General features: G+C 53.5%; 199 protein-coding genes, 8 tRNA genes, 1 other RNA gene, 1 riboswitch and 1 other annotated feature (1 of these 210 running past the window's edge). Of the genes, 103 read left to right on the top strand and 105 right to left on the bottom strand.

What is annotated here, in order from left to right; translation table 11 throughout:
• From tomB to FGI04_RS13420, 5 genes are all read right to left on the bottom strand, one after another.
• On the bottom strand, positions 1-57 hold the 5' portion of the coding sequence (gene tomB / locus FGI04_RS13440) for an Hha toxicity modulator TomB (protein WP_012883774.1). It extends 312 nt beyond the left edge of the window; only the first 57 of its 369 coding nucleotides appear in the window; it begins with the start codon at positions 55-57; the stop codon falls past the left edge of the window.
• Between the two features lie 509 nt (positions 58-566).
• Complete coding sequence (ykgO, locus tag FGI04_RS13435; RefSeq protein ID WP_012770724.1) at positions 567-710, bottom strand: type B 50S ribosomal protein L36; 144 nt, start codon at positions 708-710, stop codon at positions 567-569.
• 15 nt (positions 711-725) lie between these two features.
• On the bottom strand, positions 726-977 hold the full coding sequence (locus FGI04_RS13430; RefSeq protein WP_342699449.1) for a type B 50S ribosomal protein L31: 252 nt from the start codon (positions 975-977) through the stop codon (positions 726-728).
• 175 nt (positions 978-1152) lie between these two features.
• Positions 1153-4299: an efflux RND transporter permease subunit gene (locus FGI04_RS13425; RefSeq protein WP_342699450.1), complete on the bottom strand. Its 3147-nt coding sequence runs from the start codon at positions 4297-4299 to the stop codon at positions 1153-1155.
• Positions 4300-4315: 16 nt separating this feature from the next.
• The gene (locus FGI04_RS13420) at positions 4316-5506 is read right to left on the bottom strand and encodes an efflux RND transporter periplasmic adaptor subunit (RefSeq protein ID WP_342699451.1); all 1191 of its coding nucleotides are present in this window, start codon (positions 5504-5506) and stop codon (positions 4316-4318) included.
• 142 nt (positions 5507-5648) lie between these two features.
• On the opposite strand from FGI04_RS13420, the gene acrR reads away from it, so the two are divergent.
• Entirely contained in the window at positions 5649-6299 is a 651-nt protein-coding gene (gene acrR, locus FGI04_RS13415; RefSeq protein ID WP_342699452.1) for a multidrug efflux transporter transcriptional repressor AcrR, read from the top strand.
• 128 nt (positions 6300-6427) lie between these two features.
• Positions 6428-9841, top strand: a complete 3414-nt coding sequence (mscK, locus tag FGI04_RS13410) for a mechanosensitive channel MscK (protein WP_407336859.1) — start codon at positions 6428-6430, stop codon at positions 9839-9841.
• Between the two features lie 71 nt (positions 9842-9912).
• Here mscK and FGI04_RS13405 read toward each other — a convergent pair whose 3' ends face one another.
• The 3 genes from FGI04_RS13405 to miaE form a co-directional block, all read right to left on the bottom strand.
• Positions 9913-10074 carry a YbaM family protein gene (locus tag FGI04_RS13405; RefSeq protein ID WP_342699454.1) on the bottom strand — a complete coding sequence of 54 codons (162 nt, stop codon included), beginning with the start codon at positions 10072-10074 and terminating at the stop codon, positions 9913-9915.
• Between the two features lie 68 nt (positions 10075-10142).
• A complete protein-coding gene (priC, locus tag FGI04_RS13400) occupies positions 10143-10676 on the bottom strand; it encodes a primosomal replication protein PriC (RefSeq protein WP_342699455.1) in 534 nt (177 codons plus the stop codon).
• Between the two features lie 63 nt (positions 10677-10739).
• Positions 10740-11510, bottom strand: coding sequence for a tRNA isopentenyl-2-thiomethyl-A-37 hydroxylase MiaE (gene miaE / locus FGI04_RS13395; protein WP_407336858.1), 771 nt, complete (start codon positions 11508-11510; stop codon positions 10740-10742).
• Positions 11511-11629: 119 nt separating this feature from the next.
• Here miaE and FGI04_RS13390 point away from each other — a divergent pair, with 119 nt between their 5' ends.
• From FGI04_RS13390 to hemH, 8 genes are all read left to right on the top strand, one after another.
• Positions 11630-11998 (top strand): DUF454 family protein, encoded by a 369-nt coding sequence (locus FGI04_RS13390; protein ID WP_342699457.1) that lies wholly within the window; start codon positions 11630-11632, stop codon positions 11996-11998.
• Between the two features lie 180 nt (positions 11999-12178).
• Positions 12179-12727, top strand: a complete 549-nt coding sequence (gene apt, locus FGI04_RS13385) for an adenine phosphoribosyltransferase (RefSeq protein ID WP_407336857.1) — start codon at positions 12179-12181, stop codon at positions 12725-12727.
• A 74-nt stretch (positions 12728-12801) separates the two neighbouring features.
• On the top strand, positions 12802-14823 hold the full coding sequence (gene dnaX / locus FGI04_RS13380; protein ID WP_407336856.1) for a DNA polymerase III subunit gamma/tau: 2022 nt from the start codon (positions 12802-12804) through the stop codon (positions 14821-14823).
• Positions 14150-14214: a sequence feature (DnaX frameshifting element), on the top strand. (Overlaps the previous gene by 65 nt.)
• 43 nt (positions 14824-14866) lie before the next feature.
• Positions 14867-15196 (top strand): YbaB/EbfC family nucleoid-associated protein, encoded by a 330-nt coding sequence (locus tag FGI04_RS13375; RefSeq protein WP_016942050.1) that lies wholly within the window; start codon positions 14867-14869, stop codon positions 15194-15196.
• On the top strand, positions 15196-15801 hold the full coding sequence (gene recR, locus FGI04_RS13370) for a recombination mediator RecR (RefSeq protein ID WP_016942049.1): 606 nt from the start codon (positions 15196-15198) through the stop codon (positions 15799-15801). Before FGI04_RS13375 ends, recR begins: the two co-directional genes overlap by 1 nt.
• A gap of 175 nt (positions 15802-15976) precedes the next feature.
• The gene (gene htpG, locus FGI04_RS13365) at positions 15977-17860 is read left to right on the top strand and encodes a molecular chaperone HtpG (RefSeq protein WP_407337419.1); all 1884 of its coding nucleotides are present in this window, start codon (positions 15977-15979) and stop codon (positions 17858-17860) included.
• A 285-nt stretch (positions 17861-18145) separates the two neighbouring features.
• Positions 18146-18790, top strand: coding sequence for an adenylate kinase (gene adk, locus FGI04_RS13360; protein WP_016942047.1), 645 nt, complete (start codon positions 18146-18148; stop codon positions 18788-18790).
• A gap of 280 nt (positions 18791-19070) precedes the next feature.
• The gene (hemH, locus tag FGI04_RS13355) at positions 19071-20033 is read left to right on the top strand and encodes a ferrochelatase (RefSeq protein WP_407336855.1); all 963 of its coding nucleotides are present in this window, start codon (positions 19071-19073) and stop codon (positions 20031-20033) included.
• 54 nt (positions 20034-20087) lie between these two features.
• Here hemH and ybaL read toward each other — a convergent pair whose 3' ends face one another.
• A complete protein-coding gene (gene ybaL / locus FGI04_RS13350; protein WP_248588130.1) occupies positions 20088-21773 on the bottom strand; it encodes a YbaL family putative K(+) efflux transporter in 1686 nt (561 codons plus the stop codon).
• Between the two features lie 599 nt (positions 21774-22372).
• Between ybaL and ushA the strand changes: the two genes are divergently transcribed.
• The 3 genes from ushA to FGI04_RS13335 all read left to right on the top strand — a co-directional run bounded on the left by ushA (position 22373) and on the right by FGI04_RS13335 (position 27492).
• Positions 22373-24025 carry a bifunctional UDP-sugar hydrolase/5'-nucleotidase UshA gene (gene ushA / locus FGI04_RS13345; protein ID WP_407336854.1) on the top strand — a complete coding sequence of 551 codons (1653 nt, stop codon included), beginning with the start codon at positions 22373-22375 and terminating at the stop codon, positions 24023-24025.
• 598 nt (positions 24026-24623) lie between these two features.
• Complete coding sequence (locus tag FGI04_RS13340; protein WP_342699461.1) at positions 24624-25022, top strand: hypothetical protein; 399 nt, start codon at positions 24624-24626, stop codon at positions 25020-25022.
• Between the two features lie 877 nt (positions 25023-25899).
• Positions 25900-27492: a methyl-accepting chemotaxis protein gene (locus FGI04_RS13335; protein ID WP_407336853.1), complete on the top strand. Its 1593-nt coding sequence runs from the start codon at positions 25900-25902 to the stop codon at positions 27490-27492.
• A 349-nt stretch (positions 27493-27841) separates the two neighbouring features.
• Here FGI04_RS13335 and ybaK read toward each other — a convergent pair whose 3' ends face one another.
• The 3 genes from ybaK to copA all read right to left on the bottom strand — a co-directional run bounded on the left by ybaK (position 27842) and on the right by copA (position 32217).
• Entirely contained in the window at positions 27842-28321 is a 480-nt protein-coding gene (gene ybaK, locus FGI04_RS13330) for a Cys-tRNA(Pro)/Cys-tRNA(Cys) deacylase YbaK (protein WP_038913391.1), read from the bottom strand.
• Positions 28322-28338: 17 nt separating this feature from the next.
• On the bottom strand, positions 28339-29151 hold the full coding sequence (locus tag FGI04_RS13325) for a TraB/GumN family protein (RefSeq protein ID WP_407336852.1): 813 nt from the start codon (positions 29149-29151) through the stop codon (positions 28339-28341).
• A gap of 237 nt (positions 29152-29388) precedes the next feature.
• A complete protein-coding gene (gene copA, locus FGI04_RS13320) occupies positions 29389-32217 on the bottom strand; it encodes a copper-exporting P-type ATPase CopA (protein WP_407336851.1) in 2829 nt (942 codons plus the stop codon).
• 123 nt (positions 32218-32340) lie between these two features.
• Between copA and cueR the strand changes: the two genes are divergently transcribed.
• The gene (gene cueR / locus FGI04_RS13315; protein ID WP_012883798.1) at positions 32341-32772 is read left to right on the top strand and encodes a Cu(I)-responsive transcriptional regulator; all 432 of its coding nucleotides are present in this window, start codon (positions 32341-32343) and stop codon (positions 32770-32772) included.
• Between the two features lie 16 nt (positions 32773-32788).
• Here the strand turns inward: cueR and FGI04_RS13310 are convergent, their stop codons facing one another.
• The 6 genes from FGI04_RS13310 to ubiG all read right to left on the bottom strand — a co-directional run bounded on the left by FGI04_RS13310 (position 32789) and on the right by ubiG (position 39423).
• On the bottom strand, positions 32789-33238 hold the full coding sequence (locus FGI04_RS13310) for an NfeD family protein (RefSeq protein WP_342699464.1): 450 nt from the start codon (positions 33236-33238) through the stop codon (positions 32789-32791).
• A gap of 2 nt (positions 33239-33240) precedes the next feature.
• Complete coding sequence (locus FGI04_RS13305; RefSeq protein ID WP_407273105.1) at positions 33241-34155, bottom strand: SPFH domain-containing protein; 915 nt, start codon at positions 34153-34155, stop codon at positions 33241-33243.
• Positions 34156-34288: 133 nt separating this feature from the next.
• The gene (gene yfaE / locus FGI04_RS13300; protein ID WP_016942036.1) at positions 34289-34549 is read right to left on the bottom strand and encodes a class I ribonucleotide reductase maintenance protein YfaE; all 261 of its coding nucleotides are present in this window, start codon (positions 34547-34549) and stop codon (positions 34289-34291) included.
• A 5-nt stretch (positions 34550-34554) separates the two neighbouring features.
• Positions 34555-35685: a class Ia ribonucleoside-diphosphate reductase subunit beta gene (gene nrdB / locus FGI04_RS13295; protein WP_016942035.1), complete on the bottom strand. Its 1131-nt coding sequence runs from the start codon at positions 35683-35685 to the stop codon at positions 34555-34557.
• Between the two features lie 164 nt (positions 35686-35849).
• Complete coding sequence (gene nrdA, locus FGI04_RS13290; RefSeq protein ID WP_342699466.1) at positions 35850-38138, bottom strand: class 1a ribonucleoside-diphosphate reductase subunit alpha; 2289 nt, start codon at positions 38136-38138, stop codon at positions 35850-35852.
• Positions 38139-38664: 526 nt separating this feature from the next.
• Positions 38665-39423: a bifunctional 2-polyprenyl-6-hydroxyphenol methylase/3-demethylubiquinol 3-O-methyltransferase UbiG gene (gene ubiG, locus FGI04_RS13285; RefSeq protein ID WP_407336850.1), complete on the bottom strand. Its 759-nt coding sequence runs from the start codon at positions 39421-39423 to the stop codon at positions 38665-38667.
• Positions 39424-39677: 254 nt separating this feature from the next.
• On the opposite strand from ubiG, the gene gyrA reads away from it, so the two are divergent.
• Together gyrA and rcsC are read left to right on the top strand one after the other, a co-directional pair.
• Positions 39678-42311, top strand: a complete 2634-nt coding sequence (gene gyrA / locus FGI04_RS13280) for a DNA topoisomerase (ATP-hydrolyzing) subunit A (RefSeq protein ID WP_407336849.1) — start codon at positions 39678-39680, stop codon at positions 42309-42311.
• Positions 42312-42435: 124 nt separating this feature from the next.
• Positions 42436-45327 (top strand): two-component system sensor histidine kinase RcsC, encoded by a 2892-nt coding sequence (gene rcsC / locus FGI04_RS13275; protein ID WP_434964868.1) that lies wholly within the window; start codon positions 42436-42438, stop codon positions 45325-45327.
• Between the two features lie 80 nt (positions 45328-45407).
• Here rcsC and rcsB read toward each other — a convergent pair whose 3' ends face one another.
• Positions 45408-46058: a response regulator transcription factor RcsB gene (gene rcsB / locus FGI04_RS13270; RefSeq protein ID WP_019844606.1), complete on the bottom strand. Its 651-nt coding sequence runs from the start codon at positions 46056-46058 to the stop codon at positions 45408-45410.
• A gap of 6 nt (positions 46059-46064) precedes the next feature.
• The gene (rcsD, locus tag FGI04_RS13265; RefSeq protein ID WP_342699470.1) at positions 46065-48734 is read right to left on the bottom strand and encodes a phosphotransferase RcsD; all 2670 of its coding nucleotides are present in this window, start codon (positions 48732-48734) and stop codon (positions 46065-46067) included.
• A 1398-nt stretch (positions 48735-50132) separates the two neighbouring features.
• Here rcsD and menF point away from each other — a divergent pair.
• The 8 genes from menF to FGI04_RS13225 all read left to right on the top strand — a co-directional run bounded on the left by menF (position 50133) and on the right by FGI04_RS13225 (position 59420).
• On the top strand, positions 50133-51458 hold the full coding sequence (menF, locus tag FGI04_RS13260; protein ID WP_407336848.1) for an isochorismate synthase MenF: 1326 nt from the start codon (positions 50133-50135) through the stop codon (positions 51456-51458).
• A gap of 98 nt (positions 51459-51556) precedes the next feature.
• A complete protein-coding gene (menD, locus tag FGI04_RS13255; RefSeq protein WP_407273108.1) occupies positions 51557-53233 on the top strand; it encodes a 2-succinyl-5-enolpyruvyl-6-hydroxy-3-cyclohexene-1-carboxylic-acid synthase in 1677 nt (558 codons plus the stop codon).
• Complete coding sequence (gene menH, locus FGI04_RS13250) at positions 53233-54024, top strand: 2-succinyl-6-hydroxy-2,4-cyclohexadiene-1-carboxylate synthase (protein ID WP_407274725.1); 792 nt, start codon at positions 53233-53235, stop codon at positions 54022-54024. Before menD ends, menH begins: the two co-directional genes overlap by 1 nt.
• Positions 54008-54865 (top strand): 1,4-dihydroxy-2-naphthoyl-CoA synthase, encoded by an 858-nt coding sequence (menB, locus tag FGI04_RS13245; RefSeq protein ID WP_210181269.1) that lies wholly within the window; start codon positions 54008-54010, stop codon positions 54863-54865. Before menH ends, menB begins: the two co-directional genes overlap by 17 nt.
• The gene (gene menC / locus FGI04_RS13240) at positions 54865-55833 is read left to right on the top strand and encodes an o-succinylbenzoate synthase (protein WP_407321043.1); all 969 of its coding nucleotides are present in this window, start codon (positions 54865-54867) and stop codon (positions 55831-55833) included. The genes menB and menC overlap by 1 nt, the downstream gene beginning before the upstream one ends.
• Entirely contained in the window at positions 55821-57212 is a 1392-nt protein-coding gene (gene menE / locus FGI04_RS13235) for an o-succinylbenzoate--CoA ligase (RefSeq protein WP_407336847.1), read from the top strand. The genes menC and menE overlap by 13 nt, the downstream gene beginning before the upstream one ends.
• A gap of 281 nt (positions 57213-57493) precedes the next feature.
• Positions 57494-58039 carry a YfaZ family outer membrane protein gene (locus tag FGI04_RS13230; protein WP_038903716.1) on the top strand — a complete coding sequence of 182 codons (546 nt, stop codon included), beginning with the start codon at positions 57494-57496 and terminating at the stop codon, positions 58037-58039.
• A gap of 184 nt (positions 58040-58223) precedes the next feature.
• Positions 58224-59420 (top strand): nicotinamide mononucleotide deamidase-related protein YfaY, encoded by a 1197-nt coding sequence (locus FGI04_RS13225; RefSeq protein WP_252999856.1) that lies wholly within the window; start codon positions 58224-58226, stop codon positions 59418-59420.
• 98 nt (positions 59421-59518) lie between these two features.
• On the opposite strand, the gene FGI04_RS13220 is transcribed toward FGI04_RS13225, so the two are convergent.
• The 3 genes from FGI04_RS13220 to tesA all read right to left on the bottom strand — a co-directional run bounded on the left by FGI04_RS13220 (position 59519) and on the right by tesA (position 61923).
• Positions 59519-60379: a thioredoxin family protein gene (locus tag FGI04_RS13220; RefSeq protein ID WP_407336846.1), complete on the bottom strand. Its 861-nt coding sequence runs from the start codon at positions 60377-60379 to the stop codon at positions 59519-59521.
• Positions 60380-60440: 61 nt separating this feature from the next.
• Positions 60441-61217 (bottom strand): SDR family oxidoreductase, encoded by a 777-nt coding sequence (locus FGI04_RS13215; protein ID WP_019844595.1) that lies wholly within the window; start codon positions 61215-61217, stop codon positions 60441-60443.
• 64 nt (positions 61218-61281) lie between these two features.
• Complete coding sequence (tesA, locus tag FGI04_RS13210; RefSeq protein ID WP_152490366.1) at positions 61282-61923, bottom strand: multifunctional acyl-CoA thioesterase I/protease I/lysophospholipase L1; 642 nt, start codon at positions 61921-61923, stop codon at positions 61282-61284.
• On the opposite strand from tesA, the gene ybbA reads away from it, so the two are divergent.
• Positions 61891-62577 (top strand): putative ABC transporter ATP-binding protein YbbA, encoded by a 687-nt coding sequence (gene ybbA, locus FGI04_RS13205; RefSeq protein WP_019844594.1) that lies wholly within the window; start codon positions 61891-61893, stop codon positions 62575-62577. The two genes, tesA and ybbA, sit on opposite strands and share 33 nt — an antisense overlap.
• On the top strand, positions 62574-65006 hold the full coding sequence (ybbP, locus tag FGI04_RS13200) for a putative ABC transporter permease subunit YbbP (RefSeq protein WP_407336845.1): 2433 nt from the start codon (positions 62574-62576) through the stop codon (positions 65004-65006). The genes ybbA and ybbP overlap by 4 nt, the downstream gene beginning before the upstream one ends.
• Before the next feature lie 41 nt (positions 65007-65047).
• Here ybbP and speG read toward each other — a convergent pair whose 3' ends face one another.
• The 11 genes from speG to purM all read right to left on the bottom strand — a co-directional run bounded on the left by speG (position 65048) and on the right by purM (position 78188).
• Complete coding sequence (gene speG / locus FGI04_RS13195) at positions 65048-65614, bottom strand: spermidine N1-acetyltransferase (RefSeq protein ID WP_407336844.1); 567 nt, start codon at positions 65612-65614, stop codon at positions 65048-65050.
• A 129-nt stretch (positions 65615-65743) separates the two neighbouring features.
• Positions 65744-67909, bottom strand: a complete 2166-nt coding sequence (locus FGI04_RS13190) for a TonB-dependent siderophore receptor (protein WP_342699479.1) — start codon at positions 67907-67909, stop codon at positions 65744-65746.
• Positions 67902-69011: an ABC transporter substrate-binding protein gene (locus FGI04_RS13185; protein ID WP_407321050.1), complete on the bottom strand. Its 1110-nt coding sequence runs from the start codon at positions 69009-69011 to the stop codon at positions 67902-67904. The genes FGI04_RS13190 and FGI04_RS13185 overlap by 8 nt, the downstream gene beginning before the upstream one ends.
• A 176-nt stretch (positions 69012-69187) precedes the next feature.
• The gene (locus tag FGI04_RS13180; protein WP_407321052.1) at positions 69188-70033 is read right to left on the bottom strand and encodes an amino acid ABC transporter permease; all 846 of its coding nucleotides are present in this window, start codon (positions 70031-70033) and stop codon (positions 69188-69190) included.
• The gene (locus FGI04_RS13175) at positions 70033-70854 is read right to left on the bottom strand and encodes an ABC transporter substrate-binding protein (RefSeq protein WP_248588113.1); all 822 of its coding nucleotides are present in this window, start codon (positions 70852-70854) and stop codon (positions 70033-70035) included. Before FGI04_RS13175 ends, FGI04_RS13180 begins: the two co-directional genes overlap by 1 nt.
• Positions 70855-71155: 301 nt before the next feature.
• A complete protein-coding gene (gene mglC / locus FGI04_RS13170) occupies positions 71156-72166 on the bottom strand; it encodes a galactose/methyl galactoside ABC transporter permease MglC (protein ID WP_342699482.1) in 1011 nt (336 codons plus the stop codon).
• 19 nt (positions 72167-72185) lie between these two features.
• On the bottom strand, positions 72186-73706 hold the full coding sequence (gene mglA, locus FGI04_RS13165; protein WP_342699483.1) for a galactose/methyl galactoside ABC transporter ATP-binding protein MglA: 1521 nt from the start codon (positions 73704-73706) through the stop codon (positions 72186-72188).
• A gap of 121 nt (positions 73707-73827) precedes the next feature.
• Positions 73828-74823, bottom strand: a complete 996-nt coding sequence (gene mglB, locus FGI04_RS13160; RefSeq protein ID WP_016942010.1) for a galactose/glucose ABC transporter substrate-binding protein MglB — start codon at positions 74821-74823, stop codon at positions 73828-73830.
• A gap of 412 nt (positions 74824-75235) precedes the next feature.
• Positions 75236-76234, bottom strand: a complete 999-nt coding sequence (gene galS, locus FGI04_RS13155) for an HTH-type transcriptional regulator GalS (protein WP_342699484.1) — start codon at positions 76232-76234, stop codon at positions 75236-75238.
• Positions 76235-76512: 278 nt separating this feature from the next.
• Positions 76513-77151 (bottom strand): phosphoribosylglycinamide formyltransferase, encoded by a 639-nt coding sequence (gene purN / locus FGI04_RS13150; RefSeq protein WP_342699485.1) that lies wholly within the window; start codon positions 77149-77151, stop codon positions 76513-76515.
• The gene (gene purM, locus FGI04_RS13145) at positions 77151-78188 is read right to left on the bottom strand and encodes a phosphoribosylformylglycinamidine cyclo-ligase (protein WP_342699486.1); all 1038 of its coding nucleotides are present in this window, start codon (positions 78186-78188) and stop codon (positions 77151-77153) included. Before purM ends, purN begins: the two co-directional genes overlap by 1 nt.
• A gap of 270 nt (positions 78189-78458) precedes the next feature.
• Here purM and upp point away from each other — a divergent pair, with 270 nt between their 5' ends.
• The 3 genes from upp (at position 78459) to hda (ending at position 81416) form a co-directional block, all read left to right on the top strand.
• A complete protein-coding gene (upp, locus tag FGI04_RS13140; RefSeq protein WP_016942006.1) occupies positions 78459-79085 on the top strand; it encodes a uracil phosphoribosyltransferase in 627 nt (208 codons plus the stop codon).
• 192 nt (positions 79086-79277) lie between these two features.
• Positions 79278-80591 (top strand): uracil permease, encoded by a 1314-nt coding sequence (gene uraA / locus FGI04_RS13135; protein ID WP_038907340.1) that lies wholly within the window; start codon positions 79278-79280, stop codon positions 80589-80591.
• A 117-nt stretch (positions 80592-80708) separates the two neighbouring features.
• Positions 80709-81416, top strand: coding sequence for a DnaA inactivator Hda (gene hda, locus FGI04_RS13130; protein ID WP_016942004.1), 708 nt, complete (start codon positions 80709-80711; stop codon positions 81414-81416).
• Between the two features lie 9 nt (positions 81417-81425).
• Here hda and arsC read toward each other — a convergent pair whose 3' ends face one another.
• From arsC to FGI04_RS13110, 4 genes are all read right to left on the bottom strand, one after another.
• Entirely contained in the window at positions 81426-81782 is a 357-nt protein-coding gene (gene arsC / locus FGI04_RS13125; RefSeq protein ID WP_407321056.1) for an arsenate reductase (glutaredoxin), read from the bottom strand.
• 14 nt (positions 81783-81796) lie between these two features.
• Positions 81797-83260 (bottom strand): beta-barrel assembly-enhancing protease, encoded by a 1464-nt coding sequence (gene bepA, locus FGI04_RS13120; protein WP_342699487.1) that lies wholly within the window; start codon positions 83258-83260, stop codon positions 81797-81799.
• A gap of 190 nt (positions 83261-83450) precedes the next feature.
• Positions 83451-83918, bottom strand: a complete 468-nt coding sequence (bcp, locus tag FGI04_RS13115) for a thioredoxin-dependent thiol peroxidase (RefSeq protein ID WP_012883838.1) — start codon at positions 83916-83918, stop codon at positions 83451-83453.
• A 2-nt stretch (positions 83919-83920) separates the two neighbouring features.
• Positions 83921-84490: a glycine cleavage system transcriptional repressor gene (locus tag FGI04_RS13110; protein ID WP_012883839.1), complete on the bottom strand. Its 570-nt coding sequence runs from the start codon at positions 84488-84490 to the stop codon at positions 83921-83923.
• A 147-nt stretch (positions 84491-84637) separates the two neighbouring features.
• On the opposite strand from FGI04_RS13110, the gene dapA reads away from it, so the two are divergent.
• The 6 genes from dapA (at position 84638) to ypfH (ending at position 91269) form a co-directional block, all read left to right on the top strand.
• Positions 84638-85516, top strand: coding sequence for a 4-hydroxy-tetrahydrodipicolinate synthase (dapA, locus tag FGI04_RS13105; RefSeq protein WP_342699488.1), 879 nt, complete (start codon positions 84638-84640; stop codon positions 85514-85516).
• Positions 85517-85532: 16 nt separating this feature from the next.
• The gene (bamC, locus tag FGI04_RS13100) at positions 85533-86573 is read left to right on the top strand and encodes an outer membrane protein assembly factor BamC (RefSeq protein ID WP_342699489.1); all 1041 of its coding nucleotides are present in this window, start codon (positions 85533-85535) and stop codon (positions 86571-86573) included.
• A 252-nt stretch (positions 86574-86825) separates the two neighbouring features.
• The gene (gene purC, locus FGI04_RS13095; protein ID WP_407336842.1) at positions 86826-87539 is read left to right on the top strand and encodes a phosphoribosylaminoimidazolesuccinocarboxamide synthase; all 714 of its coding nucleotides are present in this window, start codon (positions 86826-86828) and stop codon (positions 87537-87539) included.
• Between the two features lie 314 nt (positions 87540-87853).
• The gene (locus FGI04_RS13090) at positions 87854-88306 is read left to right on the top strand and encodes a DUF441 domain-containing protein (RefSeq protein WP_342699491.1); all 453 of its coding nucleotides are present in this window, start codon (positions 87854-87856) and stop codon (positions 88304-88306) included.
• A 19-nt stretch (positions 88307-88325) separates the two neighbouring features.
• The gene (locus FGI04_RS13085) at positions 88326-90344 is read left to right on the top strand and encodes a tRNA(Met) cytidine acetyltransferase TmcA (protein WP_407336841.1); all 2019 of its coding nucleotides are present in this window, start codon (positions 88326-88328) and stop codon (positions 90342-90344) included.
• Between the two features lie 238 nt (positions 90345-90582).
• Positions 90583-91269 (top strand): esterase, encoded by a 687-nt coding sequence (gene ypfH, locus FGI04_RS13080; protein ID WP_407336840.1) that lies wholly within the window; start codon positions 90583-90585, stop codon positions 91267-91269.
• A gap of 123 nt (positions 91270-91392) precedes the next feature.
• On the opposite strand, the gene FGI04_RS13075 is transcribed toward ypfH, so the two are convergent.
• The 4 genes from FGI04_RS13075 to FGI04_RS13060 all read right to left on the bottom strand — a co-directional run bounded on the left by FGI04_RS13075 (position 91393) and on the right by FGI04_RS13060 (position 93894).
• Positions 91393-91581: a YpfN family protein gene (locus FGI04_RS13075; protein WP_012883846.1), complete on the bottom strand. Its 189-nt coding sequence runs from the start codon at positions 91579-91581 to the stop codon at positions 91393-91395.
• Positions 91582-91722: 141 nt separating this feature from the next.
• Positions 91723-92406 (bottom strand): M15 family metallopeptidase, encoded by a 684-nt coding sequence (locus FGI04_RS13070; RefSeq protein WP_407273120.1) that lies wholly within the window; start codon positions 92404-92406, stop codon positions 91723-91725.
• Positions 92403-93530 (bottom strand): succinyl-diaminopimelate desuccinylase, encoded by a 1128-nt coding sequence (gene dapE / locus FGI04_RS13065; RefSeq protein ID WP_342699494.1) that lies wholly within the window; start codon positions 93528-93530, stop codon positions 92403-92405. The genes FGI04_RS13070 and dapE overlap by 4 nt, the downstream gene beginning before the upstream one ends.
• The gene (locus tag FGI04_RS13060; protein WP_342699495.1) at positions 93511-93894 is read right to left on the bottom strand and encodes an ArsC family reductase; all 384 of its coding nucleotides are present in this window, start codon (positions 93892-93894) and stop codon (positions 93511-93513) included. The genes dapE and FGI04_RS13060 overlap by 20 nt, the downstream gene beginning before the upstream one ends.
• 229 nt (positions 93895-94123) lie before the next feature.
• Here FGI04_RS13060 and ypfM point away from each other — a divergent pair, with 229 nt between their 5' ends.
• Both ypfM and cspE read left to right on the top strand, forming a co-directional pair.
• On the top strand, positions 94124-94183 hold the full coding sequence (gene ypfM / locus FGI04_RS13055; protein WP_146214195.1) for a protein YpfM: 60 nt from the start codon (positions 94124-94126) through the stop codon (positions 94181-94183).
• Positions 94184-94903: 720 nt separating this feature from the next.
• Positions 94904-95113: a transcription antiterminator/RNA stability regulator CspE gene (gene cspE / locus FGI04_RS13050; protein WP_009113827.1), complete on the top strand. Its 210-nt coding sequence runs from the start codon at positions 94904-94906 to the stop codon at positions 95111-95113.
• Between the two features lie 63 nt (positions 95114-95176).
• Here the strand turns inward: cspE and crcB are convergent, their stop codons facing one another.
• A complete protein-coding gene (gene crcB / locus FGI04_RS13045; RefSeq protein ID WP_342699496.1) occupies positions 95177-95560 on the bottom strand; it encodes a fluoride efflux transporter CrcB in 384 nt (127 codons plus the stop codon).
• A 65-nt stretch (positions 95561-95625) separates the two neighbouring features.
• Positions 95626-95687, bottom strand: a riboswitch (Fluoride riboswitch).
• An 84-nt stretch (positions 95688-95771) separates the two neighbouring features.
• On the opposite strand from crcB, the gene FGI04_RS13040 reads away from it, so the two are divergent.
• The gene (locus FGI04_RS13040; protein ID WP_342699497.1) at positions 95772-96560 is read left to right on the top strand and encodes a deaminated glutathione amidase; all 789 of its coding nucleotides are present in this window, start codon (positions 95772-95774) and stop codon (positions 96558-96560) included.
• Between the two features lie 161 nt (positions 96561-96721).
• Positions 96722-96931, top strand: coding sequence for a twin-arginine translocase subunit TatE (tatE, locus tag FGI04_RS13035; RefSeq protein WP_012770646.1), 210 nt, complete (start codon positions 96722-96724; stop codon positions 96929-96931).
• A 104-nt stretch (positions 96932-97035) separates the two neighbouring features.
• Here tatE and lipA read toward each other — a convergent pair whose 3' ends face one another.
• From lipA to leuS, 13 genes are all read right to left on the bottom strand, one after another.
• Complete coding sequence (gene lipA / locus FGI04_RS13030; protein WP_012883853.1) at positions 97036-98001, bottom strand: lipoyl synthase; 966 nt, start codon at positions 97999-98001, stop codon at positions 97036-97038.
• Positions 98002-98191: 190 nt separating this feature from the next.
• Positions 98192-98902: a lipoyl(octanoyl) transferase LipB gene (gene lipB / locus FGI04_RS13025; protein WP_407336839.1), complete on the bottom strand. Its 711-nt coding sequence runs from the start codon at positions 98900-98902 to the stop codon at positions 98192-98194.
• Between the two features lie 110 nt (positions 98903-99012).
• Positions 99013-99276 carry a DUF493 family protein YbeD gene (gene ybeD / locus FGI04_RS13020; RefSeq protein WP_012883855.1) on the bottom strand — a complete coding sequence of 88 codons (264 nt, stop codon included), beginning with the start codon at positions 99274-99276 and terminating at the stop codon, positions 99013-99015.
• Between the two features lie 135 nt (positions 99277-99411).
• The gene (gene dacA / locus FGI04_RS13015; protein WP_342699499.1) at positions 99412-100623 is read right to left on the bottom strand and encodes a D-alanyl-D-alanine carboxypeptidase DacA; all 1212 of its coding nucleotides are present in this window, start codon (positions 100621-100623) and stop codon (positions 99412-99414) included.
• A 179-nt stretch (positions 100624-100802) separates the two neighbouring features.
• Positions 100803-101951: an endolytic peptidoglycan transglycosylase RlpA gene (rlpA, locus tag FGI04_RS13010; protein ID WP_407336838.1), complete on the bottom strand. Its 1149-nt coding sequence runs from the start codon at positions 101949-101951 to the stop codon at positions 100803-100805.
• A 9-nt stretch (positions 101952-101960) separates the two neighbouring features.
• On the bottom strand, positions 101961-103073 hold the full coding sequence (mrdB, locus tag FGI04_RS13005) for a peptidoglycan glycosyltransferase MrdB (RefSeq protein ID WP_038903749.1): 1113 nt from the start codon (positions 103071-103073) through the stop codon (positions 101961-101963).
• 7 nt (positions 103074-103080) lie between these two features.
• A complete protein-coding gene (mrdA, locus tag FGI04_RS13000) occupies positions 103081-104991 on the bottom strand; it encodes a peptidoglycan DD-transpeptidase MrdA (protein ID WP_342699501.1) in 1911 nt (636 codons plus the stop codon).
• A gap of 36 nt (positions 104992-105027) precedes the next feature.
• Positions 105028-105498, bottom strand: a complete 471-nt coding sequence (gene rlmH / locus FGI04_RS12995; protein ID WP_012883860.1) for a 23S rRNA (pseudouridine(1915)-N(3))-methyltransferase RlmH — start codon at positions 105496-105498, stop codon at positions 105028-105030.
• 1 nt (position 105499) lies between these two features.
• Positions 105500-105817: a ribosome silencing factor gene (gene rsfS, locus FGI04_RS12990; RefSeq protein WP_012883861.1), complete on the bottom strand. Its 318-nt coding sequence runs from the start codon at positions 105815-105817 to the stop codon at positions 105500-105502.
• Between the two features lie 169 nt (positions 105818-105986).
• Positions 105987-106661 (bottom strand): nicotinate-nucleotide adenylyltransferase, encoded by a 675-nt coding sequence (gene nadD, locus FGI04_RS12985; RefSeq protein WP_407273124.1) that lies wholly within the window; start codon positions 106659-106661, stop codon positions 105987-105989.
• Complete coding sequence (gene holA, locus FGI04_RS12980) at positions 106651-107682, bottom strand: DNA polymerase III subunit delta (protein ID WP_342699503.1); 1032 nt, start codon at positions 107680-107682, stop codon at positions 106651-106653. Before holA ends, nadD begins: the two co-directional genes overlap by 11 nt.
• Complete coding sequence (gene lptE, locus FGI04_RS12975) at positions 107679-108233, bottom strand: LPS assembly lipoprotein LptE (RefSeq protein ID WP_407336837.1); 555 nt, start codon at positions 108231-108233, stop codon at positions 107679-107681. Before lptE ends, holA begins: the two co-directional genes overlap by 4 nt.
• Positions 108234-108247: 14 nt before the next feature.
• Entirely contained in the window at positions 108248-110830 is a 2583-nt protein-coding gene (gene leuS, locus FGI04_RS12970) for a leucine--tRNA ligase (protein ID WP_407336836.1), read from the bottom strand.
• Between the two features lie 268 nt (positions 110831-111098).
• On the opposite strand from leuS, the gene FGI04_RS12965 reads away from it, so the two are divergent.
• On the top strand, positions 111099-111581 hold the full coding sequence (locus FGI04_RS12965) for a zinc ribbon-containing protein (RefSeq protein ID WP_342699506.1): 483 nt from the start codon (positions 111099-111101) through the stop codon (positions 111579-111581).
• Positions 111582-111723: 142 nt separating this feature from the next.
• Here the strand turns inward: FGI04_RS12965 and FGI04_RS12960 are convergent, their stop codons facing one another.
• The 9 genes from FGI04_RS12960 to miaB form a co-directional block, all read right to left on the bottom strand.
• The gene (locus FGI04_RS12960) at positions 111724-112449 is read right to left on the bottom strand and encodes an amino acid ABC transporter ATP-binding protein (RefSeq protein ID WP_012883867.1); all 726 of its coding nucleotides are present in this window, start codon (positions 112447-112449) and stop codon (positions 111724-111726) included.
• Entirely contained in the window at positions 112449-113123 is a 675-nt protein-coding gene (gene gltK / locus FGI04_RS12955; protein ID WP_012883868.1) for a glutamate/aspartate ABC transporter permease GltK, read from the bottom strand. Before gltK ends, FGI04_RS12960 begins: the two co-directional genes overlap by 1 nt.
• Complete coding sequence (locus tag FGI04_RS12950; RefSeq protein WP_102801301.1) at positions 113124-113864, bottom strand: amino acid ABC transporter permease; 741 nt, start codon at positions 113862-113864, stop codon at positions 113124-113126.
• Between the two features lie 162 nt (positions 113865-114026).
• The gene (locus FGI04_RS12945; protein ID WP_102801302.1) at positions 114027-114920 is read right to left on the bottom strand and encodes a glutamate/aspartate ABC transporter substrate-binding protein; all 894 of its coding nucleotides are present in this window, start codon (positions 114918-114920) and stop codon (positions 114027-114029) included.
• A gap of 370 nt (positions 114921-115290) precedes the next feature.
• Entirely contained in the window at positions 115291-116820 is a 1530-nt protein-coding gene (gene lnt / locus FGI04_RS12940) for an apolipoprotein N-acyltransferase (protein WP_407337417.1), read from the bottom strand.
• A 7-nt stretch (positions 116821-116827) separates the two neighbouring features.
• Positions 116828-117697 carry a CNNM family magnesium/cobalt transport protein CorC gene (gene corC / locus FGI04_RS12935; protein ID WP_038903756.1) on the bottom strand — a complete coding sequence of 290 codons (870 nt, stop codon included), beginning with the start codon at positions 117695-117697 and terminating at the stop codon, positions 116828-116830.
• Positions 117698-117797: 100 nt separating this feature from the next.
• Positions 117798-118283 carry an rRNA maturation RNase YbeY gene (ybeY, locus tag FGI04_RS12930; protein WP_012883873.1) on the bottom strand — a complete coding sequence of 162 codons (486 nt, stop codon included), beginning with the start codon at positions 118281-118283 and terminating at the stop codon, positions 117798-117800.
• On the bottom strand, positions 118280-119335 hold the full coding sequence (locus tag FGI04_RS12925) for a PhoH family protein (protein WP_012883874.1): 1056 nt from the start codon (positions 119333-119335) through the stop codon (positions 118280-118282). The genes ybeY and FGI04_RS12925 overlap by 4 nt, the downstream gene beginning before the upstream one ends.
• A gap of 229 nt (positions 119336-119564) precedes the next feature.
• The gene (miaB, locus tag FGI04_RS12920) at positions 119565-120989 is read right to left on the bottom strand and encodes a tRNA (N6-isopentenyl adenosine(37)-C2)-methylthiotransferase MiaB (protein WP_342699508.1); all 1425 of its coding nucleotides are present in this window, start codon (positions 120987-120989) and stop codon (positions 119565-119567) included.
• Between the two features lie 245 nt (positions 120990-121234).
• Here miaB and ubiF point away from each other — a divergent pair, with 245 nt between their 5' ends.
• Positions 121235-122401 carry a 3-demethoxyubiquinol 3-hydroxylase gene (gene ubiF, locus FGI04_RS12915; RefSeq protein ID WP_407336835.1) on the top strand — a complete coding sequence of 389 codons (1167 nt, stop codon included), beginning with the start codon at positions 121235-121237 and terminating at the stop codon, positions 122399-122401.
• Between the two features lie 172 nt (positions 122402-122573).
• The gene (locus FGI04_RS12910; protein WP_407273129.1) at positions 122574-122903 is read left to right on the top strand and encodes a DMT family transporter; all 330 of its coding nucleotides are present in this window, start codon (positions 122574-122576) and stop codon (positions 122901-122903) included.
• Positions 122904-123019: 116 nt separating this feature from the next.
• On the opposite strand, the gene FGI04_RS12905 is transcribed toward FGI04_RS12910, so the two are convergent.
• The 10 genes from FGI04_RS12905 to nagB all read right to left on the bottom strand — a co-directional run bounded on the left by FGI04_RS12905 (position 123020) and on the right by nagB (position 129041).
• A tRNA-Gln gene (locus tag FGI04_RS12905) sits at positions 123020-123094 on the bottom strand.
• Positions 123095-123102: 8 nt separating this feature from the next.
• A tRNA-Met gene (locus FGI04_RS12900) sits at positions 123103-123179 on the bottom strand.
• A gap of 43 nt (positions 123180-123222) precedes the next feature.
• Positions 123223-123297: transfer RNA gene (locus FGI04_RS12895), tRNA-Gln, on the bottom strand.
• Positions 123298-123335: 38 nt separating this feature from the next.
• Positions 123336-123410, bottom strand: a tRNA-Gln gene (locus FGI04_RS12890).
• A 54-nt stretch (positions 123411-123464) separates the two neighbouring features.
• Positions 123465-123549, bottom strand: a tRNA-Leu gene (locus FGI04_RS12885).
• Between the two features lie 10 nt (positions 123550-123559).
• Positions 123560-123636, bottom strand: a tRNA-Met gene (locus FGI04_RS12880).
• Between the two features lie 218 nt (positions 123637-123854).
• The gene (gene asnB / locus FGI04_RS12875; RefSeq protein ID WP_342699511.1) at positions 123855-125519 is read right to left on the bottom strand and encodes an asparagine synthase B; all 1665 of its coding nucleotides are present in this window, start codon (positions 125517-125519) and stop codon (positions 123855-123857) included.
• Between the two features lie 294 nt (positions 125520-125813).
• Complete coding sequence (gene nagC, locus FGI04_RS12870; RefSeq protein ID WP_248588095.1) at positions 125814-127037, bottom strand: DNA-binding transcriptional regulator NagC; 1224 nt, start codon at positions 127035-127037, stop codon at positions 125814-125816.
• A 29-nt stretch (positions 127038-127066) separates the two neighbouring features.
• A complete protein-coding gene (nagA, locus tag FGI04_RS12865) occupies positions 127067-128218 on the bottom strand; it encodes an N-acetylglucosamine-6-phosphate deacetylase (protein WP_407336834.1) in 1152 nt (383 codons plus the stop codon).
• A 22-nt stretch (positions 128219-128240) separates the two neighbouring features.
• Positions 128241-129041 carry a glucosamine-6-phosphate deaminase gene (gene nagB / locus FGI04_RS12860; RefSeq protein WP_342699513.1) on the bottom strand — a complete coding sequence of 267 codons (801 nt, stop codon included), beginning with the start codon at positions 129039-129041 and terminating at the stop codon, positions 128241-128243.
• A 328-nt stretch (positions 129042-129369) separates the two neighbouring features.
• Between nagB and nagE the strand changes: the two genes are divergently transcribed.
• Entirely contained in the window at positions 129370-130842 is a 1473-nt protein-coding gene (gene nagE, locus FGI04_RS12855; protein ID WP_342699514.1) for an N-acetylglucosamine-specific PTS transporter subunit IIBC, read from the top strand.
• 167 nt (positions 130843-131009) lie between these two features.
• Positions 131010-132668 carry a glutamine--tRNA ligase gene (gene glnS / locus FGI04_RS12850; RefSeq protein ID WP_407336833.1) on the top strand — a complete coding sequence of 553 codons (1659 nt, stop codon included), beginning with the start codon at positions 131010-131012 and terminating at the stop codon, positions 132666-132668.
• An 83-nt stretch (positions 132669-132751) separates the two neighbouring features.
• Here the strand turns inward: glnS and fur are convergent, their stop codons facing one another.
• A complete protein-coding gene (gene fur / locus FGI04_RS12845) occupies positions 132752-133198 on the bottom strand; it encodes a ferric iron uptake transcriptional regulator (RefSeq protein ID WP_012770614.1) in 447 nt (148 codons plus the stop codon).
• Between the two features lie 407 nt (positions 133199-133605).
• Positions 133606-134133 carry a flavodoxin FldA gene (gene fldA / locus FGI04_RS12840; RefSeq protein WP_342699516.1) on the bottom strand — a complete coding sequence of 176 codons (528 nt, stop codon included), beginning with the start codon at positions 134131-134133 and terminating at the stop codon, positions 133606-133608.
• 418 nt (positions 134134-134551) lie between these two features.
• On the opposite strand from fldA, the gene FGI04_RS12835 reads away from it, so the two are divergent.
• On the top strand, positions 134552-136240 hold the full coding sequence (locus tag FGI04_RS12835) for a methyl-accepting chemotaxis protein (RefSeq protein WP_407336832.1): 1689 nt from the start codon (positions 134552-134554) through the stop codon (positions 136238-136240).
• 68 nt (positions 136241-136308) lie between these two features.
• Here FGI04_RS12835 and ybfE read toward each other — a convergent pair whose 3' ends face one another.
• On the bottom strand, positions 136309-136590 hold the full coding sequence (gene ybfE / locus FGI04_RS12830; protein ID WP_012883886.1) for a LexA regulated protein: 282 nt from the start codon (positions 136588-136590) through the stop codon (positions 136309-136311).
• 285 nt (positions 136591-136875) lie between these two features.
• Positions 136876-137646 carry an esterase gene (gene ybfF, locus FGI04_RS12825; protein ID WP_342699518.1) on the bottom strand — a complete coding sequence of 257 codons (771 nt, stop codon included), beginning with the start codon at positions 137644-137646 and terminating at the stop codon, positions 136876-136878.
• A 255-nt stretch (positions 137647-137901) separates the two neighbouring features.
• Here ybfF and seqA point away from each other — a divergent pair, with 255 nt between their 5' ends.
• Together seqA and pgm are read left to right on the top strand one after the other, a co-directional pair.
• The gene (seqA, locus tag FGI04_RS12820; protein WP_038907376.1) at positions 137902-138438 is read left to right on the top strand and encodes a replication initiation negative regulator SeqA; all 537 of its coding nucleotides are present in this window, start codon (positions 137902-137904) and stop codon (positions 138436-138438) included.
• 25 nt (positions 138439-138463) lie between these two features.
• Positions 138464-140107 (top strand): phosphoglucomutase (alpha-D-glucose-1,6-bisphosphate-dependent), encoded by a 1644-nt coding sequence (gene pgm / locus FGI04_RS12815; RefSeq protein ID WP_252999882.1) that lies wholly within the window; start codon positions 138464-138466, stop codon positions 140105-140107.
• Positions 140108-140170: 63 nt separating this feature from the next.
• Here pgm and FGI04_RS12810 read toward each other — a convergent pair whose 3' ends face one another.
• The 7 genes from FGI04_RS12810 to kdpF form a co-directional block, all read right to left on the bottom strand.
• On the bottom strand, positions 140171-140599 hold the full coding sequence (locus FGI04_RS12810) for an EamA family transporter (RefSeq protein ID WP_342699521.1): 429 nt from the start codon (positions 140597-140599) through the stop codon (positions 140171-140173).
• Positions 140600-140674: 75 nt separating this feature from the next.
• A complete protein-coding gene (gene kdpE / locus FGI04_RS12805) occupies positions 140675-141364 on the bottom strand; it encodes a two-component system response regulator KdpE (RefSeq protein WP_029456409.1) in 690 nt (229 codons plus the stop codon).
• Complete coding sequence (kdpD, locus tag FGI04_RS12800) at positions 141361-144090, bottom strand: two-component system sensor histidine kinase KdpD (RefSeq protein ID WP_407273130.1); 2730 nt, start codon at positions 144088-144090, stop codon at positions 141361-141363. Before kdpD ends, kdpE begins: the two co-directional genes overlap by 4 nt.
• Positions 144091-144140: 50 nt before the next feature.
• Positions 144141-144716, bottom strand: a complete 576-nt coding sequence (gene kdpC / locus FGI04_RS12795) for a potassium-transporting ATPase subunit KdpC (RefSeq protein WP_342699523.1) — start codon at positions 144714-144716, stop codon at positions 144141-144143.
• A 15-nt stretch (positions 144717-144731) separates the two neighbouring features.
• Positions 144732-146798, bottom strand: a complete 2067-nt coding sequence (kdpB, locus tag FGI04_RS12790) for a potassium-transporting ATPase subunit KdpB (protein ID WP_407336831.1) — start codon at positions 146796-146798, stop codon at positions 144732-144734.
• Positions 146799-146812: 14 nt separating this feature from the next.
• Complete coding sequence (gene kdpA / locus FGI04_RS12785; protein ID WP_342699525.1) at positions 146813-148498, bottom strand: potassium-transporting ATPase subunit KdpA; 1686 nt, start codon at positions 148496-148498, stop codon at positions 146813-146815.
• Complete coding sequence (kdpF, locus tag FGI04_RS12780) at positions 148498-148611, bottom strand: K(+)-transporting ATPase subunit F (protein WP_049779755.1); 114 nt, start codon at positions 148609-148611, stop codon at positions 148498-148500. Before kdpF ends, kdpA begins: the two co-directional genes overlap by 1 nt.
• Before the next feature lie 386 nt (positions 148612-148997).
• Here kdpF and FGI04_RS12775 point away from each other — a divergent pair, with 386 nt between their 5' ends.
• From FGI04_RS12775 to pxpA, 7 genes are all read left to right on the top strand, one after another.
• Positions 148998-149204, top strand: a complete 207-nt coding sequence (locus FGI04_RS12775) for a YbfA family protein (protein ID WP_342699526.1) — start codon at positions 148998-149000, stop codon at positions 149202-149204.
• A gap of 286 nt (positions 149205-149490) precedes the next feature.
• Positions 149491-150450, top strand: coding sequence for a YbgA family protein (locus FGI04_RS12770; RefSeq protein ID WP_342699527.1), 960 nt, complete (start codon positions 149491-149493; stop codon positions 150448-150450).
• 227 nt (positions 150451-150677) lie between these two features.
• Entirely contained in the window at positions 150678-152126 is a 1449-nt protein-coding gene (gene phrB / locus FGI04_RS12765) for a deoxyribodipyrimidine photo-lyase (RefSeq protein ID WP_407336830.1), read from the top strand.
• Between the two features lie 14 nt (positions 152127-152140).
• Positions 152141-152884, top strand: a complete 744-nt coding sequence (locus FGI04_RS12760; protein WP_342699529.1) for a type 2 GTP cyclohydrolase I — start codon at positions 152141-152143, stop codon at positions 152882-152884.
• 62 nt (positions 152885-152946) lie between these two features.
• On the top strand, positions 152947-153606 hold the full coding sequence (gene pxpB / locus FGI04_RS12755) for a 5-oxoprolinase subunit PxpB (protein ID WP_407336829.1): 660 nt from the start codon (positions 152947-152949) through the stop codon (positions 153604-153606).
• Positions 153600-154529 carry a 5-oxoprolinase subunit PxpC gene (gene pxpC, locus FGI04_RS12750; protein WP_407273133.1) on the top strand — a complete coding sequence of 310 codons (930 nt, stop codon included), beginning with the start codon at positions 153600-153602 and terminating at the stop codon, positions 154527-154529. Before pxpB ends, pxpC begins: the two co-directional genes overlap by 7 nt.
• A complete protein-coding gene (pxpA, locus tag FGI04_RS12745; RefSeq protein ID WP_407273134.1) occupies positions 154519-155256 on the top strand; it encodes a 5-oxoprolinase subunit PxpA in 738 nt (245 codons plus the stop codon). Before pxpC ends, pxpA begins: the two co-directional genes overlap by 11 nt.
• 102 nt (positions 155257-155358) lie before the next feature.
• Here the strand turns inward: pxpA and FGI04_RS12740 are convergent, their stop codons facing one another.
• Complete coding sequence (locus FGI04_RS12740) at positions 155359-156645, bottom strand: citrate synthase (RefSeq protein ID WP_019845427.1); 1287 nt, start codon at positions 156643-156645, stop codon at positions 155359-155361.
• Between the two features lie 677 nt (positions 156646-157322).
• Between FGI04_RS12740 and sdhC the strand changes: the two genes are divergently transcribed.
• The 26 genes from sdhC (at position 157323) to aroG (ending at position 181375) form a co-directional block, all read left to right on the top strand.
• Complete coding sequence (sdhC, locus tag FGI04_RS12735) at positions 157323-157712, top strand: succinate dehydrogenase cytochrome b556 subunit (protein ID WP_020477041.1); 390 nt, start codon at positions 157323-157325, stop codon at positions 157710-157712.
• Positions 157706-158053, top strand: coding sequence for a succinate dehydrogenase membrane anchor subunit (sdhD, locus tag FGI04_RS12730; protein WP_019845429.1), 348 nt, complete (start codon positions 157706-157708; stop codon positions 158051-158053). Before sdhC ends, sdhD begins: the two co-directional genes overlap by 7 nt.
• Positions 158053-159819: a succinate dehydrogenase flavoprotein subunit gene (sdhA, locus tag FGI04_RS12725; protein ID WP_016941941.1), complete on the top strand. Its 1767-nt coding sequence runs from the start codon at positions 158053-158055 to the stop codon at positions 159817-159819. The genes sdhD and sdhA overlap by 1 nt, the downstream gene beginning before the upstream one ends.
• A gap of 18 nt (positions 159820-159837) precedes the next feature.
• A complete protein-coding gene (locus FGI04_RS12720) occupies positions 159838-160554 on the top strand; it encodes a succinate dehydrogenase iron-sulfur subunit (protein ID WP_342699533.1) in 717 nt (238 codons plus the stop codon).
• A 239-nt stretch (positions 160555-160793) separates the two neighbouring features.
• Complete coding sequence (gene sucA / locus FGI04_RS12715; protein WP_407336828.1) at positions 160794-163601, top strand: 2-oxoglutarate dehydrogenase E1 component; 2808 nt, start codon at positions 160794-160796, stop codon at positions 163599-163601.
• Between the two features lie 17 nt (positions 163602-163618).
• Positions 163619-164839, top strand: coding sequence for a 2-oxoglutarate dehydrogenase complex dihydrolipoyllysine-residue succinyltransferase (odhB, locus tag FGI04_RS12710; RefSeq protein ID WP_342699535.1), 1221 nt, complete (start codon positions 163619-163621; stop codon positions 164837-164839).
• Between the two features lie 138 nt (positions 164840-164977).
• Positions 164978-166144, top strand: coding sequence for an ADP-forming succinate--CoA ligase subunit beta (sucC, locus tag FGI04_RS12705; RefSeq protein WP_012883910.1), 1167 nt, complete (start codon positions 164978-164980; stop codon positions 166142-166144).
• Entirely contained in the window at positions 166144-167016 is an 873-nt protein-coding gene (sucD, locus tag FGI04_RS12700; RefSeq protein ID WP_016941937.1) for a succinate--CoA ligase subunit alpha, read from the top strand. The genes sucC and sucD overlap by 1 nt, the downstream gene beginning before the upstream one ends.
• Before the next feature lie 699 nt (positions 167017-167715).
• Positions 167716-169281: a cytochrome ubiquinol oxidase subunit I gene (gene cydA / locus FGI04_RS12695; protein WP_342699536.1), complete on the top strand. Its 1566-nt coding sequence runs from the start codon at positions 167716-167718 to the stop codon at positions 169279-169281.
• Positions 169282-169293: 12 nt separating this feature from the next.
• Positions 169294-170433: a cytochrome d ubiquinol oxidase subunit II gene (gene cydB, locus FGI04_RS12690; RefSeq protein ID WP_012883914.1), complete on the top strand. Its 1140-nt coding sequence runs from the start codon at positions 169294-169296 to the stop codon at positions 170431-170433.
• A gap of 16 nt (positions 170434-170449) precedes the next feature.
• Positions 170450-170563, top strand: coding sequence for a cytochrome bd-I oxidase subunit CydX (gene cydX, locus FGI04_RS12685; RefSeq protein WP_012883915.1), 114 nt, complete (start codon positions 170450-170452; stop codon positions 170561-170563).
• Positions 170563-170853: a cyd operon protein YbgE gene (gene ybgE / locus FGI04_RS12680; protein ID WP_407336827.1), complete on the top strand. Its 291-nt coding sequence runs from the start codon at positions 170563-170565 to the stop codon at positions 170851-170853. The genes cydX and ybgE overlap by 1 nt, the downstream gene beginning before the upstream one ends.
• Before the next feature lie 134 nt (positions 170854-170987).
• Positions 170988-171392, top strand: coding sequence for a tol-pal system-associated acyl-CoA thioesterase (gene ybgC / locus FGI04_RS12675; protein WP_342699539.1), 405 nt, complete (start codon positions 170988-170990; stop codon positions 171390-171392).
• Positions 171389-172075: a Tol-Pal system protein TolQ gene (tolQ, locus tag FGI04_RS12670; RefSeq protein ID WP_012770580.1), complete on the top strand. Its 687-nt coding sequence runs from the start codon at positions 171389-171391 to the stop codon at positions 172073-172075. Before ybgC ends, tolQ begins: the two co-directional genes overlap by 4 nt.
• A 12-nt stretch (positions 172076-172087) precedes the next feature.
• Complete coding sequence (tolR, locus tag FGI04_RS12665; protein ID WP_012883918.1) at positions 172088-172513, top strand: colicin uptake protein TolR; 426 nt, start codon at positions 172088-172090, stop codon at positions 172511-172513.
• 77 nt (positions 172514-172590) lie between these two features.
• Positions 172591-173790: a cell envelope integrity protein TolA gene (gene tolA, locus FGI04_RS12660; protein ID WP_016941934.1), complete on the top strand. Its 1200-nt coding sequence runs from the start codon at positions 172591-172593 to the stop codon at positions 173788-173790.
• A 130-nt stretch (positions 173791-173920) separates the two neighbouring features.
• On the top strand, positions 173921-175207 hold the full coding sequence (tolB, locus tag FGI04_RS12655) for a Tol-Pal system beta propeller repeat protein TolB (protein ID WP_019845439.1): 1287 nt from the start codon (positions 173921-173923) through the stop codon (positions 175205-175207).
• 39 nt (positions 175208-175246) lie between these two features.
• Positions 175247-175753 carry a peptidoglycan-associated lipoprotein Pal gene (gene pal / locus FGI04_RS12650; RefSeq protein WP_016941932.1) on the top strand — a complete coding sequence of 169 codons (507 nt, stop codon included), beginning with the start codon at positions 175247-175249 and terminating at the stop codon, positions 175751-175753.
• A gap of 9 nt (positions 175754-175762) precedes the next feature.
• Positions 175763-176575, top strand: coding sequence for a cell division protein CpoB (gene cpoB / locus FGI04_RS12645; RefSeq protein WP_342699540.1), 813 nt, complete (start codon positions 175763-175765; stop codon positions 176573-176575).
• A 173-nt stretch (positions 176576-176748) separates the two neighbouring features.
• Positions 176749-176824 (top strand) — tRNA-Lys (locus FGI04_RS12640).
• 29 nt (positions 176825-176853) lie between these two features.
• Positions 176854-176929 (top strand) — tRNA-Lys (locus FGI04_RS12635).
• A gap of 43 nt (positions 176930-176972) precedes the next feature.
• A non-coding RNA gene (locus FGI04_RS12630) (RtT sRNA) lies at positions 176973-177097 on the top strand.
• A 256-nt stretch (positions 177098-177353) separates the two neighbouring features.
• Positions 177354-178070, top strand: coding sequence for a DUF554 domain-containing protein (locus FGI04_RS12625; RefSeq protein ID WP_342699606.1), 717 nt, complete (start codon positions 177354-177356; stop codon positions 178068-178070).
• A gap of 203 nt (positions 178071-178273) precedes the next feature.
• Entirely contained in the window at positions 178274-179320 is a 1047-nt protein-coding gene (gene nadA, locus FGI04_RS12620; protein WP_342699607.1) for a quinolinate synthase NadA, read from the top strand.
• 22 nt (positions 179321-179342) lie between these two features.
• Positions 179343-180068, top strand: a complete 726-nt coding sequence (gene pnuC / locus FGI04_RS12615; RefSeq protein ID WP_407273136.1) for a nicotinamide riboside transporter PnuC — start codon at positions 179343-179345, stop codon at positions 180066-180068.
• Positions 180069-180322: 254 nt separating this feature from the next.
• Positions 180323-181375: a 3-deoxy-7-phosphoheptulonate synthase AroG gene (aroG, locus tag FGI04_RS12610; RefSeq protein WP_342699542.1), complete on the top strand. Its 1053-nt coding sequence runs from the start codon at positions 180323-180325 to the stop codon at positions 181373-181375.
• 66 nt (positions 181376-181441) lie between these two features.
• Here the strand turns inward: aroG and gpmA are convergent, their stop codons facing one another.
• The 12 genes from gpmA to modE all read right to left on the bottom strand — a co-directional run bounded on the left by gpmA (position 181442) and on the right by modE (position 196346).
• Positions 181442-182194: a 2,3-diphosphoglycerate-dependent phosphoglycerate mutase gene (gene gpmA, locus FGI04_RS12605; protein WP_019845445.1), complete on the bottom strand. Its 753-nt coding sequence runs from the start codon at positions 182192-182194 to the stop codon at positions 181442-181444.
• Positions 182195-182346: 152 nt separating this feature from the next.
• Positions 182347-185475: an efflux RND transporter permease subunit gene (locus FGI04_RS12600; protein ID WP_407321081.1), complete on the bottom strand. Its 3129-nt coding sequence runs from the start codon at positions 185473-185475 to the stop codon at positions 182347-182349.
• Complete coding sequence (locus tag FGI04_RS12595) at positions 185472-186989, bottom strand: efflux RND transporter periplasmic adaptor subunit (protein WP_407321082.1); 1518 nt, start codon at positions 186987-186989, stop codon at positions 185472-185474. The genes FGI04_RS12600 and FGI04_RS12595 overlap by 4 nt, the downstream gene beginning before the upstream one ends.
• Entirely contained in the window at positions 186986-188245 is a 1260-nt protein-coding gene (locus tag FGI04_RS12590; protein WP_407321083.1) for a TolC family protein, read from the bottom strand. Before FGI04_RS12590 ends, FGI04_RS12595 begins: the two co-directional genes overlap by 4 nt.
• 12 nt (positions 188246-188257) lie before the next feature.
• Positions 188258-188668 carry a copper-binding protein gene (locus FGI04_RS12585; RefSeq protein ID WP_407321084.1) on the bottom strand — a complete coding sequence of 137 codons (411 nt, stop codon included), beginning with the start codon at positions 188666-188668 and terminating at the stop codon, positions 188258-188260.
• A 73-nt stretch (positions 188669-188741) separates the two neighbouring features.
• Complete coding sequence (locus FGI04_RS12580) at positions 188742-189212, bottom strand: hypothetical protein (RefSeq protein WP_407321085.1); 471 nt, start codon at positions 189210-189212, stop codon at positions 188742-188744.
• Positions 189213-189326: 114 nt separating this feature from the next.
• The gene (gene galM / locus FGI04_RS12575) at positions 189327-190397 is read right to left on the bottom strand and encodes a galactose-1-epimerase (protein ID WP_342699548.1); all 1071 of its coding nucleotides are present in this window, start codon (positions 190395-190397) and stop codon (positions 189327-189329) included.
• Positions 190387-191538 carry a galactokinase gene (gene galK / locus FGI04_RS12570; protein ID WP_342699549.1) on the bottom strand — a complete coding sequence of 384 codons (1152 nt, stop codon included), beginning with the start codon at positions 191536-191538 and terminating at the stop codon, positions 190387-190389. Before galK ends, galM begins: the two co-directional genes overlap by 11 nt.
• Positions 191535-192605, bottom strand: a complete 1071-nt coding sequence (galT, locus tag FGI04_RS12565) for a galactose-1-phosphate uridylyltransferase (RefSeq protein WP_038915818.1) — start codon at positions 192603-192605, stop codon at positions 191535-191537. The genes galK and galT overlap by 4 nt, the downstream gene beginning before the upstream one ends.
• A 124-nt stretch (positions 192606-192729) precedes the next feature.
• Entirely contained in the window at positions 192730-193746 is a 1017-nt protein-coding gene (galE, locus tag FGI04_RS12560) for a UDP-glucose 4-epimerase GalE (protein WP_016941918.1), read from the bottom strand.
• Between the two features lie 256 nt (positions 193747-194002).
• On the bottom strand, positions 194003-195472 hold the full coding sequence (modF, locus tag FGI04_RS12555) for a molybdate ABC transporter ATP-binding protein ModF (protein ID WP_342699550.1): 1470 nt from the start codon (positions 195470-195472) through the stop codon (positions 194003-194005).
• A gap of 82 nt (positions 195473-195554) precedes the next feature.
• Positions 195555-196346: a molybdenum-dependent transcriptional regulator ModE gene (gene modE, locus FGI04_RS12550; protein WP_407336826.1), complete on the bottom strand. Its 792-nt coding sequence runs from the start codon at positions 196344-196346 to the stop codon at positions 195555-195557.
• A gap of 196 nt (positions 196347-196542) precedes the next feature.
• Here modE and FGI04_RS12545 point away from each other — a divergent pair, with 196 nt between their 5' ends.
• The 4 genes from FGI04_RS12545 (at position 196543) to modC (ending at position 199348) form a co-directional block, all read left to right on the top strand.
• Positions 196543-196692 (top strand): AcrZ family multidrug efflux pump-associated protein, encoded by a 150-nt coding sequence (locus tag FGI04_RS12545; RefSeq protein ID WP_013317050.1) that lies wholly within the window; start codon positions 196543-196545, stop codon positions 196690-196692.
• A gap of 136 nt (positions 196693-196828) precedes the next feature.
• Entirely contained in the window at positions 196829-197614 is a 786-nt protein-coding gene (gene modA / locus FGI04_RS12540; RefSeq protein WP_342699552.1) for a molybdate ABC transporter substrate-binding protein, read from the top strand.
• Positions 197601-198290 carry a molybdate ABC transporter permease subunit gene (gene modB / locus FGI04_RS12535; protein ID WP_407273143.1) on the top strand — a complete coding sequence of 230 codons (690 nt, stop codon included), beginning with the start codon at positions 197601-197603 and terminating at the stop codon, positions 198288-198290. The genes modA and modB overlap by 14 nt, the downstream gene beginning before the upstream one ends.
• The gene (gene modC, locus FGI04_RS12530; RefSeq protein WP_407336825.1) at positions 198290-199348 is read left to right on the top strand and encodes a molybdenum ABC transporter ATP-binding protein ModC; all 1059 of its coding nucleotides are present in this window, start codon (positions 198290-198292) and stop codon (positions 199346-199348) included. Before modB ends, modC begins: the two co-directional genes overlap by 1 nt.
• Before the next feature lie 50 nt (positions 199349-199398).
• On the opposite strand, the gene FGI04_RS12525 is transcribed toward modC, so the two are convergent.
• On the bottom strand, positions 199399-200220 hold the full coding sequence (locus tag FGI04_RS12525) for a pyridoxal phosphatase (protein WP_407336824.1): 822 nt from the start codon (positions 200218-200220) through the stop codon (positions 199399-199401).
• A 173-nt stretch (positions 200221-200393) separates the two neighbouring features.
• On the opposite strand from FGI04_RS12525, the gene pgl reads away from it, so the two are divergent.
• Positions 200394-201389, top strand: a complete 996-nt coding sequence (gene pgl / locus FGI04_RS12520) for a 6-phosphogluconolactonase (RefSeq protein ID WP_407273146.1) — start codon at positions 200394-200396, stop codon at positions 201387-201389.
• A gap of 62 nt (positions 201390-201451) precedes the next feature.
• Here pgl and FGI04_RS12515 read toward each other — a convergent pair whose 3' ends face one another.
• The 4 genes from FGI04_RS12515 to metG form a co-directional block, all read right to left on the bottom strand.
• Positions 201452-202702 carry an LVIVD repeat-containing protein gene (locus FGI04_RS12515; RefSeq protein WP_407273147.1) on the bottom strand — a complete coding sequence of 417 codons (1251 nt, stop codon included), beginning with the start codon at positions 202700-202702 and terminating at the stop codon, positions 201452-201454.
• A gap of 24 nt (positions 202703-202726) precedes the next feature.
• Positions 202727-203803 carry a sugar ABC transporter substrate-binding protein gene (locus tag FGI04_RS12510; protein ID WP_342699556.1) on the bottom strand — a complete coding sequence of 359 codons (1077 nt, stop codon included), beginning with the start codon at positions 203801-203803 and terminating at the stop codon, positions 202727-202729.
• 236 nt (positions 203804-204039) lie between these two features.
• The gene (locus tag FGI04_RS12505; protein WP_016941907.1) at positions 204040-204471 is read right to left on the bottom strand and encodes a VirK family protein; all 432 of its coding nucleotides are present in this window, start codon (positions 204469-204471) and stop codon (positions 204040-204042) included.
• Positions 204472-204727: 256 nt separating this feature from the next.
• Positions 204728-206758, bottom strand: a complete 2031-nt coding sequence (gene metG, locus FGI04_RS12500) for a methionine--tRNA ligase (RefSeq protein WP_407321089.1) — start codon at positions 206756-206758, stop codon at positions 204728-204730.
• A 279-nt stretch (positions 206759-207037) separates the two neighbouring features.
• Here metG and apbC point away from each other — a divergent pair, with 279 nt between their 5' ends.
• From apbC to asmA, 4 genes are all read left to right on the top strand, one after another.
• Complete coding sequence (gene apbC, locus FGI04_RS12495) at positions 207038-208147, top strand: iron-sulfur cluster carrier protein ApbC (protein WP_012883950.1); 1110 nt, start codon at positions 207038-207040, stop codon at positions 208145-208147.
• 322 nt (positions 208148-208469) lie between these two features.
• Complete coding sequence (gene udk, locus FGI04_RS12490; RefSeq protein WP_342699558.1) at positions 208470-209111, top strand: uridine kinase; 642 nt, start codon at positions 208470-208472, stop codon at positions 209109-209111.
• Between the two features lie 102 nt (positions 209112-209213).
• The gene (gene dcd / locus FGI04_RS12485; protein WP_016941903.1) at positions 209214-209795 is read left to right on the top strand and encodes a dCTP deaminase; all 582 of its coding nucleotides are present in this window, start codon (positions 209214-209216) and stop codon (positions 209793-209795) included.
• Between the two features lie 32 nt (positions 209796-209827).
• Positions 209828-211642 (top strand): outer membrane assembly protein AsmA, encoded by a 1815-nt coding sequence (asmA, locus tag FGI04_RS12480; RefSeq protein WP_407336823.1) that lies wholly within the window; start codon positions 209828-209830, stop codon positions 211640-211642.
• A 170-nt stretch (positions 211643-211812) separates the two neighbouring features.
• Here the strand turns inward: asmA and FGI04_RS12475 are convergent, their stop codons facing one another.
• A complete protein-coding gene (locus tag FGI04_RS12475) occupies positions 211813-213402 on the bottom strand; it encodes a TerC family protein (protein WP_342699560.1) in 1590 nt (529 codons plus the stop codon).
• Positions 213403-214810: 1408 nt separating this feature from the next.
• Between FGI04_RS12475 and FGI04_RS12470 the strand changes: the two genes are divergently transcribed.
• The 14 genes from FGI04_RS12470 (at position 214811) to FGI04_RS12405 (ending at position 230657) form a co-directional block, all read left to right on the top strand.
• Positions 214811-215947 (top strand): polysaccharide export protein, encoded by a 1137-nt coding sequence (locus FGI04_RS12470; RefSeq protein ID WP_342699561.1) that lies wholly within the window; start codon positions 214811-214813, stop codon positions 215945-215947.
• Between the two features lie 18 nt (positions 215948-215965).
• Complete coding sequence (locus FGI04_RS12465) at positions 215966-216400, top strand: arsenate reductase/protein-tyrosine-phosphatase family protein (protein ID WP_342699562.1); 435 nt, start codon at positions 215966-215968, stop codon at positions 216398-216400.
• A gap of 16 nt (positions 216401-216416) precedes the next feature.
• On the top strand, positions 216417-218588 hold the full coding sequence (wzc, locus tag FGI04_RS12460; protein ID WP_342699563.1) for a tyrosine-protein kinase Wzc: 2172 nt from the start codon (positions 216417-216419) through the stop codon (positions 218586-218588).
• Between the two features lie 204 nt (positions 218589-218792).
• Positions 218793-219947, top strand: a complete 1155-nt coding sequence (locus tag FGI04_RS12455; RefSeq protein WP_407336822.1) for a glycosyltransferase family 4 protein — start codon at positions 218793-218795, stop codon at positions 219945-219947.
• A 300-nt stretch (positions 219948-220247) separates the two neighbouring features.
• Positions 220248-221450 carry a glycosyltransferase gene (locus FGI04_RS12450; protein ID WP_407321091.1) on the top strand — a complete coding sequence of 401 codons (1203 nt, stop codon included), beginning with the start codon at positions 220248-220250 and terminating at the stop codon, positions 221448-221450.
• Between the two features lie 102 nt (positions 221451-221552).
• On the top strand, positions 221553-222587 hold the full coding sequence (locus tag FGI04_RS12445) for a glycosyltransferase family 4 protein (RefSeq protein ID WP_407336821.1): 1035 nt from the start codon (positions 221553-221555) through the stop codon (positions 222585-222587).
• Between the two features lie 75 nt (positions 222588-222662).
• Positions 222663-223580: a glycosyltransferase family 2 protein gene (locus FGI04_RS12440; RefSeq protein ID WP_342699566.1), complete on the top strand. Its 918-nt coding sequence runs from the start codon at positions 222663-222665 to the stop codon at positions 223578-223580.
• A gap of 25 nt (positions 223581-223605) precedes the next feature.
• The gene (gene wcaJ / locus FGI04_RS12435) at positions 223606-225012 is read left to right on the top strand and encodes an undecaprenyl-phosphate glucose phosphotransferase (protein WP_407340109.1); all 1407 of its coding nucleotides are present in this window, start codon (positions 223606-223608) and stop codon (positions 225010-225012) included.
• A 24-nt stretch (positions 225013-225036) separates the two neighbouring features.
• The gene (rffG, locus tag FGI04_RS12430; RefSeq protein WP_407274810.1) at positions 225037-226101 is read left to right on the top strand and encodes a dTDP-glucose 4,6-dehydratase; all 1065 of its coding nucleotides are present in this window, start codon (positions 225037-225039) and stop codon (positions 226099-226101) included.
• A gap of 25 nt (positions 226102-226126) precedes the next feature.
• Entirely contained in the window at positions 226127-226996 is an 870-nt protein-coding gene (gene rfbA / locus FGI04_RS12425) for a glucose-1-phosphate thymidylyltransferase RfbA (protein ID WP_248588047.1), read from the top strand.
• Between the two features lies 1 nt (position 226997).
• Positions 226998-227534: a dTDP-4-dehydrorhamnose 3,5-epimerase gene (gene rfbC / locus FGI04_RS12420; protein ID WP_248588046.1), complete on the top strand. Its 537-nt coding sequence runs from the start codon at positions 226998-227000 to the stop codon at positions 227532-227534.
• A complete protein-coding gene (gene rfbD, locus FGI04_RS12415) occupies positions 227531-228388 on the top strand; it encodes a dTDP-4-dehydrorhamnose reductase (protein WP_342699569.1) in 858 nt (285 codons plus the stop codon). The genes rfbC and rfbD overlap by 4 nt, the downstream gene beginning before the upstream one ends.
• Before the next feature lie 80 nt (positions 228389-228468).
• A complete protein-coding gene (locus FGI04_RS12410; RefSeq protein WP_342699570.1) occupies positions 228469-229389 on the top strand; it encodes a glycosyltransferase family 2 protein in 921 nt (306 codons plus the stop codon).
• On the top strand, positions 229386-230657 hold the full coding sequence (locus FGI04_RS12405) for an oligosaccharide flippase family protein (protein WP_342699571.1): 1272 nt from the start codon (positions 229386-229388) through the stop codon (positions 230655-230657). Before FGI04_RS12410 ends, FGI04_RS12405 begins: the two co-directional genes overlap by 4 nt.
• Positions 230658-230686 lie beyond the last annotated feature (29 nt).

The raw sequence follows: 230686 nt of genomic DNA, 5'->3' as shown, positions 1-230686 counted from the left end.
TTCACACAAGAATCTGAGTTGGGCAATATCATAATGTTGAGGTGTGTACTCATCCATTTCTATCCCTCCGTAAGCTACGATTCAATGTCACTTAGGGCTACCACTTGGCCAGACAGGTGGTGTGATGAAGTGCAGAAGATAGAATGCCCCTCAGTATGCCTCAATGTCCCTTAATCTTAAGACGAACAGGGGTAACACGGTGAATGCCGGAGAATGATGCAACGTCACTGTCAACAATCATTCTGAATTCATTATAGCAAAAAAGCTAACAGTTATGATGTGGTCGAACCATCTTTATGACGATGGCTGTCATCGGTGTAGGCTGCTTCCGGTGTGCCGTGATATATTTATCGGCCACTGAAGCAAGTATATTTAATTTTTTTCGGCGTTAGCAAGAATCACTGTGTTAATTATTTTTTCTGGCTTGTCTTTATTTGTAAAGATTTTGAAGATGTGAAAACGCAATTATTTTATCCTTTTGTTTTTAAAAGAAATTGGAAAAGTGGTCTGATGTGATGGACGGTGCGACGATGCGCACCTTCCGATAAGTTTTGAGCTAATAATAATTAGCGTTTTTTCTTTTTCCTACCCTGTACTGCGTTGAAGCGTGGGTTTGTTTTACAGATGACATAGACGCGCCCGCGCCGTTTGACCACGATACAGTCTTTGTGGCGAGTTTTGGCACTGCGAAGAGAACTTAATACCTGCATGGATAATTCCCCCTATTACGATTTGAGAAAGCGGCCGAAACGCTGTTGAAAGCGCGCTGCGCTCCCTTCTTTGGCGTATTCTTTCTGTTTGCCGGTGTAATAAGGGTGAGAAGCGGAGGAGACGTCGATAGTAACGTATGGGTAGACTTCCCCATCGTATTCGTAAGTCCGGTCAGTTTTGATGGTGGAGCCGATTTTATAGAACACATTCTCACTGGTGTCGTGGAACAGCACGGTACGGTAGTTAGGGTGGATACCCGCTTTCATGATGACCTCATTTGTTATGTTATAACATAACTATATTTTGCGCCTTTCAGGAGCAATGATCAACGTTATGGTTTGTAGGGGTTGGTGAGACGGGGGAGTTGAGGGGGATGTTCGCTGTGTTTGTCGCGCATTAAAAAAGGCCGCATAGCGGCCTTTTGAGAAGAGATATCACGGTTTAGTGACTGGTTTGTGAGTGCTCATGATGAGGCTCGTTGTCGTCTTTCTTCTTACCGAAGCGTCGGCGAACGACCACAAAGAACACGGGGACGAAATAGATAGCCAATACGGTGGCGGTGATCATCCCACCCATTACGCCGGTACCGACCGCGTTCTGTGCGCCGGAACCTGCACCGGTACTGATGACCAGCGGGACCACACCCAAAATGAACGCCAGCGATGTCATCAGAATGGGGCGAAGACGCATACGCACCGCATCCAGCGTAGCTTCTACCAGGCCTTTTCCTTCTTTCTCCATCAGGTCTTTGGCAAACTCGACGATCAGGATGGCGTTCTTGGCGGACAAACCGATGGTGGTCAACAGACCCACCTTGAAGTAGACATCGTTTTCCAGTCCGCGCAAGCCCGCCGCCATGACGGCACCGAACACGCCCAACGGAACAACCAACATAACCGAGAAGGGAATTGACCAGCTTTCATACAGCGCCGCCAGACACAGGAATACCACGATGGCGGAGATGATGATCAGTGCCGGTGCCTGGTTACCTGCCAGTCGTTCCTGATAGGACATACCCGTCCAGTCGAAACCAATACCTGGCGGTAATTGCGAAGCCAGTTCTTCCATTAATGCCATCGCTTCCCCTGTACTCTTACCAGGAGCCGCTTCCCCCACCAGTTCCACAGACGGCAGACCGTTATAACGCTCCAGACGTGGTGAACCGTATTCCCAGTGTGCCGAAGCAAACGCTGAGAACGGTACCATCTGATTAGACGCACCACGGACATACCATTTCTGGATATCGCTGGGCAGCATACGGTATTTGGCGTCAGCCTGAACGTACACCTTTTTCACCCTGCCGCGGTCAATAAAGTCGTTGACGTATGTACCCCCGAGTGCGGTGGACAGTGTGGCGTTGATGGTGGCAATCGATACGCCGAGCGATTGTGCTTTTTCCTGATCAATTTCCAGGCGGTATTGCGGTGTGTCTTCCATCCCGTTAGGACGAACTCGCACCAACGTATCCGGATGTTGGGCGATCATACCCAGCAACTGGTTACGGGCTGCCATGAGCTTATCGTGACCAAGGTTATTCTGATCAATCAGCTCAAAGTCAAAACCACTGGCAGTGCCCAACTCGACGATAGCCGGTATGTTGAACGGGATAACAATCGCTTCTTTGATTTGCGAGAAGGCGCCAAAAGCACGACCAATAATGGCATCGACTTTGTTGGCTGCACCTTTACGTTCATCCCAGTCTTTCAGGCTGGCGAAAGAGATCCCCATGTTCTGACCACGACCAGCGAAGCCGAACCCGTTAACGGTAAAGACCGATTTCACGTTGTCTTTCTCGTTATGCAGGTAGTAGTCGCTCACCTGGTCGAGCACCTTCTGGGTACTTTCCTGAGTAGAGCCTACCGGCAACTGAACCATCGTCAGTAATACGCCCTGGTCTTCCTGTGGCAGGAAGGAGCTGGGGATTTGAGTAAAGGCAAAGCCCAGGCTCGCGACCACGAGCAGATACACCACGACATAACGGCCCGTGCTGCGCAGAATATTGGCGACACTGCTGGTGTAGTGATGGGTACTCTTATCGAAAAGACGGTTAAACCAACCGAAGAAACCTTTTTTCTCGCCGTGGTTGGGCACGGGCTTCAGGATGGTCGCACACAACGCCGGTGTCAGAATCAATGCCACCAGTACCGACAGCACCATGGCAGACACGATGGTGATGGAGAACTGACGGTAGATAGCACCGGTCGAACCGCCCGAGAATGCCATCGGGATAAATACAGCGGACAGCACCAGCGCAATACCCACCAGTGCACCCTGAATCTGCCCCATGGATTTGCGAGTCGCTTCCTTGGGCGATAGCCCCTCTTCCGACATCACACGCTCTACGTTCTCGACCACGACGATGGCGTCATCCACCAACAGACCGATGGCGAGCACCATAGCGAACATGGTTAGCGTGTTAATCGAGTAGCCGAAAGCAGACAGGATGGCGAACGTCCCCAGCAATACCACCGGCACGGCAATAGTAGGAATCAGTGTGGCGCGGAAGTTCTGCAAGAACAGATACATCACCACGAACACCAATACGATGGCTTCAACCAGCGTTTTCACCACTTCGTAAATAGAGATTTTTACGAACGGGGTGGTGTCATACGGGTAAACCACTTTCAGGCCGGCAGGGAACGTCGGCTGCAACTTGGCGATTTCCGCTTTTACCGCTGAGGCGGTATCCAGCGCGTTAGCGCCAGTGGCGAGCTTAATCCCCAAACCTGAAGCCGGACGGCCATTGAAGCGTGCGACAACGCTATAGCTTTCACCGCCAAGTTCGATACGAGCAACGTTATTCAGGCGAACCTGTGAACCATCCTGATTGACTTTAAGCAGAATGTTGCCGAACTGCTCCGGTGAATTAAGCCGGGTTTGCGCAATGATCGAGGCATTCAGCTTCTGGCCAGGCACAGGCGGGGTACCGCCTAACTGACCTGCGGCTATCTGGTTATTTTGTACCTGAATCGCCGTAACAACATCACTGGTGGTGAGTTGGTAATTGTTCAGCTTGTCCGGATCCAGCCAGATACGCATGGCGTACTGTGCACCGAACAGCTGTGTATCGCCCACACCACGCACACGGCTAATCGGGTCTTTGATGCTGGCACCGACAAAGTCGGCGATATCCTGCTGGGTGACACTATTGTCATCGCTGACAAAACCTAACACCATCAGGAAGCTGCTGCTGGATTTCTGCACACTCACGCCTTGCTGCTGTACTTCCTGTGGCAGCAGGGGCATGGCCAGTTGCAGTTTGTTCTGCACCTGAACCTGTGCAATATCCGGGTTGGCATCGGCATCAAATGTCAATGTGATCTGAACGGTACCAGACGAATCACTGTTGGAAGACATATACAGTAATTTGTCGATGCCGTTCATGTTTTGCTCGATCACCTGCGTGACAGTATCCTGCAGGGTCTTCGCATCAGCCCCCGGATAGGTCGCTGTAATCTGAACCGCCGGTGGTGCGATGGTCGGGTACTGCGCAATAGGCAACTTCAGGATTGCCAGTGTCCCGGTCAACATCACCATAATGGCGATGACCCAGGCAAAAATCGGGCGATCTATGAAAAACTTGGCCATGGATTACCGGCTCCTGTTAAGACTTAGCGGGTTGAGACTGCGGTTGCTGCTGCGCATTACCTGCGGTCACTTCCTGCGCTTTCACCTGCATACCCGGTCTGATTTTTTGCAGGCCAGTCACGATGATGCGATCACCCGGTTTGACGCCCGAGGTGATGAGCCATTTATCGCCGAACGCCTGACCGGTAGTCACAGGATGGACTTCCACTTTATCGCCTTCGCCGACTACCATCACCGTAGCTTCGCCACGTGGTGTACGGCTAACACCCTGCTGCGGCACCAGAATGGCATTCGGATTCACGCCAGCATCCATTTGTGCGCGAACGAACATGCCCGGCAACAGGTTGTGATCCGGGTTGGGGAACACCGCACGCAGCGTGATGGAGCCAGTCGTCTCGTCGACAGTGACGTCAGAGAATTCCAGCGTACCGGTCTGGCTATAACGCATTCCGTTATCCAGGGTCAGATGAACGTTAGCTTTGCCATTGGTCTGTTGTAACGCACCGCTTTCCAGCTCTTTTTTCAGATGCAGGAAATCGTTAGTGGATTGGGTGACATCCACATAAATCGGATCCAACTGCTGGATGGTTGTCAGCGCCGTCGTCTGGGCATTGGAAACCAGTGCGCCTTCCGTGACGGTGGATTTTCCTACCCGGCCACTAATTGGGGCTGTTACGCGCGTATAGTTCAGGTTGATCTGAGCGCTGTCGAGCGTTGCTTTGGCAGCAGCGACGGCGGCTTCATTCTGGCGCGCCGTCGCGACAGCCTGATCGTAATCCTGCTTACTGACGTAATTGGTGCCGAGTAGTGGTTTGTAGCGCTTAACCGTTAACTCTGCAATTTCAGCATTCGCCTGAGCCTGAGACAGGGCGGCCTTAGCGTTGTTGTACTGGGCTTGGTAGGTCGCCGGATCAATCTGGTAAAGCGATGTACCCGCTTTGACATCGCTGCCTTCAACAAAGTTACGCTTGAGAATAATACCATTTACCTGAGGGCGTACTTCGGCAATACGATAGGCGCTGGTGCGTCCCGGCAGTTCCGTGGTGATATTCAGAGTTTGTGATTTTATCGTAACGATGCCGACTTCCGGTGCGCCCCCCTGATGGGCACCCCCTTTAGAGGCCTGATTGTCACATCCTGTGAGTACGAGGCCGCCAGAAAGCATCAGCATTGTTGCCAGAGGCGTAAGCCTTCTGTTTTTATTCATAGGTAAACCCCAAGTATCCGATTTTTAATTGACCAATGGATCACATGCTATTAAACCCATTGCTGCGATAAATTCAGGTCCGTGCTATGTTACATACATCCGTGAATGTATGTAAATCTCACTTCTCTTTAAAGTCAGCGCTATGGCACGAAAAACCAAACAACAGGCACATGAGACCAAACTCCAGATTATGGACGCGGCGATGCGTCTGTTTTCCGAGCATGGTGTTTCCTCAACATCATTGTCTGATATTGCGACCGCTGCTGGCGTGACACGTGGTGCTATTTACTGGCACTTCAAAAACAAAGCTGAACTGTTTGATGAGATATGGACGCGGTCCGAGTCCAAGATTTCTGACTTTGAAGCTGAGTATCAGGCAAAATTTCCTGACGATCCACTGCATGTACTCAGAGAGTTGTTAATTTATATCTTGAGACTGACTGATTCCGATAGCGAGTGGCGATCGATGATGGAAATTATCTTTCATAAATGTGAGTTCGCCGACGAGTTACTGCCGACATCCAATGCTCGTAAAGATCTCTACTTCGATTGCTATAACAAAATAGAAGTCTCGCTGATAAAGTGCATTTTGCAAGGCATGTTGCCAGCGGATCTCAATTCCCGGCGGACAGCGGTGATCATACGGGCTTATCTGTCGGGCATTATGGAAAACTGGTTGTTCCTGCCGGAAAGTTTCGATTTGAAAAGTGAAGCGCCTTATCTGGTGGATGGGTTGATTGATATGCTGCGTAGCAGTCCTGCCTTGCGCCAGATAGGCAAGACTGCCGTATAAGTACGTGATAAACGCAAGCAATCAGTATAAATGGAGACAGAACAGAACATCATAAACACCACCTGACATACCTTGTCTTCCGGCAGACGTGATAAACTGCGTTATCTCTGTAAAACTGATGATGCATCATGAAGCGTTGTGTCGCCATTTCTGGTTTATTTCCTATTTCGCTCCGCTCTTTTTCCGATATCTGCTCCTTTATTCGTGCTATGAGTGCACGATGTGGTCGACGCTGTTTGCCAGGCATCTGGGTCGGCTTACTTGGCATCCTCCTGCTGCAACCCGCATTAGCTGCGGGTAACGATTTGCCCAGTCGGGCTGAGATCCAAAACCGTCTTGATACGCTGAATAAGCAAAAAAGCCTGACCTCGGTAGACAAACTGAGCCAACAGGATCTGACACAGACACTGGACGTGCTGGACTCTATCGATCGTGTCCGGCAGGAAACCAACCAACTGAAACAACAGGCGGCACAGGCACCAGCCAGACTTAAGCAGGTGAATGAGGATCTGGTATCGCTGGGCAGCGCGGCACCGGTACCCCAGCAATCGTTGGAGTCGCTGGCGTTAAAGCAACTGGAAGCGCGCCTGAATGAAACGCTGGATGATTTGCAGTCAGCGCAGGAAAACCTCTCTACTTACAACAGTCAGTTGATCTCGCTGCAAACCCAACCAGAGCGGGTTCAAAGCGCATTGTATGCCGCTTCGCAACACAGTCAGCAGTTACGCACCCAACTCAGTGGACTGGACCCGTCACAGGAGCCACTGCGGCCGAGTCAGCAGGTTTTGCTACAGGCAGAGCAGGTGCTGGTCAGTCTGCAAATGGAGCAGCAGCGCAAAAGTTTGGAAGTGAATACCACGTTGCAGGACCTGCTGCAAAAGCAGCGGGATTACACCGCCGCACAGATAGGCCAACTGGAGCACATGGTGCAGACGTTGCAGGGCGTGATTAACAATAAGCGCCTGACATTGTCGGAAAAAACCGCCAAAGAGGCACAGAATTCCGATGAGCTGCAACGTATTCAGGAAAACTCGCTGGTGAAAGCGGAAATGGAAACGAACCGTCAACTCAGTCAGCGTCTCATTAAAGCAACGGAAGCGGGAAATACGCTGGTTCAGGAGAGTATTCAGGTTAAAAACTGGCTGGATAGGGCTACGCAATCGGAACGTAACCTGAAAGAACAGATTACCGTGCTAAAAGGCAGTCTGTTGCTGTCGCGTATTCTTTATCAGCAACAGCAAAACCTGCCGTCGGCCGATGCAATGAGCGATATCAGCGCCCAGATAGCTGACCTGCGTCTGGAACAGTTTGATATTAACCAGCAACGCGATGTGTTGTTTCGGGGGGATGAATATATCCAGCAACTGGTCGCGCACAGTAACACGGCAGTAGACGGCGAAGTGACGGATGCGCTGGAGCAGATTCTGGACATGCGCCGCGAGTTGCTCGATCAGCTCAATAAACAACTTGGTAATCAATTAATGCTGGCGATTAACCTGCAAATCAGCCGTCAGCAGTTAATGAGTGTGAATAGTTCGCTGCAACGAACCCTGGCCCAGCAAATTTTCTGGGTGAGCAGCAATAAGCCGATGGACTGGAGCTGGTTGAAGGATTTGCCGTCGGCACTGAAACAACAGGTCAAGAACCTGCATTTCACCTTCAAAAATGGACAACTACGTCAGGGGTTCATGGATTCGCTGCTGCTGATTATCCCGGCAATAGTGATAGTGGGTTTGCTGTGGTGGCGGCGTAAAAGTATCGATGCCTATATGGGGAAACTGGCAGACGACGTGGGGCAACTCAAGCGTGATAGCCAGTTGCATACACCGAAAGCCATTTTGCTGTTGATCTTGCGGACCTTGCCGGGTGTGCTGGTGGTATTGTCGCTGGGGCTATGGCTGAAACGAAGCGATAGCCAGATCAGCGGTTTTGCCTGGTTGCTGAGTGAACATCTGGCATTGTTTTGGGTGGTCTTTGCCACAGCTTGCCTCAGCCTTAAACCGGGGAATCTGAGCGAACGTCACTTTAATATCCCGGCGTCCCGCTGTGCGCATTACCGGCGCCAGACGGTGCGGCTCGGTGGCGCACTATTGCCGTTGATGTTCTGGGCGGTGGTGGGTGAGAAAGCGCCACTGTATCTGGTGGATGATGTTATTGGGCAGAGCGTGATTGTCTGCAACCTGCTGTTGCTGACTATTCTGGTGTTCCCGGTATGCCGTGACTGCTGGCGTGAGAAAGAACGTCATACAGTGCAATTAATTGTCGTCACCATGATGGCCGCCATGCCGTTGTTCCTGATCGGATTAATGCTGAATGGGTTTTTCTATACCACATTGCGACTGGCCAGCCGCTGGATTGAGAGTCTGTACCTGTTGATCGTCTGGAATATGGTATATTTCGCGACTATTCGTGGGTTAAGTGTGGCGGCACGTCGTCTGGCTTATCGCCGCGCTGTGGCACGACGCCAGAACCTGGTCAAGGAAGGGGCGGAAGGCAGTGAACCGGTACCAGAAGCGCCGCTGGCGCTGGAACAAATCAGCCAGCAGTCTTTGCGCCTGACGACCATGGTGCTGTTTCTGGCGTTCTCCGGTGCGTTTTACTGGATTTGGGCTGATCTAGTTACCGTTTTCTCTTATCTGGATAGCATTACGCTATGGCATTACAGCACGGTGAGTGCCAGCGGTACGGTCTTGCAGCCGGTCACCTTGGGTAATCTGCTGGTGGCACTGGTGATTGGTGGCGTGGCTTATGTGATGACGCGTAACCTGCCTGGTTTACTCGAAGTGCTGGTGCTCTCGCGCATGCAGTTGCGGCAGGGCACGTCTTATGCCATCACGACGATATTGACCTATTTTATTACGGCGGTTGGTGCTATCACATCACTCAGTTCCCTCGGGGTCTCCTGGGACAAGTTGCAATGGCTGGTGGCGGCGTTATCGGTGGGGTTAGGGTTTGGCTTGCAGGAAATTTTCGCCAACTTTGTCTCGGGTCTGATTATTCTGTTCGAACGACCAGTGCGTATTGGTGACACCATTACTATTGGATCGTTCTCCGGCTCGGTCAGTAAGATTCGCATCCGAGCCACCACGATCACCGATTTTGACCGCAAGGAGGTGATCATTCCTAACAAAGCGTTCGTTACCGAGCGGCTGATCAACTGGTCATTGTCCGACACCATTACGCGTGTGTTGATCCGCATTGGCGTTGCCTATGGGTCTGATCTGGATAAGGTTAAAGAAATATTGCTACAGGCTGCGCGCGAGAATCCACGCGTGATGGCGGATCCGGAACCCCAGGTGTTCTTCCTGTCGTTTGGCGCGAGCGCGTTGGATCATGAACTGCGTTTATATGTGCGTGAACTGCGTGATCGCAGCTATACCGTTGATGAATTGAACCGCACTATCGACAGGCTGTGTCGCGAAAATAATATCAATATTGCTTTCAACCAGCTTGAAGTGTATCTGCACAATACGCAGGGCAAAGAAGTACAGGAAATATCCCGTGTGCTGACGCCACCACAGAATGAGAGTGAAACTCGATAGCCGCCGGTTGTGGCAACGGGCAAAGGGGAACGATTCGGATGCCGGGGCAGGTAACCAGGCCTGCTCCGGTCTCAGGCCGGTGTTTGCTGGGGGGCGTCGGCTTTTAACTGATAATCCCGGCGGACGATTTCCAGCGCGGCCAGTACCACCTCAGGCTCAATGTGATTGTCTTCCAGCAGCATGATGAGATCGACCGCCAGTTTGACGTCTGGCGTTTCGTTTTTCAGCGACATGATTTTTCTACCTCACTCCGGTTCGTTTTTGTTTTTTCTAAAACATAGCAGAAAATAGCGAACTACGGTCAATATCCCTGTTCCTGACGTTCAATCTGCCGTTCCAGTTTTGAGAGCGCCTGGCGGCAACGAGTCAGTCGGCCTTCCAGAGCCGCCAGTTCGCGTTGCAGGCGTTGTTGTTCACTGAGCGTGTTTTGCGTTGCCAGCAGGCTCTCTCTGTCCTTAATCATCGCCAGTAGTCGACGCTCATAACCCTGATATTCAGCCAGTTTTTGATAACGGTCCTGCGGTGCTGGCGTTGTGGGTTCGTGTTCCCGTAATGGCTGCGTCGCCAGCTCTCGCTGGAGCGCCGTCATTTGCGTCAGCAATTTCTCTGCCATGAACGCGACCCTGTCCTGACGCTGTTCTTGCACATACTGTTGCAGATGCTGGTAATTAAGACGGATTTCGTCGAGGTAATCACTGAGCCTGGTACCGTAACAGCTGAAGAGTTGACGGTCAAAACGTGACCGGGGAGCTTGTCGCGCGGCAATCGGTTCGACATCTTGTGCCAGCGTATCAATCTGGCGTGTCAGCACGGCCAGCAATGCCTGTGTGTCCATGTCGTCTCCTCCGTCGCTTTACCGCCGTATCCGTACGTTGCGGCAGGGGAATAACGGGCCGGTTCAGTGTGTGCTGAAAGCCGGTTTGCCGCTGTGGAATTTGAAATCGTCGTCCGGGCTGGTAATCAACTGTGCTTCAGTCTGCGCGAAAAATGCGATACGCGCGCTGATATCCTGTCCGGCAATCTGTTGTGCCAAAGCAAGATAATCCTGATAGTGCCGGGCCTCGGAGCGTAGTAGTGAAATATAGAACTTGCGCAGACTCTCTTCCAGATGGGGAGCCAGTCTGGCGAAGCGTTCGCAGGAACGGGCTTCGATAAAGGCACCGATAATTAACTTATCCACCAGCGCATCCGGTTCATGTGTTTTCATGTGTTGCGTCATGCCACGCGCGTAACGGCTGGCGGGGATGTTCTGGTAAGGAATAGCGTGTTGCTCCATGACTTCCAGCACCTGATAAAAATGGTGTAATTCTTCGCGGATCAACAACACCATTTTATCGATCATGTCCTGGCTGTAGTGGCAGTTGGAACGTGGGGTAATCTGCCGTGAAATCAGCGCATTAGCTTTCAGCGTCTGCATGTCTCCCATCCCCCGGAAAGCAAACTTCTCATACGGGGCAATCCACTCCTGCAACTGGTGCCTGATATCCTGCTCGACAGCATAACGCCGGAGCAGAAACAGCGCGCTCTGGGCGGCCTTCAACTCACACAACACGTGGTCGCGTAACAGTGTGGGCAGGTTTTCCGGTTTGCGCGCTTCGTCAACCCACTCATCGGGGGTAGTGGCGTGAAGGAAGGCGTGAATCGGGTCGAGGATGGAATGTTCAAACATGTACGACGATGGGTTGAGTTAACGTGGCGGTATGATACAACGTTTCCTGTGGATTGCGATCGGGTCAACCGGGCTGGGTTGCCGGGGGCTGGTAAGGACGGGGAAGACAAGGAGGCAATATGTACCGGATAGTGTTGATAACCGTAGGGTGGCTGGCGGTGGTGCTGGCAGCGCTGGGCGTGGTGTTGCCGTTGCTGCCTACTACGCCGTTTTTACTGCTGGCGGCCTGGTGCTTCGCCCGCTCCTCGCCACGGTTTCACGACTGGTTGTTGTATCGCTCCTGGTTTGGCAGTTACCTGCGTCACTGGCAGCAGCACCGTGCCCTGCCGCCGGGCGTGAAAGTCAAAGCGGTTATCGTGGTTATCGCGACCTTCGCCTTGTCATTATGGTTGGTGGAAGTCGGTTGGGTCAGAGGGGTGCTGCTGGTTATTCTGGCGGTGCTGTTGACGTTTATGTTGCGTTTGCCGGTTATTGATCCGAAGCAATAGCCTGCGATAAAAATGCGCAGATCCGAGTGGGCCGGTTGCATTTGCCCGTCAGTTTGACTAGATTTGAGCGTTTTCGTGCGCGAGCCGCCACCGCATTTTTTATCGTCAGCGCCTGTAGGCAGCATGGCGAAGCACCGTGGCGGTGTTCAGTGAATATCAGGTTTTATCAGGCACAACATTATGACCGCAACTCAGCAGCCAGAATTAATTAAAAACAGTATCAAGAGTATTCCGGATTATCCCAAGCCGGGCATACTGTTTCGTGATGTGACCAGCTTGCTGGAAAATCCGCAGGCGTATTCGGCGAGCATCGACATGCTGGTTAAACGTTATCAGAACACCGGCATTACCAAGGTTGTTGGTACCGAAGCGCGTGGTTTCCTTTTCGGTGCCCCGGTAGCGCTGGCGTTGGGCGTCGGGTTTGTTCCGGTGCGTAAGCCGGGTAAACTGCCGCGAGCGACGCTGAGCGAAAGCTACGAGCTGGAATACGGCAGCGATACGCTGGAAATTCACATCGACTCTATTACCGCTGGCGATAACGTGCTGGTGGTGGACGACCTGCTGGCGACGGGCGGCACGATTGAAGCGACGGTCAAACTGATTCGCCGTCTTGGCGGTCAGGTTTCCGACGCGGCATTTATTATCAATCTCTTCGACCTGGGTGGACAGCAGCGCCTTGAAAACATGGGCATCACTTGCTACAGCCTGGTCGATTTCCCCGGTCATTGATGACAGCAGTCTCGCCGATGGCGGCGAGACTGTGTTAGCATCACCTCCTCAATAACTCAACTTCTGCGGTATTGATGAGCTATCAGGTTCTTGCCCGTAAGTGGCGTCCCCAAACCTTTGCCGACGTGGTAGGCCAGGAACATGTCCTGACCGCGTTGGCTAATGGTCTTTCGTTAGGCCGCATCCATCATGCTTACCTGTTTTCCGGTACCCGGGGCGTAGGCAAGACGACTATCGCCCGTTTGCTGGCGAAGGGGCTGAATTGCGAAACCGGGGTGACGGCGACACCTTGCGGTCAGTGCGATACGTGCCGGGAAATAGAGCAAGGCCGATTTGTCGATCTGATTGAAATCGATGCGGCATCCCGTACTAAAGTTGAAGACACGCGAGACTTACTGGATAACGTGCAATACGCGCCGGCTCGCGGTCGTTTCAAAGTTTACCTGATTGACGAAGTGCACATGCTCTCCCGCCACAGTTTCAACGCGTTGTTGAAAACACTGGAAGAGCCGCCTTCGCATGTGAAATTCCTGCTGGCGACTACGGACCCGCAAAAACTGCCGGTGACGATTTTGTCGCGCTGTTTGCAGTTTCATCTCAAAGCATTAGATGCCGAGCAAATTCGCCAACATCTGCAACAGGTTCTGGAGCAGGAGCAACTGGCGGCGGAGCCACGTGCGTTACAATTGCTGGCCCGTGCGGCCGATGGCAGTCTGCGTGACGCATTGAGCCTGACCGATCAGGCGATCGCCATGGGGCAAGGGCAGGTGACGGCCACAGCTGTCAGCGAAATGCTGGGTACTCTGGATGATGAGCAACCGCTGGGGCTGATTGAAGCGCTGGTAAAAGGTGACGGCGCCGGGGTGATGGCGCTGATGGAGCAAGCGGCAGCTCGCGGTATTGACTGGGAAGCCTTGCTGGTAGAAACCCTGACGCTGCTGCATCGGATTGCCATGCTGCAGTTGCTGCCATCCGCTCTGGGCGATGAATACCACCAGGTTGCCCCTCGCTTGCGCGAGCTGGCGCGGGTGATCCCGCCTTCGGATGTGCAACTCTATTATCAGACATTGTTGGTTGGCCGCAAAGAGCTGCCGTTTGCACCCGATCGCCGTATGGGCGTGGAAATGGCGCTGTTGCGGGCATTGGCGTTTCACCCCAGTCAGGTGATTGCTGAACCGGTTCCTGTCAGTACTTCATCGCTCGTGCCTGCGGCTCCGTTAGCGACTGAACCGGCCCGTATGCCAGCATCAGCACCGGTGGTTGGCGTTGCACCCGTTGCCCCTGGCGCAGAACCGATGGTGAATGATGCGCCGCAGGGGGGGAGCGTAGCGTCGTTGCCGCCAACTTTGCCGTCGACGGCGGAGAACAATTTGCCGGATGCGACAGCACAACTGTTACAGGCGCGTAGCCAGTTACTGAACCGGCAGGGAAATAACCCCGCAAAAAAGGCTGAACCGGCGGCGTCAGGAAAAACGCGGCCGGTAAACTCGGCACTGGAGCGTCTGGCGTCAGTGACCGAGCGTGGTCAGCAGCAAATGGCAGCCAAAGCGGTGGCACAGGACGAGCAGAAAAAGCAGGAAGCGTATCGCTGGCGGGCGCAGAAGAAAGCCGCGGCGACGGAAACCGAGCCGGTGACGACGCCTAAAGCGCTGCGTTCGGCATTGGAATACGAAAAAACGCCGGAGCTGGCCGCAAGGCTGGCAGTAGAAGCGATGGCGCGAGATGCCTGGGCGGCGGAAATCGATCGTCTGACGCTGCCGAAACTGGTACAACAGCTGGCGCTTAATGCATTTAAAGAGATGCCGGAAGACGGGGTGATTCATCTGCACCTGCGTTCTTCACAGCGTCATCTGAATTCGGCAGCGGCGCAGAAAGCGCTGTCGGAGGCACTGGCGGCGCATTATGGACGCGATATCAGCCTGACGGTTACCGAAGACGATACGCCGACGGTGCTGACACCGTTGGAGTGGCGACAGGCCATTTATGAAGAGAAGCTGGCGCAGGCGCGTCAGTCCATCCTGTCTGATACTAATATTCAAACGCTACGGCGTTTCTTTGATGCGGAACTGGACGAAGAAAGTATCCGCCCCGTTTAACCCCGCTGCCCATCGGCAGCCCGAAAGTGGTAGAGAGAGCGATATGTTTGGTAAAGGCGGTTTAGGCAATCTGATGAAGCAAGCTCAGCAGATGCAGGAAAAAATGCAGAAAGCGCAGGAAGAGATTGCCAATCTGGAAGTGACCGGGGAATCGGGCGCAGGGCTGGTAAAAGTGACGATTAATGGCGCTCACAATTGCCGTCGTGTTGAAATCGATCCGAGCTTGATGGAAGACGACAAAGAAATGCTGGAAGACCTGATTGCGGCGGCATTCAATGATGCGGCGCGCCGTATCGCTGAAGTTCAGCAGGAAAAAATGGCCTCGGTTTCCAGCGGTATTCCGTTGCCGCCCGGCTTCAAGATGCCGTTCTGATGCAAACCAGCCCGCTTCTTGAAGCATTGATGGAGGCGCTGCGCTGCTTACCCGGCGTGGGGCCAAAATCAGCACAACGCATGGCGTTCCACTTGTTGCAGCGTGATCGCAGCGGGGGGATGCGTCTGGCGCAGGCACTGACCCGCGCCATGTCGGAGATAGGCCATTGTGCCGATTGTCGGACTTTTACCGAGCAGGACGTGTGCAGTATTTGTGCGAACCCGCGCCGTCAGCAGAACGGCCAGATTTGTGTGGTGGAAAGTCCGGCGGATATCCACGCCATTGAACAGACCGGGCAGTTTGCGGGTCGTTATTTTGTGCTAATGGGCCATTTGTCACCGCTTGATGGCATTGGCCCTGGCGATATCGGGCTGGATCGGCTGGAAGAGCGTCTGGCGACGGAAACCATCAGCGAAGTGATTCTGGCGACCAACCCGACGGTGGAAGGCGATGCAACGGCGAATTACATCGCCGAGCTGTGCGCCGAACACGGGGTCATGGCCAGTCGTATCGCCCATGGCGTTCCCGTCGGCGGTGAACTGGAAATGGTAGACGGCACCACGCTGTCTCACTCGCTGGCTGGGCGTCATCCTATCCGGTTCTGATTTTTACCACCGTCAATCTCTATGGCCGTCACCCGACGGCCTGTCTGCCTCAGCCGTCTTCTGTATCGCCAATTGCACATCCCCCCTTGAAACCCTGACGGTTAATCCCCATCTGTTGCTCATCCTCCGTTGAATCAGCCTGAATAAATACGTATTGAGGGAAGTAATAATGAGTATGAAAGGCCAAGAGACCCGCGGCTTCCAGTCAGAAGTCAAGCAACTGCTGCACTTGATGATCCATTCGCTGTACTCCAACAAAGAAGTGTTTCTGCGTGAATTGATCTCCAACGCGTCTGATGCCGCGGATAAACTGCGTTTTCGTGCACTGTCCACTCCAGACTTGTATGAAGGTGATGGGGAACTGCGCGTTCGGGTCTCTATCGATAAAGAAAAGCGCACTCTGACCATCAGCGATAACGGTATCGGTATGAGCCGCGATGACGTTATCGACAATCTGGGGACGATTGCCAAATCCGGTACCAAGGCGTTTCTGGAGTCTCTCGGTTCTGATCAGGCAAAAGACAGCCAGTTGATCGGCCAGTTTGGCGTTGGGTTCTACTCCGCGTTTATCGTCGCCGATAAGGTCACGGTAAAAACCCGTGTGGCGGGTGCCGATGCCGAACAGGGTGTGTTCTGGGAATCAGCCGGTGAAGGCGAATACACCATCGCTGATATCGCTAAAGCGCAACGTGGTACCGAAATCACCCTGCATCTGCGCGAAGGCGAAGATGAGTTTCTCGATAACTGGCGGGTGCGTTCAGTCATCAGCAAATATTCCGACCACATCGCACTGCCGGTAGAAATTGAATCCCGTACGGAAAGTGAGGAAGAGGGCGGTGAAGAGACGGTCACCTGGGAGAAAATCAACAAGGCTCAGGCACTGTGGACCCGCAACAAGTCCGACATCAGCGATGATGAGTACAACGAGTTTTACAAGCATATCGCCCATGACTTTACCAACCCACTGAGCTGGAGCCACAACCGGGTAGAAGGGAAACAGGAATACACCAGCCTGTTGTATATTCCTTCTCAGGCTCCTTGGGATATGTGGAATCGCGATCACAAGCATGGTCTGAAACTGTATGTGCAGCGCGTATTCATTATGGACGATGCAGAACAGTTCATGCCGAACTACCTGCGCTTTGTCCGCGGTTTGATAGACTCCAATGACCTGCCGCTCAACGTATCCCGTGAAATTCTGCAGGATAACCGTGTCACGCAGAGTTTGCGTACCGCGTTGACTAAGCGTGTGCTGCAAATGCTGGAAAAACTGGCTAAAGACGACAGCGAAAAATACCAGACGTTCTGGAGTCAGTTCGGCCTGGTGTTGAAAGAAGGCCCGGCTGAAGACGGTGGCAACCGTGAAGCGATTGCTAAACTGCTGCGTTTTGCGACCACCCACAATGAAAGCGATGCACAGACCGTGTCGCTGGATGACTATATCAGCCGTATGGTGGAAGGTCAGGATAAGATCTATTACATCACTGCTGACAGCTATGCTGCAGCTAAGAGCAGCCCGCATCTGGAACTGTTCCGCAAGAAAGGCATTGAAGTACTGCTGCTCTCCGATCGTATCGACGAATGGATGATGAGCTACCTGACCGAGTTTGACGGTAAATCGTTCCAGTCGATTAGCAAAGCTGACGAATCGTTGGATAAGCTGGCAGATGAAGCTAACGAATCGCAAAAAGAAGCAGAAAAAGCGCTGGAGCCATTTGTCGAGCGTGTTAAGACGCTGCTGGGAGAGCGTGTAAAAGAGGTGCGTCTGACGCATCGCCTGACCGACACCCCGGCTATTGTGACGACGGATGCCAATGACATGAGCACCCAGATGGCGAAGCTGTTTGCCGCCGCAGGGCAGCAGGCACCGGAAGTGAAGTACATTTTTGAATTGAATCCGGAACATGCACTGGTGAAACGTGCCGCTGACGCTCAGGATGACGCGCAGTTCGGTGAGTGGGTCGAACTGTTGCTGGATCAGGCGCTGTTTGCCGAACGTGGTACGCTGGAAGATCCTAACCAGTTTATCCGCCGTATGAATCAACTGCTGACCGCCTGATTGGCTCCGTTGGCATGATAAGCGCCCCGGTTGACCGGGGCGTTTTTTATCGTCCTAAAATCCTGTCTTTAGGGTGATGCAGGTTTGTTACCACATTAGTTTCCCGCCTGACTCCCTGTCGTCTACACTCTCAGAGTCGGCTGAAAAGCCATACGCCATCACGAATTTCAGCTTTGCCTCGCCCGCTGAAGCGAGCCCGTTCCTTGAGGAAGCGCCTCCGGAATGGTATGGTTTAGCGTTTTTCAAATTTTTTTTAAAAAACTACATAGCAAGGGGAATTACGCAATGCGTATTATTCTGCTGGGCGCTCCGGGCGCAGGCAAAGGTACTCAGGCTCAGTTCATCATGGAGAAGTATGGCATTCCGCAAATCTCCACCGGCGATATGCTGCGTGCGGCGGTAAAGGCCGGTAGCGAACTGGGCAAGCAGGCAAAAGAGATCATGGATGCGGGTAAACTGGTGACAGACGAACTGGTGATTGCCCTGGTTAAAGAGCGTATCGCACAAGATGACTGCCGCAATGGTTTCCTGCTGGATGGTTTCCCGCGTACCATTCCTCAGGCTGACGCGATGAAAGAGGCTGGCATTGCCGTCGATCACGTGATTGAGTTTGATGTGCCGGATGAGCTGATCGTTGAGCGTATTATCGGCCGTCGCGTACATGCGGCTTCCGGGCGTGTGTATCACGTGAAATTTAATCCGCCCAAAGTGGAAGGCAAAGATGACGTGACCGGTGACGAGCTGACTATTCGTAAAGATGATCAGGAAGACACCGTGCGTAAACGTCTGGTGGAATATCACCAGCAGACCGCACCGCTGGTGAACTACTATCAGCAGGAAGCCGCGGCTAACCACACCCATTACCACAAGATTGATGGTACCCGTCCGGTTAACGATGTCAGTGCAGAACTGGCTCGAATTCTGGGCTGATCCCGTTTTTCGCAGGCGCTGCCATCACTGGCGGCGCTTCTTCTTTTCGTATCTCCTGACGATTTTCTTTCTCTGTTATTCCACCTCTACTACGGCGATAGCGGGATAACGACGGCGTTTTCAGCCAACGGTTTGCCCCGATGAGGAATATCGTTCCCGACAATCGTTGGTATCGGCTTTAACCTCGCAGCCTGCGGTTCCTCATCGTCCTGTTTCCGCTACAATGTTGTTTCATTCTCGTCTACACATGATGCCGAAGCGACAGTAAAGGAAAACGTTGATGAAAAAAGAGAAACGCGGTGTGCTGATGGTGAATCTGGGGACGCCGGATGCGCCGACGCCGCAAGCGGTAAAACGTTATCTGGCTGAATTCCTGCATGACCGGCGCGTGGTTGACCTGACCCGGCTGCTATGGTGTCCGCTGCTGCACGGTATTATTCTGCCGACCCGTTCGTCGCGCGTGGCAAAAATGTATCAATCGGTGTGGATGGATGAAGGTTCGCCATTACTGGTTTACAGCCGCCGACAGCAGCAGGCGCTGGCAGCAAGCCTGCCGGATATCCCGGTAGAGTTGGGGATGAGCTATGGCTCGCCGAGTCTGCAATCTGCACTGGACGCGTTGCTGGCGCAGGGCGTTACCGAGGTGACGGTATTGCCGATGTACCCACAGTATTCCTGCTCCACCACTGCGGCGGTGTGGGATGGCGTGTCCGCGCTGTTGCGTAATCGGCGACAAATTCCGGGCATTCGCTTTATTCGTGATTATGCTGAGCACCCGGCCTATATCGCAGCGTTAAAGCACAGCGTTGAACAGTCATTTTTACAGCATGGCGTACCGGATAAGCTGGTGATTTCATTTCACGGCATTCCACAGCGCTACGCTGATGAAGGTGATGATTATCCTAAACGTTGTGCCGCTACGGCACAGGCGTTAGCGGCAACACTAGGATTATCGTCAGAGCAAGTGATGATGACCTTCCAGTCTCGTTTCGGTCGTGAGGCCTGGTTGACGCCTTATACCGATGAAACGATGCAGGCGTTGCCGAAGCAAGGGGTGAAACGAATCCAGGTGATTTGTCCTGGTTTCGCGGCTGACTGTCTTGAAACGCTCGAAGAGATCAAAGAGCAGAACCGGGAGCTCTTCCTGCATGCAGGTGGCGAGTCTTTTGAGTATATTCCAGCGCTGAATGACGCGCCGTTGCATATCGCATTGCTGGCGCAACTGGTCAGTGAGCAGGGATAAACCGACATCGGTGAGGAAACGTCAGGCACCGTGGGGTGCCTGACAACGGGTTTCTTAGATTGGACAAGCTTTGGCGGCGACGATCTCATCCACGTCCAGCATCGTTATCATGGTTTCAGCGATTTCCCGCTCGCCCATCACAACATGGTCAGCACCGTGCTCGGTGATATAGGTGACTTCATCGTCATAGTGCGCCCGGGCAATGATTTTCAGGTCTGGGCGTCGGGCTCTTGCCGCTGCTACGATCTCCCCGGCTTCGTACCCGTTAGGGATCGTCAGCAGCAGCCAACTGGCGCAATCGAGGCGGGCAATATCCATGATGTCAGGCCGGGTCGCGTTGCCCAGTACGGTTTTAATACCCTGTTCCCGCAAGGTATCGACGCGCGCTCGCGATGTTTCAACCACCACCATCGGGATATCGGCCTGATGTAGCCGGGCACCGATCAAACTGCCTACACGCCCATAGCCGACCAGCAGCGCATGGTTACACAGCTCAACCGGGATCTGCTTTTCTTCTTCGATTGCTTCCTCAACGATTTGCTCTTCGATGGTTTCGTGCCGGGCCAGATAACGCTCCAGCAAGGCGAAGAGCAGTGGATTGAGCATAATCGACAAAATCGCGCCTGCCAGCACCAGATTGCGGCCATTCTCTGAGAGCATCCCGAGAGAAATGCCAAGGCCCGCCAGAATAAAGGCGAACTCGCCAATTTGTGCCAGACTGGCGGAAATGGTCAGTGCCGTGCGTCTTGAGTGACCAAACATATGCACCAGCAGGAACGCGGCCATCGACTTACCTATCACGATAATCAGCAACGTGGCCAACACTGCCAGTGGTTCACGTATCAGGATCATCGGGTCGAACAACATGCCGACGGATACAAAGAACAGAACGGCAAAGGCGTCACGCAAGGGGAGTGTGTCGTGGGCGGCACGCTGACTGAGTTCTGACTCGTTTAACACCACACCCGCGAAAAAAGCCCCTAACGCGAACGAGACATCGAACAGTTTGACGGCACCGAATGCGATGCCCAGCGCCATTGCCAGTACGGCCAGCGTAAATAATTCCCGCGAGCCGGTACTGGCGCTTTTTGCCAGCACCCATGGCACCACGCGTCTGCCTACCACCACCATCAACGTAATAAACGCCACCACTTTACCCAGCGTAATCGCCAGATCTTGCAAGAGTTTGCTGGTATTAGCGGTATCGGTTTTCAACATGTCGGCGAATGCGGGCAGCAGTACCAGTGTCAGTACCATCGCCAGATCTTCAACAATCAGCCAGCCAATGGCGATTTGCCCGCGTTGGCTGTCAATCAACTGGCGCTCTTCGAGCGCGCGTAGCAGTACCACGGTACTGGCGGTGGACAGACATAAACCAAACACCAACCCCTCAGGCAGACTCCAGCCCAGTATCGATGACAGTCCCGCCCCTAGCAGGGTCGCCATCACTATCTGAGCGACTGCACCGGGGATGGCGATCGACTTTACCGCCATTAAGTCCCGTAGCGAAAAATGCAGCCCAACACCAAACATCAGCAAAATCACGCCCAGTTCGGCAATTTCCGGTGCCAGTTGAGTATCAGCGACAAAACCGGGTGTAAAAGGGCCGACCATCACACCGGCCACCAGATACCCGACCAATGGCGAGATACGCAGTCGGTTAGCCAGAATGCCCAGCAAGAAAGCCAACACCAGACCGACGGCCATCGTGGAGATTAAGGGGGTGGTATTATCATGCATTCCGACTCCTTTACCATGCGTAACGAGAATGGGCGGATATTCCTGAGCCGGCAGCAGGCTGTGGCTCCTGAATGCTTATGTGCTCTGCCGCGCCAACCCGTTCCCCGTTCGTATAACGCCGGTGCTATGCAACGCCAGAGGGGATAAAACCGTCGGAAAGGCGACAGAGTGAGACATAAATGATGTTTTTCATCTGTTTAAATAGTGTAACACATATTTATAGTTAAATTATTGCTTTTATCGTTGATATATAGAGTTAATTTAATTTCTGTTTGTGGATAAACCTGGTGGAACGCTATCAGTGATATCACGGCCATGATTCAATGCATGAATTATCAGTCGGATAGTGCCACGTCATTGTGATGGGGCTGCCGCATCGCTATCACCACGTCATAACGAAAAAACGCCCGGGTTCACCATAACTCAACCATCCCACCCTGACTTGTGTTAGCTTGTGCATGTATTTACCAGTTTAATGTAACAATCCTATACCAAAAGTTATTCAGGTTGCAGGGTGTCATGCTTGTGTTTTGCTCGTGCCGCCTGGTCGTAACCTGGATATGACGAGTAGATAAGGGATTTTTATCACGGGAGTTGTCATGCATTTCTCTGTCAAAAGTCTGGGGTGCCTGATTGCGGTAACACTGGCGGTGTCGTCACCCGCTGCACAGGCATGGGAAAAAGATAAAACTTACAACATCACTATCCTGCATACGAATGACCATCATGGTCATTTCTGGCATAACGATTACGGTGAATATGGTCTGGCGGCGCAAAAAACACTGGTCGATCAGATTCGTCAGGACGTCACCGCTGAAGGCGGTAGCGTGTTACTGCTGTCGGGCGGGGATATTAACACCGGGGTACCGGAGTCTGACTTGCAGGATGCCGAGCCGGATTTTCGTGGCATGAATCTGGTCGGTTATGACGCGATGACAGTCGGTAATCATGAGTTCGATAACCCACTCACGGTATTGCGTCAGCAGGAAAAATGGGCGCATTTCCCGCTGCTTTCCGCCAATATCTACCAGAAAAGCACCAGCAAGCGATTATTTAAACCCTATGCGCTCTTCGATCGTCAGGGGGTAAAGATCGCGGTTATTGGCCTGACAACGGATGACACGGCCAAAATTGGTAATCCAGAGTATTTCCACGATATTGAGTTTCGCAAACCAGCCGATGAGGCGAAAAAAGTCGTGGAACAGCTGCGTAAAAAAGAAAAACCGGATGTGATTATCGCCGCGACCCACATGGGGCATTACGATAATGGCGAACATGGTTCTAACGCACCGGGTGACGTGGAAATGGCGCGTAGCTTGCCTGCGGGGTATCTCGACATGATTGTCGGTGGTCATTCGCAAGACCCGGTATGTATGGCCAGCGAGAATAAAAAGCAGGTCAATTATGTGCCCGGTACACCTTGCGCACCGGATCGTCAAAACGGCACCTGGATAGTGCAGGCGCATGAATGGGGCAAATATGTCGGTCGTGCTGATTTTACTTTCCGTAATGGTGAGCTGACGCTGACGCATTACCAACTGATTCCCGTCAATTTGAAGAAGAAGGTCGAGAAGGCCGACGGTACCAGCGAGCGCGTGTATTACACCCAGGAAATCAGCCAGAATCCGGATATGGTAAAACTATTGACGCCCTTTCAGGAAAAAGGCAAAGCACAGTTGGATGTCAAGGTGGGGAGTGTGAATGGCCGACTGGAGGGGGATCGCAATAAGGTGCGTTTTGTGCAAACCAACCTGTCGCGCGTATTGCTGTCTGCCCAACTGGAACGGGCCAAAGCTGATTTCGCCGTTATGAGTGGTGGTGGTGTGCGCGACTCCATTGAATCCGGCGACATGACTTACAAGACCTTGCTCAAAGTCCAACCGTTCGGCAACACGCTGGTATACGCTGATCTGAAAGGCAGCGAGGTGGAAAAATATCTGGCCGTTGTCGCTAATAAAAAAGTCGATTCCGGCGGTTATGCTCAGTTCCTGAATGTTAGCCTGCAAGCCGATGGCACTGGCGTTAAGAACGTGAAAATTAAGGGCGAACCGCTGCAGGCCGACAAAGTCTACCGTATTGCCACCTTGAGCTTTAACGCCACCGGCGGGGACGGTTATCCGAAGCTGAGTGAGCTGCCGGGTTACGTCAATACCGGTTTTGTGGATGCAGAAGTGCTGCGCCAATATGTTGAGGATCATTCTCCTCTACAGGCAGCAGACTATGAGCCGAAAGGTGAGATTGTTTATGAGTAATGATGGCTTATTAGTGATCATTGCTGAGTAAATGACTAGCGTGTAGTCGATAAGTCATAGGGCGGTTGTTATCCTGATATCGACAGGGCAACCGCTACTTTAATTGTCACGCCATGGTTCGTGGATCATGACTATACCCGGTTACCCGGTATTGAGGTATTTCGTAAAATAATAGTTGTTATTTTTATTCCCCGATAAATGATGATGGTTTGAATGTTATTTTTAACTGCGGTTTTAAAATGATGAAAATATGGAGGGTGTCGGTATATTCGCTATTCTTCATGTTGCGAGTGTGTTGATTGTATTACTCCCCCCCTTTAGCAGCACTGTGCTGCCGCGTTACAAGGCCCAGTCAGCCTCATTTTGGCGGGGTAGCGCATAAGCATATTAAGCTGTAATTCGAATTATTTCGGATATATAACTCACTAATAATTACCTGCCATTTTAAAAAGGTTAAACAGGTCATGAAGTGATAGCGTTGACAGTTTTTTATTTTATCGGCTAGGATGGCGCAGCCATCATTCCTTGAATTGTATGGTTTGAACAATAAATTACACATAATTATTTTTTATATGCTATTTATTCAGGAGATTGAATAATGCGAATGACCTCTATTGGCATTTTTATGTTGGCTGCTTTGCCTTTTGTGAGTGAAGCGGCAACCAGTGTTACGATTGATGCTCTACGGAATTGTCAGACTGCGCCATTAGTAGACACGGTGTCGGGTACATCGGCTAAATTCACCTTAGAGCCAGGGAGATATGTTTTATCCCTTGTGTCTAACACGATGAACTGTACCAGCTCTTCCAGTAACAGCTGTGTGATTGATACGGTCATGGTACAGGGTGGGTTTAAAAACGCGCGTTGGGGTGTTTCTGTTACCAGTAATCCGGTTGTGGTGGATTCAACCGGCTCAGCGTTTATCGCCTATGTTAGCGATGACAATTGTTCTGATAATATTGGTCAGGCCACATTGTTGATACAAAAGGCTAACTAATTGAGAAGTGGCCTGTAGCCGTATTCGCTGTCGGATACAGGCCAACGCTTGCCGGTATTAAGTCAGTTTTCAGCGTGAATATAAACCTGTTGTAGTATTGATGATGTACTGATTCATCCCAGATTATTGACCGCGCTCGCTTGAAAATAACGTCTCGTTGGAGTGAACCCTGTGGCGTTATTCCTTTCTATCTCTTCCCGTCTTTGTATCGTTTCAGGTGATCGTGATCGCATTTCATTATGAAAGAAAATGAAAATGTTAGCCTGAGAATTTTTTAGTTTGTGGAAAATACGTTTTGTTTTCTTTTTCAAATCAGTGATGTCAGCATCAAATTTGCCATGTCCTGGGGGAAGGGCTGCTTAACGTTATGATACTGTTGAATCATCGTATTAGGGCGTGGTGTTTTTCTTTTTGCTGTAAGGCTATTTATACCCCAAATAATTCGAGTTGCAGGAAGGCGGCAAGAGAGTGAATCCCGATGAGCTTACTCAGGTAAGTGATTCGGGTGAACGAACGCAGTCAACACACCTGCAACTTGAAGTATGAAGGGTATAGTGAGCAATGTGGAGGGGGGTTATGCTATGCAGGGAGTAAACCGGATTTACTGATGAAAACTCTTTTTTATGCTTAAAAAGCATATAAGTAATCTTTTATGTTTTCTGCTATTAAAAATGGGGGGGAGGCTGATTTTATTAAATATATACCCTAAATAATTCAAGTTGCAGGAAGGCGGTGATGAGCTTACTCAGGTAAGTGATTCGGGTGAGTGAGCGCAGCCAACACACCTGTAACTTGAAGTATGACGGGTATAGGGTAGTAATGGGTGGGTATGGCATAAAAAATTGATAATACAACCTCATAAAAAGGTGTTAAACAAATGAAAATATCTCTTGCCAGGAAAATTTGGCTTCCACTTATCATTAGTTTGTTGTGTCTGGCAGGGACGCTGCTTTATGGATCGATGAAAATTAAGCAAGATCAACTCTCGCTGAGAGAAATGGAGTTAATGCATGTGACTCAGCTGGCGTTGGGGATTGTAAAAACCAATGCCGAGTTAGCCAGCAGCGGAACGATTTCGTTGGAAGAAGCGCAGCGGCGTGCAATGAGGTCCATAAAAGATTTGCGCTATGGCGATTCAGGTTATTTCACCATTCTCAACTCAGAACCCCGCGTCTTAATGCACCCGATTAATGAAAAGTTGATTGGTCAGGGGCCGGATGTGAAAGATGCTAACGGTACCTTTATTTATCGGGATATGGTGGCCGCGACAAAAAACAGCGAAGCGGGTTATACGGCTTACGCTTTCCCCCGTCCCGGTTCCACCGTTGCGCAACCGAAAGCAGCCTATAATTTACGCTACGCCCCTTGGGATTGGATAATCACGACCGGGCTGTATATTGATGACATCAATGAGGCGTTTACGCATTCTTTATATAACAACGGCATGATTTTTATCTTAGTCAGCGTGTTACTTTCGCTGCTGGTTTACTGGATAAATCGCAGTATCTTGCGTGTACTGGGGGGAGAACCGTCTTATGCCGCCGAAGTCGTAGAGCGTATTGCCGCCGGCGATTTATCGCATTCGGTGGCGACATTGCCTGGCGATAATATCAGCCTGCTGCATGAAATGGAGATGATGCGCAAACAGCTGATTACTGTCATCGAAGATATTCGTGCCGGTGCAGAGGTGATTGATGCCAGTAGTGGTGAGGTGATCGCTGGTAATAGCGACTTGTCCTCTTATACAGAACGGCAGGCTGCTGCACTGGAGAAAACCTCGGCGAGTATGGAGGAAATTACCTCTACCGTTAAACAGAACGCTGACAATACGGAACAGGCCCGTCACCTGGCGCATTCGGCACTGGGCATTGCCTCCCGCGGTGGTGAAGTGATGCGGGAAGTAAACGACACCATGGATGGCATTTCTGAAAGCTCAGATAAAATCGCTAATATCACCGAGGTGGTGAATAATATCGCATTCCAGACCAATATTCTTGCGCTGAACGCGGCGGTAGAAGCGGCGCGAGCCGGTGAGCAAGGGCGCGGTTTTGCTGTTGTGGCCGGTGAAGTACGAAGCCTGGCGTTACGCAGTGCGCAAGCGGCTGGAGAGATCAAAAGCCTGATAGAAGAGTCGGTTTCCCGCGTGAATAGTGGCTCGGCGAAGATAAAAATGGCCGACAGCAGCATCAAGGATGTCATCAGCGCGGTGCAGCATGTGGCAGATATTGTGTCAGAAATCGCGACGGCGACCAGCGAGCAAGGCAAAGGAATCAGCTATATCAATGAATCGATCGTCCAGATTGACTCTATCACTCAGCAGAATACCGCTCTGGCTCAACGGGCCGTCGCGGCGGCGAATGAACTGGAAATACAGGCTCAGCGGTTAAAAACCTCGGTTGCTTATTTTAATACCGATGGTGTGGATCATGGCCGGGGGGCGCTGGCGATTGGCCGGGTGCCATCACGGTAACGTCAATCTACTCATAACACTGGCGGCCGGTAGACGGCCGCCTTTTTGTCCGTGTGTTCGCACTCACCGGGTTTGTTTGATTGGCACTTATTCTTGTCTTCCTGCGGTCTTTTCGGCCCTCTTTTGCTGTGTCATAGCGCATATCAATTACTTGTTTTACAAACCAAATCGTGATCACTACCATCGTTTTTAAAAGAAACTGATGTTATATTGGTATTAAATGAAACGATGTTTTAATTGTGGGTTATCACTCATCCCATCATAACCGTTATGAAGCGGTGGCAGAGGGCGACACTGGCCGTGGAGCCCTCTGCCGCCGTCTTCTTCCTGAACATCAATATCGCTATGGTCAGTCGTGTTTGGCTATGTCGGCAAACTGCGCTTTCAGTACACTGGCCAGATCAGCCGCCGCCAGTTCGAGGTCTAATCCTCGTTTGCCACCTGAGACAAAAATGGTACCGAATTGCTGAGCACCCTCGTCGATTACTGTCGGCAACAATTTTTTCTGCCCCAGCGGGCTGATACCCCCGACCAGATAACCCGTCACACGCTGGGCGATCTGTGGGTCTGCCATGTCGGCCTTTTTAGCAGCCAGCGCTTTGGCCACTTTTTTCAGATCCAACTGACTGGCAACCGGGGTTACCGCGACAGCCAGCTGTTTGGCATCGCCGTTGAGCGACACCAGCAGGGTTTTGTAAACCTGCTGTTTATCCAGTCCTAGTTTGCGGGCGGCTTCTTCACCAAAATTGGTTTCATCAGCATCATGATGGTAGCTATGAAGCGTAAAGGTGATGTTTTGCTTCTCAAGCAGTTTGACTGCGGGTGTCATAATGTTCTGTCCTTGCTTCAAAAGGTGGCCGTATGGGCCTGTAACAAGTCGGGCAGGTTATTTTCACCGTACAAATGCAGGGCGCCGACAGATACAACATAATTTCCCTGCGGCAGCGCGGCCAGTTGCTGTTGCCAGCGCTGATTGCGGTGATTCATTAGCATTTCCGTTATTTCGTTGCCGAATGTGGACGGCACATTGTCCGCCCAGGTTGGTTTGTGATTGAGCCACCAACTGACCATCGTTTGCAACAGGCGCGCGTTGGTATGCCAGTGGATAAGGGTGTCTTCCAAAAGAGGCAATCCACCCTGTGGCAATTGCAGCAACAAGTCGACCTGCTGCTGTTGGCCTTCCAACTCGATGATGTTCACCCCTTTGTCGCGGGCGGCGTTAATCAACTGGTAATCGATGCCATAATCCGGTCGCAGGCCTAACATCATCGCCTGGCGTGCCTGTAGCATCAGTGCGGCCTGCCAGGCGGGAACCCTATCAATACTGTCATAGCTGAACGACAGTTCCCGGCATATCTGTTGCAAACGCTCGAGCGTGGCGGCGTCCAGACGTTCTGCCAACGGGGGCTCTGCGCCAATCGGGTCAAACGGTGAGTCACTGCCAGAGATATCCGCTTCTACGATGAGCGCGGTAGCCTGTTCAAGTCGGCCCAATAATTCGGCGGGTAAGGGGAACATATCCACCGTACCCATGTGAATACTGCCCACCAGATGGAACTGGCGTTGGTTAACGATCTCGACATCCAGCGCCGGGTAACGGTAACCCGCAGGCGCGAGAAGGCCGAGGAACGTCGCAATCTGGCGTATCAGCCGTTTCATATCGACATCTCCGGTAGTGGCGGTTTCGGGCGTAACTTACGAACAGATATCATGCCGTCGCAATGCAGACCTTTGGTACCGTCAGGTTCCCTATGCTAAACGGTTCGCCCGGCAAGTTGTATCGCTAATTCGGCATGTCAGCTACGGTCGTGGTAAGAAAAAATGGTGTGAAAGCGGTGCGATGCAGCATATCGAGCGCGGTTCGATAGCACATCGCACCCAGAGAGGTGCCCCGATTCAGCCATGTCCGGTAGGCGTGTCCGGTGGGGTAAAGCGCAGCAGCCGGTTGGCGTTGCTCACCACGGTAATGGATGAGAGTGCCATCGCTGCGCCAGCGACGACCGGGTTTAGCAAGGTGCCTGTTAAGGGGTAGAGCACACCGGCGGCAATGGGAATACCAAGCGTGTTGTAGATAAACGCACCCAGCAGGTTCTGCTTCATGTTGCCTAATGTAGCCCGGGAAAGTGCCAGCGCATCAGCAACACCGTGCAGACTATGGCGCATCAGCGTCATGGCAGCGGTTTCTACGGCGATATCGCTGCCACTGCCCATGGCGATTCCGACGTCGGCCTGTGCCAGTGCTGGTGCATCGTTGATACCATCACCAATCATCGCGACCCGTTTCCCTTGCGATTGCAACTGACGAATGGCGTCGGCTTTACCGTCCGGTAATACCCCGGCGATGACCTGATCAATACCCGCTTCATGGGCAATGGTCTGGGCTGTCGCCGCATTATCGCCCGTGAGCATCACCAACTGATAGCCCTGCCGATGTAACCGTTGCAACGCACTCACGCTATCCTGACGCAGGGTGTCCTGCACGGAAAATAGCGCCACTATCTGGCCGTTAGCCGCCAGCAACACCGGGGTCATGCCAGTTGTTGACTGTTTCTCCAGCCAGTAACGCGGCGAGTTTTCACCGTCAGCCAGTGTGACCTGATGTTGTTCCAGTAACGCCGGGTTGCCGAGCAGCAGTGACGTGTCGCCTGCCTGGCCGCTGACGCCTAACCCCGGCAGGGTGCGAAATTGCGTCACGGTACTGAGCGGGATGCCATCAGCACGCTGAACTATTGCCTGTGCCAGTGGGTGATGAGCGCCTTGCTCCAGCGATGCAGCCCAGCTCAGTGCCTGAGATTCGCTGATATCACCGAATGTATGCAAGGCCACCACACGTGGCTTACCTTCTGTCAGGGTGCCGGTTTTATCGAACACCAGTACATCAAGCTGGCTGGCCTGCTGTAGTGCTTGCGCGTTTCGCACCAGTATGCCCAACTCGGCAGCTCGCCCGACGCCGGAGATTATCGACATCGGTGTTGCCAACCCCAATGCGCAGGGGCAGGCGATGATAAGCACGGTCGTCACGATCACCAGCGTGTACACGAGGTGTGGTGCCGGGCCGACAACATACCAGATAGCACCGCTCAACAAGGCTATCGCCACCACAACCGGTACGAAGACGGCGGAAATCCGGTCAGCCAACTGGCCTATAGCGGGTTTACTGCTCTGTGCCTGACGCACCAGATGAATAATACGGGCCAGCGTAGTCTGGTTGCCGATAGCACCAGCGCGCAACGTGGCACTCCCATCCTGTACTTGTGTTCCCGCGTGTACGTTATCACCCGCCGATTTCTGTTGCGGCAATGGTTCGCCGGTGAGCATGGCTTCGTCAACCCACAACTCGCCTTGCTCCAGTTCACCATCTACCGGAATACGGTCGCCGGTGGTCAGGCGCAGCGTCATACCGGTTTGCACCTGCGAAAGCGGAATAATGCTATCACCTTGTGCAGTGACCAAACGGGCAGTTGGCGGCGTCAAATCCAGCAATCGCTCCAGTGCCTGCGATGAGCGTTGACGGGCCCGTTGTTCCAGCGCGTGACCCAGATTGATCAAACCGATGATCATGGCGCTGGCTTCGTAGTAAAGATGACGCGCTTCCATTGGGAAGGCGGTCGGCCACAGGTTGACAGTGATGGAGTAAAGCCACGCTGCACCGGTGCCGAGTGCGACCAGGGTATCCATGGTAGCGCCGCCGTTCATCAGGTTACGCCAGGCATTGCGATAGAAATGACCGCCAGCGGCGATCATGACTGCCAGCGTCAACACGCCAACCAGTAACCACCCAGTACGATTGTGGTCGGTGAGCATCATATTATCGCCGATCATGCCCCAAACCATCAGTGGAATACCGAGTGACAGGCCGAGAGCTGCCTGCCAGCGAAAACGCCGTACCGCCTGACGCGATGTGTGCTCTTGTCGGGCGCGTCGTTCGGCTTCATCAAGGATGATTTCCGCACCGTAGCCGGCGTTCTCTACCGCATCGATCAGCGCCTGATGCGCTACGCTACCGCTGACCAGCGCACTACGTTCGGCCAGATTGACGTGTGCCTGTGTTACGCCGGGAACACGTTGCAGCGCTGACTGCACCCGGCTAACGCAACTGGCACAGCTCATGCCGCTTAATAACAACTGGACCGTATCGTCATCACTCGCGGCGAGATTGTCGGCTGGCGTGACGCCAGCCGGTAGCGAGTGGGCCGTGCTCATGTCGACAACGGCGCCTGTATCGACAGCGTTGGTGTTTGCCGGAACAGAGGTAAGCGCCGCTGACAGCCTGTCCGGCGTGAAGGCGTGGGGTGTTGTCAGCGGCTCAGATTTTGGGTGATGGCTCTCCGCTGCCAGCGTGGCATGAAAACCTGCCTGCTCAACGGCAGCTACCAGCGTTTGTGGCTCGGCATCACCATAAACTGCCGCCTGTTGCAGGGTAATATCCGCTGCGTCGACACCCGGTACGGCTTCCAGCGCTTTACGGGTTGATGCCACGCAATGCTGGCAATTGAGGCCGGAGAGCTGCAAGGTGACATTCGGGATGGCTGGGCTTGCCTCATAACCGGCTTCTTCAATGGCGGTTATCAGTGTTTGGGGATCCGCATCACCGGTAACGTTGGCGTGTTTTAGTGAGACATCAACCTGTTCCACATCCGGTCGGGACTCCAGGGCTTTTTTTACCCTGCCGACGCAGTGTTCACAGGATAAACCCTGCAATGAAAGGTGTATGGTTTGCGACATAATAATATTCCTCGGTGATCACAGCAGACTGTCAAAGGCATTGACCGCCGTCGTGATTTTGATTAGTTCTAAGCACTACCTGAAGCGTAAACCTTCCAGCAAGGGAAGGGTCAAGGGGGAATCATGAATATCAGTGATGTGGCGAAAAAAACCGGACTGACCAGCAAGACTATCCGTTTCTATGAAGAAAAAGGGCTGATGACGGCACCGCTGCGATGCGAAAATGGTTACCGTAGTTATGATCTTCACCATATCGAAGAGCTAACGCTGTTGCGTCAGGCGCGTCAGGTGGGGTTCACGCTGGAGGAGTGCCGTGAACTGGTCACCTTGTTCAATGATCCGATGCGGCACAGTGCCGATGTGAAAGCCCGCACATTACAGAAAGTGCAGGATATCGAGCAGCAGATAGAAGAGCTTAAGTCGATGCGCCAGCGTTTACTGACGTTGGCAGAGTCCTGTCCCGGCGACAGTAGCGCAGAATGCCCGATCATTACCCAACTGGCAGGGTGCTGCCATACTGGCGCAGGTGGGCAAGGTAAGCACCCACAGCCTTAGAACCTATCCCATGATATTACGCACGCGGCTTGACCTGTAGCGTAATGCCTTCCACGGCGGTGATTTCCACTACGGTGCCAGCAGGCAGGTCTTGCTCTGCCTGAATGCGCCAACTGCTGTCGCCAATGCTAACGCGACCAAAGCCGTTAATCAGTGGTTCGCTCAACGTGGTATGCAGGCCAATTAACTGCTGCCCACGTTGATTGAGCACTGGAGAAGGCTGTTTCTCAAGGCGGCGACGTAACCACTGCCACCACAATAGCGCGGCAATGACTGTCAGTACGGCAAAGGCGATGCATTGCCAGGCCCAATCCAGCGGCAATAGCCAGGCAAGAATGCCGGTGAGCAGGGCGGCGACACCGCTCCACAGCAGATAACCGGCAGCCCCCAGCATTTCAGCCGCCAGCAGCAGCCCGCCGAGCGATAACCAGAACCAGTGGGCGTTTTCCAACACCTGCGCCATCATGACTATTTTCTCCGGTCTGCCTGACTATCTTTGATCAGTTCACTGATGCCGCCAATAGTGCCCATCAGGTTGCTGGCGTCTAGTGGCATCATAATGACTTTGCTGTTGTTGGCCGACCCGATGGTTTGCAGTGCAGCGGTATATTTCTGCGCCACAAAGTAATTGATTGCCTGGATGTTGCCTGCGGCAATGGCTTCAGACACCATTTGGGTGGCGCGGGCTTCCGCTTCTGCTGCACGTTCGCGCGCTTCGGCTTCGAGGAAGGCGGATTGACGCTCCCCCTCGGCTTTGAGAATTTGCGCCTGTTTTTCCCCTTCGGCTTTCAGTATCGCCGCCTGTCGCACCCCTTCTGCTTCCAGAATCTCGGCGCGTTTGGTTCGCTCCGCTTTCATCTGAGCATTCATCGAGGCAATTAACTCGGCTGGCGGGCGCACGTCACGAATTTCGATGCGGGTGACTTTGATACCCCAGGGATTGGTGGCTTCATCAACGATATGCAACAACCGGGTGTTGATACTGTCGCGCTGCGATAGCATTTCATCGAGCTCCATCGAACCGAGTACAGTACGAATGTTGGTCATGGTCAGGTTGATGATGGCCAGTTCCAGATTGCTGACTTCATACGCGGCACGGGCAGCATCCACCACCTGAATAAAGCAGACGGCGTCGATGGTAACGTTGGCGTTATCCTTGGAGATAATTTCCTGCGATGGGATGTCCAGCACCTGCTCCATCATATTAATTTTGCGGCCGATTCTGTCCATAAACGGCACCATCAGGTTCAGGCCTGGCATCAGCGTGCGGGTATAGCGGCCAAAGCGTTCTACTGTCCACTGATAGCCTTGGGGTACGATTTTGATACCAGACCAGACAATTACCAGCGCAACGACGATCAGAACCGGGATAAATGTCAGCATGTGCTCTGTTCTCCGTGGGTTTCTCCTGTGGAAAGTGTAACGCAGGATAGCCTGACTGGCGTAGTAAAGTTACGGGTGAACAAGGGATTATGCGAGCCTGCCTGTAAAGCAGGCTGCAAGAGCACAGCACCGATTACATATCCAGTTCGATGTCATCTACTGGCATACAACAGCAGGGCAGAATTTCGTCTCGTTGTAGGCAGGCAAGCGGTGTTTCCCGGTAGGCGACTTTGCCTTTGATGAGACGTAATCGGCAGGAACCACAATAACCGGAACGACACTGATACTCGACCGGCACCCGTTGGGATTCAAGCGCTTCCAACAAGGTGGTGTGTTCATCAGAGCAAAGCAACTGCGCCCCTGACAGGCGCAGTGTAATGGTGGGAGTGGTCATCGGGACTACAGCTGGAAGTCGCTAAGGTCGTCAGTGTTGATTTCCGAATCAATCTGGCCGACCAAATAGGAGCTGACTTCCACTTCCTGCGGTGCCACCTGCACGTTATCCGATACCAGCCAGGCATTGATCCACGGAATGGGGTTGGTACGGGTTTCAAACGGCAACGGTAACCCTACTGCCTGCATGCGGATGTTGGTGATGTATTCAACATACTGGCACAGGATGTCCTTGTTCAGGCCAATCATCGAGCCATCACGGAACAGGTATTCCGCCCACTCTTTTTCCTGCTGTGCCGCCAGCACGAACAGATCGTAGCATTGCTGCTGGCACTCTTCCGCGACCTTGGCCATTTCCGGGTCGTCCTGGCCTGCACGCATCAGGTTGAGCATGTGCTGGGTGCCAGTGAGGTGCAACGCTTCATCACGGGCGATCAGTTTGATGATTTTGGCGTTGCCTTCCATCAGTTCGCGCTCGGCAAAAGCGAAAGAACAGGCGAAACTGACGTAAAAACGAATGGCTTCCAGCGCGTTAACACTCATCAGGCACAGGTAGAGTTTTTTCTTCAACTCATAGAGGTTGACGGTCACGGTCTTGCCGTTGACCTGATGGGTACCTTCCCCCAGCAGATGGTAGTAGCTGGTCAGTTCAATCAGCTCATCATAAAAACCGGAGATGTCTTTTGCCCGTTTGAGGATTTCCTCATTGGTGACGATGTCATCGAACACTATCGACGGATCGTTGACGATATTACGAATAATGTGGGTATAGGAACGGGAGTGAATCGTTTCCGAGAAAGCCCAGGTTTCCACCCAGGTTTCCAGTTCCGGGATGGAAATGAGCGGCAACAGGGCGACGTTAGGGCTGCGGCCCTGAATGGAATCCAGCAAGGTCTGGTATTTCAGGTTGCTGATGAAAATGTGTTTCTCGTGTTCCGGCAACCCCTGATAGTCGATACGGTCGCGGGAAACGTCCACTTCTTCTGGGCGCCAGAAGAAGGAAAGCTGTTTTTCGATCAGCTTTTCGAAAATGTCATATTTCTGCTGATCGTAGCGCGCCACATTAACCGGCTGGCCGAAAAACATCGGCTCCAGCAACTGATCGTTTTTATTCTGTGAAAAAGTGGTATAAGCCATGGTCTCTCCAAACAAGCCAACAGCGCGGCCCGGGGGCGGCGCTGTTAAACCTCTGTAACCCGAGCGGGCTATGTCGCCGCTACCTTGTCAGACTAACCGCGACGAGATGAGGGCATCGTCATTTCAAGGGAGCCGCCGCCTGAGTGGCTCCCCCCGCGCCGTGCTTAGATTTTACACGCGCCGCTTTCGCAGCCATCATCCTGCGGTGCAGAGTCCAGCAGGTCGTCCTGCGCATCTTCGGCACCGTCGCGGGTGTTTTGATAGTAGAGGGTTTTCAACCCGAATTTATACGCCGTGAGCAGATCTTTGAGTAACTGCGTCATCGGCACTTTGCCTGACGGGAAACGCGCCGGGTCATAGTTGGTGTTGGCTGAAATCGCCTGATCGACGAATTTCTGCATCAGACCGACCAGTTGCAGGTAACCATCGTTAGACGGCATATCCCACAGCAACTCATAGGCGTTTTTCAGCGTTTCGTACTCTGGTACTACCTGACGCAGGATACCGTCTTTGGATGCCTTGACGCTGATGTGGCCGCGCGGCGGCTCGATGCCGTTGGTGGCATTGGATATCTGCGACGACGTTTCCGACGGCATCAGTGCCGACAACGTCGAGTTACGCAGACCATAGGTCTGGATATCCTTACGCAGTGTTTCCCAGTCATAGTGCAACGGTTCACTGCAAATACTGTCTAGATCACGCTTGTAGCTGTCGATTGGCAAAATGCCCTGCGAGTAGGTGGTTTCGTTGAACCACGGGCAGGCACCCTGTTCGCGAGCCAACTGATTCGAGGCTTTCAACAGATAGTACTGGATGGCTTCGAAGGTCCGGTGCGTCAGGTTATTGGCGCTACCGTCGGAGTAACGCACACCGTGCTTCGCCAGATAGTAGGCGAAGTTGATAACACCAATACCCAGCGTACGTCGGCCCATCGCGCCGCGTTTCGCGGCCGGAATAGGGTAGTCCTGATAGTCGAGCAGGGCATCCAGCGCACGTACTGCTAATATCGCCAGCTCTTCCAGTTCATGCAGCGAACTGATGGCGCCCAGGTTAAAGGCCGACAGGGTGCACAGGGCGATTTCGCCGTTTTCATCGTTGACGTCTTCCAGCGGTTTGGTCGGCAACGCGATTTCCAGACACAGGTTGGACTGGCGTACCGGCGCAACCTGTGGATCAAACGGGCTGTGCGTGTTGCAGTGGTCGACGTTCTGAATATAAATACGACCCGTGGAGGCACGCTCCTGCATCATCAGCGAGAACAGTTCTGCGGCTTTGAGCTGTTTTTTGCGAATGCTGTCGTCCTGCTCGTATTTCACGTACAGGCGTTCAAATTCATCCTGATTGTTGAAGAAGGCGTCGTACAGTCCCGGGACATCGGACGGGCTAAACAGCGTAATGTCTTCGCCTTTCACCAGACGCTGGTACATCAGCTTGTTGAGCTGTACACCGTAGTCAAGGTGACGCACGCGGTTGCCTTCCACGCCGCGGTTGTTTTTCAACACCAGCAGGCTTTCCACTTCCAGATGCCACAGCGGGTAGAACAGTGTGGCCGCACCGCCACGCACCCCACCTTGAGAGCAGGATTTCACCGCCGTCTGGAAGTGTTTATAGAATGGGATACAGCCAGTGTGGAAGGCTTCGCCACCACGGATCGGGCTACCCAGTGCACGAATACGGCCCGCGTTGATGCCGATACCAGCGCGCTGAGACACGTATTTCACGATAGCGCTGGATGTCGCATTGATGGAATCCAGGCTGTCGCCGCATTCGATCAGCACGCAAGAACTGAACTGGCGGGTTGGCGTACGTACGCCAGACATAATCGGCGTTGGCAGCGAAATTTTGAACGTCGATACGGCGTCATAGAAGCGCTTGACGTAGTCCAGCCGGGTTTCACGCGGGTAGCTGGAAAACAGGCAAGCAGCGACCAGGATATACAGGAACTGGGCGCTTTCGTAGATGTCACCGGTCACGCGGTTTTGGACCAGATATTTCCCTTCCAGCTGTTTTACAGCTGCATAGGAGAAATTCATGTCACGCCAGTGATCGATGAAAGCGTCCATGTGAGCGAATTCTTCTTCCGTGTAATCTTCCAGCAAATGGCGATCGTACTTACCCATCTCGACCATTTTCACCACGTGATCATACAACTTCGGTGGTTCGAACTGACCGTAGGCTTTTTTGCGAAGATGAAAGATAGCCAGACGAGCAGCCAGATACTGATAGTCGGGGCTTTCGCGAGAGATCAAATCAGCCGCAGCCTTGATGATAGTCTCGTGGATATCGGCAGTCTTGATGCCGTCGTAGAATTGGATGTGGGAACGCAGTTCTACCTGAGAGACAGAGACATTGTGTAACCCTTCTGCTGCCCAGGTGATTACCCGGTGGATTTTGTCCAGATTGATGCGTTCTTTATTGCCATCGCGTTTGGTAACAAGCAGACTCTGGTTCATGTGGCGTAGCACCTGTTTTTTGACACGAGTTTTGTTTTTATCGGCCCCCCCCGCTACTTCATTCACAAAAAACGCAAACAAAAAAATAGTGTTTTCTGTCAGAAGCAAACACTATATATAGGGGGTGGGCCAGCTTTTGATAACAAGATAATGTGAAAAGTGGCGTATTGCAAGTGAGCAAAATGGGGCTCTCTTGTGGATAACATAGGGAATAAATGTTACAAGCGCGCTAAATCCCAGCCACTGTGCGGCTTCCTTATTTTGTCAACCGCAGGGGATAAAAAATAAAAAAATTGATCAACTGCCGGTTTCTTGTCCTGTTGTCACACTCGCGTTATGGCTAAAATCGTGTTTCAGACAAGTTGTTAGGAATAATCTGAGTTTGATCTGTTGCCCAATTGTTGATAAGGCGCAGTTTATGCCGGGAAACTTATTCTTCATTGATAAAAAAGCCGGTGGAGTGCCCACCGGCCTGCGTCATTAAAGGCATATACCGTTAACGGTTACGCCTGACTGCTCTGTGTGGTTAGCCTGTGTGCGCGGTATGAATCATATAATTGACGTCGACATTCGCGCCAAGCCGGAAACGGTCTAGTAACGGGTTATAGTGCAACCCGGTCATGTGACGTTCCCGTAACGGCGTCTGGTCTACCCAGGTCAGCAGTTCCGCCGGACGGATGAATTTTTTGATGTCATGTGTGCCGCGCGGCACCATGTTGGTCAGGTATTCGGCTCCGACAATCAGCATCAGCCAGGCTTTGGCGTTGCGGTTGATAGTAGAGAAAAAGACGTGACCGCCGGGTTTCACCAATCTGGCGCAAGCCAGCACCACGGATCGTGGGTCCGGCACATGTTCCAGCATCTCCATACAGGTGACGACGTCATAAGCACCGGTATGGGCGTCGGCATGCGCTTCTACCGTTTCTTGCACATAACTGACGTCAATGCCGCTTTCCAGCGCGTGCAACCGGGCGACCTGCAAGGGTTCCGCCCCCATATCCAGGCCGGTCACTCGGGCACCTTCTCGTGCCATGCTTTCGGCCAGAATACCGCCGCCGCAGCCCACATCCAGTACCTGTTTGCCGAAAATGCCGTCGGCACGTTCGATGATGTAGTTCAGGCGCAGCGGGTTAATACGATGTAGCGGTTTAAATTCCCCTTCCAGATCCCACCAGCGCGAGGCGACAGCCTCAAATTTGGCGATTTCATCAAGGTCGACATTCGGTGTTGAGGCCGAGGCTTTCAGAACATCGGCTTCTGCGGGGTTCGTGGTGTCTGTATTCATGGTGCGTGATCACCTTTCATCAATATTGACTGGGGCCGAGTATAACGAGCGAAAGGCGCTGGGTGTAGTCGCTCGCACAGGTTTGATAACTCGCGGCGTCTTGTGATGAGGGTAACACCGCCGCAATGAAATGCGCTGCATCTGGTAAAGAAGCGCCAGCAAACCGGCGTGAAGTTTCCCCTGAAACCCCGGTTTATGATATCATTTTCCACCTTTTAAAATCGGGTAGATGTGAATAGAGGGATAGCGGCTCCATGAGCGACCTAGCCAGAGAAATTACACCGGTCAACATCGAGGAAGAGCTGAAAAGTTCATATCTGGATTACGCCATGTCCGTCATCGTCGGGCGTGCGTTACCGGACGTTCGCGATGGTCTTAAGCCGGTACACCGCCGCGTGCTGTACGCGATGAGTGTGCTGGGTAACGACTGGAACAAGCCTTATAAAAAATCGGCCCGTGTGGTCGGGGACGTTATCGGTAAATATCACCCACATGGTGATAGCGCGGTTTACGACACCATTGTGCGTATGGCCCAGCCGTTCTCATTACGCTACATGCTGGTAGACGGGCAGGGTAACTTCGGTTCCATCGACGGCGACTCCGCCGCGGCGATGCGTTATACCGAAGTGCGCATGTCGAAGATTGCCCACGAACTGCTTTCCGATCTGGACAAAGAAACCGTGGATTTTGTGCCCAACTATGACGGCACAGAACAGATCCCGGACGTGATGCCCACCCGTATCCCCAACCTGCTGGTTAACGGCTCTTCCGGGATTGCGGTGGGGATGGCGACCAACATTCCGCCCCATAACCTGTCTGAGGTGATTAACGGCTGCCTGGCCTATATCGATGATGAGAACATTAGTGTTGAAGGGCTGATGGCTCACATTCCAGGGCCGGATTTCCCGACTGCCGCTATCATCAACGGCAAACGCGGTATTGAAGAAGCCTACCGTACTGGCCGCGGCAAGGTGTATATCCGTGCGCGCGCTGAAGTCGAAGCGGATGCCAAGACCGGTCGCGAAACCATCATCGTGCATGAAATCCCTTATCAGGTGAACAAAGCACGTTTGATTGAAAAGATAGCCGAACTGGTAAAAGACAAGCGCATCGAAGGTATCAGCGCGTTGCGTGATGAGTCCGACAAGGACGGCATGCGTATCGTTATTGAGATCAAACGTGATGCCGTGGGCGAGGTGGTGCTCAACCATCTGTATTCCCAGACCCAGATGCAGGTGTCGTTCGGCATCAACATGGTGGCGTTGCATCAGGGACAGCCGAAACTGATGACCCTGAAGGAAATTCTGGCGGCGTTTGTTCGTCACCGTCGTGAAGTGGTGACGCGCCGTACCATTTTCGAGCTTCGCAAAGCGCGTGAACGAGCCCACATCCTGGAAGGTCTGGCGATTGCGCTGGCCAATATCGACCCTATTATCGAGCTGATTCGTCATGCCTCGACCCCGGCTGATGCAAAAATCGCGTTGGTGGCACAGGCGTGGGAACTGGGCAGCGTGGCCGCGATGCTGGAGCGTGCCGGTGATGACGCCGCGCGTCCAGAATGGCTGGAGCCGGAATTCGGTATCCATGACGGCAAATATCACCTGACCGAACAGCAGGCCCAGGCGATTCTGGATCTGCGTTTGCAGAAACTGACCGGTCTGGAACATGAAAAACTGCTGGATGAATACAAAGAACTGCTGACGCAGATAGCTGAGTTGCTGTTCATCCTGCGTAGCCCTGAGCGCCTGATGGAGGTTATCCGTGAGGAGTTGGTGGCGATTCGCGAACAGTATAACGATGCGCGCCGTACCGAGATCACCCACAATAGCGCTGACATCAACATTGAAGACCTGATCTCTGAAGAGAACGTGGTGGTGACCCTGTCGCATCAGGGTTATGTGAAGTATCAGCCGTTGACGGATTATGAAGCCCAGCGTCGTGGTGGGAAGGGTAAATCTGCCGCTCGCATCAAAGAAGAGGACTTTATTGACCGTCTGCTGGTGGCGAATACTCACGATACCATCCTGTGTTTCTCCAGCCGTGGTCGCCTCTATTGGCTGAAGGTTTATCAGTTGCCGGAAGCCAGCCGCGGTGCGCGTGGTCGTCCGATTATTAACCTGTTGCCGTTGGAACAGGATGAACGTATTACCGCCATTCTGCCGGTACGTGAGTACGAAGAAGGGATGAATGTGTTCATGGCGACGGCCAGCGGTACGGTCAAGAAGACTGCGCTGACTGAGTTCAGCCGTCCGCGTAGCGCAGGTATTATCGCGGTCAATCTGAATGACGGTGATGAGCTGATCGGCGTCGATCTGACCGATGGCAGCAACGAAGTGATGTTGTTCTCCGCCGAAGGCAAGGTGGTACGCTTCTCTGAGTCCGCAGTGCGCACGATGGGACGTACCGCGACCGGGGTGCGAGGCATCAATCTGCAGGATGACGATCGCGTCGTGTCGCTGATTGTTCCACGCGGTGAAGGCGATATTCTGACCGTGACGCAGAACGGCTTTGGTAAGCGTACGACTGTGACCGAGTACCCGGTGAAATCGCGTGCCACCAAGGGCGTTATTTCCATCAAGGTCAGCGAGCGTAACGGTAAAGTGGTCGGTGCGGTGCAGGTTGATACCGCCGATCAGATCATGATGATCACCGATGCCGGTACGCTGGTACGCACCCGCGTATCCGAGGTCAGCATTGTTGGCCGTAATACTCAGGGGGTCACCTTGATCCGTACCGCTGAGGAAGAGCGCGTGGTCGGCCTGCAGCGTGTGGCTGAGCCAGTGGAAGACGATGAACTCGATAGCGTAGTGCCGGTTGACGGTGAACTACCGCAAGAGGATATCGACGAGCTGGACAGCGATGATGATATCCCCGCAGACGATGAGTAATGCCCTGTCCTGCAGGTAAATAGTCCAGCAGGTAATTTGTCCTGCCGGTAACCCCGCAAGAGCCAGCGCCTGATGCGCTGGCTTTTTTTATGCAGGATCGGTACTGTATCGGCTGGTTCTGACCGTGTTTTCCCGTGCTGACAACCTCTACGGTATCCATTTGAAAGTTATCGCTTCTTTTCAGACTACCCTCAAAGTCTCCCGGTATATGTTCCGGGTGCTGGCGACCACGCTGTGGATTCTTGGCGCACTGATTTCAGTTTTTTACGTGAACAAAGAACTGAATCAACGGGAATCGCACCTGCGCCAGATTTTCTCACTCAATTTTGAACAGTCGCTGGGGTATATCCGCCATACCACGGATGTGGCACGTGAATTACGGTATATCGCCGCCAACCGCTTTAGTACCTCGACGTTATCTCGCGAGCGTCTGTCGGCGGCCAAAAAGACGCCGTTTTCTCTTTACCCGTTATCACCCACGTTTAACTGTGCCGAGCAGTACGCAAAGAATCCGGCTCAGTTGCAGTCACTGAGCGGTTTCTTTGATCAATGGCATGATGACTTTTCGTCGGTTTATGACCTTAACCGTATCTTTTTTGTTGATGGCAGCCAGCAATGTCTCGTTGATTTTAGTATCCGCAATCAATCGCTGGATAGCGATAGCCTGTTGAAAAGCGTGCAGGAGCGGTTACAGAACCAGAAATCCAACCTGATCGGCAATCGCCGCGAAGAAAGCCTATTTTGGGTGACGCCAGGGCCGATGCCGGAAGTGGGGTATCTGTACGCGCTGACGCCGGTGTATGTTGATAATCATCTGGTCACCATGATGGGGATCGAGCAGACCATCAGGCTGGATGATTTCATGCTTAATGGCGACCTGCCGTTTAGCGTCAGATTATTGGACCAGAATGACCGCGTCTTATTGCAACTGACCAATAACCAGTCTGGCGGTAATATTCCTGGCCGTTATCCCGACTCGAACAATTACTTCGGTTATAGCGAGGGGTATAGCGCACTGTTGATGAAAAAGGCGTTACCGCCGACATCAATGGCGGTGGTGTATTCACTGCCGCTAGAAGTGCTGCTGATGTCGCTCAATACGCTGATGATCAATATTGCGTTGTTGAACCTGATATCGGCTATCTGTCTTTTTTTATTGACGCGTCTTTTTGAGCGAAAGATCTTTTTACCAGCAGAGCGTAACGCGTCTCAGCTGGAAGAAAATGAGCAATTTAACCGTAAAATCGTGGCCTCGGCACCCGTCGGGATTTGTATTTTAAGGATTAGCGACGGCACCAATATCCTCAGCAATGAGCTGGCGCACAATTACCTCAGCCTCCTGACGTATGAGGACCGGGTACGCATTATTCGTATCATTTGCGAGCAGCAGTCCAAATCGCTGGATGTGGTGACCGGGCGCAATCACCATTTGCAAATCAGTTTCGTACACTCGCGTTATCGCAACGAGAATGTAGCCATTTGTGTCTTGCTTGACGTCAGTGCCCGGGTTCGCATGGAAGAGTCATTGCAGGAAATGGCGAATGCCGCCGAGCAGGCCAGCCAGTCCAAATCCATGTTTTTGGCGACAGTCAGTCATGAACTGCGCACGCCGTTGTATGGGATTATCGGTAACCTGGACTTGTTGCAGACTAAATCGCTTCCCTCGGATGCCAACCGACTGGTGGAAGCAATGCAAAATTCTTCAGCGCTGCTGCTGAAGATCATCAGCGATATCCTTGATTTCTCAAAGATTGAATCGGAGCAGTTGAAGATTGAGCCCAGCGAGTTTGCGCCGCGTGAGATGATCAATCATATCGTGAGTAACTATCTGCCGCTGGTGGTGAAAAAGCGCCTCGAATTGTATTGCTATATCGCCCCTGGCGTCCCGTTACGATTGATGGGGGATGCGGTGCGGCTACAACAAGTATTGAGTAATCTGCTCAGTAATGCCATCAAGTTCACCGATACCGGTTGTATCGTGTTTCAGGTGGCGTGCAGCGATGAAGGGTATCTGGTGTTTAAAGTCCGGGATACCGGGGTGGGAATCGATACCCGTGCCGTAATGAAGTTGTTTGACCCGTTCTTTCAGGCTGGAACCGGTGTGCAGCGCCATTTTCAGGGGACCGGGTTGGGGCTGGCGATTTGTGAAAAACTGGTCAGCCTGATGGATGGCGACATTACGATTGAATCCGAGCCGGGGCTTGGTAGCGAATTCGGCATTCGTATTCCGCTTTACCGTGCGAGCTATCCGCAGACTGCCGAATTACCTGATGTGCAGGGAAAAACCTGCTGGCTACAGATTCGTAATGCGTTGATGGAGCGCTATCTGCTGGATTTACTCCAGTCCTGTGCTCTGGACGTTCAGCGCTACGAAGAAGGGCTCACGGTAAACCACGATGACATCATGATAGTAGACAATCCACTAGCGGTTGAATTGAATACGCACGCCTGTGTGGAGATCAGTGGAACGCATGCCGGTTCTGCACAGGAGATCCGGTCTGGGTATTGGCTCTACAGTACCGCCGTATTACATGAACTGCCGACGCTGTTGCAGCGTATTTATCGGGGTGAAGAAGCGCTGTCGACGGCAACGACTTCCCTGTCGACGGTCAGTTACAGTCGTACTGAAAATGGCGATATTCGCCTGCTGGTGGTGGATGATCATCCGATTAACCGGCGTTTGCTGGCTGACCAGCTCGGTTCGCTCGGGTATCAGGTGATTACTGCCAATGACGGGTTGGATGCGTTGGACGTGCTGGCGAAAAACCCGGTAGACATTGTTCTCACTGACGTCAACATGCCAAATATGGACGGCTACCGTTTCACCCAGCGGTTGCGGGAAATGGGGCAGACACTGCCGGTGATTGGTGTAACGGCTAACGCATTGGCCGAAGAGCGACAACGCTGTTTGCAGGCTGGGATGGATAATTGCCTGTCTAAACCGGTGACGCTGGATACATTGCAACAGTCACTGTCGTATTACAGTAATCTGGTCAGGCTGGGGAATACGGTATAACTGTCACGCGGTCTTTGACGATCCCGCCACAAGGTCACAAAGAAAGGGTCGGCAAACAAGCCTGTTTGCCGACAAGATGATTACTCTTTGTCAGATGGCGATACACCGACCGAGGAGAGGTAGTTTAACAACGCAATATCGTTGTCCACACCCAGCTTGGTCATGGCCGATTTCTTCTGGCTGCTGATAGTCTTAATGCTGCGGTTGAGCTTTCTGGCGATTTCGGTCACCAGGAAGCCTTCGGCAAACAGACGTAACACTTCACTTTCTTTCGGCGACAGGCGTTTATCGCCATAGCCGCTGGCACTGATTTTTTCCAGCACCTTGCTGACGCTTTCCGGCGTGAATTTTTTGCCTTTCTGTAACGCGGCCAGTGCCTTGGGCAGGTCTGTCGGCGCCCCTTGCTTCAATACTATCCCTTCAATATCCAATTCCAACACCGCACTGAGAATAGCCGGGTTGTTGTTCATGGTCAGTACGATGATGGACAGATGGGGGAAGTGGCGCTTGATATATTTAATTAAGGTAATGCCATCACCGTACTTATCGCCAGGCATGGATAAATCGGTGATCAGGACGTTTGCGTCCAGTTTGGGAAGATTGTTAATCAGGGCTGTCGAGTCTTCGAATTCACCCACGACGTTAATCCATTCGATTTGCTCCAGCGATTTTTTAATGCCGAACAAAACAATAGGATGGTCGTCTGCGATAATTACGTTTAGATTGCTCATTGTTTTTTACTCGTATTGTTGGCCACCAGGCTGCAACAGTGCTGTGACAAAACTGTCTATCTGTTGAAGATGGTCTTCTATCTGCGCACGATCCTGGGTGGTAATAAGCTTTTCCAGCGCTTCACATAACTGCTTGCCGGGATGAAGATTCAACATGGCAAAGACACCCTTCAGGCGGTGTGCGGTTTGCGCGAGTGACAAAAAATCGCCATTTTGGGCTTCAGTATATAGTCTCTTTATGTCCTCCGGTACTGTATCAACAAACAAGGAATAGTAGTCACTGTTGTGTAACTGACGGACATAGAAGCCGATATCATCCTGTTCTTCAGACAGGCCGTCATCGTTGCCTGTCTCCAGTTGCTGTTCGATCAGTTTCAGCAGACCATCCTGCAGCAGTTGGCTGACGTTGTAGTTGGTACGCAGACGGTGGTGTCCCAGCGGTATCAACTGCGTATCGTCACTGGTGACCAGTAACGTATCGCTGTTCACCCTGTTGGGGTCATCGGTAATCGTGATATCTGCATCCTGATTCACCAGCCGCTCGTCATAAACCACGACATCCGCGCCCCAATTGCCTGCCATACGGCTCACAATGGTACGAACTTCGTCCGAGGTGATATTCAGAAGCAGTGTGATATCGTCCAATAATTTCTCGTCTTCCTGCGCAGGCAGTGGTTCCGGCTGCATTTTCAATGTCAGTACATACTGGGTGCCAAGCCCTGGCCGACTATTGATTTGCAGTTGACCGCCCAGTTTGTTGCACAGTTGATTGCATAAAAATAGGGTTAATCCGGAATTGTGGCGGAAGCGATCAGAAAGTGGGGTTGTGGCGAACGGATGCACCAGATTATCTCGCTCCATGCCGGAGATATCCGTGCCGGTGTCGCTGATTCGGATCAGCAACTGATCAGCCGCATGTGTTGACAGCTCGCAAGATAGGGTAATTTTGCCGTAATCGGTATTGGTGATGGAGTAATCCAACAGTAACGACAGGGTTTTCTTCAGCAACTCGCTGTCGCCCAGATAGGTCTGGCGTGGCTCCAGTTTGTAGTGATTGAACAGCTTAAGCCCTTTTTGCTGGATACGCGGCAGCAGCTCCAGAATTAAATCGTCGAATAACGTCAGCGGTGAAAACGAACCATGCACCATGTGCCATTCTGCGCTTTCCAGCCGTGCCTGCAGGGCGATGTTTTCCATCAGGCGGATAGCACTGCTGGTTTCGGCTATCAGTGTCTGGATCGCTTTCTGCTGTTCCGACGGCGTATCAATGTGACGTAATGCCAGCGCCAATTGGTGTACGGCGGACAACGGTTGCCGGAACTCCTGACTCAGGTTGCGGAACAGGCGTTTTCGAACCGACACATTCTTGTCGAACTCTCGCTGTGCCAACTGCAGCTTTTTGGTAATCAGTATTTCCTGATCCTGTTCGCGTAACAGGAACAAGCACAGTGAAGGCGTATGCTGGCTGTGAAAAACGCGGACTTCGTACATTTCATTATCCACGGTAGCCTGGATGACCCCCTGATGTTCTTCTGCCAGCGTGGAGATTTTCTTCAGGCTAAGGTGAGGGTACAGCCTTTCGGCCAGCGCGTTTGCCACCATCACTTTATTGTTACTGAAATCGTAAACCAGTACGCCTATCGGGATACGGCTGACAATTTCGCTGTACATCCGCTGCTGTTCTTGCAGGTGATGTGACAGGTCATCTTTGGGGCGGGCATAGTAGCGTCGTAACGCATAAAACCATGCCAGTGAGATAAATAGTAACGCCAGATTGATCGCAATCAGCCAGATATTATTGCGTAACATATCCGCCACCAGTCGGCCCAACGGAATGGCATACACTAGCTTAATCGGCGCGTTCATTAGCTGCGCGGAGATTTCCAGCATGGAGCCCTGGCGACGAATGTCGGTAGGAATGTCGTTATCAGCGCTGGCGTCGGCGTTGACTGGTGGTGTCTGCTGGCGAAGGATGAAGCCGTCTTGAGATAGCGAGTGTGGAATTAAATCATTGATTGATAAATCAAATGCGATAACAGTCGCCAGATGTCCGGGCTGATTGAAGGTGGTACGCAGCGTAAAATAGTAATCGTTGTAAAAACGCAGCTTACGCAAAGGGGAAAAACTTTCACGTTCATCCAGCGTATTCGCCTGCTGTAGCATCTCAGCTTTGCGTGACTCCACCATTGATGACAAATAACTACCACGGAATTGTGACGAGATATCTTTCAGCGGCTGGGTGGAAATCATCGTCAGGCTATTGTCCTGCCCGTTGAGGTAGTACATCGAGTAGATATCAGTCTTCGCGCCCCATAACACATCCAGATATTGCGACATCCGTTGCATGGTGCCGAGGGTGCTCTTGTCATAGGGCCCGAATACCAATGCGTCGGTTTTATGACCACTCTTCTCGACATAAAACACGTTCGGCATCAGCGTAATCAGATTGACGTTAGGGGGATTTGGCGCGCTGGCGTCATTGATGAGGTTTTTGTAAATCTGGTCGGTAAAAAAGCGATAGGCGTCAATGCGCTTTTGCATGCCTTGTGCAATGTCTGTCAGGGTGGATTTTTTCTCCGTCATCCAGCTATTAACATAGTTATAGCTATAGGTGCCGGTCATCAGCAGCAGCAACAGGATAAACAGCAGGAAAAAACGCACGATAACCGCAGGCATGACATCAGGCTCCTGATGAACAGACAAAAAGAGAAGGGCTGACGCTATCTGTCAGTCGTGGCAGGACAAGGCCTGGTGTCGGCTGCTTCTGTGCTGCGAATGTTTTTCTGGCGATAAAACGACCGGCAATAAAACCCACTGCCTGCATGGCGATATACGCCGCGTTATCACCCAATCGTGGTAACTGAGTACACACGAAAGCACCTAAAAGGGAACCTAACATTGTATCCATTGCTAAATAACTATCGTCGCTGAACCTGACAGAAAGGTATTTTTACCACAATTGTGGCGTTTTATCGAAAGGGGAAGTGTTACGACAACTGAGAGGGGCGGCGACGGACGTGTTACTAACGGAAAATACGCCATGAATTCTACAATGCATGTACAGATAAAAAATGCCGGGAACAACCCGGCAAGAAGAAGGTAATTTATGATAAAACGGAGTGAAATTTGATGATAGCAACGAAATTCTAGAGCCGTCAGTAATAAGAAATTTGTCACTTAATGCTAACTGCGCCGGATTGTTTTTCATTCTGTGCGGTAGTGATTTATACAATAAGTTGTTTATACCCGTCATACTTCAAGTTGCAGGTGTGTTGGCTGCGTGACTCGGCCCATCAATGGGCCTCGCCCTTCGGGCCGTTGCAAGCAGTGTTCAAATCGACGTATGCCAATTTGTCGCTCACCCGAATCACTTACCAGTGTAAGCTCATCGGGATGAAATGAGAGACATCCTGTCTCTCACCAGAGGCCAGCCGTTGGCTGGTCAAATTCGTTCCCAACGAATTTGTCACTCGCTTGCCGCATTACAAGGCTCTAATGAGCCTTGCCCTAAAGGGCCAACGCGTGGCGTTGTTCAACACGCAAGCGTGTTGTCCCGCAACTCGAATTATTTTGGGTATAAGCAGTAAGGCGCTTAGTGCTGCTTGCGGTATTCACGGCAGTCGCTACAGGTAAAATAAATACTACCCCTTTTTATATGCCAGACGAACGATCAACGCTTTTGCCGATTGATTTATCGCGGGAATAAAAAGTCATAAACAGCCAGGATGAAAAAAACAGTAATCCCTGTTTTTTATAAGGGTAGTAGAGGTATTTCATTTTGTGGCAATTTGCGTTATTGACGCAGAATTATTGAGAAAACATTTTAGGCGATTGTGTGGCTAATATGTCGGTAGGCAAACGGAAATCGCAGGCAGGCTGGTTATACAATACGTTTGGGCAGCTTATGGCTATGTTCTTCACGTCGGATGTGTTTAGCGCATCTTGCCAGACTGTGAGCTCAATACAGAAATAATGGGTGAATATGCGGGTTATTACGGGGTAGATATCAAGCTAATGACTTTTTTTTTGTGGGGATAGGCCCGTATAATTCCCTACTTTCAGTTAGGCTATGGGGTGAATGTGCTGCAATTCTCCGACCTGCTGCGCCAGATGCATCAGGCACTCAACGAACCCTTGCCGGAGCAGGCAGGTTTTCATGCGATTACACTGACCATGTCATTGCAGGACAGTTCGCAATTGCTGGCGTGGCTGGCCTCGCAACCTGTTTATCCGCAGTTTTATTGGCAGCATCGTCAGGATGATGAAGAAGCGGCGGTGTGTGGTCAGGCGCGTGTGTTTGAGGATATCGCGCACGCCGAGGCATTTCTGCAACGTCATGATGTGGATGACAGCGTGCGCTTGTGGGGGTTGAACGCTTTTGAACAGCGCCCATCAGGAGCCAACACGTCTTCATTTCTGTTTCTGCCACGCATTGCCTTATTACGGCAAGGACGGCGTCTTCGCTTGCGGGTGAATTTATTCAGCGATCTATCGCTGCGCGCTGAGGCTCGAGACGCACAAGACTTTCTGCGTCAGCTACAAGCCCACCCCCCCTTGCCGCAACTGCATTCTCGCATTGAAGCCACACAGCATTGTCCGGATCGCCAGCAGTGGATTGCGTTATTGCACCAGGCACTGGCGGATATCGCTGCCGGCAAAATGGAAAAAGTCGTGCCTGCACGAGCGACGGTCTTATCGCTTGATAAGCCTTTACGGGCAACAACATTGATGGCGGCCAGTCGTGCCGTTAATCACCACTGCTACCATTTTATGCTGGCATTTGCACCGCATCAGGCATTTCTTGGGTCCAGCCCTGAGCGCCTCTATCGCCGACGGCATACCCGTCTGGAAACCGAGGCGCTGGCTGGAACGGTAGCCAGCCACCAGAACGATGAAAAAGCCGCTGAATTGGCAGACTGGCTGATGAACGATGTCAAAAACCAGTGTGAAAATATGTTGGTGGTGGACGATATCTGCCAGCGGTTGCATCAGGTCGCACTGACACTGGATGTGATGCCGCCGGAGATTGTACGTTTACGCAAGGTGCAACATTTACGGCGGACAATTCAGGCAACTCTGCGCAGTAGCAGGGATAGCGAGTGCCTGTATTTACTGCAACCGACCGCCGCTGTGGCTGGGTTACCGCGTGCTGTGGCACGGACGTTTCTGGCTCAACATGAGCCGTTTCAGCGTGGCTGGTATGCCGGTTCTGCAGGGTATTTGTCGCGCCAGCAGTCTGAATTCAGCGTGGCGTTGCGTTCCGCCAGTGTGGCTGAGAGTCAACTGACGCTGTACGCTGGCGCGGGAATCGTGGCGGGATCTGATCCTGAGCAAGAATGGCAGGAGCTGGAGAATAAGGCTGCCGGGTTAAAATCGTTGCTGGACGAGGCTATTTCATAGCGCGATTTTTTGCCTGTTACTGGCTTATATCAAAGTTGGCCGGATGAAAAAAAATATAATTATTGCCACAACCCGCAACCGGAGTTGTTGAGTCGATCATGTCCACACATATTTTTAACCGTCGCTGGGCAACGGTGGTTTTCGAGGCACTGAGCCATCAAGGCGTGCGCCATGTCTGTATTGCGCCCGGATCACGTTCTACCCCTTTAACGCTGGCGGCGGCCTCGCATCCGGCGCTGGTATGCCATACCCATTTTGACGAGCGTGGTCTTGGTCATCTGGCGCTGGGGCTGGCTAAGGCCTCTGGTGAAGCAGTGGCGGTGGTGGTGACGTCCGGTACGGCGGCCGCCAACCTTTATCCTGCGATCATTGAAGCGGGATTGACCGGCGAACGGCTGGTTATACTGACGGCGGATCGCCCACCGGAGCTTATCGATTGCGGCGCGAATCAGGCGATTCGGCAACCCGGTATGTTTGCTTCTCACCCGACAGTGACGCTGGAATTGCCGCGTCCTACCCCAGACATTCCCGCTCGCTGGCTGGTGTCTGCACTCGATAACGCGTTGGGGGAGTTGCGCCACGGTGCATTGCATATTAACTGCCCCTTCGCTGAGCCGTTATACGGTGATGACGATCCGGCCGCGTTTCAGGACTGGTTACAGGCGCTGGGCGACTGGTGGCATCAGCCCCAGCCGTGGTTGCAGCGTGAGCAGGCATTGCCGATGGTGCCGATGCAGCCAGACTGGCCGCAATGGCGGCAGCGGCGTGGTGTCGTGCTGGTTGGGCGAGTGCCGCCACAGGCTGGCGCTCAGATAGCCGATTGGGCGCGCCAGCTCGGCTGGCCGCTTATCGGTGATGTCTTATCGCAGACAGGCCAACCGCTGGCTTGCGCCGATGTGTGGCTAAAACACCCGCAAGCGGATGCGCTACGTCAGGCTGACATAGTGGTGCAGTTTGGCGCCAGCCTGACCGGTAAACGGCTGTTGCAGTGGCAGGCGACGATAGCGCCTGAACAGTACTGGTTGGTCGATGCACTGCCGGGTCGGCTCGACCCTGCCCACCATCGAGGGCGTCGTCTGGTTGCCGATATTTCCGGCTGGCTGGCCGTGCATTCGGTGGCAGTGCAGCCTGCCTGGGCTCCTGAGGTGGAGTCTTGCGCGGCACGGGTCGCTCGCCAGGTTGCCGTCCGTTTATCCAGTGGTTTCGGTGAAGCGCAACTGGCGCATCGCGTAACGGAACTGCTGCCGCCAGAAGGGCAATTTTTTGTCGGTAACAGCCTGACGGTCAGACTGGTGGATGCGTTTGCTCGTTTACCTGCTGGGTATCCGGTGTACGCCAACCGTGGTGCCAGCGGTATTGATGGACTGCTGTCGACGCTGGCTGGCGTACAGCGTGCTAACACCCGGCCGATGCTGGCGATTGTCGGTGACTTGTCGGCGCTGTATGACCTTAATGGGTTGGCATTATTGCGCCAGCCGCCTGCGCCACTGGTGCTAGTGGTGGTAAACAATAATGGCGGGCAGATTTTCTCGTTATTGCCGACCCCAGAAGCTCAACGCGAAACCTTCTATTGCATGCCACAGCAGGTGGATTTCCGCCATGCGGCGGCGCTGTTCGGGCTACGTTATGCCAGAGCGCAGCAATGGTCAGACGTACAGGACGCTGTAAGCAATGGGTGGCGGTTGGGTGGCACGACGCTGCTTGAAGTGGTAGTAGAACCCAAAGCGGGAGCTGAAACACTGCAACAGCTGCTGGCCGAGGTGTCGGCGTGGTGATGCATTGTCGGCGTCTTGGGCAGTCACAACCGGGAAAACCCTGGCTGGTGGTGCTGCACGGACTGCTCGGCAGCGGCGAGGACTGGCAACCGGTGCTGCCGTATTTAACCGATTGGCCGTTGCTGCTGGTGGATTTGCCGGGGCACGGTGAGTCTCGGTTGCTAAAGGCGGCTGATTTCGCCGATGTCAGTCGGCAGTTGACCGCGTTGCTGGCGCAACAGGGCGTTGCCGGGTATTGGTTGTTAGGGTATTCGCTGGGCGGTCGTATCGCCATGTACCACGCCTGTCAGGGTGCGGCGGATGGGTTGCAGGGGCTGTTGGTGGAAGGCGGGCATCCGGGACTGGCATTGCCAGACGAGCGTGAGGCACGACAGCAGCATGATGCCAACTGGGCGCGGCGTTTTCGCGCTGAACCGCTCGATAGCGTGCTGGCGGACTGGTATCAACAGCCGGTTTTCGCCCGGTTATCACCGGTGCAGCGTGCAACGTTGATAGCACTGCGCAGCAACAACCACGGGCCTGCCGTCGCCGATATGCTGGAAGCGACATCCTTGTCTCGTCAGCCTTGCCTGATTGACGCATTGCATCAGTTACAGGTTCCATTCGGTTACCTCTGTGGTAGCCAGGACACAAAATTTCAGATGCTGGCCACGCAGCATCGCTTACCGCTGCTGAGTGTGGCGGAGGCCGGGCACAACGCTCATCATGCGAACCCGTCAGGTTATGCCGAACGGGTTCGCCAGTTTATTTCGTATCCCGAAAGGAAGATCCACTATGCTTTATCCCAGTGAAGAACTGCTTTACGCCCCGGTAACATGGCACGATTGCAGCGGGGATTTTGTCGATATCCTCTACCACAAGTCGACCGACGGCATCGCCAAAATCACCATCAATCGTCCCCAGGTGCGCAATGCGTTCCGCCCGCAAACGGTAAAAGAGATGATTCAGGCGCTGGACAATGCCCGTCATGACGATGGTATTGGCGTCATCATCCTGACAGGCGCCGGTGAGAAAGCCTTCTGCTCCGGCGGCGATCAGAAGGTTCGTGGCGATTACGGCGGTTACCAGGACGATAGCGGCGTTCATCACCTCAATGTGTTGGACTTTCAGCGCCAGATTCGTACCTGTCCGAAGCCGGTAGTGGCAATGGTGGCCGGGTATTCCATTGGTGGTGGTCATGTGCTGCACATGATGTGCGATCTGACCATCGCGGCGGACAATGCCATTTTTGGTCAGACCGGGCCGCGTGTCGGTTCTTTTGACGGCGGTTGGGGCGCGTCCTACATGGCGCGTATCGTGGGGCAGAAAAAAGCCCGTGAAATCTGGTTCCTGTGCCGTCAGTATGACGCTCAGCAGGCGCTGGATATGGGGCTGGTTAACACGGTAGTGCCACTGGCTGAACTGGAACGCGAAACCGTACGTTGGTGTCGTGAGATGTTGCAAAACAGCCCGATGGCGCTGCGTTGCCTGAAAGCGGCGCTGAATGCAGACTGCGACGGGCAGGCGGGCTTGCAGGAACTGGCGGGTAACGCCACGATGCTGTTCTACATGACGGATGAAGGGCAGGAAGGCCGTAATGCCTTCAATGAAAAACGTCAGCCTGATTTCAGCAAATTCAAACGGAACCCCTGATGCGCGAGGCTACCCTCTATCGTTACAGCGTGCCGATGGACGCCGGGGTGGTGTTGCGTAACCAGCGTCTGAAAACCCGTGATGGGCTGCTGCTTCGCTTGCGTGATGGCGAGCGGGAAGGGTGGGGTGAGATAGCGCCGCTACCGCAGTTCAGCGTGGAAACGCTTGAAGAGGCATTCAACACGGCGCAGGTGCCGTTACAACATTGGCTGGCTGGGCAAACGCCGGATGAATGTGGGATGCCGTCGGTGGATTTCGGCGTCAGTTGCGCGCTGGCAGAACTGACCGGGGCGTTACCCGACGCGGCGGATTACCGTAAGGCACCGCTATGTAGTGGCGATCCGGATGAACTGTTTGCCATGTTGCAACATCTGCCCGAGCCACTGGCAAAGGTGAAAGTCGGGCTGTATGAGGCGGTACGCGACGGTATGATCGTTAATTTGTTGCTGGAAGCCTTGCCCGATTTGCGGTTGCGTCTGGATGCGAACCGTAGCTGGACGCGGCAGAAGGCTGACGGCTTTGCTCGCTATGTCACACCGGCTTATCGTGCCCGCATCGCTTTTCTGGAAGAGCCATGTAAAACGCGTGACGAGTCGCGCGATTTCGCCAGGGATACCGGTATTGCTATCGCCTGGGATGAAAGCGTGCGTGAGCCGGAGTTTCAGGTGGAAGCGGAGCCGGGTGTGGCAGCGATTATCATCAAACCTTCACTGACCGGCAGTCTGAACCGTTGTCGGCAACTGGCTACACAGGCGCAGCAAGCGGGGTTGACGGCGGTGATCAGTTCCAGCATTGAGTCCAGTCTGGGGTTGACGCAACTGGCACGGGTGGCGCATTGGCTGACGCCAGGGGTGCTGCCGGGGCTGGATACGTTGGACCTGATGCAGGCGCAGATTGTCCGCGCCTGGCCTGATAGTACGTTACCGCTGATGACGGTAGACCGTCTGGAGCAGGTATGGCAGGCCTGAGCGACTGGCCCTGGCGAAGCTGGGCGGTATCGCAGCCGATGGCTCCGGCGCTGATAGACGACAGCGGAATCTGGACCTGGCAGCAGGTAGCAACACATCTGAATCAGCTGGCGATCGGTTTTGTGCGTCAGGGGGTAAAGCCGGGGATGGGGGTCGCACTGCGCGGTAAAAACAGCACCACGATGCTGTTTTGTTATCTGGCGTTGTTGCAGTGCGGCGCACGCCTGTTGCCGTTGAATCCTCAACTGCCGGATACGCTGCTGGATGCGTTGTTGCCGTCACTGAATATCGAGTATGGGTTGTGTACCGGCGAACACGGCTGGCCGCAAGGCATCATGCCGTTACATGTGCCGTCACCCCTATCATCGCCAGAGATGCCGCCGCCCTTGCCATGGGCGGCGCAACGACTGGCAACCATGACACTGACCTCTGGTTCCAGCGGCATGCCGAAAGCGGCGGTGCATACCTGTGAAGCCCATCTGGCCAGCGCGGAAGGTGTGCTGGCGTTGATGGCGTTCAGTGCTGGCGATCGCTGGCTGCTGTCGCTGCCGCTGTTTCATGTGTCCGGACAGGGGATCGTCTGGCGCTGGCTGGCCGCCGGTGCGTCACTGGTCGTGAAACCAGACCAGCCGCTGGATGTCGCGTTGCGCGTGTGCACCCATGCCTCGCTGGTGCCTACCCAGCTCTGGCGTTTGTTGTCGCAGAATCGTTCACCAATAAGTCTGCGGGCGGTATTGCTGGGCGGTTCGATGATCCCGGCAGAGCTGATGAAACAGGCCGAAGCGCGTGGGATCCGTTGCTGGTGTGGCTACGGCCTGACCGAACTGGCATCGACAGTCTGTGCCAAGCGGGCCGACGGCCATGACGGCGTCGGGTTGCCACTGGCAGGTCGTGAGATCATGCTGGAGGGGGAGGAGATCTTGCTGCGTGGCCGTTGTCTGGCGTTGGGGTACTGGCGCGAAGGGCGGGTTAACCCTCTTACTGACGCGAAGGGTTGGTTTCATACCCGTGATCGCGGGCAGTGGGATGGCCACGAGTGGCGAATTCTGGGACGGCTGGATAACCAGTTTTTCAGCGGTGGTGAAGGCATTCAACCTGAAGATGTGGAAGCTGTGCTGATGCAACACCCGGATGTGACCTACGCGTGCGTGGTGCCCGTGGATGACCCCGAGTTCGGTCAGCGTCCGGTGGCGGTGGTGGAGGTAGCGAACCATCTGCCGTTGTCGCAATTAGTCGCGTGGTGGCAATCCCGGCTGGCGGGGTTCCAGCGTCCGATAGCCTGTTATCTTTTACCGGACGAATTGAAGAACGGCGGGATCAAAATCTCCCGTCAACAGGTGAAAACCTGGGTGGAACAGCAACCGCGTAGCCTGGTATAACCACCTGATTCTCAGCCCAATCGTATTACACTTGCGGTTATTTACGCTTTTGGCCGCAGAATATTTGGGTAAAATGCCTGTTAACATCACAGTGCTATGCGCGTTTAACCTAGAGCCTATCCCATTAGGGCTATTTCACTGGCCATTTTGGCCTTGGGCAGTGCTCGAAATCCTCACGTACTACGTGTACGCTCCGGTTTCTGCGCGCTGTCCGAGTCCAAACTGGCTGCGCCAATAACGCCTACTGGGATAGGCTCTTAATCGTATTAAGGATTATAGATATGAAAAAGTGGGGTATTGCTTTGGCGGGAGGTTTGCTGCTGGCGACGGTTTCCGCTCATGCCATCAGTCTTTCTGGGGAAGCTGGACGAAATTACACCGGTGCCAGCGCAGGTTTCGGTCTGGGTATGCCAGGTTTGTCTGGTAACGTCGGCTGGGGTCATAATGACAAACACAGCAATGACGTTTATAGCGCCGGTGTGGATTATACCTTCGCGTTGAGTAATGCGTCGCTTAAAGTCGGTGCCAAAGGGCTTTATCTGAACCAGAATCGTTTTAAAGACGGTTATGGCGTTGCATTGGGTGGCGGATTGCAGGTGCCGATGACCAGCTCCATCTCCCTGTACGGTGAAGGGTATTACTCGCCGGACGCGTTCTCCAGCCACGTTGATCACTATGTGGAAGCCCGTGGTGGCGTGCGTTGGCAGCCGTTCCGACCGTTATCGCTGGATGTCGGTTATCGCTATATCAATATGGCCTCTGGCGAATCCAGCAACGATAACCGTGTCGCGGATACCGCTTACGTTGGCGTAGGGCTGAATTTCTAATCCCATTATCAATGTGTATCAACGGTCGATATGTAAAAACCAAAGGCGTGCTGAGTCACGCCTTTTGTCTTTTTATCCGATGACACTGTTTGCCTGCTAACGCGTTTATCAGGCAAAACGCACCATTGTGTTTATAGCGCCGAATTTCTAAAGTGGTGTGAAACCATCATAAGGAGTGCCGTGGATGCTTAGGGTTGAGATGTTATGTACCGGCGATGAAGTCCTGCACGGGCAGATTGTGGATACCAACGCCGCCTGGCTGGCGGATTACCTGTTTTCACAGGGTGTGCCAATGACCAGTCGTATGACGGTGGGCGATAAGCTCGAAGAACTGGTCGCCGCGTTAACCGAGCGCAGCCAGATAGCCGACGTACTGATTGTGAATGGTGGGTTGGGCCCGACCAGTGATGACCTCAGTGCGCTGGCTGCCGCTACCGCCGCCGGAGAAACGCTGGTTGAGCATCCTGAATGGCTCGTCCGGATGGAGGCTTTTTTCACTGAGCGCGGCCGTGTTATGGCTGATAGCAACCGCAAACAGGCACAACTGCCTGCCAGTGCGGAACTGGTGGATAACCCGGTCGGTACCGCTTGTGGGTTCGCCATGCAACTGAACCGGTGCCTGATGTTTTTCACCCCTGGGGTGCCTTCTGAATTTAAAGTGATGGTGGAGCAGCAGATTCTGCCGCGTCTTCGCCAGCGTTTTACGGTGGCTGAACCGCCACTGTGCCTGCGGCTGACCACATTTGGGCGCTCCGAAAGCGACCTGGCCAGCCAGCTTGACAGTTTGCCGTTACCGCCGGACGTTGTGCTGGGGTATCGCTCCTCAATGCCGATAATCGAGCTGAAACTCACCGGCCCCGCAGCCCGGCGTCAGGAGATGGAAACAGTGTGGCAAACGGTGCGTGATGTCGCAGGCGAAAATATGATTTTCGAGGGCACGGAGGGGTTACCTGCGCAATTGGCCCGACGCCTTCGCGAGCGTGGGCTGCGTCTGGCGGTGGCGGAAGACTTCACCGCCGGTTTGCTCAACTGGCAGTTACGCGAGGCGGAGGTCCCGCTATCCGGCGGTGAGTTACGGTTGGAGAAGAGCGCATTAACACTGGATGATGCTGCCGGAGAGACGCTAACGCTGGCAGCGCGCCATCAGGCGCAATTAGCGTTATACGTGGGGCGTTCTGAGGAGGATGGGGTGCTGACGCTGGCGTTGCATACCCCTGACGCGACATTTGCCCAGACCATTCAGGTGAATGCACGACGCTATAGCCGCAAAACCCATCAGGATGTGGTGGCGATGCTGGCGATGAATATGCTGCGCCGCTGGCTTAACGGTTGGCCGGTGTATGGTGGTCATGGTTGGATAAGCGTGCTGGCGACGCGCTAATCTGCCACTAGGTAAAACGAAGGCGGGGGCCGTGGCCCCCGTCGTTAGCGTCAGGAATTCGCGAAGGATCAGTACAACAAGGATCAGTACAACATGGATCAGTACAACAAAGAGTACAACTGACGGCGATAGCGGGCAGCTAGCGCATCGCCAGTACCCAGTGCTGCCATGATATCCATCAGTGTCTTGCGGGCGCTGCCATCGGCCGCCGCCAGATCTTTTTTCAGTAAGCCCATCAGCAGTTCCAGCGCTTCTTCGTTACGCCCGACCTGATGCAGTTGCAGACTCAGCTGTACCGCCAGTTCCTGATTATCCGGCGACGCGGCCAGTTGCTGTTGGAGTTGCTGAATCTCTGGTGTATCCGCCGCTTGTTTCATCAATTCGATTTGCGCGACCAGCCCATGATAGCGGGTGTCCTGATCCTGCAGTGGAATGGTATCCAGCACCGCTTGCGCATCTTCGGAACGATTGAGTTGGAGCTGCACTTCCGCCAGCAACAGTGCAATGTCGCTGCGCTTGGTGTCCAACTGCCAGGCGTCTTTCAACAGGACCACCGCTTCTTTTAACTGGTTTTCCTGAATCAACTGCTGTGCTTGCGCCAGTTTGAGGTCTTCGGCTTTCGGCAAGACACGTTGCAGCAAGTCACGGATGACGTCTTCCGGCTGCGGCCCCTGAAAACCATCCACGGGCTGACCGTCCTTGAACAGATACACCGTTGGAATAGCGCGCAGACCGAACTGCGCCGCCACACGTTGTTCAGCATCGCAGTCTACTTTTGCCAGAATGAACTGACCAGCATACTCCGCCGCCAGTTTGTCCAGCACAGGGCCCAGTTGCTGGCAGTGAGTACTGCGATCAGACCAGAAATAAAACAGCACCGGGGCGCTCATGGATTGTTCCAGCACCTGATGCAAATTGGTCTCGTTGATATCAATCACGTTGGCGTGTTGTTCAAACATGTCATTCTCTCTCAGCCTTTTTAGCCATTATGGGGTCGATGTCCGACACTTCAACCCCGAATCAGGATTTTGTCCGCAGCAGGTGGTCAAGCACGCAGCCCGGTAGCACGCGGCGTAGTACAGTAATGCCGTGGGCTAGCAACGTGACCGGATAGCGTAGTTTCGGGCGCGGACTTTCCAGCGCGTGAATCAACTTCGGCAGCACGGCTTGCGGCGGCAGCGTGAAACGGCTGGCGATACCGGGGTTAGTGACCGGTTTATCCTGTTGTGTCTGCGCCACATTATCGGTGAATCGGGTACTGATGGGGCCGGGTTCGATCAACGATACATGTACACCACTGCCGTGTAGTTCCATACGCAATGCATCGGACCAGGCTTCCAGCGCATATTTACTGGCCGCGTAAGCGCCTCGCCCTGGGGTGGAGATGAGTCCCATGACCGAACTGGTCTGGATAATTCGTCCTTCACCGTGCGGCAACATGGCGGGCAGCAACAGTTGGGTTAACTGGTGGGTACCAAACAGATTACTGGAAAACTGCTGTTCCAGTTGCTGACGGGAGATGGTGTTAAGCGGTCCGTACAGCCCGTAACCGGCGTTGTTGAACAAGCCGTAGAGCTGGTTGCCGGTCAGGGCAATCACGATATCCGCCGCTTGCCTGACGCTGGCACTGTTGTCGAGATCCAGATCGATCCCTTCAAAGCCCAGCGAATTCATGCGCGCCACATCCTGATGACGGCGGCAGGCCGCCAGTACGCGATAGCCGCGTTGTTGCAAACATTGAGCGGCAATCAGGCCAATGCCGCTGGAGCAACCGGTAATCAAAACCGCTTTTTGCATAACTTTACCTAACGAAAACGCTTAAATATCAAGAGTCGTGGTTAACTGTTAGTCTGTAATAGACTCAGTGTTGGTGAATAATGGGGTCAAGCTGTGTTGCCATCCATTGCGCGATAAACGGCTGGGCGTCACGGTTGGGATGGATGCCATCATCCTGCATCCATTCTGGCTTGAGATAAACCTGTTCCATGAAAAACGGCAGCAGAGGAACGCCCAACGTTGTAGCAAGCCGCGGATAAACCGCGCTGAATGATTCCGTATAGCGCCGTCCATAGTTGGCAGGCAAGCGGATTTGCATCAGCAACGGTTGGGCGTTGGCCGCTTTGACTTGTGTAATGACGCTGGTGAGTTCCCGCTCCAGGTTTTGCGGGGGAAACCCACGCAGGCCGTCATTGCCGCCCAGCTCAATCAATACCCAGCGCGGCTGATGTTGTTGTAGCAACATCGGCAGGCGCGCCAGCCCCTGTGCGGCGGTGTCGCCGCTGATGCTGGCGTTCACCACCCGGACCGTGACGGCCGGGGTGCGCGACTGCCAGGTCGCATCCAGTAATGCAGGCCAGGCCTGGTTCGCCGCCATACGATAGCCTGCGCTCAGGCTGTCGCCCAGCACCAATAGCGTATCTGTCGCGAAGGCGCGCAGACTGAACAGGCCCCAGAATAGAAGGATAACGACATGCCTGCAGAAAACATTCTTGAAGTTCATCATCTTAGTAAGCACGTTGGTCAGGGGGAACATCAGCTCTCCATCCTCACCGGAGTTGAGCTGGTTGTCAAACCTGCTCAGACCATTGCGCTGGTGGGCGAGTCCGGTTCGGGGAAATCAACCCTGTTGGGGATTCTGGCCGGACTGGATGACGGCAGCAGCGGGCAGGTGTCGCTGCTTGGTCAGCGGCTCGATAGCCTGGATGAAGAAGGTCGAGCTGCACTGCGGGCGCAGAATGTGGGGTTTGTGTTTCAGTCTTTTATGCTGGTGCCGACCCTGACCGCGCTGGAGAACGTGCAGCTACCTGCGTTGCTGCGTGGCGAAAGCGATCGCCATAGTCGTCAGCAGGCGGAGCAGCTTTTACAGCAGCTTGGGTTGGGAGCGCGATTACACCACCTGCCTGCGCAGCTTTCCGGCGGCGAGCAGCAGCGCGTTGCGCTGGCTCGTGCGTTCAGTGGCCGCCCACGGTTGCTATTTGCCGATGAACCTACCGGTAACCTCGACCGTCAAACGGGCGATCGTATCGCTAATCTGCTGTTTTCCCTTAATCGCGACTTTGCCACCACGCTGATTTTAGTGACGCATGACGAACAGCTGGCGGCGCGTTGTGAGCGTTGTCTGCGGTTGCGCGACGGAAAATTGTGGGAGGATGCATGATCTGGCGTTGGTTTTGGCGAGAGTGGCGATCGCCGTCGTTGCTGATTGTCTGGCTGGCGTTAACGCTGTCGGTGGCTTGCGTGCTGGCGTTAGGGGCTATCAGTGATCGGATGGAGAAAGGGCTGAGCCTGCAAAGTCGGGATTTTCTGGCCGGCGATCGCGTGCTGCGGGCATCCCGCCCGGTAGATGAACAGTGGTTACAGCAGGCGCAGCAATTAGGGCTGGCGCAGAGTCGGCAAGTATCGTTCATGACCATGACCTACGCGGGAGACAACGCACAACTGGCGCAGGTTAACGCCACCGATACGCAGTATCCGTTGTATGGCGAGCTGAAGACACAACCCGCCGGGCTGCGGGCGTCGCCGGGCACGGTGCTGGTCGCTCCACGTCTGCTGGCGTTACTGGGAATAAAGGTGGGCGATAAGTTGGATGTCGGCGATACCACCTTGACCGTCGCCGGGGAATTGCTGCAAGAGCCGGACGCGGGGTTTAATCCGTTCGAGACCGCGCCACGGGTGTTAATGAATCTGGCGGATGTGGATAAAACCGGCGCTATTCAGCCCGGTGGACGCATTACCTGGCGCTATATGTTTGCCGGGACACCCTCACAACTCACCCGCTTTAGCGACGTTATCACACCACAGTTGAAACCGGATCAACGCTGGTATGGTATGGCGGATTCGCAGGGAGCCGTGGGCAAATCGCTGCAACGCTCCCAGCAGTTCCTGCTGTTGTCGGCACTGCTGACGTTACTGCTTTCGGTGGCGGCGGTAGCGGTGGCGATGGGGCATTATTGCCGCAGCCGTTACGACCTGGTGGCGGTACTGAAAACGCTGGGGGCTGGGCGTCAGGCGTTGCGTCGGCTGATTATCGGGCAGTGGGTATCGGTACTGATGCTATCGGCATTGTGCGGCAGCCTGCTGGGAATGGGCTTTGAAGCGTTGCTGATACGGGTACTTGCACCGGTGTTGCCGGGCGAATTACCCGCTGCCGGGCTATGGCCGTGGGGCTGGGCGCTGGGAACGCTGGTGCTGATCTCCTTGCTGGTGGGGATTCGCCCTTATCGGCAGTTGCTGGCGACCCTGCCGCTGCGGGTATTACGTCAGGATGTGGTCGCGAATGTGTGGCCGTTGCGCTATTACCTGCCCGCCGTGGCAGTGGTGGTTATCGGTTTACTGGTGGTGTTGTCTGGCGGCGGCGCGTTGTTATGGTCGCTGTTGGGCGGGATGCTGGCATTATCGCTGCTGCTGGGGGGGATTGGCTGGGGCAGCTTGCTCGTGTTGCGTCGCCTGACGCTGAAAAGGTTGTCATTGCGTCTGGCAATTAACCGCTTGTTACGTCAACCGTGGGTCACGCTGGGGCAACTGGCGGCGTTTTCACTCTCTTTTATGCTGCTGTCGCTTTTGCTGCTGTTGCGTGGTGATTTGCTGGAGCGCTGGCAACAGCAGTTACCCCCCGGTAGCCCTAACTACTTTGTGTTGAATATCAATGCGGATCAGGTGCCGCAGGTCAGGGATTTTCTGGCACAGCATCAGGTAAAACCGCAAACGTTCTACCCGATCATTCGCGCCCGCCTGACGGAAATCAATGGGCTGAGGGCGACCGATCTGGTGCACGAGGATGATCCCGGTGGGGAAACCGTCAACCGGGAGTTGAACCTGACCTGGCTGGCGCAGTTGCCGGGGCATAATCCGCTGGTGGCAGGGCAGTGGCCGCCAAAAGCGGGTGAAGTGTCGATAGAACAAGGCGTGGCGCAACGTCTGGGGGTGAAGATTGGCGATACGCTGACGTTTACCGGTGATACTCAGCCGTTTCAGGCAACCATCAGCAGCCTGCGGCAGGTGGATTGGGAAAGCCTGCGGCCGAACTTTTTCTTTATCTTCCCGCCAGGAACGCTGGATAGCCAGCAGCAGTCATGGTTGACCAGCTTCCGCTATGACGGCGGCGATACGTTGATTACCCAGTTGAATCGACAGTTTCCTACGCTGACGGTGTTGGATGTCGGTGCGATTCTACAGCAGCTTGGTGCCGTGTTGCAGCAGGTCGGGCTGGCGCTGGAAGTGATGGTGGTGTTGGTGTTGTTCTGCGGCGCGCTGTTATTGCTGGCACAGATTCAGGTGGGGATGCGCCAGCGGCGTCAGGAGTTGATTGTCTATCGCACGCTGGGGGCCGGGCAGCGTTTATTACGCGCCACCTTGTGGTGGGAGTTCGCGGTGTTGGGGTTATCGGCCGGTGTGGCGGCAGCACTGGGGGCGGAAGCAGCATTGTGGTTGTTGCAACGCAAGGTGTTTGATTTTCCGTGGCAGCCGAACCTGTGGTTGTGGGGCGGGTTGCCGGTCGTGGCGGCGTTGCTGCTGTCGCTGTACGGCAGTTGGCTGGGGCTGCGTCTGTTACGCGGTAAGGCGTTGTTCCGTCGTTATCACGCCTGAGGTTAACTCAGGCGCTTTTACTCTCGCTGACTCTCAATGAGTCAGCGTGTGATCGCGTCTTCAGTGTTTTTGTTGCCGGGGTTTTTGTACTTCTCCAGATACTGATGCTGGAAGATACACATACGGATGGTGTTGCGGTATTCGCCGTTGATAAAGAATTCATGAATCAATTCGCCTTCTACTTCAAACCCGAGCTTGGTGTAGATGTGGATGGCTTTCTGGTTCTCTTTATCTACGATCAGGTACAGCTTGTAGAGGTTGAGAATTGAAAAGCCGTAATCCATTGCCAGCCGGGCGGCGGCGCTGGCATAGCCTTGCCCCTGATGGGTTGGGTCGATGATTATCTGAAATTCGGCGCGGCGGTGGATATGGTTGATATCCACCAGTTCTACCAGACCGACTTTGGTGGCATCGTGCTCAATGATGAAACGGCGCTCGCTCTGGTCGTGGATGTGCTTATCGTACAGGTCGCTCAGTTCAACAAACGCTTCGTAAGGTTCTTCAAACCAGTAGCGCATGACGCTGGCGTTATTATCCAACTGATGAACAAAGGTGAGGTCGTCACGCTCCAACGGGCGCAGACGTACGACTTCATGGATCTCCGGCATAACGTCTCCTGATTAGGGGGATGGCGTGACGTTAACCAGCTTGTCGTGCGAGGTCAATCGGTGGGCGATGAAAGTACGTTATGGCGTGCCGCCGGGAGACGGCACGCGTTAGATGTGTAGCGGCAGTAATCAGAAGTCGACGCTGGCGCGCAACACCACTTCACGCGGGTCGCCAATCGCCACATATTGGCTGTTGCCGCTGGAGGGGTAGTAGGTTTTGTCGAACAGGTTTTTGATGTTCAACTGCCATTTCACCTTGTAACCGTTGAGCGGCACGCTATAGGCGATAAAGGCATCCGCCACGGTGTAGTCGTCAAGGAAGAAGCTGTTGGCGGCATCGCCCGGTCGACGGCCTACGTAGCGGGCACCGACGCCAGCACGCAGATCATCACCCGCGTGAAGGCCCAGATTGCCGAAGTCATTGGTCAGGAACAGTGACGCGGTGTGGCGCGCTACGTTAGCCAATTCATTACCCTGATTCGTCGGGTCGGAGGTGACTCGTGCATCGGTAAAGGCGTAGGCACCAATCAGGCTCAGGCTGTCGGTCAGTTTACCCGCGACATCCACTTCTACCCCTTGTGAACGTACCTTACCGGCGGTGCGGGTAACGGTTTCGCTGATGCCATTAATGGTCTGCAGTTCATCCACCATCACGTTGCGCTTTTGAATATCGAATAACGCCAGGTTGGCGGTAATACGATTGGGGAGATCCAGCTTGGCACCGATCTCATAGGAGCGCCCGACTTCCGGCTCCATCGTCGCCCCGATTGCTTTGTTGACGGCCGAGTTAGGCTTAAAGGATTCGCTATAACTGGTGTACAACGAGGCGTAAGACGTGAGGTTGTACACGACGCCAGCGCGTGGCACCAGTCGGCTGTCTGACCTGTCTGTATTGGTCACGAAGGGACGTCCTTTGCCCGACATGACGTCAAAACGGTCATAGCGCACGCCGCCTAACAGCATCCAGTGTTCATCCAGCCGTATGGCGTCCTGCATGAAAACGCCGGTGCTATCGACGTCTTCTTTCTGGTCGCTCTCAGCCGCGATAATGTCGTTGGATGCCGGGAAGAGGCCGTATACCGGGTTATAGATATTGAAACTGCTGTTGTTCTTGCTACGAATCATATTGCCGCGATGGGTACGGTCAGCTTCATGATCGAAACCGAATAACAACTGGTGGTTGATGTTGCCCCAGTCGATATCGCCATTTAACGTCAGTTGCACATTTTGTGACTGACTGTGCGCATCCTGAGTCGCATCAGCCCGGCGTGTCAGAAATCCGGTTTTCGGATTAAGCGACATGGCACGCGCCTGATTGTCGTTATAGGTATTGCGGCTATAGGCGTAATTCAGTTTGCTTTTCCAGCGCTCGTTCAACGTATTTTCCATCTGGAACGTCAGTGTGTCCTGATCGCCGCGGGTGGCGTTATAGGTTTCATCAAACCGTCGCTCGCGCGGCGTGGCAACCGGTTTGCCGGTACGGCTATCGATGACAGTCCCGCGATCAAACGGTGTCAGGTATTCCATGTGCTCATAAGCAACCAGCACGGTGGTATTTTCACCATACCACATCAGTGAGGGGGCAACGGTTGTCTGGCGATTGCGACCGAAATTACGCCAGTAATCGGTTTCATCGTGATCGACAATCAGGCGATAAGCCAGACCAGAGGTGCTGATTGGGCCGGTGATGTCCAACTGACCACCGCCGCCGTTAAAGCTGCTGTTCCAGCCTTCGATATGGGTTTTCTGCACCAGCTCCGGTTTTTTGCTGATGATGTTGATCATACCGCCAGGGTCGCCCCAGCCGTACAGCATGGACGCTGGCCCTTTGAGCACTTCCACCCGTTCGGTGGTTGGGGTGACATTACGCGCCTGAATCGAACGTACGCCGTCACGCAGGATGGAACCGTCACGGTTATCGCCGAAACCACGTTTCATTACGGCGTCTTGAGTTCCTCCCAGCGTGTTGGCTTGAGTGATGCCACTGACGTTATACAACGCGTCGTCAAGGTTTCTGACCGCCTGATCCTCCAGCACCTGCTGCGGCACCACGTTAACGGCCTGAGGTATATCCAGCAGGCGGCTGTCGGTACGGGTGCCGGTCACGGCGTTGTGCGGTTGATAGCCGGTTTCCCCAGTGTTGGTTGCAGGCGTGCTGGCGTTCACTACCAGGGTATCTTCCTGCTTTTTGGTCTCTGACGGGGTAGTGCTATCGGTTGATGCGGCGGTGGCCTGAAGGCTGAACGGCAGCAAAGCTAGCAGCGGCCAGCTTTTTTGCCAGTGGCGGTTATTCATGTGTTAACTGACTCCAATAGGTCCCTGAAAAATCAATCGGTAAAAATTGTTGATAGAGTTGTTGTAAGGTGCGCTGCGGATCGATGTCGCTAAACAGCGTCGGGTAGAGGGCTTTGGCGAACATTTCTACCATCACCACGTGATAAGGGCTGAGATAAAAGTTGTGCCACATACTCCAGGCCCGGCCGTTGCCGACGGCGCTGAGGTGTGAGAGCAGGGGTTCTTGCAGCAGTAGCGTGCGTAAACTGTCGCTTGCCTGACGGGGTGTGACGTCCGGCCCGAGCATCAGGTCAGAAAAGCGTTTGCCGTCTGGCCCGGCCATCCCGGTGGCAATGTAGACATCGGGGTTGGCGGCTAATGCCTGTTCCGGGCTCAGCTCGCCGTATACCCCTTTGACTTTGCCTGCCGCGATGTTATCGCCGCCAGCAAAGGCCAGCAGTTCGCCGAGATTACCGTTGACGGCAGTGGTACAGCAGGTATCCCGGCGGCCAAGATGCAAATGCAACATCACCGTCGGTTTGCGCCCCTGATACTGTGCGAGCCGTGTTCTTATGGCATCCATATGTTGCTGGTAGAACGTGATAAAGGCATCGGCGCGTGACTGCTGGTTCAGTACTTCACCCAACAGGCGCAGGCTGGGGACGGTGTTTTTCAGCAGGTCAATGCGCAAATCGACATAAATGTAAGGAATGCCCGCCTGCGTTAACGCTTGCTGGATGCTCTGTTCGTTGTCGGCCCCTTTGGCCAGCCGCGGCAGGATCACCAGGTCGGGCTTCAGTGGCAATAGCATCTCTGCGTTAACGCTGTTGAGATTGCCGTTACCCAACTGTGGAATACGTGCGATATCAGGGAATGCCGTTATGTAGCGCCCCCAGCTTTGGGCATCGTAACGCGCCAGGTCGCCTGGCCATCCAACTATGCGCTGCGCCGGGTTCCCCGGTTCCAGCAAGGCCAGCGTATACAACATGCGACTTTCACCCAGCACGATCCGTTGCGGGTTATCTGGAATGATGACCTGACGACCGGTGATATCGGTGACGGTTTTGGCCTGAACCAGAGGGGAAAGGCTGAGTATGGTGAAGAGGAGAAAAAGGATACGCATGTGCTTTTCTCGTAAAAATTAGGCGTGAAAAAATAATAAGAATTATTTTTATTTGCAACAAAAAGACGAGAAACGAAAGTAAAAAAAGAAAAGCCCTGCTATTTCACAGGGCTATTGCAAATGGGGGCGATAATTAACGACGGCCGTTGTGATACGTCGAGCGCATTAACGGAGGATCAATAGGGGGTCTTCTCGTCGTGATGCTCGTAACCACGACCGAAGCGTCGCTCCAGTCGGCCCTGGAGCAGTTCCAGACCGATAGACAGCAACCAGTAAATTACGGCAGCGGTGGTGAGCATTTCCATGTAGTGGTAGGTGCTGCGCCCGTAAGACTGCGCCAGAAAATTCAGCTCCCACAAGCCCATCAGCGACACCAGTGATGAGTCTTTGATCATTGAAATGAACTGAGAACCGGCAGGAGGAATGATGATGCGCAGCGCCTGCGGTGCCACCACATGGGTGGTAATAATCCAACGTGACAGTCCTAAGGCCATCGCCGCTTCTTTTTGACCGCGGGGAACCGAGAGGACACCGCTGCGAATGGTTTCGGCCAGATAAGCGCCGTAGTTGAGCGATAGCGCAATAATACCGGAGGTGAAAGCGCTCATCACAATACCGACCTGGGGCAGTGCGAGGTAGATTATCAGTACCTGCACCAGCAGAGGTGTGCCGCGAAACAGCGAAACGTAAAACGTGGCGCAACCAAATGCGATGGCGCTGGAAGAGAGCCTGCCTGCTGCGGTGATAACCGCCAGCAGGATACAGAACAGCATGGATATGATGGTGATGACGACGCTCAGCACCGCTCCCTGAATGAAGCCATCCGGCGACAGGTGCATGCCCAGCATGGAGGGCAATTTCTGACGGATAAGGCCGGTATCCAAATCCATAAATGAAAACAGCCACAACAGCAGGCTGAGCAACACCAGCCAGGTCAGCCCCGCACGCAAACGAAAACCTAATCCGGCGCGCTCAGGCGCCGGTGGCATGTTGGATGGTTTTTTAGCGGGTGAACGCGGCATTACGGGGTGACCCCGGTGATGTCTTCACCAAACCATTTCATGGAGATGGCTTTGAGGGTACCGTCAGCACGTAGTGCGGTGATGGTATCAGCCAGTGTTTTGCTCCATTCCGGGTCGCCTTTATCAACGGCAATCCAGTTTGGTTCAGCATACAGCTCTTGCAGAATACGCAGTTGCGGCAGTTTTTCGAGGCGAGGTTTAGCTGTGATGCGATCGGAAATGACCGCATCCAGACGTTTACCTGGGCCTAACGCCAGATTACGGAATGCCATCTCTTCATCGGTGGGGACCGCCTGAACATGGTCAAATGGGAAGGCAATCGGCTTGCCGCCGGGGATCACCAGACTTTTGTTGAGGTAGTTCTCGTAGCTGGAACCCAACCCCAGCCCGACTTTCTTGTTGCTCAGGTCAGCGGCGGAGTGGATGTTTTTCTCATCTTTATGGACGATCAGCACAGCGAAGGTGCTGTAATAAGGGGTAGCGAAATCCAGAACTTTGGCACGTTCGGCGTTTGGCGTCATCGAACAGATGCACATATCCCAGCGGCCTTGCCATTTACCACCGACGATGGTTTCCCAGCCTGGTGTTGCCAGTTCCAGCTTTGCCCCCAGTTTTTGCGCGACGGCGTTGGCAACATCGACATCAAAACCAACCAACTGATTGTTATCATTAAGATAACTGAATGGTGGATAATCATTGAACAACACGTTACGGACAACACCGGTTTGTTTAACCCGATCCAGCGTGCTACCGGCCTGCGCGGTGCTCAGCGCCAAACAGGTACTCAGCGCGAGAGCCATCAGAGCGAGGAGTTTTTTCATCTATTTTCCCTATAAGCGAGCATCACAACGATTAACGCGGGGCGAGTGGCCGCATTCCGTGTGGAAATCACAAAGGCGTTATTTTATAGCAGCAGCGGACGAGTGCAAAATAAGGTCTTTGTCGGGCAGTTGGAAAGCCGGGCATAAGCATCGGCGATTGGCGGTATCTTATCGTCCTGATAAATACGTCGTCCCGATAAATACGCTGGATAACGGGACTCTCAGCCTGGTTGGGGGGCTATAGACAAAAACAAACCTGCCACCGAAGTGGCAGGTTTGACAGTGTGAGGCACGGTTTGCGTTATTTTTTGCGAGCGTACTTCAATGAGTCCAGGGCAACGGCGAAAATGATGATGCCGCCTTTGATAATGTACTGCCAGTAAGGGCTGACGCCGATGTAAGTCAGACCGTAGTTGATGAGGGTAAAGATGATAACCCCGGTCACGACACCGGCAACCGTACCCACGCCACCCGCAAAAGACACGCCGCCGACCACGCACGCGGCGATGGCGTCAAGTTCGTACATAAAGCCCAGGTTGTTGGTGGCACTACCGATACGGCCTGCTTCCAGCATACCGCCGAAGGCATAGAACACGCCGGACAGCATGTACACCCAAATCAGGTTCAGCGACACGTTCACACCAGACACTTTGGCGGCTTCCGGGTTACCGCCGATAGCGAAGATGTTTTTACCAAAACGGGTTTTATTCCACAAAATCCACACGAACAGTGACGCAATCGCTGCATAGAACGTGATGTAGGACAGTTTGAAATCACCGAAGCGCACAAAGCCCTGTGCGAAAGTGGAGAAACGGTCATCAAAGCCAGCGATCGGGGATGCACCCACGATGTCGTAGTACAGTGAGTTGATACCGTAAACGATGATCATCGTACCCAATGTGGTGATGAACGGCGTCACTTTCAGGTAGGCGATGATAAGGCCGTTGACCAGACCAATCACTGCACCGATAGCACAAACGATCAGAATAACCAGCGGGATCGGCATGGTTTCCAGGTGTGGGAACACCTTGTTGCTGTTGTCCATCGCCTGTAACAGCGTAGCAGCCACCACCGCGGCGAGGCCGACCTGGCGACCAGCCGACAGGTCGGTACCCTGCGTGACGATAAGCCCGGCTACGCCAAGCGCAATGATGACGCGCACAGAAGACTGGGTAAGAATGTTACTCAGGTTGGTGAGGCTGAGGAAGGTGGGGTCCTGGATAATAATAATCACCAGCAATACCAGTAGTACGGCGTAAATGCCACTGTCTTTCAGCCAGGTGAGCGCACTTTTTTTAGTTGTAGCTTTCATGGTAACAGCCCTTGCATCATTAAAGGTGTAACGACGCTAAACGGAGAATTTCGTTCTGCGTGGTGTTCTTGGTTTCGACAATGCCTGCGACGAGGCCATTACTCATCACCAGAATACGGTCGGTGATGCCCAGCAGCTCTGGCATTTCAGACGAAATGATGATGATTCCTTTGCCTTTTTTCGCCAGTTCTGAAATCAGCTGATAAATCTCGAATTTCGCGCCCACGTCAATGCCGCGGGTCGGTTCGTCGAGCATCAGGATTTCCGGCTGAGTCAGCAGCCAGCGTCCGATGATAACCTTCTGCTGGTTACCGCCAGACAGCGAGCCGATAGCGGTGTGGTGGCCTGGGGTTTTTACCCGCATGGAATCAATCACCCACTGCACATCGCTTTTCATGCGTTTGTTGTCCAGCAGGCCGAGGCTATTTTTGTATTTGTGAATATTGGAAATCAGCGAGTTGAAGCCGACATCCAGATAGGCGTAGATACCGGTAGAGCGGCGCTCTTCGGTGACCAACGCGAAACCGTTATTAATCGCTTCGTTAGCGTTGTGGTTGTTGATGTCTTTGCCGTGCAGCTTGATAGTGCCGCTGAGTTTTTCGCGGATACCGAACAGGGTTTCGACGATATCGGTACGTTTGGCACCGACCAGACCCGCAATCCCCAGAATCTCGCCTTGGCGCAGGTCAAACGACACATCGCGGATAGACGGCTGACGCATTGAGGTCAAACCGCGTACTTCCAGCATCACGTCACCCGGGGTGTTGGTTTTGTCCGGGAAGCGTTGATTGAGGGAACGGCCCACCATCATGGCGATGATCTGGTCCATATTCAGGCCTTCGAGCGGCTGAGTCGCGACCCACTGACCGTCACGCAGGACAGTGATTTCATCGCACAACTGGAAGATCTCTTCCATTTTGTGGGAGATATAAACAATGCCGCAGCCCCGGTCTTTCAGCTTACGGATGATAGTGAACAGATGGTTCACCTCTTTTTCCGTTAGTGACGAGGTGGGCTCGTCCATGATGACGATTTTGGCATTGTAGGAGAATGCTTTGGCGATCTCGATCATCTGCATCTGCGACACGGACAGTGAGGCCACTTTGTCGCGCGGATCGATATCGATATCTAGTTCATCGAAAATGGCTTTGGTGTCGCGATACATTTTTTCCTGATCGACGAACAACCCTTTTTTGGGATAACGGCCGAGCCACATGTTATCCATGACCGAGCGTTGCAAGACCAGGTTCAATTCCTGATGCACCATGGATACGCCGTTCTCCAGCGCTTCCTTCGCGCTTTTGAAATCGATCTCCTGCCCCTGGAATTGAATGCTCCCTGTATCTTTCTGATAAATGCCGAACAGACATTTCAGTAGAGTCGATTTTCCCGCGCCGTTTTCTCCCATCAGGGCATGGATAGAGTGGGGGCGCACCTTCAGGTTGACATTATCCAATGCCTTTACACCGGGAAACGACTTACTGATATTGGTCATCTCCAGCAGGAATTCGCGCTGAGTGGTTAGAGTATCACTGGTCATATTTTACCTGGCCGAAATAATTACCTGGCTGAAACGTTGCCAGACTGAACATGACTGTCTGGCTGAAAAAACCGGTCGTTCAAACAGTGAAGGGCGCAGCGGTTGCTGCGCCCCGACAAGATTACTTCGTGAATTGCGCCAGGTTGTCTTTATCAACCGGCACGTAAGGTACGCGAACCACCTTGTTTTCGATTTTGAAGTTAGTGCCTTCAGCGGCTGGTTTGCCCAGCGCCAGGTTTTTCGCCAGATCGATAGTGGCTTTGGCCTGGTTGTCGGCGTCATTCAGCACGGTACCAGCCAGTGCGCCGGATTTGATCAGCGACAGGGCTTCTGGCAGCGCGTCAACGCCGAATACCGGAATGCTGCTCTTGTTATGCGCTTTCAGCGCTTCGACAGCACCCATTGCCATGGCGTCGTTGTTGGCAATCAGTACTTCAATCTTGTCGGCGTTAGGACCAGACATCCAGGCGTCAACCTTGTCTTTCGCCATAGCGGTATCCCACATGGCGGTATCCATCTGCAACTGCTGGACTTTGATGCCGTCTTTGGTCAGGGTATCAATCACGTATTTGGTACGGGCTTCGGCATCCGGATGGCCCGGTTCGCCTTTGAGCAGGGCGTACTGGATAACGCCGTCTTTGTTCAGATCCCAGGATGGGTTGGCTTTCCAGTGTTTGGCGATCAACTGACCCTGAATGATCCCGGATTCTTTGGAATCAGTACCGACATAGTAGGCTTTGTCATAGCTGGCCAGTACTTTTGCGTTCGGTTCTTTGTTGAAGAACACCACCGGTACATCGGCCGCTTTCGCTTTCTGTACCACAATGGCAGCGGCAGCCGGGTCAACCAGGTTGATAGCCAGTGCTTTCACGCCTTTAGCCAGCAGGACATCGACCTGATCGTTTTGTTTGGATTGGTCGTTCTGCGAGTCATTCATCAGCAGTTCGACGCCACCCAGGGCTTTGGCTTCTTTTTCAATATCTTTACGCACCATCGACATGAAGTTATCGTCGTATTTGTAGATGGTGACGCCGATACGGGTATCCGCGGCATGGGCGGAGGCTCCGAACATCATGCTGGCAACCAGGGCGGTGAGAGTGAAAACCTTCTTATTCATGATATCTCCGGGTTTATGCAGGGTAGTTCTCAGTCCGGCCGCACAACGCAAGGTAGACGTAGTACGGCAGTCAGTTAGTCGTCATCAGTGGCGGGTACGCCGGTCTGATGGAGTTTGCAGGCATGGCCCGCTTAAAGCCTGACTTCCCTGTTTCAGGCGGCGTTCGCCGGTTGGCGGCGCGACCTGATAATGCATCCTGAATATAAACAGCGTCCTGAAACTGATATTGTGAACGTTTTCGCCGTGGCGGCCGCTAACAATTCAACTGACTGGGCGACCGTGTTACAAGGCGTCCGGCCTACGCAGTACACCCCCATCATAGAGAGCGCAATGTTAATTAACTGTGAATTTACTCACAAATTGAAAGCGGTTACATGGATGATTTGAATGAATTAGTGACCGCTTCCACATTTTAACGGGCCGCCACCGAGTGCCGCCGTACCAGCGTCGGCATGAAACAGTGTCTGGCCGTTGGGTCCAGCAACCCGGCTGCGCCTTTTAGCGCCAGTTCTGTGGCGATTTTCGCCATGGAAACAATAGGGTAGCGGATAGTAGTCAGGCGCGGGTCGGTGTAACGGGAAATAGGAATATCATCGAAGCCGACCACCGAGAACCGTTCCGGTACCGAAATGCCATTATCCTTCAGTGCCATTAAGGCACCCGCGGCCATACCGTCGTTATAGGCGAAGACGGCTGTTAACTGCTGGTTGCGTCCCAGCAGTTCCACCATCGCCGCTTCTCCCCCCTGTAGATCGGGCTCGCCACCGGCAATCCACTCATCAGGTGGCTCGATGCCATGTTCCTGTAACGCTTGTCGCCAGCCGGTCAGACGCTCCGTTACGTCTTCTATCGGGTGGCTGGATCGCAGATAACCAATGCGCTGATGCCCCTGTTGTAACAACATGCGCGTCGCCATCATGGCACCGCTGACGTTATCGAGGCAGACGCAGCGATGCGCGTAGTTTGGCAGCACCCGGTTGATCAGCACCATGCCGGGGACCTGATCCATGAATCCTGCCAGCTCCTCATCAGATAAGGCTTTGGCATGCACGATCAGCGCGTTACAACGCTGGCGGATCAGGACTTCGATGGCATGCCGTTCCTTTTCTTCCTGATGGTAGGAGTTGTTTATCAGCACATGTTTTTGCAGGCGCTGCGCCACGGTATCGACGGCTTTGACCATCGCGCCGAAGAACGGGTCCGACACGTCCATGACCACCACGCCGATGGTGTCACTGACCTGTGATGCCAGTGCCTGCGCGTTAGCATTAGGCCGATACCCTAATTGTTCGACAGTTTGCAGCACTAGATCGCGTGTCTGTTGAGTGACCGCGCTGTTGTTATTGAGCACACGGGAAACGGTAGCGATGGAAACGCCCGCCTGACGTGCGACATCACGGATGGTAATCATGCATACTCACCACAGAAGAAAAAGTTCACAAGGGCGCCTCTGGCATTCAACCTGTTGGGTCTATTCTGTCAGGCGTTATGGATAGACTACGTGAGTCATGTCACAGTGATGAAAGCGGTTACATACAATTCTGTAACCTTTGTGACGAGGGTCATTATCCGGGAAAAAGAGAGCGCCCTGATGGGACCCTGTTTATGAAGGCATGACGAGAGTAATACGCAAGAACAACGCCCCGGTGATGCCGGGCGCGAGGGGAGGTGGACGCTGAATCAGGCGGTTTATTCGGCGGCGTAGCCGCTTTCGGGGATCACTTCGCCGTCAAGCCAGGCGTGATTATCGCGCAGCGCCAGACGTCCTGCCAGGAACCAGCCGACAACCAGCGGGTAGATGCTGTGTTCCTGCGCTTGCACCCGCTCTTGAATATCCTGCTCAGTATCGCCGGGGAAAATCGGCACTCTGGCTTGCAGAATAACCGGGCCACCATCCAGCTCTTCGGTGACAAAATGCACCGAGGTACCGTGCTCACTGTCGCCGTTTTCCAGCGCCTTGCGGTGGGTATGTAAGCCGGGATAGTTGGGCAGCAGCGACGGGTGGATATTCAGCATTTTCCCCAGAAAACGGGTGACGAATTCGGCACTGAGGATACGCATATATCCAGCCAATACCACGACATCTGGCTGATATTTCTCGATCTCGACTGCAAGTGCTGCATCGAAATCGGCACGACTGGCATAATCGCCCGGCAGTAGCGCGTGGGTCGCGATACCGGCGTCACGAGCCCGCTTGAGACCGAAAGCATCAGGGTTATTGCTCAATACCGCACTAATTTGCCCGGGAAGGCGACCATGCTGGCAGGCGTCAATTAACGCCTGCAGATTGCTTCCCTGACCTGAAATCAGGACAACGATGTTTTTCATCACTGGATGACCACGGTTTCTCCGCCATTGGTACGGGTAATGACACCGATCTTCCAGGCAGTTTCACCGTTGCTGGTAAGGTGAGCGATAGCGTTGTCCGCCTGTTCGGCTGGCAGCGCGATGATCATGCCCACACCACAGTTAAAGGTGCGATACATTTCGTGACGGCTGACGTTGCCATTTTGCTGCAGCCACTGGAATACAGACGGCCACTGCCAGCTGGATTCCTCGATCGTCGCCTGCATACCTTCCGGCAATACGCGCGGAATGTTTTCCCAGAAACCGCCGCCGGTCAGGTGGGAAATGGCGTGCACATCTACGTTTTCAATCAGTGACAGTACGGATTTCACGTAAATTTTAGTCGGGGCCAGCAGGTGATCAGCCAGTGGTTTGCCATCCAGTTGAATCTGTTCCGGATTAGCGCCACTCACTTCGAGGATTTTACGGATCAGCGAGTAACCGTTGGAGTGTGGGCCGCTGGAAGCCAGCGCGACCAGTGCGTCGCCTTCGCGTACTTTACTGCCGTCGATAATCTCGGCTTTTTCAACCACGCCGACGCAGAAACCGGCCACGTCGTAATCATCACCGTGGTACATGCCGGGCATTTCAGCCGTTTCGCCGCCCACCAGCGCACAGCCAGACTGTTTGCATCCTTCGGCGATACCGGTGATAACGCGGGCTGCCGTGTCGACATCCAGCTTACCGGTGGCGTAATAATCCAGGAAAAACAGTGGCTCGGCACCTTGTACCACCAGGTCGTTGACGCACATTGCCACCAGGTCGATACCAATCGTATCGTGACGCTGCAGGTCCATCGCCAGACGCAGCTTGGTGCCAACCCCATCGGTACCGGAAACCAGTACCGGTTCGCGGTATTTTTGCGGTAAGGCGCATAAGGCACCGAAACCGCCCAATCCACCCATGACTTCCGGGCGACGGGTCTGTTTCACTACACCTTTGATACGGTCTACCAATGCATTACCAGCATCAATATCCACGCCTGCGTCTTTATAGCTGAGAGAGGTTTTATCGGTCACTGCGGAGTCCCCACGGAGGTTACGATTGGTTTAAAAAATGGAGCGCGCTAATTCTAACAGCGTAAGCAAACGTTTGCGAGCGGTGTCTTCGCTGTGTGGCGCTTTCGTCAGGAGATGATGAAGGCCGCTATCGGCTGTCTGGGGGATGGATAGCGATAATTTCCGTTTTCGCTTGATTTGGATCAGACTGGAATCTATGGCGTACATTTGAAAAAGCGGTATAATCCCGCGATTTTTTTGGCCGTCCACTGCCGATGGGAGTAAAGAGTAATGAAAATCGTCGAGGTAAAACACCCGCTCGTTAAGCATAAACTGGGTCTGATGCGCGAGCACGATATCAGTACCAAGCGTTTTCGCGAACTGGCGTCTGAAGTCGGTAGTTTGCTGACCTATGAAGCCACCGCCGATTTGGCGACGGAAAAAGTGACCATCGAAGGCTGGTGCGGCCCGGTTGAAGTTGACCAAATCAAAGGTAAAAAAATTACCGTCGTACCGATCCTGCGTGCTGGCCTTGGCATGATGGAAGGGGTGCTGGAAAACGTACCGAGTGCGCGTATCAGCGTGGTAGGGATGTACCGCGACGAACAAACGCTGGAGCCGGTTCCTTATTTCCAGAAACTGGCTTCTAACATCGACGAACGCATGGCGCTGGTCGTTGACCCGATGCTGGCGACTGGCGGCTCGATGATTGCCACTATCGACCTGCTGAAGAAAGCCGGTTGCCTTAGCATTAAGGTGCTGGTGCTGGTTGCTGCGCCTGAAGGGATTGCCGCGCTGGAGAAAGCGCATCCGGATGTGGAGTTGTACACCGCCTCCATCGACAAGGGCCTCAACGAACACGGTTACATTATGCCGGGCCTGGGCGATGCGGGCGACAAGCTGTTTGGTACGAAATGATATCCAGCCGACTGTAGAGTCGGCTTTTTTTTGCGTATAAGCCGCCGTTTCTGACCTAACCTAACGGGTGGCCCCTGCGCATTCCACGGATGGCGAGATTTTTTCAGCGTCGATGAGATGAAGAGTGGTCGGCGCTGAACTTTCTGCCGGGGTTCCCGGTATTTTTCAGTCTGAGACACAGAGGAAAACACGATGACTCGTCGCGCCATCGGCGTCAGTGAACGCCCCCCACTTTTGCAAACGATACCGCTGAGTTTCCAGCATCTGTTTGCGATGTTCGGAGCCACTGTACTGGTGCCCATTCTGTTCAAAATTAACCCGGCGACCGTACTGCTGTTCAACGGCATCGGGACACTGCTTTATCTGTTTATCTGTAAAGGTAAAATCCCGGCGTATCTGGGTTCTAGTTTTGCGTTTCTCTCGCCGGTTTTTCTGCTATTGCCGCAGGGATATGAAGTGGCGCTGGGCGGCTTTATTCTGTGCGGCGCACTGTTTTGTCTGGTGGCGTTGCTGGTGAAAAAAGTCGGAACCGGCTGGCTGAACGTGATTTTCCCACCGGCGGCGATGGGGGCGATTGTCGCGGTAATCGGGCTGGAATTGGCGGGTGTGGCGGCCAACATGGCTGGCTTGCTGCCTGCTGCCGGTACTGAAATGGATACCAAGACCGTCACTGTTTCACTGGTAACGCTAGCGGTAACCGTGCTGGGCTCCGTCTTGTTTCGCGGTTTTCTGGCGATTATCCCTATCCTGATTGGCGTACTGGTAGGGTATGCGCTTGCTTTCGTGATGGGCATGGTGGATTTAACGCCGATCGCTCAGGCGCACTGGTTCGCTTTACCCACCTTTTATACACCGCGTTTTGAGTGGGTGGCGATGCTGACGGTACTGCCAGCCGCACTGGTGGTAGTCGCCGAACATGTGGGCCATCTGGTGGTCACCGCCAATATCGTGAAAAAAGATCTGATGCGTGACCCTGGTCTGCACCGGTCGTTGTTTGCTAACGGTATTTCTACCATGTTATCCGGCTTTTTTGGTTCCACACCGAATACGACTTACGGTGAGAATATCGGCGTACTGGCGATTACCAAAGTGTACAGTACCTGGGTTATCGGTGGAGCGGCGATCATTGCGATTCTGCTCTCCTGCGTCGGTAAGCTGGCTGCGGCAATTCAGGCTGTGCCGGTTCCGGTGATGGGGGGCGTGTCGCTGCTGTTGTACGGTGTTATCGGCGCATCCGGTATTCGTGTGCTGATCGAATCCAAAGTGGATTACAACAAGGCACAGAACCTGATCCTGACCTCGGTCATACTGATCATCGGCGTCAGCGGCGCGAAGATCCACCTGGGCGCGGTCGAGCTCAAAGGGATGGCGCTGGCCACGGTGGTGGGGGTGTTCCTGAGCCTCGTGTTTCGCGTTATCAGCCTGTTCCGTAAAGAAGAAGAAGTAATTGATGTGATTGATGAGGCGGACGACAACACTTCTGCTCACTCCTCTTCTGCACACTAAAATTCTCCAGCCCGTTGATGTTGCGACGGGCGGTGCGTTGAACCGGCGGGATGCCGGTTCAATCGCAAAAGGTTTCTATGCTAAACTTGATTCGTTTTCCTGCCTGTTTGGTTTGAGGTGCTTCTGAACACACCGGCACAGTTATCATTGCCACTCTATTTACCCGATGACGAAACCTTTGCCAGTTTCTACCCGGGAGAAAATACGTCTCTGCTGGCTGCTATCCATACGACGTTAGATCAGGAACATGGCAGTTACATCTATTTCTGGTCACGTGAAGGCGGCGGCCGTAGTCACCTGCTGCATGCAGCTTGCGCTGAATTGTCCCGTCTTGGTCGTGCGGTCGGTTATGTGCCGTTAGATAAGCGTGCCTATTTCGTCCCAGAGGTGCTGGACGGGATGGAGCAACTGTCGCTGGTCTGTATCGATAATATTGAAGCGATCGCCGGTGATGACGCGTGGGAAATGGCACTGTTTAATCTATACAACCGCATTCAGGAGGGGGGACGCACCCGCTTGCTGATTACCGGCGATCGTCCGCCGCGTCAGATCAATCTGCAACTGGCGGATCTGGCTTCGCGTCTCGACTGGGGGCAAATCTATCGGTTGCAGCCGTTGTCGGATGAAGAAAAAGGCGAGGCGTTACAATTGCGGGCTCGGTTGCGTGGTTTTGAACTGCCGGAAGACGTCAGCCGCTTTTTGCTAAAGCGGCTGGATCGGGAAATGCGCACGTTATTTATGACGCTGGACCAGCTCGATCACGCGTCCATCACCGCCCAACGTAAACTGACGATCCCTTTCGTCAAAGAGATCCTCGGGCTGTAATGCCATCTGTCACAGGATATCCAGCACCTGTTCTGGTGGGCGACCCAGTTTAGCGTGGCCGTTGGCAACCACGATTGGGCGTTCAATCAATTTCGGGTGGGTGATCATTGCCTCAATCAGTTGAGCCTCTGTCAGTGTGTCGTCAGCCAGATTCAACTCGCGGTACAGCTCTTCTTTTCGACGCATCAGTTCGCGCGCACTGTTAAATCCCAGTTGTTTAATCAGCCTGGTGAGGGTAGCGGCATCCGGTGGTGTATCCAGATACAACACCACCTCCGGTTCGATGCCTTGTTGCTGGAGCAGCGTCAGTGTTTCGCGGCTCTTAGAGCAACGGGGGTTATGATAGATGGTCACCGATTTACTCATTCCATTTACCTTTCTCAGGATTTTTCATAAGGGCGGAAACGCTGCTGTAGCGCACGTAACTGGTCGATACGGGCGTCGTAACGTGCCTGATCGAGGCTGCCGAGCTTGCTTTGCGAGCTGGCGTTACTCAGCAAACGAATCGCCTGATCCAGTTTGCCGTTGAGTGCCAGACTTTCCGCCCGGGATGCCAGTTCTTCACCACGCATATTCTGTGCTGCAGAAGCCTGCGCCAGTAAGTCCCAGCCATTTGGATCGTCCGGATGGGCATAGGTGTATTTACGCAAGATACGAATAGCGTCGGCGGATTTATGGCTTTCTACCATCGCGTTAGCCAGATTGATCTGCAACACTGGGTTGTCCTGCGCATCCGGCACTTTCTGCAAACGGGCAACGGCTTGATCCGCGCGCTGCTGGCCGATATCGATATCGGTCATCAGATCAAGAAACCAGGGGCTTGACGGCGATTTATCCAGCAAGGGTTGCAGCGTTGCGCGTGCTTCATCGTACTTCTTGGCTTGATAGGCCCGAATAGCACGGCCGTATTGAGCGGCCAACTGCTCGCGTGCGTTGCCTTTGGCCCAGTTGTCCAACAGGGCGGCACCATACGGGTTATCTTGCGAAACGTACATTCCCAACACACGCGCCTTGGCGAATAGAAAATCCTGCGAGGAGTGCACCGGGGTGGATTTCATCTGATTGGCGCGGTTGCGGGCGTCCGAAAGTCGGCTTTCCGGTAACGGGTGCGTCAGCAACATTTCCGGCGGTTTAGTGGCGTAGCGCGAGATGTCCGCCAATCGTTGCAGGAAATTGGGCATCGCCTGTGGGTCAAATCCGGCCCGCTGTAATACCTGAATCCCGATGCGGTCCGCTTCCTGTTCATTCGCTTGGGTAAAGCTGATGACGCTTTGCTGTGCACCTGCCAACGTACCGCTGAGTGCGGCGAACCCGGCCTGTGGGTTTGCCATTGCCAGCAGCAGTGAACCAAAAGCGCCAGCCCAGGCGAGCGGTGCGCTGGCTTTTTGGGCTTCCATGGCGCGGGCCAGATGGCGCTGGGTTACGTGGGAGATTTCGTGCGCCAGTACCGAGGCCAGCTCACTTTCACTTTCCACATAGCGGAATAGCCCGGAGTGCAGCACGACATTACCACCGAAGAAGGCGAAGGCGTTGATTTCGTCGTTATTGACCAGAAAAAAGTGAAACGGCGTACGCACGGAATCGGCCGACTTAACCAATCGTCCACCCAACTGATTGATGTACTGCAGCAACAACGGGTCGTTAATCAGCGGCGCACCGGCACGCAACTGGCGCAGGTAGAAATCCCCCATCACCAGTTCCTGATTAATACTGAGCGTTCCGCCCGCGGTGGTGCCGATATCCGGCAACGTGTCCTGTGTCGTGGCTGTGACCATCAGCGGGCTTGCGCTCAGTAACGCGCCTGCCAGTATGGCGATGACCGTCTGTTTGAACCGATAGGACATAACGAAGACAACCTTTCGAACAACCTGAAAGAATGGTCATCATCTTAGCCAGCAGTAGCACACAATGAAACATGAATAGGGAAAAAGGCGGTGTAAAAAATGGAAAATGCGTGGAGATCTGTGGTTTGCCGACGCACCGAATACCACGTCGGCAATAATCAGGAGCAGAATAATCAAGAAAGAAAAAGGCTCAGGCACCTTTTAAGTAATTCAGTACGATATCGTGGTGATTACTGGTCTTGAAGTCATCGAATACTTTTTCGATGTTGCCTTCAGCGTTGATCAGAAAACTGACCCGGTGAATGCCATCATAGGTTTTACCCATAAAGGTTTTTTCACCCCATACGCCGAACTGCTCTGCTACCTGATGGTCTTCATCAGCCAGCAAGGTAAAGTTCAGCAGCTCTTTTTCCGTAAAGCGGGACAATTTCTCCGGCTTATCGGTGCTGATACCCAGAACCTCAACGCCGAATGTCTTCAGCTCGTCCATGTTATCGCGAAGCCCACAGGCTTGCACGGTGCAACCTGGCGTCATGGCCTTGGGATAGAAATACACCAACACCCGTTGTCCCTGGAAGTCGGCCAAATTAACTTGTTCGCCATCCTGGTCGGGCAAGCTAAATTTCGGTGCGGTATCACCGGCTTTCAGTGTGGTCATCACTACTCTCCATCTTTCTCTTCGTGCTGTGGATAGTTCACAACGCTAATACTGCCTTGCGCGTGCAGTTCTGTACATAGCTGATGAAAGGCTGGCTCAATAATTGAACCGGCTAACGCAGCCGGGCTGTGCGCCGTAATCTGGATATACAGTTGCGGCGGTGTATCGCCATCGGCAGGGCGGGTTTTAGACACCAGCTCGGCGATGTTCATTTGATGAGAATCAAACAGATCAGTAAAGCGTTCAATGATGTGTGGGGAGTCAGCAACATCCACTTTGACCCACACGGTAGCAGGCATCGGTGGGCGGGACTGCGATTCTGTACGTTTCATCACAATCAGCAAATCCAGTTCGACACCTTTGAGTGGCAGGGTGGACTCGATAAGCGTAATCGCGTTCCAACTGCCAGAAAGCAACATGATAAACGTGAACTCGGTGCCCAGCATCGCAAGTCGGCTATCTTCGATGTTGCAACCACAGCTACTGACATGGCGGGTAATCGTATTAACGATACCGGGACGGTCCGTCCCCAACGCGGTAATGACCAGATAGTGTTCTTGTGGGCGCGGCAAAATAGTGCTTCCTGTACAAAATGTTGGGAGTAACATGGTAAACATAAAAAAAACCGCCTGCCAAGCGCAGACAACCACGGTTGTCTGCTTGCTTTTGCATAGAAGTCAAAAGTACCATGAAGCACTTGTTTGTGGAGGGGATGGCTAATGTTTACGGGTAGTATTGTTGCTCTGGTGACGCCGATGGACGACAAAGGTGCCGTTGATCGCGTGAGCCTGAAAAAACTAATTGATTATCATGTCGCTAGCGGTACGTCCGCGATTGTGTCGGTGGGCACCACCGGCGAGTCCGCCACCTTGAGTCACGATGAGCATGGCGACGTGGTGATGTTGACACTGGAATTAAGCGACGGCCGAATCCCGGTTATCGCCGGTACCGGTGCTAATTCAACTGCTGAGGCGATTTCCCTCACCCAGCGTTTTAACGATACGGGTGTGGCCGGGTGCCTGACCGTGACGCCGTATTACAACAAGCCGACCCAGCATGGTTTGTTCCTGCATTTCAAGGCGATTGCCGAGCATACCGACCTGCCGCAGATCCTCTACAATGTGCCATCCCGTACAGGTTGTGACATGTTGCCGGAAACCGTCGCCCGTCTGTCAGAAGTCAAAAATATTGTTGCCATCAAGGAAGCGACCGGGAACTTAAGCCGTGTCAGCCAGATCCAAGAGCTGGTTCATGAAGATTTCATTTTGCTGAGCGGCGACGACGCCAGCTCGCTGGACTTTATGCAACTCGGTGGCAACGGCGTGATTTCCGTGACAGCCAATATCGCGGCCCGTGAAATGGCGGCGCTGTGCGAGCTGGCGGCTCAAGGGAATTTCGTTGAAGCCCGCCGCCTTAATCAGCGTCTGATGCCGTTGCATCATAAACTGTTTGTTGAACCCAATCCGATTCCGGTGAAATGGGCCTGTAAGGCATTGGGATTGATGGCGACCGATACGCTTCGTCTGCCGATGACGCCGCTGACCGATGCTGGTCGCGATGTGATGGAGCAGGCTATGAAGCAGGCGGGTCTGCTGTAACCGTTAGGGAGATTTGATGAGTTCTTCATTGCAAAAGTCGATGGTGGCAAAGGTTGTCGGTGTTTCGCTGATCATGTTGCTGGCCGCCTGTACCAGCGATCAACGCTACAAGCGTCAGGTTAATGGCGATGAATCCTATCTGCAAACCCCCGAACATCGGGCGTTGAATGTACCGCCCGGTCTGATTCTGCCGTTGCAGAACGGGGATTTCGATATTCCTCCGGTCAACCAGAATGGGCTGGTTGGTAAAGCGCTGGATATTCGCCCGCCGATGCAGCCATTGGCTTTGTTGAATGGTTCCCGCGGTCAGGTATCTGGTAATACGGCGACGTTGTTGCTGGAGAACAATGCGCGCAACAGCAGCCTGTGGTCGGTGTTGACGCAGGTCCTCCAGTCAAAAGGTTATACGATTGCCAGTCGTCAGGATGCCAACCGGACGCTGACGACCGATTGGATCACCTGGAAGCGTGAAGATGAGGATGTCGCGCATCAGGCGCGTTACCAGATAACCCTGCAGACGCAAGGCTATCAACTGGCGCTGACCGTGAAGCTGCTGGATCTGCAGCAGAACACCAGCCCGGTGACTGATAGTAGCGAAACTCAGCGTTATACCGCGATGATGCTCAATACGCTGTCTGACGAACTGGATAAGCGCTTGAACGATAATGACAGCGCTCAGGCTAATCGTAACAGCCAGCAGCTCAATGTTCAGAGCGGCGCTGATGATTCTGGCCTGCCGTTGCTGGTGGTGCGTGGTACCTACAATCAGGTATGGGACCGCCTGCCGAAAGCGCTGGATAAAGTTGGGATGACCGTTAACGATCGCAGCCGTCCGCAAGGATCGGTGGCTGTCAGCTATAAGGCGCCGGGTAGCGGAACCTGGAATGAACTGGGGGCGCGCGATCCACAATTGCCGAACGGCGATTACAAACTGCAGGTCGGTGATTTGGGCAACCGCAGTACGTTGCAATTTATCGACTCCAAAGGACATACGCTAAGCCAGTCGCAAAATGACGCGCTGGTCGCAGTATTGCAGGCCGCGTTCAGCAAGTCGTAAAACGCAAGAATATATACCCTAAATAATTCGAGTTGCAGGCAGGCGGCGACGCAGCGAATCCCCAGTCACTTACTTAAGTAAGTGACTGGGGTGAGCGAGGAAAGCCAACGCACATGTAACTTGAAGTATGACGGGTATAAGGGTCGGGTTCTCCGGCCCTTCTTCATTTAGTCATCAACGTGATGGGTTTATCAACACGTTCAATTAACGGGCCCGGTGCGGGTGGCCCTTACTTGTGTGGAGTAATAAAAGATGCAAAAGCTAGCTGAGTTGTATCGCGGAAAAGCGAAAACGGTCTACACCACGGAAGATCCGGATCTGTTGGTGCTGGAGTTCCGCAATGATACGTCAGCAGGGGATGGTGCTCGCATTGAGCAGTTTGATCGTAAAGGGATGGTGAATAACAAGTTCAACCACTTCATCATGACCAAGCTGGAAGACGCCGGGATCCCAACCCAGATGGTGAGCCTGCTGTCGGATACTGAAGTACTGGTGAAGAAGCTGGACATGGTGCCGGTCGAATGCGTCGTGCGTAACCGTGCTGCCGGATCGCTGGTTAAACGCCTGGGTATCACGGAAGGTGAGATTCTCAATCCGCCGTTGTTCGACCTGTTCCTGAAAAACGACGCCATGCACGACCCGATGGTGAACGAGTCCTACTGCAAGACCTTCGGCTGGGTCAGTGAAGAGAATCTGGCGCGTATGAAGGAACTGAGCTACAAAGCCAATGAGGTACTGAGCAAGCTGTTCGGCGACGCGGGCCTGATCCTGGTGGACTTTAAGCTGGAGTTCGGTCTGTTCAAAGGCGAAGTGGTGCTGGGCGACGAGTTCTCGCCGGACGGTAGCCGCCTGTGGGACAAAGAAACCCTGAACAAAATGGATAAAGACCGTTTCCGTCAGAGTCTGGGGGGCCTGATTGAAGCCTATGAGGAAGTCGCACGCCGTCTGGGTGTTAAACTGGACTAACTGCGCAATCGTTTACGTTCTGGCAGGCGGCTGTGGTTTTCGGTTGCCAGAACGGGACGGTTGTTTGCCTGATACCTGTTAATTCGCCAAAGGTCTACCTGGTAGTGATTTGTCTGACAAATCGCTGCCTGTCAGCCCGTTGCCGGATACTGCCTGACGACATCCGATCGTAGGTTTCTTTGAATGCCTCTTCGCGGCGGGTTCCCTGCTGCGTAGCACTCTTCATGTTGCCTTAGTGAATTATGCTGCCTGAGTGAAATGAGTGCTATCATTCTTCGCCTGTGTGTCGACTGATTCCGGCAAGGATATGTTTTATGGCCTTTTTTGACCCAACGTTACTTATCTTACTGGCATTGGCTGCCCTCGGTATTATCAGCCAGAACATGACGGTTACCCTGGCTATTTTGTTTTTGGTGGTGGTGCGTATTACGCCGCTGAATCACTATTTCCCGTGGGTAGAAAAATATGGCCTGTCGTTTGGTGTGCTGGTACTCACCATCGGCGTGATGGCTCCCATTGCCAGCGGCAAAATTTCTGCCGGTGATGTGCTCTCTTCGTTTTTACACTGGAAATCGTTACTGGCGGTGGCTATCGGTATTGCGGTTTCCTGGCTCGGTGGGCGAGGCGTCACACTGATGAGTAACCAACCCTCGGTTGTGGCCGGTTTGCTGGTGGGTACCGTGATGGGGGTAGCGCTATTTCGTGGCGTGCCAGTGGGGCCATTGATTGCGGCGGGATTGCTCTCGTTACTGATCGGCAAAGGCTAAGTTTTCTTCGGGGTGTGTCGTGGAATCTTTCGTTGTCAGCCAGCACTATCTGCAGCGCTATGGCATTCGTCGCCTGCTGGTGTTAAGCGGCCAGCCTGACTGGTGCGGCGAGCAGGCTGTACGTTTGAGCGCTCTGCTGCCTGGTGACTGGTTGTGGGTAGGCTCGTCGGCACCGCAGCACATGACCCCTTTAGCGCCTTCGCGCGTGCGTGGAGTGTTAGGGCGGGAGTATCTGCACGCGGTATTTGATGCCAGAGACGGTTTCGATGCACAAGCGCTGGCGATGTTGGCAGGGGCGCTCAAGGCTGGTAGTTGGTTCGTGTTATTGGTTCCTGAGTGGGCGTCGTGGCCTGATAGCCCGGATGTCGATAGTCTGCGCTGGAGTGAGCAACCTCAGCCAATTGCCACGCCTCGCTTTATCCGACATGTGCAGCGCCAGCTGTTGGCGGATAAAGAAGTCGTGGTATGGCGCCAGCAAGACCCCGAACCGGTAATTTCTCCCCCTACACGTCGCCCGGATTGGCTGCCCGCTAGCGGTGAGCCGACATCTTGCCAGTATCGCATCGTGCAACAACTGCAGCATACCGCGTGTGCCGTGTCGGTGATTACCGCACCGCGTGGGCGTGGCAAATCAACGCTGTCCGGTATGCTGGCGAGCCAGTGTCAGGGGGGATGTTGGGTAACGGCACCGTCACGTGCTGCTGGCGAGATTCTGTTACGACAAGCCGGGAAGGCAGCAACATTTTGGGCGCCGGACGCCCTGTTGGCGTTCTGTCAGCAGCAGGGTACACCACTGGTAGACTGGCTGTTGATTGATGAAGCCGCAGCTATCCCTACGTCGTTATTGCAATCTTTATTGCCGTTTTTCCGTCGGGTGGTGATGACAACTACGGTTCAAGGCTATGAGGGGACTGGACGTGGTTTTCTGCTTAAGTTTTGTGCCTCATTGCCGGACTGGCAGGCTATCGAACTGACTGAGCCATTACGTTGGGCACAGCACGATCCGCTGGAGCACATTGTGGATCGCATGATGTTGTTTGATGCTGAAAAACAGGTACCGGAACGACTTGATGCTCCCCCTGTTATTCGCCCGGAGCAGCAGGATGACTGGCTGAGCCAGCCCGAACGCCTGGAAGGCTGCTATGGATTGCTCTGTAGCGCCCATTACCGCACTTCTGCGCTGGATTTACGTCGCTTGATGGATGCCTCTGGTATGTATGTTGCCAGCGCTTGTGTCGATGAGAAGATTGGCGGGGTCATCTGGCTGGTGGACGAAGGGGGATTGTCGGCGACACTGGCGCAGGAGGTGTGGGCCGGACGCCGTCGCCCGAGCGGAAATCTGGTGGCACAGTCGTTGGCCGCACACGCTAATCAATGGCAGGCACCGGTGTTACGATCGCGTCGTATCAGTCGTATCGCTGTGCTGGCCGCCCATCGAGGTCAGGGAATCGGTCTGGCACTGGTGCGAGATCAACAGCAACAGGCTCAACAGGCGCAACTGGATTTCCTGTCTGTCAGTTTCGGTTTTCAGCCCGATTTGTGGCAATTCTGGCAACGTTGCGGGTTCCAGTTGGTACGTATCGGTAGTCATGTTGAGGCCAGCAGTGGGTGCTATAGCGCGATGGCACTGTTCCCGCTCAGTGAGGCAGGGGAGGCGTTGACCGCTTTAGCACACCATGAATTACGTCGGGATTGGTTTTGGCTGCGGCGCGATATTCCGTTGACGCTGGATTTGCCACTGGTGACAGAACAGACATTCACGGTTGATGACTGGCGTAATCTGGCGGGGTTTGCTCTGGCTCACCGTCCGCCGGAAGCCTGTCAGGGAGCGTTGTCACGTTTGCTACTCCACTCGCCGATGGCATTGGTGGCCTTAAGACTGTGGCTTGAGCAAGGGAGAAGCGTGGCGGAGTGCGTTCAGCAGCTCCAATTGGCGGGCAAAAAGGCGTTGGTTCAGCGCTGGCGTACCGAAACGGCCCAGGCGTTGCAGCATTTGGATGCCGCACAATGGCAACGCTGGCATGACATTGTCCTATAGCGAAATAAGTGGTTTTATTCCTCAGATTTATTTCAAGTGGTAACGATCACAATTTTGCAACTAAAACTGTGAGAGGACCTGCTGATTTCCCCCGTTCATATACACTGATCCTGATACAGGATAATGGAATAACTTGTTCAATAAACCTCAATATTGACCCGCCATCGAGGGGCGTATAGTGACCGCTGAATATTTTACATAGTCGGTTCCCCCAGAAGAGAACCGCAGGAGAGGCGATATGAAGCATGACTATTTTGTGGTGCAACAGCCACCTTCACCTAAGCAGTTGTTTTTACTATTTCACGGCGTAGGTGACAACCCGGTTTCTATGGGACAGATTGGCCGTTATTTTGCCAATGCATTTCCCATGGCGCAGGTTATCGGTGTGGGGGGCCCGGAAGCGATTGGCTTGGGCGAAGGACGCCAGTGGTTTTCGGTTCAGGGGGTAACGGAAGATAACCGTGCCCGCCGCGTGAATGCCGTTATGCCGCGTTTTATCGATACGGTTCGCTATTGGCAGGCGTCCACGGGAATCGATTATTCCCACACGGCGTTGATTGGTTTTTCTCAGGGCTCAATCATGATCCTGGAAGCGCTGAAAGCAGAGAAGAATCTGGCTGGACGGGTTGTGGTATTCAGTGGCCGTTTTGCCACGTTGCCGGACCAGCCGATGTACGATGTTGTGGTCCATCTGGTTCATGGTGAGGAAGACCCGGTGATTACCGTGGATCATGCCCGGCAGGCAGCACAGAGCTTGCGCGCTCAGGGATCGGATTTTACGTTGGATCTGGTGCCGCAACTCGGGCACGCCATTGATGGCCGCATGATGGAATACGCGCTGGACCGACTGCATCACTATATTCCTAAACGTTTCTGGGATGAGGCGGTGATGGGGGAACGCGGTGAGCTGGTGGCATTTCGCTAACTGACCGATGACGGGTTTCGTGTTTTAAGCCACGTATTTTAAGCGAGAATTGCGGCAGAAACCGCCCATCAATAAACAGGCCGGGCCACATAGTGACCCGGCCTTATCATGTTCATGTATGTTTCAGGGCTTTTTCTGTGGCCAGTCGTCTTCGTCGTCCCACTGTGCGTTGTTATCTCGGTGCGGCGGCAAAGGCGGTTTGTTATTCAAAAAGCGTTTATGGTCAAGGCGGCGTAGCTCTTTGATACCGTTGACCAGCATTCCCAATAGCACCAGCAGTATCACCCACCAGTAATCAGCCAGCCATCCCATGGTTGTTCCTCGTTATTTTAGCGAATCTTCTCGTATACGCCTTATTGTAGCTGGTAAGCCGCCATTATTTCAGGCTGTCGGTATACACAGACCTGCATGCAGCAGGTCAGCGGATACGCTGTTTATCAACCGATATATTGATCAACCGATATATTGTGTATCAACAGACAGTATAAAGCGCTGAAACAGGCTCGGTAGATTGGGTTCCAGCCACTCCCGTCCGGCAATGTCTTCGCCTTGCCAGGCGTGTAAAATGCATTCAGGCGTTAGCTGTGACTGAGCAACCTGAGCCAGCGGTGCGTAGCTGATATGCCAGGGTTCTATCGCGACCCCACCGTTATCCTGGGCGAATGGCCGGTAAAAACCGAAGCGGGCCATATGGCGGGTGAGCCAGTCGTTCAGACCGGAAAAATAGCCGCCTGACTGGTATTCCCAAGGTTCCAGTTGCAATTTCTGGCCAGCGGGTAATAGGTCTGGGTCGTAAACATCCAGATCACTGCCCCAATGATGACGGCTGCCACCTGGCAATGCAGACCAACGCAGAATAGCCTCACAACGCGCGCCTTCATCCAGTGTGAGTGCATCTATCGGCTGGCAGTGATGGTCCAGCAGCGGGCGCTGACCAGTAAACTTGCCATTCCAGATTTGGCGCTGGCGGCCAAAATCGCGAAATGTGCTGGCAGGCTGTAAATTGAATCCATCTTGTCGCGCCGCCTGCTGCATGGCAGTAAACGCCGCGACCGCTTCAGGCTGCAGACGATGTGAACCGCTCAACGTCACCAGATGGCGGTCGCTTTTGCCAGTCAGGCAGGCGGGGGACATCATGCGATCAATTGCTCCATAATACGTTGATACATGCGGCTGAGCAGTTGCAGATCGGCAGCGCTGACGCACTCGTTCACTTTATGGATGGTGGCGTTGACCGGCCCCAATTCGACAACCTGTGTACCCATACGGGCAATAAAGCGACCGTCTGACGTTCCGCCGGTAGTCAGGAGTTGCGGCGTGATTTCGCTGTAATGCTCCACTGCGTTGACGACGGCATCGACCAGTTCGCCGCGTCCGGTCAGGAATGGATGACCAGACAACTGCCATTCCAGTGTGTAATTAAGTTGGTGGCTGTCCAGTAGCGCCTTGACCTGCTCTTTAATCAGTTCATCGGTCAATTCAGTGCTAAAGCGGAAATTGAACTGGACGAACAGTTCGCCGGGGATAACATTATTGCTACCGGTACCGGCGTTGATATTGGCTATCTGCATGCTGGTGGGTGGGAAAAACTCATTGCCCTGATCCCAGACGGTCTCCACCAGTTCATTGAGCGCGGACATCGCCCGATGAACGGGGTTATCCGCCAGATGTGGGTAGGCAACGTGCCCCTGAACGCCATGAACCCGCAGATTGGCGGTGATGGAGCCACGTCGGCCATTTTTCACCACATCACCAACACGTTCGGTACTGGATGGCTCGCCGACCAGGCAATAGTCTAACCGTTCCTGACGTGCCATCAATGTTTCGACCACTTTGACGGTACCGTTAACGGCACTGGCTTCTTCGTCAGAGGTGATGAGAAACGCCAGGCGCCCCTGATGATTAGGATGCGCTGCGACAAACCGTTCTGCTGCCACAACCATGGCTGCCAACGAGCCTTTCATGTCTGCCGCACCGCGCCCAAACAACATGCCATCTCGAATGGTGGGTTCAAACGGCGGGGTCTGCCACTGGCTTTGGTTGCCAACCGGTACCACATCGGTGTGACCGGCAAATGCCAGTGTCTTTCCCTGGCCTCGCCAGGCCCAGAAGTTCTGGGTATCACCGAAGTCCATTGCTTCAATAACAAAGCCGATAGCTTTCAGACGCTCAATCATCAGTGCCTGACAGCCCGCGTCATCCGGGCTGAGGGATGGGCGTTTAATGAGTTGCTGGGCCAGTTCAATTACCGGGCAAGACATGTGCGGTATTCTCCGTAAAAAAGTGCTGATAGCTGTCGTCACTAAAACCAAGCAGGGTTTTCCCATCATCGGTTACCAGTAACGGGCGTTTTATCAACGCCGGTTGCTCCAGCATAACAGCTTTTGCCGCCACGTCGTTGTTGATGCTGTTGCGATAGGCTTCGTCCAGCTTACGCCAGGTGGTGCCGCGGGTGTTGAGCAACGGCTGCCAGCCGATGTCATCTATAAATGATTGCAGATGCTCTGCGGTTAATCCGTCTGCCCGGTAGTCGTGGAAGCGATAGTCGATACGATGCTCTTCCAGCCAGCGACGGGCCTTCTTTATGGTGTCGCAGTTCTTGATTCCATACAGGGTGATAGCCATATATTTAAAACTCGTTATTTTTCATGTTATAAGGCAAAAAAGCATACCGCATAACGATGAAATACGGCAGAGTATTAAAATTATCTTAAGAAATCATAGAGTTGGAATTAACGAAAAGTTGCGGAAATGCGAAAGAGAGCACATTTCTGCGCCCCAAAGTCTTTATCTTGGTCAAAAAAGAAGCGTATAATAATCCCGTAAGACCACAAAGCCTTAAGGAACTACCAACATGATCGAAATCGAACTCAACAACTGGAAAAGCTTCATCGATGCAATGCTGCGTAAGTAATTGCTGATGTATTTAGACTAGTACAATTTTATTTACTGTCATTAGTTACCAGGACCCATATTGAGTGTCACCAAAGCAGCAACCCACGGGTTGCTGCTTTTTTTATGTGACTGACAACGCTTTTAATGAACTGATTTATAAAAATTAATTTTCGCTTAAGGTGGTTATGTTATCCATAAACTCCCCCGTTTTACCCCATTTTTCTCTTTTCATTTTTGTGATCTATGTCGCTAATTTTCGCTCATGTTTTTCAAGTTTCTGCCGCGGGGGGAGAGGGGTAAATGAGGAAGCCTGAGTAAATAAAAGAGGCTATTATTTGCATTTGTCGTTACCCATGTCGGTGCGCCACGTCGATCGAGGATAAGGTGGTAAAGGCATGAGTTGGTAAAGGCATCCGTTGGCAAAGATAAATGGGGGCATGATGCCAGAGCAATAAATGTGATCCCCGGTTCAGGCCATCGGCATCTCAGTTTATCGCCCCGGAGTTTGGATGACCAAGGTGCTAATAAATGAGCTAATAAAAAGAGAGTGGTTACCCACGCATAAGATGCCAAATAATGCCGCTGCGACTGGTAAATCTGTGGGATGAATGGAGTCAGTTCGCTTTTTTATCATGTTTTATCACTTTTTGATGATGTTCGGCTGGACAAATGCGCCGCTACTTGCTGTACTGTATTTGACACAGATTTTGTGTCGTTCATTCATGTAAAGGTAAGTTTGATGTCTAAGATTAAAGGTAGCGTTAAGTGGTTTAATGAGTCCAAAGGATTCGGTTTCATTACTCCGGAAGATGGCAGCAAGGACGTATTCGTTCACTTTTCTGCTATCCAGAGCAACGGTTTCAAAACCCTGGCTGAAGGTCAGCGCGTAGAGTTTGAAATCACCAGCGGCGCTAAAGGACCTTCTGCTGCTAACGTTATCGCTATTTAATTATACCGATTTCCTGAAAAACCCGCCTGATGGCGGGTTTTTATTTTGTATTTTACTCTTCTCTTAATGGGTACTCAGCCAGCTCACCAACGCAAATGCCAGTGCTGTCATCATCAGTGAACCAAGCAAATTAAGCAGCAGATTGAACAACGCCGCTGTCCATTCACCGCTCTGCAGTAAGGTCACCATTTCGTAGGAAAAGGTAGAAAACGTTGTCAGACCACCGCAGAAACCGGTTGTGAGCAACAGTTTCCAGTGTGGCGGAAGGTCAGGCTGGCGGATGAAATAGCTCATGCAGGCACCGATAATGAAGGCTCCTGACAGGTTTGCCAGCAGTGTGCCCGCTGGAATCTGGGGAAACAGGCTGTTAAAACGTACACTCAATTGCCAGCGTGCGACGCTGCCCAATCCGCCGCCAAGAAAAATAGCAAGTAACGTACTGTACATAGTCACCTTTTCGTTCAGGGGTAAGTTAGACTACTCTCGAAAGGGCACGAGTGATGCCGATTGAGGGATGCGTAGACATCATCAGCCGGAAAGGCGGTTATGGAGGAATGTCATCTCCGTTACTGTCTGATAAAGTTTACCTATATGCCGATGTGTTTTGTAGCCGTGGTAGTTTTACCAAATGTATCCGCCGGTTATGAAGGAGCCTGATATGAAGGTGGCGCTTGGTCAATTTGCTGTTCAGCGTTTATGGCAGGACAATGCCCAGACCTGCATGACATTAATGGTACGGGCTGCATCTGTCGGTGCCGATCTGCTGGTGTTGCCGGAGGCTGTTCTGGCGCGTGATAACGCGGACCCGGAATGGGGCGTCGGGTGTGCCCAACCGATAACCGGCCCGTTTGTTAGCCAGTTGCTGGCGGCGAGTCAGTCACTGGATATCAGCGTTGTGTTTACCTTGCATACCCCGGCGGCAGAAGGGAAGGTGCATAACACATTGCTGGTTATACGACGGGGAGAAGTCCTGGCTCATTACCATAAATTGCATTTGTACGATGCTTTCTCGGTACAGGAGTCCCGCCGGGTGACGCCGGGCAGTGCGTTGCCTCCGGTGGTGGAGATTGCGGGAATGCGGGTCGGGTTGATGGTGTGCTATGACATTCGTTTTGCCGAGATGGCGCGTCAGTTGGCGATCAGCGGCGCTGATGTTCTGGTCGTCCCAGCGGCCTGGGTGAAAGGGCCGCACAAAGAAGCACACTGGGAGTTACTGGCGCGAACCCGAGCGCTGGAAAACACCTGTTATCTGGTCGCGACCGGAGAGTGTGGTGACAGGAATATCGGCAATAGCATGGTGATAGACCCTATGGGGGTAGTGATTGCTCAGGCTGCTGAGCAACCGGAATTGTTGCTGGCGGAGTTGAACCTGGAGCGAATTCAAACCGTTCGTCGCCAGTTACCTGTGCTACATCACAATCGCTTTAAGCCACCTGTATTACGATAAGGGTAAGGCTATTTTGGTCGGGTAAAAACATCGGGTAATGCGTTGCGTCTTACTTTGTTACAGATAGGCATTGCCTTATCCGGTATATCGATTTAAAAAGAGCATTATTAATGCATTAAAGCGCGCTGGCTTTTCCAGCTCACATTATCAGGTAGGTATGTATGGAAGGTATCAGTATTGCCAAACTTTTAGTGATTGGCGCCTTGATTGTTCTGCTGTTTGGCACCAATAAATTGCGCAGTCTGGGCGGCGATCTGGGCGCGGCTATCAAAGGCTTCAAAAAAGCCATGAATGATGATCAGCCAGCGGCGAAATCTTCCGCTCAGGACGAACATCCTGCAGCTATCAGCGAAACGCGCCCGAAAGAATAAGCGCATCTGCTGACAGTATTGAAACGAAAAAGCGGAGGGGGGCACCCATCCGCTTTTTGTGTTGCTCGTGTTTTTAGTAAGGGGATGTTGCAGATAATAACCTGTTATTTCACTTCAATCCCTTTAGCCTGCAGATCTGCATGGTAGGAAGAGCGGACAAACGGACCACAGGCGGCATGGGTAAAGCCCATTGCCAGCGCTTCCGCTTTCATTTCTTCGAATTCTTCCGGCGGTACATAACGTTGTACCGGCAGGTGATGACGGCTGGGCTGCAGGTATTGTCCCAACGTCAGCATGGTCACACCGTGCCGACGCAAATCGCGCATCACATCCAGAATTTCGTCATTGGTTTCACCCAGCCCCACCATCAGACCGGACTTGGTCGGAATGGTCGGGTGCGACGCTTTGAATTTCTCCAGCAATTTTAGCGACCATTCATAATCGGCACCTGGACGAACCTGACGATAAAGACGCGGCACGTTTTCCAGATTATGGTTGAACACGTCTGGCGGAGTGGCGGTTAAAATATCCAGTGCGCGGTCCATACGGCCGCGAAAATCCGGCACCAGTGTTTCGATTCTGATGGTTGGGTTTTTGCGGCGTATCGCACTGATACAGTCGGCAAAGTGCTGTGCGCCGCCATCGCGCAGGTCATCACGGTCAACCGATGTGATGACCACATAACGTAACCCCATATCATGGATAGTTTGCGCCAGTTTTTCCGGTTCGTTGGCATCGGGCGTCAGCGGGCGGCCGTGGGCAACATCACAGAATGGGCAACGGCGGGTACAGATAGCACCAAGGATCATGAACGTGGCGGTACCGTGATTAAAACACTCTGCCAGGTTAGGGCAGGAGGCTTCTTCGCAAACCGAGTGCAGACCATTGCGGCGCATGGCGTCCTTGATGCCCTGAATCCGGCTGGAGTCCGCAGGTAATTTTATCTTCATCCATTCTGGTTTGCGGAGCATTTCCTGACGCTCGGTAGCGACGGTACGTACCGGGATCAGGGCCATTTTGTCTGCATCGCGGTATTTGACGCCACGTTCGATCTGAATCGGTTTACTCATGGTTGCGTAATTTCCAGTTCTGAATCGCTGTTATGAATTTATCTAAAATTCATTGGATTACGTGAGTGATTAAACTTTTTTTTAAAAAACTCACAAAATTATATCATCTTTGTCTTCTGACGAGCAGCCATAGAACAACAAAATGCAGAAACAATGTAAATAAACTGTAACTGAATGGTTTTAGGCGACGTCATCCGACATGCAGCGGGTGCGGTTCTCCCTGCTGTGACCAGTCCCAGTCCAGCCATTCCTGCTGTTGGTAGTCCAACTGTGCCATAAACGCGTTCACCATGACTGGAGCGGTGTTGGCTACCGTTGTACCAGGAACCAGTTCACTGAGCTGGGTCATGCTCATACCGGCATAGCCGCAAGGGTTGATGCGCAGGAAAGGGGATAGGTCCATCGCGATATTTAGCGCCAGACCATGAAACGAGCAGCCGTGTCGGATACGCAATCCCAGCGAGCAAATTTTACGCTCGCCGACATAGACGCCGGGAGCATCCGGGCGGGCATGCGCTTCAACAGCATAATGCGCCAGCGTGTTGATGACGGTATTTTCGATAGCGGTCACTAACTGGCGTACGCCCACTTTACGTCTTTTGATATCAATCAGCACATACATCACTTGCTGACCGGGACCGTGATAGGTGACCTGACCACCGCGATCGCTTTGAATCACCGGAATATCACCAGGCATCAGGACGTGTTCCGCTTTGCCTGCCTGGCCCTGGGTAAAAACGGCTAGATGCTGCACCAGCCATAACTCGTCGGCGCTGTTGCTATCCCGCTGCTCAGTAAAGGTATGCATGGCCTGCGATACCGGTTCATAAGGCTGTATGCCTAATTGACGCACTATGATCGTATTGCGTGCTGTGGGCGTATCCTGTTGCAAGAGTGTCATCGTCGGGTAAAGAAGAGATGAGCGCAATTATAGCGAGGGGAGACTGGAGCGAATAGCGGTTTCCTCGCTTGTCTCCGGATTAGGGAGACAAGGCCGGGGAATCGGGCTGGTTAGAGCACGACACGCACAATATCGATGTTACCCAGTTCTTCATAGAGCGTTTCAACCTGCTCAATATGGGTCGCGGTGATGGTAATCGATACGGAGTGGTAATTGCCTTTGGTACTGGGCTTGACCTGTGGGGTGTAGTCACCGGGAGCATGGCGCTGAACCACTTCCACAACCAGATCCACCAGCTCCGGTTTTGCCAACCCCATGACCTTGTAGGTAAATGAACATGGAAATTCAAGCAGTTCGTTGAGTTTGGTTTTCATGGTGACTCCAGAGTTATTCATTAGTACAAAAATTACCACTCCCGCCGAAGCGGGAGTGTATTAAGTATGACCGAAAGCGGGCTGTCTATCCTTAAGTGAGCAACATAAGGGCGGTTACTCAGGATTCAAGGGGGATCAACTAAACCAACGGTGGAACATCAGTTTGATGTAATCAAACAGACGACCGAAAATACCGCCTTCTTTGACTTCGTTCATGACGACCAGCGGGCGCTGATCAATGACTTTGCCATCGAGCTGGAAGTTGATAGTCCCCACCACCTGGTTTTTAGCCAGTGGCGCATGCAATTCTGAATTGGTCAGCACGTAGCTGGCTTTCAGGTCTTTCATGCGTCCACGCGGGATGGTGATATAAACGTCTTTATCCACACCCAATGATACGCGGTCGCTATTACCGAACCATACCGGCTCAGACGCGAACTCTTTACCGGTTTTCAGCGGTGCTACGGTTTCAAAGAAACGGAAACCCCAGGTGAGCAATTTCTTGCTTTCTGTTTCGCGGCCTTTGAACGTCCGTCCGCCCATAACCGCGGAAATCAGGCGCATCTGCCCTTCGGTCGCTGAGGCGACCAGGTTATATCCCGCTGATGCGGTATGGCCAGTTTTGATGCCATCCACGGCCAGGCTGCTATCCCACAACAGACCATTGCGGTTCAACTGGCGAATGTTGTTAAAGGTAAATTCTTTTTCTTTATAGGTCGCGTATTCATCCGGTACATCACGGATCAATGCCTGACCAATCAGCGCCATATCGCGGGCTGAACTGTACTGGCCTTCCGCATCCAGGCCGTGAACAGTTTTGAAGTTGGTATTCTGTAAGCCCAACGCCTTGACGTAACCATTCATCAGGTTGACAAACGCATCCTGGCTGCCTGCTACGTAATCCGCCATTGCCACACAAGCATCGTTGCCGGATTGCAGAATGATCCCTTTATTCAGCAGGTAGACCGGTACACGGTCACCCGGTTTGAGGAACATCAGTGATGAACCCTGAAAATCGGGGTTACCGGTCGCCCAGGCGTCTTTACCGATCGTCACGACGTCGTTCGGCGTAATTTTCCCGGCTTTGATCGCCTGCCCGATAACATAACTGGTCATCATCTTGGTCAGACTGGCCGGATTGCGGCGGGTGTCGGCGTTCTTTTCCGCCAGGACTTTACCCGAGTTGTAATCAATCAGGATGTACGCTTCGGCATCAATATCCGGGACGGCAGGAATCATGGTTTTCAGATTAATGTCGTCTGCGTAGGCGAAAGTGGATGCACTGATGGCGAGCAACGTGCCGAGCGCAATACGTTTGGTAAAACAAGACGTGATTACTGTTTTCATGATTGGAACAACAACATCCGTGGGTATAAGTTAAAAAACGAGCCACACTATAGCAGATGAAAATCGGGGCGGCACCAGACAATACGTTACGTGATTTTGCTGATCGCTATAGGTGGTATTGTTATCGCTTGTGTCGATAAAGAAAGAGGGGATTAACCCCTCTTTCGGGAGTCAATGCGTTACTGCACGCCAGATACCGTCGTGATAAATGACGGTTGCTGCGCTTCACTGGACAGGCGCTGCTGTAGGTCAACGGCCTGTTGGCGGTTCTGGAATGGGCCTAACTGGATGCGATACAAGCCGTTACTCAGTGTCACCTTGCCGGGCACGCGGAAACGGTCGTTCAGGCTTTTCAGCCAGGTTTGCGCCCGTTGCTGATCGCTCAGCGCCCCGACCTGCACCACAATATTACCCGAGCCTGCGGGCACGCTTGCCGATGGTGATGCAAGGGATGACGTGGCGACAGAGGCTGCGCCGACTGCTGGTGTTGAGCGAACCGGTGCCGCGGCGGGAGTCGTTTCTGAACCTTCCAGTACACCGCTGGGCAGTGGTTTAGGCGCGCCGAGGAAACCGCCCCCGGTTGCGGTAGTGGTATGAGGGGCTGACGCATCCGCAGCGCCAGTCATACCTGCGTTACTGGTAGCAGGTACCAGCGTCGCATTGCTGATGGGCCGTACGGCAGCGGCAGGCTGTGGCGCGCTTTCCATCATGGGGGTTCCCATACCGCTTGAGCCTAGTGTCGGGCGTGCAGGTAAGGCAAAACTCTGTTTCGCGACGCGTGTACCGATGGTTCCCGGGCCGGAGAGTGTACCGTCCGGTGCTACGCTGATGAAGTCTACCTTCACCTTGGTATTATTGGACAGGTTAAGACGGTCGGCCGCCCCTTTGGTCAGGTCGATGATTCTGCCCGGCGTATAAGGCCCGCGATCGTTGATGCGCACGACCAGACGACGGCCGTTGCTGAGGTTGGTCACGCGTACATAACTGGGAATAGGCAACGTTGGATGTGCCGCCGCCATCGCATTAGCATCGAATTCTTCACCGGTCGCGGTGCGGTTACCGACAGATTCCCTGTCGTGCCAGGCCGCAAACCCGCTTTCACTGAAGTTTTCCGGGTTTTTGACAATACGGTATGTTTTACCATTCATGCTGTAATCTTGCATGTTGGCAGGGTTATACGGCTCGTAGCGCGGTTCGACACCGCCGATTTCTTCTACCGGGCCGTTGTATGCCGAGGCCTGCGGTGAGGGAGACTGCGGCTGTTCCGTGACGCTACAGCCTGCCAGAGCCAGGCTGAGCGCGCCAATCCAAACCCAATCCTTACGCATTGCTTACCCCTATAAATTCTTGGATAACATTTTGCGGTGAGTGTGTATCGACATGACGATACCGAATCCCGCCATCAAGACGACCAGCGCCGAACCGCCATAACTGACCAACGGCAGCGGCACACCAACCACCGGCAGAATACCACTCACCATGCCGATATTAACAAATACATACACGAAAAAGATAAGCATCAGCCCGCCGACCATCACCCGGCCGAAGGAGGTCTGCGCATTGGCGGCGATCACCAGACCACGCATGATCAGGAACAGATAAAGTGCCAGCAGAATCAGCACGCCGATCAAACCGAGCTCTTCTGCCAGTACGGCGAAAATGAAGTCGGTGTGACGTTCTGGCAGGAACTCTAACTGGGATTGGGTGCCCTGTAACCAGCCTTTGCCGCTCAAGCCACCGGAGCCTATTGCGATTTTCGACTGAATAATATGGTAGCCAGCACCCAGAGGATCGGTTTCCGGGTCAAGTAGCATCATGATTCGGTCGCGCTGATAATCATGCATCAGGAAAAACCAGAGCACGGGGATGAACGCGGCCAGCAAAATGGCCGCAACTGCAATCAGCCGCCAGCTCATGCCCGCGAGAAACAGCACGAACAGACCCGATGCGCAAATCAGGATAGCGGTACCCAAGTCTGGCTGGGCAGCGACCAGCAGAGTCGGGACGAAGGTTAACGCCAGCGCGATAGCGGTGTTTTTTAGTGAAGGCGGACACATATCACGGTTGATATAGCGAGCGACCATCAGTGGTACCGCAATTTTAGCGATTTCTGACGGCTGAAAGCGCACCACACCGAGGTCGAGCCAGCGTTGCGCGCCCTTACTGATTTGGCCGAATACATCCACCAGCACCAGCAGAATAAAGCAAAAAATATACAGATAAGGTGCCCAGCTTTCATACACCCGTGGCGGAATCTGTGCCATGCCAATCATGACGACCAGCCCCAACACGCATTGGGCAACTTTGCGTTCCATCATTCCTGGGTCTTGCCCGCTGGCGCTCCACATGACGAACAGGCTATAGCCCAGTAACGCCATTACACACAGAAGGAAAGGCAGGTCAATGTGCAGTTTGGTCCAGATTGAGCCTTTTTGTTGACTGTCTGTCATGGTGTCTCTACTCGGTTTCACTGCCCGGCGGCGACGGCGGCGCGTCCGGCAGGCTGGTATTGTTGTCGCCCAACATAATATGGTCGAGGATCTGACGCACAATGGTCCCGACGGCGGGGCCGGCACCGCCGTTTTCCAGAATGATGGACATAGCGACTTTCGGGTTGTTGTAAGGGGCGAAGGCAATCATCAGCTTATGGTCACGTAGTCGCTCGGCAATCCGGTTGGCATTATAGGTTTCGTTTTCCTTCAGGCCGAATACCTGTGCCGTCCCTGACTTGACCGCAATTTTATACGGCGCGTCGGCAAAGTATTTATGCGCGGTACCATTTGGGCGGTTAGCCACGCCATACATACCGTCTTTGACGATTTCCCAATAACCGGAACGAATGTCACCAATCTGCTGGTGCTGTGGTTGACGGAATGGCACCTTCGTGTTGTTTTCCATCGTACTGCCAAGCAGGTGCGGTACTTGTACCTGACCGTCATTAATCAGCGTCGTCAGCGCTTTCAGCATTTGAATCGGCGTAGCGGTCCAGTAACCCTGACCGATACCAACGGGGATAGTATCCCCCTGATACCACGGTTTCTTATAACGCTTCATTTTCCATTCACGCGTCGGCATGATGCCCGGACTTTCTTCTTTGTCGGACAAATCGATCCCTGTACGCTGACCGTAACCGAATTTCGTCATCCATTCGGACAGACGATCGATCCCCATATCGTAAGCCACCTGATAGAAGAAGGTATCCGCAGATTCTTCAATGGCTTTGGTCAGGTTAAGACGACCATGCCCCCATTTTTTCCAGTCGCGGAAGCGTTTTTCTGAACCGGGCAACTGCCACCAGCCCGGGTCGAATAGCGATGTATAGGGGGTAATCACATTGGCACTCAGCGCCGAAACCGCGATATAGGGTTTGACGGTGGAAGCTGGTGGGTAGACCCCTTGCGTCGCGCGGTTGATCAACGGGCGGTTTGGATCGTTCAGCAAGGCGTGATAGGTCTTACTGGAAATACCGTCTACGAACAGATTCGGGTCATAGCTGGGGGTGGACACCATCGCTAGAATAGACGCGTCTTTCGGATCGGTGACCACCACGGCGGCACGACTGCCTTCCAGCAATTTTTCGATATAAAGCTGAAGGTTGAGATCCAGTGTCAGGTAGATATCTTTACCCGCTTGCGGAGGTTGTTCGTGCAACTGGCGGATGACGCGACCGCGGTTATTGACTTCCACTTCCTCGTAACCCGGTTTGCCGTGCAGCACATCTTCGTAATAACGCTCAATGCCGAGTTTGCCGATATCGTGCGTAGCGGCATAGTCCGCAAGCCTGCCTTCCTGGTCCAGCCGTTCCAGATCTTTATCGTTGATTTTGGAAACGTAGCCGATGACATGGGTGAGTGCGGAACCGTAAGGGTAGTAGCGGCGTTGGTAGCCTTTGACTTCTACACCGGGAAAACGGTACTGGTTGACCGCGAAGCTCGCGACCTGCACTTCATTTAGTCCGGTTTTGACGGGAATGGAGGTGAAGCGGCGTGAGCGCTTGCGCTCTTTTCTGAAGTTATCAATGTCTTCATCGGTCAGGTCAACAATGGGCTTGAGCGCCTGTAACGTCTCTTCCAGGTTGTTAACTTTTTCGGGAATCAGCTCTAACTGGTAAATGGTACGGTTGAGCGCCAGTGGCGTACCGTTACGGTCGTAAATGATGCCACGGCTGGGGGCGATCGGTACCAGCTTGATACGGTTTTCATTTGAACGGGTACGGTAATCGTCAAAACGTACAATCTGCAGATGGTATAGGTTGGCGACCAGAATACCGCTTAGCAGCAAAATGCCCAAGAATGCGACCAGCGCCCGGCGTACAAACAAGGCCGCCTCAGCCGTATAGTCACGAAAGGGTTTACGTTCTATATTCATCCAGCGATTGCTACTTCACAGGGTTCATCATTCGCCTTACTCCCGATGGTAAGGATGATTGGTGGTAATGCTCCAGGCCCGGTACAGACTTTCCGCTACCAGCACACGTACCAGCGGATGAGGCAGCGTCAGCGGTGACAGTGACCAGCTTTGCTCCGCCGCGGCTTTGCATTGTGGTGCTAACCCTTCCGGGCCGCCGATCAGCAGGCTGATATCGCGTCCGTCTTGTTTCCAGCGTTCCAGTTGTTGCGCCAACTGCGGCGTTTCCCAGCGCGAGCCGGGAATATCCAGCGTGACGATGCGGTTGCCTTTCCCTACAGCCGCTAGCATCAACTCACCTTCCCGCTCCAGAATCCGCTTGATATCCGCGTTTTTGCCACGCTTGCCCGCCGGGATTTCCACCAGCTCAAACGGCATATCTTTGGGAAATCGGCGAAGATAATCGGTAAAACCTGTCTGCACCCAGTCGGGCATCTTGGTGCCGACGGCGACCAGTTGCAGCTTCATATCAGCCCCAGAGCTTTTCCAGTTCGTACAGGTGACGGCTTTCTTCCTGCATCACATGAACGATCACATCACCGAGGTCGACCACGACCCAATCGGCATCATTTTCCCCTTCGACGCCTAACGGCATCAGTCCGGCAGCGCGGGATTCCTGTACAACGTGATCGGCGATAGAGCTGACATGGCGGCTGGATGTTCCGGTGCAAATCACCATGTAGTCAGTGATGCTGGATTTCCCTTTTACATTGAGCGCCACGATATCCTGACCTTTCAAATCGTCCAGTTTATCAATAACGAAATCTTGGAGTGCTTGGCCTTGCAAAGGTTCCCCCTTCGATAAGTGGTTAATCAGCCGGTTATGCCGGCCAGGCGGTATTCGCGGATAACAGCCGTTTCACCGAAGCCAGAGGGCCACGGCAGGAGGTTTTCCTGTGGCTGAAACCAGCGGCGGAGTATATCACGGCCTTATAATGAGTGGTATCGACGTGTGGCTATCGATAGAGTCCGTGTGTGTCAATATACTTCAGCACACTCTCGGGCAGCAGGTCATGGCAATCGAGGCTGTTTTGTCGACGCTGACGGATTTCTGTCGCTGAAATTGAGAGCAACGGCGTGTGGGCAAGATAAATCAACCCATGGCTTTGACGGTGTAATTGTGTGGCATCCTGGGTTTGATGCCGTGTCAACCAGGCTTCCAGTTCGTCGGTATCCAACTGCTGTCGATAACCGGGGCGGGCGCACACCAGCAGATGACAGTAATCCAAAATTTCCTGCCAGCGGTGCCAGTGATGCAGCGTCAGCAGTGAGTCTTGCCCAATAATGAATGCCAGTGGTGTACTGGCGCCTTTCTCCGCACGCAACGCTTCCAGTGTGTCAATCGTATAAGACGGCGTGGCGCGTTGTAACTCACGAGAGTCTACGCAAAATAGCGGATTACCCTGTATTGCCAGTTCTGCCATGGTCTTGCGCTGACTGGCGCTGGCTTCTGGCTGCTCGCGGTGCGGCGGCACATTATTGGGTAACAGAATGATGCGCTGAAGGCCGATTTCCTGCGCCAGTGCGGTAACCGGGCGCAGATGTCCGTAGTGAATCGGATCAAACGTACCGCCAAAATAGGCAGTCAGGGTAGGGGGAGTGGGGGATATCGGCAAATCGCTATACCTCAAGCAGGCTGTCAGGCAGTGCCTTACCACACAGAATCATCGACAACGTTTCCAGTTCGTCCCAGACTGGCTGTCCATAATTCTGTTTCAGGGTGATCTCCAGCCGGCTTAGCAGGGTGATCGCCTGTTGTAATTGGGTCAACGACAGACGTTGCAATGCCTGCGTCAGCAGTGGCCGACGGTTTTGCCAGACTTTGTGCTGGTCAAGCAGCGTACGCAGCGGCGTATTTGTCATGCGCCGTTTTAACTGTAGCAGCAACAACAATTCCCGTTGCACTGTGCGTAACAGAATGACCGGTTCACAATCTTCCAATCGTAGTTGCTGAAGAATGTGCCATGCCCGTTTGCTTTTGCCGCCGAGCAAGGCATCCAGCCAATGGAATGGCGTAAAGTGAGCGGCGTCGTTGACGGCCTGCTCCACCCGGGGCAGCGTCAACTTGCCATCGGGGTACAGCAGCGAGAGTCGCTCCAGTGCCTGTACCAACGCCAGCATATTCCCTTCATAGCAATAGCAAATCAGTTGGCTGGCGGCATCATCCAGCTCCAGCTTCATATTTCTGGCTCGCTGGGCTACCCAGCGGGGAAGCTGTTCCTGTTCGGGCGTCATACAGGGAACATATACCCCCTGTTGGGATAACGCTTTGAACCAGGCGCTGTTTTCTTGTGCTTTGGTCAGTTTATTTCCTCTGACCATCAACAGAATATCGGGATGCAGCAGCGTGGCGAGTTTAACCAGTTGCTCACTGGCGGGGGCTCCCGGACCGGCATCCGGCAAAATCAGCAACAGGGTCTGACGGGATGCAAACAGGCTGAGTGCCTGGCAAGTGGAAAAGATGGCATCCCAGTCGGTGTTGTTATCGAGCGTGAAACTAAAATGCTCCAGAAAATCCTGCTGACGGGCGACAGCACGAATCTGGTCCTGACTTTCCTGCAGCAATAAGGGTTCATTACCAAACAACAAATAACAGCCGCGCAGCCCCTCATGGAGCTGCGCGGTCAGTTGTTCGGGGTAGAGACGAATCATGGGTGTGCCGGAGTGACCGCGTTAGTCGCTGTTTTCTTGGCGCTTTTCATGTTCTGGTTCCCCTTGACGGTCAGCAGCTTGCGTACCAGTTGCTGAGCGGCCTGTTGACGCATTTCCTGTATGATAATGTCCTGCTCAGCGTCTTTAGCCAGTGCGGCCAGCGGGTTGTCAAAGAAAGAGCGGAAAACCGTTACGCTGAGAGGATAAATATCATCCCCTGGGATCAGGACCTGGGCTTTCAGCACCAGAACAAACTGGTATTCCGCTGTTTTCCCATCCTGGAAAATGGACACCGTGTTGTGTGACAGGGTTTCCCCCATATAACGCAGTGATGGAATATCTTTGCGATTGGTATCTTCCGTTACCTGAATATCGTTAAGGCGCAGTTGTTCACGAATAGCCCGGGTCGTTGGGCCATAAGGGTCGCCGCTGTCTAGTATCAGATTATGCAATTGCGCCGGTATTTGGGTGGTGCCGCGCAGATGAAAGCCGCAGCCGGCGGTCATTAAGACCACCAGCCCCAGCACTAGCGTTAAAAACGGGTGTCGCACAGTACCTCCTTGCCTTAACCCACAACCAGGTTAAGCAGTTTGCCCGGAACGAAAATCACCTTGCGGACAGTCACACCATCCAGATATTTTGCCACCAGCGGCTCCTGCGCTGCACGATCACGCACCTGCTGTTCGGTGGCATCGGCCGCCACGGTAATCTTGCCGCGAACTTTACCGTTAACCTGTACCACGACCAGGCGAGAATCTTCGACCATCGCCTGCTCATCCGCTACCGGCCACGGCGCCTGATCGATATCACCTTCGCCTTTCAGCTCGTTCCACAGTACGAAGCAGACGTGTGGGGTAAACGGATAGAGCATCCGTACAACCGCCAGCAGCGTTTCTTGCGTCAGCGCGCGATCTTGCTCAGACTCTTGCGGCGCTTTAGCCAGCTTATTCATCAGCTCCATAATGGCAGCGATAGCCGTGTTAAAGGTCTGGCGGCGACCGATATCGTCGGTCACTTTCGCGATGGTTTTGTGCAGGTCACGGCGCAGCGCTTTCTGATCGTCGGTCAGGGCTGCCGTATCCAGCAATGCGGTAGCGCCTTTGCCGGTATGATCGTAAACCTGCTTCCAGACGCGTTTCAGGAAGCGGTTTGCCCCTTCAACGCCAGATTCTTGCCATTCCAGCGTCATTTCCGCCGGTGATGCAAACATCATGAACAGACGGACAGTATCGGCGCCATAGCGTTCCACCATCACTTGCGGGTCGATACCGTTGTTTTTCGATTTCGACATCTTGCTCATACCGGCATACACCAGCTCACGACCTTCACTATCAAACGCCTTGGTGATGCGGCCTTTGTCATCGCGCTCCAATGTTACGTCGACTGGGGATACCCAGATACGCTCGCCGTTGTTGCCGAGATAGTAGAACGCATCGGCCAGCACCATTCCCTGACACAGCAGACGTTTGGCAGGTTCATTCGAATTCACCAGACCGGCGTCACGCATCAGTTTGTGGAAGAAGCGGAAATACATCAGATGCATGATGGCGTGTTCGATACCGCCAATATACTGATCAACCGGTAACCAGTAGTTCGCCGCCGCCGGGTCGAGCATACCCTGATCGTACTGCGGGCAGGTATAGCGCGCGTAGTACCAGGAGGATTCCATAAAGGTATCGAACGTGTCGGTTTCACGCAGCGCTGGCTGACCGTTAACTGTGGTTTTGGCCCATTCGGGATCGGCTTTAATCGGGCTGGTGATCCCGTCCATGACCACGTCTTCCGGCAGGATGACCGGCAACTGGTCTTCTGGCGTTGGGATGACTGTGCCGTCTTCCAACGTCACCATCGGGATAGGCGCGCCCCAGTAGCGCTGGCGGGATACACCCCAGTCACGCAGACGATAATTCACTTTGCGCTGACCGACACCCAGTGACACCAGTTTATCGGCGATGGCGTTGAACGCGGCGTTAAAATCTAATCCGTTGAACTCGCCAGAGTTAAACAAGCAGCCTTTTTCGGTTTGTGCTTGAGTGGACAGCTCCGGCTCGCTGCCGTCTGCCATCAGGATAACGGGCTTCACCGGCAGGTTATATTTGTGAGCGAATTCCCAGTCGCGCTGGTCGTGACCCGGCACCGCCATCACGGCTCCGGTACCGTATTCCATCAGCACGAAGTTGGCGGCCCATACCGGCACTTTCTCACCCGTCAGCGGGTGGATAGCGAACAGGCCGGTAGCGACGCCTTTTTTCTCCATCGTCGCCATGTCGGCTTCGGCCACTTTGGTATTGCGGCATTCGGCGATGAAGTCTTGCAGTACCGGGTTGTTTTCCGCTGCTTTCAGTGCCAGAGGATGACCGGCTGCCACCGCAACGTAAGTGACGCCCATAAAGGTATCCGGGCGGGTGGTGTAAACGGTCAGCGTATCGTCGGCATCAGCGATACGGAAGGTGATTTCTACCCCTTCGGAGCGGCCGATCCAGTTACGCTGCATGGTTTTGACCTGCTCCGGCCAGCTTTCCAGCGTATCGAGGTCGTTGAGCAACTCGTCAGCATACGCGGTGATTTTGATGAACCACTGTGGAATTTCCTTACGTTCCACTTTGGAATCACAGCGCCAGCAGCAGCCGTCGATCACCTGCTCGTTGGCCAGTACCGTCTGGTCGTTCGGGCACCAGTTCACCGCGGAGGTTTTTTTGTAAACCAGACCTTTTTCATACAGCTTGGTGAAGAACCACTGTTCCCAGCGATAGTAATCCGGTTTACAGGTAGCGACTTCGCGATCCCAATCGTAACCAAAACCCAGCAGTTTCAGCTGGTTTTTCATGTATTCGATATTGGCGTAGGTCCAGGGAGCCGGTGCCGTATTGTTCTTCACCGCCGCGCCTTCCGCCGGCAGGCCGAAGGCATCCCAGCCGATCGGCTGCAATACGTTTTTACCCAGCATACGCTGATAACGGGAGATCACGTCACCGATGGTGTAGTTGCGGACATGACCCATGTGAAGACGGCCGGAAGGATAAGGCAGCATGGAAAGGCAATAGTATTTTTCCTTGCCGGGTTCTTCGGTCACTTTGAAAGTCTGTTTTTCTTGCCAGTGAAGTTGGACGTGCGCTTCGATATCTTCCGGGCGGTATTGCTCTTGCATGGCTGCCAGTGGTCCTTAGTGAAATTGCTAACGCGGTAGCATGTTCTGTTTCATTTCAAAAGATCCGCATAGCATAGCTGATAAGCAACGGGCTCAACAACCGCTTGAGGCGCTCTGTAGTTGATTTATGCGGTGTTAGTGGTGAAGAACGTGGCGAGACAAGGAAGAAAACTGCGGATTGGGAAGCGGCTCCCGGTAGCGTTGTAAAAATCATCTACACTAGGCTTTGCAGGCCCGTCGATAAGCGCTTTTACGCTAAGGAGTCACGATGAGCAAAGTGGTGCAGTATTACCGGGAACTGATGTCTGCCGTTACCGAGTGGCTAAGCCGAGGTGAGAGAGACATAGATAAACTGATGTCGGATGCACGACATCAGTTGCAGGAAACCAACGAACTGACGCAAAAGGAGATTGAGCAGGTAATACTGGCGCTCCAGCGTGATCTGGAAGCGTTTTCTCTCAGCTATGAGGAGAGCCAGAATGCCTTTTCCGACAGTGTCTTCATACGTGTTGTCCGCGAAAGTTTGTGGCAGAACCTGGCGGATATCACTGACAAGACACAACTGGAGTGGCGCGAAGTGTTTAAAGATGTCAGCCACCATGGCGTGTATCACAGTGGTGAAGTGGTGGGGCTGGGGAATCTGGTGTGTGAGCAGTGCCATCACCATATCGCCTTTTATACGCCAGAGGTGTTGCCGCTATGCCCGAAATGTGGACATGACCAGTTCCATCGCCAGCCGTTTTCTCCCTGATCCCTTTTTCCGCTAAGTCCGTTATTTCTGAACAACCATAGATAAAAACAAGGGTGCCGGAGCACCCTTGTTATCGAGGTTAAATGTTATCGCGGTCAAATGTTATCGATGTTAAAAACCGACGGACAGTGAGACGTGCGTATTAATGCAGGATTTTGGCCAAAAAGTCTTTGGCGCGATCAGAGCGTGGGTTGCCGAAGAAATCCTCTTTACGCGTGTCTTCGATTATCTTGCCTTCATCCATGAAGATGACGCGATGTGCCACTTTGCGGGCGAAGCCCATCTCATGGGTGACGACCATCATGGTCATGCCTTCCTGTGCCAGTTCAACCATTACGTCCAGCACTTCGTTGATCATTTCCGGGTCGAGCGCTGAGGTTGGCTCGTCAAACAGCATCGCAACCGGGTCCATGCACAGCGCGCGCGCGATCGCCACACGCTGTTGCTGACCACCGGATAACTGCCCGGGGAATTTATTGGCGTGGGACGACAAACCGACGCGGGCCAGCAGTTTCAATCCCTTCTCACGGGCGGCTTCTTTATCACGCTTGAGTACCTTGACCTGCGCTAACGTCAGGTTGTCGACAATAGACAAGTGTGGGAACAGCTCGAAATGCTGGAACACCATGCCCACTTTGGAACGCAGTTGTGCCAGGTTGGTACGTTTATCGTTGACGACGATGCCGTTAACTTCTATCTGACCTTGCTGGATGGGCTCAAGGCCGTTAACGGTTTTGATTAAGGTCGATTTCCCGGAGCCGGAAGGTCCGCAAACCACCACCACTTCACCTTTTTTCACTTCGGTGGAGCAGTCGGTCAGCACCTGAAATTGACCATACCATTTAGAAACATTTTTCAGGAAAATCATCAAACCGTCCTTCTCTTCAAATAATTGACCAGCATCGACGCCGAGAGGCTGATAACAAAATAGACAAACCCGGCGAACAGAATCATTTCTACCTGAGTGCCATCACGTTCGCCAATGGTGGATGCAGTACGGAAAAAGTCCGCCAGACTTAGCACATACACCAGCGAGGTATCCTGAAATAGCACGATACCTTGAGTCAGCAGTAAGGGTACCATAGCCCGGAACGCCTGAGGCAGAATCACCAGTTGCATGGATTGCCAGTGGGTCATTCCCAACGCCAGCGCTGCTGACGCCTGTCCACGGGAAATGCTCTGGATACCGGCGCGGATAATCTCGGAATAATAGGCCGCCTCGAACAACGAAAAGGCTACCATAGCCGATACCAGCCGAATATCTGTTTTCGGAGAAAGGCCAAGCACATTTTGTAATAAGCTAGGTACAATCAGGTAGAACCACAGCAGCACCATCACCAGTGGCACCGAGCGGAACAGGTTGACGTACAGTTTGGCAAACCAACTGATGGGCTTAACCGGCGACAATCGCATCACCGCCAGCACGGTTCCCCAGACTATCCCTACCACCACGGCTGTCAGGGTAATCTCCAGCGTCACTCCCATGCCTTTAATCAGATAAGGCAGGCTGGGGGGAATGGAACTCCAGTCAAAGTTATACATTTATTTGCTCCCCAGGTTGCCCGGCAAACGGGTCTTACGCTCTACAATTTGCATCAATAGCATGATGATGGCGTTGATGCCGACATACGCCAGCGTAATCGCACTGAACGATTCGTAGGCGTGGGCAGAGTAATCCAACAGCTTGCCTGCCTGCGCCGCCATATCCATCAGGCCGATAGTGGAGGCGATAGCGGAGTTTTTCACCAGGTTGAGCATTTCAGAGGTCAGTGGCGGCACAATCACTCGGTAGGCGTTCGGCAGCAGAACATAACGGTAAGTTTGCGCAAGTGTCAGGCCAATAGCTAAACCGGCCGCCTTCTGTCCACGCGGTAATGACTGAATGCCTGCCCGCACCTGTTCGCACACCCGTGCGGCGGTGAACATGCCCAGACAAAACATAGACGACAGAAAAAATTGGATATTCGGGTCCAGCTCAGCTTTAAACCACATCCCTATTTTGGTCGGTAAAAGCTCCGGCACCACCAGATACCAGCTAAAAAACTGCACAATCAGCGGCACGTTGCGAAACATTTCCACATAACAGGTGCCGATACCCGATAGCAGACGATGAGGGACAGTACGAAGAATACCCAGTAGTGAGCCCAGCAGAAAAGCGATGACCCAGGCACATAGCGACAGTGAGACGGTGACCTGCAGGCCGGAAATAATCCACCCCAGATAGGTTGTATTTCCGAAAGGGGCAGGTTGCAGGAAGATACCCCAGTTCCAATCTATTGACATAACGAACTCCGGTAAAAAAGGGGTAGCGTTCGCTACCCCGAAGATTGGTGAGTGGCTCATGGATTCACAGAATGGGGAACGGCCACTCTGCACCTGTCTGTCTTGCCACGAATCAGCAATCGGAAGGCAGATTACTGCCCTTTATTGTCATTATTAATTCGGTTACAACGCCTTATCGTTGGGTGCCTTGAACAAGGCTTTCATGTCGTCTGACAGCGCAAAGTTCATATTCAGGTTTTTCGGCGGAATCGGTTGTTTGAACCAGGTATCAAACCATTTTTCGGCTTCGCCGGAGGTCTGCACCTGACTTATTGTCGCATCAACCAGTTGTTTGAATTGCGGGTCGTCTTTACGCAGCATACAGCCATACGCCTCGCGGGATTGCGGGGTACCAGTGATAACCCATTCATCCGGGGCTTTGGCTTTGGCGCGCTCACCTGCCAACAAGGCATCGTCCATCATGAAGGCCACAGCACGACCACTTTCCAGCGTACGGAACGAGTCACCATGGTCTTTGGCGCTGATGATGCGCATATTCAGTTTTTTCTCTTCGTTCATCTTGTTCAGCAACACTTCTGAGGTGGTGCCGGAGGTAACGACGACAGCTTTACCTGCCAGATCGCTGAAATCTTTGATGCCGGAGTCTTTATTGGTCAGCAGACGTGTGCCAATGATGAAAATGGTGTCGGAGAAAGCGACCTGCTGCTGGCGCTCCAGGTTATTGGTCGTCGAGCCACATTCGAGGTCATAGGTACCATTTTGCAGCAGCGGAATACGGTTTTGTGAGGTAATGGGAATTAATTTTACTTGCAGGTTCGGTGCATCAAGTTTTTTCCTGACCGCTTCAACAATCTTGTCAGAGTAGGCCTGAGAGTAGCCGACTACTTTCTGCTGGTTGTCGTAGTAGGAGAATGGCACTGACGATTCACGGTGGCCGATGGTGATAACACCATTGTCTTTGATTTTTTTCAGCGTGCCCGTCAGTTCTTCTGCGTGGGCCAGGCTTCCGGTTGCCGAGATCAACAGTAATGACAGTGCCAGTTTGCGCAATTGCATGTTCTAACTCCTTTGCTGTTGTGATCGATGCCTATCATGGATGATGTGACCTCTGAGATTCAGGCCATGTCATGTTGTGCACCGCTAAAGAGCGAATAAAACGCTGTCATGTTTAAAAATAGCGGATTGTAAACATATTGAAACGAGAATGTTTGTTTTTTGCGAGGTGTCCCGCACCAAATTGCTGCAATAAAAAACTTATGGCACTGATTTGGTGCAGTTCATGCCCTGATGTTGTGCTGATTCAGGGATGAAGAGGGTCGCAAGCGTGCATGCAAGACGTTTCGTCTGAATAGGTAGCAAGTTATGTGCCAGAAATGAAACAAGACATGTCTGAGCATGTCTTGTTTGGGGGGGACGTGGGGAGGGATTAACGCGAGCGCCGACGGTATACCAGCGCTGTCAGGCCTAACACGGCTTCCAGCACCCACAGCGGCCATGAGCCAAACCGGGCGTAAGGCGTGATGCCTGTTGTGGGGGTGACGCGGGTTTCCAGCACGTCCCGGGTAAACTGCGGGAGGCTGGCGCTAATGCTGCCATCAGGCGCGATAGCGGCAGTGACCCCATTGTTGGTGGCGCGTAGCAGCGGGCGTCCCAGTTCCAGCGCGCGCATCCGCGCCATTTGGAAATGTTGCCAGGGACCAATCGAATTGCCAAACCAGGCATCGTTAGAAACTGTCAGCAGCATGTCGGTGTCAGGACGGAAGTTGTCGCGAACCTGTTGCCCCAGGATCACCTCATAGCAAATGGTGGCAGTGAGGCGATAACCGTTGACGACCAGCTGCGGCTGGCGATAGTCACCGCGGCTGAACGCCGACATCGGTAAATCAAAAAACGGTGCCAGCGGGCGTAACAGGGCTTCCAGCGGCACAAATTCACCAAATGGCACCAGGTGATGCTTGTTGTAGCGATTCGTGGTGGGGTAGTGATACGGTTGCTCGTCACCCAGCACGATAATGCTGTTATAAAAATCGGTGCGATTGTTTTCCCGGCGGGCATCGACGATGCCGGTAATAAGGCTGCTATGGTGCTCGCGCAGGATAGTGTCCAGTTGCGTCAGGTACTGCTGCTGGCGGACTTCGACATCAGGAATGGCAGATTCGGGCCAAATTACCAGCGGTGCCTTATCCATCACCTTCAGGGTGTTGTCGAAATAGATTTTTAGCGTATTGAATAGCTCGTTCGGATCCCACTTCAGCTCTTGTGGAATGTTGCCCTGCACCATGGCGACGTTAACGGCGCGTTCCGGTTGCAGTTTGTACCATTCGAGCGAGCGCAGCGGCCATGGCAACACCAATAACGCTGCCGCAACCAAGGCTGGCTGCCAGCGGCGCTGTACTAATCCCAGCACCAGCAACCCGCTTATCACCATCAGCAGAAAGGTGAGGGTATCCACTCCGGCTATCGGCGCAAGGCCTTTCAGCGGGCCATCAAGCTGACTGTAGCCGAATTGCAACCAGGGAAAGCCGGTTAACACCCAGCCACGTAGCAGTTCGGTGAGTTGCCAGAGAACCGGCGCGGCCAGTGCCAGTCGCCAGAGGGTGGTTTGCGGCCACAGGCGCGAGAGTAGCCCGGCGAACAGCATCGGGTAGAGTGACAGATAAAGCGCCAGTAGCGTCACCAGGCCGACATTGACGGGGCCGGGCATGCCGCCAAAGTCGGCGATGCTGTAGTAAACCCAGTGGATACCCGTGCCGAACAGGCCAAATCCCCAGCAAAAGCCGATGGCGGTAGCCTGACGAGCCCGACGGTTTAGCGTCAAGCCCAATAAGCCCATCAGAGAAACGATGGCAGCAGGCCAGACATCATAAGGGGAAAACGCCAGTGTGCCGCAGGCACCGAATAAAAGCGCCAGCAGGAGGCGAACCTGCTGGCGTTGTAATAATGAGGCGACTGCCATGAATAAATTAGTCTTCCAGTTGCGGTTGTGGGGCATCGTCAGGGATCCTGACATGAACCTGAATAATACGGCGGCTATCTGCCATAGCAACTTTGAACAGGTAACCGTCTATGTCGATAGTTTCCCCGCGTGCCGGCAGGTGGCCGAAATACTGCATCACCAGGCCGCCAATGGTATCAACTTCCTCGTCGCTAAATCGCGTTTCGAAGATCTTATTGAAATCCTCGATAGGTGTTAGCGCACGTACGGTATACGTCTGGCGGTTGAGCTGACGGATATCGCGATCTTCCTCGTCATCGTATTCGTCTTCGATTTCACCAACGATAAGCTCCAGAATATCCTCAATCGTCACCAGCCCGGAAACGCCGCCAAATTCATCAATGACAATAGCCATGTGGTAGCGCAGGGAGCGGAATTCATTGAGCATGCGGTCTACCCGCTTGCTTTCCGGCACCACAACGGCAGGACGCAACACTTTATCCATACTGAATGGCTCGGAGTTGCTACGCATAAATGGCAGCAGGTCCTTCGCCATCAGGATGCCTTCAATGTGGTCCTTGTCTTCGCTGATAACCGGGAAACGGGAGTGCGCCGATTCGATGATCACGTCCAGACACTCTTCCAGCGTCTGATTATGTTTGAGTGTGATCATCTGAGAACGCGGGATCATAATATCGCGTACCCGTTGCTCGGCGATGTCCATCACGCCTTCCAGCATGTCGCGGATTTCCGGATCGATTTGTTCCGAATCGCGGATCAACGCCAGCAGATCGTCGTGATCTTTGGATTCACCGTGAAAAATTTGATTGAGAAAAAAGGAGAAGAATCCCTTTTTGGGACTGGGGGTATCGCTGTTGGTAGAATGGTCGTCGCTCATGGCGTCAGTAAATATCACTCTTGTTAAGAAATGATGACCAGCAGTGAATACAGTAAACAGGCGATATCACCGCTGGCGTCTGGTCCTTAAAATATCGAATTTAAGGTGTATCCGTAAAATTTTCTTTTTCTGCCAGATACGGGTCGGCGTAACCCATACTCTGCATGATTTCCGTTTCCAGTGCTTCCATTTCTTCGGCTTCACTGTCTTCGATATGATCATAACCTAACAGATGCAGACTGCCATGGACAACCATGTGCGCCCAATGTTCCTCTTCACTTTTCCCTTGTTCCACCGCTTCCTGCTCGACCACTTGTCGGCAGATGATAAGGTCGCCCAATAGCGGCAGTTCCACTTCTGGTGGTGCCTCGAAGGGGAAGGAGAGGACGTTAGTCGGTTTGTCCTTACCGCGATAGGTTAGGTTCAGGTGATGGCTTTCCTCTTCATCTACCACCCTGATAGTGACCTCTGCCTCGTCCTGAAACTGCGGTAATACCGCTTCCAGCCAGCGCTGGAAGTCGGCTTCAGATGGCAGCCCGTGGCTATTCTCACTGGCTATTTGCAAATCAAGAATGACCTGGCTCATTTTTGCTCCTGCGTGCTGCTGGCCTGCGCTTCACGTTTACGCTGTTCTGCCAGTTCTTCCCGGCGTTTCTGGTCGGCGCTTTCCCAGGCTTCATACGCGTTGACGATGCGGGCCACCACCGGATGGCGTACCACGTCTTCGCTGTGGAAAAAGTTGAAACTGATCTCTTCCACGTCTGACAGCACCTCAATGGCGTGACGCAAACCGGATTTTTGGTTGCGTGGCAGGTCTATCTGGGTGACGTCGCCAGTAATAACGGCTTTCGAGTTAAAGCCGATACGGGTCAGGAACATCTTCATCTGCTCGATAGTGGTGTTCTGACTTTCATCCAGAATAATGAAGGCATCGTTCAGGGTGCGACCGCGCATGTAGGCCAGTGGCGCGACTTCAATGACGTTGCGCTCAATGAGCTTTTCCACGCGCTCGAAGCCCAGCATTTCAAACAATGCATCGTAGAGTGGGCGCAGGTAAGGGTCCACTTTCTGGCTCAAATCACCCGGCAGAAAGCCCAGTTTTTCACCGGCCTCTACCGCTGGACGGGTCAGCAGGATACGGCGGATATCCTGTCGTTCCAGCGCGTCCACCGCGGCGGCCACCGCCAGATAGGTTTTCCCCGTGCCGGCCGGACCGATACCGAAAGTAATGTCGTGATCGAGAATATGGGCGATGTACTGCGCCTGATTGGGCGTACGAGGTTTGATGACGCCGCGTTTAGTGCGAATGTTCACCGCCTTGCCGTATTCCGGCACGCTGTCGGCGGTCTGTTCCAGTACCCGGGATTCTTTGATAGCCAGATGAATCTGCTCTGGGTCGATGTCTGGAATCACGCCACGCACCGGTGCGGTATCCACATACAAATGGCGCAGGATATCAGCAGCGGCGTCGATGCAGAGGTCTTTTCCTACCAGCTTGAAATGATTGTCGCGATGATTGATCTCTATGCCGAGGCGGCGTTCCAGCTGTTTGATATTGTCGTCAAACGGGCCGCACAGACTAAGCAGGCGTTTATTATCCGCAGGTTCGAGGGCAATTTCTTTTATCGTTACGTTCAAACTATTCCTCTTGGGTTTAAGCAGAATGAGCAATGACGTTGTGCCACAGGCTGAGGTATCTGCCCGGATGTGGCGCAGAGATTACCCTGATTATTTATCGCGAAGCCTGCAAGGCGCAAGTCAGATTCGGCATAAAGGCTGCAAGGGCGATGTATTCGCCCGGTCAGTGAGTCGGGACCAAAGAAAAAGCGGGCCGTTTGACGGCCCGCCTGATAACGTGCATGAGCCATTACGGCTGATAGATACCGACGCCGAGCTCGTCTTCTTTGCGGGTACGGGCGATAACCGAGGTCGGTGATTCACTGACGCGCAGATTCATTTGGTCTTCGGTGCGAACGACCACGCCACGCAGTGAGTTCGGATAAACATCAACGATTTCTACGTCGACGAATTTGCCGATCATGTCTGGTGTACCTTCAAAGTTCACCACACGGTTATTTTCAGTTCGGCCGGATAGCTCCATCACGCTCTTGCGTGACGTCCCTTCCACCAGAATACGTTGCACGGTGCCCATCATCCGGCGGCTGTACTGCATAGCTTGCTGATTGATGCGTTCTTGCAGAATGTACAAACGCTGTTTTTTCTCTTCTTCGGTCACATCGTCCACCATATCGGCGGCCGGGGTACCTGGGCGAGGCGAATAAATAAAGCTAAAGCTCATGTCGAAATCGACATCAGCAATCAACTGCATGGTCTGTTCGAAATCTTCCTGAGTTTCACCCGGGAAGCCGACGATAAAATCGGAACTGATCTGGATAGCCGGGCGTGCTTTACGCAGTTTACGGATGATGGCCTTGTATTCCAACGCAGTGTGGCGACGTTTCATCATCGTCAGAATGCGGTCTGAACCGCTCTGAACCGGCAGATGCAGGAAGCTCACCAGTTCCGGCGTATCTTCGTAAACGCTGATGATGTCGTCGGTGAACTCAATCGGGTGGCTGGTGATAAAGCGGATACGGTCGATACCGTCGATCGCCGCCACTAAACGCAGCAACTCTGCGAAACTGCAAATATCGTCATCATGCGTGGCGCCGCGATACGCATTCACGTTCTGGCCAAGCAGATTCACTTCACGTACACCTTGTGCCGCCAGTTGGGCGATTTCAAACAGCACATCATCGACTGGACGGCTGACTTCTTCACCACGGGTATAAGGCACCACACAGAACGTGCAGTACTTGTTGCAGCCTTCCATGATGGAAACGAATGCGGTTGGCCCTTCGGCACGCGGTTCCGGCAGACGGTCAAATTTCTCTACTTCCGGGAAACTGATATCCACGATAGGGCTACGGGTGCCCTGAACGTGATTGATCATTTCCGGCAAGCGATGCAGTGTCTGGGGCCCGAAGATCACATCCACATAGTGCGCGCGGTCACGAATGTGTTCGCCTTCCTGCGACGCCACACAGCCGCCCACACCGATAATCAGATTCGGATTGACGTCTTTGAGCGTTTTCCAGCGGCCGAGCTGATGAAACACTTTTTCCTGCGCCTTCTCTCGGATCGAACAGGTATTCAGCAGCAGAATGTCAGCTTCTTCAGCGACGTCGGTCAGCTGGTAACCGTGCGTACTTTCCAGTAGGTCGGCTATCTTCGATGAATCGTATTCGTTCATCTGACAGCCCCAGGTTTTGATATGCAGTTTCTTTGTCATCGTCATCGACTAGCCATTACTCAGTGCGGGTAAACACGCTGTCCTTCGAGGGGCGCGTACATGCGGGCGCGTATTGTAATCTTTTGCCGCCGTTGTGACCAGATCAAGCGTGAGAGGGTGTTTGATAGCGGCAGGCGTCGCTTTTGTGAAAAACTCACCGTGAAATCCAGTAAACTATCGGTATCTTTTGTCTTTCTGGCGCAGGTGCCTTGACTTAACTGCGCAGCAGAAACCGTGGGGCGAGTATGCACTATGATGCGGTAATTGTAGGCGGCGGCATGGTCGGTGCCGCCGCTGCGTTGGGCCTGGCACAACGTGGTTTTCAGGTGGCGGTACTGGAGCTGGAGGCACCACCACCGTTTGTCGTGGGCAGTGCGCCGGATGTGCGTGTTTCGGCAATCGGTCTGGCATCGGTCCGATTGCTTGAGCGGCTGGGCGTATGGCAGAACGTTGAGCAGATGCGTAGCGCGCCATATCGACGGCTTGAAACCTGGGAATGGGACAACGCACATGTGGTGTTTGATGCGGCAGACCTTGGGTTATCTGAGCTGGGGTTCATGGTGGAAAACCGGGTACTGCAACTGGCGTTATGGCAGGAGCTGGAGAAGACGCCAGACGTAACGCTGTTATGCCCGTGGCAATTACAAGGGTTGCACCGTGAGGACGACCAGTGGCGGCTTAGCAGCGAACAGGGCGATAGCCTGTCCGCATCGCTGGTGATTGGTGCGGATGGTGCTAATTCACGCATTCGGCAGTGGGCGGGTATTGGTATTACTGGCTGGCAATATCGCCAGTCCTGCATGCTGATCAGCGCTGAAATGAAGGGACCACAGCAGGATGCGACCTGGCAGCGATTTACGCCGTCCGGGCCACGCGCATTCCTGCCGCTGTTTGACGGTTGGTGCTCGCTGGTGTGGTACGACAGCCCGCAGCGTATTCACCAGTTACAGGCGATGTCGCTTCCTCAACTCAATAAGGCTATTGCCGAGGCGTTTCCCGAGCGACTGGGGGCAGTCAATGCCGTTGCCGTTGGCGCGTTCCCACTGGTGCGCCGCCATGCTCAGCAGTATGTGTTGCCGGGATTAGCCTTGATTGGCGATGCTGCCCATACCATCAACCCGCTGGCCGGGCAGGGGGTGAATTTGGGGTATCGTGATGTTTCCACACTGATGGATGTAGTTATTCAGGCTCGTGATGACGGCGAGGTCTGGTACGGCGAACCGGTGTTGCAGCGTTATCAACGGTTGCGTAAGCCCGACAATCTGTTGATGCAAAGCGGCATGGATCTGTTTTATGGCGCGTTCAGTAACCGTCTGCCACCGCTTGAGCTGGCGCGTAATCTGGCGCTGATGGCGGCGCAACGTGCCGGGAAACTGAAACAGCAGGCGTTGCGGTATGCATTAGGGCTATAGCCAGCGGTATTGGCGTATCAGGGGATTCTCTTTTCGCCGTCATATCGCTTTCATGCCGCACCATTACAGTGGTGCGGTATTGACGATGTGTCAGCAATAATGTGCTGGTCTGTATCATTCCGCGGTATCGCGGTTTTTGTGGTGAAAGCCTTATCTTTGGGTAGTAAAACTGATGACTTATTTATTTCTTTGTCTGGCAATTGTCTCGGAAGTGATAGCGACGACGGCACTCAAACTGTCGGAGAGTTTTACCCGGCTAGTGCCGAGTGTGGTCACGGTGGTGTTTTATGCCATTGCGTTTTATTGCCTGACCATTTCGATGCGGGTGTTGCCGACGGGGGTGATTTACGCCATTTGGTCCGGTGTCGGTATCGTATTGATCGCGGCGGTAAGCTGGGTTTTTTACGACCAACGGCTGGACTGGCCTGCGGTACTGGGAATGGCATTAATTATTGCCGGGGTCGCGGTCATTAACCTGTTTTCCAATTCCGTCGCACATTAATCACCAAACCGCTGCCGACAATAGGTTGGCAGCGGGTGCTTATACGGGACAGCGCACCAGAGATGGCGGACAAAAAGAGAAAAAAAGAAAAAGCCCGATAAACGGGCTTTTCTGTATGGCTGGGGTACGAGGATTCGAACCTCGGGATGGCGGAATCAGAATCCGCTGCCTTACCGCTTGGCGATACCCCAATTTAATGTGGTGGCTACGACGGGAATCGAACCTGTGACCCCAGCATTATGAGTGCTGTGCTCTAACCAGCTGAGCTACGTAGCCAAATTACTGCACGGTCAAAAGCCTGAGGCTTTGTGACTGAAAATGGCTGGGGTACGAGGATTCGAACCTCGGGATGGCGGAATCAGAATCCGCTGCCTTACCGCTTGGCGATACCCCAACAGGGTGCACATCGTAAGATGTGTCTCACTAAATATATGGCTGGGGTACCAGGATTCGAACCTGGGAGTGGCGGGATCAAAACCCGCTGCCTTACCGCTTGGCGATACCCCAATAAATTGCTGCAACCCGAGTTGACGCTTTCGGTTTTCACACCGACGAAGATAATGGTGCGGGAGGCGAGACTTGAACTCGCACACCTTGCGGCGCCAGAACCTAAATCTGGTGCGTCTACCAATTTCGCCACTCCCGCAGGGAAAAAATGGTGGCTACGACGGGAATCGAACCTGTGACCCCAGCATTATGAGTGCTGTGCTCTAACCAGCTGAGCTACGTAGCCATCTTTTCCGCGTCACCTTCATCGGCGTTGCGGGGCGCATTATGCGGAGTTGGCCTTTTGGCGTCAACACATTTTTTCCCTAAAAACGGCGTATTCGAGCTGTTTGTTTGGGTTGTGAACAGTCTGGTGAGAAAAGCGTCAGAAAGCAGACTTTTAACGGCATTCCATAAGAAAAACGGGCCGCTAATGGCCCGTTTAAAACAGTAAAATAAAGCGGGTTATTGGTAGGCGGACTGGTGCACGCCGACGGCGCGGCCTGACGGGTCATCCATCTTTTTGAAGGATTCATCCCATTCAATGGCTTTAGCTGACGAACAGGCTACTGACGGGCCGCCAGGGACGCATTCAGCCGCGCTTGGAACCGGGAACAGTTCTTCAAAAATTTCGCGGTACAGGTAGCCTTCTTTGCTGGTCGGCGTGTTGTACGGGAAACGGAAGTGTGCGGTTTCCAGTTGCTGGTCGGTAACCTGTTTAGCGGCCACTTCTTTGAGTGTATCAATCCAGCTGTAGCCAACGCCGTCGGAGAACTGCTCTTTCTGGCGCCACGCCACGCTGTGCGGCAGATAGGATTCGAAACATTCACGCAGAATGTGCTTTTCCATTTTGCCGTTACCGCACATTTTGTCTTTCGGGTTGATACGCATGGCGACGTCCAGGAATTTCTTATCCAGGAACGGTACGCGTGCTTCAACACCCCAGGCCGACATCGCTTTGTTCGCGCGGGCGCAGTCATACTGGTGCAGAGCCAGCAGTTTACGCACGGTTTCTTCATGGAATTCTTTGGCGTTCGGCGCTTTGTGGAAGTAGAGGTAGCCGCCGAAGACTTCGTCCGAACCTTCACCGGACAGCACCATCTTGATACCCATAGCTTTGATTTTACGTGACATCAGGTACATCGGCGTCGAGGCGCGGATGGTCGTGACGTCATAGGTTTCGATGTGATAAATCACGTCGCGGATAGCGTCCAGACCTTCTTGTACCGTGAAATGGATTTCGTGGTGCACCGTGCCGAGATGTTCGGCAACATCACGTGCCGCTTTCAGGTCAGGCGCGCCTTCCAGTCCAACGGCAAATGAGTGAAGCTGCGGCCACCAGGCTTCGCTGCGCTCGTCATCTTCCACGCGGCGGGCAGCGAATTTTTTGGTGATGGCGGAAATGATGGACGAATCCAGACCACCGGACAGCAATACGCCGTAAGGCACATCGGACATCAGGTGGCTTTTCACTGACTCTTCCAGTGCTTCACGCAGTTCGTCGGCGTCGGTGACGTTATCTTTTACGTTGTCGTATTCGAACCAGTCACGACGATAGTATTCACGAATTTCGCCGTCCTGACTCCACAGGTAGCTACCTGCCGGGAATTCTTTGATGGTGCGGCATACCGGCACTAGCGCTTTCATTTCAGAGGCGACATAAAAGTTGCCGTGCTCGTCGTAACCCATATACAGCGGGATGATGCCCAGATGATCGCGGCCGATCAGGTAAGCGTCTTTTTCGCTGTCATACAGTGCGAAGGCGAACATACCGCGCAGTTCATCCAGGAATTCCGGTCCTTTTTCCTGGTACAACGCCAGAATCACTTCACAGTCGGAACCGGTCTGAAACTGGTAGCGGTCACCATATTGCTGACGCAGAGCCTGATGGTTATAAATTTCACCGTTCACGGCCAGAACGTGGGTGTGCGCCTGGTTGTAGAGGGGCTGAGCACCGGTGTTGACGTCGACAATAGACAGACGTTCATGCGCCAGAATGGCTTTGTCGCTGGCGTAAACACCGGACCAGTCCGGGCCGCGATGGCGCATCAGACGGGACAATTCCAGCGCTTTTTTACGCAGTTCAACCGGGTCAGTTTTCAGATCAAGCACACCAAAAATAGAACACATACCAAAGGCTCCCTTTATTCACGTATCACAACGTGAAAACTGTCAAAGTGTATGGCGGTAAGCAGCGGTTTTCCTTGCCGAGTGGTATTGCTGTGGGTCGGTCACCGCCGTATCGGTAACACTGATTTAGCATCAAAAGGGGATGCTAATTCAATATCATTTAATGAAAAAAGCCATTGTGATGGTGAATGTGTAATTTTTGGCGTGTTCTATTGTGGTTTATTCATAATGCCTGAAAAGAGAGGCCGGATTTTTAGCGATCTCATAATCCGGCCTTATAGCAAAAACCAAAACTTACTGATTTTCAAGCAGACGTTGCAGCAATACACCATTAAGCATGGCGCGTTTTACCAGCGCAAAAGCGCCGATGGCAGACAAATGCTGCAATTCGGAGACGACAACGGGCAGGTTTTGCCGGAAATCTTTTAGCACCTGCGTATTGATGCAACGCTCAATGGCGGGCAACAGAATTTTGTCTGCGGCGGTAATTTCACCAGCGATAACGACCCGTTGTGGGTTAAACAGGTTAACAGCAATCGCGATGGCTTTGCCCAACTGCTGCCCGGCTGCTTCTATCAGTTCTTTGGCCAGGCGATCGCCTTTGACTGCCGCTTTACAGATGGCGGCAATCTGGCAGTCATCGAGCGTCAGTTTGCTGGGGAAACCTTGTTGCAGCAAATGACGAACCCGCTGTTCCAGCGCACCGTTGGATACTACCGTTTCAAGGCAACCAAAGTTGCCGCAGTGGCAGCGGTCACCTAAGGGATCAATCTGGATGTGCCCTATCTCCCCCACATTGCTGTTGCTACCAAGGAAGATTTTGCCGTTGACGATAATACCGGCACCTACGCCGCGATGAACCCGCACCAGTAACGAGTCCTGACAGTCGCGGGTGGCGCCAAAATAGTGCTCGGCCAGGGCCAGACTGCGGATATCATGACCAACAAAACTGTGTACGTTGAAACGCTGTTCGAGGTTGTCAACCAGTGGCCAGTTATCCACGCTGATATGCGGCATATAACGCACGACACCGGCAATCGGGTCGACCAGCCCCGGTAACACCACTGAAATCGCGATTAATTCGCGGATTCGGCGCTGATGACGGGTGATGAATTGATCAATAACGGTGAATAAAGCGCTTTCCAGCGTTTCCTGGGTATTTTCCGGCAGGTTGCAGTGCTCTTCTTCCAGCCGTTTGCCCTGTAAATCGTATAAGGCGAGGGTGGCATCGTGGCGGCCGAGTCGCACCGCCACGGTATGAAACGGCCGTGTTTCAGAAATGATGGAAATAGCGCGACGCCCACCGGTTGATGCCTGCTGATCCACTTCTTTGATTAGACCGCGCTCCAGCAGCTGGCGGGTAATTTTGGTGACGCTGGCGGGAGCAAGCTGGCTCTGTTCTGAAATCTGAATTCGGGAGATAGGGCCTTGCTGGTCAATCAGGCGGTACACGACCGCACTGTTGAGTTGTTTAACCAGATCGATATTCCCTATCTGGGTTTGTCCGCCTGTGGTCATGACGCATTACTCGTGTCGATGCAATACGCTTACGATTTGCGAAAGACTTCTTCACCATTCACAAACGTACTGAGGATGTCAAAATCGCGGGTAAATGCCGTCAGGTTTGCCACTTTTCCTGTTTCAATGCTTCCCAGTCGACATGCTTCGCCGATGGCTCTTGCCGGATAGAGCGTCGCCATTCTCAGCGCTTCATCCAGAGCGATACCCGCGTGTTCTACGCAATTGCGTACGGCATCGATCATGGTGAGAGCCGAACCGCTCAGGGTGCCATTCTCATCCACACAGATGCCGTCGCGGTAGTATATGGTTTTACCGGCAAATGTGAACTGGTCGATAGTGGAACCCGCGGGTGCCGTAGCGTCGGTGACCAGCACTAGTTTGTCGCCCTTGATGCGTTTGCTGTTGCGGATAGTCGCCCAACTGACATGATGACCATCGGCAATGATGCCGCAATAGACTTCCGGTGCGTCATAGACGGCACCGACCAGACCAGGTTCCCGGCCGGTAACAGGGGGCATGGCGTTAAACAGGTGGGTAGCAAAGCGGATCCCGGCGGCAAAACCCCGTTTGGCCTGTTCCCAGGTGGCATGAGCGTGCCCGGCGGATACGACGATGCCCGCATCGCTCAACTGCCTTATCACGCTATCTGGCACCATTTCCGGCGCCAGCGTGACCTTGCTAATGACATCGGCATTGTCACACAGATAAGCCACCAACTCATCGTCCGGCTGGCGGATAAAACTGGCATCGTGGGTGCCTTTTTTTATCGGGTTAAGCCACGGGCCTTCCAGATGCAACCCCAGCGCCTGATGGCGGTGCTGAGCAAGCCAGGCACGCATGACGCCGATGCTGTGGCGCATGAATTCATCAGAGGAGGTGATAAGCGTCGGTAAGAAACTGGTGCAGCCGGATTTTTCGTTGGCCTTCTGCATGGTTTCCAGTGTTTGGACGCAAAGGCTGCTTAGCGCGTCATTGAACTGAACGCCGCCGCAACCATTCAATTGCAGGTCGATAAAGCCAGGGGCCAGTAGCGCACCGGCAAGATCACGCCGGGGCAGGGTGTCAGGCAGTTCATGTGCCGGGCATACTGCCTCGATCAATCCATCGGCGACGACGACGGCATAACCGTCAAGGATCTGGTGGCCGGTAAAAACACGACCATTGATTAAAGCGAACATCTCTAAGCTCCTGGCTCACCGATTACAGATTTTGGATATTTTCAGCTTCCAGCTCGCGGAAATATTTCACGGTCTTCACTTTTAATTCCATGGTGGAAGGCTCATCGCACACCATCAGCGCTTTAGCGTGCAACTGCAGGCAACTGATGGTCCACATGTGATTCACATTGCCTTCTACCGCCGCCTGAAGCGCCAGTGCCTTATGACGGCCGCTAACCAGAATCATGACTTCTTCTGCATCCAGCAGCGTACCCACGCCGACTGTCAGGGCGTATTTAGGCACCTGGTTAACATCGCCGTCGAAGAAACGGGAATTGGCGATACGGGTCTCTTCCGTCAGCGTTTTGATACGGGTACGGGATACCAGAGAAGACGCCGGTTCGTTAAAAGCGATATGGCCATCGTTGCCGACGCCGCCCATGAACAGATGAATCTTGCCGTAAGACTTGATTTTTTCTTCATAACGCTGACACTCAGCAGCGATATCTTCCGCGTTGCCATTCAACAGGTTAATGTTTCCTTCCGGAATATCAACGTGATTGAAAAAATTCTGGTACATAAAGGTGCGGTAGCTTTCCGGGTGGTCCGCCGGTAGCCCGACGTATTCATCCATGTTGAAGGTAACAACATGCTTAAAGCTGACCTGACCTGCTTTGTATAGCGCAATCAGCGCTTTGTAGGCTTCCAGCGGCGAGCTGCCGGTTGGCAGACCGAGCACGAACGGGCGTTCCGCCGTTGGGTTGAAAGCATTGATGCGCTCGACAATATAGCGGGCGGCCCATTTGCCAACCTCGGCGGGGGTCGTTAGTGGAATCAGTCTCATGGTGCTCTCCTCTGGCAATCGGTTAGCTATCATCGGGTAGTCGCAGCCAGATAGATTGGCTGCCAGGTACTATGCCGATGCTATGTGTAGGTGTTTATCTGGGGGCTAGTGTAGCGTGTTTTTTTTAGTCTTGAAATAAGTTGTGTTAATGAGGCGCCATAAACTTTTAATATGTGCGTTTGTGGTGATTATTATCACATAATCACTGTTATTAATTTGTGTGGCGAATTATTTTTTTGGCACTCTGGTCAGGCCCACATGGCTGGCGGGTGATTTGGTAACAAGGCTGACAGACAATTTATTGCCCGTAAGGGAAAGAGAGGGGAAGGTGAGTACACTCGGTTATTTACAAAAAGTAGGCCGTGCGTTGATGGTGCCGGTCGCTACATTGCCCGCAGCCGCCATCCTGATGGGGGTGGGGTACTGGATAGACCCGGTTGGCTGGGGGAGTGAAAGCGCGCTGGCAGCGTTGTTGATCAAGTCTGGTGCGGCGATTATCGAGCATATGGCGGTGCTGTTTGCTGTCGGTGTCGCCTACGGTATGTCTAAGGATAAAGACGGTGCGGCGGCGCTGTCCGGGTTTGTCGGTTATCTGGTGTTGACTACACTATGCTCGCCTGCGGCGGTATCGATGATTCAGCATATCCCGCTGGCAGAGGTGCCAAAGGCATTCAGCAAGATTGAAAACCAATTCATCGGTATCCTGGTCGGCGTGATTTCCGCCGAGTTGTATAACCGCTACAGCCAGGTTGAATTGCCCAAAGCACTCTCTTTCTTCAATGGTCGCCGACTGGTTCCGATTCTGGTATCGGTGCTGATGATTGTGGTGGCGTTTGTGCTGATGTACGTCTGGCCGGTGATTTATAACGCGCTGGTTTCCTTTGGCGAACATATCCAGCAGATGGGGTCGGTGGGTGCGGGTATTTATGCCTTCTTTAACCGCCTGTTGATTCCGGTCGGGTTGCATCATGCACTGAATTCAGTGTTCTGGTTTGATGTGGCGGGCATTAACGATATCCCCAACTTCCTGAGCGGGCAGCAGGCGATTGATGCTGGCAAAGCGATCCCGGGCATTACCGGGCGTTATCAGGCCGGTTTCTTCCCGATCATGATGTTTGGTTTGCCGGGCGCGGCACTGGCGATTTATCACTGTGCGCGTCCTGAAAACCGCAGCCGGGTGGCGGGCATTATGGTGGCGGCGGCGTTTGCAGCCTTCTTCACCGGTATTACTGAACCACTGGAATTCTCCTTCATGTTTGTTGCGCCGGTGCTGTATGTGCTGCACGCGGTGTTGACCGGGATTTCAGTATTCATCGCTGCCAGCATGCACTGGATTGCCGGTTTTGGTTTCAGTGCTGGTTTGGTGGACCTGGTGCTTTCTACACGTAACCCGCTGGCGACACATTGGTACATGTTGCTGCTCCAGGGTGTGGTGTTCTTCGCCATTTATTATGTGGTGTTCCGCTTTACCATCACCCGGTTTAACTTGATGACGCCGGGACGTGAAGCGGTTGCGACCCAGCCCTCAACGGAGGGGACTACCGCTCCTGCGGGTAATACCCAATCGGTGGCGAAAGGGTATTTGCAGGCCATCGGCGGTAAAGACAATCTGACCGGCATCGACGCTTGTATCACTCGCTTGCGCCTGAGCGTGAAGGATTCGAGCCTGGTGGATGAATCGGCGGCACGTCAGTTAGGGGCTGCGGGTGTGATTCGTCTTAACAAGCAAAGCGTGCAGATTGTGGTTGGCACCCAGGCGGAGAATATCGCCGCCGCCTTGCGTGAGGTTTCACAGGAATAATTCGGCTGGCGTCATCATCGCCGTCTGATATCGGTAAACGGAGCGTGCCTGCAAGCGCGCTCCGTTTTTTTATCTTGAATTTTCATGAAACAAACGGTTGTTTCCCGGCGTGGCTTGTTGGATCATTAGTGGTTAAGGGTTGTTTTTTCGCATTTGAGGAACCAAGCATGAGTGAGGCTGAAGCCCGCCCAACCAACTTTATTCGTCAGATCATCGATGAAGATCTGGCTACCGGTAAACACGATCATATCCAGACGCGTTTTCCTCCAGAGCCGAACGGCTATCTTCATATCGGCCACGCTAAATCCATCTGCCTGAACTTCGGTATCGCTGAAGATTACCACGGCAAGTGCAACCTGCGCTTTGATGATACCAACCCGGTAAAAGAAGATATCGAGTATGTTGAGTCCATCAAACATGACGTGCAGTGGCTGGGTTTTTCCTGGAGCGGTAATGTTCGCTATTCGTCGGATTATTTTGATCAGTTGCACATGTATGCCGTTGAGCTGATCAATAAAGGGTTGGCGTATGTCGATGAGCTGACGCCGGAACAGATTCGTGAATATCGCGGCACGCTGACTTCTCCAGGCAAAAATAGCCCGTACCGTGATCGCCGTGTTGACGAGAACCTGGCGCTGTTTGAAAAAATGCGCAATGGCGGTTTCGCCGAAGGTGCTGCTTGTCTGCGTGCTAAAATCGACATGGCATCACCGTTTATCGTGATGCGCGACCCGGTGCTGTATCGCATCAAATTCGCCGAGCATCATCAGACCGGCAATAAGTGGTGCATCTACCCGATGTATGACTTCACCCACTGCATTTCCGATGCGCTGGAAGGTATTACACACTCGCTGTGTACGCTGGAGTTTCAGGATAACCGCCGCCTGTATGACTGGGTGCTGGATAACATCAGCATTCCTGCCCATCCGCGTCAGTACGAGTTTTCCCGCCTGAACCTGGAATACGCGGTCATGTCCAAGCGGAAACTGAACCAACTGGTAAGTGAGAAGATCGTCGAAGGCTGGAACGATCCGCGTATGCCGACCATCTCTGGTTTACGTCGTCGTGGCTATACTGCTGCTTCTATTCGTGAATTCTGCCGCCGCATTGGCGTGACCAAGCAGGATAACACCGTAGAAATGGCGGCACTCGAGTCGTGCATTCGTGATGATCTCAACGAGAATGCACCACGTGCGATGGCCGTACTGGATCCGGTGAAAGTGGTGATTGAGAACCTGCCTGAAGGCCATGAAGAGTGGCTGAGCATGCCCAACCATCCGAATAAGCCGGAGATGGGGACACGACAGGTTGCCTTCAGTCGTGAAGTGTATATCGATCGCGCTGATTTCCGTGAAGAAGCCAATAAGCAGTACAAACGTTTGGTGCTGGGCAAAGAAGTCCGTCTGCGCAATGCGTATGTCATTAAGGCTGAACGTATTGATAAAGACGAGCAGGGTGTGATCACCACGATTTACTGCAGCTGTGATACGGAAACCCTGAGCAAGGATCCGGCTGACGGCCGTAAAGTGAAAGGCGTGATCCACTGGGTATCTGCCGCTCACGCGCTGCCAGCGCAGTTCCGCCTGTATGACCGTCTGTTTAGCGTGGCTAACCCTGGCGGAGCAGAGGATTTTCTCTCCACCATCAATCCTGATTCACTGAGTATTGCTCAGGGCTTTGTCGAAGCCAGCTTGGGTAATGCCGAGGTCGAAAAAGCCTATCAGTTTGAGCGTGAAGGGTATTTTTGTGCGGATCGCGTATATTCCCGTTCTGATCATCTGGTATTCAATCGGACGGTGGGTTTGCGTGACAGTTGGGCGGGTTAATCACCGCCTGATGGTGGGGTACAAGATAAAAATAAAACCGCCTCGGCGGTTTTATTTTTGCTCAGAATAAAGAGAAGGCTCAATCAGCGTTCGTCGTGCGCGTTGTCGTCTTCACGGCAGTCGCCGCTACTGCAATGGCCGTACAGATACAAACTGTGGTTGGTGAGCTTGATGCCATGCTTCTCGGAGATTTCACGCTGGCGTGCTTCGATAGACTCATCGCTGAATTCAATCACCCGACCGCAATCCAGACAGATCAAATGATCATGGTGGTGCTGTTGGGTGAGTTCGAAAACGGATTTGCCACCTTCGAAGTTGTGGCGGGTGACAATGCCTGCATCGTCAAACTGGTTAAGCACACGGTAGACAGTGGCCAAACCAATCTCTTCCCCCATATCAATCAGCTTCTTGTATAAGTCTTCCGCGCTGACGTGGTGGCATTGAGGATCCTGAAGGACTTCCAGAATTTTCAGTCGTGGAAGTGTGACTTTCAGGCCGGCCTTCTTTAATGCGGTGTTGTTGTCAGTCATGCGGATTTAGTCCTGTTACGTGCTTTATCTGGGAGGCTATTAGCCTAGTATCATCGGTCGGCGTAAAAAAGGTCATGTGTCTCAATTATAGAACCGCACCATCGAAATGAAAACTACGGAACTTTTACAATATGGTTCAGGTTAACGTACTGTATTCAGAGTAGTTATCGATAAGGAACAAATTGTATGCCAGGATTTATCATTAAACATAATCCGGCTGAGCGGATGACATTGTACCTTGTCAGGATGAAAAGTTAAAAAAATGTATCACTGATTGCGATAGGTTTTATCTATCTATGGCTCTCATTATCGATTTAGCCATCGATTTATCTGTCGATATTTACCTATCGATGGTGATATGGCCCCGAATACATGGGCACCAGCGGTGCGTCAGGGCCACGGGTGAATCAGGCCAGTAAGGCTTTCAAATTCAGCTCTTCGCTGATTTGCTTGACCCAGTTGGAGACGCGTTCGCTGGTCAGTTCCGGCTGGCGGTCTTCATCAATAGCCAGGCCGATAAAGTGATCGTCATCCGCCAGGCCTTTTGAGGCTTCGAAGTAGTAACCTTCGGTCGGCCAGTGACCGACGATGTTTGCACCGCGTGGTTCGATGATGTCGCGAATGGTGCCCATGGCATCACAGAAGTACTCTGCGTAATCTTCCTGATCACCGCAACCAAAGATGGCTACGAGTTTGCCAGAAAAATCAATCTCTTCCAGTGTTGGGAAGAAGTCATCCCAGTCACACTGTGCTTCGCCGTAATACCAGGTCGGGATACCCAACAGCAGGATGTTAAAGCGCTCCAGATCCTCTTTGCTGCTTTTGGCAATGTCGTGCAGTTCGGCGACGTCGCTGCCCAGTTGTTGCTGGATAGTTTTAGCAATATTTTCCGTATTACCAGTATCACTGCCAAAAAAAATGCCTATGAGAGCCATAGATTAAATAACCTCTTGATTCCTAAGGGTATGGTGCTTGAGTCACCCACTATTTGCTAATAATAGCAGACACTGTCTGGCGGATAAACGTGTATCTGTGGCTGCCTGCAGTCGCGCTGTAAAAACAATTAGTTGATTCTTTTTTAATCGCTTTCTTAATGTTTTTTTAATTTTTTTTAAATACGATATTCTCACAGGTAACTGAAATTATGGGTAATTGGTTAACTATCTAATTTTTATTAGTTTTTTAAAAAACAGAAAAGACTAAATATTCTTATAGTTTTGACGATGACGAAACATGGTGCTTTATTGAATGTAAATGTGCAGCAATGTTTCTTACAAAACGAGAGACTTTCTCATTACATAAGTCAAAACAAGCCTTACCTCCTCGATCAATAGCTCGTTTATGGAGTCAATTATGCAATTCCTAAAAAATATTGCCATTCGCACTGCCATGTTATGGGTGCTTGGCAGCTTCTGTGTGTTATGGATTGCGGTCTCGCTCTACACCATGTACTCGTTCAAAACCATGAACGAAACGTCTAAAACCAGTGCTTTGCTGGTTAATAATATGAATTTGGTTAATACCGGTAATGACCAGTATTTCCGTATGGTAACCCGACTGGCACGTGCGATTGATTATCGGCAGAGTGGCGATGATCAGAAGGCAGATGAACAGCAAAAATCATCACAGGCTGCGTTAGATCTACTGAAATCTAACCTGGAAGCCTTCAAAAAGATTGATCATGCCGGCATGTCGCCGGAGCTGGTGGACGCGGTAACCCGTGACTGGAGCAACCTGATTACCCAAGGGGTTGAGCCAATGTTCCAGCGTGCGGTGGACAAAAAATTCGATGAGTACGACAAGTATGCCAAAGACATCGTGCCCGCCTTCAGTCGCCAGTTCAATGTCTCGTTCACCAACTTCAACAAAGCCGGGTCAACGATGTTCGTCGATGCAGGTGACCGGTTAGAAAGCATTACCGCTGTCGGACAGAATATTTTGCTGGCAGGGCTGGTAGCCGGTTTGTTGATGCTGTTTATGACTGATCGCTATCTGGTGGCCTGTCTGGTGCGCCCGCTCAATGATCTGCGTGATCATTTCCAGGTGATTGCGGCTGGCCGTCTTGGCAAACCGATTCTGGATTTTGGTAACAACTGCGTAGGTAAACTGTTCCCGCTGTTGCGCGATATGCAAACTAGCCTGGCGAACACCGTGAGTACGATTCGAAGCAGTGCGGATTCCATTTATCAGGGCGTGTCGGAAATCGCATCCGGCAACAACGACCTGGCAGCCCGTACCGAGTCGCAGGCAGCGGCGTTGGAAGAAAGTGCTGCCAGTATGGAACAGCTGACGTCGACCGTGAAACAGAACGCGGAAAATGCCAGCCACGCCAGCCAACTGGCTCATCAGGCTTCGACCACGGCCAGTAAGGGCGGGGAATTGGTCGACAATGTCGTGAAAACCATGGCGGAAATCTCCGGTAGTTCGAAGAAAATTGCTGAAATTACCAGTGTGATTAATGGCATCGCTTTCCAGACCAACATTCTGGCGTTGAACGCGGCGGTTGAAGCGGCTCGTGCCGGTGAGCAAGGGCGTGGATTCGCGGTGGTGGCCGGTGAAGTAAGAAGCCTGGCGCAACGCAGTGCGCAGGCGGCCAAAGAGATTGAAAATCTGATTGCCGAGTCGGTTCGTTGCGTGGATAACGGTTCCTCGTTGGTGGCTGACGCAGGCAGCACCATGAGCGAGATTGTGAAAGCGGTAACCAATGTGACCGATATTATGTCGGAAATCGCCACCGCATCGGATGAGCAGAGTAAAGGTATCGCCCAGGCCGGTCAGGCGATTACGGAAATGGATGGCGTGACTCAGCAAAATGCCGCGCTGGTGCAAGAGGCCTCTGCCGCAACCCGCTCACTGGAAGAACAGGCGATGGTGCTGACCGAAGCGGTATCTGTCTTCCGTCTCTCAGAGGAACAGTCATCCGGTCTGTCGCCAAGACGCGAACGTCAGGCACCGGTTAAAGCCGTGGCGGCTCCGTCAGCCAAAGCATTGCCCGCTGCAACATCGGCTAAGAAAGGCAGTGATAACTGGGAAACGTTCTGATGTATTGAGGACGTCAGGCGTCATGGATGACGCCAGCACTATCGTAGTTGTATTGTAGTCGTGTTGCATTAATCTTGTTGTTCTGCCAACTGTGCCAGCAGCATCTGTTCTATCAGTTCACTTCGGCTGATGTTTTTTTGTTCAGCCAGCGCATTGAGAATTTCTACCGCTTCACTGTTAATTTTCAGCTCGACACGACGAAGCCCCCGCACTTTGTCACGCCGCAACTGGTTGCGCTTGTTGATCCGTAACTGTTCGTCACGCGAGAGCGGATTGGTTTTCGGCCGCCCAGGCCGACGCTCATTCGCGAACAGATCCAGCGTGGTGCGATCCGTTTGTTCTTTTGCCATAACTAATGGTACTGCAAGAAATTCGGCCAAAACGCCGCGTGTGAACTCCGGGGGTTGACCGCCGGGATTATCTGGTGCTTTCAGCAACTCAGGCCGCGTTTTGATGAAATGTGGTTAACGATGCAAGTGGCCATACAGCCGTCCCTCATACTGAGCGCGCCATAATACCCCAGCCGTTGCGGTGGCGACAACGTTTACTGGGGCCAGGACTCAATTAAGACTTAATTAACGCGTGGTATAAGGCAACCTCTCCGCCCGCCGGGTGGATTATCTTCCCGTTGCGTCTTAACTCGAGGCTAGAAAACGGTGGATGGCGCGCAGTACGGCGTCGGGTTTTTCCGCGTGTACCCAGTGGCCTGCACCACTCACCACATGGGCTTTTGCGGCAGGAAACTGGCGCACCAGGAGGTCGCGATAGCGGTCATCCAGATAAGGCGACTCACTGCCACGGATAAACAGGATAGGGCCCGTCCAGGGGGATACCGCTTTCCAGCCGACGATATGCTCGTACTGATCCCACAATACCGGCACGTTAAAACGCCACTCTCCTTGCTGAAATGACTTCAGCAAAAATTGCACTACGCCTTCTTCACCGGACAGATGAGGCCGCATGATTTCCGCTGCCTGCGAGCGTTGTGTCGCACCCGCGTCACTGACAGCACGAATGGCGGCAAACACCTTGTCATGACGACGCACCTGATAATCGACCGGTGCAATATCAATTGCCACGATACGATCGATGCGTGTGGCAAGCCGTTCGGTCAGCGCCATTGACACTTTGCCACCCATCGAATGGCCTATCAGAATGACGCGCTCCAGACCCAGCTCGTCGATCAGCTCACTCACATCCTGCGCCATGGCCGGATACGTCATCTCTGACGATCGCGGCGACAACCCATGATTGCGCAGATCAACTTGCACGGTATCGTGATGTTTTTGCAGATCGCGTGCCAGTACGCCGAGGTTATCCAGATTACCGAATAGCCCATGAATGAGGACTACGGGTAATTGATTTTGCGGGGATTGTGCGTTTTGCCAGCGATAATTCAATTTCATGGTGAAGTTCATTCAGAGAGACAGTGGCTTAGGGTATCATGACTTTACCATGTCGCTTCGCCGCAGGGTAAACTCTCTCAGGCAGCGTCAGCCGGGGCAGCAGGCGGAAAGCCGCGTTCATGTACAGGATGTGCGCGGCACGTTCAGGATAATCCTGAATATGTTATCTCCGTTGTCTGCTGCTGTTCGTGGGTTGCGCATAGCCTGTATAATTCCCGATGATTAATTAAAGACATAAAACAGTACTGGATAAAGATGAAAACTATTGAGGTCGACGACGAGCTTTACCGTTATATCGCCAGCCACACTCAGCATATCGGCGAGAGTGCATCAGATATTTTACGGCGCATGCTGAAATTCAATAGCGTGCAGCCAGCGTCGGTGGCAGTAGTGCCGACAGCAGAGTCGACAATTGCCCAGCCTGCCGTTGCGCAGCCGCCGCGTGATCGGGTAAGAACCGTGCGCGAGTTACTGTTGTCGGACGAATACGCCGAGCAGAGTAGGGCGGTCAATCGTTTCCTGATGGTGCTGTCTACCCTGCATAGCTTATCGCCGCAAGAGTTTGCTGCGGCTACCGAATCGTTGCACGGTCGTACCCGCATTTATTTCGCGGCTGACGAGCAGACCTTGTTGCTGCACGGTGCCCAGACTAAACCTCGCCTCATTGAAGGCACGCCTTACTGGGTTATCACCAATACCAATACCGGTCGTAAACGTAGCATGGTCGAGGACATCATGCTGGCGATGCAGTTCCCGCCGGAACTGACAGAGAAAGTTTGCGGCACCATTTAAATCACTGCGTCAGGAAGAAACGCCAATGGCTAATCACCCAAGAGCCGGACAACCTACCCGGCAAAGCGACCTGATTAATGTCGCTCAGTTGACGTCCCAGTATTATGTGTTGAGCCCGGATGCGAGCAATCCGGCTCAGTCGGTTAAGTTCGGTACCTCAGGCCACCGCGGCAGTGCCGCCCGCCACAGTTTCAATGAAGCCCATATTCTGGCGATTGCCCAGGCGATTGCCGAAGAGCGCAGCCGTCAGGGCATCACGGGGCCATGCTATGTAGGCAAAGACACCCACGCGTTGTCTGAACCGGCGTTCATTTCCGTGTTGGAAGTGCTGACTGCCAACGGTGTCGACGTCATTATCCAGCAGGATAACGGGTTTACCCCGACACCGGCGGTGTCGAACGCGATTCTGGTGCACAACCGCCAGGGCGGTGCACTGGCTGACGGTATCGTGATTACTCCATCGCATAACCCGCCGGAAGACGGTGGTATTAAATACAACCCGCCTAATGGCGGCCCGGCGGATACCAATCTCACCAGCGTGATTGAAAAACGTGCGAATGCATTGCTGGCGGATAACTTGCGTGACGTGAAGCGCCAGTCGCTGGACCGCGCACGCCAGAGCGGCCACCTGCATGAACGTGATCTGGTTGAGGCGTATGTCGAGTCGTTGGGTGACGTGGTGGACATGGCCGCTATCCAGCGTGCGGGTCTGAAACTTGGCGTGGATCCGCTCGGCGGTTCCGGTATTGCCTACTGGCAGCGCATCGCCGAGCGCTATCAACTGGATCTGACGCTGGTTAATGATGCCATCGATCAGACGTTCCGGTTTATGACGCTGGACCATGACGGTGTTATCCGTATGGACTGCTCATCGGTTTCGGCGATGTCTGGCCTGCTGTCGTTGCGCGATAAGTTTGACCTCGCCTTTGCCAACGATCCGGATTATGACCGCCACGGTATCGTCACCCCAGCTGGGTTGATGAACCCGAACCACTATTTGGCTGTCGCTATCAACTATCTGTTCCGTCATCGTCCGCAGTGGAGCGAGTCGGTCGCGGTGGGCAAAACACTGGTATCCAGTGCGATGATCGACCGTGTGGTGGCCGACCTGGGCCGCAAACTGGTGGAAGTGCCGGTCGGTTTCAAATGGTTTGTGGATGGCTTATTTGACGGTACGCTGGGCTTTGGCGGCGAAGAGAGCGCTGGTGCCTCGTTCCTGCGTTTTGACGGCAAGCCCTGGTCAACGGATAAAGACGGTATCATTCTGTGCCTGCTGGCTGCGGAAATTACCGCAGTGACCGGTAAGAACCCACAGCAGCATTATGATGAATTGGCTGCACGTTTTGGCGCACCGAGCTACAACCGTTTACAGGCATCGGCAACCCATGCGCAGAAAGCGGCCTTGTCGAAGCTATCACCGGAAATGGTATCCGCCAGTACGCTGGCAGGCGACCCGATCACGGCCCGTCTGACTGCCGCACCCGGTAATGGCGCGTCGATTGGTGGCCTGAAAGTGATGACCGATAACGGCTGGTTTGCTGCTCGTCCGTCCGGCACGGAAGAGGCCTACAAGATTTATTGCGAAAGTTTCCTCGGTGCTGAACACCGTGAAAAAATCGAGAAAGAAGCGGTGGAAATTGTTAGCGCGGTGCTGAGCAACGCGAAGTAATGAGCCATCAACTGTAATCAGGGCGCTGTGTAAACAGCGCCTTTTTTATGACAGTGGCCCCACCTATCCCAATGCTACCAGCAACGCGCCGACAGAAATGAGCGCGACACCCACCCCCGCCAGCAGCGATATTTTTTCACCCAGTAGCAGCACAGCCAGAATGACGGCAAACACCACACTGAGTTTGTCGATTGGCGCTACCTGCGCGACGCTACCGCTTTTCAGTGCCATAAAATAAAACAGCCAGGACAGCGCCCCTGCCACACCACTCAATACGATAAACAACATCGCTTTATGGTTGGCCAGTATGGTGCCGAAGAGTGATGATTTGCCTTGCACCACCACCACGCCGACCAGAAACAACGCCATAATCACGGCACGAATGGCGGTGGCCGTATTGGCATCCAGCTGTTGCAGGCCGATTTTACCAAACAGCGCCACCAGCGCAGCGCACAGCGCCGACAGTAAGGCGTAAAGTAACCAGCTACTCATTGATATTTTTCTCGCGGATAAAAATCAGGATGCTACGCCTGTCGCTGGCAGGACACCAGTCGCGTCAGGCGTCAGTTAGGGCATAAACCGATAGCCGATGGCGGTTTCAGTCAAAAAGTGACGTGGGCGTGCCGGGTCATCTTCCAGTTTTTGGCGTAAATGTCCCATATAGATGCGCAGGTAATGGCTGTGTTCCACCGCGTTAGGGCCCCAGACCTGATTGAGCAGTTGGCGCTGTGTCAGCACTTTGCCGGGGCTGGCGAGCAGGGTGGATAGCAACCGGAATTCGATAGGCGTCAGGTGCAGTTCCTGCTGATTGCGGATAACCTGGCGGTTGATCAAATCTACGGTGACATTGGAAAAGGTAATCAGCGGGGTTTCCTGCTGGGGAGTACTAAAACGACGTAACGCGACCCGTGAACGTGCCAGCAGTTCGCCAATGCCGAAGGGCTTAGTGAGATAGTCCTCGGCACCGGCATCCAGTGCGGCGATTTTGTCCTGTTCGTCGGTGCGGGCTGATAACACGATAACCGGGATGGCGCTCCACTGTCGCAGATCCCGGATGTAATCAATGCCGTCGCCATCGGGCAGACCCAGATCAAGAATGATGAGATCCGGTTTGCGCGTCGCGGCTTCAATCAACCCCCGTTGCAGCGTTTCGGCTTCAAACACGCGACAGCCTTCACCTTCCAGCGCGTTACGGACAAAACGCCGGATTTCTTTTTCATCTTCTACGATCAGTATGTTGGTCTGTAACAGGGTCAGGACTCCATCTCTTCAGGTTCGAGCGCCGGTGGCGCACCCAACGGCAGGGTAAAATGGAACACTGCGCCGCCCTCATCTGCGTTGGTGGCCCAGATTTTCCCGCCGTGAATTTCTACAATCGCCCGGCAAATCGCCAGTCCCAGCCCGACGCCGGGAATCGAAGACTCTTTGTGCCCACGGGCAAACTTGTCGAAAATGATTTTTTCCTGACCGATGGGGATGCCCGGGCCGTTATCCTGAATCTGCACTTCCAGCATATCGCCGGACGCTGACGAGGAGAGTCGACTGGCAGAAAGGGTAATGGTCGCCTGCTCACCCGCGTATTTGATGGCGTTTTCCAGCAGATTGATCAGCACCCGTTCGATCAGGCTGGCGTCGCAGTACAGCAGTATCATGTCCTGCGGCAACCGTAAGTGAATAGTATTGCTTGCCAGCGAGTTTTCCAACTGCCGTAATGCACTTCCGGTCAACTCTTCCAGTGTTTGCCACTCTTTGCGCAAATTAAAGCCATCAGACTGGATGCGCGCCATGTCCAGCAAGTTGTTAACCAGACGCGTGGTACTGAGAATGTGCTGGCGTATTTGACTGGCCTGTGGGGCATAAGGGGAACCTTCGGAGGCCAGATTGAGCGTTAGGATTTCAGCCTGACCGAACAGTACCGTCAGCGGAGTGCGTAAATCGTGGGACAGCGCGGCCAGCAGCGAGTTGCGCAGTTGCTCGCGTTCGGCGTCCAGACGTGCATTTTCGGTGCTGTTAACCAGATGCAGACGCTCCAGTGCGTTAGTGATCAGCACCGTAAAGGTTTCCAGCATGCGCTGCTGTTCCGGGATCATTAACTGACGGGCGTTGGCTGGCTCGACGGCAATGACGCCAAACGTCAGCTGCGGCGTGGTCAGCGGTAGCAACTGGTAAGGCACGCCCGGCAGTGTGGCGGTACCGGCACCGGCAGGTGCTGCATGGTCGTAACTCCAGCGAGCAATGGCCTTATCGACGATCAACTGCTCAGGTTCATCAAGCGCAACCTGCTGTAACTCTGCCGTCGGCGCAGACAATGGCTCAGCCAGCAAAATGGCTATCTTGGCCTGAAACGTGGAGCGCAGAAAATGATGGCTGGCTTTGGCGATATCCTCAACTGACAGGCTGCGGTTGAGTGCTTTGGACATTTCGTACAGATGACGCACCCGCTGCTCCCGGTAGCGGGCGACGCGGGCCTGATAACGTACCCCGGCAGTCAGATTCCCCACCAGAATACCGATAGTCAGCATCACCGCAAACGTGACCAGATACTGTGCGTCGGCGACGGCGAAGGTACCTTTCGGCACCACGAAAAACAGATCAAAACTGGCGACGTTGATGAAGGCGGCGAAGACCGATGGCCAGCGGCCATAAAACAGGGCAATGAGCACCACGGCCAGCAGGTAGAGCATCACCAGGTTGACCGGTTCCAGCATCGAGAAGGGCGACCACAGTGCCAGAAGGGTGATCAGCGTGCACAGCAGCATCGCCACACCGCAGCCGTAGAGCTGTAGTCGCCATTTGTCGGTAATGCCTCGACTATCGGGGGCTTTGGGCGGTGGTGGTGTGGCGTCGTCCTGCACGGATACCACCACCAGGTCGAGGTCTGGTCCTAACTTGCCGAGCTTCTCGGCAAAGCGGGTGCGACGCCACCAGCCGAGTTTTTGCTCGGTATGACGGCCAATGACGATTTTGCCGAGATTATGATCGCGAGCGTAACGCAATACCGCGCGCTCTACCGAAGGGTCGGACAGGGTGGCGGTTTCCGCCCCCAAATCCTGTGCCAGCTTCAGGGCGCGCAGAATGGCCCGCCGCTCGCCTTCTGGCAGACGATGCAAACCGGGGGTTTCAACATACACCGCATGCCAGATGCTGCCCAGACGGGCTGCCAGACGGGCGGCGGTGCGTACCAGTTTTTCGTTGCCCACACCGCGACCGATACACAGCAAGATAGCATCGCGGGTATGCCAGACCCGCTCACGCCCTTGACTGGCGCGCATTGCGCGCATCTCATCGTCTACCCGGTCGGCCATACGCCGCAGTGCAAGCTCACGTAAGGCGAGCAGGTTGCCTTTGCGAAAGAAGTTTTCGATGGCGCGTTCTGCCTGCATCGGCAGGTAAACTTTGCCTTCATTAAGACGCTGGCGTAAGTCGTCAGGTGGCAGGTCCACCAGTACCACCTCGTTAGCGTCGTCAAAAATCGGATCGGGGACGGTTTCCCGTACCCGGATGCCGGTGACACCGCCCACGATATCATTGAGACTTTCCAGATGCTGCACGTTGACGGTGGTGAAGACATCGATGCCGGCATCCAACAGTTCCTGAACGTCCTGCCAGCGTTTGGGGTGACGAGAACCACGAATATTGCTGTGCGCCAGTTCGTCGATCAGGATGATCGCCGGACACCGTGCCAGTGCCCCATCCAGATCAAACTCATGATGATGGCGACCGTAGTGGCTGATCTTCTTCATCGGCAGGGAGGGCAGGCCTTCCACTAGCGCCGCGGTTTCGCTGCGCCCGTGGGTTTCCACCACCCCGACCAGTACGTCCAGTCCTTGTGCTTTCAGACGCTGCGCTTCCTGTAGCATGGCGTAGGTTTTACCTACGCCTGCACACGCGCCGAAGAAGATTTTGAGCTTACCGCGCGGTTGTTCCTCAATCTGGCTTAAGAGGCTATCCGGGTCGGGTCGACGTTGTTCCTCGTCGGTCATTTCTGTTCCTCATCAATCGGGTCTGTTCTGTCGACACCGCGGTTCTTTAATCAGGGAAGCGGTTTAAGCTTATCCAGCGCCATATTCAATTCTACGACATTCACTACCGGCGCACCGATAAATGCGGGCATTGGCGTGTAGGTATGGCTATTGATTAATTGATCCACCTGATCCTGCGACAAACCGCGGGCTTTGGCGACCAGCCCAGCCTGATAACGTGCCGCTTGTACCGAAATGTGCGGATCAAGGCCGCTGGCCGATGCCGTGACCAGATCGACCGGTACGGCATCGTTATCACCATGGCGCTGGTGCCAGGCGGCGACATTCTGGCTGATGGCTTTGTCCAGCGCTGGGTTACTGACCGCCAGATTGCTGCCGCCAGACGCCATTGTGTTGTAGGCACTGTCCGAGGTCGCGGATGGGCGTCCCTGGAAGTACCCGTCACGGCTGAATGCCTGGCCTATCAGTGACGACCCAACCGGCTTGTCCTGTTGGTAGAGCAGGGAGCCGTTGGCCTGCGCCGGGAACAGCAATTGCCCCAGCGCTGTCGCCAACAAGGGATAACCCACGCCGGTTATCAGGGTCATCAGCAGCAATAGCACCAGAGAAGAACGAATATAATTCATGATGATTACCTTTGGTTACGCCAGTCCGGTGACGGTCAGGATCAGGTCTATCAGCTTGATGCCGATGAACGGCACCAGCAGGCCGCCCAGCCCGTAAATCCACAGATTACGGCTCAGCAATGCCGCCGCACTCATGGGTTTGTAGCTAATCCCTTTCAGCGCCAGTGGGATCAGGAACACGATAATCAGCGCGTTGAAGATCACCGCAGACAGCATCGCCGACGCGGGGGAGTGCAGGTGCATGACGTTAAGCGCGTTTAGCTGCGGATAGGTTGCCGCGAACGCCGCCGGGATGATGGCGAAGTACTTGGCCACATCGTTGGCGATACTAAAGGTGGTGAGTGACCCTCGGGTCATCAGCATCTGTTTGCCGATGTGTACCACTTCGATAAGCTTGGTGGGGTTTGAGTCCAGATCCACCATGTTACCCGCTTCTTTAGCCGCCTGAGTACCGGAGTTCATGGCTACCGCCACATCGGCTTGCGCCAGCGCCGGTGCGTCGTTGGTGCCGTCACCGGTCATGGCGACCATGCGGCCTTCCGCCTGATACTGACGAATCAGCGCCAGCTTGGCTTCCGGCGTGGCTTCCGACAGGAAGTCGTCTACGCCTGCCTCGGCAGCGATGGCGGCGGCAGTCAGCGGGTTATCGCCGGTGATCATGACGGTTTTGATCCTCATGCTGCGCAGTTCAGCGAAGCGTTCCTTGATACCGCCTTTGACGATATCTTTCAGCGCCACGACGCCCAACACGCGTTTGCCTTCCGCCACCACTAACGGGGTGCTACCTTGTCGTGCAACGCTGGTGACGGCATCGTCCACTTCGGCCGGGAAATGCCCCTGATTGGCTTCAATGTAGCGACGCAGCGCGTCCACCGCGCCTTTGCGGATAGTGCGACCCTGAATATTGACACCACTCATGCGTGTTTGTGCTGAGAACGGCACGAAGGTGGCATCCAAATCCTGTAGCGCGCGTTCACGCAGGCCAAAGCGTTGTTTTGCCAGCACCACGATGCTGCGACCTTCCGGCGTTTCATCCGCCAGTGACGCCAGTTGCGCCGCATCGGCCAGCGCTTGTTCACTGACTCCAGGTGCAGGCAGAAACGCTGACGCCTGACGGTTGCCGAGCGTGATGGTACCGGTTTTGTCCAGCAGCAGCACATCGATATCGCCAGCGGCCTCGACAGCACGACCACTGGTGGCGATGACGTTGGCACCGAGCATGCGGCTCATACCGGCGATACCAATGGCAGACAGCAATCCACCGATAGTGGTAGGGATCAGACACACCAGCAGCGCTACCAGAACGGTGATACTGATGACCGAACCGCTGTTGTTAGCCAGCACGCTAAACCAGGAAAACGGCGATAACGTCGCGACCACCAGCAGGAAGATGATGGTCAGTTCCACCAGCAAAATAGTGAGTGCGACTTCGTTCGGCGTCTTACGACGTTTGGCGTTTTCCACCATGGCGATCATGCGGTCGATAAAGGTTTCGCCGGGGTTGACGGTGCATTGGATCACCAGCCAGTCGGACAGTACGCGGGTACCGCCGGTGACCGAGGCGAAATCGCCGCCGGATTCGCGGATCACCGGTGCGGATTCACCGGTGATGGCGCTTTCATCCACCGAGGCACCACCTTCGAGCACTTCACCATCGCAGGGGATCATCTCACCGGCGGACACCAGTACGATGTCACCTTTACGCAAGCTATCAGCCGGTACCTGCTGGGTCGCCGCATCATGATGCGGGGTGGTCAACTTGTTGGCCCAACTGGTTTTCTTCACCCCTTTCAGGGCTTCTGCCTGTGCTTTGCTGCGGCCTTCCGCCAGCGCTTCAGCGAAATTGGCGAACAAGACCGTTACCCACAACCACAGCGCGACAGCGCCGGTGAACCCGGCGCTGCCGTCGGTATAACCGCTGGCGATGGCCAGCCAGATACCGGTTGTCAGCAGGCTGCCGATATACACCACGAACATCACCGGGTTGCGCCACTGGATGCGTGGGTCGAGTTTTTTTACTGAATCCACCAGCGCATTACGCAACAGTGCGGAATCAAAAAGCGTTTGCTGTTTACGAATCATCTTCTTTCTCCGGCTCAGTGAACCAGACTTGACTGTAACTGCTCGGCAACGGGACCCAGTGCCAGGGCAGGGATAAAGTTCAACGCGCTAATCAGTAAAATGATGGCGATGAGCAGGCCGATAAACAGCGGACCACGGGTGGATAACGACCCTTGGGTTTCCGGCTGGCGCTTTTTCGCCACCAGCGAACCAGCGATAGCCAGTACTGGAATCAGCGATGAGAAACGCCCTACCAGCATGGCGATGCCCAGCGTCACGTCGTAAAACGGGGTGTTGACGGTGAGACCACCAAACGCGCTGCCGTTGTTGTTGGCGGCAGAAGAGTAGGCGTACAGCACCTCGCTAAAACCGTGTGCGCCGGGGTTCAGAATACCGGCACGACCCGCTTCGGTACTGAGCGCCAGTGCCGTACCCAGTAACACCAGTGCTGGGGTGATGAGAATAGCCAACGCCGCCATTTTCATTTCCCAAGCCTCGATTTTCTTACCCAGGTATTCCGGAGTGCGGCCGATCATCAGTCCGGCGATAAAGACAGTCAGCAAGACGAACACCAGCATGCCGTAAAAACCGGAACCTACGCCGCCGAAGATGACTTCGCCAATCTGCATCAACCACATCGGGATCAAACCACCCAGCGCGGTAAACGAATCGTGCATGGCGTTAACCGCACCACAAGACGTGGCGGTGGTAATGGCGGCGAAAAAGGCCGATGCCAGTACACCGAAGCGCGATTCCTTACCTTCCATGTTTTGCGCACTGTCAGCCCCCAGTGATAACAGATGTGGGTTACCACTCACTTCGGCATACATCACGACGACCGTGGCGACGATCAGCATCAGTGACATGGCCCACAGCAGGGTATGGCCCTGACGTCGGTCGTTGACCACCCGACCAAAGGCAAAGCACAGCGCTGCTGGGATCAGCAGAATGGACAGCATCTGCACGAAGTTAGTCAATGCATTCGGGTTTTCGAACGGGTGGGCCGAGTTGGCGCCAAAAAAGCCACCGCCGTTGGTACCCAGCATTTTTATCGCTTCCTGTGAGGCCAATGGCCCCATTGGCAGCACTTGGGATGCCCCTTCCAGCGTGGTGATATGCTGGTAAGGCAGGAAGTTTTGAATGCTTCCCTGACTGATGAAGAACAGGCTGAGCAGCAATGAAATCGGCAGCAGCAGATACAGATTGATGCGCAGCAGATCCAACCAGGCATTGCCTAATTCATGGGTGGTGCGGCGTGCAAAGGCTCGCATCAGCACGAATGCGACGGCGATACCGGTCGCAGCGGATAAAAAGTTCTGCACCGTCAGCCCAACCATCTGGCTGAAATAGCTCAGAGCACTTTCCCCGCTGTAAGCCTGCCAGTCGGTGTTAGTGACAAAACTGATTGCGGTGTTGAGCGCCAGATGCCAGGACATCCCCGGCATCTGCTGTGGGTTCAGCGGCAAATGATCCTGGAACAGGAGTATCAGAAACAGCAGCACGATACCCAACAGATTGAACGTCAGAATGGCGATCGCGTAATGCTGCCAGCCCATTTCACGGGTTGGAAAGCCGCAGAGCCGGGCTGCGCTCAGTTCGTAACGGCGCAATGCACCGGTTTCTCCTTCCACCAGCCGGGCCATAAACTGGCCGAGCGGTTGTGCCAGCACTAACAGGAGTGCAAACAGACTGACGATGAGTAAGAAAGCATCGCTGGGCATCAGAATTCCTCCGCGTTGAGCAATGCATAAAAAAGGTAAACCAGCAGTAAAACCACCAGCATACCGCCTGCCACCAGGCCAATATTCACAGTCACCTCCAACGGTGTTGACACGTTTATCCTGCCGTCGCCCTGTTCAGCTGCGGTATCCTACTGATGACCGCACACCTGAATAATGGGCGTCTTGCTGCACGATTCAGGCTACGCAGAGCGAGAAAAAGAAGGTGCAAATTTCCGCGGAGCGGGCGTAAAAAAAGTATAAAAATGGTGAAAGATACGTCAGTTAGTCTACCGACAGGGTGGAGGTGGGACGGTGGTTAGCCAGTCGTGTCGCTCTAACGCGATGCAAAGACGAGATGGCGAGGTGTAACGCAGTGGTTAAAAATTAACTCAAATTTAACTTGTTGATGGGTATGAAAAAATAGTCATCTTTTGTGTTGTTATCTGGTCCGATGAGTGTAAAATTTAATCAATCTATGGTGTGTTTGGAAGGGGGTATTATGATGTCTTATGTTGTGTATCCTTGGTATCGGGTTGTGCTGCGCCGCATCGGCGTGGTGTTGGCGGGTACGCTGGCGCTGCCGGTCATGCTGTTCTGGCCTGGTCGTGCGCGTTTTTATAGTTACTTGCACCGTGTATGGCTTAAAACCAGTGACAAGCCGGTGTGGCTGGAGCAGTCGGAACGCGCCGCCGGGTATTTTTACTGATTGACTGTGTGTGACGGGAAGCCCCGGCGACCGTTGCGCTTTTCTGATCTGCCGCTTCTTTTTACGTCTTTTTGCTTTCCCGTGGTGTTATTTTTTTCTGTAGCATTGCTTTTCGTTGCGTAATCGTTTTGTCCTGCGTAATTGTTTTTTGCTATCTCATCGCCTTGCCCACCCGTTTTTTCCTGCTGCTTTTACTGATTCTCTGACCGCTTCTCTGTGCGGCGTTTTCCTGCGCTCTGCTATGCTATGGCCATAGCACTCTCTTTTAATCAAGGGGATAGATATCATGACTGCCGATCTGATTTCCGTTGGTATTAGTGCGTGCCTGCTGGGCAGTCCGGTACGTTTTGATGGTGGGCACAAACGGCTGGCTTTTGCCGTTGAACAGTTAGCGCCTTATTTTCATTTTGAGCCGACATGCCCGGAGATGGCGATAGGCTTGCCGGTACCGCGCCCGGCGTTGCGGCTGGTGAAGTCGGATTCAGGGGACATCAGGTTGCTAGCCAGCAATGGCTCTGGACTGGATGCGACGGAAAAAATGGCCGCGTTTTCTGCTGCCAGAACGGCGGAGCTGGCGCATCTGTGTGGCTATATTGTCTGTGCCAAATCACCCAGTTGCGGTATGGAGCGGGTTAAGGTGTATGAGGTTGCCCAAAATAACGCACGTAAAAGCGGGGTAGGGCTGTTTACCCGCCAATTACAACAAACGTTGCCGTGGCTACCGGTGGAAGAAGATGGTCGCCTGCACGATCCGATGCTGCGTGAGAATTTCATTACCCGGGTTTATGCTCTCCATGAATTCAATCAGTTATGGCAAAGAGGATTGAGCCGTAGCGCACTCATGAGCTTCCACAGTCGTTATAAATTGTTGTTGCTGGCGCATTCACAACCGGCGTACCGCGAACTGGGGCCGTTTGTCGCGGCAATCGACCAGTGGGATTCTCTGGATGCGTTCGCGGCACAGTACCGGTTGCGATTAATGACGCTGTTGTCTCATCCCGCTTCTCGCCGTAATCACACCAACGTGTTGATGCACGTGCAGGGATATTTTCGCCGTCAGTTGACCGCCGGGCAGCGGCAGGAGTTAGCTCAGTTGATCGAGCGCTATCGACAGGGCGTCCAACCCTTACTGGCACCGCTTACTTTGTTACGTCATTACATGACAGAATACCCGGATGCCTGGTTGTCGCAGCAGCGTTATTTTGATCCTTACCCGGAAGCACTACGGTTACGTTATGGTCACTAAGCGCCTGTCTCATTAAGGCTATTTCACGTGCCATTTGGGCCTTGGGCAGTGCTCGAAATCCTCATGCACTCCGTGTACGCTCCGGTTGATTCGCTGCGCTGCGCTCGCCCGCAGGATAGGACGAGTGATTGCTTGTTCAATATGCATTGCATGTTGTCTGTGAACGCCTACCGGGAGAGGCGTTAAGTCAGGTTTTCGTTTTAGTAGTACGACGTTAAGGATGGTTCATGACCACACATTTGGTTTGGTTTCGCCACGATTTACGCCTTACCGATAATCTGGCGTTACACGCCGCCTGTCAGGATGCTGACGCGCGGGTGGAAGCTGTGTTTATCGCCACGCCGCAGCAGTGGGCCAGCCATGACATGGCACCCTGTCAGGCCGCTTTTTTACTGGGTAATTTACGCTGTCTGCAACAGGCATTGCAGGAGAAAGGCATCCCGCTGCACTACCAGCAGTGTGATGATTTTGCCGCCAGTGCGCGCTGGCTGGCTGATTTTTGCCGCGAGCGTCAGGTCACGCAGCTGTTTTACAACCGCCAGTATGAATGGAATGAACGCCAGCGCGATGAGCAACTGACTCAGGCTTTGGCGGGTGTGACGGTGTGTCGGACGTTTGATGACAGCCTGTTATTACTGCCGGGCAGCGTGGTGACCGGGTCTGGTGAGATGTACAAGGTGTTTACACCATTCCGCTCTGCCTTTATCAAACGCCTGCAACAGCAGGATGTCAGCTCGTTACCTGCGCCGGTAGCCCGCCAGCAAGGGGATGTCACGCTGGTGCCGCTGGCACCGTTCGACTATCCGCAAGCTGAGGTGCATGCCGACTTCCCGGTTGGTGAAGCGGCGGCTGTGCAGCGTCTGCGTCAGTTTTGCCGCGAACAGGTGGCGTTCTACCATGAGTTGCGCGACCTGCCTGCGCGACCTGCTACCAGCAAACTATCGCCCTATCTGGCGCTGGGAGTGCTGTCGCCACGCCAGTGTTTCAACCGATTAAGAATGGAACACCCGGACGGGTTGACCCGGCCGGAAAGCGGCGCGTTTACCTGGTTCAACGAGCTGGTATGGCGTGAGTTTTACCGCCACCTGTTGGTGTTTAGCCCGTCGTTGTGTCGGCACCAGCCGTTTATTGGCTGGACGCGGCGCGTAGCCTGGCGCAACGCCCCGGATGAACTGGCCGCGTGGCAGCGTGGGGAAACGGGGTATCCCATCGTTGATGCGGCGATGCGTCAGTTAAACCAGACCGGCTGGATGCATAACCGACTTCGCATGATCTGCGCCAGTTTTCTGGTGAAAGATCTCCTGATCGACTGGCGTGAAGGCGAGCGTTATTTCATGAACCGTCTATTGGACGGTGATTTGGCGGCCAATAATGGCGGCTGGCAGTGGGCTGCCTCCACCGGTACCGACGCTGCGCCATATTTCCGTATTTTCAATCCGACCACTCAGGGTGAGCGCTTCGACCCGGACGGTGAGTTCATTCGATATTGGATACCCGAACTGGCGCAGATTCCGGGCAAGGCGATACATCAGCCTCATGACTGGGCTGCCAGACAGCACCGACGTATCGATTATCCGGCACCGATTGTCGATCATAAACAGGCGCGCACGCGCACGCTGGCGGCATTCGAGGCTGCCAGGAAAGAGGAAGCGGCATCATTGCCACAACAGCATTAAGGAGCACAAGAGCTATGCGTAATACAGAACTGGAAAGCCTGATTAACGGTTTTCTGAATGTGGCTGCGTTTCAGGATTACGGCCCTAATGGATTACAGGTAGAAGGGCGCAGTGACGTGCAGCGAATCGTGACCGGTGTGACGGCGTGTCAGGCTTTGCTGGATGCAGCAGTAGCGCAGCAAGCCGATGCGGTGCTGGTCCATCATGGCTACTTCTGGCGTAACGAACCGGCGGTGGTACGCGGCATGAAACGTCAGCGTCTGAAAACCTTGCTGGCGAATGATCTTAATTTGTATGGTTACCACCTGCCGTTAGATGCTCACCCGCAAATCGGTAATAACGCCCAACTGGCGGCGATGCTGGATATTCGGGTTCTGGGCGACATTGAGCCGCTGTTGCCGTATGGCGAAGTCGCTCAGCCTTGTAGCGGTGACGCGTTGCGCCACAAACTGGAAGGGGTACTGGAGCGACCGGTGCTGCACTGTGGTGACAACGCACCTGCACAGATCCGGCGTATTGCCTGGTGTACGGGTGGCGGGCAAGGTTTTATCGATCAGGCGGCAGACTTCGGTGTGGATGCTTTCATCACCGGTGAGGTGTCGGAAAAAACGATTCATACCGCTCGTGAAATGGGGCTACATTTCTACGCTGCCGGGCATCATGCCACTGAGCGTGCCGGTATTCGTGCATTAGGCGAGTGGCTGGCGGCACAACACGGTTTTGACGTGACATTTATCGATATCCCAAACCCGGCCTAGAGCAGACCCGGTTTGGATGAGGCAGCCGCGAGATAGGGCAGATACATCAGTCGGGAGGTGGAATGCAACGTGCACGCTGTTATTTACTGGGTGAGAGAGCGGTGGTGCTGGAGCTGGAACCGCCGTTACGACTGGAAAGCCAGCAGCGGATCTGGGGGCTGGCAGAGCGTTTGACTGGGCATGACGAGGTCAGTGAAGTCATTCCCGGCATGAATAACCTGACGGTGGTGCTCAAACACCCCCGTAAGCAGGCGCTGGATGCCATCGAACGGTTGCAACGTTGGTGGGAAGAGAGCGCATCCTTCGCGCAAGAGCAGGTCCGTGACGTTGATATTCCGGTGACGTATGGCGGTGATTACGGCCCGGACCTGACAACGGTGGCTGAGCACTGTGGTATGACGCCGAAGCAGGTTGTAGAACGTCACGCCGCCGGGCGTTATGTGGTCTATTTTCTGGGTTTCCAGCCCGGTTTCCCTTATCTGGGCGGGTTGGATGAGGCGCTGTTTACTCCTCGTCGTGCCGAACCACGCCTGCAGGTGCCCGCCGGCTCGGTCGGGATTGGCGGCAATCAGACCGGCATCTACCCGCTCAGTACGCCGGGTGGCTGGCAACTGATTGGTCAGACATCGTTGGCGTTATTCCAGCCGACGCAAACGCCGCCGGTGTTGCTAAGACCGGGTGATCGGGTGCGTTTTATACCTCAGCGGGAGGGAATATGCTGAAGATTATTCGCGCAGGGTTGCAAACCACCGTGCAGGATCTCGGCCGTCCCGGTTGGCGCCAACTGGGGATCAGCCAGTGTGGCGCGCTGGATAGTCCAGCGTTGAAACTCGCCAACCTGCTGGTGGGGAATGAAGCGAATGCGGCAGCACTGGAAATTACGTTGGGGCAGTTGGTGGTGACGTTTACCGCACCATGCTGGATAGCGTTGACCGGTGCCGATTGCCACGCCTTATTGGACGGTAAAACGTTGTGGACTGGCTGGTGTTTTGCGGTACAAACAGGCCAGACGCTACGCTTGCGCTCGCCGCGTAACGGTATGCGCAGCTATCTGGCGGTATCCGGAGGGATAGCCGTACCAGAGATACTGGGCTCCCGCAGTACTGACCTGAAAGCCGGGATTGGTGGGCTGGAAGGGCGACTGCTGGCAGAAGGCGATGTGCTCCCGTTAGGGAAACCGGTACGCTTACCCGAACGTTCAGTGGGGGTGAAGCAATTGCTGTTCAGTAACCGGGTACGTGTGTTGCCAGGACCGGAATATCAGGAGTTTAGTGAAGAGGCGCGCGATAATTTCTGGCGTACCGGCTGGCACCTAAGCCCACAGAGTAACCGCATGGGATACCGTCTGTTGGGGCCCGAGTTGGTACGCGAAAAACAACGGGAAATGCTGTCGCACGGCCTGTTGCCGGGGGTGATTCAGGTACCGCATAACGGCAAACCTATCGTACTGATGGCTGATGCGCAGACTACCGGCGGTTATCCGCGTATCGGTTGTGTGATTGACGCTGATCTTTACAACATGGCGCAGTTGCGTCTGGGTGAGCCGGTGCATTTTATTCGTTGTTCGCTGGATGAGGCTCAGCGAGCATGGCAGGAGCAGTCTCGCTACCTGGAACAGATTGCCTGGAGGTTACATGGTCATTGATTTGAATGCCGATCTGGGAGAAGGCGGTCAACATGACGAAGCTTTGCTACAACTGGTTTCCTCCGCCAATATCGCTTGTGGTTTTCATGCTGGTGATGCCAGTCTGATGTGCCAGTCGGTACGCTGGGCTATTCAGTATGGCGTGGCGATCGGGGCTCACCCGAGCTTTTTTGATCGCGAAAACTTTGGCCGGACGGCTATGAACGTACCACCGGAAACGGTATACGCGCAGGTGCTGTATCAGATTGGTGCCCTGGCAGCGATCGTTAAGGCAGAAGGGGCGCGCCTGTTTCATGTGAAACCGCATGGCATGCTTTACAATCAGGCGGCGCGCGATCCGGCGCTGGCAGAGGCGATTGCCCGTGCGGTAGCGACGGTCGACTCGTCATTGTGTCTGGTTGGGCTGGCGGGGAGTGAATTGATTCATGCCGGTCAACGCGCCGGGCTGAAATGCCGTCAGGAGGTTTTCGCTGATCGCAGCTATCAGGCTGACGGTTCGCTGGTGCCGCGTGATCAGCCTTCTGCCGTGATCAGTAGCGACGAACTGGCGCTGGCTCAGACGCTGGAGATGGTGCAGCGTCAGCGGGTTCGGGCTCAGGATGGCAGTTGGGTCTCAGTACAGGCAGAAACGGTCTGCTTGCATGGCGATAACGCACATGCGCTGGTATTTGCCCGTCGGCTTAGGGAGAGTTTCACGCAGTACGGCATACAGGTTACGGCCCGTTAGCAGAAATGCGTTGATACGGGCATGTACTGAAGATAAAAAGGCTAAAAGTAAAAAGGTCGGGTAAATACCCGACCTTACTTATTTCACTAACCGTGATGACGCTTAGCGTTTGGTGACTGACGGCTCGAAATCGCGTTCGGCGTGACCAGTATACAGCTGACGCGGACGCGCGATCTTCAGCCCTTCGCCGTGCATTTCGCTCCAGTGAGCAATCCAGCCGACAGTACGAGCCATCGCGAAAATCACCGTGAACATGGTGGACGGAATACCCATGGCTTTCAGAATGATGCCTGAGTAGAAGTCCACGTTCGGGTAGAGTTTACGCTCAATGAAGTACGGGTCGTTCAGCGCGATGTTTTCCAGCTCCATCGCCACTTCTAGCAGGTCGTCTTTTGTACCTAGTTCTTTCAGAACTTCGTGACAGGTCTGACGCATTACGGTAGCGCGTGGGTCGTAGTTCTTGTACACGCGATGACCAAAGCCCATCAGACGGAACGAATCATTCTTGTCTTTGGCGCGTTTGATAAAGGCTGGAATGTGCTCCACAGAACTGATTTCTTCCAGCATACGCAGACAGGCTTCGTTGGCGCCGCCATGTGCCGGCCCCCAGAGTGAAGCAATACCAGCGGCGATACACGCGAACGGGTTAGCGCCGGAGGAACCAGCGGTACGCACGGTAGAGGTCGACGCATTCTGCTCATGGTCAGCATGCAGAATCAGGATGCGGTCCATTGCACGTTCCAGCACCGGATTGACGACGTACTCTTCGCACGGCGTTGAGAACATCATGTGCAGGAAGTTACCCGCATAGGACAGGTCGTTACGTGGGTACACAAACGGCTGGCCAATGGAATATTTATAACACATGGCCGCGACGGTCGGCATTTTCGACAGCAGGCGGTAAGCGGCGATTTCACGATGACGTTCGTTTCCGATATCTAACGAGTCATGGTAGAACGCGGCCAGCGCGCCCGTTACGCCGCACAACACCGCCATGGGGTGGGAGTCGCGACGAAAACCGTGGAACAGACGCGTGATCTGCTCGTGAATCATGGTGTGGCGGGTTACGGTGGTCTTGAACGTGTCATATTGTTCTTGTGTCGGCGCTTCGCCAAACAACAGGATATAACAGACTTCCAGATAGTTGGACTTTTCCGCCAGTTGCGCAATCGGATAGCCGCGGTGCAGCAGTACGCCCACATCGCCGTCAATGTAAGTGATTTTGGATTCGCAGGATGCGGTGGAAGTGAAACCGGGGTCAAACGTGAAATAACCTTTAGAACCTAGGCTACGAATATCGATTTCATCGTTGCCAAGCGTACCAGACAGGACATTCAGCTCAATCGCTTCATTGCCGTCTATTGTAAGCGTTGCTTTTTTATCAGCCATTTACAGTCTCCTTAGCGCTTTAATCTTTAATTTTAAAAATTCGTCACTGCAGAAATACCGTCATGCCCGCACGCTGGACAAAGTAAACAGACCAGACGTCGCCCTGTAGTTGGAAACCAAACTGTCGTCGGAAACCAAATCGGGTACAGAGTTGACTATTATCGTCAGGCGCATCGTCAGGCGGTCACAGTCAGGATCAACTCGTCTTCTCTCAGCTCGGGTTTTAGCCCTGTCCTGCTCTAATTGTAGCCAGTACTTATAATTTTTCCGGGGACTTTGTTTCCCACTGTTACATAACTTTGGTGAATGGGAAAGAGCTACCAATGAGCTTTAACAGGACAACAGGTTTCTTGGGTCCTAGTTGTAATTTAAATGTTTAAGATTTGTCAAATCAGATAATTAATTTTATATAAATTGTGAAATTCGTGATCTCAATCACTGTTCAAGGCAAATGTGCCCAAACAGTTTGTAGGGTAATTGTAATAAGAATGTGAAGTGCCTATACTGCCGCCAGGTCTCCGGAATACCCTGCAGTAGGAGCACCCAGTGTGATCGGTTTGTGCGGATGAAAATAAAGGATCGTATCCAGCCGTACATTGACAGAGAAAAGCATCATCTCACCGCCCATACTGTCTGACCCCACAACAGGTCCGGAGGAAGAAAATAATAAAAGCTGTGTGGGCAAACTCGTGAAAAAACAAAGACCTGTCAATCTGGATCTGCAAACGATCCGGTTCCCCGTTACCGCGATAGCATCTATTCTTCACCGTGTCTCCGGCGTTATAACGTTTGTTGCTGTAGGTATTCTATTGTGGCTGTTGGGCCTGTCTCTCTCTTCGCCAGAAGGGTTTGCTCAGGCGGCGGCCATCATGGGCAGCTTCATCGTGAAATTCGTTGTCTGGGGCATTTTGACCGCACTGGCCTATCATATTGTAGGTGGTCTGCGTCATCTGTTGATGGATTTCGGCTATATCGAAGAGAACTTCGAGGCGGGATCACGTACTGCAAAAACCTCTTTCATCATTACTGTCGTGCTTTCATTTTTGGCTGGAGTCCTCGTATGGTAAGCAATGCCTCCGCATTGGGGCGTAATGGCGTACACGATTGGTTATTACTTCGCGCTTCTGCCATCGTCATCGTGCTGTATGTCCTGTATATCGTTGGTTTTGTAGCCAGCGCCGGTAACATCACGTATGAAGTCTGGCGTGGTTTCTTCGCCATGCATCTCACCAAGGTGTTCACCCTGCTGACGCTGTTCGCCATTCTGGTTCATGCCTGGATCGGGATGTGGCAGGTGTTGACTGACTATATCAAACCGCTGGCTATCCGGCTGACGTTGCAGCTGGCTATCGTCGTCGCGTTGTTGGTGTACGTCATTTATGGAACTGTTGTGGTGTGGGGTGCGTGATGAATTTGCCAGTCAGAGAGTTTGATGCCGTTGTTGTCGGCGCAGGTGGCGCAGGTATGCGCGCTGCGCTGCAGATTTCCCAGATGGGCCTGTCCTGTGCCCTGTTGTCAAAAGTGTTCCCGACCCGTTCTCATACTGTATCTGCCCAAGGGGGCATTACGGTAGCGCTGGGCAATACCCATGAAGATAACTGGGAATGGCACATGTATGACACCGTGAAAGGTTCCGACTATATCGGTGATCAGGACGCTATCGAATATATGTGTAAAACCGGTCCGGAAGCGATTCTGGAACTGGAACACATGGGGCTGCCGTTTTCCCGCCTTGATGATGGACGCATTTACCAGCGCCCGTTCGGCGGTCAGTCTAAGAATTTTGGCGGCGAGCAGGCTGCCCGTACTGCAGCGGCGGCAGACCGTACCGGTCATGCATTGTTGCATACGTTGTACCAACAGAACCTGAAAAACCACACCACGGTGTTTTCCGAGTGGTATGCGTTGGATCTGGTGAAAAACCAGGATGGCGCGGTGGTTGGATGTACGGCTATCTGTATTGAAACCGGCGAAGTCGTTTATTTCAAAGCCCGTGCTACCGTGCTGGCAACTGGCGGTGCTGGTCGTATTTATCAATCTACGACCAATGCCCACATTAATACCGGCGACGGGGTCGGCATGGCGCTGCGCGCTGGTGTCCCTGTACAGGACATGGAAATGTGGCAGTTCCACCCGACCGGTATCGCGGGTGCGGGCGTACTGGTGACCGAAGGTTGCCGTGGCGAAGGTGGTTACCTGCTGAATAAACACGGTGAGCGCTTCATGGAGCGTTATGCACCAAACGCTAAAGACCTGGCCGGACGTGACGTGGTAGCCCGTTCTATCATGATTGAAATTCGCGAAGGCCGTGGTTGTGATGGTCCGTGGGGGCCGCATGCCAAGCTCAAACTGGATCACCTGGGTAAAGAGGTACTGGAATCCCGTCTGCCGGGCATTCTGGAACTGTCCCGCACGTTTGCACATGTTGACCCGGTGAAAGAGCCGATTCCGGTTATCCCGACCTGCCACTACATGATGGGGGGGATCCCGACCAAAGTGACCGGTCAGGCACTGACGGTGAACGAGAAGGGTGAGGATGTGGTAATCCCTGGTCTGTTCGCTGTAGGTGAAATCGCGTGTGTATCGGTACATGGCGCTAATCGTCTGGGCGGCAACTCGTTGCTCGACCTGGTGGTGTTCGGCCGTTCTGCGGGTATGCACTTGCAGGAATCTCTGGCTGAACAGGGCGTGACGCGTGATGCCAGCGATTCTGATATCGACGCTTCGTTGGACAGACTTAACCGCTGGAATAACACCCGCTCCGGTGAAGACCCGGTGGAAATTCGCAAAGCGTTGCAGTCCTGCATGCAGAACAATTTCTCGGTATTCCGTGAAGGCGATGCCATGGCGAAGGGGCTGGAAGAGCTGAAAGTGATCCGCGAACGGCTCAAAAACGCCCGTCTGGATGATACATCCAGCGAGTTCAATACTCAGCGTATTGAATGTCTGGAGCTGGATAACCTGATGGAAACGGCTTATGCCACTGCGGTATCGGCAAATTTCCGTACCGAAAGCCGTGGAGCTCACAGCCGGTTCGACTATCCTGATCGTGATGACGAGAATTGGTTGTGCCATTCGCTGTATCAACCGCAAACCGAAAGCATGACGCGCCGTGAGGTAAACATGCAGCCTAAACTGCGTCCGGCGTTCCCGCCGAAAGTGCGTACCTATTAATTTTGCGGAGAGAAAGCGATGAAAGTTGAATTTTCCATTTATCGTTATAACCCGGATGTCGATAGCGCTCCGCGCATGCAGGACTATACGCTGGAAGCGGAAGAAGGCCGTGACATGATGCTGCTCGATGCGCTGATCCTCCTCAAAGAGCAGGACCCGACACTGGCATTCCGTCGCTCCTGTCGTGAAGGGGTGTGTGGTTCCGACGGTCTGAACATGAATGGCAAGAATGGGTTGGCCTGCATCACGCCAGTGTCCACCCTACGCAATGGCAATAACAAAATTGTGATTCGTCCCCTGCCTGGACTGCCAGTGGTACGTGATTTGGTGGTAGACATGGGGCAGTTCTATGCTCAATATGAGAAAATTAGGCCTTACCTGTTGAATAATGGGAAGAATCCACCTTCTCGCGAGCATCTGCAGTCACCAGAGCAGCGGGAAAAACTAGATGGGCTGTACGAGTGCATCATGTGCGCATGCTGTTCGACATCCTGCCCGTCTTTCTGGTGGAACCCGGATAAGTTTGTCGGGCCTGCAGGTCTTCTGGCAGCCTACCGTTTCCTGATTGACAGCCGCGATACGGAAACCAAGGCTCGTCTGGATGATCTCAACGATGCTTTCAGCGTATTCCGCTGTCACAGCATCATGAATTGCGTCAGCGTCTGTCCGAAAGGATTGAACCCGACGCGCGCTATCGGCCACATCAAGTCGATGTTGCTGCAGCGTAGCGCCTGAGTTCTGGCTCTGTAGCACACTGTTTCCCCCGTCGCGAGGCGGGGGAGCAGCAGGAAACCTTTAAAAACCGGCTTGTGCGCTTAAACCGTTTTTTAAAGGTTCCTTCAGGATAAGACTATCCGCATTGTGCGTAACTAAGCACAACAAGTGAACCGTTTTACGGTAACCCGTTTTATAACGGCAACATAGAACATGTTAACCACGGCGAAAACTGAAGCTAATTAGCTTAAGGGATCACAATGCAGAACGGCGCAATGAAGGCCTGGCTGGATTCCTCCTATCTGGCGGGCGCGAACCAGTCCTACATAGAGCAGCTCTATGAAGATTTTTTAACCGACCCAGATTCTATTGATCACAGCTGGCGTTCGATTTTCCAACAACTTCCTACCACTGGGGTTAAACCGGATCAACTTCACTCCAAAACTCGCGACTATTTTCGCCGTCTGGCGAAAGATGCCTCGCGTTATACTTCTTCCATTACTGATCCTGACAGTGATGCCAAGCAAGTCAAAGTATTACAGCTGATTAACGCTTTTCGTTTCCGTGGGCATCAACATGCCAACCTTGATCCATTGGGATTGTGGAAACAAGAGCGCGTAGCCGATCTGGATCTGGCATACCACAACCTGACCGATGACGATCTGAAAGAGAGCTTTAACGTTGGCTCATTCGCCATTGGTAAAGAAACCATGCCGCTTGGCGAATTGTATAGCGCACTGAAACAGACTTACTGCGGTTCGATCGGTGCGGAATACATGCACATTACCAACACGGATGAAAAACGCTGGATTCAGCAGCGTATCGAGTCAGTGGTGGGACAGCCCAGCTTTAGCGTTGAAGAAAGAAAGCGCTTCCTGAAAGAACTGACCGCTGCTGAAGGGCTGGAACGCTACCTGGGTGCCAAGTTCCCTGGTGCCAAGCGCTTCTCGCTGGAAGGTGGCGATGCGCTGATTCCGATGCTGAAGGAAATAATCCGTCACGCGGGCAAAAATGGTACGCGTGAAGTGGTGATGGGAATGGCTCACCGTGGCCGTCTCAACGTGCTGGTGAATGTGATGGGGAAAAAACCCCAGGATCTGTTCGACGAATTCTCCGGTAAGCACAAAGATCATCTCGGCACGGGGGATGTGAAGTACCATCAGGGCTTCTCCTCCGATATGGAAACTGAGGGCGGTAAGGTTCACCTGGCGTTGGCGTTTAACCCATCGCACCTGGAAATCGTCAGCCCGGTAGTCATAGGGTCGGTACGTGCCCGTATCGATCGTCTGGAGAACCCCAGTAGTTCACTGGTGTTGCCGATTACTATTCATGGCGATGCCGCGATTGCAGGGCAAGGGGTAGTGCAAGAAACCCTGAACATGTCCAAAGCACGCGGTTACGAAGTTGGCGGCACCATTCGTATTGTTATCAACAATCAGATTGGTTTTACCACCTCCAACCCCCTCGATGCCCGTTCCACTGAATACTGTACCGATATCGGCAAGATGGTGCAGGCGCCTATCTTCCACGTTAATGCCGACGACCCGGAAGCAGTCGCGTTTGTTACCCGTCTGGCGCTGGATTTCCGTAATACTTTCCAGCGTGATGTCTTCATCGATCTGGTGTGCTACCGCCGCCACGGCCATAACGAAGCCGACGAGCCGAGCGCTACCCAGCCGGTGATGTACCAGAAAATCAAAAAGCACCCAACGCCGCGTAAAATCTACGCCGACCGCTTGGAACAGCAGCAGATCACAACGCTTGCTGACGCTACTGAGATGGTCAATCTTTACCGCGATGCGCTGGATGCCGGTGAATGTGTGGTAGACGAGTGGCGTCCGATGGACATGCACTCTTTCACCTGGATGTCTTATCTCAATCATGAGTGGGACGAGCCGTATCCGCATAAAGTTGAAACCAAGCGTTTGCAGGAGCTGGCGCGCCGTATCAGCGAAGTGCCGGAAGCGCTGGAAATGCAGCCGCGTGTCGCCAAGATTTATAACGACCGCGCTGAAATGGCGGCGGGCAAAAAACTGTTTGACTGGGGTGGTGCGGAAACCCTGGCCTACGCCACACTGGTAGACGAAGGTATTCCGGTACGTCTGTCTGGCGAAGATGCCGGTCGCGGTACCTTCTTCCATCGCCACGCGGTGGTGCATAACCAGAAAGGCGGTTCTACCTATACACCGCTGACGTATGTGCATAACGCCCAAGGCGTGTTCAATGTCTGGGATTCGGTGCTGTCTGAAGAAGCCGTACTGGCATTCGAGTACGGTTATGCTACGGCTGAGCCACGTACGCTGACTATCTGGGAAGCACAGTTTGGTGATTTCGCCAACGGCGCTCAAGTGGTGATTGACCAGTTCATCAGTTCCGGCGAGCAGAAATGGGGCCGTATGTGTGGTCTGGTCATGCTGTTGCCGCATGGTTATGAAGGTCAGGGGCCAGAACACTCCTCCGCACGTCTGGAACGCTACTTGCAATTGTGTGCCGAGCAAAACATGCAGGTTTGCGTTCCCTCCACACCTGCTCAGGTCTACCACATGTTGCGTCGTCAGGCGTTGCGTGGTATGCGCCGCCCACTGATTGTGATGTCGCCGAAATCGCTGCTGCGTCACCCGCTGGCGACGTCTACGCTGGATGAGCTGGCTAATGGGCAGTTCCAGCCTGCAATAGGGGAAATTGACAGTCTGGATCCAAAAGCAGTGAAGCGTGTCGTGATGTGTTCTGGCAAGGTCTACTATGATTTACTGGAACAGCGTCGCAAGAATGAACAGAACGATGTGGCGATAGTGCGTATCGAACAATTGTATCCGTTCCCGCATCAGTCGGTGCAGGCTGCGCTGGAACCGTTCGCTCACGTGCATGATTTTGTCTGGTGCCAGGAAGAGCCGCTGAACCAGGGCGCATGGTATTGCAGCCAGCACCACCTCCGTGAGGTGATTCCTTTTGGCGCCTCGTTGCGGTATGCCGGTCGCCCGGCCTCTGCTTCACCCGCCGTTGGCTATATGTCCGTACACCAGAAACAACAACAAGCTCTGGTTGATGACGCGCTGAACGTTAATTAAATGAATAAGGATAGATAATGAGTAGCGTAGATATTCTTGTCCCTGATCTGCCGGAATCTGTAGCTGACGCGACCGTCGCTACCTGGCACAAGAAACCGGGCGATAGCGTCCAGCGTGATGAAGTGCTGGTTGAAATTGAAACCGACAAAGTCGTGCTGGAAGTGCCGGCGATCGAAGCGGGTGTACTGGAAGCGGTGCTGGAAGCTGAAGGCGCGACCGTGACATCTCGCCAGATTCTGGGGCGTCTGCGTCCGGGAGATAATTCCGGCAAAGAAACCAGCGAAAAAGCACAGAGCAAAGAGTCTACTCCGGCACAGCGTCACACCGCCGGGTTGGAAGATGAAAATAACGATGCGCTGAGCCCGGCGATCCGTCGTCTGATTGCCGAGCATGACTTGGACGCATCAGCCATTAAAGGCAGTGGCGTCGGCGGGCGTATCACTCGCGAAGATGTGGAAAAACACCTGGCTGGTCAGAAGTCAGCCAGCAAAACCACTGAAGCACCGGTAGCCGCACAGCCTGCTGCAGCGCTGGGAAGCCGCAGCGAGAAACGTGTTCCGATGACCCGCCTGCGCAAGCGCGTGGCTGAACGTCTGCTGGAAGCGAAAAACAGTACCGCCATGTTGACCACGTTCAACGAAGTCAACATGCAACCGATTATGGATCTGCGTAAGCAGTATGGCGAAGCGTTTGAAAAACGTCATGGTGTGCGTCTGGGTTTCATGTCCTTCTACATTAAAGCTGTCGTGGAAGCACTGAAGCGCTATCCAGAAGTGAATGCGTCTATTGATGGCGAAGATGTGGTCTACCATAACTATTTCGACGTCAGCATTGCGGTATCTACCCCACGTGGTCTGGTAACGCCGGTGCTGAAAGATGTCGACTTGCTGGGTATGGCCGAGATCGAGAAGAAAATCAAAGAGCTGGCGGTGAAAGGCCGCGACGGTAAATTGACCGTCGAAGAGCTGACGGGTGGTAACTTCACTATTACCAACGGTGGCGTGTTCGGTTCTCTGATGTCTACCCCGATTATCAACCCGCCGCAGAGCGCGATTCTGGGGATGCATGCTATCAAAGATCGCCCAATGGCGGTAAATGGCCAGGTGGTCATCCTGCCGATGATGTATCTGGCGTTGTCCTACGATCATCGCCTGATCGATGGCCGCGAATCAGTCGGTTTCCTGGTTACTGTTAAAGAAATGCTGGAAGACCCGGCTCGCTTGTTGCTGGATGTCTAACCCGTTGTAGTAAAAGGCGGCTGGCCTGCGTCCTGCCGCCTTTATTATGTGCTATGCAGGCCGTTGCATCTGTGCGGCGGCGTTATCCACGACAGAGAGTCTCTGGACTTATCTTCAAACTTAAATGGATAGAACATCATGAACTTACATGAGTATCAGGCAAAACAGCTCTTTGCTCGGTATGGTTTACCGGCACCCACCGGTTACGCCTGCACAACACCGCGTGAAGCGGAAGAAGCCGCATCCAAGATTGGTGCTGGCCCGTGGGTTGTTAAGTGTCAGGTGCATGCTGGCGGCCGTGGTAAGGCTGGTGGCGTAAAACTGGTGAACAGCAAAGAAGAGATTCGCGCCTTTGCTGAAAACTGGTTGGGTAAACGTCTGGTTACCTACCAAACGGATGCTAACGGTCAGCCGGTTCATCAGATTCTGGTGGAAGGTGCGACGGATATTGATAAAGAGCTTTATCTGGGTGCCGTAGTCGATCGTGGTACTCGCCGTGTGGTATTCATGGCTTCCACCGAAGGTGGTGTTGAAATTGAAAAAGTGGCCGAAGAAACGCCACATTTGATTCATAAAGTCGCTCTGGATCCTTTGACCGGGCCTCAACCGTATCAGGGCCGCGAACTGGCGTTCAAACTGGGCTTAAGCGGTAAGCAGGTTGCACAGTTCACCAAAATCTTTATGGGGTTGGCGACACTGTTCCTGGAACGTGACCTGGCGCTGGTTGAAATCAACCCGCTGGTTATCACTAAACAAGGTGACCTGGTGTGTCTGGACGGCAAGCTGGGTGCTGACGGCAATGCCCTGTTCCGCCAGCCGGAACTGCGCGAAATGCGTGACCACTCTCAGGAAGATGCGCGTGAAGCGCATGCTGCTCAGTGGGAACTGAACTATGTCGCGCTGGATGGCAACATCGGTTGTATGGTGAATGGTGCTGGTCTGGCGATGGGAACCATGGACATCGTGAAGCTGCACGGTGGTTCACCGGCTAACTTCCTTGATGTGGGTGGTGGCGCGACCAAAGAACGTGTAACCGAAGCATTCAAAATCATCCTGTCTGATGACAAGGTGAAAGCGGTACTGGTGAATATTTTCGGTGGTATCGTTCGTTGTGACCTGATTGCCGACGGTATTATCGGCGCGGTAGCAGAAGTGGGCGTGAACGTTCCGGTCGTTGTGCGTCTGGAAGGCAACAATGCTGAATTGGGTGCGCAGAAACTGGCGGATAGTGGTTTGAACATCATTGCTGCGACCAGCCTGACGGATGCGGCTCAGCAAGTGGTTGCAGCAGTGGAGGGTAAATAATGTCCATTCTGATCGATAAAAACACCAAGGTCATCTGTCAGGGTTTTACCGGCAGTCAGGGTTCATTCCATTCTGAGCAGGCGATTGCCTACGGTACGCAGATGGTGGGGGGGGTAACGCCAGGTAAAGGCGGTACAGAACATCTGGGGCTGCCAGTATTTAATACGGTACGCGAAGCGGTAGAAGCCACGGGTGCGACGGCGTCTGTTATTTATGTACCAGCTCCGTTCTGTAAAGACTCCATTCTGGAAGCCATTGATGCGGGTATCCAACTGATCATCTGTATCACCGAAGGTATCCCGACGCTGGATATGCTGACGGTGAAAGTGAAGCTGGAGCAAAGCGGTGTGCGCATGATCGGCCCGAACTGCCCAGGTGTGATCACTCCGGGTGCTTGTAAGATTGGTATCATGCCGGGCCACATCCATTTGCCGGGTAAAGTCGGTATTGTATCTCGCTCCGGTACGCTGACTTATGAAGCTGTAAAACAGACTACAGATGCCGGTCTGGGCCAGTCGACCTGCGTGGGTATCGGTGGTGACCCGATTCCAGGCTCCAACTTTATCGATATTCTCAAGCTGTTCGAACAGGATCCGCAGACCGAAGCTATCGTGATGATCGGTGAAATTGGTGGTACTGCTGAAGAAGAAGCGGCAGCCTACATTAAAGAACACGTCACCAAACCCGTAGTGGGGTACATTGCTGGTGTCACTGCGCCGAAAGGCAAGCGTATGGGTCATGCCGGGGCGATTATCGCTGGCGGTAAAGGTACGGCAGATGACAAATTTGCTGCGCTTGAAGCAGCGGGCGTTAAGACAGTACGCAGCCTGGCTGACATCGGTGATGCGGTAAAAGCAGTGCTGTCACGTTAAGCGGAATGCACTGTACTGAATATAGTGTGTCATTACCTTCCCGGTTCGACATGTTTGGCCACCTCTGGTGGCCTTTTTTATATTTGAATCTTGTCGCAAAAATGTAGCCTCATGGAAATATATTTAATCAATCCAGCAACAATAAAATAACATAGAGTGTATAAATTAAAAGTTTCCATATTTTAGATCAACCAATGCTATTTTTATTTAAAACAAAAAATACATTATTAATGGCACGCTTCGGAAACCAGGCGATTACATCAGATTAACATTTAATGATGTGTAAAATAAAAGATGATGTTTATTAACATCTGGGGTGATAGTTGTTTTAGATCAAAAATCTAAACTGGATATCCGTTCGGAAATAAGATTAAATTGCGGTGGGTCAATTATGCCCTTGAAGGCCTGTGGCGTTGCGATTGGCGTAAAATCAAAAAACTCAATCCGCATCACGTAAAAACCTATTTATTGTAAGGTTGTAGAGGCGTAATATAACTATACTCATATCTGAGTATAGTATTTGTAATCCTGTAATTTTTTCTTCGGCTTACTTTTCAAATGCGTCGTGATGACGTGGTGGCGCATATTGAGGCCTGTGCTAAAGCATTGTTGTGTTCTTTAGGTTACTAACTGCCGGGTATTTAGTGGCTTGTCTGTACAGCGAGCTAAAGACCCTCCTGCGAGGAGCAAGGAGTTAAGATGTTTGATGTAGTCGAACTGTCACGTTTACAGTTTGCCTTGACCGCGATGTATCATTTCCTGTTCGTGCCTTTAACGCTGGGGATGGCGTTTTTGCTGGCGATCATGGAAACCGTGTATGTCTTGTCTGGCAAACAAATCTACAAAGATATGACCAAGTTCTGGGGCAAGTTATTTGCGATTAACTTTGCCCTTGGTGTGTCTACCGGCCTGACCATGGAATTCCAGTTCGGTACTAACTGGTCGTATTACTCTCACTATGTCGGCGATATCTTCGGTGCACCTCTGGCAATCGAAGGATTGATGGCGTTCTTCCTGGAGTCTACCTTTGTCGGGCTGTTCTTCTTTGGCTGGGATCGACTGGGCAAAGTACAGCACATGACGGTAACCTGGCTGGTGGCGTTGGGGTCCAACTTGTCTGCATTGTGGATTCTGGTGGCCAACGGCTGGATGCAGAACCCGATTGCCTCGGATTTCAACTTCGAAACCATGCGCATGGAGATGGTGAGCTTTGCTGATCTGGTATTGAACCCGGTTGCACAGGTGAAATTCGTTCACACCGTCGCGGCAGGGTATTGCACCGGCGCCATGTTCATTTTGGGTATCAGCTCCTACTACCTGTTGAAAGGACGTGATGTGGCTTTTGCCAAACGTTCCTTTGCGATTGCAGCAAGCTTTGGTATGGCGGCTGTACTGTCTGTTATCGTGCTGGGCGACGAGTCTGGTTACGAGATGGGTGACGTACAGAAAACCAAGCTGGCGGCTATCGAAGCAGAATGGGAAACCCAACCTGCACCTGCTGCGTTTACTTTGTTCGGTGTTCCTAATCAGGAAACGATGGAGAACAAGTATGCCATTCAGATCCCTTACATGCTGGGCCTGATCGCTACCCGTTCTACCGACAAGACGGTGACTGGTCTGAAAGAACTGATGGAGCAACACGAAGTTCGTATCCGCAACGGTATGAAGGCTTATCATCTGTTGCAGCAACTGCGCTCCGGTAACACCGACCCGGCTGTACGCACTGAGTTCCTGAAGAACAAACAGGATCTTGGTTATGGGCTGTTGTTGAAACGGTATACCCCGAATGTGGCGGATGCCAGTGACGCACAGATTAAACAGGCGGTTAAAGATTCTATTCCGCGTGTAGCCCCGCTGTACTTCTCCTTCCGCATTATGGTGGCGTGCGGTGTGCTGATGCTGTTGATTATCGGTCTGTCTTTCTGGACGGTGCTGCGCAACAAGATTGGTCAGAAACGCTGGCTGCATCGCATCGCGCTGTATGGTATCCCGTTGCCGTGGATTGCCGTTGAAGCGGGTTGGTTTGTTGCGGAATACGGTCGCCAGCCGTGGGCGATTGGTGAAGTGTTGCCGACAGCTGTCGCTAACTCCTCGCTAACTGCGGGAGACATCCTGTTCTCCATGGGACTGATTTGCGGTCTGTATACGCTGTTCCTGGTGGCTGAAACATACCTGATGTTCAAGTATGCGCGTCTGGGTCCAAGCAGTCTGAAAACAGGTGCTTATCACTTCGAACAGCCGATCGCGGCTCAGGAAGTACGGTAACAGGAGTCCACTATGTTTGATTATGAAGTCTTGCGTTTTGTCTGGTGGCTGCTGATTGGTGTGCTGCTGATCGGTTTTGCCGTCACCGATGGTTTTGACATGGGCGTCGGTGTGCTGGTACGCCTCATGGGGCGTAATGATGTAGAGCGCCGCGTGATGATTAACAGTATCGCGCCGCACTGGGACGGTAACCAGGTTTGGTTGATCACGGCTGGTGGTGCGCTGTTCGCTGCCTGGCCGATGGTGTATGCCGCTGCGTTTTCCGGTTTCTACATCGCGATGATTCTGGTTCTGGCATCGTTGTATTTCCGTCCGGTCGGCTTTGACTACCGTTCGAAAATCGAAGATCCGCGCTGGCGCAATATGTGGGACTGGGGCATTTTCATCGGTAGTTTCGTTCCGCCGGTGGTTATCGGTGTCGCATTCGGTAACCTGCTACAGGGTGTTCCGTTCCATGTGGATGAGTATCTGCGCTTGTACTACACCGGTAACTTCTTCCAGTTGCTCAATCCGTTCGGGTTATTGGCAGGTATTGTCAGCCTGAGCATGATTGTGGCACAGGGGGCGACTTACCTGGTGATGCGTACTTCAGGCGACCTGCTGTTCCGTGCCAAAAAAGTCGCTCAGTTCGCTTCGCTGGCGCTGACGGTGACGTTTGCTCTGGCGGGTGTTTGGGTTGTTTATGGCATTGATGGTTATGTACTGACGTCGGTCATTAATACGGCTGGCGAGTCTAACCCGCTACATAAAGAAGTAGCCCGTCAGGCTGGTGCCTGGTTGGTCAACTACAATAGTCACCCTGTGCTGTGGGCTATTCCGCTGCTCGGTGTGGTGTTGCCGCTGGTGACTGCGCTTATGGCGCGGGCAGGAAAGGGAGCGATGGCATTTTTGTTCTCCTCCTTGAGTATCGCCTGCGTGATCCTGACCGCTGGTATTGCCATGTTCCCGTTCATCATGCCGTCAGTGACCGTACCAAACGTCAGTCTGACCATGTGGGATGCAACCTCCAGCCTGCTGACGCTTCGAGTGATGACTGTGGTGGCGATTATCTTCGTCCCGATCGTGCTGTCTTACACCATTTGGTGTTACTACAAGATGTTCGGACGCATCACTAAAGAGCATATCGAGCAGAATTCTCATTCGTTGTACTAAGTAAGGAGCCTGATTTATGTGGTATTTTGCCTGGATATTGGGAACGCTTCTTGCTTGTTCGCTGGGCGTGATTACTGCTCTGGCATTGGAACAGAGCGAAGCAACCAAGACGAATAAAGATAAACTGTAATGATGGTTATTGATCGTCTTTACCGCTGTATGGATAGGGGCCCGTTACGGGCCCTTTCCCTGATCATGGCGTTATTACTGGCTGGATGTGTTTTCTGGGAGCCTGCGCGTTTTGCTGCTCGCACCAGTTCACTGGCAGTCTGGCAGGGAATCGTGCTGATTTGGGCGGTGTGTACGGGTGTCGTGCATGGTGTAGGGTTTCGTCCGCAGAGAATGCGCTGGCGAGCCTTCTTTTCCCCCTTTCCAGCCTTTGTGATCCTGACCGCAGGATTGTATTACTACTTCCTGTAGGATAGCTTTTCATTCCTTTTGGTTATGGGTTGTCCGCAACCCATAATTATTTACCTTCCTGTACATAGAACCCATTCCCAACTTTATCCCTCTTGCGTATAGTAGCGGGGTTTATCGCATTACCGGGATGTAGAGTGAGTAATAAAGTGTTCCGCTGGCCAGTGCGTGTCTACTATGAAGATACAGATGCAGGTGGTGTGGTTTATCACGCGCGTTATGTGGCCTTCTATGAACGAGCCAGAACTGAAATGTTGCGCGCGCACGATTTTCATCAGCGCGTACTCATGACTGAACATATTGCCTTTGCTGTACGTAAAATGACGATTGAGTATCTTGCCCCGGCGCGCCTTGACGATTTACTGGAAGTGCAAAGCGAAATCGTTACGATACGCGGCGCTTCCCTGACATTCGCACAGCGCATTCTTGACTCGTATGGCACCCTGCTGAGCCATGCCGAGGTTTTAGTCGCATGTATCGATCCATTTCAAATGAAGCCGGTTGCGCTTCCTAAGTCTATTGTCGCGGAGTTTAAGCAGTGACTGACATGAATATTCTTGATTTGTTCCTGAAGGCTAGCCTTCTGGTTAAACTTATCATGTTAATTTTAATCGGTTTTTCCATTGCCTCTTGGGCGATTATCATTCAGCGTACCCGTATTCTGAATGCTGCGACGCGTGACGCCGAAGCGTTTGAAGACAAGTTCTGGTCGGGTATTGAGCTGTCTCGCCTTTATCAGGAAAGTCAGACTCGCCGTGAGAATCTGACAGGTACTGAGCAAATCTTTTATGCAGGCTTCAAGGAGTTTGCGCGCTTACATCGGGCCAATAGCCATGCACCGGAAGCGGTGGTGGAAGGGGCCTCCCGTGCGATGCGCATTTCCTTGAACCGCGAGCTGGAAACACTGGAAACCCATATTCCTTTCCTCGGCACCGTCGGGTCTATCAGTCCGTATATCGGTTTGTTCGGTACCGTGTGGGGGATTATGCATGCGTTCATCGCTCTGGGGGCGGTGAAGCAGGCGACATTACAGATGGTGGCGCCAGGTATCGCTGAAGCACTGATTGCTACCGCTATCGGTCTGTTCGCCGCAATCCCGGCCGTTATGGCATATAACCGCCTGAATCAGCGTGTGAATAAACTGGAACAGAATTACGACAACTTCATGGAAGAGTTTATTGCTATCCTGCACCGTCAGGCTTTCTCCAGCGAAGGCAACCGTTAATCAGGAGGTGATATGGCTCGTGCGCGTAGCGGCCGCCGGTCGCTGAAATCCGAGATTAATATTGTTCCTCTGCTCGACGTGTTGTTGGTGCTGTTGTTGATCTTCATGGCGACTGCACCAATCATCACTCAGAGCGTGGAAGTGGATCTGCCGGATGCAACCGAATCCAAGACCGTATCCAGCAACGATAATCCGCCGGTGATTGTCGAGGTATCCGGTGTAGGGCAATACAGTCTGGTCGTTGATCATAACCGTATGAATCAATTGCCTGCGGAGCAGGTGGTGGCTGAAGCCCAGTCTCGCCTGACCGCAAACCCGAAAACGGTCTTTCTGATCGGGGGTGCCAAAGATGTTCCTTATGATGAGATCATCAAGGCGCTGAATTTGTTGCATCAGGCCGGTGTCAAATCTGTCGGGTTGATGACGCAGCCGATTTGACCGGCGAGTCCGTGAATGGTGACTTCTGAGAAGGATAGACATCATTTGTCTGGCAAAACTGTTTTTGGGAATCCTTTGTGTTAAAGGCAAACGAACGAAACGATAAGCTAAAGCGAGCCGTCATAATCTCGGTCGTTTTGCACGTTATTCTGATTGCGTTGCTGATTCTGAGTTCGCTGAACCAGAAGATGGATGACGCCAGTGGTGGTGGCGGCGGTTCATCCATTGACGCGGTGATGGTTGACCCTAGTGCAGTGGTCGATCAATACAATCGTCAGCAACAACAGCAGAGTGACGCCCGCCGTGCTGAGCAGTTGCGTAAAAAACAGGCAGATCAGCAGGCTGAAGAGTTACAGGCGAAACAGGCTGCCGAACAACAGCGGCTAAAAGAACTGGAAAAAGAACGTCTGCAGGCACAAGAAGAAGCGAAACAACAAGCGCAGGAACAGGCGCAACAGCAAAAACAGGCGGAGGAAGCCGCCCAGAAAGCGAAGGAACAGCAAAAACAAGCGGAAGCAGCTGCAGCGAAGGCTAAAGCAGAAGCAGAGCAACAGGCTAAGGCTGCCGCCGCAGCGAAGAAGCAGGCTGAAGACGAAGCAAAAAAACAGGCTGCTGCTGACGCGAAGAAGAAAGCGGAAGAAGAAGCAAAAGCCAAGGCAGCGGCGGCTGCAGCTGAAGCCAAGAAGAAAGCTGAAGAAGACGCTAAAGCTAAAGCGGCTGCTGAGGCTAAGCAGAAAGCGGAAGACGATGCCAAAGCTAAGGCGGCAGAGGCTGCTAAGGAAAAAGCCGCAGCTGAAGCGGCTAAGAAAGCTGAGGCCGCTGCTGCTGCCAAGAAAGCGGCAGATGACAAGAAAAAAGCTGCCGCCGCTGCTGCCAAACAGGCTGGTGAGGTTGACGACCTGCTGGGTGGTCTGGCTTCATCGAAGAATGCGCCAAAAGGTGGTGGTAATGCAGCCGGTAGTAATGCACCGGCCGGGGCAGGTAATAATAAGAAGAGCGGGGCATCAGGTGCTGCGCTGGATAGTTACGGCAGCCAGGTTCGCACCGCGATTCAGAGCAAGTTTTATGACTGGGAGTCCTACAAAGGACGCACCTGTACGTTACGCATCCGACTGGCGCCTGATGGCCTGCTAATCGATGTGAAGAGTGAGGGCGGCGACCCGGCATTGTGTCAGGCGGCAATTGCTGCGGCCAAGCAGGCTCGGATACCGAAGCCACCCACCTCTGATGTATATGAGGCTTTCAAGAACGCACCGATAGACTTTAAACCGCAGTGATCCGGTTGCCAGTTGGCGGAGTTTACGACTATGACTTTACTGGTCACCGTGCACATCGTGTTTGTTGATATGGGTTTGTTAAACGCTGCCAGGTTATCGTAGGCTCTGGAGCCGGGATAAGGGAGATGAGATGAAGCAGGCATTAAAAATTGCATTGAGTTTTCTGATGCTGTGGACGGCTGTGTTGCATGCAGAAGTCCGTATTGAAATTACTCAGGGGGTCGACTCCGCGCGGCCGATCGGCGTGGTTCCGTTTAAATCGACGGGCGGCGCAGTTCCTGAAGAGATCGGCAGCATTGTTGCCGCAGATTTGCGTAACAGCGGTAAATTCAACCCTATCGATCCCAGCCGTATGCCACAACAGCCGGGTACCGCGGCTGAAGTGACGCCGTCTGCCTGGACCGCTCTGGGTATTGACGCGGTAGTCGTAGGGCAGGTTCAGCCAACAGCGGATGGCTATCTGGTTTCCTATCAACTGGTAGATACCTCCGGCAATGCAGGCAGCGTGCTGGCGCAGAACCAGTTCAAAGTGACCAAGCAGTGGCTGCGTTATGCCGCGCATACCGCCAGTGATGAAGTGTTCGAGAAGCTGACAGGCATCAAGGGTGCTTTCCGTACTCGTATCGCTTATGTGGTGCAAACCAATGGCGGTCAGTATCCGTATGAATTGCGTGTAGCGGATTACGACGGTTACAACCAGTTCGTGGTTCACCGCTCTCCAGAACCGCTGATGTCACCAGCCTGGTCGCCGGATGGCAGCAAACTGGCTTATGTGACATTCGAGAGTGGCCGCTCTGCGCTGGTAGTACAGACGCTGGCTAATGGTGATATCAGACAAATTGCGTCTTTCCCTCGTCACAATGGTGCGCCAGCATTCTCACCAGACGGGTCTAAACTGGCTTTTGCGTTGTCCAAAAGTGGTAGCCTGAATTTGTATGTGATGAATCTGGGCTCTGGCCAGATTTCTCAGGTAACTGATGGTCGCAGTAATAATACTGAACCGACCTGGTTCCCTGATAGCCAAACGCTGGCCTATACTTCTGACCAGGCCGGTCGTCCCCAGATTTATAAAATCGGTATCAACGGCGGTGCTCCTCAGCGTCTGACCTGGGAAGGTTCCCAAAACCAGGATGCTGAAATCAGCAGCGATGGTAAATTCCTGGTGATGGTCAGCTCCAATGGTGGCGCTCAGCATATCGCCAAACAGGATCTGGTAACGGGTGGCGTTCAAGTGTTAACGGACACGTTCCTGGATGAAACGCCGAGTATCGCACCCAATGGCACCATGGTAATCTACAGCTCCAAACAGGGCCTGGGTTCCGTGTTGCAACTGGTTTCGACTGACGGGCGTTTTAAAGCGCGTCTTCCGGCAACCGATGGTCAGGTGAGATTCCCTACCTGGTCGCCGTATATGTAATCAAAAATATGTACAATAACCTATTTAAAGGACATAGAAATGCAATTCAATAAAGTGCTGAAAGGCCTGATGTTGGCTCTGCCGGTGCTGGCTGTTGCCGCATGTAGCTCCAACAAACACGCTAACAATGACCAGTCCTCCCTGAACGGCGGCGCTGGTATGGAAAATGGCGGTAACATGTCTTCTGCTGAGCAGGCTCGTCTGCAGATGCAGGAACTGCAGCGCAACAATATCGTTTACTTCGATCTGGACAAATATGACATTCGTCCTGACTTCGCTCAGATGCTGGATGCCCACGCTGCTTTCCTGCGTAGCAACCCGTCTTACAAAGTGACCATTGAAGGTCATGCGGACGAACGTGGTACGCCGGAATACAACATCGCTCTGGGCGAGCGTCGTGCTAATGCTGTGCAGATGTATCTGCAGGGTAAAGGCGTGTCTGCCGATCAGATCTCCGTGGTTTCTTACGGTAAAGAGAAACCTGCTGTTCTGGGCCATGACGAAGCTGCATGGTCCAAGAACCGTCGTGCCGTTCTGGTATACTAAGAGAATCGCATGAGCAGTAACTTCAGACATCACATGTTGAGTCTGTCGTTACTGGTTGGCGTAGCGGCCCCTTGGGCCGCTACTGCCCAAGCGCCAATCAGTAATGTCGGCTCAGGCTCGGTAGAAGATCGAGTCACTCAGCTGGAGCGTATCTCCAACGCTCATAGTCAGTTATTAACCCAACTTCAGCAACAACTCGCCGACACTCAGCGCGATATCGATGGCTTGCGCGGCCAAATCCAGGAAAATCAATATCAGCTGAATCAGGTCGTTGAGCGTCAAAAACAGATCTATCAGCAAATTGACAGCCTGGGTTCTCAGAGTGGTGGTCAAGCCTCTTCTGGTGCCTCATCGGCAGGTAATGCTGCAGCGTCTGCGCCAGCGGCAGCCAGCGATGCGGGAGCCGCAAGTAATACTGGTACGAGTTCCGCAGCGCCAGCTATGACGGGTGATGCGAATACCGATTACAATGCAGCTGCCTCATTGGTGCTGGAAAAGAAACAGTATGATCAGGCGATTGCGGCGTTTCAGAATTTCGTGAAGCGATATCCTGATTCAACCTACCAGCCGAATGCGAATTACTGGTTAGGACAATTGTTCTACAACAAGGGTAAAAAAGACGACTCGGCGTATTACTTCGCTAACGTTGTCAAAAACTACCCTAAATCACCGAAAGCACCGGAAGCCATGTTCAAAGTTGGCCTCATCATGCAGGAAAAAGGTCAGACTGATAAAGCCAAGGCAGTCTACCAACAGGTGATAAAGAACTACCCCAATACTGATGGCGCAAAACAAGCTCAGAAGCGTTTGGATAGTTTGTGATTTCCTTTCTGGCACAAAAACTGCGCGATATGCGTGGTTTTTGCGCTGGAGAGTTCAAGGGATAAGCAGTTGAGCTTTTTTTTCTGAAAATGTGTTGCACAGAAAAATTATATTAGTAATATATGCCGCCGTTGCCAAGGCGATGCTGAATCGCTAAAAGCAGCCGAATGTTTGGGTCGTTAGCTCAGTCGGTAGAGCAGTTGACTTTTAATCAATTGGTCGCAGGTTCGAATCCTGCACGACCCACCAAACAATCTCTGTGTAGCATATCCCGTAGCGGGTCGTTAGCTCAGTCGGTAGAGCAGTTGACTTTTAATCAATTGGTCGCAAGTTCGAATCCTGCACGACCCACCACCGCTAAATAAACCACCTCATTCAATTCGCTCTCTGTATTTCAGATATAACGCTGCCGTGCAGGTGAGAAGCTGCGTTCAGGTTCGAGTCGAGCGAAGCGAGACAGCAGCGCATTGCGCTGGCCCGAAGGGCGAGGCCGCAGGCCGAGTCATCCTGCACGACCCACCACCGCTAAATAAACCACCTCATTCAATTCGCTCTCTGTATTCAGACATAACGCTGTCGTGCAGGTGAGAAGCTGCGTTCAGGTTCTACATCACCCTTCCTGATGCTTTCGCTGGCTTTTGTTATATCTCTTTTTGCTTCAACCCAGTTCAATCACACCGTAGCATTTGGCGTATAGTAATGGCTTCTTTTTTGACGGCTGGCGATATTCCTTTATAGTCCTGTGCGTAGAAGGATATGCCTTAAGAGATAATTGATGATGATTGGTCCGGTTATCAATGGCGCGGCTATTTTGATTGGTGGCGCATTGGGTGTGGCGTTGCGCCGTTTTATTCCTCAACGTATGCGTGATGGGTTACCGCCCGCGTTTGCGATGGTATCGATTGCCATGGGCGTAACGCTGGTGGTCAAGGTTCACCAGCTCCCGGCAGTGGCGCTGGCGATTATTCTGGGGGTTGGGATAGGAGAGTTGCTGCGTCTTGAAGCCGGTGTTCAGAAAGGGGCGATAATGATAGAGCGCCTGTTGAGCCGGTTTGTGCCATCGCCAGAGCACCAGTTACCTCAGGATGTGTATACCCAGAATTTTACTGCCTTGATTGTATTGTTCTGCGCCAGTGGTACCGGTGTGGTCGGTGCCATGACGGAAGGGCTGACCGGTGACTACCAGCTGTTAATCATCAAGTCGGCGCTCGATATTTTCACGGCACTGATTTTTGCGATTACGCTGGGGGTGGCGGTGATGTCGATAGCTATTCCTCAGGTATTGGTACAGGCGCTGCTATTTTTCTCCGCCAGGCTTATCATGCCGTTTATGAACGAGATCACGATGGGTGATTTCGCAGCGTGTGGCGGCATCGTAATGATGGCTGTCGGATTGCGCATTGCGCAGATAAAAACCTTCGCGGTGGTTAACTTCCTGCCAGCGTTGGTGCTGATTATTCCTTTCTCCTTGTACTGGCACCGCTTCTTTTCCTGATGGCTACCGGGCGGTCTTTCTGGCCGCCTTGTGCATCAACGGATCTCTATTTTTAATAAATTAAACACATCTGGCATTTCTGAAATTTCTTAGTGAAGAAAAAGCAGACTTTATGATGTTATTGCGATATTTTGTTTAGTATATAAAACACGTTTCTCGTAAATGACGTCGCCTTAACGCCTGCAACTGCACGGAATCCCATGATGAGCCTGTTTTTTGAACCATCTGCTATTGATTACCCTTTTCCCGCCAAACCGAGACGGCTATCCGAAGAGGAAAAGCAACAGTATCGCCGCCAGATTAAACACCAACTACAAGCACGCAACGCCGTGCTGGTGGCGCACTATTACACCGATCCCGAGATTCAGTCGCTAGCCGAAGAAACCGGTGGTTGTGTTGCCGACTCACTGGAAATGGCCCGGTTTGGCCGTACTCACCCTGCTACTACGCTGGTCGTCGCGGGGGTACGGTTTATGGGGGAAACGGCAAAGATACTCAGCCCGGAAAAAACCGTACTGATGCCAACACTCGAAGCGGAGTGCTCGCTGGATTTAGGGTGCCCGGTTGAGGCCTTCAGCGCTTTTTGCGATAGCCACCCTGATCGCACGGTGGTGGTGTATGCCAATACGTCGGCGGCGGTAAAAGCCCGGGCAGATTGGGTAGTGACGTCCAGTATTGCGGTGGAGCTTATCGAACACCTGGATAGCTTGGGTGAAAAGATCATCTGGGCACCGGATCGCCATCTTGGGCACTATGTGCAAAAGCAAACGGGAGCGGATGTGCTGTGCTGGCAGGGCGCTTGCGTTGTGCATGATGAATTCAAAACGCAGTCGTTAAGGCGAATGAAGGCTCTGTACCCACAGGCAGCGGTGTTGGTTCATCCGGAGTCGCCCCAAAGCGTCGTTGAGATGGCGGATGCCGTAGGGTCGACCAGTCAACTGATTCAGGCGGCAAAGCGGTTGCCTCATCCAGAACTGATTGTCGCGACTGATCGCGGCATCTTTTACAAGATGCAGCAGGCGTGCCCGGAAAAGGTGTTGCTGGAAGCTCCCACCGCGGGTGAAGGGGCTACCTGCCGCAGTTGTGCGCATTGCCCGTGGATGGCGATGAATGGGCTTGAGGCGATTGCGACGGCCCTGGAACAGCCTCAGGCATTCCACCATAGTATTGAGGTGGATGGCGCTATCCGTGAGCGTGCCTTGGTGCCACTGAATCGGATGCTGGAGTTTGCGGCTACACTCAGGTCATAGTCATTATCATTCAGGAGTAAAGATGGATTTTTTTAGTACCAGCAATATTCTGGTTCACATCCCGTTAGGGGCTAACGGTTATGACCTGTCATGGGTTGAAGCGTTGGGGACGTTATCCGGTTTGGTATGTATCTGGCTGGCTAGTCTGGAAAAGACCAGCAATTATTTGTTTGGGCTGGTCAATGTGTCGCTGTTTGCATTGATCTTCTTCCAGATTCAGCTATACGCCAGCCTGTTGTTGCAGATTTTCTTTCTCGTCGCCAATGTGTACGGCTGGTATGCCTGGAGCAGAACGACGCAGGACAACGGTGCGGCGTTACAGGTTCGTTGGTTATCGCGTCGGCAGGCTCTGTGGTGGAGCATGGCGTGTGTGGCTGCGATTGTACTGATGTCCCGATATATCGACCCATTCTTCTTCCTGCTGAGCCGTATTGCGGTGGCGGCAATGCAAGGCGTAGGTATGGATGTGTCGATGCCGACGTTGCAGCCGGACGCGTTTCCTTTCTGGGATTCAGCCATGACGGTATTGTCGGTGGCAGCTATGCTGTTGATGACCCGCAAGTATGTTGAGAACTGGCTGTTATGGGTCGTCATCGACATTATCAGCGTGGTGATTTTCGCTTATCAGGGGGTCTACGCCATGTCGTTGCAGTATATGGTGCTGACGCTGATTGCGCTGAACGGCACCTGGCTATGGATAAAAGGTGCCCGCGATAATCACTCGCAGCCGCTTGCCCGCGCGTTATAACCGATAATCAGACATGCGAGCACCCACTCGCATGTCCTGTTCTGTGTCTGAGGTTAGTGGTTGACCTATACTCAGTATTTTTCTCACGCACAGTGAATAGTGGTTGATACCGGTGGGTATTACCTGCGACAGGTGTGAGCTGCTTGACTTCTATTCGCCAGCCTGCAATATGAATGGCGACGTTATTATTTTTTCGTTTTTACTCCGGGTCGACAGGGGATGATCGTCTGTTGCTATGGAGACATGGACCCATTATGAATTACCAGAATGATGATTTGAGAATTAAAGAAATTAAAGAACTACTTCCCCCCGTTGCACTGTTGGAGAAATTTCCAGCCACTGAGCGTGCAGCACAGACTGTATTTAATGCCCGCAATGCTATTCATAAAATCCTGAAAGGCAATGATGATCGCCTGCTGGTGGTGATTGGGCCCTGTTCCATCCATGATCCAAAAGCGGCTAAAGAGTACGCTGCGCGATTGCTGAAACTGCGTGAAGAATTGCGTGGCGATTTAGAAGTCGTGATGCGCGTCTATTTTGAAAAGCCGCGTACGACCGTGGGCTGGAAAGGGCTGATTAACGATCCGAACATGGATAATAGCTTCCAGATCAACGATGGCCTGCGAATTGCCCGTCAGTTACTGCTGGAGATCAACGACACCGGTTTACCGGCTGCGGGTGAGTTTCTGGATATGATCACGCCGCAGTATGTGGCTGATTTGATGAGTTGGGGGGCTATCGGCGCCCGGACGACGGAATCTCAGGTGCACCGTGAGCTGGCATCCGGGCTGTCCTGCCCGGTGGGTTTCAAGAACGGTACCGATGGCACCATCAAGGTTGCGATTGACGCTATTAATGCCGCTCGTGCGCCACACTGCTTCCTGTCGGTAACCAAGTGGGGCCATTCGGCGATCGTCAATACCAGCGGTAACCACGACTGCCATATCATTCTTCGTGGTGGTAAAGCGCCTAACTACAGCGAAGAGCATGTGCAGGCGGTGAAAGTGGGTCTGGAAAAAGCGGGCCTGCCAGCACAGGTGATGATCGATTTCAGCCACGCCAACAGCTGCAAGCAGTTCAAAAAGCAGATGGACGTGTGCGAAGACGTATGCCGTCAGGTAGCGGGTGGTGAGAAAGCTATCATGGGCGTCATGGTGGAAAGCCATCTGGTGGAAGGTAACCAGAATCTTGAAAGCGGCGAGCCGCTGGTTTATGGCAAGAGTGTCACCGATGCCTGCATCGGCTGGGATGATACCGATAGCCTGCTGCGTCAGTTGGCGGCGGCGGTACGTCAGCGTCGCGGCTGACAGCCTTTATAAAAAAACCCGGTCTGAACCGGGTTTTTTCTTTTTACATCAAGCATATCAGACGAATTACTTCGCTTTACCCTGATTAGCAACGGCGGCTGCTTTCGCGGCGATTTCGTCAGCGTTACCCAGGTAGTAGCGTTTGATTGGTTTGAAGTTTTCGTCGAATTCGTAAACCAGCGGTACGGCAGTCGGGATATTCAGTTCCAGAATTTCTTCTTCGCTCATGTTATCCAGATATTTAACCAGTGCACGCAGTGAGTTGCCGTGTGCAGCGATGATCACGCGCTCGCCTTTTTTGATACGCGGCAGAATGTTTTCATTCCAGTACGGCACCACGCGTTCGATGGTCAGCGCCAGGCTTTCGGTCAACGGCAGCTCTTTGTCGCTCAGCGACGCGTAACGCGGGTCGTGGCCCGGGAAACGTTCGTCGTCACGAGTCAGTTCCGGCGGGGTGACCGCGAAGCCGCGACGCCACAGTTTAACCTGCTCGTCACCGTATTTCTCAGCGGTTTCCGCCTTGTTCAGGCCCTGCAACGCACCGTAGTGACGTTCGTTCAGTTTCCAGCATTTTTCTACTGGCAGCCATGCCTGATCCAACTCGTCCAGCACGTTCCACAGAGTGTGAATGGCACGTTTCAGCACAGAGGTGTAGGCAAAATCAAAGCTGAAACCTTCTTCTTTCAGCAGTTTACCTGCCTGTTTGGCTTCATTGACGCCTTTCTCGGACAGATCAACATCCATCCAGCCGGTGAAGCGGTTTTCGTTGTTCCACTGGCTCTCACCATGTCGCACCAGTACCAGCTTAGTTACAGCCATAGCTTAACTCCTTCATATACTAAGATTTCTATGATAACTGCGCTCATTATAGGGCCGGAGAGCGGTTATCGGCAATCGCTAGTCACCCAGCCGCCTGATTTATATGCCGCCACAATGGCGATAAAATAAGCGGCTTTATCGTTTCAGCTTGTCTATTTCTCCACCCTATTGCGGTGGAGCAACAAAAACAGCGCCGGAATCACCAGCATCGACAGCAGCGGTGCGCTGACCATGCCACCTATCATGGGGGCGGCAATGCGTTGCATGATCTCCGAACCGGTGCCGCCGCCCCACATGATGGGCAACAGCCCGGCCATGATGGTGGCAACCGTCATCATTTTCGGACGTACACGCAATACCGCGCCTTCACGGATAGCGGCCATCAACTGCGCGTTGCTCAGCGTCTGCCCCGGCAGGCGATGTTTTTCCACCGCGTGGTTCAGGTACAACAGCATGATCACCCCGAACTCCGCTGCTACTCCAGCCAGTGCAATAAATCCTACCGCACCGGCAACAGATAAATTATAGCCGAGCAGATACAACAGCCAGACACCGCCGATCAGCGCAAAGGGTAGTGTACCCATAATCAGCAACGCGTCTTTGATCTGGCCGAAAGTCACGAACAACAGGATAAAAATAATCAGCAGAGTGAAGGGGATCACCAGCTTCATGGTTTCGGTGGCGCGCTCCAGATACTCGAACTGACCGGACCAACTGAGCGAGATGCCCTGTGGCAATGAGACCTGCTGTGCCACCTGGCGTTGCATCTCTTCCACCGCGGATTTCAGGTCGCGTCCGCGCAGGTCGACATAAATCCAGTCGGACAATCGGCCGTTTTCGCTTTTTAACATCGGTGGTCCTTCGCTGACACGTATGTCAGCCAGTTCGGAGAGTACCAATCGAGCACCGCTTTGCGTCACCACCGGTAGATTTTTTACCGCATCGAGTGAATCACGGATTTCTCGTGGATAACGTACGTTGATCGGGTAACGCTGGCGACCTTCCAGCGTTTCGCCGATATTTTCCCCACCGATCAGTGTCGCGACCATCGACTGTAATTCCTGTACCGATACGCCGTAGCGGGCAGCCCGTCGCCGGTCGATATCGATATCAATGTAGCGCCCGCCCGCCACGCGTTCTGCCAGTGCCGATGTCACGCCGGGTACGCGTTTCACAACCTGCTCTATCTGCGCGGCTACCTGCTCTATCGCATGCAAGTTATCTCCGTTGACCTTGATGCCGACCGGGCTTTTAATGCCTGTTGCCAGCATGTCGAGTCGGTTGCGAATGGGCGGTACCCACACATTCGCAATGCCGGGAAGGCTGACGGTGCGATCTAGCTCGGCTACCAGTTTGTCCATGGTCATACCGGGTCGCCACTGCTCTCGCGGTTTCAAACGGATGGTGGTTTCCAGCATGGTCAGCGGTGCCGGGTCGGTGGCGCTGTCAGCACGACCGGCTTTGCCGAACACGCTATCCACTTCCGGTACGGTTTTAATCAGTCTATCGGTTTGTTGCAGTAACCGAGCCGCTTCACGTGGTGAAATACCGGGCAGGGTGGAGGGCATATACAGCAGGTCACCTTCGTCCAGCGGCGGCATAAATTCACTGCCGAGACGAGAAAGCGGATACAACGTCAGTACCAGCAATGCCAGCGAAACCGCCAGTGTGGTTTTGGGAAAGCGTAGTACCTGCTGTAATACCGGTTGATACAACGCTATCAGCCAGCGATTGAGTGGATTAGCCTGCTCGTCGGGGATACGACCGCGTACGAAATACCCCATCAACACCGGCACCAGGGTGATACCAAGACCGGCGGACACCGCCATTGCATAGGTTTTGGTAAACGCCAGCGGCGAAAACAGGCGGCCTTCCTGGGCTTCCAGTGAAAACACCGGGATAAACGACAAGGTGATGATTAACAGGCTGCAAAATAGCGCGGGCCCGACCTCTGTCGCAGCTTGTGTTGCGAGTTGCCACCAGGTGGCGCTATCCGGTTCGGTGTCCGGGTGCTGGTGTCGCCACTGTTCGACCACCTTGTGCATATTCTCGATCATCACAATCGCGGCATCGACCATAGCACCGATGGCGATAGCTATCCCGCCTAACGACATGATGTTGGCGTTGATCCCCTGGTAGCGCATGATGATGAATGCCCCCAGAATCCCCAACGGAAGGCTGATGATCGCCACCAGCGAAGAGCGGAAGTGAAACAGGAACAACGAACACACCAGTGCGACCACCACAAACTCTTCCAACAATTTGTGGCTGAGGGTGGTGATAGCGCGTTCGATCAGCGGCGAGCGATCGTACGTGGTGACTATTTCGACGCCAGCGGGCAGGCTTTGGCGAATCTGTTGTAAGCGAGCATGAACGGCGCGCAGTGTTTCCAGTGCGTTTTTACCCGAGCGCATCACAATTACGCCGCCCGCGACTTCACCTTCGCCATTAAGCTCGGCAATGCCACGGCGCATTTCCGGGCCTTGTCGTAAGGTGGCGACATCCTGCAAGAGTATTGGAATGCCGTCTCGCCGGCCTACCGGCACGTTGAGAAAGTCTTCCGCTTTTAGCAGGTATCCGGACGTTCTGACCATGTACTCGGCTTCGCCCAGCTCGATAACGGACCCGCCGCTTTCCTGATTAGCTGCCCGCAGCGCATCGATCACCTGCTGGTGTGTGACGTTAAGCGCGCGCAGTCGTTCCGGGTTCAGCACCACCTGATACTGACGAACCATACCGCCGATGCTGGCGACTTCTGCCACGTTGGGCACGGTTTTCAGTTCATATTTCAGTAGCCAGTCCTGAATGGCGCGCAAATCAGCCAGACTGTGTTGGCCGCTACGATCAACCAGGGCGTATTCGTAGATCCAACCGACCCCGGTGGCGTCTGGCCCCAGCGAGGCTTTCGCCTCGGCGGGCAGGGTAGATTGCACCTGACTCAGGTATTCCAATACGCGGGAACGCGCCCAGTAAGGGTCGGTACCATCCTCGAACAAGACGTAGACATACGCGTCGCCGAACATCGAAAAGCCGCGTACGGTCTTCGCACCGGGTACCGACAGCATGGTGGTCGTTAGCGGATAGGTGACCTGATTTTCCACCACCTGTGGCGCTTTACCGGGATAACTGACCCGGATAATCACCTGTACGTCGGAGAGGTCAGGCAGTGCATCCAACGGTGTTTTTTGCAGTGAAATGACGCCCCACGCGGCCATCATCAGTGTGGCGATCAGCACCAGAAAGCGGTTTTTTATCGACCAGCGAATCACTGAGGCGATCATAGGTGGCCTCCGTGAACCGCCGTATCAACAGGCTGGATAGCCAGCAGGTGTGCACCGTTATCATCCAGTCGAAAACGGAATGTCACCGTCATGCCGGGCTGGAGAGTAGCGGGTAGCGTATTACCGTCGAAGGTGAAATCCATGATCATCGGCGGCCAGTTGAGCGCTGGCACGGCGTCGTGGGCAAGGGTGACCTGTTTACCCTTGATGGCTTTGATGACCCCTCGGGTCTGGTAGTCACTGACGACTGGGGTCGTGGGCGGCGTAGGCTGGCTTGGTGAGCTATCACTAAACGCGCCTAGTGCACTGCGCAGGCTGGCTTCGGAGTCGATCAGGAACTGGCCGGAGATCACGACATTATCGCCGTCGGCGAGGCCGGAGCGGATTTCTGCCCAGCCGTCCTGAATAAGGCCTACCTCAACCGGACGTGGGGTGAAATAGCCCTGACCGTCGCTCAGCAGTACCCGGTTCTGGCGGCTGCTGACCAACAGGGCTTGTTGCGGAACCATCAGTGTCTGGCGAGCCGTGCCGGTAGCCAGTCGAACGGTCAGGTACATACCGGGTTTGAGGCGTTGCTGGCGGTTGTCCAGGACAACGCGGGCTTTCAGCGTGCGGGTGGCGGTGTCGAGTTGCGGCAACAATTCGGCGATGCGTCCACGAAAGGTTTCGCCCGGCCAACTGTCGCTGATGGCGAGCATCTCGTCACCGATATGCAACGCTGACGCCTGTGCGGCCGGATATTCCACTTCAACCCAAACCGGGTCGAGACTGGCCAGCTCAAACAACGGCTGTGCCGGTGTTAACTGGCTGCCACTGCGCACATCCAGCCGGTTGATGTAGCCGCTCTCTGGCGCAGTAATCGTCAGACGTGGTTGCGGTTTACCACTACGCTCAACCTGCCGGATGACGCTTTCTGGCATGAACATCAAGGCTAGCTTTTGTCGTGCTGCCTGACTGAGCCCGCTGTCCCCCAACTGGCGCACCGCCAGATACTCCTGCTGAGCGGCCGCCCAGCTTGGGTTCCACAGCACCGCCAGCGTTTCGCCTTTCTGTACCGGCTGCTGCACTGCGCTGACGTTTAGCTGTTCCACCACGCCGCCACTGGGGGCGACCACGGTGCGTAGCGTGCGTTCATTCAGCGCCACAGTGCCATAACCAACTGCCTGAGGTCGTAGTTCACGGCGTTCAACCCGAGCGGTGCGTACACCGAGGTTTTGTTGCTGGCGTGGGCTGACCATTACGCCGCCGTTATCCTGCACCTCATCGGCGTAGCGCGGTACTAACGGCATATCCATAAAGGGGGATTTGCCGGGTTGACTGAAGCGTTTATCCGGCACCATCGGGTCGTACCAATAGAGAACCTGACGCCCGTTGTTGGCCTCGGGTGTGGCGGTGGCGGCATGATTCGCTATCGCGGTGGTGTGACTGCCGTTACGGTAGTAACCCACGGAGTAACCGGCTGTAGCCGCCACCAGCGCGATGGCAATCAGACTGACAGTAAAAGTACGGTTCATTTTACGGCGGTTCCTTGTGGCGTCAGGTAACGGAGGGTGGCCCACAGTGCTGCCATGTCACGGGCAGCGTTTTGCGCGGCGATACGGCTATCCAGCAGTGCGCGGCGGGCTTCCAGTATGCTGGTCAGATCGCTGTTGCCGCTCTGATACTGGCTTTGCAGCAACCGGATGCGCTGTTGCTGCAACGGTAGCACCTCGTCATTTTGGCGATGCCAGCGGGACTGGGTGGCCTGATACTGTGCCAGCAGTGTGTCGAGCTGCGCCCGGTGTTCTCGCTGGACGAGGGTGACCCGGTCACGTGCCTCCATACTGAGCGCCACATCGGCGGCGTGATCTTTGTTCTGCCTGCTGGACTGGAACAGAGGCAAATCCATGCTGATTTCGATGCCAGCCATATCGTCGAAATTGTTACCGCGCCGACCGTAATACACTTCGACGCCGACATCCGGAATGGCCGCTACCGCAGATTGCGCCGCCCGGGCCTGCGCCAGACGGGTTTCCTGTTCGGCCTGGGTTATCTCCGGGTGCTGGGCGATAGCAGCGTACAAGACTGCCGGTTCGGCAGGCAGGCGCTCGAAGCGAGGTAATGGCCCTTGTGTGGTGACGTCGCTGATGCCGGTCAGCCGGGTGAGTCGGGCCTGCGCGATGGCGACATCCCGCTCGGCATCTGCCAGCCGGTCTTGCATCGCCGAAAGCGTCAGCCGGGCATCCAGCACCCGGGCGGATTCCCCACCCGCAGCCACGCTGGTTTTTTGAATGGCAATCTGACGCTGACTTTCCTGTACCAGTGCGACGATGTCTTGCCGTGTCTGGCGAGCCAGCGCCAGTTCCAGCCAGGCCTGGGCCGTATCACGCTGTAACTGAGCGCGCAGGGTGTCACTGTTGCTGCGTACCGCGTCGGCCTGGGCCAGAATGGTTTGGGCTTTACGTTCGCGTTTGGTGGCGCTGACATAGGTTTGCATGATGCCGATGCGTTGCATGGTCATGCCCTCGCGCGTCAGGCGACGGGTGTTATTGCCACCAATCGGTACGTTTTCGATGCCGTATTTCAGTTGTGGGTCCGGCAGTTGTGTGGCGGAGTCGGCCATGTTTTGCAGCGCGCCCATCTGGTGCTGGTTGGCAGACAGGTCGGCGGAATACTGTTCCGCCGCCTGCAGTGCGCCATCCAGATCCAGTGCTGCCGCGAATGACGCGGCAGGCAGCCACAACAACATCGCCAGCCACGCGCGCGAAGCGCGGAGCGTGCGTATGTGCATGGTGGTCTCCGGTCAGTTTTGCTGCGGTTTGATGTCGGCCAGGGTGTAGCCGTCCGCACGTTGCACGAAGCTGAAACGGACCGAACTGCCCGGTTGCAGCGGCGTCAGATTATCGTTTGCTGGCAGGCGGAAGGTCATGGTCATCGCTGGCCAGCGCAACGCGGGAATGGCTTCATGCGCCAGCGTAACGCTGTCGGCGTTCCATTGTTTGACGATGCCGGTGGCATGGTAGACCGTTGCGGATTCGGTCGGTGCAGGTGGCATAGACGTATTGCCAGGCTGCATATCGCTATGCTGCATGCTGCCAGTCATCGAGTGAGACATGCCGTTCATCTCACCGGTCATGGTGTGGGTCTGAGGCTGTTCAGCCAATAAGGGGGCAGAGAAGAGTAAGGCTGCAATGGAAATAGACAGTGTACGCATGATAATAGCTCCATAAATACGATAAATAACAAGTCATTGCGTGAAAACGCACAGAGGTTGTTTATCGCGAAAGCTATTCTCTGAATCGGCAAAAACGGATTTCGGCGGGTGGACCGGCGACAGGCGGTGTAAACCAGCGGTTGCTGCCGACAGTGACAGGTTGCGGTGGTTGCACGGGCAACAGTTCACTGCTGACTGGCAATGCCAGTAACGATAACGACGGTAAATCCTGGCTGGCGGTGTCAGGCTGACAATGTTTTTCACACAGTGGGCTGACGCTCGCTGTCGTTTGAACATCATACACGGCCGACATGTCAGGCATGACGGCGTCTTGCTGCATGCGATGGGTATCATGCTGAACATTTACGGGTGCCACCACATTTACGGGTACCACCGATGCCGCGATGAGTGGGACATCGCAACGGTGGCTGGCGATAGCCAACTGAGTGTTCAGCAAGAGCCAGCATAACGCCAACATCCAGCCCCATCTGCTTTTATAGCGCAGATGTCGCAAGCTGAGTGGATGAAGGCGCGAGGCTGTCATGAAGAAATGTCCTTATAAAAAGTGCAGCCAGTGTAAAAGGCGCTCTCTACATCGGACAAGCAGGAATTTGCACAGATTTGTAAAGAGCCAGCGGTGCTGGCTCTCTGGTGTATGTCAGTCAGCTGGCGTGACGATAAACGCGTAACGGGTCAGTGAGCGGTAGCGCTTGCCCGGTTTCAGCCAGCAGTCAGGCTGCGGCCAGTTGGGGTGGTTGGGGCTGTCTGGCAGAAATTCGCTTTCCAGCGCCAGCCCGGCGTAGTTGGCATAAGGCGACCCGTCGCGTGAAGGCGTACCCGCCAGAAAGTTACCGCTGTAGAGCTGTAGCGCCGGTGCGCTGGTGTACACCTGCATCTGCACCTTGCCGTCTGCTGACCACAGGTTAGCGGCAGGACTTTCACTGGAACCACCGGTACGGTGCAGCAAAAAAGCGTGGTCATAACCTTGAACTGCCTGCTGGTCGACATCGGACAGGAAGTCCTGCAGCAAGGTTTTGCGCTGACGAAAATCGAAACTGCTGTGGGCCACTTCCCGCAACGCATCACCGGGGATGCCATCCTGATTGACCGGCAGATAGTAATCCGCCATCAGTTGCAACTGATGGTGACGCACATCGGTTGGTTCGCCATCGAGGTTGAAATAGGCATGATTAGTCAGGCATACCGGGCAGGATTGATCGACCTCGGCCTGATACTCAATATCCAGCGCATTTTGATCGGTGAGTTGATAACTGACCCGTGCGGTCAGCGCACCGGGGAAGCCCTGGTCACCATCCGGTGAAAACAACTGGTAAGTGACCTGATCGTCACGTTGTTCCACGACTTGCCAGCGGCGGGCATGAAAACCGTCCGGCCCGCCATGTAACTGGTGCTCGCTCTGATTAGCCAGCAGGTGAATAGCGGTATCGCCTTGATGCAAGGTGGCGTTGGCGATGCGGTTGGCATAACGTCCCACCGATGCGCCCAGATAGGCAGACTGATGGGGGTATTGCTCAGGCGCACAGCCCAATAGCACTTCTCGCACGGTTCCGTCTGGCAACGGTAACTGACAAGAGAGCCAGGTGGCCCCCCAGTCCATCAGCGTTACCCGCGTACCGTGGCGGTTTTGCAGTATGGTCAACTGAAGTGGCTGACCATCTGGGGCGAGCGCCGTGTGTGGCGCTCGTGGTTCAACTGGGTCATTCGACATAACCGGCTCCTGACGAGGCTTGGCAAACGTAACAGGTCGGTTGTAATCCGGTTTTTGCCGGATACTCCCGCATCACGGCATTTTGCACCGCTGCTACTTGCTGTTGTGGGATCAACGCCACGATACAGCCACCAAATCCACCGCCCGTCATGCGTACACCACCTTCATCGCCGATCACCGCTTTGACGATGTCCACCAGTGTGTCGATAGGCGGCACCGTAATTTCGAAGTCATCCCGCATCGAGGCATGAGACGCGGCCATCAGTTCGCCCATCTGGCGCAGGTCGCCCCGCGTCAGTGCATCGGCTGCCGCCAGCGTACGGGCATTCTCGGTAATGATATGACGTGCGCGACGTGCTACCACGTCATCCAGACCGGCTGCTTTGGCCGCGAAATCGGCCTCGCTGACGTCACGCAGCGCTTTAACCTGAAAATAGCGCGCGGCGGCTTCGCACTGCTGGCGACGCGTGTTGTATTCGCTGTCTACCAGACCACGTTTGACGTTGGAGTTGATTATCATGACTGCCACGTTGTCCGGCATCGATACCGCACGGGTTTCCAGCGAACGGCAGTCGATCAGTAACGCGTGGTTACGTTGGCCCTGGGCTGAAATCATCTGATCCATGATGCCGCAGTTACAGCCGACGAACTGGTTTTCCGCCTCCTGGCCGTTGAGTGCCAGCGCCACATTGTCCAGCGGTAGCTGGTACAACGCCTGAATAGCTTTGCCGACTGCCACTTCCAGAGAAGCTGACGAACTCAGGCCTGCGCCCTGTGGCACATTGCCGCTTATCACCAGGTCTGCTCCGCCAAAGGCATCGCTACGGGTTTTCAGGTGCTTGATGACGCCGCGTACATAGTTTGCCCACTGCCACTGCGGATGGTGGTCGATCGGCGCATCGAGCGAAAAGCTATCTTGCTGGTTGTTGTAGTCCACCGCGACGACCCGGATTTGCCGGTCGTCACGTGGGGCAGCGCTGATAGTGGTGGAATAGTTGATGGCACAAGGCAGCACAAAACCGTCATTATAGTCGGTGTGCTCACCTATCAGGTTGACCCGTCCCGGCGCCTGAACGGTAAGGGTTGCCGGGTAACCGAACTGTTGCTGGAAAACCGCCTGGGTGCGTGCTGATAAGGTCATGCCTGAACTCCTGAATCACGAAGGTGACTACTGTCACGGTAATGAATGTCGCTAACGGCGCGCAGCCGTTCAGCCGCCTGCTCGGCGGTTAAATCACGCTGGGTTTCTGCCAGCATTTCATAACCCACCATGAATTTACGCACCGTGGCGGAGCGCAGCAGCGGTGGATAAAAATGGGCGTGCAACTGCCAGTGTTGATGGTCACCGTCAGTAAAAGGCGCGCCGTGCCAGCCCATGGAATACGGGAATGAGGTCTGGAACAGGTTGTCGTAACGGCTGGTCAACTGCTTTAACGCCAGCGCCAAATCCTGGCGCTGTGCTGGGGTGATGTCCGGCAGACGCAAGGTGTGGGCTTTGGGCAGTAACAGGGTTTCAAAAGGCCAGGCTGCCCAGTAGGGGACTACCGCCAGCCAGTGTTCGGTTTCCACCACATGGCGTGCGCCATCCTGCAATTCGCGTTGTAGGTAATCGACCAGCAGAGGTGAACCGTGCTGGTGGAAGTAGTCACGTTGCAGCCGGTCTTCCCGTTCCGCTTCGTTGGGCAGGAAATCGTTGGCCCAGATCTGGCCGTGCGGATGTGGGTTAGAACATCCCATCGCCGCGCCCTTGTTTTCAAACACCTGTACCCATGGGTAGGTTTGCCCCAGTTCGGCGCTCTGCTGTTGCCAGGTCGTGACCACCTGTTCGAGTGCGCTGAGCGGCAGTTCCGGCAAGGTTTTACTGTGGTCTGGTGAAAAACAGATGACCCGGCTGGTGCCGCGTGCACTTTGGCAACGCATCAGCGGATCGTTGCTTTCCGGGGCTGGTGGAGTGTCTGCCATCAGCGCGGCAAAATCGTTGGTGAACACAAAGGTACCCGGATAGTCAGGGTTGGTATCGCCGGTGACCCGCACGTTGCCGGGGCAAAGAAAACAGGTGGCATCGTGTGACGGCAGCGGGTCGGATGACACGCTCTCCTGTTGCCCCTGCCACGGACGTTTGGCACGGTGTGGCGACACCAGCACCCACTGCCCGGTCAGTGGGTTGTAGCGACGATGCGGATGTTCAACGGGATCAAAATACACCATTCGGATACCTTACTTTCTCATCGAAAAATGTTCGTCATCAACTCAGTGATTTCACAGCGACTTGTGCACAAAACACGCACGGCAAAACAGGGCGGCGCTGCTATCTGCTATCAGGACACTGCTATCAGTCTGAAAAGCCGTTTGGATGGCGGGATTGCCAGCGCCAGGTATCGGCCGCCATTTCATCCAGTGTCCGGCTGACGCGCCAGTTAAGCTCGCGCGCGGCTTTTTCCGCATCGGCCCAGTAGGCAGGCAGGTCGCCGTCACGACGTGGTGCAAAATGGTAGGGCAACGGCTTGCCGCAGGCGCGACTGAAGGCTTCCACCACTTGCAGTACGCTGTAACCCACGCCTGCGCCCAGGTTATAAATGTGAACGCCTGCTTTCCCGTGTAGCGTATTCATGGCGGCGACATGGCCGTCTGCCAGGTCTACCACGTGGATGTAGTCGCGCACGCCGGTGCCATCAACGGTCTGATAGTCATTGCCGAAAATCGCCAGCGACTCGCGACGGCCTACCGCGACCTGCGCAATGTAGGGCATCAGGTTGTTAGGCACGCCCTGCGGGTCTTCACCCATTTCACCTGACGGATGTGCGCCCACCGGGTTGAAGTAGCGCAACAGCACCACGCTCCAGTCCGGTTCCGCACGCTGCAAATCCTGCAGGATCTGCTCTACCATCAGTTTGCTGCGGCCATAAGGGCTGGCGGGGGTACCGGTGGGGAAACTTTCCTGATAGGGGATTTGCGGCTGGTCGCCGTATACGGTAGCCGACGAGCTGAAAATCAGCGTTTTAACACCGGCATGCTTCATGGCTTCCACCAGCGTCAGCGTGCCGTAGACGTTGTTATCGTAATAGCTGATGGGTTCACGTACTGACTCGCCCACCGCTTTGAGACCGGCGAAATGGATCACCGCGCCGATATCGTGTTCAGAAAAAATCGTCTGCAACAGGTCGCGATCGCGAATATCGCCCTGATAAAACACCGGCGTCTGCCCGCTGACGTGGGTAATCGCCTGCGCCACGCTGGCTTTGCTGTTGCACAGGTTGTCGAGAATAACCGGCTGATGACCGGCGGCGATCAGTTGTACACAAGTATGGCTTCCTATGTAACCGCTACCACCTGTAACCAATACTTTCATAATGACCTCTGTTGCAGAAAACTGAGTGGAAAAATAGCATGACCGTGGCAGGAAAAAGGTGATCAACGCCGTAAATAGCGATATTAGGGCTGTTGGTTCATAATCCACCTCTTCCCTGGATGATGAAGGAGCAGCATAGCGCGATGTACGCTCAGATGAAAATAGATTGCAACTGGTGTGGTAGCGTTATCACTAATGTGCTTATTATTGCCTGTGAGATGACGGTTTCGCTTACCGCGAAACCGTGTGTGCAAGATCAGCAGCTTTCTGTCAGGTAACGGTAGCCATCACCGTCGGGTACGAAGGTCAGACGGTGAGTGATGCAGTTCGGCGCGTCTTCCGCATGGTGGGAAACAAACAGTAATTGGGTTTGTCCCTGACCGATCAAGATATCCAGCCAGCGGCGAATGAGCTGACGGTTGAGCGGGTCTAGCCCTTGCAACGGCTCATCGAGGATCAACAAGGCCGGGTGTTTGACCAGCGCCCGGACAATCAACGCCAACCGCTGTTGCCCCCAGGACAGCGACTGGAATGGCGCATCAGCCACACTGTCCGGCAGGCCGAGCAGCGACAACCATTCGGCGACCAGAAAACGCTGGCGGTCCGATACCGCCTGATAAATGCCGATGGAGTCGAAGAACCCCGAGAGAATAACGTTGCGCAGGCTGGTGCTGACGCGATACTCCAGATGCAGACTACTGCTGACGTAGCCGATGTGGCGTTTGATGTCCCAGATGGTTTCGCCGCTACCGCGCCGACGGCCAAATAGCGTCAGGTCATTGCTGTAGCCCTGTGGGTGATCACCGGTGATTAAGCTGAGCAGGGTGGATTTACCCGCGCCATTCGGGCCGACTATCTGCCAGTGCTGGCCGGGTAACACTTCCCAGCTTAAATCGTCCAGAATGCGGCGATCGTTATAGCTCACCACACCGTGCAGTAGCCGAATGCGGGGTTGATCTGGTGGCAACGTCAGCCGCTGAGTGGGGTCTTCCGCTTCAGGCAACGCGGTCGCAGCCAGCGTTTCGCTGTGCGCCAGTTGCGATATCAGCACATCGGACAACACCGTTTCGCGATCACCCTGCCGAGTCAGCGTACAATCCGCCAGTACGCCGACCTGCCCGACAAAGGCCGGAATATCTTCAAAGCGGTTGAGAATCAACACCAGTGCCTGCCCTTGGGCCGCCAGCGACGCTAACAAATCGGTCAACTGTGCGCGTGAGGCCACATCCAGCCCGTCGAACGGTTCATCCAGAATCAGCAGGTCCGGCTGCGCCATCAGCGCCTGACACAGCATGGTTTTACGGGTTTCGCCGGTAGAGAGATATTTGAAACGACGTGGTAATAAATGGGCGATGCCGAATTGTGTCGCCAGTTGGTTGCAGCGCTCGACATCGCGCACGCTGTCCTGAATAACTTCGGCGGTGGTACGCCCGGTATCGTCTTCGTCGACACTGAGCATATCGGTGTTGTTGCGCAGCCATTCCTGCGATACCAACTGTTGCAACTGTTCGAATGACAGGCGAGCTACACGCTGAAAGTCGCACTGACGTTGCCCTGACAGCAACAGCAGTTCACCACTGAGTGCGCGCGCCAGCGCCGATTTTCCACTACCGTTAGCGCCGACAAACGCCCAGCACTGTTCCTGATGCAACGTAAGTTCATCCAGACGCATCATTCGGGTATCACTTAACCGGAACTGTGCCTGATGGATGTGCAGCAATGACATGATGATTCCCTTTACGAAATGACAGACCCTTTACGGGTAAAGGGAAGCCAGCGGCTTGTCAAGCGGCGTGGTGTCAGTTGTATCAACACAGGGTAGCGATAATCACCTGGTCGGCATTAAAACTGGCATAGACCGCCATCTCCGGTTGAAGACCTTGCTGTGTCACCTCATCGTTGGATAAGGTGGCGCAGACGACCTCGCCGCCTTCCAGTGTTACCAGCACTTCGCTTTGTGTCTGGCCGGGTTGCAAGTGGCTGATGCGGCCCGGCAACACATTATCGTGCTCGGGGGTTGAGGCGGTTTGCGGGGTAATGGTCACCCACGGCGCTTTTATTAACGCCAGCACGTCTTTGCCACCGGTGAGTTGCAGCCTGTCGGCACTCTGCTGGGTCAGGGCGGCCTGAATGCGGGTATGACCATCGGCCAGCAGAATAGACAAATGCTGCTGAACCTGCTGCTGATCGCGTTCCAGAACGGTGCCGAAAAACTGATTGCGGGCGCTGGTTTGCAGTGAAAAACGGGCGATAGCTGCCAACAGACTGTCCAGCGGCAGGGTGTCATCCTGTAGCACATCGAACGCTTTTTGTTGAATCTGCCCTAACAGGTCATAGAGTTGCAGCAACCGTTCACCATAGCGTGTCAGCACCGCGCCGCCACCCCCTTTACCGCCGGTGGTGCGCTCAACGATGATCTGCTCCGAGAGCTGGTTCATTTCGTTAATCGCATCCCAGGCGCTTTTGTAGCTGATATCAGCCAGGCGCGCTCCCTGGCTGATGGAGCCAGTCTGTTGCACCTGCTTGAGTAGAGCGATGCGACGCGGGTCGGCAAAGAGCCGTTGCTGAAGTTTTAAGGTAAGAAGAATTTCTGCTTGCATGGTCACATCCGTATCTGGGCGGCTAATCATTTGTATTGTCATCGTTTTGCGTCAAACAGGCAAACCGCACAAATGGCCGCTCTAATTCCGGCGATTCAGGTAAACTCATCGACAGCAATGAGGTTAGAATAGTCTATCCTGAATTAATCAGATGCTGGTGGTGCAACGGCCAGCGACGGTGAAAGACGAGGTCGATATGTTGGAATTGCTGAAAAGCCTGCTGTTTGCGGTGTGCATGGTGCCAGTCATGATGGCGCTGATTCTGGGGGCTATTTATGGGCTGGGCGAAGTGTTCAACCTGTTTTCCGCCATCGGCCACCGCGAGTCCTCTGTGGCGCGCAAATAATCCGTTCCCTGAGTTCCTGTTTTAAAAAATCCGGCCTTGGCCGGATTTTTTTTGCTTAAGAACAATGACAACGCGGCTAAGATTCGGTATTTATCGTTATGTGATTAACTACATAACGATAATCTCTGGAGATAATATGAAACAGCAATGGACTTATTGGCTGACCGCCGCCGCGTTGACACTGGGTATGAGTGCGACTAGCGCACTGGCGCAGGAGAAGGTGACGGTGTTTGCCGCGGCCTCGTTGACCAACGCCTTGCAGGATATCGCTGCGCAATACCAAAAGGAAAAACAGGTTTCTATCGTTGCATCCTATGCGTCGTCATCAACGCTGGCACGTCAGATTGAACAGGGCGCGCCCGCGGATCTGTTCATTTCCGCTGATCAGCAGTGGATGGATTATGTGCAGGGTAAGCAGTTGGTTGAAAACGATACCCGCTACACGCTGTTGGGCAATCAACTGGTGGTGATTGCGCCCAAATCCGCTGAGACAAAAGGTTTTAAAATAGACGAGAAAACCGACTGGAAAGCGTTGCTGAAAGGCGGCCGTCTGTCCGTCGGCGACCCGGACCATGTACCGGCCGGTATCTACGCCAAAGAAGCCTTACAGAAGCTGAACGCCTGGGACACCTTGTCACCACTGATGGCTCGCGCCAATGACGTACGTGCCGCCATGGTGTTGGTTGAACGTGAAGAAGCGCCGCTGGGGATTGTGTATGGGTCGGACGCGGTTGCCAGTACCAAAGTAAAAGTGGTCGGTATCTTCCCGGATAACACCCACAAACCGGTGGAATACCCGATGGCTATCGTTAAAGGGCATAGCACCCCAACGGTCAACGCCTTCTTTGATTACCTGAAAACGCCGCAGGCCGCTGTCGTGTTTAAACAATACGGATTTACGCCGGTTAATGCTGCTCAGTGAGTATGAATGGCAGGCGGTTTCGCTGAGCCTGAAGGTTTCGCTGGTGGCGGTCAGTTGCAGTTTGCCGTTGGGCATTCTGGCCGCCTGGGTGTTAGCGCGTTGCCGCTTTGTCGGAAAATCGTTGCTGGATAGCGTGATCCACCTGCCGCTGGTGCTACCGCCGGTAGTGATCGGCTATTTGCTGCTGATTGTCATGGGGCGCAAAGGCGTGGTAGGCGGCTGGCTTTACCACTGGTTTGGCTTTAGCTTCAGTTTTAGCTGGCATGGCGCGGCGCTGGCGTCGGCGGTGGTGGCATTTCCGTTGATGGTGCGAGCCATTCGGCTGGCGCTGGAGGCGGTGGATACCCGGCTGGAGCTGGCGGCGCGAACGTTGGGTGCCGGGCGCTGGCGAGTTTTTTTCACCATCACGCTGCCGTTGACGTCGCCGGGGATTATTGTCGGCACTGTGCTGGCGTTCGCGCGTTCGCTAGGGGAATTCGGTGCCACCATCACTTTTGTGTCTAATATTCCGGGCGAAACCCGCACCATTCCCAATGCCATGTATACGTTGATTGAAACACCGGGGGCGGAAATGCAGGCGGCTCGCTTGTGTGTTATCGCCATTGGGTTGTCGCTGGTGTCACTGTTGTTGTCGGAATGGCTCACCCGCTGGAGCCGTAAACGGTTGGGGGGATAATGCTGCGATTGGATTTTACTCAGCAATTGGGAGACCTGACGCTCAGTGTCGCCGCCCAGCTTCCCGCCAGCGGTATTACTGCCGTGTTCGGTGTCTCGGGGGCCGGGAAGACCTCGCTGATTAATGCCATTGTCGGCCTGACCCGGCCGGATAGCGGGCTTATTCAGCTTAATGATCGGGTGCTGTCAGACAGCGCGCAAGGGGGGTTCCTGCCGCCGGAAAAACGTCGTATTGGTTACGTGTTTCAGGATGCACGGCTCTTCCCGCATTACCGGGTGCTGGGGAATTTACGTTACGGCATGGCCGCCTCGATGCAGGCACAGTTTGACGATATCGTGCGGTTGCTCGGTATCGGGCACTTGCTTAAACGCTACCCGATGACCTTGTCCGGCGGTGAGAAACAGCGGGTAGCGATTGGTCGCGCGTTACTGACTGCGCCGGAACTGCTGCTGATGGACGAGCCGTTGGCATCGCTGGATGCGCCGCGTAAGCGCGAACTGTTGCCATATCTGGAGCGCCTGGCCCGTGAGGTCAACACACCGATTCTGTATGTTAGTCACAGTCTGGAAGAAGTGGTGCGGCTGGCGGATAGGGTGCTGGTATTGGATAAAGGGCAGGTAAAGGCGCAAGGCTCACTGGAAGAGGTATGGGCCAGTAACGCTCTGCGCGCCTGGTTACCGCGAGAAGAGCAGAGCAGTATTCTGAAGGTGACGGTGATGGAGCATCATCCGCATTACGCGATGACTGCGCTGTCACTGGGCGAACAGCCGCTGTGGGTGGGGCGTGTTGATGCATCGCAGGGAGATGAGCTGCGCATTCGCATCAATGCGGCTGATGTATCGCTGGTGACGCAACGACCCGCTGTCAGCAGCATTCGTAATGTGCTGTCGGCTTGTGTGGTGGAATGCATTGAGGTCGGCGAACAGGTGGAGGTTAAGCTGGATCTCGGTGGGCACATTCTGTGGGCTCGCATCACGCCCTGGGCGCGTGATGAACTGGCGCTGACGGCCGGGCAGCACCTGTACGCTCAGGTTAAGAGCGTGTCGATCACGCCATGAGTTTGTTTGTGACGTGTCACGGCACCACCTGTACGTGGGCCGTGACGGTGTCAGGCCAGTACCCGACGGCGGATAACCTCTGCAATGCCGGGTTTTTCATGATGATCAATCACCAAGTCCGCGTGAGCTTTGACGTCGTCGGCGCTATTACCCATCGCGACACCCAGTCCAACAGCAGATAACATACTAATATCATTGAAATTATCGCCAAACGCGACGACGTCGTTCATGCTGAACCCTTGCGATTCCACCCAGCGTTGCAGTAAGCGGCCTTTGCTGTTGCCGGTTTGGGCAATATCCACCTGATCCATCCATGACCACTCGCAGGCCAGACCTAATTCTTCTTCAACCTGTTTAGCGAAGTCATTCAATACGGTGGTATCGGTATGGTGGGTGGCGAATTTCCAGATAGAACGGCTGTGGTCAGTGGCGGTCATCAGGTCATCGACCTGGCGAAACACTGGTCGCTGAGATTCCGGAAGCTGTTCCGCCCAGGTCTGGGTGCGGGTGATGTGGCCGGTAATGTGCTGGTAGAGCATCGCGTCGTCGGCGTACATCAGGCCGTGAATGGCGAATTGCTGCAAGCGTTGCAGCACGCTTTTGGCCTGTGCCGATGTGAGCGGGTTGGCGTCGTGGGTTTGCCCGGTTTGGTAATCGTAAAGGTAGGTGCCGTTGCAGCAGATGACGGGGGTATCCAGCGCCAGCGCCTGATAAAACGGATGGATAGCCGAGTGGTGGCGACCGGTCGCGATAATGACCTTGATACCGGCCTGCCGGGCCTGTGCCAGCGCCTGTAAGGATTCAGGTAAAATCGTTTTCTTTTGCGTTAACAGTGTGCCGTCCAGATCGAGGGCAATGATGCGATAGGTCATGGTATTCTCAACAGGTTATCGGGTTCACTTTTGGGATGGTACACTGGATGTCCTCTGAAGCGACAGAGCCTTTTTCTGTACTGACTTTGGCAGTCAGCACAGAAAAATGAAAGTCTAGCCTGAGCGTAACGAGGCGCACCTGCCGCCTCATCGGTGCCAACAAGGAGAATCGAATGCAGCAAGTGGTTTATATCGCCAGTCCGGAAAGTCAGCAGATTCATGTCTGGCAGCTCGCCGCCAGCGGGACGCTGAGCTTGTTACAGGTGGTTGATGTCCCTGGACAGGTGCAACCGATGGTTATCGCGCCGGATAAGCGCCATCTGTATGTCGGTGTGCGTCCTGAATTTCGGGTCATCAGTTACCGGATTGACGGGCAAGGAAAACTGACTGAAGCCGGTGTGGCATCGTTACCGGGCAGCCCAACCCATTTGTCGACCGATCACACTGGACGCTTCTTGTTCAGCGCCTCTTACAGCAATGCGTGCGTTAGCGTCAGCCCCATCGGCGATGATGGCGTGGTACAGGAATCCTGTCAGCAACTCGATGGGCTCGAAGGGTGCCATTCGACCAACATCGACCCGGCGAATCGCGTATTGTGGGCCCCTTGTCTGAAAGAAGATCGCATCAGATTGTATGATGTCGGCAGCGATGGCCGTCTGAGCGATCACCTGCCTGCGGAGCAGCGTGCCGCCGCCGGTGCCGGGCCGCGTCATATGGCGTACCACCCGAATGACCGTTTCACCTATTGCATTAATGAACTGAACAGCTCGGTGGATGTGTTCGAGCTGGATGCGCAGGGCGAAGGCAAACGGATCCAGACGTTGAATGCCATGCCAGCCGATTTCACCGGCACCTGCTGGGCGGCGGATATCCACATCACGCCGGATGGCCGTCACCTGTATACGACGGATCGTACCGCCAGCCTGATTTCCATTTTCGACGTATCCACGCAAGATGGGACATTGACCCTGACTGGGCACCAGCCGACGGAAACGCAACCGCGCGGTTTTAACATCGATCATAACGGACAGTTCCTGATCGCCGCCGGTCAGAAATCTCACCATATTGAGGTTTACGGCATTCAGCCGGACAACGGTAACCTGACGCCGCTGGCGCGCTACGCGGTGGGGCAAGGACCGATGTGGGTGTCAGTACTGGCGCTGGACTAAATCACTGACAAGCAAGGCTTGTATCACGCGCTGCCGGAAGGCAGCGCGCATTCGTCCAGTGCTCAGCCGCGGTATTCGATGATCGACAACCCGGCGTTGTAGTCGGTGCTGTAGATAATCCCTTGCGCGTCGACGAACACGTCACAAGACTGGATCACCTGTGGCCGCCCGGGGCGTTTATCAATCATACGTTCAGGTGCGGCAGGCACCAGCGCACCGGTTTCTTTTGGCCGGTATGGATTGCTGATGTCGTAAGCGCGCACGCCGGCGTTCTGATAGGTGGCGAAAATCAGTGTCGAACTGATGAAGCTGCCCGGTCGGTTTTCATGCAGATTGTGCGGACCGAAGTGCGCCCCTTTCTTCACATAATCGGTTTCACTGGGCTGCGGGAAGGTGGCGATGCTGACCGGGTTAGCTGGCTCGCGGATATCGAACACCCAAATCAGTTTCTCTCCGTCTTCCTGATTATCCAGCACCGCTTCGTCCAGCACGATCAGCAGGTCGCGATCCGGCAACGGCAGCGCCGTGTGGGTACCGCCGCCGAACGGTGGGCTCCAGTTGCGGTGGCTGATGAGCTTTGGCTGGGTACGGTCACTGACGTCCAGCAGTGTCAGGCCACCATCACGCCAGCTACCGTAGGCGGTGTTGCCGCTGACAATGGCGTGGTGCAGCGCGTAGCGTTTGCCTTCCGGCCAGCTCGGTGTTTCACCGCCAGCGGTGTGCATGCCCGGTAGCCAGTAGCGACCGGCCACTTCCGGTTTGCGCGGGTCAGCGAGATCAATAGTCAGAAAGATGTAGTCGCTATAGCCGTCCAGCAGGGCTGAAACATACGCCCAGCGCCCGCCCACGTACCAGATACGATGAATGCCGATGCCATCAAGCGGCAGGAAGCTGATTTCACGCGGTTGATCGGGGGTGGAAATATCGAATATCCGTAGTCCGGCGCTCCAGTGTTTATCCTGCTGGCCGGTGCTGACGGTCTCTGCCACCGAGCGGGTGTAGTAGACTTTCTCTTCGGCGAAGCGCGCATCGGCGAACAGATCGCGCGCGTTGACCACCAGTAGCAGATCATCGTGGGTTTGCAGATGGATGTTCCAGGTACCCGGTGGTGCTGCGATAAAACCGGCTGGTTTGGGATTCTTCGGGTCACGCACATCGACAATGGATACGCCCTGCGACACCATGTGTCCGATATAGGCGTAACCACGATGCACCATGACCTGTACGCCATCAGGGCGCCCGCCCTGATCGCTGTGTCCAATCAGCCGCATGTTGCGGCTGTATTCCGGCATGGGCAGGGGCGCTGATGCCATATAAGCCTCCGTTATGACAGACCTTTATTTGCTTTTGGCTTCCAGTGTAGCAAACCACGGCGCAATAAAGTCATTGGTCTGGCCCCATCCTGGGATGATTTTTGCCAGTCCAGCCACGTTGACCGGCCCAGGCTGACTGACCAACAGCGCCTGCGGAATGTTGGCGGCACGGAATTGGTAGGTGGCGGGTGTCGGTTCGCCGGCAATCTTGTTGGCGACCAGACGCAGGTTGACCTTACCGATCAGTTTCGGGTCTACCGCGACGCTGACTTTCCACGGGCTATTGGCTTCTCGCATCAGTTGCAAGTCCTGATTGGAAATGTCGATGCTGTAGAGTTTGATTTCGGTACGGCCGTTTTCTTTGAGCGCTTTGTATGCCCCCTGACTGAAGGCATCCCACGCCCCCCAGATAGCGTCAATCTTACCTTTCGGGTATTTCGCCAGAATTGCGCCGACTTTATTGGCGGTATCACCTTGTACGTCGGAAGACACCGCACCGATGGACTCCAGCTCTTTAATACCGGGGTTGTCTTTCAGAATTTGTTGGTAGGCTGTCTGACGGCGTTCCATTGGCGGGAATCCGGCCACCCACAGCTTGATGATGTTAGCTTTACCGTTGAAGTCTTTTACCAACTGGCCGAGGGATTCGTTAGCCAGCGAGGCGTCATCCTGTTGGCTGACCGTCACGCCGGGAATAGTGCGATCGACAGCGGTGTCAAACACAGCCACTTTGATGCCGCTGTCGACAATGCGCTGAATAAGATCGGTGGAGTAGGGCGCGCGGCCTTGCGACAGAATAATGCCGTCGTATTTCTGGCTGATGGCCTGATTCACGAAATCCTGAAATTTGGCGTCGTCACCGTTGCTCAGAAAGGTGCTGATTTTAAAACCCAGCTTTTTACCTTCTTCCAGCACGCCGGAAACGAACTGGGTGGTGTTGTCATCTGAACCGAGATTACGGATTACGGCGATGCGTATCGGTCCCTGATGGTTGGCGATGGCGGCAGGAACCGGGGCGGCGGTGGCGGGTGTTTCTGCTGCCAGTGTGGAGAAAGAAGCCGTCAGGCTCAGGGCCAACAGTGCGACAGGGAATTTCTTCATTTTTAATCCTCGGTGTTGTGAAGCAAGCTCGCTATTTATGGATATCTTTATGTCTGGATGTCTATTTTAGTGATGAGGAATCATAGCGGGTAACCTGGCAGTGTGCAAAGGGGGGGAATTATGCCTTTTGCGCTTACCTTATAACTTTTTGTTTTGTTCAGGTGGAGTAGCTGGGTTGTGGGGAATATTGATGAAGGAAAAGACATACCCGGCAGGCCGGGTATGTCTGGCAAGGCTTATTGCACGAAGAAGCCGATGTCCTGACCCAGTTTGCACTGGTAACTCAGGGTATTGCCGCGCTGCTGCAGGCCCGGCAGGTTAAACATGTAGGTCGTGAAACGCACGGTATTATCCGGCTGAACCTGATAACGCATGAATTGCTGAATCGGCGTGCCGTCATTGGCGACAGTAAAGTGCTCATCGCTAAATGACAGCGTACCGTTATCAATCAGACGATAAGCGCTGATATGCAGACCACCACGAGTTTTACTGACTGGAGTGCCATCCTGAGGTGTGCAAGCGGATAAATCGATGGTGACGTTGACACTACGGCCTTGATTCAGGGCGGTGATGACATCGCTGGCACTCTTCAATGATTTAGACGCCATGGCTGGTGCGGCGGTGACAAGCAGGGCTGCGCTCAACAGCAACGGGGTGATACGAGACATTCGATATTCCTCCATGATCGACGATGGGTATGACGGTGCGGCCATCACAGGGTGTGTGAAAGAACTGGCCACTTGTGCATACCGCTATGTGCGTGAAGTGATAATCACGCCGAGATACTGTTTATCATGCCCACGGTGAAAGCGCCATGCCGTTTATCTGAAATAGCGATAGGTCGGAGGTGTTAACAACGGATGTGAAATAAGGCGAGCCAGGGAAGAGACATCAGGCCGACGGCGCGGCCTGATGTGAGTGAGCTTACTTGATTTGCATGCCTGGCTGGGCACCGCTGTCGGGGCTTAACAGGAAGATGTCTTTCCCACCGGGGCCTGCGGCCATCACCATGCCTTCGGAAACGCCAAAGCGCATTTTACGCGGAGCCAGATTGGCGACCAGTACCGTCAGGCGACCCTCCAGCGCGGAGGGGTCCGGGTAGGCGGCGCGGATACCGGAGAACACCTGGCGGGTCTGACCGCCCAGATCCAACGTCAACCGTAGCAGCTTGTCTGAACCGTCCACCAGTTCGGCTTTCTGGATCAAGGCAACGCGCATGTCGACTTTATCGAAGTCGGCAAAGTCGATAGTGTCTTGAATCGGATTGTCGGCCAACGGGCCAGACGCCGGTTTGGCTGCCGCCGCGGCTTCCTCTTTGGAAGCGTCCACCATGCCTTGTACCTGCGCGATGTCGATGCGGTTGAACAACGCCTTAAACGCACCGACCCGGTGGTTTGTCAGCGGTTGCGACAGTGAATCCCAGCGCAGCTCGGTTTGCAGGAAGGCTTCAGCGCGTTCTGCCAGCGACGGCAGTACCGGTTTCAGGTACGTCATCAGCACACGGAACAGGTTGATGCCCATCGAACAAATGGCCTGCAGGTCGGCATCGCGGCCTTCCTGTTTAGCAACCACCCAAGGAGCCTGCTCGTCTACATAGCGGTTGGCGAGGTCTGCCAACGCCATAATTTCGCGAATCGCTTTGCCGGATTCACGGCTACTATAGGCCTCGGCGATGGTTTGTGCGGCGTCGATAAAGGTTTGATACAGCGCCGGGTCGGCCAGGCTATCCGCCAGTTGGCCGTCAAAACGTTTGTTGATAAAACCGGCGTTACGTGATGCCAGGTTGACCACTTTGTTGACGATATCGGCGTTTACGCGCTGTACAAAGTCTTCCAGATTGAGGTCGATGTCATCAATACGCGACGACAGTTTGGCCGCGTAGTAATAACGCAGACAGTCGGCATCCAGATGCTTGAGGTAGGTGTCAGCCTTGATGAAGGTGCCGCGTGATTTGGACATCTTGGCACCGTTGACGGTCACATACCCGTGTACAAACAGGTTGGTCGGCTTGCGGAAACCGCTGCCTTCCAGCATGGCTGGCCAGAACAGGCTGTGGAAATAAACGATGTCTTTGCCGATAAAGTGGTACAGCTCGGTGCTGGCGTCTTTACGCCAGAATTCGTCAAAGCTGAGGTCGCCGCGTTTATCACACAGGTTTTTGAATGACCCCATGTACCCGATTGGCGCATCCAGCCAGACGTAAAAATATTTGCCCGGTGCATCCGGTACTTCGAAACCGAAATAAGGGGCGTCGCGGGTAATATCCCACTGTTGCAGCCCGGCGTCGAACCACTCCTGCATCTTGTTGGCGACCTGTTCCTGCAACGCGCCGGAACGGGTCCAGCTTTGCAGCATGTCGCTGAATGCCGGCAAGTCGAAAAAGAAGTGTTCGGATTCGCGCATCACCGGTGTGGCACCTGACACGGCGGATTTCGGGTCGATCAACTCCGTAGGGCTGTACGTCGCGCCGCACACCTCGCAGTTATCGCCGTACTGATCTGGCGCCTTGCATTTCGGGCAGGTGCCTTTTACAAAGCGATCCGGCAGGAACATACTTTTTTCCGGGTCGAACAACTGAGAAATGGTGCGGTTTTTGATAAAACCGTTTTCCTTCAGCCGACGGTAAATCAACCCAGACAGCTCGCGGTTTTCTTCGCTGTGCGTAGAGTGATAGTTGTCGTAACTGATGTTAAACCCGGCGAAATCCTGCTGGTGTTCCTGACTCACCGTCGCAATCATCTGCTCAGGCGCTACACCCATCTGCTGTGCTTTGAGCATGATCGGTGTGCCGTGGGCGTCGTCCGCACAAATAAAGTGGACCTGATTGCCGCGCATTCGCTGGTAACGGACCCAAATGTCCGCCTGAATGTGTTCGAGCATGTGGCCAAGGTGGATCGGGCCGTTAGCATAAGGCAGCGCGCACGTTACCAAAATTTTATTTGCGACTTGAGTCATAGTGGGGAACTTGCTTGTTGGTTGGTGAATAAATTAAGAAGGAGCCTTGATGTTACCCTATCGCGTCGTAATGCGTAAACCTTGCGGCGATATGGGCTGCAACAAAACCCGTCCGGCGCGTGTTAATAAACCGACAGAGAGTCTCTATGTGGACGTGGACGGAAAGTTGTTCCGTCCTTTTTTCCATTTCTGCGAGCGGTGTGCGGTACACCCACGCGCAAGCGTTCTGTTATGCTAGGGCCGCTGTTAACGACTTTAATTCAAACTCAAGGAGCCGGGATGAACGATAAACTCCCCGCGCAAAACCCCGAGATGTTGCGCGCCATGGTGAATGGCGTACTGTCCTCCTTTTCGCACCCGACGCTGAAAAATAACCTGACCACCCTTAATGCGTTGCATCATTGTGCGTTGCTGGACGATGTGTTGCATATCGAACTGACCATGCCGTTCGTCTGGCTGAGCGGGCTGGCCGATTTAAAAGACAGCGTCAGTGAGGAATTGCTGCGTTTGTGTGGCGCGCGTGAAGTGGAATGGCGTCTGACGCATAACATCGCCACGCTACGTCGCGTTAACAATCAGGCTGGCGTGAAAGGCGTGAAAAATATTATTGCCGTCAGTTCCGGTAAAGGCGGTGTCGGGAAGTCCAGTACTGCGGTGAATATGGCGTTGGCGCTGGCAGCCGAAGGGGCTAATGTCGGTATTCTGGATGCGGATATTTATGGGCCGTCTATTCCTACCATGCTGGGGGCGGCCAGCGAGCGGCCGACATCGCCGGATGGACAGCACATGGCACCGATCATGGCGCACGGGCTTGCCACCAACTCTATCGGCTATCTGGTGACGGACGATAACGCGATGGTATGGCGTGGGCCGATGGCCAGTAAGGCGCTGCTGCAATTGTTGCAGGATACACTGTGGCCGGATCTGGATTATCTGGTGTTGGACATGCCGCCGGGCACCGGCGATATCCAGCTTACGCTGGCGCAGAACGTACCGGTGACCGGGGCGGTTGTGGTCACCACGCCACAAGACATCGCACTGGTGGATGCCATGAAAGGCATCGTGATGTTTGAGAAAGTGAAAGTGCCGGTGTTAGGTATCGTGGAAAACATGAGTGTGCACATTTGCAGTAATTGTGGTCATCTGGAGCCGATTTTTGGTACCGGCGGGGCGCAAAAGCTGGCGGAAAAATACCACTGCGCCTTGCTGGGCCAGTTGCCGCTGCACATTTCATTGCGTGAAGACCTGGATCGTGGCGAACCGACGGTAGTCAGTAAGCCGGACAGTGAGTTTACCCAGTTGTACCGCGAGCTGGCAGGCCAGGTGGCCGCGCAGTTGTACTGGCAGGGGGAAGTCATCCCGACGGAAATCGCGTTTCGCGCGGTTTGACCTTCATGAAGCGGATACCGTGGTAGCGCGGTATCCGTTGCCTTTGGTTATCCGTTGCCTTTGGCATTGGCAAGCCAGTCATGCCAGTGTGTGGTATCCGTCAGGGAATGATGTCTTTGTCAGCGGCTCGGCCTGTGTAATGCTGGCGTGAATCGTGCTAACTCCCTATAATTGCCCGCGTCCAGACACCCCTGACTGTGTTGCGCAATCAACCACGCCTGTTGCTGATGGTTATCCTTCGGTGCACGCTCCCGTGCGAATCGCGCCTGAACCGTTCGGTGTGTCCCCCTCCCTCTTTATTGTTAATCAGGTCTTTATTGCCATGACTGATAAGTCTCGCCAGTGTGTCATCATCGGGATTGCCGGCGCGTCCGCATCCGGAAAAAGTCTTATTGCCAGTACGCTGTATCGTGAATTACGCGATCAGGTCGGTGATGAACACATTGGCGTTATTCCGGAAGACAGCTATTACAAGGATCAATCTCACCTGACCATGGAAGAACGGGTCAAAACCAACTACGACCACCCCAGTTCGATGGATCACAGCCTGTTGCTGCACCATTTGCAGATGCTCAAGGCCGGTCAGCCGATCGCGTTGCCGCAGTACAGCTATGTGCAGCATACGCGTCTGCAGGAAACGCTGCATATGGCACCGAAAAAGGTGATTATTCTTGAAGGCATTCTGCTGTTGACCGATGCGCGACTGCGGGATGAAATGAATTTCTCCATTTTTGTCGATACCCCGCTGGATATTTGCCTGATGCGTCGTATGCGCCGTGATGTCAATGAGCGTGGTCGCTCGATGGATTCGGTCATGGAACAATACAAGAAAACTGTGCGTCCGATGTTCCTGCAATTTATAGAACCGTCAAAACAGTATGCGGACATTATCGTCCCGCGTGGCGGCAAAAACCGTATCGCCATTGATATTCTGAAAGCGAAAATCAGCCAGTTCTTTGAGTAAGCTGTTCGCTGAGAAAATCCTTAAAGCAGGTGGGTTCGGCGTGGTATTTCCGGCGCTGCTGTGGCAGTTTGAATACCTGCAAGAGTCTGACTGGAGAAGATGATGAGACTGTGCGACCGTGACATTGAAGCCTGGCTGGATGATGGCCGCCTGGTGATTACACCACGTCCCCCGATCGAACGGATTAATGGTGCGACGGTGGACGTGCGGTTAGGCAATCAGTTCCGGGTGTTTAGCGGTCATACCGCACCGTTTATTGATCTGAGCGGGCCGAAAGATGAAGTGAGCGCCGCGCTGGATCGCGTCATGAGCGATGAAATTAATCTGGCGGAGGGCGAGGCCTTTTTCCTTCATCCTGGTGAGCTGGCGCTGGCGGTGACGCTGGAGTCGGTGATACTGCCAGATAATCTGGTGGGGTGGTTGGATGGTCGTTCTTCGCTGGCCCGTCTGGGATTGATGGTGCATGTGACAGCGCATCGTATCGACCCGGGTTGGCAGGGACGCATCGTGTTGGAGTTCTATAACTCGGGTAAACTGCCGCTGGCATTGCGCCCGGGGATGATTATCGGCGCATTGAGTTTTGAACCGCTCTCCGGCCCGGCGGCGCGGCCGTATAACCGCCGTGAAGACGCGAAATACAAGGACCAGCAGGGCGCAGTAGCAAGCCGGATAGATAAAGACTAGCTGGGCCAGGTACGACAGCGAATGAGGATGGCATGAGAAGATTGTTTACCACGCTGGTGATCCTGCTGGTGGTGCTGGCCGCAGGCATGACAGCGTTGGTGGTGCTAATCAACCCGAACGATTTTCGGGCTTATATGGTGCGTCAGGTCGAGATGCGTACCGGTTATCGGTTGAATCTGGATGGTGAGCTGCGCTGGCACGTCTGGCCGCAACTGAGCATCCTGTCCGGTAATGTGTCTGTCAGTGCGCCGGGTGCTGTCACACCGGTGATCAACGCCGAAAACATGCGGCTGGATGTGAAACTCTGGCCGCTGTTGTCCCACAAGCTTGAAGTTAAACAGGTGATGTTGAAAGGCGCTGTGATTCGTTTGACGCCGGATAGCGAAGCGCGTCTTGCCAGTCCGGCACCGATTGCACCGGCAGGGCCATCGGCACCGGAGGCCGATACGCCGTGGCATTTCGATATCAATCAGGTTGAAGTGGCCGATAGCGTGTTGGTATTCCAGCGTGGCAACGCACCGGCACTGAATGTGCGGGACATTAACCTGACCATGCGCAGTGATGCGTCCCGGCAGGTGCAGGTATCGCTTTCCAGCCGTTTTAATCGCGATCAGCGCGATTTGTCGTTTTCGCTCGACGCCGTACTGGATATGCAAAACTACCCGCAACAGGTCGCTGCTGATGTCAGTAACATCAGTTACCAGTTGCAAGGCGCGGGTTTGCCCGCAGACGGTATCAGCGGTAAAGGGACGATTCGCGGCAGCTATCAGCGCCAGCCAGAGAAACTGACCGTCAACCAATTCGCACTTAGCGCTAATAACAGCCAGTTGAACGGATCGTTATCGGCGACATTCGGCACAGTACCGGAATATGTGCTGACGTTGCAGTCAGAAAAATTGGATCTGGATGCGCTGCTGGGGCTGGCACATGCTACCTCATCCGGTGACGGCGGGGACAAAGCGGTCATCGCACAACCGGTGTTCTCGCATGACCAACCGCCCGAACCTTATCAGGGCTTGCGTAATTCGATTGCGCGGGTAGCGGTGAACGCGGCGACCCTGGTCTACCGCGGTATGACGGTTAAGGCGTTTGTGCTGAAAGGCAGTAATCAGCGCGGCAAGGTGAGCGTGACGGATTTTAGCGGTCAGATTGGTGAGGGGCGCTTTGCTATACCGGGGACCATGGATGTGTATGCTTCTCCAGTCGTCTCTATTCAACCAACGTTGACCGCTTTGCCGCTCGCTACGCTGTTGCCGGTGTTTGAGCTGCCTGATGGTCTGGATGGGAAACTGAGCCTGCAAGGACGGCTGAGCGGTAATGATCTGTCGCGACAGGCGTTTATCTCTCAGTGGCGGGGCTCTGCATCGGTTCAGGTTGACCAACTGCGGCTTTCTGGGTTGAACATCCAGCAGCTGATCCAGCAAGCGGTCGTGCGTAATAACAACAGCGTTCAAGCCCCTGATGACTATAGCCGTTATACCGATATCCAACAGATGAGTGGTGAGGCAACGCTTAACGCAGGCAAACTGGATTTGCAGTCGTTGTCCGGGCAGTCAGCGGCTCTGACGTTAGAGGGCGATGGTCAGTTCGATTTACCGGCCCAGCGCTGTGACATCAATATGAATGTGCGGGTGAAGCAGGGATGGAAAGGGGATGAGCAGTGGGTGCAGGTATTGCAGGATACCGCTATTCCATTCCGGTTGTACGGTGAGTTCGGTAATCTAAACTACCAGTTGCAGGTCGACCAGGTGCTGCGTAAACGGCTACAGGATGAGATGAAAAAACGTCTGAGTGATTGGGCGGAGAAAAATCAACCTGCCGCAAAGGCCCCTGCCACAAATCCGTAATGTGCCTGCGGCATGTTTGGTGAAATACCATTCTCGGAAAATACGTGTTTTCAGCGAAATGGTATCTTCCGGCGAAATGGTTTTTGATGAAACAAGAAAGGCGACTCAGGTCGTCTTTCTTGTTGTCATTACCCCGTTGCTATGACATACAGACTGATTCGTCGTGTGAGCTACACTTCATAATCCGGCTGCGGGTCAGTTCCGGGGATAATCAGTACCTTCATGATGCGATGACTTTCTACCGCCAGTACCCGGAACAGGGTATTGTCGATATGAACTTCATCCCCTTCCTGGGGAATCTTCTGCGCATACTCCATCAACAGACCCGCCAGCGTGTGGTATTCCCGTTTTTCATCCAGTTGTAGTGGGATGTACATCTGTAGGTCTTCGACCGGCAGGTAGCCGTTGGCGATGAGCGTGCCATCGTCGTTTTCCTGAATATCGTGGCGGGCGTCCAGCTCTTCCCCCTCCAGAGGCAGATTACCGGCAATGGTTTCCATGACGTCGCTCAGGGTGACAACGCCTTCAATAGACCCAAACTCGTCAGCCACAAAGGCGAAATGTGTGTGTGCCTCACGGAATTGTTCCAGCGCCGACAGCAGCGATAATTGTTCCGGAAATACCAGTGGCTGGCGGATCAGTGCCCGCAGATCTAATGCCTGACCGTGCAATTGCTGGCGTAGCAGGTCTATCACGTGTACCACACCTAACGGCTCACTGGACACATGACTGTCGAACATCACCAGCCGGGTGTGTTGGTTTTTCTCCATCAACGCCGGGAAATCGGCGGGATCGCTGTTGATATCCACCTGCTCGATATCATGGCGGATGGTCATGATACTGCTGACAGAACGTTGCGACATGCCGAGTACGCGCTCGATCATGCGTTGTTCCTGCTGGTTAAACACCGGCTGGCTGGCGTTGCTGGTGTTATCCGCTACCCGCTCTGTGGCTGGCTTGTCACGCTCCACTTCGTCATGTTCACCGCGCAGTAATCGCAGTACTGCCTCGGCGGTGCGTTGGCGCAATGGGGTCGATGAAGAGAGAAAACGCCGACGGTTGAATTGTGCCAACTGGTTGAGCATTTCGATCATTACTGAGAAACCAATGGCAGCGTAAAGGTAACCTTTTGGAATCAGGTAACCAAACGCGTCCGCCACCAGGCTGAAGCCTATCATCAGCAGAAAACTCAGGCACAGAATCACGATGGTGGGGTGTGCATTGACGAAACGTGTCAAGGGTTTGCTGGCCAGCAGCATCAGCCCGATGGCGATGGTCACTGCTGCCATCATCACCAGCAGGTGATCTGTCATCCCAACGGCGGTAATCACCGAATCCAGTGAGAATACGGCATCCAGCACCACTATCTGGGCGACTACCGGCCAGAAGCGCGCACCTTTACGTTGGGTTTGCTGCGCCTGATCTTTACCTTCCAGCCGTTCGTTCAGCTCCATCGTGGCTTTGAACAGCAGAAAGAGGCCACCAACCAGCATAATCAGGTCGCGCGCACTAAACGGATGCCCATGAACGCTAAACAATGGGTGAGTCAGCGAGACCAGCCAGGAGATGGAGGACAGCAGCACGAACCGCATCAACAAAGCCAGCAATAATCCGACAACTCGCGCCCGATCGCGTGATTTTTCCGGCAATTTCTCCGCCAGGATGGCGATGAAAACCAGGTTGTCGATACCCAGAACCAGTTCCAGCACCACCAGGGTAGCCAGACCGGCCCACATTGTCGGATCAACGATCCATTCCATAGGCTGAGTTCACCTTTTCCTTTTCAAATTACATGCGCATAGCGTATCAGGCGTTGCGTCGCTCAACCATAACGCGACCGATCTCGATTGATAGATATCAAATTGCCGGGCAACACTAACCTGCGTTTCTTCTGTGAGAACGATCACAATACTTTCAGCAAGATGGAATGCATTGCAATGCATTTTGAGAAACAGAAAAAACAGCAATGAGGTCAAAAAATAATCTATTTCATTAAGGAGGTGCATTATATGCCGAATGCACTAAAACATCGGCAAAATAGCGCAATCAGGGGTCTCATCAGGTGTTCGCTAATGTGTTAACAGCATTATTATATGAAAATGAAATATTTATTAAGATGTCTCCTATATATTTATAGCTTTGTTTTTAAAGGATAAAAATATCTTCCGTCATAAGAAAAATTGCATGGAATGTTAGTATTTTTCCGAAAAAAAACATCAGGGAGATATTTGTCTTGTTATAAACAAATATTTTTTACTACTCTCCGGTGTGGCGATATTGACACAACTTTAAAAATATTTAATTCGAAACTTTAGTGTCATTAATGTTTTTGCAAGCCATTTTACGAGTCAGTTAATGACGAGTCACAGCAATAGCTGGGCGAGTCTGGAACAACATCGAGACAGCGAGTTGGTAGCTACAAGCCAAGGGCGGTAGCGTACCTGAACCGCTCTCCCGCAAGCGTACGCTGATGTTTCAGAATATGCCCTCCATGACGTTGAAACCGTTCAGCTACCGGATTGCCGGTTAGTGATGAGCGAAACGGCGACAAGGTTGATGGGTCCACCGTGAATCCTGACGTGTGGGCTACCTGTTACTCACTTGACTGTAAGGCGATGGCGTAAGCATGTTTACCCTGACACGAAAACCTATACCGCTGGCACAACCAGCGACATTTCCCCTGACCGGCGCAATACTCGCGTCCGCGTCGCCTTGTTCTGCCCACAGCGATATAACCGCGCGGCCTGATGAAACGGCTTGTTTTCGATCGATTCGTTTTCAGTCGACTCGTTTTCAACCGGCTGTTGCCCGCGCGCTCCCTCATTTTTTAAACACTATTTTCAAACACGATTTTCGGATAACAACGCCGCGTTATGCCGCCGTTTTATCCACCACGTCTCCCACGCCGGGAGTATCGCGGGTTGCCGTGCCCGACATTCAGCGGCTTATCCGCTGAAATCACCGTTTTGCTTTCTTTTTGAGCGCGTTGCGATAGCGACGGCGGCTCTGGTTATAAGCATTTGACGTTGGAACAGGAGCGAAAACACATCTCATCAACTCATTACCGATCAACGCATGAGCAAAAGGCATCTGGTTGCCCGAAGCGGGATCGGTCAAGCAATGCTGCTCTTTTGTTTCTCACTTTACTAAAAAGCGATGGCATAAAGGATGTTAAAACCAACACTGAAAGTTATACCGCTGATGTTGTCGGCGACATTCCTGGCGGGTTGTACGCTGGTGCCAGGCACGCACCTTTCTACCAGTGGAAAAGAGGTCATAGAACAGCCGGATGATGATTTCAATATCAATAAGCTGGTCAATATTTACCCTATCACCCCATTGCTGATAGATAAAATGCGCCTGCGACCGGCGATTGCCCAGAATAATCCGTCGCTGGAGGAGGAACTGAAACGCTACGAATACCGTATTGGTATCGGCGATGTACTGATGGTAACCGTGTGGGATCACCCGGAATTGACCACGCCGGCAGGGACTTACCGCACTGCCGCTGACACCGGTAACTGGGTTCACTCCGACGGTACCATTTTTTATCCCTATATCGGCAAGATGCGTGTCGTGGACAAAACCCTGACCGAAGTGCGCGATGAAATCATGCGCCGTCTGGCGCAATACATCGAATCACCGCAGGTAGAGGTCAGCGTGGCTGCATTCCGCTCACAAAAAGCCTATGTGACCGGGGAAGTGGAGCACTCGGGGCAACAACCTATTACCAACGTACCGCTGACGATTCTGGATGCCATCAACAATGCTGGCGGGTTGAGCGAGTTCGCTGACTGGCGCAACCTGGTGCTGACGCATAACGGCAAGGATGAACGGATTTCCCTACAGGCGCTGATGCAAAACGGGGATTTGTCTCAGAATCGCCTGTTGTACCCCGGCGACATTCTGTTTGTACCCCGTAACGACGACCTGAAAGTCTTCGTGATGGGGGAAGTGAATAAACAATCGACCCTGAAGATGGATCGCAGTGGCATGACACTGACCGAAGCGCTGGGTAGCGCAGAAGGGATAAATCAGCTGGTGGCCGATGCGACCGGCATATTTGTTATCCGTCCACTACGCGGCACGCAAGGCCCCAAACTGGCCAACATTTATCAGCTCAACACCAAAGACGCCACCGCACTGGTGATGGGATCCGAATTCCCGTTGCAACCCTATGACGTGGTGTATGTCACCTCAGCGCCGGTCGCACGCTGGAACCGCCTGATTTCGCAACTGGTACCGACCATCAGTGGGTTTAATGACCTGAGCGAAGGCAGTCTGCGCGTTCGTACCTGGCCGTAATTACCGAGGGAGGTGTTGATGTTTAACCGTATTTTGGTCATTTGCGAGGGCAATATCTGCCGTTCACCAACCGGCGAGCGTTTACTCAAACAGGCCTTGCCTGAGAAAACCGTCGCCTCTGCCGGCTGGCGGGCGATGGAGGGGAAACCGGCCGATGAAACGGCCAGTCAGGTCGCCGCTGAGCACGGTGTATCGCTGGGCGGACATGTTGCGCGTCAGTTGACCTCGTCGCTGTGCCGTCATTACGACCTGATTCTGGTGATGGAAAAGGCACACATTGATGCTGTGTGCCGTTTCGCCCCAGAAGTCCGGGGGAAAACGTTGTTGTTCGGGCACTGGTTTAACCAGCAGGAGATCACCGACCCGTACCGCAAGAGCCGGGAAGCCTTTGAGTTTGTGTATACCCAACTTGAACAATCTGCCCGCAAGTGGGCGCAGGCGCTGAGCCGTTAACCAGTCAGGGATTACGATGTCAGAGAGAATTGCCGTGAAAACAGCTGAAGCGGACAAGGCGGATGAAATTGACCTGGGGCGTTTACTGGGCACTGTGCTGGATCACCGCTGGCTCATTATCAGTATCACCACCATCTTTACCATGCTGGGTATTCTGTATGCGCTGTTGGCAACCCCGGTGTATCAGGCGGATGCGATGGTACAGGTCGAACAGAACGTCAGCGATTCGCTTATGAGCGATATTTCCAAAGTGTTGCCGGATACTAAACCGCAGTCCGCGCCGGAAGTCGAGTTGCTCCGCTCCCGGATGGTGGTAGGGAAAACTGTACAGGATTTAGGGTTAGATACCGACGTGGAGCAGCAGTACTTCCCGCTGTTCGGCAAAGGTATCGCCCGTCTGAAAGATGAAGAGCCGGCTCGCGTGGTGGTGTCCCGCTTGTCGGTACCGGACAGCTGGCTGGATGAAAAAATGACGCTGGTGATCGGCGAGGACGGCACCTATCGCTTTAGCGCCGGTAAGGAGGTTGATTTTACCGGTCACATCGGGCAAGTCGCCTCTCAGCATGGCTTTAGTCTGCTGGTGAGTAGTACCGACGCGGCACCGGGAACGGTGTTTACCGTCAGGAAAAAAAATACGCTGACGGCTATCAATGACATTCTGGCGGAATTGTCGGTGGCGGATAAGGGGAAGGATACCGGCGTATTGCAGTTAACGTTGGAAGGCAGCGATCCCGCACTGGTGAAGAAAACGCTGGCCAGTATCAGCGATAACTACCTGCAACAGAATGTGGACCGCAAGTCGGAAGAGGCGGCCAGAAGCCTGGCATTTTTGAAGGAACAATTGCCGCTGGTGCGGGCATCGCTGGAAACAGCGGAAGACAAACTCAATAAGTACCGTCAGCAGAAGGACTCGGTGGATTTGTCGCTGGAAGCCAAGTCAGTGCTGGATACCATCGTGGATGTCGAGTCTCAGCTTAACCAACTGACGTTCCGCGAAGCGGAAATCTCCAAATTGTATACCCGTGAGCATCCGGCTTATCGGGCATTACTGGAAAAACGCGTCACGCTGGAAAAGGAGCGGGACAGCCTAAACCAGCGCGTTAGCAGCATGCCGAAAACTCAGCAGGAAATTGTCCGTCTGACGCGGGATGTGAATGTCGGGCAGGAAGTGTATGTCCAGTTGATGAATAAGCAGCAGGAGTTGAGTATCAATAAAGCCAGCACCGTCGGTAACGTGCGCATTATCGATCCCGCGGTGGTGCAGTTAAAACCGGTGAAACCCAAGAAAACGCTGGTAATTGTGCTGGCCGCAATGCTGGGCGGTGTGGCGGCTATCGGGTTCGTGTTGCTGAAAACGTTGCTGCATCGCGGGATTGAAAGCCCAGAGCAACTCGAAGAGCTTGGCATCAATGTATACGCCAGTGTGCCGCTGTCGGAGTGGCAACAGAAGAAAGATCGGGAATTCGCTGGCAAGAACCGCAAACGCAATGCTCGCTCTGATTCGCTGTTAGCAGTGGGCAATCCAGCCGATTTGGCGATCGAAGCGATTCGTAGTCTGCGTACCAGCCTGCACTTCGCCATGATGGAGGCGAAAAACAATGTGCTGATGATTTCGGGTGCCAGCCCGGGAATCGGTAAATCGTTTATCAGTGCCAATCTGGGGGCGGTGATCGCTCAGGCGGGTCAGCGGGTGTTGATAGTCGACTGTGACATGCGCAAGGGATATGCCCACCATTTGATGGGGTCGACGCCTGAACGTGGGTTGTCGGATGTCTTGTCCGGGCAGATCGAGGCGCAACAGGCACTGCGTACCACAGTGGTGGAGAACCTGTTTTTTATTCCGCGCGGTCAGATCCCGCCAAATCCCTCAGAACTGTTGATGCACAGTCACTTTACCGACTTCATCAACTGGGCGACCCGGCAATTTGACATTGTGCTGTTAGATACGCCGCCCATTCTGGCGGTGACCGATGCAGCAATTATCAGCCGACAGGCGGGGACCTCGCTGCTGGTGGCGCGTTTTGAAACGAATACGCCAAAAGAAGTGGAAATCAGTATCCGGCGTTTTGAGCAGAATGGGGCACCGATCAAGGGGGTTATTCTGAATGCGGTTATCCGTCGGGCATTAAGTTATTACAGCTATGGTTATGATTCTTATCAGTATTCTTACGGTTCAGATAAAAAGTAGTCAGGTGTGTGCATCAGGATGACGCATGTCCTGATGACACACCGAAAGTGCCGGAGCACTGAAAAAAGAGAGAGAAGTAGCAGGGATGTGGCGCTTGCTGTGGTTCCCCTGGCGCTATGTCAGGGATAAGGGGGAACGAGAGTGGCCTGTGTACCTGCACCGGGAATAGGGCGGGTATAAACGATTAGAATAAGGACAGCCAATATGAAAATAATGATTATCAATACCTTATATCATCCCTATAAAGTGGGCGGCGCGGAGGTTTCAGTTAAGTTACTGGCTGAAGCGCTGGTGCAACGCGGTCATCAGGTTCGGGTGTTATGCCTGACGCCTGACTCACAGCGCAGTGAGCAGAGAGTCAATGACGTAGAGGTGTGCTACCTGCCTTTGGCGAACCATTACTGGCCGTTCGACGGGCAACAGCGTTCTTTCGTTCAGAAGATACGCTGGCACCTGAAAGACTACTATAACCGCGATATGCGCAAAATGGTCATGCGTGAGATTCAGGCGTTTTTGCCCGATATCGTTCACACCAACAATATTGCCGGATTTTCAGTGTCGGTCTGGTCAGCGGCGAGAGCCTGCGGGGTGAAAATTCTACACACCAGCCGGGATTATTACTTGTTTCATCATAATGCCACCCTGTTTTCTGAAGGGCGTAATCAGGATCCCGATGCGCCAGCTATCCGCCTGATGTCAGTCATGAAAAAACGGTTGAGTCGTCTGGTCGATGGTTATGTCGGCATCAGCCAGTTTATTAGCGAGATGCATCGTCAGGCCGGCTTTTTTCCTCATGCTCACCATGCCTTTATTTATAACACGGTACCGGCAGTCAAGGGCGGTGGCGAAAATCAGGAGAGCACCGGGCAAACGGACGTCAGGCGAATCGGTTTTATCGGCAAACTGTCGGCGGAGAAAGGATTTGATGATTTTTGCGCGCTGGCCCGGCATTACCATCATCAGCCCGGCTATGCCTTTTATGCCGCAGGCCGCATCACTCAGGATAACCCACTGGTGGAGGTAGCTTGCCAGTGTGGCGTGACATTGCTGGGTTTTGTCAATCTGGAAGACTTTATGCAACAGGTCGATGTGGTGGTGTTGCCGGTGAAATGGCACGAACCGTTCGGTCGCGTGGTGGTAGAAAGCATATTCCATGGAAAGGTGGTCCTGACCAACCGGATGGGGGCGGTGGGTGAACTGGCTGCTATGCTGCCGAACATCTATTTTATGGAGGAGACCTCGGTGGACGATGCGGTGAAGCGTGTTGAGCCGCTTTGTCCTGACATGCTGGCACATTTCACACCCAGCCGGGTCGCGCAAGAATATGAACAGGCGTACCGCAACGTACTGGGTGCCTGAGATACCCACTTAATACCGCTCAATCCAACTGATCAGTGTGTTTCACGTGAGCTGAATCAATCAGCCGTGTATTGATAGACAAAGGCAGTTTCGCTTTTGCCTGTGAAATGATGAATAAAGAAAACGCATAACGTTGCACTGGCTGTCATGGTGCTGCAATCAAGAATGTGGTCTTTAACGCATTGCTTTATTTGCTCTGGGTTAGTTTGGCTATCAATTTGATTCTTAACACCATTTATGTAACACGGAGAAGACGGCCATCGTCTTTGTCGACTCCGTATTCGCCAGGGACAACGCACTATGCGAATTCTGATTATTAATACGTTATATCACCCTTACAAGGTAGGGGGAGCCGAAGTTTCCGTGCAGTTAATGGCGGAAGCGTTGGTTCAACGGCATCACCAGGTACAAGTACTGTGTCTTACGCCGGAAAAGCAGCGCAGTGAAACGGTGATCAATGGCGTTGATGTATGTTATGTGCCGCTAGCTAACGATTACTGGCCGTTTGATGGAGAAAAAAGATCTTTCTGTCAGAAAATACGCTGGCATCTGAAAGATCACTACAACAGTGAGATGCGTGCCACCGTGATGGAGGTCATTCGGGATTTTGCGCCGGATTTGGTTCACACCAACAATCTTGCCGGATTTTCGGTGTCGGCCTGGTCAGCGGCGAAAGCCTGTGGGGTAAAAATTCTGCACACCAGTCGGGATTATTATCTGTTTCATCCTAACGCGACGCTGTTTAGCCGGGGGCGAAATCAGGATCCATCCGCTGCCAGTATTCGTCTGCTGTCCTGGTTGAAAAGACGCTATAGCCGACTGGTGGATGGCTATGTCGGTATCAGCCAGTTTATTTTTGAACGCCATCATCAGGCAGGATTTTTTCCTGGCGTACCTCAATCGTTCATTTATGACATTGTGCTGCCCGCGGTTAACGTTGCTGAACCAGACGCCGCGGTTACGACCAACAGAAAACGCTGGCGTATCGGTTTTATCGGCAAGCTGGCGCGGGATAAGGGATTTGACGAATTTTGCCTGCTGGCACGGCATTACCACCATCATCCTGACTATACCTTCTGTGCGGCGGGGCGTATCACCCCAGACAATCCCTTGGTGGGGGAGGCCCGGAACAGTGGGGTGACGCTGCTGGGCTTTGTGAGCCTGGAAGCGTTTATGCAACAGGTAGACATTGTGGTATTGCCGGTGAAATGGCATGAACCATTCGGCCGGGTAGTGGTAGAGAGTGTGTTTTATGGAAAGAGGGTACTGACTAATCGTATGGGGGCGGTCAGTGAATTATCTACCTTATTACCGAATATTTATTTCATGGAAGAGAGCTCTCTCGAGTCAGTAATTAATAAACATATCAAACCGATCAGTCAGGGGGTATTACATTTTTTCACGCCAGAGAAAATTGCCGGCGAATTTGAATGTGCTTATATGAAAATACTCATGCCTGAATACCATCAGCGCTATTTATCCCCCGCGAAAGGGGAAAAATAAAACACATCAATGTATTAACTCACTTGTATTTGGGTAGGGAATCCCAGCAAAAAAATTTATCTTATCTAAACGGTTTCACTACTTCAGTGTAACCGGAAGGGGATGTCATTCATGTATGTGAATACACGTAATTTACTGGGGCATACTACCGGTGTGCAGCGTTATACCAGAAAGATTATTGATTATATTTCCACTGAGGGTGTCAGGGTGGCATCAATACAGCCTGATAAGGTTATTTATGGTATGAAGGGGCATTTATGGGAGCAATTTTCTTTGCCAATGAGTATCTCTTCACGCGAAGTGTTATGGTCTCCTTGTAATACTGGGCCTTTATTGATTAAAAATCAGATTGTCACTATTCACGATACCGTACCCTTTGATCATCCTGAATGGTTGAATAAAAAATTCGTGGCCTGGTATCAATTTATGCAACCGCGTCTGGCGAAAAAAGTAGAACACATCATCACTATTTCTGAATTTTCCCGAGAACGCATCATCCACCATTTACGCGTGCCTGCCAGTAAGGTGTCGGTGATTTATAACGGTGTGGATGTGTTACAGCCAGAGGCTGACGTTAGTGAAACGGGAAAAAGTCTGCCGGTGGTGGATGGTGATTACTTGCTGTCGGTGGGCTCACTGGAACCACGGAAAAATATTCCCCGATTAATCAAGGCATTTCTACGATTCAGGCAGGAAAGCCACACTGATATGCGTCTGGTGATTGTGGGTAAGAAAGGCGTCTCACGGGTTTTTGAGGATGACGGGACGCAAGCGTTGGCCGACAACCCGGCGGTGGTATTTACCGGCCATGTCAGTGATGAAGCATTGGTGAGTTTGTATCAGCACGCGCGCGGCTTCTGCTACCCCTCGATGTACGAAGGTTTTGGTTTACCGCCGCTTGAAGCCATGTGCTATGGCCTGCCGGTATTGACCAGTAACACCACATCAATGAAAGAGTTGTGTGAAGAACGGGCGATCCTGGTTGACCCATTGTCGGTGGAATCTATCGCCGAGGGGATTCACCAGTTGGTGGCCGGTCAAGGGCCGACGGGGATGCGGGAAAAGGGTGAGGCGTTCGCGCGATCGCTGACCTGGAAGCGGTGTGCATCTGAAACGTTACGCGTACTGGAGCATTGAGACTTTTGTTGTGTAACCAAACCAATAGCGTTTTCGCTATTCCTGTGTGCCATTCAGATGTGCAAGAGAAGCGATATGAAAGTCAACTTTGTCGTTCCGGTATATAACGGCGGCAGTATCTGGGAGCAGTGTGCGTCGGCGCTGCATGCCTGTCTGGTCGCTGAAAAATTGTCACCTCAGCAGGTGCTGGTCATTGATTCGTCATCACGGGACAACTCGCTTGATGTCGCTGCCCACTATGGTTTCCGCTGTCACTCGATTACCTCCGCCGAATTTAATCACGGTGGCACACGTAACCTCGGTGTGGAAATGAGCGGCGGAGATGTGGTGGTGTTCCTGACCCAGGATGCGATTCCCCAGCCTTATTTTATTCGTGAGATTGTGTCGGCATTTGCTGATGAGCGGGTTGCCGTGGCGTATGGACGTCAGCTACCACATGACGATGCCAACCCGCTGGCCCGTCATGCGCGCGGCTTTAATTACCGTTCTCGCAGTCAGATTATGGGGATGATGAATAAGGCGCAGCATGGCATCAAGACTGTGTTCAGTTCGAACTCGTTTGCCGCCTACCGGGTGAAGGTGTTCCATGAATTAGGTGGATTCCCGTCCAACACGATTCTCAGTGAGGACATGTATCTGGCAGCCCAGGCGGTACTGGCGGGATATCGGGTCGCTTATGTCGCACAAGCAGCGGTTAAGCATTCGCATAATTACACGCCGATAGAGGAATTTAAACGTTATTTCGATATTGGTGTTTTCCACTGTGACGAAAAATGGATTAGGGAGGCGTTTGGCGGTGCTGGCGGCGAAGGTACGCGGTTTATTTTTTCCGAGCTCCGTTATCTGATGAAAAAAAATCATTATCTGTGGATCCCTCGTGCCTGCGTGCACAATGCCCTGAAAATTGCGGGATATAAGTTAGGGCAGCATTATCAAAAAATACCTCATGGCTTAATCAGGAAACTGAGTATGCATAAAAGATTCTGGCAATAACTTCTACTTCTACAGGTGAACGACTATGGTCAGGAAAAAAGAAAATGTGGTTTATGCTATTCCTTCGCTGGTGTCGGTATTACAACGCTTTTCTGATATGGCTGTAATCTTTATCAGTGTTGTGTTGGCATGTCTGGTAACCAAAAAAGAAATATCAACGGCGTCGTATTTGATTGCGTTGATAAGCTTCTCTGTTTTTCAACTGCTGGCGGGCTTTACTCATTTTTATCGCTCATGGCGGGGTGTAGCATTATATGCTGAGATTCGCACGTTGATTATTAATTGGGGGCTCAGCATTACATTTGGTGCCGGTATTCTATCATTAGTACCCAACCAATATATTGGTTATCACTTTCATGCAATCTGGTTTTTATTTACTGTGGCAGGATTTGTGATATCACGCACCCTGATTCGGGTCGTGATACAATATTTGCGGAAATTGGGTTACAACAAGGTCAATGTGGCGTTTATCGGCGCACAAGCGGCTGGGGTATATCTGGCGGAGAGTATTAAACAGGCACCCTGGCTGGGGCTGAATATCATCGGTTATTTTTCTGAAAACAGCCAGTTTCAGTACAGCTATGAGCGCAATGGCATCCGCTGCCTGGGGGATGTGGAGGAGCTGGTACGGTGCGCTCGTAAAGGGGATCTGGACAAGATCTATATCGCGTTCTCGTTACAGGAAGCAGATCTGATCAACCACTTGACGTCAGCGCTGACGGATACCACCTGTACGGTGATGTTGGTACCCGATATTCTGGCGTTCAACGTACTGCAGTCGCGTAGTGACATCATCAACGGCATTCCGGTGGTGTCACTGTATGACTCACCGATGAGCGGCGTGAACCGGTTGCTCAAACGGTTGGAGGACATCGTGGTTGCGTCGATGATTATTGTGCTTATTTCCCCGCTGTTATTGGGTATTGCGTTGCTGGTCAAGTTGACTTCCAAAGGGCCGGTGATATTCCGGCAGACGCGTTACGGCATGGACGGCAAAGCGATAGAAGTGTGGAAATTTCGCAGTATGACGGTGATGGAAAATGGCGACACGGTTATTCAGGCCTGTAAGGGAGATAAGCGTATTACACCGGTAGGCGCCTTTTTGCGTCGCACATCGCTGGATGAGCTGCCGCAATTTATCAACGTGATTCGTGGCGAAATGTCGATTGTCGGACCGCGACCCCATGCGGTGGCCCACAATGAACAGTATCGCAAACTGATCAAGGGTTATATGCTGCGGCACAAAATGAAGCCGGGTATCACCGGTTGGGCGCAAATTAACGGCTGGCGCGGTGAAACCGACACGCTGGAGAAGATGGAAAAACGGGTGGAATGCGATCTGTTTTATATCGAAAACTGGAGCGTCTGGCTGGATATCAAGATCATCTTTCTGACAATTTTCAAAGGATTTGTGGGTAAATCCGCGTATTAACTCATTTCTGAAAGGTCACTATTCATGAATATTCTGGTAACGGGTGGGGCTGGATTTATTGGTTCAGCCGTGGTGCGTCATATCATTCAGCATACGCAGGACCGGGTAATGGTGGTCGATTGCCTGACCTATGCCGGTAATCTGGCATCGTTGAAAGAGGTGGCAGCCGATCCCCGTTTTTTGTTTGAGAAAGTCAACATCTGTGACCGGGTTGCACTGGATCGGGTGTTTACGACCTTTCAGCCGGATGCGGTGATGCATCTGGCAGCGGAGAGTCATGTTGATCGTTCTATCGACGGGCCTTCCGCCTTTATTGAAACCAATATTACTGGGACCTATACGTTGCTGGAAGCCGCACGGCAGTACTGGTCGGCGTTACCGCAAGCGCGCAAGGCCGCGTTTCGTTTCCATCACATTTCGACCGATGAGGTGTATGGCGATCTGCATGGTACTGATGATCTATTTACAGAAACCACGCCGTATGCGCCGAGCAGTCCGTATTCCGCTTCCAAAGCTGCCAGCGATCATCTGGTACGCGCCTGGCTGAGAACCTACGGTTTACCGACGCTGGTGACCAATTGTTCGAATAACTATGGGCCGTACCATTTCCCGGAAAAACTCATCCCGCTGATGATTCTCAATGCGTTGGAAGGTAAACCGCTGCCGGTTTACGGCGAGGGCAACCAGATTCGAGATTGGTTGTTCGTTGAAGATCACGCTCGGGCGCTCTACACCGTCGTCACTACCGGAGAGGTAGGGGAAACCTACAACATCGGCGGTCATAACGAACGGAAAAATATTGAGGTGGTGCAAACTATCTGTGCGTTGCTGGATGAGCTGAGACCGAAGAAGCCGGCTGGTATCCGCCATTACGCTGAGCTTATCACCCATGTGACCGACAGGCCGGGACACGATCTGCGTTACGCGATCGATGCTTCGAAGATCCACCGGGAATTGGGTTGGGAACCAATAGAAACTTTTGAGTCCGGCATCCGTAAGACAGTGGAGTGGTATCTGGCGAACGAAACCTGGTGGCGCAGCGTTAAGGATGGCTCCTATACCGGTGAACGCTTAGGTTTACCCCTTTAATCGTATTCTAGTTAAGGAAAGTTCAATGAAAGGCATTGTACTGGCAGGCGGTTCCGGCACTCGACTCTATCCGATTACCCGTGGGGTGTCGAAGCAACTGTTGTCTATCTATGACAAACCAATGATTTACTATCCGATTTCGGTACTGATGCTGGCCGGCATTCGGGATATTCTGATCATTTCTACGCCTGACGATTTGCCCGCCTATCGTCGGCTACTGGGTAACGGTAGCCGGTTCGGCGTGAATCTTTGTTACGCTGAACAGCCGTCGCCAGATGGCCTGGCACAAGCGTTTCTGATTGGTGAAACCTTTATCGACGGCGATTCATGTGCATTGGTACTGGGTGATAATATTTTCTTTGGGCAGAGCTTTGGTAAAAAACTGGAAAGCGTCGCCGCTCGCACTGAAGGCGCTACTGTATTTGGTTATCAAGTGATGGACCCAGAACGTTTTGGCGTAGTGGAGTTTGACGACAATAAACAGGCTATTTCGCTGGAAGAAAAACCCAGCAAACCGAAGTCTAACTGGGCGGTAACCGGGCTCTATTTTTATGATCGTCAGGTGGTGGAAATGGCTAAGCAGGTTAAACCTTCAGCGCGTGGCGAACTGGAAATCACCACACTCAATGAAATGTACCTGCAGCAGGGCAAGCTGAATGTGGAAGTGCTGGGGCGCGGTTTTGCCTGGCTGGATACCGGCACCCATGACAGCCTGCTGGAGGCATCCCAGTTCATCAGTACTATCGAGAAACGTCAGGGCTTTAAGGTTGCCTGCCTTGAGGAGATTGCGTTCCGCAAAGGCTGGCTGACCCATGAGCAGGTGGCGGATGAGGCTCGCCATCTCGCTAAAACCCATTATGGCCAGTATCTGGCCCAGTTACTAACAGGGATATGATATGCAAGTTCGTGATACCGCCATTCAGGGCGTAAAAGTGATTGAACCCAAAGTCTTTGGTGATGCCAGAGGCTTTTTTCTGGAAACGTTTGAGAAAAAACGCTATCAGGAGATGCTGAATATCGACCTGGACTTTGTACAGGATAATCATTCCCGTTCGGCCAGAGGTGTATTGCGCGGGTTGCATTTTCAGACGGTAAACCCTCAGGGAAAACTGGTACGCGTAGTGCGTGGTGCTGTGTTTGATGTCGTAGTGGATATCCGGCCCGATTCCCCCACCTTTGGGCGCTGGGATGGCGTTACGCTGTCAGAGGAAAATAAAACCCAGTTCTGGATCCCCCCCGGTTTGGCACACGGTTTTGTGGTGCTGTCTGAACTGGCGGATTTTGAATACAAGTGCACCGACTATTACAACCCAGCACATGAAGGCTGTTTGTTATGGAATGACCCGGATATCGGTATCGACTGGCCGATAGCGTCGCCTTTGTTATCGGAGAAAGATAAAAAAGGTAAAACATTTAAGGAGCTATGGGGATGAAAGTGTTGTTAACCGGTGCTAACGGTCAACTGGGGCGCTGCTTTCAGGATCGGTTGCCGCAAGGATGGTCGGTACTGGCGACGGATGCCGATTCGCTGGACATCACTGACGAGGCGCAGGTGCAGGCGACGGTAAAGTCGTGGCAGCCGGATGCTATCGTCAACGCTGCCGCCTATACCGCGGTTGATAAAGCAGAGTCAGAGCCGGAACTGGCGGCGCGTATCAATGTGGCTGGGCCGGAATATCTGGCGCGCACGGCTCGTCAGCAGGGTGCCCGTTTTATCCATGTCTCTACCGATTATGTGTTCGATGGAACTGCTACCCGACCTTATATCGAGACGGATACCACTCACCCGCTGGGTATCTATGGTCAGACAAAACTCGACGGTGAGCGGGTTGTGCTGAAGGTGAACCCGGCCGCGCAGATTGTACGCACGGCCTGGGTATTCAGCGAGTACGGCAACAATTTTGTTAAAACGATGCTGCGCTTGGGACGGGAGCGTGAGAGCCTGGGTGTGGTGGCGGATCAGCGTGGTTGCCCAACCTATGCCGGTGATATTGCAGATGCCATTATAAGTTTGTTACAGCAGCAGGCTGATGGGGGGCTGTACCATTTCTGTGGCGATGAGGAAGTATCATGGCATGAGTTTGCCAGCACTATCTTTACCCTGGCTCATGAACAGCAAGTGTTGGCCCGTATACCGGTGGTAAACGCGATTACCACCGAGCAGTATCCGACGCCAGCGGCGCGACCGGCGTATTCCACACTGGATTGCGCCAAGATAGCCCGCCTTGGCATACCACCGTCCGCCTGGCGGGCGGCGTTAAGCACTATCATTCCTAAATTACGCTGATAATCATCAGGCGCGGTAAATCCTGTGATGGATTTACCGCACATCGTTCTCGTATTTCTTCCTTATCTTCGGTAGCAGAGATGACAGGTCACGATCGGATCAGTATCGCATTGGCCACCTATAACGGTGGGCGTTATATCAAACAGCAACTGGATTCTATCCAGCATCAGACGCATCAGAACATCATGATCCATGTGTGTGATGACGGTTCCCGTGATAACACACTGGATGTGGTGCGCAGTCATGCGCTTTATCAGCAAGGTAAAATCCGTCTTTATCCCGGAGAGGGGGGCCTTGGCGCGATGAAAAACTTCCGCCGTGCGATTGCCTGCTGTGAAGATGGCTACATTGCCTTGTGCGATCAGGATGATTATTGGGTACCGGAAAAACTGGCGTTGTTGTTAAACGAGGTCCAATCCCATGAACAGGGCGGAAGTATGCCGGTGCTGGCGTTTTCCGATCTGGAAATTGTGGATACGGTATTGGAGCCGCTGTACCCCTCTTTCTACCGTGCTTCGATTAAATCATCAGCGGCCAGCCAGCCAGAGGATTTTGTCGTCAGTAACCATATTCCAGGTTGCGCTATGTTGTTTAACCGCGCATTGAAACAGTTGATAGAGCCGATGCCGGACGAGATCCGCATGCACGACTGGTGGATTGCGATGATCGCCGCTCATAGCGGAAAGATAACCTATGTGGATAGGCCGCTGATTAAATACCGTCAGCACGGTAACAATACCGTCGGTGCGCCTGGTATTTTGCGAAAACGTCTGTTACCGGATAGCCTGCTGTGCCTGAGAAGTTATCCCACCACTCGCAAGCACAGCCATATGATGCTGAGCGCTCTGAAGCACTTTTGTCAGCAGCATCAGTCTGACCAGACCGATTTTCTACGCGTGATCCGCGGAGAAGCCGGAGTGCTGCACAAGCTGTCATTGATGCGGCGGGCACGTAACGGCGAACGAAAGCTGCTGAGTTGTGCAATTTGGTGGATGGTATGAGTGATAAAAAGGCAATAAAGCGCGAGGTTATCTCTCTCTACGTTATCCAGATTTCCAACATGCTGCTGCCGCTGGTGACGTTTCCTTACCTTGCCAGAGTGTTGGGTGCGGAGTTCTTCGGCAAGCTCAGTTACGCCCAGTCGATCAGCTTTATCGCGCTGTTTATTGTCGATTTTGGTTTCAACTTCTCTGCCGCCAGAAAAGTCAGCGCTCATGCCGGTGACATGGTAGCGATCAATATCCTGTATTCAAATGTGCAGTGTGCCAAGACCCTGTTATTCGGGGTAATGATGGTGACAGGAACCGTGCTGGATTTGTTAACGGCGCAGTCGAAAATGGACGGTATCCTGTTTTTTATCGGTATGGTGTCGTCGTTGAGTTCGTTGCTGTCAGCTGCCTGGCTATTTCAAGGGATGGGGAAAAACTCCCATCTGGCTATCCTGAACCTGATTTTTCGCGTGCTGGCGCTGGGCTTGATCTTTTGGCTGGTGGCTTCACCGGCGGATATTTATCTGGCGGCACTGATTCAACTGTTTCCCCCAGTGCTGGTTGGGCTGGTGATTCAGTGCCAGTTGAAACGTCGTGAATCGGTAAGCTGGCAGTTATCGGGTATCAATCGACAAACCGTGATGGACGAAATCAAAGAGAGTTTTCACAACTTTTCCGCATCGCTGTTCACGTTGGGGTTCACTTATCTCAACCCTGTCTTTATCAAGTTTCTGTTTGGCGATGCGGCGCTGGGCCACTATGCAGTAGCGGACCGGTTGGCATCCGTATTGCGTCAGTTGTATAACCCGATTGTGCAGGGTAATTTCAGCCATATTTGCAGTTTGTACAATCAGCAGGCGTACAGCGCCATTCGGGCCCGGTTGAAAAAGGTACTCATGATGTTTTCGTTGCTGACCGGCTGCGCTTTTTTGGGCAATCTGTTAGTGGGCGCACCGTTAATCCACTGGGTGTTCGGTAAGGAGTACAATGTTAATGCGCTGCTGACCATCATGATAGTCACGCAGTTTGTGATTTCATTGTCGATTATTCTGGTTAATCTGATCATTATTCCAGCCGGGTTGAGTCTTTATCTGAAACGCGTCTATTTCGTTGGGCTGCTATGCCACTTTTCCTATCTGTTCTTCTTTGCCGAATGGTGGGGGGTTGCAGGCGTTGCCGTGGCAGTTGGGGCGACGGAGCTTATCATTACCGTACTCTTCTTTGGAATGGTGATGAAAAAGAATACGCTGGGTAACCGGATGGCAGATCTATCCCAATAAGCTAACCCATCAATAATGTAACAACTGTA

The organism is Dickeya ananatis (genome assembly GCF_019464615.1).
Lineage (GTDB): Bacteria > Pseudomonadota > Gammaproteobacteria > Enterobacterales > Enterobacteriaceae > Dickeya > Dickeya oryzae.
This window is presented reverse-complemented; position numbering and strand designations above follow the sequence as displayed.

Coding starts and splice junctions, on each gene's coding strand:
- galE (WP_016941918.1), bottom strand. CDS start 193,746: ATGAAAGTATTGGTTACAGGTGGTAGCGGTTACATAGGAAGCCATACT.
- cspE (WP_009113827.1), top strand. CDS start 94,904: ATGTCTAAGATTAAAGGTAGCGTTAAGTGGTTTAATGAGTCCAAAGGA.
- metG (WP_407321089.1), bottom strand. CDS start 206,758: ATGACTCAAGTCGCAAATAAAATTTTGGTAACGTGCGCGCTGCCTTAT.
- pnuC (WP_407273136.1), top strand. CDS start 179,343: ATGGATTTTTTTAGTACCAGCAATATTCTGGTTCACATCCCGTTAGGG.
- holA (WP_342699503.1), bottom strand. CDS start 107,682: ATGATTCGTCTCTACCCCGAACAACTGACCGCGCAGCTCCATGAGGGG.
- fldA (WP_342699516.1), bottom strand. CDS start 134,133: ATGGCTCTCATAGGCATTTTTTTTGGCAGTGATACTGGTAATACGGAA.
- FGI04_RS12965 (WP_342699506.1), top strand. CDS start 111,099: ATGAGCAAAGTGGTGCAGTATTACCGGGAACTGATGTCTGCCGTTACC.
- FGI04_RS12950 (WP_102801301.1), bottom strand. CDS start 113,864: ATGTCAATAGATTGGAACTGGGGTATCTTCCTGCAACCTGCCCCTTTC.
- FGI04_RS13175 (WP_248588113.1), bottom strand. CDS start 70,854: ATGAAAAAACTCCTCGCTCTGATGGCTCTCGCGCTGAGTACCTGTTTG.
- FGI04_RS12470 (WP_342699561.1), top strand. CDS start 214,811: ATGTTAAAACCAACACTGAAAGTTATACCGCTGATGTTGTCGGCGACA.
- FGI04_RS12505 (WP_016941907.1), bottom strand. CDS start 204,471: ATGTCTCGTATCACCCCGTTGCTGTTGAGCGCAGCCCTGCTTGTCACC.
- corC (WP_038903756.1), bottom strand. CDS start 117,697: ATGAGCGACGACCATTCTACCAACAGCGATACCCCCAGTCCCAAAAAG.
- nrdA (WP_342699466.1), bottom strand. CDS start 38,138: ATGAACCAGAGTCTGCTTGTTACCAAACGCGATGGCAATAAAGAACGC.
- ykgO (WP_012770724.1), bottom strand. CDS start 710: ATGCAGGTATTAAGTTCTCTTCGCAGTGCCAAAACTCGCCACAAAGAC.
- rcsD (WP_342699470.1), bottom strand. CDS start 48,734: ATGCCTGCGGTTATCGTGCGTTTTTTCCTGCTGTTTATCCTGTTGCTG.
- cydB (WP_012883914.1), top strand. CDS start 169,294: ATGTTTGATTATGAAGTCTTGCGTTTTGTCTGGTGGCTGCTGATTGGT.
- acrR (WP_342699452.1), top strand. CDS start 5,649: ATGGCACGAAAAACCAAACAACAGGCACATGAGACCAAACTCCAGATT.
- purN (WP_342699485.1), bottom strand. CDS start 77,151: ATGAAAAACATCGTTGTCCTGATTTCAGGTCAGGGAAGCAATCTGCAG.
- tolR (WP_012883918.1), top strand. CDS start 172,088: ATGGCTCGTGCGCGTAGCGGCCGCCGGTCGCTGAAATCCGAGATTAAT.
- FGI04_RS12450 (WP_407321091.1), top strand. CDS start 220,248: ATGCGAATTCTGATTATTAATACGTTATATCACCCTTACAAGGTAGGG.
- FGI04_RS12545 (WP_013317050.1), top strand. CDS start 196,543: ATGTTGGAATTGCTGAAAAGCCTGCTGTTTGCGGTGTGCATGGTGCCA.
- gpmA (WP_019845445.1), bottom strand. CDS start 182,194: ATGGCTGTAACTAAGCTGGTACTGGTGCGACATGGTGAGAGCCAGTGG.
- FGI04_RS13340 (WP_342699461.1), top strand. CDS start 24,624: ATGCGAATGACCTCTATTGGCATTTTTATGTTGGCTGCTTTGCCTTTT.
- FGI04_RS13220 (WP_407336846.1), bottom strand. CDS start 60,379: ATGTTTGAACAACACGCCAACGTGATTGATATCAACGAGACCAATTTG.
- pgm (WP_252999882.1), top strand. CDS start 138,464: ATGGCTAATCACCCAAGAGCCGGACAACCTACCCGGCAAAGCGACCTG.
- FGI04_RS12445 (WP_407336821.1), top strand. CDS start 221,553: ATGTCATTCATGTATGTGAATACACGTAATTTACTGGGGCATACTACC.
- miaE (WP_407336858.1), bottom strand. CDS start 11,510: ATGTTTGAACATTCCATCCTCGACCCGATTCACGCCTTCCTTCACGCC.
- sucC (WP_012883910.1), top strand. CDS start 164,978: ATGAACTTACATGAGTATCAGGCAAAACAGCTCTTTGCTCGGTATGGT.
- FGI04_RS12475 (WP_342699560.1), bottom strand. CDS start 213,402: ATGGAATGGATCGTTGATCCGACAATGTGGGCCGGTCTGGCTACCCTG.
- FGI04_RS13325 (WP_407336852.1), bottom strand. CDS start 29,151: ATGAAACGGCTGATACGCCAGATTGCGACGTTCCTCGGCCTTCTCGCG.
- FGI04_RS13425 (WP_342699450.1), bottom strand. CDS start 4,299: ATGGCCAAGTTTTTCATAGATCGCCCGATTTTTGCCTGGGTCATCGCC.
- ybfF (WP_342699518.1), bottom strand. CDS start 137,646: ATGAAATTGAATTATCGCTGGCAAAACGCACAATCCCCGCAAAATCAA.
- odhB (WP_342699535.1), top strand. CDS start 163,619: ATGAGTAGCGTAGATATTCTTGTCCCTGATCTGCCGGAATCTGTAGCT.
- bamC (WP_342699489.1), top strand. CDS start 85,533: ATGAGTTCTTCATTGCAAAAGTCGATGGTGGCAAAGGTTGTCGGTGTT.
- sdhD (WP_019845429.1), top strand. CDS start 157,706: ATGGTAAGCAATGCCTCCGCATTGGGGCGTAATGGCGTACACGATTGG.
- FGI04_RS12960 (WP_012883867.1), bottom strand. CDS start 112,449: ATGATTTTCCTGAAAAATGTTTCTAAATGGTATGGTCAATTTCAGGTG.
- galS (WP_342699484.1), bottom strand. CDS start 76,234: ATGATTACCATCCGTGATGTCGCACGTCAGGCGGGCGTTTCCATCGCT.
- cydA (WP_342699536.1), top strand. CDS start 167,716: ATGTTTGATGTAGTCGAACTGTCACGTTTACAGTTTGCCTTGACCGCG.
- FGI04_RS12595 (WP_407321082.1), bottom strand. CDS start 186,989: ATGAACCGTACTTTTACTGTCAGTCTGATTGCCATCGCGCTGGTGGCG.
- FGI04_RS12720 (WP_342699533.1), top strand. CDS start 159,838: ATGAAAGTTGAATTTTCCATTTATCGTTATAACCCGGATGTCGATAGC.
- wzc (WP_342699563.1), top strand. CDS start 216,417: ATGTCAGAGAGAATTGCCGTGAAAACAGCTGAAGCGGACAAGGCGGAT.
- FGI04_RS12465 (WP_342699562.1), top strand. CDS start 215,966: ATGTTTAACCGTATTTTGGTCATTTGCGAGGGCAATATCTGCCGTTCA.
- tesA (WP_152490366.1), bottom strand. CDS start 61,923: ATGATGAACTTCAAGAATGTTTTCTGCAGGCATGTCGTTATCCTTCTA.
- rlmH (WP_012883860.1), bottom strand. CDS start 105,498: ATGAAGCTGCAACTGGTCGCCGTCGGCACCAAGATGCCCGACTGGGTG.
- nadA (WP_342699607.1), top strand. CDS start 178,274: ATGAGCCTGTTTTTTGAACCATCTGCTATTGATTACCCTTTTCCCGCC.
- gltK (WP_012883868.1), bottom strand. CDS start 113,123: ATGTATAACTTTGACTGGAGTTCCATTCCCCCCAGCCTGCCTTATCTG.
- tolB (WP_019845439.1), top strand. CDS start 173,921: ATGAAGCAGGCATTAAAAATTGCATTGAGTTTTCTGATGCTGTGGACG.
- FGI04_RS12910 (WP_407273129.1), top strand. CDS start 122,574: ATGACTTATTTATTTCTTTGTCTGGCAATTGTCTCGGAAGTGATAGCG.
- lipB (WP_407336839.1), bottom strand. CDS start 98,902: ATGACACTCTTGCAACAGGATACGCCCACAGCACGCAATACGATCATA.
- ybbA (WP_019844594.1), top strand. CDS start 61,891: ATGCCTGCAGAAAACATTCTTGAAGTTCATCATCTTAGTAAGCACGTT.
- miaB (WP_342699508.1), bottom strand. CDS start 120,989: ATGACAAAGAAACTGCATATCAAAACCTGGGGCTGTCAGATGAACGAA.
- modA (WP_342699552.1), top strand. CDS start 196,829: ATGAAACAGCAATGGACTTATTGGCTGACCGCCGCCGCGTTGACACTG.
- upp (WP_016942006.1), top strand. CDS start 78,459: ATGAAAATCGTCGAGGTAAAACACCCGCTCGTTAAGCATAAACTGGGT.
- FGI04_RS13185 (WP_407321050.1), bottom strand. CDS start 69,011: ATGCGTATCCTTTTTCTCCTCTTCACCATACTCAGCCTTTCCCCTCTG.
- ybgE (WP_407336827.1), top strand. CDS start 170,563: ATGATGGTTATTGATCGTCTTTACCGCTGTATGGATAGGGGCCCGTTA.
- rlpA (WP_407336838.1), bottom strand. CDS start 101,951: ATGCGTAAGGATTGGGTTTGGATTGGCGCGCTCAGCCTGGCTCTGGCA.
- ybaK (WP_038913391.1), bottom strand. CDS start 28,321: ATGACACCCGCAGTCAAACTGCTTGAGAAGCAAAACATCACCTTTACG.
- leuS (WP_407336836.1), bottom strand. CDS start 110,830: ATGCAAGAGCAATACCGCCCGGAAGATATCGAAGCGCACGTCCAACTT.
- FGI04_RS13420 (WP_342699451.1), bottom strand. CDS start 5,506: ATGAATAAAAACAGAAGGCTTACGCCTCTGGCAACAATGCTGATGCTT.
- FGI04_RS12440 (WP_342699566.1), top strand. CDS start 222,663: ATGAAAGTCAACTTTGTCGTTCCGGTATATAACGGCGGCAGTATCTGG.
- FGI04_RS12590 (WP_407321083.1), bottom strand. CDS start 188,245: ATGCACATACGCACGCTCCGCGCTTCGCGCGCGTGGCTGGCGATGTTG.
- menH (WP_407274725.1), top strand. CDS start 53,233: ATGCATTGTCGGCGTCTTGGGCAGTCACAACCGGGAAAACCCTGGCTG.
- cpoB (WP_342699540.1), top strand. CDS start 175,763: ATGAGCAGTAACTTCAGACATCACATGTTGAGTCTGTCGTTACTGGTT.
- phrB (WP_407336830.1), top strand. CDS start 150,678: ATGACCACACATTTGGTTTGGTTTCGCCACGATTTACGCCTTACCGAT.
- ybaL (WP_248588130.1), bottom strand. CDS start 21,773: ATGCATGATAATACCACCCCCTTAATCTCCACGATGGCCGTCGGTCTG.
- FGI04_RS13060 (WP_342699495.1), bottom strand. CDS start 93,894: ATGGCTATCACCCTGTATGGAATCAAGAACTGCGACACCATAAAGAAG.
- gyrA (WP_407336849.1), top strand. CDS start 39,678: ATGAGCGACCTAGCCAGAGAAATTACACCGGTCAACATCGAGGAAGAG.
- sucD (WP_016941937.1), top strand. CDS start 166,144: ATGTCCATTCTGATCGATAAAAACACCAAGGTCATCTGTCAGGGTTTT.
- FGI04_RS13225 (WP_252999856.1), top strand. CDS start 58,224: ATGCTTAGGGTTGAGATGTTATGTACCGGCGATGAAGTCCTGCACGGG.
- FGI04_RS13375 (WP_016942050.1), top strand. CDS start 14,867: ATGTTTGGTAAAGGCGGTTTAGGCAATCTGATGAAGCAAGCTCAGCAG.
- FGI04_RS13335 (WP_407336853.1), top strand. CDS start 25,900: ATGAAAATATCTCTTGCCAGGAAAATTTGGCTTCCACTTATCATTAGT.
- FGI04_RS13040 (WP_342699497.1), top strand. CDS start 95,772: ATGAAGGTGGCGCTTGGTCAATTTGCTGTTCAGCGTTTATGGCAGGAC.
- galM (WP_342699548.1), bottom strand. CDS start 190,397: ATGTCGAATGACCCAGTTGAACCACGAGCGCCACACACGGCGCTCGCC.
- FGI04_RS13430 (WP_342699449.1), bottom strand. CDS start 977: ATGAAAGCGGGTATCCACCCTAACTACCGTACCGTGCTGTTCCACGAC.
- dapA (WP_342699488.1), top strand. CDS start 84,638: ATGTTTACGGGTAGTATTGTTGCTCTGGTGACGCCGATGGACGACAAA.
- FGI04_RS13180 (WP_407321052.1), bottom strand. CDS start 70,033: ATGCCGCGTTCACCCGCTAAAAAACCATCCAACATGCCACCGGCGCCT.
- yfaE (WP_016942036.1), bottom strand. CDS start 34,549: ATGACCACTCCCACCATTACACTGCGCCTGTCAGGGGCGCAGTTGCTT.
- rffG (WP_407274810.1), top strand. CDS start 225,037: ATGAATATTCTGGTAACGGGTGGGGCTGGATTTATTGGTTCAGCCGTG.
- dapE (WP_342699494.1), bottom strand. CDS start 93,530: ATGTCTTGCCCGGTAATTGAACTGGCCCAGCAACTCATTAAACGCCCA.
- cueR (WP_012883798.1), top strand. CDS start 32,341: ATGAATATCAGTGATGTGGCGAAAAAAACCGGACTGACCAGCAAGACT.
- nagA (WP_407336834.1), bottom strand. CDS start 128,218: ATGTTCGCTTTAATCAATGGTCGTGTTTTTACCGGCCACCAGATCCTT.
- bcp (WP_012883838.1), bottom strand. CDS start 83,918: ATGACCACACTGAAAGCCGGTGATACCGCACCGAAATTTAGCTTGCCC.
- sucA (WP_407336828.1), top strand. CDS start 160,794: ATGCAGAACGGCGCAATGAAGGCCTGGCTGGATTCCTCCTATCTGGCG.
- menE (WP_407336847.1), top strand. CDS start 55,821: ATGGCAGGCCTGAGCGACTGGCCCTGGCGAAGCTGGGCGGTATCGCAG.
- FGI04_RS13390 (WP_342699457.1), top strand. CDS start 11,630: ATGTACCGGATAGTGTTGATAACCGTAGGGTGGCTGGCGGTGGTGCTG.
- speG (WP_407336844.1), bottom strand. CDS start 65,614: ATGCCGGAGATCCATGAAGTCGTACGTCTGCGCCCGTTGGAGCGTGAC.
- apt (WP_407336857.1), top strand. CDS start 12,179: ATGACCGCAACTCAGCAGCCAGAATTAATTAAAAACAGTATCAAGAGT.
- ybeY (WP_012883873.1), bottom strand. CDS start 118,283: ATGAGCCAGGTCATTCTTGATTTGCAAATAGCCAGTGAGAATAGCCAC.
- apbC (WP_012883950.1), top strand. CDS start 207,038: ATGAACGATAAACTCCCCGCGCAAAACCCCGAGATGTTGCGCGCCATG.
- kdpB (WP_407336831.1), bottom strand. CDS start 146,798: ATGATTCGTAAACAGCAAACGCTTTTTGATTCCGCACTGTTGCGTAAT.
- modF (WP_342699550.1), bottom strand. CDS start 195,472: ATGTCATTGCTGCACATCCATCAGGCACAGTTCCGGTTAAGTGATACC.
- galK (WP_342699549.1), bottom strand. CDS start 191,538: ATGACCTTATCAGCACGCACCCAGGCGGTTTTCCAGCAACAGTTCGGT.
- kdpD (WP_407273130.1), bottom strand. CDS start 144,090: ATGACCGACGAGGAACAACGTCGACCCGACCCGGATAGCCTCTTAAGC.
- mrdA (WP_342699501.1), bottom strand. CDS start 104,991: ATGAATATAGAACGTAAACCCTTTCGTGACTATACGGCTGAGGCGGCC.
- modB (WP_407273143.1), top strand. CDS start 197,601: ATGCTGCTCAGTGAGTATGAATGGCAGGCGGTTTCGCTGAGCCTGAAG.
- rfbC (WP_248588046.1), top strand. CDS start 226,998: ATGCAAGTTCGTGATACCGCCATTCAGGGCGTAAAAGTGATTGAACCC.
- asmA (WP_407336823.1), top strand. CDS start 209,828: ATGAGAAGATTGTTTACCACGCTGGTGATCCTGCTGGTGGTGCTGGCC.
- bepA (WP_342699487.1), bottom strand. CDS start 83,260: ATGTCCTATCGGTTCAAACAGACGGTCATCGCCATACTGGCAGGCGCG.
- cydX (WP_012883915.1), top strand. CDS start 170,450: ATGTGGTATTTTGCCTGGATATTGGGAACGCTTCTTGCTTGTTCGCTG.
- FGI04_RS12810 (WP_342699521.1), bottom strand. CDS start 140,599: ATGAGTAGCTGGTTACTTTACGCCTTACTGTCGGCGCTGTGCGCTGCG.
- FGI04_RS12835 (WP_407336832.1), top strand. CDS start 134,552: ATGCAATTCCTAAAAAATATTGCCATTCGCACTGCCATGTTATGGGTG.
- galT (WP_038915818.1), bottom strand. CDS start 192,605: ATGGTGTATTTTGATCCCGTTGAACATCCGCATCGTCGCTACAACCCA.
- FGI04_RS13070 (WP_407273120.1), bottom strand. CDS start 92,406: ATGATGTCCCCCGCCTGCCTGACTGGCAAAAGCGACCGCCATCTGGTG.
- ypfH (WP_407336840.1), top strand. CDS start 90,583: ATGAAGCATGACTATTTTGTGGTGCAACAGCCACCTTCACCTAAGCAG.
- rcsB (WP_019844606.1), bottom strand. CDS start 46,058: ATGAGCAATCTAAACGTAATTATCGCAGACGACCATCCTATTGTTTTG.
- FGI04_RS13075 (WP_012883846.1), bottom strand. CDS start 91,581: ATGGGATGGCTGGCTGATTACTGGTGGGTGATACTGCTGGTGCTATTG.
- mglA (WP_342699483.1), bottom strand. CDS start 73,706: ATGACCAGTGATACTCTAACCACTCAGCGCGAATTCCTGCTGGAGATG.
- FGI04_RS13090 (WP_342699491.1), top strand. CDS start 87,854: ATGGCCTTTTTTGACCCAACGTTACTTATCTTACTGGCATTGGCTGCC.
- FGI04_RS12585 (WP_407321084.1), bottom strand. CDS start 188,668: ATGCGTACACTGTCTATTTCCATTGCAGCCTTACTCTTCTCTGCCCCC.
- dnaX (WP_407336856.1), top strand. CDS start 12,802: ATGAGCTATCAGGTTCTTGCCCGTAAGTGGCGTCCCCAAACCTTTGCC.
- pgl (WP_407273146.1), top strand. CDS start 200,394: ATGCAGCAAGTGGTTTATATCGCCAGTCCGGAAAGTCAGCAGATTCAT.
- FGI04_RS12525 (WP_407336824.1), bottom strand. CDS start 200,220: ATGACCTATCGCATCATTGCCCTCGATCTGGACGGCACACTGTTAACG.
- dacA (WP_342699499.1), bottom strand. CDS start 100,623: ATGAAAACAGTAATCACGTCTTGTTTTACCAAACGTATTGCGCTCGGC.
- FGI04_RS12580 (WP_407321085.1), bottom strand. CDS start 189,212: ATGACAGCCTCGCGCCTTCATCCACTCAGCTTGCGACATCTGCGCTAT.
- pxpA (WP_407273134.1), top strand. CDS start 154,519: ATGGTCATTGATTTGAATGCCGATCTGGGAGAAGGCGGTCAACATGAC.
- ubiF (WP_407336835.1), top strand. CDS start 121,235: ATGCACTATGATGCGGTAATTGTAGGCGGCGGCATGGTCGGTGCCGCC.
- modE (WP_407336826.1), bottom strand. CDS start 196,346: ATGCAAGCAGAAATTCTTCTTACCTTAAAACTTCAGCAACGGCTCTTT.
- dcd (WP_016941903.1), top strand. CDS start 209,214: ATGAGACTGTGCGACCGTGACATTGAAGCCTGGCTGGATGATGGCCGC.
- lipA (WP_012883853.1), bottom strand. CDS start 98,001: ATGAGTAAACCGATTCAGATCGAACGTGGCGTCAAATACCGCGATGCA.
- FGI04_RS13230 (WP_038903716.1), top strand. CDS start 57,494: ATGAAAAAGTGGGGTATTGCTTTGGCGGGAGGTTTGCTGCTGGCGACG.
- purC (WP_407336842.1), top strand. CDS start 86,826: ATGCAAAAGCTAGCTGAGTTGTATCGCGGAAAAGCGAAAACGGTCTAC.
- menD (WP_407273108.1), top strand. CDS start 51,557: ATGTCCACACATATTTTTAACCGTCGCTGGGCAACGGTGGTTTTCGAG.
- copA (WP_407336851.1), bottom strand. CDS start 32,217: ATGTCGCAAACCATACACCTTTCATTGCAGGGTTTATCCTGTGAACAC.
- recR (WP_016942049.1), top strand. CDS start 15,196: ATGCAAACCAGCCCGCTTCTTGAAGCATTGATGGAGGCGCTGCGCTGC.
- wcaJ (WP_407340109.1), top strand. CDS start 223,606: ATGGTCAGGAAAAAAGAAAATGTGGTTTATGCTATTCCTTCGCTGGTG.
- FGI04_RS12760 (WP_342699529.1), top strand. CDS start 152,141: ATGCGTAATACAGAACTGGAAAGCCTGATTAACGGTTTTCTGAATGTG.
- aroG (WP_342699542.1), top strand. CDS start 180,323: ATGAATTACCAGAATGATGATTTGAGAATTAAAGAAATTAAAGAACTA.
- FGI04_RS13405 (WP_342699454.1), bottom strand. CDS start 10,074: ATGTCGCTGAAAAACGAAACGCCAGACGTCAAACTGGCGGTCGATCTC.
- udk (WP_342699558.1), top strand. CDS start 208,470: ATGACTGATAAGTCTCGCCAGTGTGTCATCATCGGGATTGCCGGCGCG.
- menC (WP_407321043.1), top strand. CDS start 54,865: ATGCGCGAGGCTACCCTCTATCGTTACAGCGTGCCGATGGACGCCGGG.
- ybfE (WP_012883886.1), bottom strand. CDS start 136,590: ATGGCAAAAGAACAAACGGATCGCACCACGCTGGATCTGTTCGCGAAT.
- FGI04_RS12625 (WP_342699606.1), top strand. CDS start 177,354: ATGATTGGTCCGGTTATCAATGGCGCGGCTATTTTGATTGGTGGCGCA.
- lnt (WP_407337417.1), bottom strand. CDS start 116,820: ATGGCAGTCGCCTCATTATTACAACGCCAGCAGGTTCGCCTCCTGCTG.
- htpG (WP_407337419.1), top strand. CDS start 15,977: ATGAAAGGCCAAGAGACCCGCGGCTTCCAGTCAGAAGTCAAGCAACTG.
- mglC (WP_342699482.1), bottom strand. CDS start 72,166: ATGAAAGCTACAACTAAAAAAAGTGCGCTCACCTGGCTGAAAGACAGT.
- nagC (WP_248588095.1), bottom strand. CDS start 127,037: ATGACCACAGGCGGACAAACCCAGATAGGGAATATCGATCTGGTTAAA.
- rfbA (WP_248588047.1), top strand. CDS start 226,127: ATGAAAGGCATTGTACTGGCAGGCGGTTCCGGCACTCGACTCTATCCG.
- FGI04_RS13215 (WP_019844595.1), bottom strand. CDS start 61,217: ATGCAAAAAGCGGTTTTGATTACCGGTTGCTCCAGCGGCATTGGCCTG.
- FGI04_RS12945 (WP_102801302.1), bottom strand. CDS start 114,920: ATGCAATTGCGCAAACTGGCACTGTCATTACTGTTGATCTCGGCAACC.
- crcB (WP_342699496.1), bottom strand. CDS start 95,560: ATGTACAGTACGTTACTTGCTATTTTTCTTGGCGGCGGATTGGGCAGC.
- pxpC (WP_407273133.1), top strand. CDS start 153,600: ATGCTGAAGATTATTCGCGCAGGGTTGCAAACCACCGTGCAGGATCTC.
- mglB (WP_016942010.1), bottom strand. CDS start 74,823: ATGAATAAGAAGGTTTTCACTCTCACCGCCCTGGTTGCCAGCATGATG.
- kdpA (WP_342699525.1), bottom strand. CDS start 148,498: ATGCCCAGCGATGCTTTCTTACTCATCGTCAGTCTGTTTGCACTCCTG.
- FGI04_RS12410 (WP_342699570.1), top strand. CDS start 228,469: ATGACAGGTCACGATCGGATCAGTATCGCATTGGCCACCTATAACGGT.
- FGI04_RS12510 (WP_342699556.1), bottom strand. CDS start 203,803: ATGAAGAAATTCCCTGTCGCACTGTTGGCCCTGAGCCTGACGGCTTCT.
- FGI04_RS12775 (WP_342699526.1), top strand. CDS start 148,998: ATGATGTCTTATGTTGTGTATCCTTGGTATCGGGTTGTGCTGCGCCGC.
- ybbP (WP_407336845.1), top strand. CDS start 62,574: ATGATCTGGCGTTGGTTTTGGCGAGAGTGGCGATCGCCGTCGTTGCTG.
- seqA (WP_038907376.1), top strand. CDS start 137,902: ATGAAAACTATTGAGGTCGACGACGAGCTTTACCGTTATATCGCCAGC.
- ybeD (WP_012883855.1), bottom strand. CDS start 99,276: ATGAAAACCAAACTCAACGAACTGCTTGAATTTCCATGTTCATTTACC.
- FGI04_RS12405 (WP_342699571.1), top strand. CDS start 229,386: ATGAGTGATAAAAAGGCAATAAAGCGCGAGGTTATCTCTCTCTACGTT.
- kdpC (WP_342699523.1), bottom strand. CDS start 144,716: ATGAATTATATTCGTTCTTCTCTGGTGCTATTGCTGCTGATGACCCTG.
- mrdB (WP_038903749.1), bottom strand. CDS start 103,073: ATGACAGACAGTCAACAAAAAGGCTCAATCTGGACCAAACTGCACATT.
- menB (WP_210181269.1), top strand. CDS start 54,008: ATGCTTTATCCCAGTGAAGAACTGCTTTACGCCCCGGTAACATGGCAC.
- modC (WP_407336825.1), top strand. CDS start 198,290: ATGCTGCGATTGGATTTTACTCAGCAATTGGGAGACCTGACGCTCAGT.
- glnS (WP_407336833.1), top strand. CDS start 131,010: ATGAGTGAGGCTGAAGCCCGCCCAACCAACTTTATTCGTCAGATCATC.
- tatE (WP_012770646.1), top strand. CDS start 96,722: ATGGAAGGTATCAGTATTGCCAAACTTTTAGTGATTGGCGCCTTGATT.
- ushA (WP_407336854.1), top strand. CDS start 22,373: ATGCATTTCTCTGTCAAAAGTCTGGGGTGCCTGATTGCGGTAACACTG.
- adk (WP_016942047.1), top strand. CDS start 18,146: ATGCGTATTATTCTGCTGGGCGCTCCGGGCGCAGGCAAAGGTACTCAG.
- mscK (WP_407336859.1), top strand. CDS start 6,428: ATGAAGCGTTGTGTCGCCATTTCTGGTTTATTTCCTATTTCGCTCCGC.
- ubiG (WP_407336850.1), bottom strand. CDS start 39,423: ATGAATACAGACACCACGAACCCCGCAGAAGCCGATGTTCTGAAAGCC.
- FGI04_RS12515 (WP_407273147.1), bottom strand. CDS start 202,702: ATGGCATCAGCGCCCCTGCCCATGCCGGAATACAGCCGCAACATGCGG.
- FGI04_RS12455 (WP_407336822.1), top strand. CDS start 218,793: ATGAAAATAATGATTATCAATACCTTATATCATCCCTATAAAGTGGGC.
- arsC (WP_407321056.1), bottom strand. CDS start 81,782: ATGAGTAAATCGGTGACCATCTATCATAACCCCCGTTGCTCTAAGAGC.
- FGI04_RS13310 (WP_342699464.1), bottom strand. CDS start 33,238: ATGATGGCGCAGGTGTTGGAAAACGCCCACTGGTTCTGGTTATCGCTC.
- asnB (WP_342699511.1), bottom strand. CDS start 125,519: ATGTGTTCTATTTTTGGTGTGCTTGATCTGAAAACTGACCCGGTTGAA.
- priC (WP_342699455.1), bottom strand. CDS start 10,676: ATGGACACACAGGCATTGCTGGCCGTGCTGACACGCCAGATTGATACG.
- FGI04_RS12600 (WP_407321081.1), bottom strand. CDS start 185,475: ATGATCGCCTCAGTGATTCGCTGGTCGATAAAAAACCGCTTTCTGGTG.
- pal (WP_016941932.1), top strand. CDS start 175,247: ATGCAATTCAATAAAGTGCTGAAAGGCCTGATGTTGGCTCTGCCGGTG.
- FGI04_RS13305 (WP_407273105.1), bottom strand. CDS start 34,155: ATGCTGACATTTATCCCGGTTCTGATCGTCGTTGCGCTGGTAATTGTC.
- FGI04_RS13190 (WP_342699479.1), bottom strand. CDS start 67,909: ATGAATAACCGCCACTGGCAAAAAAGCTGGCCGCTGCTAGCTTTGCTG.
- sdhA (WP_016941941.1), top strand. CDS start 158,053: ATGAATTTGCCAGTCAGAGAGTTTGATGCCGTTGTTGTCGGCGCAGGT.
- pxpB (WP_407336829.1), top strand. CDS start 152,947: ATGCAACGTGCACGCTGTTATTTACTGGGTGAGAGAGCGGTGGTGCTG.
- uraA (WP_038907340.1), top strand. CDS start 79,278: ATGACTCGTCGCGCCATCGGCGTCAGTGAACGCCCCCCACTTTTGCAA.
- FGI04_RS12770 (WP_342699527.1), top strand. CDS start 149,491: ATGACTGCCGATCTGATTTCCGTTGGTATTAGTGCGTGCCTGCTGGGC.
- FGI04_RS12740 (WP_019845427.1), bottom strand. CDS start 156,645: ATGGCTGATAAAAAAGCAACGCTTACAATAGACGGCAATGAAGCGATT.
- hemH (WP_407336855.1), top strand. CDS start 19,071: ATGAAAAAAGAGAAACGCGGTGTGCTGATGGTGAATCTGGGGACGCCG.
- fur (WP_012770614.1), bottom strand. CDS start 133,198: ATGACTGACAACAACACCGCATTAAAGAAGGCCGGCCTGAAAGTCACA.
- nagB (WP_342699513.1), bottom strand. CDS start 129,041: ATGAGACTGATTCCACTAACGACCCCCGCCGAGGTTGGCAAATGGGCC.
- rfbD (WP_342699569.1), top strand. CDS start 227,531: ATGAAAGTGTTGTTAACCGGTGCTAACGGTCAACTGGGGCGCTGCTTT.
- nrdB (WP_016942035.1), bottom strand. CDS start 35,685: ATGGCTTATACCACTTTTTCACAGAATAAAAACGATCAGTTGCTGGAG.